Here is a 230,686-nt window from a genome sequence, read left to right on the forward strand (position 1 = left end):
TCACGAGCAGGCCGGTTTCGATCGGGCGTTCGACGCGCTGTTCCGGCCGGCCGCAGGCAAAGCGCACGGCGAGCGGATGGGTTCGCGCGCCGAGGTGGCGGACGGTCTGCCCACCGCGCTGGGGATCGACGAGGATCAAGAAGTTGGTCGGTACGCCGAGTACAACGAGCGTGCGGCCGAGGTCGGCGACTACTTCGACACTCCGGAAGCGGAGAAGGGCTTCAACCCGCACAAGGACGACGACGATGTGTCGATGACGTCGAGCGATGCCGAACTGTCGGTCGATACCGGTTCGGAGACCGGTCGACGCGGAGTCAGTTACACGGTCGACGTGGACCGTGCAGCATCGGCGGTGGTCGGTGACCTGAGCACCAGTGTTGCTGCAGCAGTGGTCGGCTCGCTGTCCTGGGACGATCCGACGTCGATCCTCGCCTGGTTGGATGCCTACGACCCGAGCAAAGCGTATGCAGATGTCTCCGACGACGGGCCGTTGACGCAAGCACAATTGAACCGGCTCGTCGAGGCGGTCGAAGCGTTCGTGCAAGCACTCTCGGCAGCTGCACTCGCCGAAACCGCTCCCGATGCGCCCGACAGTGAATCTGCAGCGGGCGCAACGCACAACGACATCGAACTCGCGTGCCACGAAGTGCTTCGGCGGATGAGAGGACCGTCCAGACCTCGGCCCCGTGAGCGCTCTCGTGGGCATCTCGACATGCGACGCACGGTGCGTTCGAGTCTGCGCACCGACGGAATTCCCTTCCATCTGGTCGTGAAAGCTCCTCGCCCCGATCGTGTTCGACTACTTCTCATCGCCGACGTGTCGCTGTCCGTGCGCCCCATCACCGCGTTCACTCTGCGCTTGGCTCAGGCAATGCATCGCCGAGCAGATCGTTGTGAAGTCCTCGCCTTCGTCGATCGTCCGGTCGACGTGACCGACACCCTTCTCGCCAGTAGTGGTGACGGCGCACTGGCCGCGGTACTCGCGCACCCGGTTCTGGATCTGGAAGCCAGCAGCGATTACGGGCGGGTGCTCACAGAATTGTTGGACGAGCACGGAAACACCTTGAACTCACGGACGTCTGTCATCATCGTGGGCGACGGTCGGTGCAACGGGTTGCCCCCGCAGGCGGACAAGCTCGAGGAACTCCGCCGAAAGGTCCACCGTCTGGCCTGGATCACGCCTGAACCACAGCGTTACTGGAACCAGGCATCGTGCGCGATGCCGGAGTATTCGGAGATCTGCGACGAGGTTGTTGTTGCCCGAGATGCCGCGCAACTGATGGCAAAGGCCGCCGAGCTGGGGCACGCACTTCGCTGATGTCAGTGCACTTCACCGATGTCACTGCGCGATCTGTCGTGAACTAGTTTGATCTCATGTCCGAAATCAGGGGATCGATCTGGCGACCGATCGCGGCGCTGACAGTGCTCGGCGCCGTGTGTGGGGTTGTGGCGCTCGGCGTGTTTCAGTGGTGGTGGAAGTCGTTGGCGTCACCGCACATTCTCACCGGAGGATCCTATCGGGAGCCGTTTTCCGAACCGACATACACCGGACCCATATTCATGGACCTCTTTCCGGCAGAACCTGCCCCGTGGTTGTACTCGGGACTGGTCCTCGGACCGACTGTGGTCGGCTTGCTCGCCGGGATCGTGTTCGTGGTCTTCGTCCGGTGTAATCGTGCGCAGAACCGCGCGAGTACACCGGACGAATCATCAGAGCGCTAGCAACGCGCGCGAGCGCAGGCGGGGGTCTGCCAACGGACGTAGCGCCAAGCGCAGCAGGACCAAGACGTTGTCGTCGCCGGCAATCCTGTTGACTTTCAACGTATTGCACTCGACACACTGGTGAACGAGCATCCATTCACCGTCTTGACGGACCGACAGGCACAGCGCCGCCATGGCACCTCGGCACTGTTGTGCTCGGTCGCCCGGAACGCGACCGTCCACGTGGCGGCTGGCCAGACAGTTCGGGCAGTGGTTCCGATGAGCGGTACCCGGCGCCGCAGTGGAGATGTCCAAACGGCATGTGAGACAACGGAAGCTCGATCCTTGTTCTCCGCCGATTCCGTGCAGTACGTGCTTGGCCCGTTGCGGTGCCCGCCGCGCGCGGGTGCTGGGATTCCTACGTGGCATCTGATTCCCCCTCACAAGTCGCCGAAGGCTTCGAGCGGGAAGGGCGGTTGCGCGAGCGGTCGCACTGCCATTCTCATCAACAACAACTGGTTGTCGTCTCGGCTGACGGGGTTGGAGGTGAGCTCGAGGCACTGTGCGCAGCGGTGGATGATCATCCAATCGCCACTGCGCAGTACTGCGATCGAAATGGGAGCCATCCGCATTCCGCAGTCCGACGGTCCACCTTCCACCTGGTCGAACAGGTGTCGGGAATGCAGGCAACTGGGGCAGTGGTTTCGGCGATCACCATCGGGGCCGTACGTCATGACTGTGAGTCCGCACTGAATGCACGAGAAGGTGTCGGTTTTCGAGATGGAATTGTGTGATTGAGGCACTGGAGAACTCCTAGCTGAGTGAACAAAGCAGTAGGAGCAGGCCGAGGGGGCCTCGCGGCTGTCAGTCCGACGTTTCGAGGATCAGCATGTGACCCTCGAGGTTGCCGGCAGTGCAGGGGCGGGAGGCGCGCTCGGCGCGGGCTGGGTCATAAACACCTTCTGAATCGGTTCTACGGGCCACTCTGGCCGCAACCGAAAGTACAGCGGGACCTTCTCGCCGCGCCATTCATTTTCCCGAGACGCCTTACCTGCCCGAACGGGTAGGTAAGCGCCTCTCCTTCGGTGGGTGTGCCCCGACTGCTGTCCGCGTAGGCTCGGGGCCAGCGATTGTAAGGTGGATCACACCAGTTTGTGCACGTGGGAGTTGATGCGCTGAGAGCGACGGATGCGAAATCCCGACCGGAGATCTCAGAGCAGCGAGAGGAGAGTGGGGTCGTGTCCGTGGCATACCCGGATGCTGTGAACCACGGTGTTCATCGCCGCGGCACTGCTGCTCGACTGGTCAAATTTCACGCCCCCGAGATCGTCTTCGGTATCGGTTCCCTGGTCGAGGCAGCACACGCGACTCTGAGGTTCGGCGGGTTCCGACCATTCCTGGTCACCGATCCCGGTCTGATCGACGCGGGATGGGTCAGCGAACTCGAAGACCATCTCACGGAGCAGGGATTGACGGCGACGGTGTGGTCAGGGCTGACGCCCAATCCCAAGGACTTCGAGATCGCGGCCGGTTTCGAGGTGTACCAGGAAGGTGAGTGTGACGTCATCATCGCGCTCGGCGGCGGTTCCGTCATCGACGCGGCTAAGGGTGTAGCCGTCCTCGCTGCCAACGGTGGCAACATACTCGACTACGAGGGGGTAGATCAGGCGACCAAACCGATCCCGCCGTTGGTGATGGTTCCCACCACGTCCGGCACGGGCGCGGACGTGTCGCAGTTCTGCATCGTCACGGACACGACCCGCGGCACCAAGATCACCATCATCGGCCGGGCGCTGGTGCCAGATGTGACGGTCATCGATCCGCGGTTGCTCACGACGATGCCCGAGTGGCTCAATGCGGCAACAGGATTGGACGCACTGACGCACGGAATCGAAGCCTTCGTCTCACTGGCGCACAATCCGTTGACCGATCATCACGCGCTCCGCGCTGTCGGCCTCGTGACCGAGAATCTGGTGCACACGATCCAGGACCCGATGGAGATGGAAGCTCGATCGGTGATGGCGCAGGCGAGCCTCGAGGCCGGGTTGGCGTTCACCAACGCGATACTCGGAGCCGCGCACGCCATGAGTCATCAGGTGGGCGGCATGCTCGACCTTCCGCACGGCGTCATCAACGGAATTCTCTTGCCCCACGTCATCCGGTTCAATTCCACCACGGACGCCGCCCCCTTTGTCGCCATCGCTGCGGCACTGAGTCTTCCCGAGCAACGCGGCACCCCGGAGGAAGCAGCGCTGGCAGTGGCCGACCGTGTCGAACGTCTCGCACGGGAGGTCGGTGTGCCGAAGGGGCTGGGGGAGTTGGGTGTTCGCGATGAAGACCTGAGTAGGCTCGCCAGCTTCGCGTTGCTCGACGCCTGCATGTCCACCAATCCCAGGGAAGCGACGCAGGAACAGATGGTGGCGTTGTTCCGAGGTGCCTTGTGAAGATGGACGCTGTGAAGATGGACGCTGTGAAGAGGGCCGCTGTGAATTGGTGCAGGCGATGACCGCGGACCTGTCCCGGCTCACCGGATTACGATCGGGTAAGAGTTCGTTCTACCCGCAGTATCGCGGTGCGGCCGAGCGCCTCGAACGCGTCGTGCATGCCTTGGAGTTGATCTCGCGGGCTTTGGTGCGCACCGTCGAGGGGCCGGAAACCCTCGTCTGCGCGGTCGCGGAAGCTGCCCGTGCGCATCTGAGTGCCAACTGGATTGTCTTCGCCTTGGCTGACGGAACTTTGCCCGACGCCGGACCACGGCGACTGGTTCTCGGCCCGGACGCCACCCCTTTTCTGGTCGACAACGTCGAGGGGCCGCCACTTCCGGAGGATGTCGTCGAATGCCTCGACGACATCCGGTACGGAAGAATCGAATCCAACTCGGTGATCGACGCGCACTACGCGTTTGTGCCGATCGTGCTCGGTGGCGGCGTGGTAGGTGCCTTTGCAGCCTGGACGCCGGCCAACCGAACCCTCGACACGACGGACGGAGCCGTGCTCAGCATTCTGGCCAGCCAGACTGCTGTGGCTCTGCAGAATTCGGCGCTCTATCAGCGCGGACAACTACTGCTCGAGCGTGCCGAAGATGCGTATGCGGAGGCCAATCGTACTGCAGCCGACCTTGCGGTGCGCAACAGCGAATTGGAGTCCACTCAGCGTCAACTCGGAGTGGCGCACCGGCACCAAGTGGTCGACGACGAACGTCACCGGATCGCCCGCGAACTGCACGACAGTGTGACACAGGCGGTGTTGTCGGCGGGCATGCAGATCGAGGTCTGCCGGAGCGACATCCCGGAGGCTGAACGCAGTGAAAGACTGGACTTGGCAAAGGATTTGACCAGGAGGGCGGTCGAGCAGCTTCGTTCGGCGATCTATGCGCTCAATCATTCGTCGGACGCGGACCGGACGTCGTTGCCCGAGATGCTCGAGCAACTCGGCGTGGTTCACATGCCGGACGAGTTGGCGGTGAGCGTTCGCGTCGGCGGTACCCCGACCGAACTTCCGGGCGATGCCGAACACGCTCTTCTCCGGATCGCTGGGGAAGCTCTCTTCAATGCAGCGGTCCATGCTCACGCGAATCGGGCGGTGCTACGTCTGACCTATCGGGCGGACTCCGTGTTGCTGTCGGTCTCCGACGACGGTGACGGCGACCCTGCGCGAATGCGTCTGATCCTCAAACTCGCAGCCACCAACGACGTCGACGGCCGCCATCGCGGTCTCGCGAACATGCAGGCGCGAACACTCGAGTTGGGTGGTGCGCTCGAAGTACGGCGCGCGCGGATCGGTGGGATTCAGATTCTCGTGCGACTACCACTGCCGTTCGACTCGGGCATGGAAAACCTTTGCTCCACCACTGAAATCGAGAGCGAGGAATCATGACCACTGCGCGTCCCGTCATCACCCGCGGAGCATCGCCGGTTCAGGGATTGGTTCGAATCGTCCTGGTCGACGACCATGCAATTCTGCGGCAAGGGCTCCGCTCGGTTCTCGAGCGCGAAAGCGATCTCGAGATCGTGGGGGAGGCGTCGTCCCTCGCCGAGGCCCTCGCCGTGGTCGACAAGGTCGGCCCGGACATCGTCCTGATGGATCTCAAACTCTCCGCCAGTTCCGACTACGAGGGACTGACCCTGTGTGGCCAGCTGTCCTCGGCGCATCCCGGCCTCGGACTGTTGGTTCTCACCACGTTTCTCGACGATCAACTGGTGGTGCGAGCGGTGCACGCGGGTGCTCGCGGCTATGTCGTCAAAGACGTCGACACCACCGAATTGGTGCGTGCGATCAGGGCGGTCTCGCGGGGTGAGAGTGCGTTCGATTCGCGCAGCGCGTCAGCTGTCGTGCGATCGCTCAACGGGCAGTCGTCGTCGAAAGAACGATTGACCGATCGCGAACTCGAAGTGCTCAGACTCCTCGCAAACGGCTTGTCCAACATCAAGATCGGTGAGAGATTGTTCATCTCACCGACCACCGTCAAATTTCACGTCAGCAACATCATGCGCAAACTCGAGGTGAGCCGTCGAGCAGAGGCCGTCTACGCCGCGAGTAAGCAAGGTCTGATCTAGCTCCGCTCGGAGACCGTCCAGGCGCGCAGCGCTTGATGCTGTACGAGGAGCACGCTCGAACGAGTTGTGCGCAGAGTCGACGCGGTCATCTCGGCAGTCAGACCCACTGCGATTCGTAGTACCAGAACCTCACGTTGGTCGTCGGTCAGGCGACGCGGGCGTTTGAATTGTCCGTCGATGTTGCGTGACTGGGGAATTGACGCAATTCGTCGAGAGGCCAACTCGTACGCGAAGGTCTCGATGCGTGTGTCGGCCGAGATCGTGTCGGACATTCGTGTGACGACGTCCAGGGTGCATTGGTGGGCGAGATCGTCGGCGAACGTCGCGACGGGCGTCCCGAGGAGTCTGGCGCGATAGTAGAGAACGACGCGAGGGTGCAACCGGGCCAGTAGTTTCGACAATGCATGGTGATCACCGGCGAATGCCTCGGCGGCGGTGCGATTCAGGGAAATCGATCGTTCACAGGTTTCGGGTGAAGCGGTACGCGCGAAGGGTGGAGTCGGTGAAGTGTTCGCGCCCCTGATCGACAGCTTCATCAGCAACTCCTCGATTACACCGCACCTGACCATGCTGGAACGAGAATTGAGGTACCCCGCCGAAATTGCGGGTAAACCTGAAGTTACCTGCCAGGTGTCCGGTCTTTTCGCCGGGAGCGCCAGTCCGCGAGCATTCGCGGCATTTCCGCGGCCATGAAGTCGAAGAAGTCGCGCAGATCTGCCATTCGATCGCCGGCTGTTGTTCCTTCACCGAGGACTCGTATGCCCTCGTCCGCAACTGCCGAGACCTGGTAGAGCGAGGACTGTTTCGTGACAAACGCGTCGGCCCACATGTCGACGCTGACGCAGTAGTGCTGACGCCGCGATCCGGGGACGGCCACACGCTCGATCAATCCGACTTGCTGGAGGTATCTGACGGCTCCGGAAATGGCGGCGGGGCTCACTCCCAACCGAGATCCGAGATCTCCTGGCGTGGACGAGGGTGCCTCGCTGGTCATCAACGCGGCCCAGACGCGGGCGGGCATCGGCGGAAAACCCATGTTGCTCAGTACGAGTGAGAGTCGCTCGACATAGTGTCGGCTCTCGTCCGGTGCAACGGTGTGGCTGGTGTCGGTCATCGGAACCCTTCGATCTTTCCGTCTTTTCTATCTTCACACATTTGTGAAATCGGCGTACGGTCAAATTCATGGGTGCGGCAATTTCAGTGAAAAGCCTCGTCAAGACCTTCGGTACCACCCGCGCGCTGGACGGCCTCGACCTCGACGTCTCGACGGGTGAAGTGCACGGATTCCTGGGGCCGAACGGTTCCGGAAAGTCCACCACTATTCGGGTGCTCCTCGGCCTGCTCCGCTCGGACTCCGGAGACGCAACCGTTCTCGGCGGCGATCCGTGGCGAGACGCTGTCACTTTGCATCGACGTCTCGCCTATGTGCCTGGCGACGTGAATCTGTGGCCCAACCTCACCGGCGGTGAGGCTATCGATCTGTTGGCGGGCCTGCGCGGTGGCCTGGACCGAAAACGCCGCAGCGAGTTGCTCGATCGCTTCGAATTGGACCCGACCAAGAAGGCGCGCACGTACTCGAAAGGTAACCGGCAGAAGGTTGCACTCGTGGCCGCGTTCTCGTCCGACGTCGACCTTTACGTCCTCGACGAACCCACATCGGGGCTCGACCCGTTGATGGAGGCGGTATTCCAGGACTGCGTCGAGGAGGTGGCTCACGCCGGAAAGACGGTACTGCTGTCGAGCCATATCCTCGCCGAGGTCGAAGCGCTGTGCGATCGTGTGAGCATCATCCGCGACGGGCGGACGGTGGAAGAGGGAACACTGTCCGAACTCAGGCATCTCACGCGCACGTCCGTCGCGGCGGAGACGCAGCGTCCGATCGGTGGACTCGACGGACTCGGCGGTGTCCACGACGCGGTGATCGACGGTAACCACGTCACCTGCGAAGTCGACAGCGCGCAACTCGGACCACTCATGACGTACTTGGTCGGATTCGGAATCGTGGCGCTCACTTCCACTCCGCCGACTCTCGAAGAACTTTTCTTGCGGCATTACGGTGACGAACGGGCCAGGGAGACTTCGGTACACCTGCGAGCCGAGACCGGAGTACGGCCGTGACCGTTGTTGTCGAGGCCGCTCCACCGGTACCGGCCTCGGCAAGTCAATTCACCGGCACACGCCGACTGGTTCGGCTGGCTTTGCGGCGGGACCGAATTCAGCTCTCCGTGTGGGTTATCTCCATCGTCTTGTTCATGCTGCTGGTTGTCGCCAGTGTGACCGGGCTGTACTCGACACCCGAGGAATTACGAAACATCGCAGTCAGTTCCGCGGTATCGCCGGTCGCGCTGGCGACCAACGGGATCGTGTCCGGTGATTCGCAGGGCGCGATAGTCGCCAGTCAGTCGGTGCTCGTGTTCGCGTTGGTGGCCGCATTGATGAGCACCCTTGCGGTGGTTCGCCATACGCGACAGAACGAGGAGACCGGCCGAGCCGAGATGATCGGTGCAGCGGTGGTAGGTCGACGAGCGCTCCTGACCTCCGCATTGATCGTAACCGTCGGTGCGAACGTCGTTCTTGCACTGGGAATTGCACTGGGATCGATCGCCGTCGGTTTGCCTGTCGTCGGTTCGTTCGCGTTGGGCGCCTCGATAGGTGGGACCGGAATCGCGTTTGCCGGAGTGGCAGCCGTGACGGCGCAGATCACCGACGGTGCTCGTACGGCCAACGGCCTGGCGGGTGCCGCGATCGGCGTTGCGTTCATGCTGCGCGCGATCGGCGACGTGAACAGTACGGTCGTCGACGACGGAACTCGCGTGGTCAGTGGCTGGTTGTCGTGGCTCTCGCCGATCGGATGGGCACAACAGATCAGACCTTTCGACGACGACGCCTGGTGGATCCTGTTGTTGCTGATCGGATTCGCGGCTGTGCACGTGGTGGTGGCTTTTGTTCTCATCGGCCATCGCGATCAGGGAGCGGGACTCGTTCAGCCCCGACCCGGCCCGCCAGTCGCGGCATCGTGGCTACCGTCGGCCTGGGGCCTGGCGTGGCGCATGCAGCGAATGACGATGTTCTGGTGGATCTTTGCCGTTGTCATACTCGGGTTCGCGTACGGCGCTGTGGGCAACGAGATCGACGCGATGGTGGGATCGTCGCAGCAGACCGCGGAGATGTTCGAGAAACTTGGCGGCGGCGGATCGGATCTGGTGGATTCCTACTTGGCCACTGCTCTGGGGCTCACGTCGATAGTCATCGCGGCGTATTCGGTCCAGAGTCTTCTCCGGATGCGGGGCGAGGAAACATCGGGACGGCTCGAACCGTTGCTGGCAACGTCTTTGTCGCGGTGGAGGTGGATGCTTTCCCACCTGGGTGTGGTTGTGGGCGGCGTGATCCTCGCGCACGTCTTGATGGGTGCCTTCACCGGTTTTGCCTTCGGGCTCGTCACGGACGACATCGGCGGCAACACACTTCGTATGACTGGCGCCGCGTTGGCCTATCTGCCTGCGGTGCTCGTAGTCGTGGGGTTGGTGTCGTTGGCTTTCGGACTGTTTCCGACGTACGCGTCGGCGCTCTCCTGGGGAATCTTGGCGGCATGCATCGTGCTCGGGCAACTCGGCACGTTGCTGAAGCTTCCGCAGGTAGTGCTGGATCTGTCGCCCTACACTCACGTGCCGGGTGCCCCTGCCGAGCCAGTGACAGTTCTGCCACTGCTGGCAATGATCGTTGTGGCAGTGGTGCTTTCGACAGCATCGCTTGTTGCGTTCCGTCGTCGCGACCTCCAGGTGTAGGAGAGCTGAAACTCAACTCAGAATTCGACGAAGCTGGCGAGCCCGAGCAGCAAGTCGTCCGGTCGAGTCGAATAGTTCGGATTCGTCAACACAGAGAGTGTCCGTCGCCCAGGCAGTCCCGTGGCGTAGGCGATACCACGGTGACAGCGTTCGGGGATCTGCCGTGAGGTGCTCCGGGGTGAAATGCGCGGTGAACTCGATGGTCGGTATGGCCACGGGCATCGTCAGTGTCGCGAACAGTCCGGGCGGAAGCGCGTCGAGAAGGACCGCGGCGCGCTCTTGGGCCGTGAAATCGAGGTCTGTGAGCAGGCGGATCCAGACGTCGAATTCAGGGGAGTCGCCACCGGCGAACGGCCTCGCGGAATTGATCGGCCGGATGTCGAGGTGCTGGGCGAACGGCACAAAATCCACCGGGATCTCCAGCGGCGGCAGGGTTGACGGGTCGGCCGGAGCCGGTTCGGCGACAGGGGCGGACATTGTTGTAGCTCCTATGTCGCGGGCCAACCGAACGAGAGCGGATCCCGAACCGGTCAGCGTGACGTGGCAACTGACGGTCCGCCCGCCCCGCATCTCGCCGACAGTCAACTCGGCCGGCCCAGGAGGAACGGGGCGGTCCAGATGCGCCGTGACTGCCAGCGGTTCGGCTCCGGACGCGTCGGCCGCCACCCGCAGCATCCGTGCAATTGCGAGTCCGCCCTGGATGCCGTCGAAACTCCGCCAACTGGAGTCGAATTCGGTGTGATGACGCGCTGCGTCGGTCGACGGAGCGGCCGCCACTGATGCCTGACTAGTAATTGCCATAGTCAGCACCCTAGATGCTGACTATGGCTATGGCAAGCTAGGGTTTATTCGGGAGTGCTGGACGACCCACCGAAGAGCATGTAGATGAGGATCTGAAGAATGCCGAGAGGATTGATCTCGCCGAGGCTGCTCATGTGTGAGGAACTCCTGATTGCAGGGATGGGTATTGTTGCGTCGCAACGTCACTGAAAGTACGGCAATTCGGGCAGTGTGGTGCGAAATTTACCGATAATTCACTGTCCGCGAGTCGAGCGGCAGTGCAGGTAGGCGTCAGTGACCACGTCGAGAACGCGATTGCCGTGTGCATCGACCAATTTCGCTGTGATGGTCACCAATCCTCGCGCGCGATTGTCGAACACGACGTTGTCGACGGTGACCTTTCCGCTCAGGGTGTCACCGGGGCGAAGTGGACGGAGGAAGCTCACGTCGCGCATGGTTTTCCCGGCGATCACGTTCCACTGGTCGTAGAGACTGGCGACCACCAACTTCTGGCAGATCGACAGGGTGTGCAGCCCGCTGGCGATCAACCCGCCGAAGACGCCGGACTCGGCGGCTTCCTTGTCGACGTGAAACCACTGGGGATCCCACTGAGTTGCGAACTCGACGATTTCCTCTTCGGTCACCGAATACGAACCCAATGGGATCACTTGGCCGATCTCGAGATCCTCGGCGAACACTGCGCGTTTGTGAAGGGCGGCCGAATCGTTCATGGTTGTGAAAATCTCCTGCGTGTTCCGGGTGTACTCGGAACATACTCTCGCAGTGTGTTCGAGTCGGTCTCCGGTGTCGTCGGGCAATGCAGGGTCACTAGAATCGCCACATGGTCGACGACGCGAAAATCGAGCCGAGGGCGCTGGTAGGAAAGTGGCACTTCGAGCGGGACATCGTCGACCGCCTTTCCGGTTCCACCAAGCATGTATTCGGCGAGACCACTATCTCCGACGCCGGTGACGGTCGGATGCGCTGGTACGAGAGCGGCACGCTGCGTGACGGCGACCTGGAATTACCCGTGTTCCGAACTCTGTTCATTGCCGAGCGCGGCCTCGAGTGGGCCGTGACATTCGAAGACGGCAGAGAGTTCCACGACTGGGCGCCGGGGGAGGAAGTCGAGCACCTGTGCGGTCCGGATACCTACCGCGGGCGAATCGACGTCACTGCCGGAGATCGATCGACCTGGACTGTCGTCTGGACCGTGACGGGGCCGAGCAAGGACTACACGATGACCACGCATCTCACCCGGCCCTGATCACATCGCTCGCCAGTTACTCGACGCCGATCGTCACCTCGGTGGACTTCACGAATACCGTTGCGGCTTGGCCTGGTTCAAGATCGAGATCCAGTGCGGCATCGCGGGTGATCGACGAGGTCACAATCTGATTCCCGCCGTCCAACTTCACCTTGACCGTCGCCATGACGGTGCCGAGGTTGACCTCGGTGATGGTGCCGGTGAGTTGATTTCGTGTGGACAGTCGCATCGCTGAACTCCTGTGCTCTCGGGTGGGTGTTCTTCGACCATAATGCGATGGTCGCGTATCTACCCAGCGATTCCGCAGGTGCGGACATGCGGGCGCCGCCGGTGCGCGAATATTGTCGGGCGGTGGAGGTAGATTCCGGTCATGACTGAACCCGTGAAAGGCCCGGCGTCGTATTTTCCGTCGATCGAGAAGAAGTACGGTCGGCCGATCGGTGAATGGCAAGAGCTGATCAGAAGCTCAGACCTCACGAAGCACATGGAATTGGTCAACTGGTTGAAGTCGGAGCACGGTATGGGTCATGGGCACGCGAATGCGCTTGTCGCCCATACGCTGAAAGAAGGGTAGTTCTTTTCAGGCGGCCGAAGCGTCCAGCACCAACCAGCCGCCGTGATGCTCGAATACCTCGAACGGCACACGGCTCTGCCGGCCGACCGCACGCAGTGACTCGAGATCGAAAGTGCGGATGTGGCCGTGGCACGCGGTGGCTTCGTCTTCGAAGGGGACGGCAATGACGACCCGTTGACGCGCGATCCGGAGTGCTTGCGCGATCACGGCCTCGCCGACTGCGTCGTCGACGTGTTCGAGGAGATGAATCGCGGTGACGGTGTCGGCGCTGTTGTCCGGTGCCGGTACTTCACCCGCGTCGCAGATCACCGTGTCGATCGTGATGCCGAGTTCGGGGGCAACCGCGTCGAGCAGGATCATCGTTCCGGGCAGGATGTCCGTGGCGGTCACGTCCATTCCGGCGCGCGCGAGCCGCAGGGGCAGGAAACCGAAGCAGGAACCCAGATCGAGCACGGAACCGCGGACCAACTCTTCGGCTTTGTCGTGAATCGGCGCGAAATCTGCAGTGCCGTCCAGTAGTTCGGCAAGGGAGTTCCGGTAGTAGGTGGTCCAGGATTCGAGAGCGCCGTCCACGGTGGAGCGAACCAGGCCGACCATCGTCAACTCGAATTCGTCCTGACCGAACTCCGCGTCCTGGATCGACGAGGTGACTCCGGCGACGAGTCGCTCACTCAGATCGGCGGGAGTGAGGGAGTGCCTGACGTGGAGGCGGCCGCCTCGGCGATCGAGCGAGATCGGACCGGACTCGACGCGTTCGACGGTGACATGCCCGAACGACCACAAGCCCGGCGTCGACGGCGCCAGGGAATCCAGGACGGGTTCGTTCGTGATGGTGGACATGATCGCCTTTCTCAGGTGGTGATGCTTTCTCAGGTGCTGATACCGGTCCGCAGGGACTGCGTACCCGTTTTCAAGAGTTCCGGTAGCTCGAGTGAATCGTCGGTGAGCCACTGCTCGTACGCCGACATCGCGACCCCGAGCAGAAGATAGCCGACCGTGCGTGGGCCGTGATCGGTCGGCTCGAGATTCATTCGGCGTGCGACGTAGTCGGCGACCACCTGCCGCCAACCTTCGTACATCACCACAGAGTATGCCTGAAGCGTCGGAACTTCGAGGATCAATTCCATCCGTTTGCGATGTACCGCAGTCTCTTCCGGTGGGAAGGTGTTGAACGTCAACAATGCGGATTCGAGTGCGTCGACCAACGGAATATCAGCGGGCAGTGAATCCAGGTGCTCGCGCATCTCGTCGAGATGTCCGTCGAAGTCTCCCCAGGGGACGGCGTTCTTGGACGGGAAGTAGCGAAAGAAGGTCCGACGCGCGATGCCGGCGGCATCGGCTATCTGGTCGACGCTCACCTCGTTGAAGCCGACTGTCGAGAACAGTTCGATCCCGATCGTGCTGATTCCCTCCTTCGTTGTGGAGGGGCGACGACCTATCCGAGCGGACGGTTTCTTGCGGCTACGCATACTTTTTTCGCTCCATGTGTGTCATTCTGCACTCGATGCCATTACAGTGGTGAACCGAGTCACAGTGAAGTCCCACTAGTGACCACCAACTCCCAGGTTGGAAGTCTGATCTACAGACTTCCAGACGGAGTGCGACCGCAGGAGGAATCCATGTCAGATCGTGACAACAAGGCGCTCGAGAACGACCTCGTCGAGGAGTCCCTCGTGGAGGAAGTTTCCATCGACGGCATGTGCGGCGTGTACTGACCGTGTCTGCTTTGGATCTCGATGCGGGGTGGAAACTCCACCCGCAGGTAGCGCTTCGCCCCGAACCTTTCGGGGCGTTGCTCTACCACTTCGGAACACGCAAGCTGTCGTTCCTGAAGAACACGACCATCGTTGCGGTGGTCAAGGCGTTGCCAGACCATCCTGATGTCCGGTCCGCACTACGTGCGCAAGGCATCGAAGATGACGCGGCTCCCCAATATGCCCGCGCGCTGAGCACTCTCGCCGACTCGCACATGATCGTGCCTGTCTGAGCCAGACGCTCGCCCCCACGTGCGGAACAGCCCTTCCGCACGTTCGCCCGCTTCATTTCTTCGCGAGGACACAGCCATGACCTCAGTTCTTGAACAGCCCTCCCCGCCCGCCAAGGTGGGTCGCCTCGTCGATCAGTTCGAACTCGGACTCGACGCCCCCATCTGCCTGACGTGGGAACTCACCTACGCCTGCAACCTGTCCTGCGTGCACTGCCTTTCGTCGTCGGGTCGTCGTGACCCCAACGAGCTGAGCACCGAACAGTGCAAGTCCATCATCGACGAGCTGCAGCGTATGCAGGTTTTCTACGTCAACATCGGTGGCGGCGAGCCGACGGTACGCTCCGACTTCTGGGAGCTCGTCGACTACGCGACCGACCACCAGGTTGGTGTGAAGTTCTCCACCAACGGCGTGAAGATCGACAAGAAGGTCGCGGCGCGCCTCGCAGCCAGTGACTACGTCGACGTGCAGATTTCCATCGACGGTGCCACCGCTGAGGTCAATGACGCTGTGCGCGGGCCTGGTTCGTTCGCGATGGCCGAGCGCGCTCTCGCGAACCTGAAGGAAGCCGGCTTCAAGGACGCCAAGATTTCGGTGGTCGTCACGCGGCACAACGTCAGTCAGCTCGACGAGTTCAAGGCTCTCGCGGACAAGTACGACGCGACCCTGCGCATCACTCGACTGCGTCCTTCGGGCCGCGGCGCCGACGTGTGGGACGACCTGCACCCGCGTCCGGAGCAGCAGCGTGAGCTCTACAACTGGCTGGTCGCCAATGGCGAAGGCGTCCTGACGGGCGACTCGTTCTTCCACCTCTCCGCCTTCGGCGATGCACTGCCCGGTCTCAATCTCTGTGGCGCGGGCCGCGTCGTGTGCCTGATCGACCCGGTCGGTGACGTGTACGCATGCCCCTTCGCGATTCACGAGCAGTTCCTCGCCGGAAACATCGTGAAAGACGGTGGATTCCAGGAAGTCTGGCAGCACTCGGACCTGTTCGAGGAGCTGCGATCGCCCCAAACCGGTGGCGCCTGCAGCAAGTGCAACCACTACGACTCCTGCCGCGGCGGCTGCATGGCGGCCAAGTTCTTCACCGGACTGCCGATGGACGGACCTGACCCCGAGTGCGTCATCGGCAACGGTGAAATGGCACTGGCGTCGGCGGGCGAGGTCCCGAAGTCCAGTGTCGACCACTCCCGTTCCGGTCAACGTAAGACCCCGCGCGCATCGGTGCCACTGACACTGATGATGCGTCCGCCCGCCAAGATTTGTGACGAAAACCCGCTTGCGGGAATGCAGTAACTACTGCGCGATACCGACAGTGCGGCGAAAGCTGCACCCCAGAGAGGTCAGTTCAATGGCTAAGAATGCTTTCTTCGAGACGGTGGCAGAAGCACAGCGCCGTGCGAAGAAGAGGTTGCCCAAGTCCGTGTACGCGGCGTTGGTGGCGGGATCCGAGAAAGGGCTGACGGTCGACGACAACGTCGCGGCATTCAGCGAATTGGGTTTCGCTCCCCACGCTGCCGGGCTGTCGGACAAGCGCGAGATGTCCACCACCATTATGGGCCAGGACATTTCGTTGCCCGTCATGATTTCACCGACCGGTGTGCAGGCAGTGCACCCCGACGGTGAAGTAGCGGTAGCCCGTGCGGCTGCAGCACGGGGAACAGCCATCGGACTGAGTTCTTTTGCCAGCAAGTCCATCGAAGAAGTTGCCGCGGCCAACCCGCAGGTCTTCTTCCAGATGTATTGGGTCGGTAGCCGCGACGTGCTCCTGCAGCGTATGGAGCGCGCTCGCGCTGCCGGTGCCAAGGGCCTGATCATCACCACCGACTGGTCCTTCTCGTACGGTCGCGACTGGGGCAGCCCGTCCATCCCCGAAAAGATGGACCTCAAGGCGATGTTCCAGTTCGCACCCGAGGGAATCATGCGCCCGAAGTGGTTGCTCGAGTTCGCCAAGACCGGCAAGATTCCGGACCTGACCACCCCCAACCTCGCGGCTCCCGGCCAGCCTGCACCGACGTTCTTCGGCGCATACGGCGAGTGGATGCAGACTCCGCTTCCGACGTGGGAAGACATCGCCTGGCTTCGTGAGCAGTGGGGTGGACCGTTCATGCTCAAGGGCATCATGCGCATCGACGACGCCAAGCGAGCTGTCGACGCCGGTGTCTCCGCTATCTCGGTCTCCAACCACGGTGGTAACAACCTCGACGGCACCCCGGCGCCGATCCGTGTGCTCCCGGGCATTGCCGAGGCCGTGGGCGATCAGGTGGAAGTTGTTCTCGACGGCGGCATTCGACGCGGCGGCGACGTCGTCAAGGCGCTCGCACTCGGAGCCAAGGCCGTCATGCTCGGGCGCGCCTACCTGTGGGGCCTCTCGGCCAACGGCCAGGCCGGTGTCGAGAACGTGCTCGACCTCATGCGGATGGGCATCGACTCGGGGCTGATGGGCCTCGGCCACTCGTCCATCACCGAACTGAGCCCGGCGGACCTGGTGATTCCGGAAGGCTTCACACGCACATTGGGTGCCAGCTGAGATTACGGCTCCGATAGAGCTGTGAGTTGACACTCGACGAACACACGACCCTGGCCGGACGCCTCGTCCGGTCCAGGGTTGTTTTCGGTCCGCACGAGACCAATCTTGCTGTGGGACGCTCGCTTTCCGATCGGCACCGTGCGTACTACCAGCGCCGCGCCGAGGGCGGAACCGGGATCGTCGTCACCGAAGTGGCCTCGGTATCGGAGAACGACTGGCCGTACGAGCGGGCGCCGTTGGCGTCGCAATGTGGCCCGGGGTGGCAGTCGATCGCGGCTGCATGTGCTCCGTACGGAACGCTGGTTCTGGCCGGGCTCGGTCATACCGGCATGCAGGGATCGAGCGCATACTCCCAGTCGGTGCTGTGGGGACCGTCAAGAGTGGCCGACCCGGCGACGCGTGAGTTGCCGATGGCAATGGGGCAGCCGGAAATCGACCAGCTGATAGTCGGCTTCCGTGAGGCGTCGGCGCTGGCCGTCGCTTCGGGAATGGACGGAGTGGAACTCGATGCCGGTCCTCGAAGCATTCTGCGACAATTCCTTTCGGGTCTGACCAACACTCGGCAAGACCGATACGGTAGCGATCGCGTTGCTCTTGTTCGCGAGGTCATCTCGGCAGTGCGCGAGGAAGTCGGGTCGGATCACGTTGTCTCCCTGCGGTTGTCCTGTGACGAGGAAGCTCCATGGGCGGGCCTGACGCCCGATCTTGCCATCGGTATCGCGCGTGAAGTGTCTCCGTTCCTCGATCTCCTTGTCGTCGTTCGTGGCGGACTCTATTCGTCCGACCGGTACCGCCCCGATTTTCACTGCCCGCCGAACTTCAACCTCGATCTGTGCCGTGAGATCAAGGCCGCTCTGTCGATTCCTGTTGTCGTGCAGGGGAGCGTCGTGGACATCGCCGACGCTCACGCGGCGCTGGAAGTAGGTGAGTTCGTCGAGATGACCCGGGCCCAGATCGCAGACCCGGACCTGGTCGTGAAAGCCGCGCGCGGCGATCGTCCCCGGCCGTGTGTGCTCTGCAATCAGACGTGCCTCGTGCGTGATCCTCGCAATCCTGTCGTGACGTGCGTCGGGAATCCGAGCGCGGGTTTCGAGACGGTGGACCCCGATGAGCGAGAGCAGATTTCGACACCGGGAGCCGTGCTGGTCGTGGGGGGTGGCCCCGCTGGGATGGAAGCCGCACGGATCTCGGCGGTGGCGGGGCACTCGGTCACACTCGTCGAGAGTTCATCGCAGTTCGGCAGCATGATCCGAACTTTTGCGCGAGGTGACGGCCGTAGCCGGTTCGCACTCCTCGCGCAGTGGTTGGAGGACGAATGCCGTCGTAGCGGCGTGACGATGCGGACCGGGGCGGCGCTCGACGCCCAAGACCTGGGTGACGCACGCAGCCGGGGCGAGTTTGTTGTCGTTGCCACCGGTAGTGCTGCGAGGCCGCCGACGTATCCGGTCGACGATTCGGTTCGGTGGTTGGATGCGTCGGAAGCCTTCGAGAAGTTGAGCACCGTGGGGCCGGGTCCGGTCGCGCTGATCGATCCCCTCGGTGGACCGATCGCGGTGGCGCTCGCAGAAGCACTCGCGGCCCATGGCATCTCCGTCTCGATTGTGACTCCCGACAGCATCGTCGGTTCGAGGCTCGGTGCGAGTGGGGATCTGGTCGGTGCCAACACGCGCATCCAGCAGGCCGGGGTCACCAGGGTGCTCGCGTCACGTGTCACCGAAATCGCTCGAGGGGCCGTCTGCGTCGAACACGTCCATACCGGCGAGCGGTCACAGCTCGAGTGCGAAGTGGTGATCGACTGCTCGCCTCGTCTGCCGAACGAAACGCTGAAGGAAGAGGCCGACATTCAGGTGGGCGACTCGGTTGCCCCGAGAACTGTTCTCGAATCTATCCGCGAAGGGCGCTTTGCAGGGTTTACTACTAGAACGAGTTTCAATTCTGCAGAGAGGGCTATCTCATGACACAGGGTTCAGTTCGTTCGCTCGAAGGTCGCGTTGCTTTCATCACCGGCGCAGCGCGCGGTCAAGGACGTGCGCACGCGGTCAAGATGGCGCGCGAGGGAGCAGCGATCATCGCGGTCGACGTATGCGCGTCGGTGGCGTCGGACAATTCCTACGACGCAGCAACTTCCGAGGACTTTGCCGAGACGATACGTCTGGTGGAAGCGGAGGGCGGGAAGATCCTCGCCCGCGAGGTCGATGTCCGTGACGGAACAGCGCTCACCGCGGTGGTCAAGGACGGCGTCGAACAGTTCGGACGTCTCGACATCGTGGTCGCCAACGCCGGGGTCTGCAACTGGAATCGATTCTGGGAAATGTCGGACGAGCAGTGGGAAACTCTGATCGACATCAACCTGACCGGAGTCTGGAAAACCCTCAAGGCCTCGGTGCCGGCGATCATCGAGGGTGGGCGCGGTGGATCGATCATCGTGGTCAGTTCGGTGGCCGGACTCAAGGCGCTGCCCGGACAGGCGCACTACGCGAGCGCCAAGTTCGGTCTCGTCGGTCTGACGCAGGCCGCGGCAAAGGAACTGGGGGAGTACAAGATCAGGGTCAACTCGATCCATCCTTACGGAGTGAATACGCCGATGGGGGTCGACCAGGGCGCTCTCGAGGTATTTGCAAAGTTTCCGCAGTACCTTCCCAACTTCACTCCGATCCTCTCGGACATCGCTTTCGCCGAACCTGACGAGATCGCCGATACCGTCCTGTGGCTCGCCGGTGACGGTTCCCGCACCGTCACGGCAAGTCATATCGCTCTCGATCAAGGAAACTCCAAGGTCTGATGACGCCGTACCCGCGCCTCTTCGCGCCACTGCGCCTGGGCAACCTGACACTCCGCAATCGGGTCGTGTTCTCCGCACACCTGACCAATTACGCGGAGAACGGGTTGCCGACGGAGCAGCACGCGGGCTACTACGAGGCGCGGGCACGCGGCGGTGCGGGTCTGATCATCACCGAGGAGCACTCGACGCATCCTTCGGATCGACCGTACGAGAAGATGATTGCGGGCTATCGGCCGGAAGCGATCGAGGGATACCGGCGGATCACCGACGCCGTTCATGCGCATGGTTCGTCGATTCTCGCGCAGATCAACCACAATGGGGGTCAGGGCGCTGGAACCTATTCGCGATCGCCGCTGTTGGCGCCGAGCGCCGTTGCGGATCCGTTGTTCCGCGAGGTGCCCAAGGCTGTCGACGACGCGGACATTGCCGAGATTCTCGCAGGGTTCGCCCTTGTTGCGCGCAACTGCGTTGCCGGTGGCTTCGACGGGGTGGAATTGCAGGCGTCGCAGTCGTCCATCGTGCGCGCGTTTCTCGCACCCTCGACCAACCTGCGCACTGATCGCTACGGCGGGGGCGTGGCGAATCGTGCGCGTTTCCTTCTCGAAGTGCTCGGGGTACTGCGTAAGGCCATCGGCCCGGATCGTGTGCTCGGTGTGCGCCTGAGTGGATACGAAGGAACGCGGGGTGGCATCGAACTGTCCGACGCGGTAACCACCGCCCAACTCATCGAAGCTGACGGTCACGTCGACTACATCAACACCACCGTCGGAATGGCCACGGAAACACTGCATCTGGTCGAAGCATCGATGGCTGTACCCACCGGCTACGCCAACTTCGTCCCGTCTGCGATCAGGGAGGTCATCGATCTTCCAGTCGTCGGAGTCGGCCGTTTCAAGACGCCGGAGCAAGCCGAAGCTGCACTCGAGGACGGTGTATGCGATCTGGTGGGCGTAGTTCGCGGGCAGATCGCCGATCCGGATTTTGTGAACAAAGCGCGTGCTGGTCAATCGGTACAGGTGCGAACCTGCCTGTCCTGCAACCAGGAATGCGTCGGGCGGATGGGTCTGGGACGTTGGTTGGGGTGCACCGCAAATCCGCGCGCTGGTCGGGAATCGGTACCGCTGCCGATGCCGCGGCGACGGGGCCGCACGGTGGTGGTGGTCGGTGGCGGCCCCGCCGGCCTGCAAGCTGCGGCTACAGCGGCCCAGCGAGGTCATGCGGTGACGCTGTTCGAGCGTGAACGAAGACTTGGGGGACAGATTCTTACCGCCTCGGTGGTACCGGCTCGCCGTGAGCTCGCCGACCTCGTCCGGAATCTCGAATCTGAGTGTCGCCGAAGTGGTGTGACGATCGAGTTGGATGCTGGAGCTGATCTCGCGATCGTGGAGGAGCGCGCGCCCGAGGTGGTCGTGATTGCAACCGGAGCGCGGCCTTTACGCCCAGCGTGGGCGGGTAGATCAGAGCGTGTGGTGGGTGTTCGAGACGTTCTCGACGGCAAGATTCTGCCGAGTGGAACGGTGCTCGTCTACGACGAACTGGGATTCCATCAAGGTACGTCGGTGGCGGAGTTCCTCGCTGATCGAGGCTGTGCCGTCACGATCGCGACCAACGGCATGGTGGTCGCGCAGGACCTGAGCATCACCCTGGATTTCGAGGGGTGGAACCGCCGAGCGTTCGAGAAGTCGATCGGTCAACGGACAGATCTGATGGTGACTTCGGTGAGCGCTGGGGCCTCGCCGCTCGTGAGCTTGGTTCACCTTCCGACGGGTGTGACCGAGGAAGTTGCAGTCGACTGGGTGGTCTTCGCGACACAGCAGGAACCTGTCGACGAGTTGTGGAACACCTTGCAGGGAAGCTGTTTCGAGAAATTTCGCATCGGTGACGCCTTGTCTCCGAGGCGTTCGCACGCGGCCGTCATCGAAGGGCATCGGGCCGCGTTGGCGATATAGTCGTCCGTTTTGTCTCCGGTTCTCGAAAGTATGTTCGATTAAACTTTGAGCATGGACAGTCGGGATGCGTGGTAGCTGGATGGTGAGGGCCTCAAGGGGGAGGTTCTGGATCTGGTGCGCGCCCGACACGAGTTGCAGTCGCGGTTGGTGTTGTTGATCGTGGAGGTGTTTTCCCGGGACGTTCTCGGTGGGAAGGGTTTTCGGGCGATCGCGCAGTGGTTGCATGGTTCGACGAATCTGGAGATCGGTGAGTGCTGTCTGCTAGTCGGGTTGGCGCGGTTGTTGATGCTCGAACCTGTTGTCGCGGATGCGTTCCACCGCGGGGATATTGATGCGTTGAAAGCGCGGCAGGTGGCGTCGTTTTGTCAGCATCCACCGAAGAACATGACCCTGGCGGATGTGGACAAGGCTCGCGGGATCTTGTTGGGGTTGGCGTCGAAGAACATCGCCGATTGTGATGCGGTGCGGGCGGCGATTCGGCGGATCGAGAAGCAGTACGGCAAGCGTGAGGACGGCGTTCCGGTCGGCGAGGATTCCGAACGTAACGAGTTCTACGCCTCGAAAGGCTTGTACGGCAGAGTGACTGTGAAGGGTGACCTAGATGCTGTGAACGGGGCACGGTTGATCACGTTGTTGTCGAGCCTGTCGGCGCCGACGCCGGAGAAGGACGGCGTGAAGGACACGCGTACTCCGGCGCTGCGGCGGGCGGACGGGTTCTGCGAGTTGTTGCGCCGGTATGAGCGGGCGGGGTTGGGTCCGATCGAGGGCTGAGTGAAACCACACATCACGGTGACTGCGTCTGCGAAAGACATGACGGACCTGCAAGCGTTGAAAGACCTCCTGCCGTCCACCGAAGAACTCGGATTTGCGAGGGCGGATTGGGTGGGTCCGATCAGTATTGATACTGCCCGGATGTTGGCGCGCGACTGCACCGTCACCCGGATCCTCCTGGATGAGAATGGTGTTCCGCTCGACTGCGGTAAGGAAGCGAGAACGGCGACGGTTCCGCAGCGGCGGGCGTTGGCGGTGCGTGATGGTGGGTGTGCGTTTCCGGGGTGCGGGACACCATCGGGGTGGTGCGATGCCCATCATATTGTTCACTGGAACGATGGTGGCCCAACGGATCTCGATAATCTGATCTTGTTGTGCGGTCATCATCACCGGACGCTGCATCACACGGAGTGGCGGGTGGAGATCGGACCGGATCGCAAATCGGTGTTCTATCCACCGATGTCCGTTGATCCGTATCAGCGGCCGATCGGCGGGAACAGCCCACCCACCGCGGCGTGAACCGCGACAACTGACGAATACGCCGGGGCGCAACAATGCCCCGGTGTATCCGCATGCAGTGTTGCGGTGGGAGGGGCTCGCACCAATACGATCGGGGGATGAGTTCTCCGCGTGACCTTGCTGCCATCCCGAGTCCTTCGCTCGAGGGCACTGCGCTCACCGTCGTGGTCCCGGTCGGTTCTTTCGAACAACACGGACCGCACCTGCCTCTCGATACCGACACTCGGATCGCGAGAGCAGTCGCACAGGCTCTGCCCGACGTCGTCGTGGCCCCGGCCATCGAATACGGGGCGAGCGGCGAACACGAAGGGTTTGCCGGCACGATTTCGATCGGTGCCGAGGCTATGGAAACCGTCGTCGTCGAATACGGAAGGTCGGCGTTCAGATGGACGAAGCGGGTGCTGTTCGTCAACGGCCACGGCGGAAATGGTCCCGCATTGGCCAAAGCGGTGGCACTTCTGCGGTATGAGGGGCGTGATGCTGCTTGGGTGCCGTGCGCTGTTCCGGGTGCCGACGCCCATGCCGGACACACTGAAACGAGCCTATTGCTGCACCTTTCGCCCGATTTGGTGCACATGAGCCTTGCTGAGACAGGAAATTTGTCTCCTATCGCGGACCTGATGCCAGGAATGCGTTCGGGCGGTATGGTCGCTGTGTCGCAAAACGGCGTTCTCGGCAATCCAGTCGGGGCTACCGCCGAAGACGGCGCATACATCTTCGGTGAGTTGGTAGGACGCGTGACGGATGGACTGGCCCGGTGGGAGCCTGGTCCAGATGGGAGGCTTCGGTGACGACCACGACCGAGTGGGGGCGGACGGTCCACCTGCGACGGCTTTCGAGGCTGCGACGAGTTGCAGCACGACGGGCTACGTCCCTTACGATCATCTGATGCGACCAGCAAGACTCCCCGACGGCTTCGGCATTCGGTTGGACCCCAAGGTGCGCACGTACTCGGGTGGCCGGGTACTCATCGGCGGATCTCCGACGCGGATGCTCAAGCTGGCGCCGACGGCTGCGGCGATGATCGGTGACGGCTTCCTCGAGGTGGTCGATCAGCAGAGCGCTGCGGTTGCGCGACACCTTCTCGATTCAGGTGTCGCGAATCCTCGTCCGATGTCGACGCCGTCCGCTGCCGATGTCACGGTCGTGATTCCGGTCAAGGACAACCAGGCCGGCGTCGAACGCCTATTGCCCGTCCTCAAGGATCTGACCGTCATCGTTGTCGACGACGGTTCGGAAGTGCCGGTGGAGCCCCGTCGCGCCTGCCCGGGCACCGGCACCATCACAGTGGTCCGGCACGAGAGTGCCCGCGGACCCTCGGCAGCGAGAAACTCGGGATTGCGTTCGGCCCAAACACGTTTCGTAGCTTTCCTGGACTCCGACGTCATACCGCGTGCCGGTTGGCTCGAGTTGATGTTGGGCCACTTCAGCGATCCGGGGGTTGCCCTTGTTGCACCCCGCATCGTCGCCCTCGATCCGTACGGGACGGCGCTGGCGCGGTACGAGAACATGCGATCGTCTCTCGACCTCGGACGCAAGGAAGCTGCGGTGAAGTCGGGCAGTCCGGTCGCCTATGTCCCCAGCGCCGCCGTGATCGTCCGGCGCGACGTGGCACTCGAATGCAACGGTTTCGACGAGAGTCTCGAAGTAGCCGAGGACGTCGATTTCTGCTGGCGACTGCAGGCTGCGGGTTGGCGACTGAGGTACGAACCGGTTGCGCATGTCGCCCACGATCATCGAGTTCAGTTCGACAAGTGGTTCGCCAGGAGAGCGTTCTACGGCACGGGTGCGGCGCCGTTGGCTGCAAGACACGAGGGTTCGGTTCCGCCGATGGCGATGTCGTTCTCGACGCTCTTCGCGTGCATCGCCGCCGCAACACTGACCCGTTCCGGTCTTGCCGGCGCACTCGGCGCTTTGCTGTTTACCGTTTACCGGCTGCGAAAGATGTTCACCGGCCTGAGTCAACCCACCCGGATCGCGGCGATCCTCACCGCGCAGGGAGTTGTCGGCGGATTCTGGCAACTCGCCTCGGCAATGTGTCGTCACTACTGGCCCGTGACGCTCCTGGCGGTGATCGCCTCCAGGCGAATTCGGCGGCTGGCCGTCGCTGCAGCAGTCACCGAAGGTTTGGTGGACTGGTATCGCCACCGTGAGCCAGGCGGGCTGGGACCGGTTCGGTACGTCTTCTTCAAACGAGCCGACGACATCGCGTATGGAGCCGGACTCTGGCGTGGCGCATTCGACGCCCGCGACTGGGCGGCGCTGAAACCTCGAATCACCAAGTGACAGAAGCCGACTACGCAGATTTCCTGGTTGTCGGTGGTGGCACGTGTGGTTGCGTGGTCGCAGCCAGGCTCAGTGAAGATCCATCCGCCACGGTGATGCTCCTCGAATCGGGAAGCGGATATCGATCGGCGCTCGAACTCCCGGACGTCCTGGGTGATCCGTACCGACTGCCGGTCGGACCTGCGAGCGAATACACGTGGACCTATCCGGTCGAACTGACGCCGCGTCGGGCGTCCACAATTGCGCGGGGGCGGACACTCGGTGGATCCGGAGCCGTCAACGGTGCGTACTTCACCCGCGCGACCCGTGCTGATTTCGAGCATTGGCCGAGTTCATGGCGATACGACGACGTCTTGCCGTACTTCAAGAAGTCCGAAACGGATCGCGATTTCGAGAGCGAGTTCCACGGGACCGCCGGACCGATCCCGGTCGAGCGTCGAGCGTGGGACCAACTGCATCCACTGAGCGGCGAGTTTCATGCGGCAGCGCTCGGAGCAGGCTTTCCCGACGACGTCGACAAGAATGCGCCGGACTCGTTCGGGGTGGGCCGAGTGCCACTGAACGTGTCGGATCATCGTCGGATCAGTACGGCGATCGGGTATCTGATGCCGGCGTTGCACCGGCCGAATCTGCGGGTGGAATCCGGAGTGAACGTCATTCGTATCGCGTTCTCGGGTACCCGTGCGATCGGCGTCGACGTTCTCGGCGACCGCAATGTCCGACGCATTCGTGCCGACCATGTGGTCGTGTGTTCGGGTGCGGTGGCGACACCGCACATTCTCCTCAATTCCGGTGTTGGTCCAGCGGAACAACTCGTAGGGCAGGGAGTTTCCGTCGTTCTCGATCGACCGGGCGTCGGACAGAACTTCGTCGACCACCCGGAAGTGCTGCTGCCGTACCATTTTTCGAAGCCCCGCACGATTCGATCGCAGACTCCGGTGCTGGAGACAGCCCTCAACCTCGCTGAGATCGAAATTCGTCCGTACACCGCATCTTTTACCGAACTGGTTCCCGGTGTGCCTCGCATGGACCACGGCGTCGGAGTGGTCCTCATGGCGCCGCACAGCCGGGGAAGCATCGAACTGGCATCGCGGGATCCCGCTGGGGCGCCGCGTATTCGGTACAACTACGTCGCGTCGGCGCACGATCGAGCTGCCATTCGGGAAGGGATGCGGATCGCCGAGAATCTTCTCGAGTCGATCGCCGAGACGGGGTTGATCGATCGCCCCGTCGTGGAGTACACCGATGAGTGGGTCGAATCCCGCCTGGGAACGTCGCTGCATATGTCCGGTAGTTGCGTGATGGGTGCCGAGGCGGACCCGTTCGCAGTCGTCGACGGTCGGTGCCGTGTGATCGGCGCGCAAGGACTCAGTATTGTTGACACGTCAATCCTGCCGACGATCCCGACCCGCGGCCCGCATGCGACCGCGGTGATGGTCGCGGAACGAGCAAGCGCCATTCTGCTCGGTGACGAGTGACCGCGAGGGGCAGCAGGCTGGGTCGGCCGTCATACCGAATGGTCGTTCTCGCCTATGGGCTGTGATCGGCGTTACAGTGGTCCACGGAGCGGAGGAACGCAAAATATGGCACGTGAACAGGCTGTGCCCGGCAACCCGTGGGTGGCGGTCAGGCCAGGCGATGACGTCGCGTTACTCGCGCGGCGACTTTCGTCTGCCCATCAGTCGTTCATCGATGCTCGCGGCGTGCCCGGCCAGGGGCTGACCGACGACTCCCATGTCCGCTCGGTCGTACTCGAGTCCTGGATGCGTAGCCGCAACAAGGGGGTAAATCCCGATGTGGTCGGCAACCCTGAGATGCTCGAAGGGTTGGAGCTCGAAAAATATCGCTCCGCGCATCCCATGTCACTGATCCGTCCGGTGATTCGGAAACTCCTGGTGGAAGATGCTGCCGAGACCGGACTACTGATCGCGATCAGTGACGCACACGGTCGATTGCTCTGGGTGGAGGGTGACAACTCGGCCAAGGACAAGGCGTTGTCCATGAACTTCGTCGAAGGCGCCGATTGGAGCGAAGATCGTGTCGGCACCAATGCGCCGGGAACGGCGCTTGCTCTCGATCACTCCGTACAGATTTTCGGATCCGAGCATTTCAACCGAACCGTGCACGACTGGAGTTGTTCGGCCGCACCCGTCCACGATCCCACCACTGGGCAAATCCTTGGTGCCATCGACATCACCGGTGGTCCCAGGGTTGCGGTTCCCGAAGTGCTGTCACTGATCCGTGCAACTGTCGCGGCCGCCGAATCGGAATTGCGATTCCATCTCTTGAACTCGCCCATCCCGCTCAGTGCTACGGCTCCGCGCCTCGAAACATTCGGTGCCGGCCGGCCGATGCTGGTTCGCGGCGGTGACCGCATCCCGATTTCGCAGCGTCACGCCGAGATTCTCCTTCTGCTTTCCGAACACCCGGAGGGTCTCAGCTCCGACCACCTTGCGGTCCTGCTCGACGAGGGGGAGCTCGACGCAGTGACCATTCGCGCGGAAATGTCGCGGCTTCGTAAGGTTTTCGGTGCCGACCGGCTTGCTTCGCGCCCCTATCGGATCATCACGGAGTTCACGACAGATGTCGGCGATGTGCGGGCAGCGTTGGATCGAGGCGACGCAGCGACGGCGATGAAACTGTATTCGGGCCCGGTGCTGGCGGGCTCGGCGTCTCCCGGCATCGAAGAGGTGCGGGAAGAACTACGCACCAGGGTTCAGGCAGCTCTGCTACGTGGAGGTGACGCCAACCTTCTGGCCCGGTGGACCACGTCGGTGCACGGCCGCGAAGACTCCGTCGTGTGGGAGGCCTACCTGTCCACGTTGGATCCTCAATCTCCGCTGTATTCGCAGGTCCAGGCAAGAATTGATCTCCTCGACCGCCAATTGGGCATCTGAGAATCATCCGCGTTTCTCGCACGCAACGTACTTGCAACGTTGCAACTCCTAGTGTTGTGAATCACACCCCACCGGGGGGTGGGATTGCAGTCACCGATTTGGTGGGTGCGCCCAGGAAGATCACGTTTACATAGGAGCTTGCAATGACCGTGTACGCCCGCCCAGGTACCGCCGACGCGATCATGTCCTTCCAGTCTCGATACGACAACTGGATCGGCAACGAATGGGTTGCTCCGGTCAAGGGTCAGTACTTCGAGAACCCGACACCGGTGACCGGACAGAATTTCTGTGATGTGGCTCGTTCCACCGCAGAAGACATCGAACTCGCTCTCGACGCAGCGCACGCAGCAGCTCCGGCCTGGGGCAAGACCTCGGTCGCCGAGCGCGCGATCATCTTGAACAAGATCGCTGATCGTATGGAGGAGAACCTCGAATCCATCGCACTCGCCGAGTCGTGGGACAACGGCAAGCCGATCCGCGAGACCCTCAACGCCGACATTCCGCTCGCCATCGATCACTTCCGATACTTCGCGGGAGCTATTCGCGCACAGGAAGGTTCGCTCTCGGAGATCAACTCCGACACCGTGGCGTACCACTTCCACGAGCCGCTCGGCGTAGTCGGACAGATCATTCCGTGGAACTTCCCGATCCTCATGGCCGTGTGGAAGCTTGCTCCCGCCCTCGCTGCCGGCAATGCCATCGTGCTCAAGCCTGCCGAGCAGACGCCAGTCTCGATCCTGCACCTCATCGGCATCATCGGTGACCTGCTGCCTGCCGGTGTTCTCAACATCGTCAACGGCTTCGGCGTCGAGGCCGGAAAGCCGCTCGCGTCCAGCCCGCGTATCAAGAAGATCGCGTTCACCGGTGAGACCACCACCGGTCGCCTGATCATGCAGTACGCGTCGCAGAACCTCATCCCCGTCACCCTCGAACTCGGTGGCAAGAGCCCCAACATCTTCTTCTCCGACGTCCTCGCCTCTAACGACGACTACCAGGACAAGGCACTCGAGGGCTTCACGATGTTCGCCCTCAACCAGGGCGAGGTCTGCACCTGCCCGTCACGTTCGCTGATCCAGGAAGACATCTTCGACGAGTTCCTCGCGATGGCAGCCATCCGCACCAAGGCTGTGCGCCAAGGGGATCCGCTCGACACCGACACCATGATCGGTGCCCAGGCCAGCAACGATCAGCTCGAGAAGATCCTCTCGTACATCGAGATCGGCAAGGCCGAAGGCGCCAAGGTCATCACCGGTGGTGAGCGAGCCGAACTCGGCGGAGACCTGTCCGGCGGCTACTACGTCCAGCCGACGGTGTTCACCGGCAACAACAAGATGCGCATCTTCCAGGAAGAGATCTTCGGACCCGTCGTCTCGGTCACCTCGTTCAAGGACTACGAGGAGGCCATCGAAATTGCCAACGACACGCTCTACGGTTTGGGCGCCGGTGTCTGGTCCCGCGACGGCGGAGTTGCTTACCGCGCAGGCCGCGACATCCAAGCCGGTCGCGTCTGGACCAACACGTACCACCAGTACCCGGCACACGCCGCTTTCGGTGGATACAAGCAGTCCGGCATCGGCCGCGAGAACCACCTGATGATGCTCTCGCACTACCAGCAGACCAAGAACCTCCTGGTCAGCTACGCCCAGAAGGCTCAGGGCTTCTTCTGATCTACCCACCGGCACCCGTGAGCCCCTCGCTGCGGGTGCCGGTGAGCAAGACTGCAACACGCGAAACCTGCACAAACACACGGAGGTTGGAATGAGCGCCACGGACACACCCGATACCGGCGCCGTTCCACCCCGGTTGGTGACCACCGCTGGGGCGGCTGACCTCCTGCGCCGCCTCAGCGGGACTCACGGCGAACTGATGATGCATCAATCCGGCGGATGCTGCGACGGCTCGGCCCCGATGTGTTATCCCTCAGGCGAATTCATCGTCGGGGACCGTGACGTACTACTCGGAATCATCGATCTCCGACTTGCTGTCGGAGAGACTCCCGAAGACCTTCCCACCGGAACCGACGCTGTACAGGTCTGGATTTCCGGATCACAGTTCGAAGCCTGGAAGCACACCCAGTTGGTACTGGACGTCGTGCCCGGCCGCGGCAGTGGATTCAGCCTGGAGTCTCCTGAAGGATTCAGATTCCTCAGTCGAGCAAGGGCATTCACACCGGACGAAAACGAAGCACTCGGCGCGTCGAGCATTCTCGTGGGCGCTGATTGGGAAGCGGGCGTGCGTCCTTTGCCCCCGACGGTTCCCCAGGTGGTCGCCGAGGCCGTCGACGCCTGCCCGGTGCCGGGCGCGACCGCCCGATCCTGAGAACGGCAGCCTGAAGAAGATCTGAACAGACTCGGGGCCGCTCACATGACAGCCAGTTAACAGCACGGTCATCTCCAGGCGACCTTCTCCGTACATCGCCCACATACCGTTCATTTCACGCGACGCATCCACCGTGCGTCGTCTCATTCTTGACCGATTCAGAGGATGGACATGTCTCTTTCCGACCACGCAACCGGCAAAAACGCCGGTGCCGCGGGTGCACACCACGACGGCGCAGACTTCCATGCGGAAGACAATTCGTATCTGGAGAAACGAACACTCCGAAAGGGAACAGCAGGGTGGGTGCTGCTTGCGGGGTTGGGTGTCAGCTATGTGATTTCCGGTGACTACGCCGGCTGGAACAACGGTCTGGCCGAAGGTGGTTTCGGTGGCCTTCTCATCGCGGCGGTTGTCATCGCGGGTATGTACCTGGCGATGGTGCTCGGTATGGCCGAGATGTCGTCGGCACTTCCTGCCGCTGGTGGTGGATACACGTTTGCCAGACGGGCCATGGGGCCCTGGGGCGGATTTGCCACCGGCACAGCAATTCTCATCGAGTACTCGATAGCACCCGCAGCGATCGCGACCTTCATCGGTGCGTACGTCGAGTCCCTGAACCTGTTCGGGATCACCGACGGCTGGTGGGTGTACCTCGCGGTGTACGCGATCTTCATCGGCATTCACCTCACCGGCGCCGGTGAGGCACTCAAGGCGATGTTCATCATCACCGCCATTGCACTCGTCGGCCTGGTCGTGTTCGCGGTTTCGGCTGTCGGCCTTTTCGATTCGTCCAACCTCACCGATATCGCCGTCGACACCAGCGCAGTCGGATCGTCGTCGTTCCTGCCATTCGGTCTGCTCGGAATCTGGGCCGCCGTGCCCTTCGCGATCTGGTTCTTCCTTGCGGTCGAAGGTGTACCGCTGGCCGCCGAGGAAGCACGTGAGCCGGAGAAGAACGTCCCCCGCGGCATCATCATCAGCATGTTGATCCTGATCGTCACAGGCGCAACGGTTCTCTTCCTCGCCACCGGTGCGCTCGGCGCAGACGCCCTGTCCACCTCCGGAAATCCGCTCGTCGAGGCTCTGGGGGACAGCGGAGCGGCAAAGGCCGTCAACTACATCGGACTTGCCGGTCTGGTCGCGAGCTTCTTCTCGATCATGTACGCCTACTCACGCCAGACGTTTGCGCTCTCCCGCGCCGGCTACCTGCCGAAGAACCTGTCGGTGACCAACAAGCGCAAGGCCCCCACTCTCGCTCTCGTCGTACCCGGAATCATCGGCTTCGCGCTCTCACTCACCGGTGAAGGTGCAATGTTGCTCAACATGGCGGTGTTCGGCGCGGCAGTGAGCTACGTCCTGATGATGGTGAGTCACATCGTTCTTCGTAAGCGTGAGCCGAACATGCCGCGCCCGTACCGCACGCCCGGCGGTATCGCCACCACCTCGTTTGCGCTCGTGATCGCGGCAGTGTCGGTGGTGGCCACCTTCCTGGTCGATCCCGTTGCGGCATTGCTGACGTTGGTTGCCTTCGGAGTTCTGATGGCGTACTTCGGTCTCTACAGTCGTCACCACCTTGTTGCCAACTCGCCGGACGAGGAGTTTGCTGTACTTGCACAGGCGGAAGAAGAATTGGGATGAGTCGCGGGATGGCCAAGTATCACCAGCAGGTATCCGGAACCAACTACTCGTTCGACGGTCTCGTCGATCTGATGGCAAAAGCGACACCACTGCGGTCGGGTGACGAACTAGCCGGTTGCGCGGCAAGCTCCGACGCCGAACGTGCTGCTGCTCAATGGGTTCTGGCTGATCTTCCGTTGACGGTGTTCCTCGAAGATCTGGTGGTTCCGTACGAGGACGACGAGGTAACCAGGCTCATCATCGACAGCCACGATCGCCTGGCCTTTGCGCCGGTGGCCCACCTGACTGTCGGCGGACTACGAGACTGGTTGCTCGAGACCGCGTCGGCGCCGGAAGCTTCCGCACGGTTGTCCGCCGTAAGTCCCGGGCTCACCCCCGAGATGGTTGCGGCGGTCAGCAAGATCATGCGCAATCAGGACCTGATCGCTGTCGCCAAGGCCATCACGGTCACCGCGGGGTTCCGCACTACCATCGGACTGCCCGGCCGGCTGAGCACCCGACTCCAACCAAACCACCCGACAGACGATCCACGCGGCATCGCGGCGGCCACATTGGACGGTCTCCTGATGGGATGTGGCGACGCCGTCATCGGTATCAACCCGGCGACGGACTCACCCCAGGCCACCTCGGATCTGCTCCACCTGCTCGACGACATCCGTCAGCGATTCGAGATCCCGACTCAGTCGTGCGTGCTCTCGCACGTGACCACCACGATCGGACTGATCGAATCGGGGGTGCCGGTCGATCTTGTCTTCCAATCGATTGCCGGTACCGAAGGCGCCAATTCCGGTTTCGGAGTGAACATTCCGCTCCTGCGTGAGGGCAACGAGGCCGGGCGCTCCTTGAACCGCGGAACGGTCGGCAACAACGTCATGTACTTGGAGACGGGGCAGGGGTCCGCCCTCAGCTCAGGTGCCCACTACGGCACCGGCGGAGCCCCGGTCGATCAGCAGACACTCGAGACCAGGGCATACGCAGTGGCACGTGATCTCGAACCGCTGCTGGTCAACACCGTGGTCGGCTTCATCGGTCCCGAGTATCTCTACGACGGCAAGCAGATCATTCGCGCGGGCTTGGAGGATCACTTCTGCGGAAAACTCCTCGGGCTGCCGATGGGAGTGGACGTCTGCTACACCAACCACGCCGAAGCCGATCAAGACGACATGGACAACCTGCTCACCTTGCTGGGCGTCGCCGGCGCGGCGTTCGTGATCGCGGTGCCCGGCGCCGACGACGTGATGCTCGGCTATCAAAGTCTGGCGTTCCACGACGCGCTGTATGTGCGTAAGGTTCTCGGTTTGCAGCCCGCCCCGGAGTTCGAGACCTGGCTCCACAACTTGGGGATGACCGACGCAAACGGTCGGGTTCTTCCGATCGACGCCGAAATGTCGCCGTTGCGGGCTTTGACGGTGAACTCATGACCGAGGACCAGGCACCGATCCTCGATTTCTGGGGTCCACTGCGCAAGACCACACAATCGCGTATCGGGCTGGGGCGTGCCGGAGATTCGTTGCCCACCAAGCGGGTTCTCGAATTCAAGGCAGCTCACGCCGCAGCCCGCGACGCGGTCCACGAGCCACTCGACTCCGAGACGCTTGCCAGTCGGGTCGAAGGGGTGGGCATCGGGGCGCCGGTGGTGGTGGCGAGCAGCGTCTCCACCCGCAGTGAGTATCTCCGGAGACCCGACCTGGGGCGCCAGCCGGCTGACCTGAGCGCGATCAAGAGCTCCGACAAGGAAATCGGGTTCATCCTCGCCGACGGACTCTCCCCGCGAGCACTGATGGACCACGGCGAGCAACTATTGTCCGCGTTGGTCACGGTGTTGGGGGAGCGGTACTCGATTGCGCCGCCGGTGATCGCCACGAATGCCCGTGTGGCACTGGGTGATCACATCGCCGCCGCGATGGGAGTGCAGACGGCGATCGTCCTGATCGGCGAACGTCCAGGGCTCTCCGTTGCGGACAGCGTCGGGATCTATCTGACTCATCTTCCGCGCGTCGGTCGTACCGACGCGGATCGAAACTGCATTTCCAATGTCCACCCACCCGAGGGACTCGGATACGAGCAGGCTGCTCGTGTCGTCCTGGGATTGGTGACGGGAGCGCGCCAGTTGGGCCGCTCCGGCGTCGACCTCAAGGACACCTCTCGCGCCGACGCCGTTGCGTCGGGAGAAGTGCTGACGCTCGATTAATTGACAACTGCACGGCATACCCGGGTCGATCGACCCGGGTATGCCGTCGTACCCGAATCACGACGAAAACGAGGGAATCGATGTTCCGTTCGCTGCATGCCCGCGCCCTGTGTGCGTTGGCGGTAGGTAGTGTCCTGTTGAGTGCAACTGCATGTAGTTCGGCCGAGAGCGCCCCGAAAGAAGATGTGGCGCAGAGTGGTTCATCCTGTGCTGCGTTGGATCCCAGTCTGGCGTGGTACGGCGACAACCGTGTGAGGTTGGATGCCATGATGACGGAGTTCGGAACGTGTGGAGCTGCAGGTGATGTCGATGACGGAGCTCCGTTGGCGCTCTTCGACTGGGACAACACAGTTGTCAAGAACGACATCGGAAGCGCCACTGCATTCTGGATGATCAAGAACAACAAGGTGTTACAGCCCGCCGGAGCGGACTGGGCAACCACCAGTCGCTTCATGACTCCAGCCGGCGCTGCCGCACTTTCCGCCGCGTGTGGCTCGGAGACCGCCCCGGGTCAACCCTTGGTAACCAGTACCGACTTGGACTGCGCTGACGAGATCGTTGCGGTACTCGAGGAGAAGACTCGCGACGGACAGGTTGCATTCGACGGCTACGATCACCGCCGGACCAAGGCTGCATACGCGTGGGCGGTGCAGTTGATGGCAGGGCACACCGAGGACGAGATCACCGAGTACGCCCGCGCAGCGCGTGCCGAGAATCTCGCTGCTGCAGAAGGATCCGATCAGACCGTCGGTACCACGGAAGTCGACGGCTCGGTGCGTTACTACGCGCAAGTCGAAGATTTGGTGAAAACCCTCGGCGCTCATGGATTCGACGTGCGGATCATCTCCGCGTCGGCCGAACCGGTCGTTCGTGTCTGGTCGGAGCAGCTGGGATTGGATGCCGATCACGTGATGGGAGTTCGGCCGATCGTCGAGGGCGGCGTTCTGACGGGGCGCCTGCGGGGATGTGGTGGGGTTGCGGACGGTGACGACTCGGTCATTCCGTACATCGACGGGAAGCGGTGCCAGGTCAACGAGGTTGTCTACGGGGTTCAAGGGCCTACGGCGTTCGAGCAGTTGGCCGCCGATCGACGTCAGGTATTTGCTGCCGGTGATTCTGTCACCGACGTGACGTTCCTCGGAGATGCGACCGGTGCGCGCCTGGTGATCAACCGCAACAATCCCGAACTGATGTGCAATGCCTACGACAACAGTGACGGGAAATGGCTGGTCAACCCCATGTTCATCGAACCGAAGTCCCGGGCGGACGCTCCCTATCACTGCTCGACCGATGCTTACACCGACGCGGCCGGGGCAAAAGGTGCCGTGACCCGCGCAGACGGCAGCGTGATCCCCGATCAGGCCGATACCGTCGCGTGACGGTCGACTTGTCGCGGTGACTTCACAACGATCGATCGGGGTGTGATCTGATTCTGTCGAGCCCTTTGTCGGGCTGCGGAAACCCACGGGTGTCCGCTGTGATGCTGGAGCCGCAGAGGCGGCACGTGAGTAGGAGAAATCGATGGCCTTCGCTGGCAATGTGGACGAGTTGGCACTGCTCCAAGCAGTACGTCTCAAGGAGCGGGTCGGAGCGGTCGTCCTGGCCGAGCACCTGGGCGTCAGCTCGGCTTCCGGTCAAGCTGCGTACGACGCACTTGTCGCGCAGGGCAAAGCGGTCGAAGCGGAAAACGCCATCAGCCTGACCGAGAAAGGTTTGGCAGAACTCGAAGATCAGTTGGACGCCGAGCGCGTCTCGATCGACGAGGACTCCATCGGTGAGGTGTACGAGGCGTTCCTTCCCTTGGACGAGGAGTTCGCCGCGCTCATCGACGACGCAGATGCGGATTCCCTTGCAGAGTTGGATCGCCGGGCTGCAAACCTGTTCGACGATCTGTCGGCATTCGTTCCGCGGTTGTCTCGTTACCAGGATCTCTTCTCGGATGCTCTCGCGAAAGTGCAAGCGGGGGAGTCCAAGTGGATTTCCGAACCGATCATCGACTCCTACGCCACGGTGTGGGGCGAGATCCGTCAGGAACTGTTCGGGGCTGCCGGTAAGGCTTGATCCGTAGCGTTGCACCGTGACGCCGTTTTTCGAGGGCCGTCCGATTCGTGAGAACGAATCGGACGGCCTGCGGCATGTCGAGGGTCGTGAAACTCGTTACCATTGCATACAGGTGGTGACTGAGATCACTCCTACCCCCTTTCGGGGGTAGTGCGGGGGTGAGCCACATCACTACCTTTCCTCCTATCGACGGTGATGCCCACAGGGCGACACCACGGGACCACGGAGGAATCGAGTGACCACAGTCTCTCCCACAGGCGGCACCAGTGCCGCCGGCGCCGGGGGTGCGAGTGCCGCAGGTGCGACGCAGCCCCCGCAGAACACCACCAGTGTGCGGCGCGTCGCAATCGCGAGTTGCATCGGCACGACTATCGAGTTCTACGACTTCTTCATCTACGGAACCGCTGCGGCACTTGTCTTTCCGACGGTGTTCTTCCCCGCGCTCGGTGCCACTGCGGGAACTGTCGCATCGTTTGCGACTTTCGCAGTCGCATTCATCGCCCGGCCCGTCGGCGCAATGTTGTTCGGACACTTCGGTGATCGCATCGGTCGCAAGAAGACGCTGATCTCGACGCTCCTGCTCATGGGTATCTCGACGCTCCTGATCGGCTTGCTGCCGGGTGCTGCAACCATCGGTGTCGCGGCCCCGATCATCTTGGTGCTCTTGCGATTCGGCCAAGGTTTCGCGGTCGGTGGTGAGTGGGCAGGCGCAACCTTGCTCACGGCGGAATACGCTCCACCGGGCAAACGTGGTCTGTATGCGATGTTCCCGCAGCTCGGCCCTGCAATCGCCTTCGTTCTCTCGAGCAGTACCTTCCTCATCACCGGCGCAGTTCTCGGCGACACCAACCAGGCTTTCCTCGATTACGGCTGGCGTATCCCGTTCCTGTTCTCCATCGTGTTGGTCGGCATCGGCCTCTACATGCGGCTCGCTATCGAGGAGACTCCCGTCTTCAAGGCGGAGCAGGCAGAGCGCGTCGCGGAGCAGAAGAACGAAGCACCTCGCACCCTCCCGTTCCTGGATGCTTGGCGGTTCCAGACCAAGGAGATCCTGCTCTCGGCAGGCGCCCTGGCTTGCCTGTTCGCGTTTTTCTACATGGGCACGGCTTTCCTGACGAGCTACGGAACAAAGACCCTCGGCTTCTCCCGTCCGTTCGTCCTGTCGGTCGGTATCGCTTCCGCGGTTGTCTTCGGTGCGGCGATCGTCGTTTCCGCTCTGTACTCGGACCGCATCGGGCGCCGCAAGGTCATCATGATCTCGTGTGGTCTGGCCGTCGTCTGGGCGCTGGTGCTGTTCCCGCTCCTGGACACCGGAACACCGATCGCGTTCATCCTCGGAATGTTCGGCACGCTGATGATCTTCGGAATCGCGTACGGCCCCTGCGGTGCGCTGCTTCCGGAAATGTTCCAGACCCGCTACCGCTACACCGGTGCCGGCCTCGGCTACAACCTCGCCGGAGTGCTCGGCGGCGCAGTGCCGCCGCTGATCGCCGCACCGCTGGCCTCGGCCTACGGGAGTATGGCCATCGGAATCATGTTGGCAATCCTCGGTGTGGTGAGTCTGGTCTGCACCTGGGCGCTCGTCGAGACCAAGGACCACGCGCTGTAACCACTGTGCGCCTTTATTAACCGCCGGCGGTTAATAAAGGCGCACAGCAGGCGGGTGGGGTGTCCGGACTCTGAACAGTTACGGCCACCCCGCACCGGGAAGTATGTCGTGCATCACACCGAATCGAGTAAATTCGTAGATGAGAGGGTCCGCTGCGGCGGCCCCTCTCATAGGTGCCTGAACAGGTAACCGGAGAGGACAGAACACATGAGTACGCCGCTGCCCAGCTATACGTCCGGAGTATGGGACGGTCCGATGCTGGGCGACACCATCGGAGACAACCTCGATCGCACGGTTGCCGCACACGGCGACCGCGATGCGTTGATCGACCACGCCAGCGGTCGACGATGGACGTACCGGGAGTTCGCCGAGCAGGTGAACGGGCTCGCTGCCGGACTGCTTTCCCGTGGTGTGGGGAAGGGCGATCGGGTAGGAATCTGGGCTCCCAACTGTCCGGAATGGACGTTCACGCAATACGCGACGGCAAAGGTCGGCGCGATCCTGGTCAACATCAATCCGGCGTACCGCTCGCACGAGTTGCAGTACGTACTCGAGCAGGCCGGGATCTCGACGCTGGTGTCTGCGGCCAGCTTCAAGACCTCGGACTACGCGTCGATGATCGAGACGGTGCGGCCGCAGTGCCCGGATCTGACGTCGGTGCTCCTGCTCGGTTCACCCGAGTGGGACGCGGTGCTTGCAGACGGCTTGGCGGCGCAGGCAAGCGATCCGGCTCCGCTCGCCGCAGCCCAGGCCGCGTTGTCGGCCGACGACGCGATCAACATCCAATACACCTCGGGTACTACCGGTTTCCCGAAGGGCGCGACGCTCAGTCACCACAACATCCTCAACAACGGCTATTTCGTCGGCGAGTTGTGCCACTACAGCGAGGTCGATCGGGTGTGCATCCCGGTGCCGTTCTACCACTGTTTCGGCATGGTGATGGGCAACCTTGCGTGCACCAGTCACGGTGCTGCCATGGTCATTCCGGGTCCGGCTTTCGATCCGCGTGCTTCGCTCGAAGCCGTTCAGGCTGAAAAGTGCACGTCCCTCTACGGCGTTCCGACGATGTTCATCGCGGAGTTGGCGTTGCCTGACTTCGACAGCTTCGATCTGTCGTCCCTTCGCACCGGCATCATGGCGGGCTCGCCCTGCCCGGTCGAGGTGATGAAGCAGGTCATCGATCGCATGGGCATGTCGGAGGTGTCCATCTGCTACGGCATGACGGAGACCTCGCCGGTGTCGTTGCAGACCCGCTCGGACGATTCGATCGAGCAGCGCACCGAAACGGTCGGCCGGGTAGGGCCGCATCTCGAGATCAAGATCGTCGATCCGGCAACCGGATTGACGGTGCCCCGCGGCGAGCCGGGTGAACTGTGCACGCGTGGTTACTCGGTCATGCTCGGATACTGGGAGAACCCGGAGAAGACCGCCGAGGCGATCGACGCTGCCCGGTGGATGCACACCGGAGACATCGGAGTCATGGACGAGGCCGGATACGTCGCCATCACGGGACGCATCAAGGACATGGTCATCCGCGGTGGCGAGAACGTCTATCCGCGTGAGATCGAGGAGTTTCTCTACACCCACCCCGACATTCTCGATGCGCAGGTCATCGGCGTACCCGACGCAAAGTACGGCGAGGAATTGATGGTGTGGGTCCAGATGCGCGAAGGTGCAGACGATCTCGACGCCGATTCGGTCCGCGCGTTCTGCACCGGCAAGCTCGCGCACTACAAGATTCCGCGGTACGTCCATGTCGTCGACGAGTTCCCGATGACAGTCACGGGCAAGGTCCGCAAGATCGCGATGCGAGAACAGGCGATCGAATTGATCGGTCAGGCCTGAGAGTATGTCCGCGAACCCAGGGGAGCGTGAGCCGGTACGCCCCGAGATCGCGCTCTCCTGGAAGCGTTCTCGACTCAGTGGCCTCGACCCGTCGTCGGCCATCGCCGTGGACACCGAGGAGCAGGACGGTGAGTCTCGTTTGCTCCGGGCCGCCGCACCCGTGCTCGACGAAGTTTCGCAACAGATCGCGGGCACCGGTTTCTGCGTGCTGCTTGCCGATCGCGAATGCCGCGTGGTCGCTTCGGTGTACTCCGACAGTCGCGTCGAGCGAACGATCGAGCGGTTGGGTGTCGTCAACGGCTCACGCTTCGGTGAAGAGCACGCCGGCACCAACGCGCTTGGTACACCCCTCGAGGTCGGACGAAGCGTGGTGATCCACGGTGACGAGCATTTCCTCGACAGCCTCAAGGGTTTGAGCTGCTACGGACAGCCGATCCTGCATCCCGTCACACGTCGTGTCGAAGGCATTCTCGACATGACCGGCGTTGTCTCGCAGGCCAACCCACTGTTCGCGCCCTTCCTTGCACGTGCTGCAGCGGACATCGAGAAACGGCTGCTCGAAGGCTCGAAAGCATCGGAGCAGCGGCTGGTCGACGCATTCCAGCGAGTTTCACATCAGCGCCACATTGCCGTCGCGGCCATCGGCGACGACATCCTGCTGAGCAACCGAACCGCTTTGGATCTGCTCGACACCGCAGACCATGTATCGCTCCGTTCCTTGATTGCCGACCTGAATCCGGACCAATCACGATTGGTGACAGTCGAATTGGCGTCCGGCGCGCTGGCGCGAGTTCAAGCCGACCGGATTTCCGGGGCTGACGGTGGTGCGCTCTTCCTGGTCGAACCACTCCAACGGGAACGGGCACCGATCCGCAGAACGCACGAGCGGGCACCGTCTCCGGGCGAACGACTGCGGCGCGACCTGATGCGGGCGCGGGCAACCTCTGCCGCCGTGGCGATCTCGGGTGAAGCAGGATCCGGCCGAACCTCGGCAGCATCGGACGTAGTCGGCAGTGTCGATGCGAGTTGGCTCGATGCCACGCGAATCGCGTTCGACGGCCGTGAGCAGTGGGTCACCGATCTCGTGCGAGCGGCCCGTAAGCGTTCGGGCGTGGTCGTGATCGAACAGGTACAACTCCTTCCTGACTCGGTGTTGCCGCTGGTCGCAGACCTGATCGACGCCAGCGCCGAGGGGCCGAAAATCGTACTGACCAGCGGAGCGGCAGTTGATCTTCCGCCGACCATCGCCGCGCTGCTCTCACGATGCGCCTCCCGGGTTGTCATCACCCCACTGCGCGAGCGACAGGCTGAGATCGCCGAGTTGGCACAAGTCATGTTGGAGGGGATCTCACCAGAACTGAGATTGACCGCCAGCGCTGCCGAAGCACTCGCGGCGGCCAACTGGCCGGGCAACCTGGCCGAATTGCGCGTCGTGTTGAATCGCGCCTCGGATGAACGCTCGAGCAATCGCATCGACGTCGCTGATCTGCCCGAGGACTATCGCACCACGACCAAGGTGTCGCGGTTGGCAGGGCGGGAGAAAGCCGAGCGCCAGGCGATCATCGGAGCGTTGAAAGACTGCGGCGGCAACAAGGTTCACGCGTCGGCGCAACTCGGAATCAGCCGAAGCACTCTCTACACACGGATGCGGGCGCTCGACATCACTGTGTAGTTTGCTGTCCGACTTCAGTTGTACAAAGTTCGGACAGTTAGCACCCCTGGAAGCGCGGAAGTATGGCGTGCATCACATTCGCACCTCACTACTTCAGGGGAGTTTCCGATGACGGCAGTAGCCGAACACACCATCAGTTCCGCGGTACAGGGTTTCCTGAACGGACCGAAGAAGCTCTACATCGGCGGCGAATTCGTCGACGCCGCTTCGGGTCAGACCTTCGCGACGTACAACCCGGCTGACGGACAGAAGCTCGCAGACGTGGCACACGGTCAGGCCGAAGACATCGACCGCGCGGTACGTGCCGCTCGAACGGCTTTCGAGGACGGCCCCTGGTCACGTATGAAGGCAAACGAGCGCGAGCGGATGATCTGGCGCGTCGGCGACATTCTCAGTGCTCGTGCCGAGGAATTCGGTCAGCTCGAAGCTCTCGACAACGGCAAGTCCGTTGCCATCGCCACCGCCGTCGACGTGGCTTGGGCCGCAGACGTTTTCCGCTACTACGCGGGTTGGGCCACCAAGATCGAAGGCAGCACCGTCAACGTGTCGATGCCCTTCTCTCCGGGCGGCGAGTTCCACGCCTACACCCTGCGTGAGGCGATCGGCGTCTGTGGACTGATCGTGCCGTGGAACTTCCCGCTGCTGATGTCGTCGTGGAAGCTCGCCCCCGCGCTCGCCGCCGGCAACACGGTGATCCTCAAGCCCGCTGAGCAGACCCCGCTCACCGCACTGCTTCTCGCGGAGGTCTTCGAAGAAGCAGGCTTCCCGCCCGGCGTCGTCAACATCGTTCCCGGCTTCGGCGATGCAGGTGCTGCTCTGTCCGGCCACGACGACGTGGACAAGGTTGCGTTCACCGGTTCCACCGAGGTGGGTAAGAAGATCGTCGACGCCGCCAAGGGCAATCTGAAGAAGGTTACGCTCGAGCTCGGTGGCAAGAGCCCCAATATCGTGTTCGCCGACGCCGATTTCGATTCCGCGGTGGAGGGTTCGCTCAATGCGTGGCTGTTCAACCACGGACAGTGCTGCGTTGCGGGTACTCGTCTGTACGTCGAGGACACCATCTTCGAGAAGTTCACCGAGGCCGTCGCGCACGCAGCGAGCCAGGTCAAGATCGGACCCGGCCTCGATCCCACCACCCAGCTCGGACCGCTGGTCTCGCAGGAGCAGTTCGACAAGGTGACCGGCTACCTGCGTGAGGGAATCGCCGACGGCGCACGTGCACTGACGGGCGGCAACCGCTGGGGCGATCAGGGCTACTTCGTCGAGCCGACCGTCTTCGTTGACGTCAAGCCCGAATTCTCCATCGTTCAGGAGGAGATCTTCGGACCCGTCGTGGCGGCGCTGCCGTTCAATGCGGACGACGGACCGATCACTGCCGCAAACGATTCCATCTACGGCTTGGCCGCCGGCATCTGGACCCGGGACATTTCCAAGGCTCACCGCACGGCGAAGCGCTTGAAGGCCGGTTCGGTGTGGATTAACCAGTACAACGGCTTCGACACTGCAATGCCCTTCGGTGGATACAAGCAGTCCGGCTGGGGCCGCGAGCTCGGCGCTTCGGCTATCGATCTCTACACCCAGACCAAGGCCGTCAACATCGCTCTCTGACCGACCCCATCGCTCATTCTCTCGTCCGACAATCAAGGAGATCACCAGTGAAGACCAAAGCTGCTGTACTGCTCGAGCCCGGAAAGCCTTTCGAGATCATGGAACTCGACCTCGACGGCCCGGGTGTGGGTGAGGTACTGATCAAGTACACCGCTGCCGGACTGTGCCATTCGGATCTGCACCTGACCGACGGTGATCTCCCGCCGCGTTACCCGATCGTCGGCGGACACGAAGGCTCGGGCATCATCGAAGAGGTCGGCCCAGGCGTCACGAAGGTCAAGCCGGGCGACCATGTCGTGTGTAGCTTCATCCCCAACTGCGGCACCTGTCGCTACTGCTCGACCGGTCGCCAGAACCTCTGCGACATGGGTGCCACCATCCTCGAAGGCTCGATGCCCGACGGTTCCTTCCGTTTCCACGGCAACGGAATGGATTTCGGCGGAATGTGCATGTTGGGAACGTTCTCCGAGCGCGCCACCATTTCTCAGCACTCGGTAGTCAAGATCGACGACTGGCTTCCCTTGGAGACAGCGGTGGTCGTCGGCTGCGGCGTGCCTTCGGGTTGGGGAACGGCAGTAAATGCCGGTAACCTTCGCGCCGGTGACACCGCTGTGATCTACGGCATCGGTGGTCTCGGCATCAACGCCGTCCAGGGCGCCGTTTCGGCCGGCTGCAAGTACGTCGTTGTGGTCGATCCGGTTGCTCTCAAGCGTGAGACCGCACTGAAGTTCGGTGCAACCCATGCCTTTGCAGACGCCGAGAGCGCTGCTGCCAAGGTCAACGAGCTGACGTGGGGACAGGGTGCCGACGCTGCGCTCATCCTTGTCGGCACCGTCGACGAGGACGTGGTCAGTGCAGCGACGGCAGTGATCGGCAAGGGTGGCACCGTGGTGATCACGGGACTCGCCGACCCCGCCAAGCTGACCGTTCACGTGTCGGGTACCGACCTGACGCTGAATCAGAAGACGATCAAGGGCACGTTGTTCGGGTCCATGAATCCGCAGTACGACATCGTGCGACTGCTGCGTCTCTACGATGCCGGTCAGCTCAAGCTCGACGAACTGATCACCAACACCTACAGCCTCGAAGACGTCAACAAGGGCTACCAGGATCTACGTGACGGCAAGAACATCCGTGGCGTGATCATTCACGACAAGTAACCCCAAGTGCTGTGCGCCTTTATTAACCGCCCGCGGTTAATAAAGGCGCACAGCACTATTTCTTGGCTTTCGACAAAATCTGCATCAACTGAAGTAGCGCCGAGAACTTCGCGAACACCGAGCGCGAGACCACCGGACCGAAAGCCGCGGTGTCGGTTGCGTCGAAGGCGTCGAGCAGATCCCGAAAGCTTTCGATCTGCTTGATCATCGCGTCCAGGTCGACGTGCGTGACGGCGTCGGCTTCGCGCAGAGCGAGCAGGTACTGCGGCGCCGTCACCAAGGCGACCGCCGGGATCTTCCGCTCGAACAGTGGTTCGCCCTCACCGAAATGAATGACCGGTCCTGGCGCCACGATTCGGCGATCGCCCGCTCCAATGTCGCGCCACAGCGGTGCAACGATGTCGTGCACTTCCCGACTCGTCGCGTAGAGCAGTTCCGGTTCCGGAGTGGTCTCCAAGGCATAGCCGCCGGTCGAGTTGTCCTCGGTATCACCCAGTGCGCCGAGGTGCTCGATGGCGATCCCCGCTACGGCGCGCGCCTGACCGGCTTCGCCCTTCCACATCTCGGGGTGCGCTTCGAGCCAGGTGGACGTTGCCTGTCCGTGCTTGGACACCGCTGGAATACGAAGGTGGCCAGTCGTCAGGACAAAAACGTACGACCGTCGATGCGGCTGCGCCACGGCGTGCCGCGCCAACGCCAACATTCCCAGATGGCCGTTCTCCTCGACACCGTTGGTTCCGTCGCTGTGAGTGATGAGCAGAATCGTCTCTTCGGGTGAGGTTCCGGGGGACACCGCCCACACCGTGTCGGTCCGGGTGTCCGGATGCAGAGTCGCATCCAGTACCAGAGTCGCCAGCTGACCGGAGCGAGCTGCAGCGACAACCTTCGCGCCCTCGTCGCCGGCCACCCAGACGGCGGGGATGTCGTGATATGGCTGCGTGAACGGAAGATATTGTCCCAGTGCGTTGTCCGGAGCGATGTCACGCCACACCGCGATCACGCCGAGGACACCGGCCTTGCGGGCCTTGTCGAGCTTCGGGCCCAGAAGTGTTGCGGAGAGAACCGGATTTCGAAGTGTCTCGTCGGTGGCGATCGGGCCCCACTCGCTGACCAGTAGCTTGCGGGGGAGATCGATGTGCGGGACCTCGATCACTGCGATCGCGCCCTTGGCCGCCGACCACTTGGGGCGTCGCGCGCTGACGTAGACCAGGGGAGCGGAGATTCCCTGTGGCCCGGTCAATCCGGAGTAGGGGAATGCGGACGAAACTCTGATCGGTCCCGTCGGCAATTCGATGCGAAGTCCGTCAGGTGTCGCCGGCAGATCCCAGCGTTCGAAAGTGTGTGAATCACGCCGGACGTCGAGGCCCAGTTCGGTCAGTTCGTTCGCGACTTCTTCCACCACCTCGTGGTGTGCAGGAGAGCCCGTCAATCGTGGGCCCAGCGCGTCGAGTCGCTGTTGGCCGGCAAGGAGGAGATCGCGATCGACGGCCTGGCCGTGATTCATGGGATTGCCTTTCGTACTACGTGGCGTCTGCTCTGGCGAGGCGCCTGCCCGTGTCGTGTCCACGGTACCGAGCGGTCTGAAAACGGGACGAAGGCGCGTCGGATATGCCGTTTTCGCAGATATACCGGGTGCCAACAGGCCGATCGGTCCGTACCGTATGTCCCTGGCACCGAAAGACTCCGTGTTCTTCGGACAGACCAGTCCACGGCGAGAGAGGCCTACGTTGGCTACGTATCTTTACAGGTTGGGGAAGTTTGCTTTCCGCCACAAGTATCTTGTGGTGGCCGCGTGGATTATCGTGATCGCGGTGGTGGGGGGCGCAATCAGCGCCACAAATCCGACGTTCTCCAAAGAATTCAATCTTCCGGGCACTGATTCCCAACGTGCGACCGAGTTGATGAACGAGAACTTTGCAGCGGCAGCAGAGCAACAAACTCAGGCGTCGACCAGCATTCTCATCGCGGCAGACGACGGACTTGCCGCACACAGCGATCAGATCGACCAGTTGATCGCGCAGGCGAAGACGTTGCCGGATATCGTCGATCCCGAGAAGATCGTCAATCCGGTGACCCTCGCGGAGGCAAATCCGGCGGTGGCGTCGGCCGTTCTCGGCGACAACGGCAAGGTCGGGCTGATCCAGCTCAATCAGTCGATTCGCATCGAGGATCAGACACAGGCCAACAAGACGGCGTTCCTCGACTTGATGGCAAAATTCCGCACCGGTGGCCTGCAAGTCGAAGGCACCGGTTCGATGATGCAGGTACAGGCCGCAGGTGGTCTGTCGGAGATGCTCGGCTTCGCGGTGGCGTTCATCGTGATGATCGTGGCGTTCGGCGCGCTCATTGCGGCCTTTATTCCGCTGTTCACCGCAATTCTGGGAATTGCGCTGGCCACTCTGACTGTCACCCTCGGTTCGGGCTTCTTCGACATCGACGAAGGCGTCACGGGAATCGTCACGATGATCGGCATCGCAGTCTCGATCGACTACGCGTTGTTCATCGTTTCGCGTTACCGCAGTGAGCTCAATTTGGGCGGAACGAGGGAAGCCGCTGCCGGGCGCGCAGTGGGTACTGCCGGTTCGTCCGTCGTCTTCGCCGGCCTGACGGTTGTGGTCGCGCTGGCAGCCCTGGCGGTGGTCGGGGTTCCGATGATCACCCAGATGGGAATCTCTGCAGCGGTTGCCGTCATCATCGCCGTCCTCGGCGCAATCACGTTGATCCCGGCTGTCCTGGGTATCTTCGGCAGATTCGCGTTCTCGCCTCGTATCCCCGGGCTTCGCCACGGTGACGAGCCCGAGACGATGGAATCCAACGGACATCGCTGGGCCAAGATAGTCACCAAGTACCCGTGGCCGATCGCGGGTGCTGCGCTGGTGCTTCTGGTGATCGCGGCTATTCCGATGACGAAGCTCGAACTCGGACTCTCGTTCACTCAGGACGAAGAGCGGCCGGCACTTGCCCTGCTGCAACGTGGGTTCGGTGAAGGCGTCAATGGCGAATTGTTCGTCGTGCTCGACGCGCCTGACGGCACCGATATCACCGCGATTGCCGAAGGCACTGTCGCGCACATCAAGGGCCTCGACAACGTCGCAACTCCGGATCAGTTGATGTGGGTCGGAAACGGACCCGACGCGGCAAACCCGATGGCGGGCGCCAACTCTGCGCTCATCGCGGTCACCCCGCAGATGTCACCGAGCGGCCCCGAAACTCACGAGCTGATGAATCAGATCCGGGATTACGGATCGACGGTGAAATCGGAAGGCGCAGAACTCGGTGTAGCGGGGCAAACCGCGATCGTTGCCGACATGTCGTCGAAGCTCAGTTCCGCGCTCATCCCGTATCTCATCGTGGTTGTGGGTCTGGCGTTCATCATCATGATGGTCGTCTTCCGCTCGATCCTGGTGCCGCTGACCGCAACTCTCGGATTCCTGTTTTCCGTCTGTGCGACCTTCGGCGCCACAGTGGCCATCTTCCAGGAGGGCGACTTCGGGCTGATCGAGCACACACAACCCATCATCTCGTTCCTGCCGATCTTCATGATCGGTGTGGTCTTCGGGTTGGCGATGGACTATCAAGTGTTCCTCGTGACGCGAATGCGCGAGGAATACGTGCACGGATTGTCGGCCAAGGACGCCATCATCTCCGGCTACACCCATGGTGCTCGCGTGGTCGCGTCGGCGGCCATCATCATGATCTCCGTGTTCGGCGCATTCATGCTGTCCTCGGAGACGACAAGCAAGATGATGGGCTTCGGCCTCGCGGCGGCAGTCTTCTTCGACGCCTTCATCATCCGCATGATCGTGATACCTGCGGTCATGTCGATTCTCGGTGATTCGGCATGGAAGTTGCCGGCGTGGCTCGACAAGATCCTGCCGAACGTCGACATCGAGGGTGAAGCGATTCGACGGATTCCGATCGAGCAGGATCCGGATTCCGATCCAGACCCGAATCAGGTGCCTGTGAGGGTGTAAGCACTCAGGTCGTCAGGACGGGGTGCCGGTTGCACAGCAACTGGCACCCCGTTCTTCTGTGTTCATACGGAGCCCGCGCGATAGGAAACCATCCGGTTGGTAACAGAAATCGCTGTGATCGCGACAGGACATCCAGAGGCGACGCGCATCGGGAGCGGGCCGTGACGGTGACTGCGAGGGTACGTGTCGAAGGAGCAAACCGATTTGAAGCGGGCCGAGAAGTGGACCTTCGCGCTGACGGTCGTCTCCCTGATCGCCGGTGGGACAGTGGTTGCCGGGCTGGTGGATCGGTGGAGCAGTTCGCCGTCCGATGACATCTCGGTAGCTGCGTCATCTTCGATCACCATGACATCCACACCGGACGAGATTCCGGTGGAGGACGTGCCTGAATTCTCGTACGTCACGCCGAGCGCGGTGTACCCGACCGCGATTCCGGGTTGTGAGAGTGTCGAAGCGCCGGACGACGACCACGGAATCTCGATCTTCACATCGACAGGCGGCGACGACGCGTACGACGACCCACGTTTTCCGTGGTTTTCCGGCGCCAAGGCTGTATCGATGTCGGATGCGGTCGCCGATGCGATTCCGGACGGCGTCGAGATCAAGTTCGCCAGTCCGAGCCGATCACTCCAGTTCGGTCCGATCTCGGCACCGTCGACCTCGGACGAGTTGCCCGAGGGATGGACGATCGAGGATCTGGCGTCCACTGATGCGTCGGCGACAATACTTCGAGGCGAGGCCAGTGGTGGACTGTCGGTCTCGGTCAACAGCAGTAAGGCGCCGGTTCCTCCGTGCGTTGCCGGTTCTCTCGTCGAACGCCGCTCACTCGCGGATGGTTCAGTAGTGGACGTGCAGGACTCGTGGAGTGAAATCAACGGACAACGCACTCTCTCTCGTTCGGCGTTCCTTTACGGCATCGATGGCACACGAGTTCACGCCTATCTCGATGACACTGCCGATCGAGTCGGCGCCGAGGTTCAGGCAAGCGGCGCGCTTCCACTGACCATCGACGAACTGGTTTCTCTGGTCAGCCTGCCGCAACTGCGAATCACGACGCCTGCTCCGCCGGGTACGGCACCGCTTTCGCCCGGGTGCCACGGGATCCCCCGAGACTCTGGCGACGTGGCCGAACTCGATCGCGCAACGATCGAACGTCTCAACGCGGTACTCGAAGTCAGATGGCGCGCTGTACCTCCGGGTTTTCCGATTCTTGATGCCGGACCGGGCACTCTGACGGTCTCGGAGAATGACAGGTCCACCGCATGTCAGAGACTTCTCACTCGGACGGGAGACAGCGAGTCGACGCTCAACATGACAATTACCGGCGGACAACCACTCCCTACGGAGCCCAACAAATACGACCCTTCCTACGACGGGCACCCCTTGGAGGTCGTGACGCGACCGGATGGATCCGTGATCGAGCGAGACGAACGGAACTACTCGACCGTGCCCATGACAAATGACGGCTCGAAAGCAGAATCGACGCAGGAAACGAGCAGGTCGGTGGTCGTCACCCGCCCGAATGGGACCCAAGTCTCGGTTTCGTCGTCGGCTGCGATCCCGAACGATCCGATGACGTTCGCGCAGTTGGAGTTTCTCGCGACGACCGAAGGCCTGGAGATTCGATGACCACCAGATTCTCTCCGAAATCGCGACTTCGGATCGCGGCCGCCGCAGCCGTAGTCACCGTCACTGCCGCCATCGCCACGGTGGTCACGTCGACGAGTTCCGAACCGACAGCGATCTCGTCGCAGCTATGGAGCGTCGAGGCCTCCGAGATTCTCGGGCGCGAGTTCGCGATCTTCCGGAGCCCACTTGTTGGAACCGAATTCAACATGGACATGGGCGGATTCATCGACGCCGGATCACTCGTGGTCACGATGATCGGTATGCCGGACCGCCAGGCATATTCGTTGGACGACGCGGAATTGGTCGCACTCGATGCCGACGACGGCACTGTCCGTTGGCGCACGTCGGCGGTCGACGTCGGTGGTTGCTCCGAGACTCTGCTCGGCAGTTCGGTGCTGTGTTTCTCCGGGCCGTACGTATCCGGTGGTTCGTACTCACTTTTCGATATCGAGACAGGAGAGCGTCGAGACATCAAGACGCCGTGGGCACCGATCTTCGCGGTTGTCTCGGGTGACACGGTCCTCGCGCTCGAGGGCGATATCGAGAGCAACGACGTTCGCGTGCACAGCGGAACCGTCGACGATCCGGAAGCGAACTGGTCCAAAGCGTTCGACGTCGGTGGATCGTGGGAAGCCGGATACGTCGATCCGGTGATGTCGGTGCACGGCGATCTGGGCGTGATCACTCTCGACGAGTCTCTGGGATTCGATCTGAAGACGGGCGAACAGCGGTGGGTGCACGGTTACTCCACCTGTTCGACCGCGCATACATCGTCGAACGGCGTGACATTGGTGTCGGATGGCGGTTGCGAAGGCAATGGCCGTCCGACAAGTGAGTACGCGCTCGATCAGAACGGGCGCGAGTTCGCCAGGACGGACGAACTGCCCTCGGAGTCCTCGTACTACGGCGGGCGATACAGCCGAGATGATCCCGCGGGAAGATCGACTCCGATCATTCTGGGACACAGCGGTTTCGACCGGACTTCCGGCGAGAAATTGTGGTCCAACAGTGAACTCTTCGACACCGCACAGTCGTTGGCGGTGATCGGCAACGTGGTTGCCGTGACCCGTTCCGGTTCCGAACCCGAGGTCCAGTTCGTGGACCTCTTCACCGGTGAGGTCCTGTGGCGATCGAACGCCGAGCGCGCCGGGGAGGTTGTCTGGCACGGCGATGTCGTTATCGACGAGGGAAACGTCTACGGAACGGATGTCCGTACAGGCCAACGTAGTTGGGAGGTTCGGGTGGACCAGGACGGGGACGAAGAGTTCACCCCCTGGGCGATGCCGCGGGAGCTGTGGGCGGGGGAGAAGGTGCTGTTGCGTTCCAGTGAAGACCGCGTCACGGCGTTGAAACTGTCGTGAAATTCGGTGGCTGCGAACCTTCGGTGATTAGCGAAATTCGATGGGTTACTGGTGAACTGGCATGATTCGACCTTTCGACATGCCGAACAAGCGCCTGAACTCCAGGCGCTCCTGCTCGAAGTTGTAGATGCGGTAGACGGGCCACACGAGCGCGTGGAGCATCGAGTCGCCCCAGATGGTCAGTTTGAGGCGCCAATTCATGATGTTGTGAAGGTGCAGAACCGATTCGGATGCTTGGTTGTACTTCAAGTACTCCAACGGAGGGGTTTCGCCGCGTCGGCCGGACGTTTCCGCTCGCATGTCCGCGATCTGTCCGATCGTCATTCCACCCTCCCGAAGGCACAGTGAAAGGTCGATATCTTCGTGGATGTCCGGCCGGTCACTGACTTGCTCGCGGACCGACAACCATGCGCTTTTTCTGATCGCCATGTTCGCTCCGGCGACAGCGAGTACTTGACGTTCGCAATCGAACTTCCCCTGCTTCACCTGCCTGTCCAGTGCGTAGCGGTGGATTCGAGCAAACGGCGATTCGAAGAGGTAGGTGAGTCCGGCAACTGCTGAGTGAGCGGTGCTGCGTTGGAAGAAACCCTTGACCGCATCTGCCCATCCCGGTTGTACCCGTGTGTCCGCGTCGATACGACCGATGATGTTGCCGGTCGAGGCGTCGAAGCCCGCGTTCCGGGCGTGTACGACGCCTTGGCGGGCCTCGAAGACATATCTGACTTTGTCGTACTTCTCGGCGAACTCCTGGATGATCGATGCAGTACCGTCCGTCGAGTTGTTGTCGACAATCAGAATCTCATCGATTTCCGACTCGGTCAGTAGACGCTCGATGCAGCCGGAAACCGCGTTCTCTTCGTTGAATACCGGAACAACCACCGAAAGTCGATTAGTGGACAAGTGTTCAATATCCTGCATGGATGCGGTCACTGTATTCCTTTGCTGGGCAATTGGGTCCAGTCCTTCGCAAAGGTTACGATAGCAATAGGTGACCATTCGGACAATTTGAACCGAGGGCCATATGATCAATCCCGCAACAGCTTATTGCGGGAAACTGTCAGCATAAGTGCAGCTGGCACGGCATAAATGCATGCAGAATAAGGCTTTCGGAACTGATTGATTTTTACCCACTCGAGTCTATTCGTCGGTCGAACACCGGACTTTAGTCCTTCTAATTCCGGCAAATATAATGCTGCCCGTTCGCTGAATTGTGAATCGCCACTGCGGCAACCGCTGGGCAATATCTAGATGTCGCAAGTTGCTTTTCAGTGAAGTGGAGTCGGTGCAGCGCAAGTGCCATATTTGTAGATTCAACGGACCCCTGACGGCAAGGTTGCCGCCATCTGCAAATATTTGCTTTTGTAGCTGTCGGTCTGGATTTTCCAGTGAAGTCTGCCCCCGCGACTTTTCAGCACCGATTCCCGATGTGCAATCGGTAGCCGGCCCTACCTATCGGGTCAGGATGCCTTCGGTTTCGGGTGCCGGAACGGTTTTCCCGGTGATCGGATCGACTTCCTCGAGCGGTGAAACGTCTTCTCCGTCGAGCACTCGGCGCATGCGCTCCTTGTCGAGCTGCCCCTCCCAATTGGCGACCACGAAGGTTGCGACACAGTTCCCGAGCAGGTTCACCGACACCCGCATCGAATCCATGATTCGATCGGCGCCCAGTAGGAGAGCGACTGCGGCAACTGGAATTGCGCCGTGACCGATTGCGGCCACGGTGGCCGACAGCGCCAGGAATGACGATCCCGGCACGCCGGCCATTCCCTTTGAGGTGAGCATCAGAACCAGGACGGCAGTGATCTGTTCACCGAGTGTCAGGTCCACGCCGAGTGCCTGCGCCAGAAACAGCATGCAGATCGACAGGTACAGCGTCGCGCCGTCGAGATTGAACGAGTAGCCGGTAGGCACCACCAATCCTGTTGTAGTGCGCGAGCATCCGGCGTTGGTGAGCTTGACCATGATTCGGGGCAGAACTACTTCGGTCGACGCCGTTCCCAAAGCGAGGAAGAGTTCGTCCTTGATGTACTTGACGAACTTCCACAGGTTCACGCCCGCGAAGTACCTGACTATCGCGGCCAGGATGAGGATGAACAGGACGGCGGCGAGATAGCATGCGGCGATCAGCTTTCCGTAACTTCCGAGCGAAGCGATCCCGTACTGACCGACGATGTACGCCATCGCGCCCAAAGCGCCCAACGGCGCCAGTCTCATGATCCAGCCGATGATCGTGAAGAACAGATGGCTCAGACGATCGACGAGTTCGAACACGATCGGTGGTCCACTCTCACCCGCCTTGGCCAATGCGAGCCCGAACAGTACGGCGAAGAAGAGGACTTGGAGGAGTGCGTTCTCGGCGAAGGCCGAAACTATCGACACCGGAATGATATTGAGCAGGAATTCGACGGTGTGGGGAAGTTCGCCACTTCCGGTCTTGGCGGCCACGGCGTCCGCACCGTTCGCCAGCGTCTCCGGATCGATGTCGAATCCCGCACCCGGCTTCATCAGATTTCCGATGAGCAGCCCGAACAACAGGGCGAAGGTGGTCACGACCTCGAAGTAGATGAGTGCTTTGACGCCGATACGCCCCACGGCCTTCAGATCCCCGACGTGGGCGATCCCGATCACAACGGTGCAGAAGATGATCGGCGCGATCAGCATTTTGATCAGCTTGATGAACCCGTCGGCGAGGGGCTTGAGGTTCGCGCCGAATTCCGGCCACAACCAGCCGATGAGAACACCGATGACGATAGCGGCGATCAATTGCACGAACAGTGATCGGTACCAGGGCGGCTTGTTGGCGAGTCGCGCGAGCTCGCTGTTCGGCAGTTTTACGGAAGTTGGCATGGATGGGAACGGTAGGTCCGCTTGATTGCGAAAAAATAACTCGCGAATGTCGTGGATGTAACGCGTCGAGGTTGCATCTCGGACAACAATTCGGTCAACAAGCGACAGTTGTGTGTGACTGTGGTTATTGTTTCCCTGAGCGGTGATCTTCCGTCCGCGTGCATGCACGACGTGTGAGAGGGGCTGTCATGGGGCAAATTATCGGAACCATCATTTTCGGCGCAGTCATCGGAATCCTGGCTCGTCTCGTACTGCCAGGTAAGCAGCAGTACGGCATGATCGTGACCGTCGTGCTGGGTATCGCCGGAGCGCTTATCGGGTACTGGGTCTGGGGAGCGATCTCGGACAAGGGCGACACGGGTGGAATCGACTGGATCCGCTGGATCATCAGCATCGCCGCGGCGGCCGTGCTCTCGATCGGCTACAGCGCCGTCACTGGCAAGAAATAGCAAGCCGACCCAATTCGAGAAGTGCGCCCTCCCGAAGTTCGGGAGGGCGCACTTCTTTTTGTTTGCCCTAGTTGTCCGACCCCAGTTGTGAGAGAACGGCACTTTCGTCGCCTCAGATGCGCTGAAAGGCGCGTTCGCTCAGGGCAGGGGACCGAAGTCAGAGCGCCCGTCGCTGAAGATGCAGCGCCTCGAGGAACTGCGCCGGCAGATCCTGCTCGAGGATTTCGTCGTCAGGATGCGGTAGCGCTTTGATTTTCGCGAACTCGTCGTTGAGTCGTTCCATCTTGACGTCGAGGCGGTGTGCCGCGGCTGCAGCCTCGGTGAGTTCGTCGAGGAGTTCGACGGGAACCTCGCGGTTGTACTTGTAGTAGATCTTGTGTTCGAGGCTCGCCCAGAAATCCATCGCGATCGTGCGGATCTGAAGTTCGATCGGTACGTGCCTGACGCGGTCACTCATGAAAACCGGGACCTCGACGATCAAGTGCAAGCTCTTGTAGCCGTTGGGTTTCGGATCGGCGATGTAGTCCTCGCGCTCGATCACCCGAAGGTCCGTCTGGCTGGTGAGCATCTCGGCGATTCGGTACGTGTCGGAAATGAAGCTGCAGGTGATACGTACTCCAGCGATGTCGAAGATGTTCTTCGAGATGTCGTCGATCGTCAGCGGGACGTTCAGGCGTTGAGCCTTTCGCAGGATGCTGTCCGGTGACTTGACCCGTGACGTGACGTGTTCGATGGGGCTGTACTGATTGATGTGAGTGAACTCGTCCTTGAGGATGTTCACCTTGGTCATCAGTTCGGAGATTCCGAATTGGTACAACATCATGAAGCGGGAGAACTCGGTCCGCAGTTCGGCGAAATCGGCCCTGCTGACCCCACTGCTGTCTTCCACGTTCGGCACCCTCATCTGTTAGCTGGTGTAACCAGTCTGCCACCGATTGTGCCGTGTCCGGTTTCAGTGGGTGCGCAGTGCGGCGAGCGTCATATCCCGCAGGACTCGACGCGCGCGTGCCGGCGAAGCGGGGTTGGCGCTGTGAGGGGTCGAGTTGATCAGACCGAAGGTGGCATGCGCTTTGATTCGTGCGTCCGCCTGATCGAGTTGGGGATCGAGTTGCTCGAGCACCCCGACCCACACCTCGACGTACTTGCGCTGCGTCTGGCGTACCTGTCGACGCGCGTCGGCCGGCAGGCTTTCGAGGTCGCGGTCCTGGATGCGGATCAGGTCCGGCTCGCCGAGCGCGAAGTCGAGGTGAAACTCCACCAGTGCGTCGAGAGCAGCGCTCGGTGAGTCCGCTGCCTCCGCTGCCGCAGAGCCGCCTTCGTGCAGGCGCGTGCTGATGCCGACGAGAAGTTCCACGAGGACGGCGTCCTTGTTCGGAAAGTGCCGGTACACGGCCGGGCCGCTGATGCCGACGGCCGCGCCGAGGTCTTCGAGTCGCACACTCACGAATCCGCGTTCGGCGATCAACCGTGCGGCGGCGTCCAAGAGCTGACGTCGACGGTCGGCCTTCATCTGATCGCGTCGCGTCGGAGCTGCTACCTGCTCAGAGGTCATTCTCTCGATCTTTCTTCGCTTGTGTTCTGGACAACTCAGTTAATCATAGTTAATCTAGTTTCAGTTATCGAGCATTAACTCATGGCGAAGGCGGCGGGATGACTCCCAGTGGAATCACGCAAGGATCGGGCTACCGGTCCGATCACACCGTTCTGGTGGACGAACTCAAGAAGAAACTGGCGCAAGCAGCGCTGGGTGGCAACGAGCGCTCTCGCGAGCGTCACGTGAGCAGAGGGAAGTTGCTGCCGCGAGATCGCGTCGACTCGCTGCTCGACCAGGGCAGCCCGTTCCTCGAGCTGTCCCCACTGGCGGCCAACGGCCTGTACGACGACGAGTGCCCGGGCGCCGGCGTCATCACCGGTATCGGCCGTGTGTCGGGTCGCGAGTGCGTCATCGTTGCCAACGACGCGACGGTCAAGGGCGGCACCTACTACCCGATGACAGTGAAGAAGCACCTGCGCGCGCAGGAAGTTGCGCTGCAGAACAACCTTCCCTGCATCTACCTCGTCGACTCCGGCGGCGCCTTCCTGCCGCGCCAGGACGAGGTCTTCCCGGACCGTGAGCACTTCGGCCGGATCTTCTACAACCAGGCGACCATGAGCGCCAAGGGGATCCCCCAGATCGCCGCAGTTCTCGGTTCATGCACCGCGGGAGGCGCCTACGTGCCCGCGATGAGCGACGAAGCAGTGATCGTCCGCAACCAGGGCACCATCTTCCTCGGCGGACCGCCGCTCGTGAAGGCTGCCACCGGTGAGATCGTGACGGCCGAAGAGCTCGGCGGCGGCGACCTGCACTCCAAGGTTTCCGGCGTCACCGACCACCTGGCCGAGGACGACCGCGACGCACTTCGGATCGTGCGCAACATCATTGCCACGCTCGGCCCCCGCTCCGAGCGCCCGTGGGACGTCATCTCCACGGTTCCGCCCGTCGCCGATCAGAGCGAGCTGTACGACGTCGTTCCGACTGATCCCCGTACTCCGTACGACGTGCACGAGGTCATCACCAAGCTCGTTGACGGTGGCGCGTTCCAGGAGTTCAAGGCTGAATACGGCAAGACGCTCGTCACCGGTTTCGCCCACATCGAGGGCCACCCGGTCGGCATCATCGCCAACAACGGCGTGCTCTTCGGCGAATCCGCCATGAAGGGAGCACATTTCATCGAACTGTGTGACAAGCGCAGTGTGCCGCTGCTGTTCCTGCAGAACATCGCAGGCTTCATGGTGGGACGCGACTACGAGGCCGGCGGCATCGCCAAGCACGGCGCCAAGATGGTCACGGCAGTCGCGTGTGCACGGGTCCCCAAGCTGACAGTCGTCATCGGCGGCTCGTACGGCGCCGGCAACTACTCCATGTGTGGACGCGCGTATTCACCTCGCTTCCTGTGGATGTGGCCGAACGCGCGCATCTCGGTCATGGGCGGCGAGCAGGCCGCGTCGGTGCTCTCGACGGTTCGTAGTGACCAGCTCGACAGCGCGGGTAATCCGTGGTCGGCCGAGGACGAAGAATCCTTCAAGGCGCCGATCCGCGAGCAGTACGAGGCTCAGGGTAATCCGTACTACTCCACTGCGCGGCTATGGGATGACGGTGTCATCGATCCCGCAGATACCAGAACTGTTCTCGGCCTGGCCCTTTCGGTGTGCGCAAACGCGCCGATCGAGCCGGTCTCCTACGGCGTCTTCCGGATGTGAGCGAAATGACTGAGTTGCGCACTATCGATACTGTTCTCGTGGCCAACCGCGGTGAGATCGCGGTCCGCGTGATCCGCACGCTGCGTGAGTTGGGAATTCGCAGCGTCGCCGTCTACAGCGACGCCGACGCGAATGCTCGCCACGTCCGCGAGGCCGACACTGCCGTCAACATCGGACCGGCCGCGGCGCGTGAAAGCTACCTCGTCATCGACAAGGTCATCGACGCTGCCAAGTCCACCGGTGCTCAGGGTATTCACCCCGGTTACGGCTTCCTGTCGGAGAACTCGGCGTTCTCGGCTGCCTGTGCGGCTGCCGGAATCGCCTTCCTCGGCCCCTCCGAGCACGCCATCGAGGTGATGGGTGACAAGATCACCGCGAAGAATGCGGTTGCCGCGTTCGACGTGCCGGTGGTCCCGGGTATCGCTCGCCCGAATCTGACCGACGAAGAACTGATCGCAGCGGCCGAGGACATCGGCTACCCGGTGTTGGTCAAGCCTTCGGCAGGCGGCGGTGGCAAGGGAATGCGTCTGGTCGAGGATCCGGCCAATCTGGCCGAGGCTCTTCGCAGTGCCCGCCGTGAGGCCGCGTCGTCGTTCGGCGACGACACCCTGTTCCTCGAGCGATTCGTCCTGCGGCCCCGGCACATCGAGGTCCAGGTTCTCGCCGACCAGCACGGCAACGTCGTCCACCTCGGTGAGCGCGAATGCAGCCTGCAGCGGCGTCACCAGAAGGTCATCGAAGAGGCTCCGTCGCCGCTGCTCGATCAGGTGACCCGCGACCGGATCGGCGCGGCAGCCTGCAACACCGCTCGAAGCGTCGATTACACCGGCGCCGGCACCGTGGAGTTCATCGTCTCCGCCGACAAGCCGGACGAGTTCTTCTTCATGGAGATGAACACCCGCCTGCAGGTCGAGCATCCCGTCACCGAAATGGTGACCGGACTGGATCTGGTCGAATGGCAGGTCCGTGTGGCAGCGGGAGAGAAGTTGGCCTTCTCCCAGAGTGACATCACGCTGACCGGGCACGCCATCGAAGCTCGTGTGTACGCGGAGGATCCCGGCCGTGGATTCCTGCCGACGGGCGGCCGCGTCGTCGATCTGGTCGAGCCGTCAGGTTCCGGCGTGCGCGTCGATTCCGGACTGCTCGCGGGCACCGTCGTCGGCAGTGACTACGACCCGATGCTCAGCAAGGTCATCGCCCACGCTCCCGACCGCGCGGGCGCACTGCGCAAGCTCGATCGCGCACTCGGTGACACCGCAGTGCTCGGAGTCGTGACCAACATCGAATTCGCACGGTTCCTCCTCGCTGATCCGGATGTGATCGCGGGCAACCTCGACACCGGTCTGCTCGATCGTCGCGTCGAAGACTTTGTCGCAGCCGACGCCTCCGACGAGGTGCTCATTGCTGCCGCGGCGTATCGCTGGCTCTCGCGGTGGACAACTTCGGAATCCGTTGATCCCTGGGACGTCCCGAGTGGGTGGCGCGTCGGAACTCCCGCTCCGACCAGCATCAGGCTCTCCGCCGGCACCCGAACGGCGCACGTTGCGATCGTCGGCGTTCCCGCGGATGCAAAGGTCGAGGTCGAAGGTTCACAGCCTCGCGCATTCAGCGCGACCCTGACGGGATCCGAACTGGCGGTGGTGATCGACGGACGTCGACGCACGTTTGTCGTCGCCCAGACCGATGGCGGTCTGTGGCTGGCAGGCGGCGGAACCTGGCACGTGCGCGAGGTAGCCGAAGTCAGCGTTCGCGGTGAGGACAAGCATGCCGGTGACGCCGAAATCGCCAGCCCCATGCCCGGTGCCGTCATCGCAGTCAACGTCGAGAACGGCGCGGCAGTGAGCGCGGGACAACCACTCGTCGTGGTCGAGGCCATGAAGATGGAGCACTCCTTGACGTCCCCGATCGACGGGATCGTGGAAGTGCTTGTCCGTCAGGGCGATCAGGTGATGGTGGATCAGGTTCTGGCCCGCGTGGTACCTGTCGCGGACGAAGAGACTGCAGAAGTAAAGACCGAGAACACGACGCAGAAGGAAGACGCCTGATGTCCGATTACCTTGCCACCGGAGCGCTTCCGGACGAATACCAGCAGCTCGCCAAGACGGTTGCGGATTTCGCGAAAACCGTAGTGGCACCGGTTGCTGCCGAGCACGACGCCAACCACACCTTCCCGTACGAGGTAGTGGCCGGGATGGCCGACATGGGACTGTTCGGCCTGCCGTTTCCCGAGGAGTACGGCGGAATGGGCGGCGACTACTTCGCACTCTGCCTGGCGCTCGAAGAGCTGGGCAAGGTCGACCAGAGCGTCGCGATCACTCTCGAAGCTGGTGTGTCCCTTGGTGCCATGCCGATCTACCGTTTCGGTAACGAGGCACAGAAGCAGGAGTGGCTTCCGCAGCTCACCAGCGGCAAGTCGTTGGCTGCCTTCGGCCTGACCGAACCCGGTGCGGGTAGCGACGCCGGCGGAACCAAGACCACCGCGAAGTTCGACAGCGGTGAGTGGATCATCAACGGCAACAAGCAGTTCATCACCAACTCGGGCACCGACATCACCAAGCTCGTGACGGTCACCGCGGTCACGGGTGTCAAGGACGGCGGCAAGAAGGAGATCTCGACGATCCTCGTGCCGACCACGACGCCCGGCTTCACGGCCGAACCGGCGTACAACAAAGTCGGTTGGAACGCATCCGACACCCATCCGCTCACGTTCGCCGATGTTCGTGTCCCCGAAGAGAATCTGCTCGGTGAGCGCGGCCGCGGCTACGCGAACTTCCTGCGCATCCTCGACGAAGGCCGCATCGCTATTTCCGCGTTGAGCGTCGGTGCCGCCCAGGGCTGCGTCGACGAGTCGATCAAGTACGCCAAGGAACGCGAGGCGTTCGGTCGCCCCATCGGACACAACCAGGCCATCGCGTTCAAGATCGCGCGTATGGAGGCTCGTGCCCACGTCGCACGTACCGCGTACTACGACGCGGCCGCACTCATGTTGTCGGGCAAGCCGTTCAAGAAGCAGGCGTCTATCGCCAAGCTGATTTCCTCCGAAGCTGCCATGGACAACGCCCGTGACGCCACGCAGATCCACGGCGGATACGGCTTCATGAACGAGTACGCCGTCGCGCGCCACTACCGTGACAGCAAGATCCTCGAAATTGGTGAGGGAACGACCGAGGTGCAGTTGATGCTCATCGCTCGTGAGGCAGGGCTGTGACGAACCCCAAGAAGATCACTCAGCGCGGGCTCTGGTTCGAGGAGTTCGAGGTCGGCGCGATCTACGAGCATCGCCCAGGCCGGACGGTGACCGAGGCTGACAACGTCCTGTTCACGACTTTGACCATGAACACGCAGGCGTTGCATCTAGATGCCGCGTACAGCGAGGACACTCAATTCGGTGTGCGGCTGGTCAATTCGATGTTCACCCTGTCGACCATCGTCGGCCTGTCCGTCGCGCAGTTGACGCAGGGCACCATCGTGGCGAACCTCGGTTTCTCCGAGATCAGCTTCCCGAAGCCGCTCTTTCACGGCGACACCTTGTATGCCGAGACGCTCATCGCGGACAAGCGCGAGTCGAAGAGCCGTCCAGGTGAAGGCATCGTGACGCTCGTGCACACCGGGCGTAACCAGCACGGTGACGTCGTCGCACTGGCCACGCGCAAGACACTGGTGCAACTGCGTCCGGCAGAGGTGTCCTCATGACGTGGACACCGCCGGGGCCGGCGTGGTTGTTCTGCCCGGCGGATCGTCCCGAGCGCTATGCGAAGGCCGCGGCTGTTGCCGACGTCGTGATCCTCGATCTCGAAGACGGTGTGGCTCCGGCCGACAAGGAAGCCGCACGTGCAGCCCTGATCGACACGCCTCTCGATCCGGAGCGGACGGTCGTGCGCGTCAATCCGGTCGGTACGCCTGATCACGAACTCGATCTGATCGCGCTGGACGGCACACACTATTCGCGTCTCATGCTGTCCAAGTGCGAATCGGCCGAGGACGTCCTCTCGCTCGCACCGGCGGACGTGGTTGCGCTCGTCGAGTCCCCGCGAGGAGCCCTCGCCGTGGCCGACATCGCGCTTGCTGCGAACGCCATCGGTGTCATGTGGGGAGCCGAGGATCTTGTTGCCGGTCTCGGCGGCAACTCGAGCAGGCACCCGAACGGTTCGTACCGCGACGTTGCCAAGCACGTCCGATCGACGTCTCTCCTGGCCGCGAAGAGCTACGGCCGGTTGGCTGTCGATTCCGTGTACCTCGACATCAAGGACCTCGTCGGCCTGGGCGTCGAGTCCGCTGATGCCGTCGCAGTCGGCTTCGACGTGAAGGTTGCGATCCATCCGAGTCAGGTCGAGGTCATCCGCGGGGCCTTCGCACCTTCGGAAAAAGAGATCGACTGGGCCACACGAGTGCTTGCCGCGGTGTCTACTGAACGTGGTGTGTTCGCGTTCGAGGGCAAGATGGTCGACGCTCCCGTTCTCCGTCACGCCGAGAAGCTTCTTCACCGAGCCGGAATCTTTCAGCAGAAGGAGAACTAACGGATGAGCAAAGTCGTGAATACGGCAGCTGAGGCAGTTGCCGACATCGCGAGTGGATCCAGGCTCGCAGTGGGCGGCTTCGGGCTGTGCGGTATTCCCGACGCACTGATCGCGGCGATCGCCGACGGCGACGCCACCGATCTCGAGGTGTTCTCCAACAACTGCGGTGTCGACGACTACGGTCTCGGCATTCTGCTCGGCGCGCACCGGATCGCCAGGGTGACGGCGTCGTACGTGGGGGAGAACAAGGAGTTCGCGCGCCAGTATCTCGCCGGTGAGCTCGAAGTGGAGTTGACGCCGCAGGGGACGCTGGCCGAGCGGCTGCGAGCAGGCGGTACCGGCATCCCGGCGTTCTACACTCCGGCCGGCGTCGGCACCCCGATCGCCGAGGGCGGCTTGCCGTGGCGATACAACCCGGACGGTTCGATCGCCGTGGCGTCGCCACCGAAGGCGACGGCAGTGTTCGGTGGCCGCACGTATGTATTGGAAGAGGCGATCACCGCTGACTTCGCGCTCGTGCACGCGGACTACGGCGACACCGAAGGAAATCTCGTCTTCAACAAGACGGCGATGAACTTCAACCCGCTTGCTGCCATGGCCGGCCGGATCACCATCGCGCAGGTGGAGAACCTCGTCGAGCCGGGCGACATCGACCCCGCACACGTGCACCTACCTGGAGTGTTCGTCGCGCGGGTCGTGCACACAGGCCCACAGGAGAAGCGGATCGAGAAGCGGACCGTATCAGGAGGTACCAAGTGACCAGTGCAGAGGAAACCCGTATCGGTTGGACTCGCCACGAGATGGCCGCTCGCGCTGCCGCCGAGATGCGGCCGGGGGAGTACGTCAACCTCGGCATCGGCCTGCCGACTCTGATCCCCAGTTACCTGCCCGAGGGCGTCAAGGTGGTCCTCCACAGCGAGAACGGCATCCTCGGTACCGGACCGTATCCGACCGATGATCAGGTCGATGCCGACCTCATCAATGCCGGTAAAGAAACCGTCACCGTCAATTCAGGCGCCGCGTTCTTCGACTCGGCTCTCTCCTTCGGCATGATCCGCGGTGGTCACATCGACACCGCGGTGCTCGGCGGGATGCAGGTGTCGAAGACCGGTGACCTTGCCAACTGGATGGTGCCGGGCAAGATGGTGAAGGGTATGGGCGGGGCGATGGATCTGGTCCACGGTGCCCGCCGCGTCATCGTCGTGATGGAGCACACCGACCGCGACGGCAATCCCAAGATCGTCGAGGCCTGCACGCTGCCGCTTACCGGTCAGAGCGTCGTCAACCGGATCATCACCGACCTGGCAGTGCTGGACGTCACCGCGGACGGGCTGCAGCTTGTGGAGCTGGCTCCAGGGGTCAGCAGCGAGCACCTGAAGAGTGTGACTGGTGTGGGCTTTTCCTGAAGCTTCGTACCGTAAATCGAAGAACGCGCCGACCGCTGGTCGGCGCGTTCTTTCGTCGGTCTGTCGGCGAGTACCGATAGTCTCGATCAGCGACTGTCGAATCTCGTTCGAGCTCAGACACCCAGTACCCGGCGGCCCTGTAAATTGTCCGAGGTGACTGATGTGGATTGGGGTGTAGATCGTCGGTTGCAATTGATTGTCCCAGGGGGAGAGGTGTCGCGCGCCGCGTCTGAACGGTGCGTTTCGGCAATGCGATCGGGGGGTAGATGAGCTGGGCGATTTGTAACGAATTGCAACAAAACCGTCGATACACCGGGGTATGGATTTCTCTTGTCACCTATGTATCGGAGACAATGGGTGGTTCTGGCTCGTCGAGGTTGGATGAGGTCGGTAGCTGCTGCGAATCGGACGTTCGGCTCGCACGGGTGCGCAATGGTGTGGAAGAGAGGCTGTGGGCGTGAATTCGCTGGGTAACGGAGAACTGGGGAGCGGCAAGCCGGAGGTCGGCAGCTCGCCGGAAGACGTTCAGCGATCCGACGCATTCCCGCTTTCCGCGGCCCAGCTCGGTATGTGGTTCGCGCAACACCTCGATCCCGCCGTTCCGGTCAACATCGCTCAGTACGTCGAACTCCGTGGTGCTCTGGAACTTGACGCCCTTCGGCAGGCCTGCGCAGACGCCGGTCGCGAAATCGGGTCGGCCTTCGTCCGGATCTTCGAGATCGACGCCCAGCCTTACCAGATCATCGACCCCGCACTCGATGATTCGGTCGGTTACGTCGACCTTCGTAGTGAAGACGACTCGCACGACGCTGCCATGCGGTGGATGCGAGCAGATCGCAGCCGGCCGATCGACATGCTCACGGACCGCTTGATCTCTGCCACGATCCTGCGGCTCGGCGAGAATCGCTACTACTGGTACACACGGGTCCACCACACAATTCTCGACGGTTTCGGTGCGTCGACGTTCGTCACTCGTGTGGCGGAGCTGTACTCGGCGCGCGTGGAGGGCCGGGATCCGGAGCCGAGTGAGGCCTCCGATCTCCGGAACGTCTACGAGGTGGACAACAAGTACCGCCAGTCGAGTCGTTTCGAAACCGATCGCAAGTACTGGGCAGACAAGATCGAGAATCTCGACGAGATCTCGAGCCTCGCGGGTCGAAGTGCCGCGCCGGCTCCAGTCAGTCGGATCGACAGTGCAGCGCTGTCCAACCACGTCGAGGCTCTGCTCGGGCGGTTCCTCGAGCGCATCGAGAAGACCACTGTTGCCGGCACTGTCGTCGCGGCGTTTGCGGCGTACCTCGCTCAGATGACCGGACGAGAGGACGTGTCGCTGAGTCTGCCCGTTTCCGGTCGAACAACAGCCGTGCTGCGTCGATCCGGAGGCATGGTCTCCAACGTCGTGCCGCTGCGCCTGACCGTCACCGCGGACACCACCGTCCAGGAGCTTCTGGACGATGTCAGGAACGAAATGTCCGGCGCACTGCGCCACCAGCGATACCGACACGAGGACATGGTTCGCGGCGGGGACGGGCCGGGCCGGGGCGGATTCTTCGGCCCCTGGATCAACATCATGATGTTTTCCACCGAGTTGGCGTTCGGGCCCCTCGTCGGCGAACTTCACATCTTGTCCACGGGTTTGATCGAAGACCTCGGTGTCAACCTGTATCAGAGCGTCGGCGATACCCGCACACACATCGACTTCGAGTCGAATCCCAATCTGTACGCGCCCGCGGACGCCCAGCGAAATCACTCGCGGTTCGTAGAGTTTCTCGAGAAGTTCGTCTCGGCCGAAACGAGCCGCAAGGTCTGGGATCTTCCTGTCGCAACCGACGAGGAGCGAAACAAGGTTGCCTTGTGGAACCGCACCGGCTTCCACGTTGCCTCGCAGACCATCACCGAAGCATTCGAGCGTCAGGTCGAGAGAACTCCCGATGCCACCGCTGTCATTTTCGAAGGCGCCAGCCTCACGTACGCCGAATTCGACTCTCGCGCAAATGGTTTGGCTCGTCAACTCATCGCCATGGGTGTTGGGCCCGAATCGCTTGTAGGACTGTCGATCCGCAGGTCTTTGGACTTGATGGTCGGTCTGTACGCGATTGCCAAGGCCGGCGGAGCCTGGGTACCGGTGGATCCCGACCACCCAGCCGACCGCACCGCCTACATTCTCGAGTCGGCGCAGCCCACGTGTGTTGTGACCACTGCGCGGGACGACGTGGATCTGCCCTCGGGCACACGGGTCATCGAGATCGACACACTGGACTATGGGCAGCTCGACAGCAGGCCGATCGTCAACGCGGATCGCCTGTCTCCCTTGCATTTCTCGAACACTGCGTACGTGATCTACACCTCGGGTTCGACCGGTCGACCCAAGGGTGTCGCGGTCACTCACGCGGCGATCAACAATCAGCTTCAGTGGATGAACGCCGAGTACGGGCTTTCGGCGTCGGACATCTACCTGCAGAAGACCGCTACGACATTCGACGTGTCGCTGTGGGGATTTTTCATGCCGTTGCAGGTCGGCGCCACGCTCGTCGTCGCGACTCCGGACGGTCATCGAGACCCGATCTACGTGGCGAACAAGATCGCGGAGCTCGGCGTCACGATCACCGACTTCGTGCCATCCATGCTCACGCTGTTCACTGCGAATGCACCTGCCGGATCTTGTGATTCGTTGCGCCACGTGTTTGTCATCGGCGAGGCGCTCCCGCCCGAGACGTCTTCCGCCTTCCGCGAACTCTGTGGAGCCGGACTGCACAACCTGTACGGTCCGACCGAAGCCGCGGTATCGGTCACGTACTACGAGGCCGTGGCCACGGATACTACTTCCGTGCCGATCGGTATGCCGCAGTGGAACACTCAGGCGCACGTACTGGACGGGCAACTTCGCCCGACCCCCATCGGGCAGCCGGGTGAGCTCTATCTCGCCGGCGTTCAACTCGCGCGCGGATACGTTGGTCGACCGGACCTGAGCTCGGATCGGTTCGTAGCCAATCCGTACGGCACGGCCGGTGAGCGTATGTACCGGACCGGCGACCTCGTTCGTCGCCGTGAGGACGGAAATCTCGACTACATCGGGCGTACAGACTTCCAGGTGAAGTTCCGCGGGCAGCGCATCGAACTCGGCGAGATCGAGACCGTCCTTCTGGCGCACCCCGACGTTTCGCAGGCTGTCGTTTTGGTGACCGTCACCCCGACCGGTGATCAATTGGTCGGCTACGTCGTGCCGGGTCCAGGCCGAAACATCGATGCTGCGGTGCTCAGTGAGTTCGCCGGCCGAAGCCTCCCGTCGTACATGGTTCCGGCCGCGTTGATGGTGCTCGATGCGTTGCCGCTCAACACGAGTGGCAAATTGGATCGTGCCGGGTTGCCCGAGCCGGTGTTCGCGAGTGCGAAGCAGTACCGCGAGCCCCGCACCGAAATCGAACGCATCGTGGCGGACGTGTTTGCCGACGTTCTCGGTGTCGAGCGCGTCGGTATCGATGACGACTTCTTCGAGCTCGGTGGAAACTCTCTGGTTGCAACACAATTAGTGACGCGAGTGGGTTCGGCATTGGGAGTGCAACTCGGCGTTCGAGAGCTCTTCGAATCCACCACGGTCGCCACCCTGGCGGCCCGCGCCGAGTCGGTGGCGGGCAACGCCAGGCAGCTCACCCCGCTGATCGCCAAGCCTCGTCCCGAGGTCGTCCCGCTCTCGCTTGCGCAGCAGCGCATGTGGTTCATCAACCGTCTCGATCCGTCGACGCCCGCCTACAATCTTCCGTTCACGGTCCGGCTCACCGGTTCGGTGGACCCGTCCGCCCTGCATGCCGCGGTGATGGATCTTCTCGAGCGACACGAGTCCTTGCGGACGATCTACCCTGATGTCGACGGAACCGCGCAACAGCTGGTTCTGCCGGTCGACCGGGCCGCGGTGGAGTTGAATCCGGTCAAGATTCGGAATTCGCATCTCGACGCGGCGCTGTTCGACGTGGCGTCTCGCGGCTTCGACGTGACGCTCGAAATCCCGGTACGGGTTGCCCTCTTCGAGGTGTCTCCGACGGACTACGTCCTGGTGATGGTTCTCCATCACATCGCTGCAGACGGACTGTCGTTCCGTCCGCTCGCACGTGACCTTCTCGTCGCCTACTCGGCGCGAAGTGAGAAGTCTGCGCCGGCGTGGACGCCGCTGCCGATTCAGTACGCCGACTACGCCCTGTGGCAGCGCGAAGCACTGGGATCCGACGAAGACCCGCGCTCGGAGTCGTCTCGCCAGATCAACTTCTGGCGCCGGGCACTTGCCGATCTGCCGGATCAGTTGGATCTGCCGACCGACCGACCTCGTCCTGCCATCGCGTCCAATCACGGTGCCAAGCACCATTTTCAGATCAGCGAACGCACGACGCGCAAGTTGAACGAGTTGGCGCGCTCGAGGAGCGTCTCGCTGTTCATGGTGTTGCAGGCGGCATATGCAACGCTGTTGAGCCGGCTCAGTGGTACCTCCGACATCGCGATCGGTGCCCCGATCGGCGGGCGAGGCGATCAAGCGCTCAACGACGTGATCGGCATGTTCGTGAACACCCTGGTGCTTCGCACCGAGGTCGATCCGAACGAACGATTCGAAGAGTTGCTCGCTCGGGTAAGGGAATCGGGCTTGTCTGCCTACGGGCATGCCGATGTGCCGTTCGAGCGGTTGGTCGAAGTCCTGAGTCCGGCGCGTTCGCAGGCTCGTCACCCGCTGTTCCAGGTTGCGCTCACTGCGGAGATCAGTGGACGACGCGAACTGGAATTCTCAGGTGTCAAAGCAGTTGCAGCTGAATTGGAAGTCCCGGTCGCCAAATTCGATCTCGAGCTCATGGTGTCCGAGAATCCTGAAGGCAGCGAAGACTCGGACGTCTTGAGCGCCACCTTCACCTATGCCACGGACCTGTTCGATCCGGCCACGGTGAACACTTTCGCTACTCGGTTCGTGCGCATCCTCGATGCCGTGGCTACCCGACCTGAAACGATCGTCGGCGATATCGACCTGCTCTCACGCTCCGAGCGCACCGATCTGACGGTCGTAGCCGCGGATGACACGATGCCCCGGCAGAGTCTCGTCGACATCTTCCTGTCCGGCACGGCTGAGGCGGATTCGGTTGCTGTGCGCTTCGAGGGTCGATCGATCACCTATCGAGAGCTCGATGAGCAGTCGTCGAAGCTCGCTCGGGTTCTGATCGGACGTGGCGCCGGCCCCGAGACCATTGTTGCTCTCGCCTTTCCTCGCTCGTACGAGATGGTCTGTGCAGTATGGGCGGTGGCGAAGTCAGGGGCGGCATACGTCCCAGTCGACCCGAGTTATCCGGAAGATCGTGTCCGGCACATGCTGGCCGATTCTTCGGCCGCGATCGGACTCACGTCGGGACAGTTCGTAGATCAGCTTCCTGCGGTCACAGAATGGTTGGTCCTTGACGGCCAGGCGCTGAACGGAGAACTGTCGGCGCAATCTTCAGCGCCGGTCACGGACGAGGACCGAATTGCTCCGATTCACAGTTCTCACGTTGCATATGTCATTTACACATCCGGTTCCACGGGAAAACCGAAGGGTGTCAGCGTCACTCACGGTGGACTCCGTGGCGTCAGAGACGCAGCACAGCGTCGCTACGGGGTAGAACAGTCCTCGCGCTTCCTCCATATCTGTTCACCGAGCTTCGACCCGTCGGTACTCGAATGGATGGTCGCCTTCTCCGCGGGTGCAACTTTGGTGATCGTTCCGTCGACAATTATCGGTGGACACGAGTTGTCGGATCTTCTTCATTCCGAGAAGGTCACACACGCGATCATCACTCCCGCAGTACTCGGGACCATGGAGCCGGCAGAGCTGCCTGAATTGCGAGTCGTCTCCGTCGGCGGTGACGTGACCACTCCCGAGTTGCTGGCGAAATGGGCCCCAGGGCGCGCCTACTTCAATGGGTATGGTCCGACCGAGACCACTATCATCTCGTCGTTCGGCGATCTCGCGATCGGCCGATCGATCGACATCGGGCGTCCCGTCGAGGGCATGTCGGCACTGGTACTCGACGAGCGTCTGCATCCTGTTCCAGTCGGTACCAGGGGAGAGCTCTACTTTGCGGGCGCTGCATTGGCTCGCGGCTACCATGAGCGGCGAGGCCTTTCTGCGGAACGGTTTGTCGCCAACCCGTATTCGCCGGATGGCGAGCGAATGTACCGGACCGGCGATGTCGTGCGCTGGACCGGCGGAGACGCGCGCGGTGACGCGGGGGTTCTCGAATACGTCGGCCGCAGTGACTTCCAGGTCAAGGTTCGCGGATTCCGTATCGAACTCGGTGAGATCGACGCAGTTCTGTCCTCGCACGAGTCTGTGCGCTTCGCGGTGACGGTCGGAAGCGAAGGCGCGGCGGGTGTCACAACCCTCGTTTCCTACGTCGAAATGGCTGACGGGTCGAGTTTCGATCGGGACGTGCTCGCCTCGTTCGTGGCGGAGGCTCTGCCGAGCTACATGGTTCCGTCCGTCATCATGGAACTCGCTGAGGTTCCGTTGACCCCGGTGGGCAAATTGGATCGCCGGGCTTTGCCGGAGCCTGTTTTCGAGGTCCGCGAGTTTCGTGCACCCACCACGCCGGTGGAAGAGATTGTCGCGCAGGTGATTGCGGATGTTCTCGGAGTGGAACGAGTCGGCCTCGACGACGACTTCTTTGAACTCGGTGGCAACTCCCTGGTGGCCACTCAGGTCACCTCCCGATTGGGGCGGGCGCTCGACACTACGGTGCCGGTGCGAACGCTATTCGACGTTTCCACCGTCGAGGCGCTCGCCGCACACATCGAGTCGCACGTAGGTAGCGGCGGGCAGAAGGCGCTCGTCGCACAGGTGCGTCCCGCGGAAATTCCGTTGTCGCTGGCGCAGCAGCGCATGTGGTTCCTGAACCGCTTCGACACCGACTCAGCTGCTTACAACATCACTTTTGCTCTGCACCTGACTGGTCATCTCGATACTGCCGCGATGGAAATGGCGCTGGAGGACGTACTGGCCCGGCATGAGGTGCTCCGAACGGTATATCCGGACGGGGCTTCCGGACCGAAGCAGTCGATTCTGTCGCTCTCGGAGGCGTTCGGCGGGCTGACCGTGGAGTCGGTTTCGGATCAGGACGAGCTCGAAAGTCGAGTCGCTGCAATCGGATCCTCAGCGATCGACGTCACCGTCGACGTGCCGATCCGTGTCCGCCTGTTGACGGTCAGCGACACCGAGCACACCCTTGCGATCGTGGTTCATCACATCGCCGCTGACGGTTGGTCGATGGCGCCCCTGGCTCGCGATGTCATGATTGCCTACTCGGCACGCAAGGACGGGATCGCGCCGGCGTGGCAGCCGTTGACTGTGCAGTACGCCGACTATTCGTTGTGGCAGCGTGAGGTTCTGGGGTCGGAAGAGGACTCGGAATCACTGATCTCGCAGCAGATCTCGTACTGGACCGAGACTCTGGCAGACCTACCGGATGTGATCGAGCTTCCGTCGGACCGGTCTCGGCCTGATGTGGCGTCGATGCGCGGCGAGCGATTCGCGTTCGAGATCTCCGGGGATGTGCACCGTCGATTGGACGCGCTGGCACGGGAGAACAACGCGACGCTCTTCATGGCGTTGCACTCGGCGCTTGCCGTTCTGATGGCCCGACTGAGCGGGACCTCGGACATCGCCGTGGGCACTCCCGTTGCCGGTCGCGGGGACGAGGCGCTCGACGATCTCGTCGGTATGTTCGTCAACACGCTTGTTCTGCGCACCGAGGTCGACCAGGCCCAGGCATTCACGGATCTGCTGGCTGCGGCGAGTGATTCTGCGCTCGGAGCGTTCGCTCACTCGGACGTGCCCTTCGAGCGGTTGGTGGACGTCTTGGCTCCCGCCCGGTCGCAGGCCAGACATCCGCTCTTCCAGGTTGTGCTGTCCTTGCAGAATCTCGCGCAAACGGCATTGGAACTGCCGGGACTGGCGATCAAGGCCGCCGAAATCGACACGACCACTGCCAAGTTCGACCTCGAACTCGCAGTGACAGAGTCGATCGGCGAAGACGGGATCCAGCAAGGGCTCTCGGCCGAATTCACGTTTGCTGCAGATCTGTTCGACGCTTCGACGGTCGAGGGGTTTGCTCGGCGTCTGGTTCGTATCCTCGAGACTGTCGTGTCGGTTCCTTCGATTGTCGTCGGTGACATCGATATTCTCGATGCGGCCGAGCGGGGTGTGCTGGCCGATGTTCATGGAGGTCAGTCGGTCTCGGGAACCCTGGTCGAGATCCTCACAGCGGCGGCCGCTTTGGATCCGTCGGCGGATGCGATTCGCTTCGACGGTCAGTCGATCAGCTACCGCGAACTCGACGAGCGGTCGTCGCGACTCGCTCGTGTTCTGATTGCGAAGGGCGTCGGGCCGGAGGATCGGGTCGCGATCGCGATTCCGCGTTCGGCCGATTCAGTTCTCGCTCTGTGGGCAGTGGTGAAAACGGGTGCTGCATTCGTGCCCGTCGACCCGACGTATCCGGTTGACCGTATCGCCCACATGATCTCCGATTCCGGTGCGGTGCTGGGTCTTGCGCTCAGTGACGTCGAGGCAGGATTGCCGTCGGCGTTGACGTGGGTTGTTCTCGACGACGAGAGGACAGTGGCGGCGTGCGCGGCAGAATCTTGCGCGCCGGTAAGTGATTCGGATCGACGCAGTGCGATCGACGAGCGGCAGCCTGCTTACGTCATTTACACCTCGGGCACCACGGGTCTGCCCAAGGGCGTTGTGGTCACCAATGCGGGTGTGGCGAACTTCTGCGCCGAGCAGGTCGAGCGCTATGCGCTGACCGCGGATGCTCGGACGCTGCATTTCGCCTCGCCGAGTTTCGATGCTTCTGTTCTCGAGTTGCTGATGGCTTTCGGAGCAGCATCGACGATGGTGATTGCGCCGACGACGGTGTACGGCGGCGCGGAATTGGCCGAGATCTTGCGCTCGGAGGGCGTGACGCATGCGTTCGTGACGCCCGCTGCGCTGGCATCAGTGGATCCGAGCGGGCTCGACGCGTTGCGGGTGGTTGTCGTCGGTGGCGAAGCCAGTTCGCGGTCTCTCGTTGCCAAGTGGGCGGTGCCGCTTCCGGATGGCGGTGTGCGTGGATTCTTCAATGCGTACGGTCCGACGGAGTCGACAGTCGCCTCGAACATCAGCGATACGCTGACCGCGTTTGATCGTATGAACATCGGCGGCCCGATTCGGGGAATGGCCGCGCGGATCTTGGACGGCCGCTTGCAGCCCGTTCCGGTTGGTGTCGCAGGTGAGTTGTACGTGTCGGGTGTTCAGGTCGCTCGTGGATACCTGGGACAGCCGGCATTGACAGCGGGTCGTTTTGTCGCAGACCCGTTCGGGGCGCCGGGAGAGCGGTTGTACCGCACGGGTGACGTGGTCCGGTGGATCGACGGTGGCGCAGTGGAGTACGTGGGCCGCAGTGACTTCCAGGTCAAGATCCGTGGGTTCCGTATCGAACTCGGCGAGATCGAGGCCGCGCTGACCCGTTGCGCGGGCGTTGCGCAAGCTGTTGCTCTCGTTCGTTCCGACGATCACTTCGGAGATCGTCTCGTTGCATACGTCGTGCCGCAGGCCGGCGCCGAGGTGGATCCCGCACAGGTCATCGAGTCGGTGTCGACGTTCCTGACCGGCTACATGGTCCCCGACTCGGTACTGGTACTCGATTCGATTCCGTTGACCACCGCGGGCAAGACGGACATCAAGGCTCTGCCCTCGCCCGTGTTCGAGTCCAAGGTGTACCAGGCGCCGATCACGACCGTCGAAGAGACTGTCGCGCAGGTGTTCTCCGAAGTTCTCGGAGTCGCACAGGTTGGCCGCGACGACGATTTCTTCGAACTCGGCGGCAACTCGTTGATCGCGACCCGTGTCGCCGCTCGGCTGGGAGAGGCGCTCGACACAAGCGTTCCGGTTCGTGCGCTCTTCGAAGCGTCGACCGTGCAGTCACTCGCCGTCCGGCTCGAGCTGCACGCCGGTTCGGGCGCCACCGCCCCACTGGTGCAGCAGCCCCGGCCAGCTCGGATCCCACTTTCGTTGGCGCAGCAGCGCATGTGGTTCCTGAACAGGTTCGAACCCGCGTCGGCAGTGAACAACGTCCCGGCGGCGATCAGGATTTCGGGCGCCCTCGATGTGGCAGCTCTTGACGCCGCCGTGATCGATGTCGTGGGCCGACACGAATCACTGCGAACTGTGTATCCAGACGTCGACGGCGTCGGCTATCAGGACGTCCTCGACGTCCAAGACGTTGTCGTCGACCTCAGCCCCGTGTCGATCACGGAAGATCGCCTGGCTGCGGGCGTCGCCGACCTGGCGACAGTCGGCTTCGACGTGACGTCCGAAGTCCCGTTGCGCGCCAAGCTCTTCAAAGTCGGCGACAGCGAATACGTTCTGGTGTTCGTCGTGCATCACATCTCGACCGACGGTTTCTCGATGGGTCCGTTGACCCGTGACGTGATGGTTGCCTACGAAGCACGTACACGAGCGTCGGTGCCGGCTTGGACGCCGTTGCCGGTGCAGTACGCCGATTACTCGTTGTGGCAGCGTGAGGTTCTCGGGTCCGAGGACGATCCGCGGTCCGTGATCGCGAAGCAGATTGCGTTCTGGTCGGATGCGTTGGCTGATCTTCCGGAGCAGTTGGATCTGCCTGCCGATCGTCCTCGTCCCGAGGTCGCTTCAGGGCGCGGAGCCGAGGTCGAGTTCGATATCGACGCCACCCTGCACGAAGCTGTCAATTCGATTGCGCACAGCAGTAACTCGACACCATTCATGGTTGTTCACGCAGCGCTCGCCGTCGTACTTTCTCGTTTGTCCGCAACGACCGACATCGCGATCGGTACACCGATCGCGGGTCGCGGTGAGGCGCAGCTCGACGATCTGATCGGTATGTTCGTCAACACTTTGGTGTTGCGTACCGAGGTTGATCCGTCGATGTCGTTCACGGATCTGTTGGCTTCGGTGCGTGAAGTGGATCTACAGGCGTTCGCGCATGCGGATGTTCCGTTCGAGCGTGTGGTGGAGGTTCTCGATCCGGTTCGTTCGCAGGCTCGTCATCCGCTGTTCCAGGTGGCATTGACGTTCCAGAACCACGAACAGACAACGCTCGAACTGGGCGACCTCGAAGTGTCGATCGAAAGTGCCGATCTTGCGCTGGCGAAATTCGACCTCCAGTTGACCCTGACCGAACGAACCGACGAGGCCGGCGCACCCGCCGGAATGTCCGCCTCTTTGACGTATGCGACGGATCTGTTCGACGAGTCGACCGTTGTGGAATTCGGTGATCGGCTGGTAAGGACCTTCCGTGCGGTGACTGCTGATCCCACCGTAGCGGTGGGTGACGTTGACATCTTGGTCGATGGAGAACGAAACCTGCTGTCCCGCTTCAGTGCCGGCCAGATCGATCGTGGTGTGGATTCGACGTTGTCGGCGTGGTTCGATGATGCTGCTGCGCGGTTTGGTGATCGGGTTGCGGTGCGGTTCGGTGGCGAGTCGTTGTCTTATGCGGAGTTGTCGGTGCGGGCTAATCGTTTGGCGCGCACGTTGATTGCTCAGGGTTGTGGTCCGGAGTCGTTGGTGGCGGTGGCGTTGCCGCGGTCGGCGGATCTTGTGGTGGCGTTGTTGGCGGTGGTGAAGTCCGGTGCGGGGTATTTGCCGGTGGATCCGTCGTATCCGGCTGATCGTGTCGAGTTCATGTTGGCTGATGCTGCTCCGGTGGCTGCGATTTCGTGGTCCGGGCGTGAGTTGGTGTTGCCCGCTGGTTTGCCTGTGGTTGATATCGACGCGGTGGATGTGTCGGAGTTCGATGGTTCGGTGGTGGCGGATGCGGATCGTGTTGCGCCGTTGCGGTCGTCGAATGTTGCGTATGTGATTTACACGTCGGGTTCGACGGGTCGCCCGAAGGGTGTGCAGGTTCCGCACACGACGGTGGCGAAGTTGTTTGCGAATACCGAGGGTGTGTACGGGTTCGACGAATCCGATGTGTGGACGATGTTCCACAGTTATGCGTTCGACTTCTCGGTGTGGGAGTTGTGGGGTCCGCTGTTGTACGGCGGCACGTTGGTGGTTGTGGATTATGTGACGTCGCGGTCGCCGGAGGGGTTCTTGGAGTTGCTTGCTGCTGAGCGGGTGACGGTGCTCAATCAGACGCCGTCGGCGTTCTATCAGTTGGCCGAGGCTGATCGGTTGGCGTCGGAATCCGGTCGGGCCGCTGAGTTGTCGTTGCGGTGGGTTGTTTTCGGCGGCGAGGCGCTCGAGCTGCGTCGCTTGTCGGATTGGTACGGCCGCCGCGGTGACTTCGCGCCGACGTTGGTGAACATGTACGGCATCACGGAGACGACGGTGCATGTGAGCCATCGTGTGTTGGATGCTGCGTTGGCGGCGGATGCGTCGGCGAGTGTTGTGGGTCAGGCTATTTCGGGTCTGCAGGTGTTCGTGCTCGATACGCGTTTGGCTCCGGTGCCTGTTGGTGTCGCTGGTGAGATGTATGTCTCTGGTGTTCAGTTGGCTCGGGGTTATCTGGGTCAGGCGGGGTTGACGTCGACGCGGTTTGTGGCGAATCCGTTCAATGCCGGCGAGGTGTTGTATCGCACGGGTGACGTGGCGTCGTGGAACAGTGCTGGTGATTTGGAGTATCTGGGTCGCGCGGATGATCAGGTGAAGATCCGTGGTTTCCGGATCGAGATCGGTGAGATCGAGTCTGCGGTGTTGGCGGATGTGTCGGTGGCGCAGACGGCGGTGGTTGTTCGTGAGGATTCTCCGGGTGATCAGCGGTTGGTGGCGTATGTGGTTCCGGCTGCGGGTGTGAGCGTTTCGGTCGACGATGTCCGCACCGGTGTGGGTTCGTTGTTGCCGGAGTACATGGTGCCGTCGGCGTTTGTGGTGTTGGATTCGATTCCGTTGACGGTGAACGGGAAGTTGGATCGTCGGGCGTTGCCGGTTCCGTCGTTGCAGGTTGCGGTGTTCCGTGCTCCGACGTCGGTGGTGGAAGAGGTTGTTGCGCAGACGTTTGCGGATGTTCTGGGCGTCGAGCGTGTTGGTTTGGATGATGATTTCTTCGCGCTCGGTGGTAATTCGCTGATTGCGACGCAGGTGACGTCTCGGTTGGGTCAGGCGTTGGATGCTTCGGTGTCGGTGCGGGAGTTGTTCGAGGCGTCGACGGTGGAGGCGTTGGCTGCTCGTTTGGGTTCTCATGTCGGTGGCGGTTCACGTGCGGCGTTGACTGCGCAGGTGCGTCCGGTTCGGGTGCCGTTGTCGTTGGCGCAGCAGCGCATGTGGTTCCTCAACCGATTCGACACCGATTCTGCTGTCAACAATGTCCCTGTTGCCGTTCGGCTCACGGGTGCGCTCGATCTGGCGGCCCTGAATTCGGCAGTTCACGACGTTATCGGCCGCCACGAGGTTCTGCGCACGGTCTACCCCGAGGTCGACGGCGTCGGCTACCAGAAGATCTGCTCGGTAGAAGATGTCTCGATCGATCTCGGCGCAGAACGCGTCACAGACGACCGAATCCAGGCGGAGCTGTATTCGTTCTTCGCCCAGGGCTTCGATGTCACTGTCGAGGTTCCGTTGCGCGCCAAGCTTTTTCAGGTCGCCGATGACGACTTCGTGTTGTCGTTCGTGATGCATCACATCTCGACCGACGGCTTCTCGATGGGCCCGTTGACCCGCGACCTCATGACCGCCTACTACGCCCGAACCAACGGCCAGGCTCCGACCTGGACGCCGTTGCCGGTGCAGTACGCCGACTATTCGTTGTGGCAGCGTGAGGTTCTCGGGTCCGAGGACGATCCGCAGTCCATGATCGCGAAGCAGATTGCGTTCTGGTCGGATGCGTTGGCTGATCTTCCGGAGCAGTTGGATCTGCCTGGTGATCGTCCGCGTCCCGAGATTGCTTCAGGGCGCGGCGCCAATCACAGTTTCACCATCGAACCGCAGCTGTGGTCCGAGCTGGACGAACTGGGCAAGGCAACGAACGCAACTCCGTTCATGGTTGTTCACTCGGCTCTGGCGGTGCTGTTGGGACGACTGTCCGCGACGACCGACATTGCGATCGGTGCCCCGATCGCGGGTCGTGGTGAAGCCGAGCTCGATGACGTGATCGGTATGTTCGTCAATACCTTGGTGTTGCGTACCGAGGTTGATCCGTCGATGTCGTTTGCCGAGTTGTTGGCGTCGGCGCGTGAGGTGGATTTGCAGGCGTTCGCGCATGCGGATGTTCCGTTCGAGCGTGTGGTGGAGGTTCTCGATCCGGTTCGTTCGCAGGCTCGTCATCCGTTGTTCCAGGTGGCGTTGACGTTCCAGAACCTTGGACAGAGTGCTCTCGAACTGCCCGGACTCACCGCCGCTGCTGTGGAATTCGACGCAGCACTGGCCAAATTCGATCTGCAATTCACACTTGAAGAAGCCGCTGACGCCGGTATGTCCGGCACCCTGACCTACGCGACGGATCTGTTCGACGCGTCGACAGCGGCCGAGTTCGCTGATCGGTTCGTGTCCGTCCTCCGTGGCGTTGTCGCGAATCCGGCCGCTGCCGTTGGCGACGTGGATGTTATGACCGCCGGTGAGTTGGATCGCGTTCTGTCATGGAGCGACACGGGTGTCGACAGTGGTGTGGATTCGACGTTGTCGGCGTGGTTCGATGATGCTGCTGCGCGGTTTGGTGATCGGGTTGCGGTGCGGTTCGGTGGCGAGTCGTTGTCTTATGCGGAGTTGTCGGTGCGGGCTAATCGTTTGGCGCGCAGGTTGATTGCTCAGGGTTGTGGTCCGGAGTCGTTGGTGGCGGTGGCGTTGCCGCGGTCGGCGGATCTTGTGGTGGCGTTGTTGGCGGTGGTGAAGTCCGGTGCGGGGTATTTGCCGGTGGATCCGTCGTATCCGGCTGATCGTGTCGAGTTCATGTTGGCTGATGCTGCTCCGGTGGCTGCGATTTCGTGGTCCGGGCGTGAGTTGGTGTTGCCCGCTGGTTTGCCTGTGGTTGATATCGACGCGGTGGATGTGTCGGAGTTCGATGGTTCGGTGGTGGCGGATGCGGATCGTGTTGCGCCGTTGCGGTCGTCGAATGTTGCGTATGTGATTTACACGTCGGGTTCGACGGGTCGCCCGAAGGGTGTGCAGGTTCCGCACACGACGGTGGCGAAGTTGTTTGCGAATACCGAGGGTGTGTACGGGTTCGACGAATCCGATGTGTGGACGATGTTCCACAGTTATGCGTTCGACTTCTCGGTGTGGGAGTTGTGGGGTCCGCTGTTGTACGGCGGCACGTTGGTGGTTGTGGATTATGTGACGTCGCGGTCGCCGGAGGGGTTCTTGGAGTTGCTTGCTGCTGAGCGGGTGACGGTGCTCAATCAGACGCCGTCGGCGTTCTATCAGTTGGCCGAGGCTGATCGGTTGGCGTCGGAATCCGGTCGGGCCGCTGAGTTGTCGTTGCGGTGGGTTGTTTTCGGCGGCGAGGCGCTCGAGCTGCGTCGCTTGTCGGATTGGTACGGCCGCCGCGGTGACTTCGCGCCGACGTTGGTGAACATGTACGGCATCACGGAGACGACGGTGCATGTGAGCCATCGTGTGTTGGATGCTGCGTTGGCGGCGGATGCGTCGGCGAGTGTTGTGGGTCAGGCTATTTCGGGTCTGCAGGTGTTCGTGCTCGATACGCGTTTGGCTCCGGTGCCTGTTGGTGTCGCTGGTGAGATGTATGTCTCTGGTGTTCAGTTGGCTCGGGGTTATCTGGGTCAGGCGGGGTTGACGTCGACGCGGTTTGTGGCGAATCCGTTCAATGCCGGCGAGGTGTTGTATCGCACGGGTGACGTGGCGTCGTGGAACAGTGCTGGTGATTTGGAGTATCTGGGTCGCGCGGATGATCAGGTGAAGATCCGTGGTTTCCGGATCGAGATCGGTGAGATCGAGTCTGCGGTGTTGGCGGATGTGTCGGTGGCGCAGACGGCGGTGGTTGTTCGTGAGGATTCTCCGGGTGATCAGCGGTTGGTGGCGTATGTGGTTCCGGCTGCGGGTGTGAGCGTTTCGGTCGACGATGTCCGCACCGGTGTGGGTTCGTTGTTGCCGGAGTACATGGTGCCGTCGGCGTTTGTGGTGTTGGATTCGATTCCGTTGACGGTGAACGGGAAGTTGGATCGTCGGGCGTTGCCGGTTCCGTCGTTGCAGGTTGCGGTGTTCCGTGCTCCGACGTCGGTGGTGGAAGAGGTTGTTGCGCAGACGTTTGCGGATGTTCTGGGCGTCGAGCGTGTTGGTTTGGATGATGATTTCTTCGCGCTCGGTGGTAATTCGCTGATTGCGACGCAGGTGACGTCTCGGTTGGGTCAGGCGTTGGATGCTTCGGTGTCGGTGCGGGAGTTGTTCGAGGCGTCGACGGTGGAGGCGTTGGCTGCTCGTTTGGGTTCTCATGTCGGTGGCGGTTCACGTGCGGCGTTGACTGCGCAGGTGCGTCCGGTTCGGGTTCCGTTGTCGTTGGCGCAGCAGCGCATGTGGTTCCTCAACCAGTTGGATACGAGCTCGGCAGGGAACAACGTCCCGGTTGCGATAACTCTCACCGGAGAACTGGACGTCTCGGGGCTGGAGCAAGCGGTCGCCGACGTTATCGGCCGTCACGAGGTTCTGCGCACGGTCTACCCCGAGGTCGACGGCGTCGGCTACCAGAAGATCGTTGCACCGGCTGATGTCGACGTGAACCTCGCTGCAACCTCGGTCTCGGATTCGGAGATCGTTTCCGAGGTAACGAACTTCGTAGCGGCAGGCTTCGACGTGACGGCCGAGGTGCCGTTGCGCGCCAAGCTTTTCCAGATCAAGGCCGACGAGCACGTTCTGGTATTCGTGGTGCATCACATCTCGACCGACGGTTTCTCGATGGGCCCGTTGACCCGCGACGTCATGACCGCCTACTACGCCCGAACCAACGGCCAGGCTCCGACCTGGACGCCGTTGCCGGTGCAGTATGCCGATTACTCGTTGTGGCAGCGTGAGGTTCTCGGGTCCGAGGACGATCCGCAGTCCGTCATCGCGCAACAGATCACTTACTGGGCGCAAGCACTGGACGGCGTGCCCGAACAGTTGAATCTTCCGGGGGATCGGGCTCGGCCGGCGGTATTCTCCGGTCAGGGAGCGACATTCGAATTCTCGATCGGTCAGGAATTGCATGAGCGGCTGATCAGCGTGGGCCGGGAACACAATGCGTCGATGTTCATGGTGGTCCATGCGGCTCTGGCGTCGCTTCTCGCTCGTCTGTCGGGAACAACGGACATCAACATCGGTGCACCGATGGCCGGGCGAGGTGAATCCGAACTCGACGATTTGATCGGAATGTTCGTCAACACCCTGGTTTTGCGTACCGAGGTTGATCCTTCGGCGGCGTTCACAACACTTCTGGCCTCGGCTCGGGAAACCGACCTTCAGGCGTTCGCGCACTCGGACCTTCCGTTCGAGCGGCTCGTGGAAGTGCTGGATCCCGTTCGGTCGAGGGCACATCACCCGCTGTTCCAGGTGGCATTGGCATTTCAGAACCTGGGGCAGAACTCGTTGGCTCTGCCCGGTCTGACGGCGGCCGAGTTCGAAATCGACGAGACCGTGGCCAAGTTCGACCTGCAGCTCACGATCAGTGAGGTATCAGAAGGGCTGTCGGCGACGTTCACGTACGCGACGGATCTGTTCGACGAATCGACCGTCCGCGGATTCGCCGCACGATTGATGCGCATTCTGAACGGAATTGCGACGGACCCCGCAACTTCAGTGGGTGACATCGAAATCCTCGACGCGTCCGAGCGTGAGGTTCTGACGAGTCAAAGGGCTTCGTCAGGAGTAGCGCAGGCGCCGTTGGCCGAGATTCTTGCCGACGCTGCTGCGCGCTACCCGGACAACGTCGCTTTGCGCTACCCCGGCACGGCGCAGGCCGCGGCCGGTAGGTCCATGACGTATCGCGAGGTCGACGAGTGGTCGTCGAGGCTGGCCCGCGTTTTGATCAACCGTGGTCTCGGGGCTGAAGATCTTGTGGCGGTGTCGATTCCGAGATCCGTCGAATCGGTACTCGCGGTCTGGGCAGTGTCGAAGACCGGGGCAGCGGTCGTTCCGATCGATCCGCACTATCCGGCAGACCGTATCGCGCACATGCTCAGCGACTCGGGTGCGAAGGTTGGCCTGACCCTCGACGTCGAACGTCCGAATCTCGCCGACGACGTCGAGTGGTTGGTCGTGGACGGACCGCTCGGCGAACAGATGATCGCCGGAGTGTCCGGAGCGCCAATAGATGCCGAGGAACGTGTCCGTGCACTGACGACTGCTCATCCGGCTTGGGTCATCTACACCTCCGGCACGACAGGACTGCCGAAGGGCGTTGTCGCGACCAACGCGGGACTGGCGAGCTTCAGTGTCACGCAGGCCGCGCATTACCTCGTGAAGCCCACCTCGCGGACATTGCACTTCGCGTCACCGAGTTTCGACGCGTCGATGCTCGAGTTGTTCCTCGCGGTGGCCACCGGCGCGACGATGGTCATCGTCCCGCCTGGCGTGTACGGCGGCGACGAACTGGCTGAGGTGTTCCGTAGCGAACGAGTCACGCATGCGTTCATCACACCCGCTGCCCTGGCGTCGATGGACCCGAGCGGCCTGGACGACCTGACGGTGGTAGGCGTGGGTGGCGAAGCGTATTCGCCGGAACTGATCAGCAAGTGGACGACAGGGGACGGATCGGCCGCGTCGGCTTCGGCTCCCAGGACATTCCTGAATGTCTACGGCCCGACCGAGACGACGATCGTGACGAACGTCAGCGTTCCGCTTCTGCCCGGTGACCGAATGGACATCGGCGCCACGATCGGTGACATGGCAGCATTCGTCCTGGACACACGACTCAATCCAGTTCCACTGGGAGTCTCGGGCGAGCTGTATCTGTCCGGTCCTCAGGTGACCCGCGGCTATCATCGTCGTCCAGGCTTGAGTGCCGATCGATTCGTGGCAAACCCGCACGGTAATCCGGGCGAGCGAATGTACCGAACCGGTGACGTGGTGCGCTGGGTCGCTGGAACGGCACCCTCCACCTACGCCGTGGAATACGTGGGCCGCAACGATTTCCAGGTCAAGATTCGCGGTTTCCGTATCGAACTGGGCGAAATCGATGCATCGCTGACGGCACACCCCGAGGTCGAGTTCGCTGCGACGATGGGTACGACCCTGCCGTCGGGTGCCCCGGCGCTGGTGTCGTACGTGTTCACCGGAAAGCACGCTTCGGTCACTTCGGCGGAATTGATCGAATTCGTCTCCAGAACCCTTCCGGCCCATATGGTTCCGGCTTCGGTCATGGTCTCCTCGGACATGCCGCTCAGTCCGGCAGGCAAGTTGGACCGAAAAGCGCTCCCAGCACCGGTTTTCGAGACCAAGGAATTCCGCGCCCCGGTCACCGAGATGGAACAAATCCTGAGCGAGATCTTCGCGGACGTTCTCGGCCTGGATCGCATCGGCACCGACGACTCGTTCTTCGCTCAGGGCGGCGACTCGATCATGTCCATCCAACTCGTCTCTCGTGCGAAGGCACGTGGGGTCGTATTCGCACCCAGTGACGTCTTCGAGAGCAAGACTGTCGCGGCATTGGCCGACGTGGCGAAGTATGCCGCCGACGTCGAGGCCGCGGTGGTGCTCGAGGAGTTGCCGGGCGGTGGAGTCGGCTGGATGCCGTTGACGCCGATCGAACGATTCATGGTCGAGCGCGGTGGCAGCTACAACCGATTCACGCAGACGATGACTCTCGAGCTTCCACTCGGAGTGCATCGAACCGACATCGTGCGAACACTCGCCGCAGTCGTCGACCACCACGACATGTTCCGCTCGCGGCTGATCTCCGACGGTCGCGGATGGGGGATGTCGGTCTCCGAGCCCGGTACCGTGGACGTCGAGGATCTGCTCAGCCGCGTCGATGTCGACGCGGCTGCGGACGAGTCGACAATTGTTCTCACGGCTTCCAAGGGCCTCGACGAGGCTCTCGGCCGGTTGAATCCGGCGGACGGCGTAATGGTTCAGTTCGTGTGGGTCGACTTCGGTCCCACTCGCACCGGGCGCTTGATCATCGCTGCACATCACCTGATCGTCGACGGGGTCTCCTGGCGAATCATCGTTCCGGATCTGGTGTCGGCTGCGGCTCAGATGGCCGGGGCGAGCGGAGCGACGGGGGATGTTGCTCTCGAGCCGACCGGTACGTCGATGCGACGCTGGGCTCATGCTTTGTCCGAAGAGGCCCATCGGGATTCGCGTGTGGCCGAGCTGGATACGTGGCGGAAGGTGTTGCAGACACCGGACCCGGTGCTGGGTAAGAGGGCGTACGACTCTGCCGTCGACGTTGCGGCAACGGTTCAGCGGATAAGCGTGACGGTCCCCACTCAGGTGACGGAGACTCTGTTGACCACGCTGCCGGAGGTTTTCAACGGCGGCGCCAACGACGGCCTGCTCGCTGGACTGGCACTCGCGCTGATCGAGTGGCGTCGCCGAGCCGGAATCGACTCGACGTCTGCCTTGCTGCAACTCGAGGGCCACGGTCGCGAAGAAGCCGTGATTCCTGGCGCGGATCTGTCAAGGACCGTTGGCTGGTTCACCGCTGCCTTCCCGATCAGTCTCGATCTTTCCGAGGTAGATCTGGGTGACGCTTTCGCCGGAGGTGATTCGGCGGGACGCGCGATCAAAGCAGTGAAGGAACAGCTTCTGGCGATCCCGGACAAGGGCGTCGGGTACGGACTGCTGCGCTACCTGAACGAAGACACGCGCGCAGTGCTTTCTCGCTTCGCCGGGGGACAGGTCAGCTTCAACTACCTGGGACGAGTTGTCGCCGAGGATCTTCCGGCAGGCGTCGAGGGACTCGGGTGGCTGCCGGCCGGCGATTTCGCCAACGTGTCGGCACCCGAAGACGTCGACATGCCCGCAAACAAGGTCGTCGACATCAATGCGATCGTCAACGACGGCGCAGACGGTGCTGTTCTGGAGGCCTCTTTCGCATACCCCGTCGGTGCCATCGACGGCGAGAGTGTCGAGACATTTGCACAGATTTGGGTCGAAGCACTGACTGCCCTGGCGGAGCATTCTCGCTCCGTCGGAGCCGGTGGACTCACACCGTCCGACGTGCCGCTTGTCTCCGTGAGCCAACGAGATATCGACGTCTTCGAGAATCGATTCGGTACGGTGACCGACATCTGGCCCCTGGCACCGCTGCAGTCCGGTTTGCTCTTCCACGCGATGTTGGCAGAATCCAGCGTCGACCTCTACTCGGTGCAGATGATTCTCACTCTGTCCGGGAAGGTGGATGCCGACCGCTTGCGCACTGCAGCACAGGGAATCATCGACCGTTATGCGAACCTGCGAACGGCATTCACGGCCGACGACGACGGAACGCCGGTCCAGATAGTCCTCGAAGACGTTCCAGTCCCGTGGCGGAACATCGATCTCAGCGATATTGCGGCCGTCGACCGTGAGGCAGCTCTGAACGAAGTTTTGACGGCTGACCAGGCGACACACTTCGACATGGCGTCACCGCCGTTGATTCGGTTCACCTTCGTCACCATGGCGGAGGGGGACTATCGCTTGGTGGTGGCGAATCACCACATTATTCTCGACGGTTGGTCGGTGCCACTGCTCTTGCAGAACCTGTTGGCGCTGTACGCGACGCGTGGTGACGACTCGGTTCTTCCGCGTGTGCGTAGCTATCGCAATTACCTGGCGTGGCTTGTCGATCAGGATCGTGATCGATCACTCACAGCCTGGGCGGATGTGCTTTCCGGCGTCGAAGAGCCGACGCTGCTTGCTCAGGTCACAGGCGGACAGGAATTCACCGCGCTGTCACAGAAGCTGAACGTGTCGATGTCGTCGGAGACAACCGCGGCGCTCACCGCTCTGGCCGCACGACTCGGGGTCACCGCCAACACGATCGTGCAGAGCGCGTGGGCGGTCCTGCTCGGTGCGTTGACCGGAACCGACGACGTTGTCTTCGGTGCAACAGTGTCCGGCCGGCCACCGGCGCTCACCGGCGTCGAATCGATGGTCGGGTTGTTCATCAACACCCTCCCCGTGCGGGTGCGCCTCGACGCCGGGGAGTCCGTCGAAGAATTGGTTGCCAGGGTCCAGATCGAGCAGGCGAGAATGCTTGATCATCACTATCTCGGTTTGACCGATGTCCAGAAAGCAGCGGACGTCGGAACACTGTTCGACACGTTGGTTGTATTCGAGTCGTACCCGGTCGACCGTGAGGGCCTCGCCGCACAGGCGGATGTTCTCGACGGAATGATGATCGACGACATCGCCTCGGACGATTCCACGAACTACCCGTTGACCCTGCTGATCGCACTCGACGAGCAGTTGCACTTGACGCTGCGGTACCTACCGGACTTCTTCGATGCCGACTACGCAACTGCGTTGCTCGACAGAGTTCTTCGACTGCTCTCCTCCGTAGCCACCGATCCTTCGGTGCGTGTTGGTGACGTTGATATTTTGGATTCTGTTGAGCGTTCGTTGGTGCTCGAGGGGTGGAATGACACGGCTCGTGAGGTTGCGGGTGTGTCGGTGTTGGATGGGTTTGTTGCGCAGGTGGCGGCGTCTCCGGATGCGGTAGCGCTCTCGTTCGAGGGGCAGTCTCTGTCGTATGCGGAGTTCGATGCTCGGGTGAATCGTTTTGCCAGGTATTTGGTTTCGGTGGGTGTGGGGCCGGAGTCGTTGGTGGGTGTTGCGGTTCGTCGGTCGGTTGATTTGTTGGTTGCGGTTTACGGTGTGCTCAGGGCTGGTGGTGGGTATGTTCCGGTGGATCCGGATCAGCCTGCGGAGCGTAATGGGTATGTGTTGGCGGCGGCGTCGCCGGTGTGTGTGGTCAGTACTTCTGATGTTGGTTTCGATGCTGGTGTGGTGCCGGTGGTCGAGGTTGATGTTGTTGATGTGTCTGGTTTTTCGGATGCTCCTGTCTCGGATGTGGATCGGGTTGCGCCGTTGCGGTCGGGGAATACGGCGTATGTGATTTTCACGTCGGGGTCGACGGGTCGGCCGAAGGGTGTGGCTGTCAGTCATCGCAGTGTGGTCAATCAGGTGTCGTGGTTGGCGGAGCGTTATGCGGTGTCGGGTTCTGATGTGGTGTTGCTCAAGACTCCGGTGACGTTCGATGTGTCGGTGTGGGAGTTGTTTGTTCCGTTGGCGGTGGGTGCTCGGTTGGTGGTGGCTACTCATGACGGTCATCGGGATCCGGGGTATTTGGCGTCGGTGGTAGCGGCGGAGTCGGTGTCGATGGTCTCGTTTGTGCCGTCGATGTTGGAGGTGTTCGTCGATCAGTTGGTCGACACGTCGGAGGCGACGATTTCGCGTCTCGGTGGTGGTGGGTTGGGTTCGTTGCGGGTGATTTTCGCGGCGGGTGAGGCGTTGCCGGCGTCGGTGGTGCGTCGGGTGTTGTCGGTGTTGCCGTCGGTTGAGGTTCATAATTTGTATGGTCCGACGGAGTTCACGGTGCATGCGACGGCGGCGGGTCCGCTCGATGGTGTGGGTGTGGTGGTGCCGATGGGTGCTCCGGTGTGGAATTCGTCGGTGTTGGTGTTGGATTCGCGGTTGCGTCCGGTGCCGGTGGGTGTTGCGGGTGAGTTGTATTTGTCGGGTGTGCAGGTCGCTCGTGGGTATTTCGGGCGGGTGGATTTGTCGGCGGAGCGGTTTGTGGCGAATCCGTTCGGTGGGGTGGGTTCGCGGATGTATCGCACGGGGGATGTGGTGCGGTGGATCGGTGTGTCGGGTGAGCTCGAGTATGTCGGTCGTAGTGATTTTCAGGTGAAGTTGCGTGGTCAGCGGATCGAGTTGGGGGAGATCGAGTCTGCGGTTCGGGATCAGGTGGGTGTGGGTTCTGTGGTGGTGGTGGTGTGGCGTGATCAGTTGGTTGCGTATGTCACTGCTGCGGTGGGGTCTTCGGTTGATGTTGATGTGGTGAAGGTGGGTGTGGGGGAGCGGTTGGCGTCGTATATGGTGCCGTCGCAGTTTGTGGTGTTGGATGCGTTGCCGCTCAATGCTTCGGGGAAGTTGGATCGGAAGTTGTTGCCGGAGCCGGTGTTCGAGGTTGCGGTGTTCCGGGCTCCGGTGACGGCGGTGGAGGAGATCGTTGCGTCGGTGTTTGCCGAGGTGTTGGGTGTCGAGCGCGTGGGTCTCGATGACGATTTCTTCGAGCTCGGCGGCAACTCTCTCAACGCCACTCGCACGATCAAACGAATCGCCGATGCTCTCGACACCGAACTTTCGGTTCGAGTTCTGTTCGAAGCATCCACGGTGCAGGATCTCGCAGCGCACGCCGAAAGCCGGACCGGGTCGGGTGGGCGAGTCGCGCTGACCGCGGTCGAGCGGCCAGAGCGGATTCCGCTTTCGTTGGCGCAGCAGCGTATGTGGTTCCTCAACCGATTCGACGGGAGTGCAGCGGCATACAACATCCCGATGGCGCTGCGCCTTCAGGGCGATCTTGACGTCTCGGCGCTGAGCGCGGCGATTTCTGATGTGATCGGGCGGCACGAATCACTTCGAACCGTCTACCCGGAAATCGGAGACGGTCCGGTGCAGGTCGTCAAGCCCGTGTCGAGTTGGTCGGACGAAATCGTCGCAGAACCGACTGGCGTGGACGAACTCGAAGGTGAGTTGGTCGCGCTGGCGTCGACGCGCTTCGACGTCACACGCGAGATTCCGATTCGTATCCGGTTGTTCCAGTTGGCTTCCGACGAATACGTACTCGGTGTCGCGATTCATCATATTTCCGCCGACGGTTCCTCGATGGCACCGTTCGCTCGGGATGTCGTGACCGCATACGCCTCGCGGGTTGCCGGGTACACACCGTCCTGGGCTCCTCTCGACGTTCAGTACGCCGACTACAGCCTGTGGCAGCGAGAGGTGCTGGGCAGTGAGGAAGACGCGGGATCTATTGCTTCGCAGCAGATTGCGTACTGGAGCAATGCTCTTGCCGGGCTGCCTGATCAGCTTGCACTTCCCGCCGACCGGCCGCGCCCCGCGACGCAGTCCTTCCGCGGCGGTTACCTGCACTTCGATATCGATGCAGAGTTGCATGCTCGGTTGAGCGGTCTTGCCAGGGCAAATAATTCGACGCTGTTCATGCTCACGCACACTGCGTTCGCGATGTTGTTGGCTCGACTGTCCGGAACCGAGGACATCGCGGTGGGTACACCCATTGCAGGACGTGGTGAGCGGGCACTCGACGATCTCATCGGCATGTTCGTGAACACCTTGGTGTTCCGTACGCAGATCGACAGCGGCACGCCGTTCCTCGACCTGCTCGGACGTGTCAGGGAGACCGACCTTCAAGCATTTGCACATTCGGACGTTCCTTTCGAGCGACTCGTGGAGGTGCTCAACCCACCGCGTTCGACCGCTCGTCATCCGCTCTATCAGGTCGGCTTCCTCTTCCAGAACATGGAAACCGGAGGGCTCGAGCTTCCGGGGCTCACCGTCAAGGGCGTCGATATCGACAACGGGGTCGCGCAGTTCGATCTTCAGTTGATCGTCAGTGATCGGTACGACGCGAACGGATCTGCAGCCGGCATCACGTCGATGTTCAGCTACGCGCATGATCTGTTCGACGAGTCGACCGTGCAGGACTTCGCCGATCGATTCGTGCGATTGCTCGCGGAGATCGCGTCCGATCCGTCGTTGACCGTCGGCGACTTCGCGCTGCTGGATTCGTCCGAGAGCGACCGGATCCTGAACCGCTGGAACGAGACCGATCACTCCGTCCCGGGAGTCACTCTGGTCGAACTGTTCGACGAGCAGGTCGGTTCGAACCCGGGTGCGGTGGCAGTGATCGCAGGGAACACGTCGCTGACCTACGCCGAGTTCGATGCACGTGTGAACCGTCTCGCACGCCATCTGATTGCAACCGGTGTCGGTCCGGAGTCGTTGGTCGCGTTGGCAATCGAGCGATCGGTCGAACTGCTGGTCGCCATGTACGCGGTGGTGAAGGCAGGTGGTGGATACGTACCGATCGATCCGAACCACCCGGCGGACCGCATCGAGTACGTGTTGACCATGGCAGATCCGGTCTGCGTCCTCACTGCCTCGACCACTGCGAAGAATCCGGCGTTCGGTGATTCCGTGATCGAGGTGGACACGATCGATCTCGCGTCCTACGCGGAAGCGACGGTTACCGATGCGGATCGGATTGCTCCACTGCGAGTGGGCAACACCGCCTACGTGATCTTCACGTCGGGATCGACGGGGCGACCGAAGGGCGTCGCGATCTCGCATCAGGCGGTGGTCAACCAGATTCTCTGGAAGCGCGATCAGTACAGCCTGGACCGATCCGATGCGATGGTGCTCAAGACCGCGGCAACGTTCGACCTCTCGGTCTGGGAGTTCTGGTCGGCACTGACTTCCGGTGCACGACTGGTGATTGCCGAACCCGAAGGTCACAAGGACCCGAGCTACCTGCTCGACCTGATGACCCGGGAGAAGATCACGACGCTCCACGTGGTGCCGTCGATGCTCGCGATGTTGCAGTCGGCATCGGAAAATGGCCTTCCGGAATCACTTCGTCAGGTGCTTGCGATCGGTGAAGCGTTGCCGGCCGCGACCGCGACCGAGTTCGCAGAACTCAGCGACGCGCAGTTGGTGAATCTGTACGGTCCGACCGAGGCCGCCGTCTCGGTGACAGCGCACGTCGTCGGTTCGGACGATACGACCTCGGTGCCGATCGGTGCCCCCGAATGGAACACGCAGGTGTTCGTGCTCGACACGCGTTTGCATCCGGTCCCCGTCGGAGTCACCGGGGAGCTTTACCTCGCCGGTGCCCAGCTTGCTCGCGGCTATCACGGTCGCGCGGATCTGACGTCGGAACGATTTGTGGCCAACGTCTTCGGTGACGCGGGTTCGCGGTTGTACCGCACGGGCGACCTCGTCCGGTGGACGGAGAACGGCGAACTCGACTACGTGGAGCGCGCCGACTTCCAGGTCAAGATCCGTGGCTACCGCATCGAACTCGGTGAGATCGAAGCGCTTCTTCGCAAGCAGGCCAGCGTGGACTCCGCTGTGGTGGTGGCCAAGTCGGATGCGCGTATCGGTGATCGACTTGTCGGCTACGTCGTTCCTCAAAGCGGGGAAAGCATCGATGTCGAAACCTTGAAGCGGACTCTTGTGGCTGAGTTGCCGAGTTACATGGTGCCGGCGGCATTGATGGTCTTGGACGAACTACCGCTCAACATCAACGGCAAGGTCGATCGCAAAGCCCTGCCCGACCCCGAATTCGAGGCGACCGAATTCCGTGCGCCGACCAACCCCGTCGAAGAGATCGTGGCGGGTGTGTTCGCTGACGTACTCGGTGTGGCGAGGGTCGGACTCGACGACGACTTCTTCGAGCTCGGCGGAAACTCTCTCGTCGCGACGCAGGTCGTGTCGAGGCTGGGTGAGGCGTTGGACGCGCAGATTCCGGTCCGCGTGATCTTCGAGGCGTCGACTGTCGGGGCATTGGCGTCGAGGGTTCTCGAACACGCGGGATCTGGTGGCCGCCCACCGTTGGTGGCTCAGGTGCGTCCGCACGAGATTCCGCTGTCGTTGGCGCAGCAACGTATGTGGGTGCTCAATCAGTTCGACAAGACCTCGGGTGCGTACAACATCCCCGTCGCGATCCGGCTGTCCGGCGCACTCGATGTCGACGCACTTCACTCAGCGGTGTCGGATCTGATCGAGCGTCACGAAGTGCTCCGGACGGTATACCCGGACCGGGGCAACGGACCGGTTCAGATGATCCTGCCTCGCTCCGCAGCGGCGGTGGGACTGGAAGTGATCGCAACCGACGAAGCGTCGGTCGCCGAGCAGGTGGCTGACACAGTTCGCGAGGGCTTCGATGTCACGACAGCCGTTCCGTTGCGAATCCGTCTCTTCGAGGTCGACGAATCCGAGCGGGTCCTCGTCGTTGTCATTCACCACATCAGCGGTGACGGCTTCTCGATGGCTCCGTTGATCAGAGACACCATGGTTGCGTACACCGCACGTACCGGCGGGGAGACCCCGGAGTGGGCTCCGCTCGAGGTGCAGTACGCCGATTACACGCTGTGGCAGCGTGATGTCCTCGGATCGCCGGAGGACGCGGACAGTCAGCTGGGCCGTCAACTCGCGTACTGGGTGAACGAGCTCAAGGGCACTCCGGAGCTTCTGGAACTGCCGACCGACCGGCCGCGGCCGGCGCGGGCCAGCATGCGCGGTGCGGAATTCGAGTTTGCCGTCGATTCCGAGACCACGGACCGGCTCGCGACGATCGCACGGGAGCAGAACTCGACAGTCTTCATGGTGGTTCACACTGCCCTGGCCGTGCTGTTGGCGAAGATGAGTGGATCGAACGATATCGCAATCGGTACGCCGATCGCGGGTCGAGGTGAGCGGGCGCTCGACGATCTTGTCGGGATGTTCGTCAACACGTTGGTCTTGCGAACGGAGATCGCGCCTGCTTCGACGTTCGTCGACGTTCTGGCACACGTGAAGGACAAGGACTTGTCGGCATTCGCCAATGCCGACGTACCGTTCGAGCGGTTGGTCGACGAACTGGGGCGAGAGCGCTCTCACGCATACTCGCCGCTCTTCCAGGTCATGCTCACCTTCCAGAACATGGCTCTCGGTACGTTCCAGCTCCCGGGCCTCGAGCTCTCTGCGGTCGACAACGGTTTCGACCAGGCGATGTTCGATCTGCAGCTCACCGGTATCGAGCAATTCGACGATGCCGGGGTGCTGTCCGGGCTGAGGATGCGTTTCACCTATGCGACCGACCTGTTCGACGAATCGACCATCGCGCTTTTTGCGGCGCGATTCGGGCGGGTGCTCGAAGAACTGGTGACCGATCCCGGGGTCGTGATTCGCACGATCGACATCGTGACCGAGCAGGAACGCGAGGAAGCGAGCGCTGCCGAGCCGAAGTCCGCGGCGGACCTACCCGAACTGGCAGCCGCAGCGGCGGCCGCCGATCCTGAGGCAATTGCGTTCACCCACGGTGATCAGGCTGTCACCTTCGGTGAGTTGTCGACCAAGCTCGTTGCCATGCGTACCGCCATGGGGGCTGCTCTCGCCCCCGATGCTCTGGTTTCTGTGTCGCTCGCCGGACTTGTTCCGGGCATCCTGCCGGCACTTGGCGTCGACGGTCTCGCCACACTTGTGAGCTCGGTGATAGCTGACGCACAGTCGGTGTCAGCGGGCCGTGGGGGTACGGCCAGGTAACATTCAGTATTTGCCCAGTGAACGCCTCCGGCCGAGCAGAACGCTGTGCTCGACCGGGGCGCACTTCACGAAAGTCAGTTGGAGGAAGTGTAGATGTCCGTCGGTATTCCGGGACCGCAGTCGCTGACGATCGAAGATCTGCCGAAGTTGGTGGCTGCAGTTGCGGTGGTAGATCCTGATCGTGTGGCTCTGAGCCACGGTGGAACCGAAATCAGCTACGGACGACTCAATGACGAGTTGGTCACTCTCGACACCGCGATGGGTGGGGCATTGGGGGCGGATGCCCTGGTTCCTGTTGTCGTTTCCACGGTGCTGCCAGAGCTGATCGGCAGCGAGGCCGACGGTCTCGGCGCGGTGGTCGACCGTCTCATCACCGACGGCACTTCGATCGTGGAGGTCGCGTCGGAGTCCGATGCACACGTGACCCTCGCAGGACTCTTCGACGAGCAGGTCGAGCGGACGCCGGATGCGCTCGCGCTGGATTACGCCGGAACGCAGCTCACTTACGCGCAGTTCGACGCGCGGGCGAACCGCCTGGCCCGTGAACTCGTCGCGGCAGGTGTCGGACCGGACAGCCTCGTCGGTCTCGCGATGCGTCGATCGATCGATCTCCTCGTCTCGATGTACGCGATCGTCAAGGCCGGCGGCGCGTACGTTCCACTCGACCCGGATCATCCTGCCGACCGTCTCGCTTACGTACTCGAGATCGCGAAGCCCACGGCTGTGCTCACACGTACGTCCGATGCCGTGGTGCTGCCGCACGGTACGCCCACGCTCGACGTCGACACCCTCGACTTGTCGGGTCGTGCCGAGACAACTGTCACCGACGCCGACCGGTTGGCGCCGCTGCGCGCGGACAACACTGCGTATGTCATCTTCACGTCCGGATCGACCGGACGCCCCAAAGGCGTTGCAGTCTCTCACCGTGCCATCGTCGCGAACCTGCAATGGCGTCAGACCGAGTACGGATTCACTGCCGACGACGTGATCTTGCAGAAGACACCCTTCACTTTCGATGTGTCCGTGTGGGAGTTCTTCTGGCCGCTGCAGGTCGGTGCATCGCTGGTGATCGCGGAACCCGACGGACATCGTGATCCGGTGTACGTGGCTCGCACGATGATCGAGCGCGGAGTGACGGCGGTGCACTTCGTGCCGTCGATGCTCGCCGTATTCGTCGCCGAACCCCTTGTTGCGCAGGTCAAAACCCTTCGCTACGTGTTCGCTTCCGGTGAGGCGTTGCCGGCTCGAACGGCGGCACGTCTGCGCGAGGTCAGCAGCGCTGGACTCCACAACCTGTACGGCCCGACCGAAGCCGCCGTCGACGTGACTTATTACGAAACCGGCGAGCAGGATCAGGTGTCGGTGCCGATCGGTGCAGCAGTTGCGGACACCGAGCTCCTGGTACTCGACGATGCGCTGCGGCCCTCGCCGTCGGGTGTAGCAGGAGAGCTCTATCTTGCCGGGATTCAGCTGGCCAGGGGTTACGTGTCGCGTCCCGATCTCACGGCAGACCGCTTCGTGGCGCGGCCCGGCGCTACTGACGGATCCCGGATGTACCGAACCGGAGACCTGGTGCGCTGGCGCGGTGCCGGAGCGAACCGTCAGCTCGAATACATCGGTCGCACCGACTTTCAGGTCAAGCTCCGCGGTCTGCGCATCGAGCTCGGTGAGATCGAGGCGGCACTGCTCGATTGCGAAGGTGTTTCCCAAGCCGTGGTGATCGTCCATTCGGACGAAACGATCGGTGACAACTTGGTGGCCTACATCGTCGCCGAGGGTATCGATTCAGAGAATCTGACGTCGTCGCTTGGCGAACGGCTACCCGACTACATGATCCCTGCCATGTTCGTCGAACTGGACGAGTTTCCGCTCAACGCCAGCGGCAAACTGGATCGAAAGGCTTTGCCCACACCCGAATTCGTGTCGAAGACGGTTGAGTACCGCGAGCCCGTGACACCCACCGAAGCCGGTGTGGTCGCGATCTTTGCCGATCTGCTCGGGCAGGATCGGGTAGGGGCAGATGACGGCTTCTTCGAACTGGGCGGCAACTCGTTGCTCGCCACTCGCGTGGTTGCGCGGATCAATGCCGAACACGGCATCGCCATCGACATGCGCAACTTCTTCGACGCACCCACCGCCGCAGAACTTGCCGTCTTCATCGACGAAGCGAAAATCTCAGAAGACCGCAAGGCTCACGTTCCCCTGATCCCTCGCGAGCGCCCCGAGTTGGTTCCGCTGTCTTTGGCACAGCAGCGCATGTGGTTCCTCAATCGATTCGAACCAGAATCGGCAGTCGACCATATTCCGGTCGCGCTGCGGCTCAGCGGAGCGCTCGATGTCGATGCGTTGCAAGGCGCACTCGAGGATTTGATCGAGCGGCACGAGATCCTTCGGACTGTGTACCCGGAGGTCGACGGCGTCGGATATCAGCGCCTGGTCGACATTGCAGCCGTGGTACCGAACCTGACTCCCATACGGGTGGACGAGTCGGCGATCGTCGAGCGCGTGACCGACTTCGTGACTCCGGGATTCGACGTGACCACCGAGGTTCCGATTCGGGCGGCACTCTTCCAATTCGCCGCCGACGAATTCGTCCTCGTGTTCGTCGTCCATCACATCAGCGGTGACGGGTTCTCCATGGGACCGTTGACCAAGGACATCGTTTCGTCTTATGTGTCTCGGACACAGGGAATTTCGCACGATCTTGCTCCTCTGCCCGTACAGTTCGCCGACTTTGCACTGTGGCAGCGCGAGGTTCTCGGCAGTGAGGACGACCCGGATTCTCTGATCACTCGCCAGGTCGACTACTGGCGCCACGCATTGGCCGGTATTCCCGATCAGCTCGATCTTCCGTCGGACCGCCCGCGCCCGCGCGTCGCGTCGAACCGGGGAGCCGGGCACACATTCACGATCGAGCCTGACCTTCACCAGGCTCTCAATCGAATTGCACTGGACAACAATGCATCACTGTTCATGGTGTTGCACAGTGCCGTGGCGATTCTGCTGGCGCGGTTGTCCGGGACTTCGGACATTGCGATCGGCACTCCGGTCGCCGGTCGAGGCGATCAAGCTCTCGATGACCTCATCGGGATGTTCGTCAATACGCTCGTGCTCCGCACAGATGTTGACGTCAACATGTCTTTCATCGACTTGATCGCCCGGGTTCGAGATATCGATCTCGATGGATTCGGTAACTCGGACGTTCCGTTCGAGCGGTTGGTGGAGGTGCTCAATCCCTCGCGATCGCAGTCGAGGAATCCGCTGTTTCAGGTGATGCTCTCTATGCAGAATCTTGGGCAGAGCACGCAAAGCAGCCTCGAGGTACCGGGATTGATCATCTCTGGGCTCGATGTCGATTCGGCGACAGCCAAATTCGACTTGCAGTTCACGATCTGGGAGTCCGACGCGACTGCTGCGTCAGGGGGCCTGAGCGTGGCACTCGTTTATGCGACGGATTTGTTTGACGAGGCATCGGTGAAATCTTTCGCCGGTCGGTTGACTGTGATTCTTGAAGCGATTGCAGCGGATGCCACGGTGGTGGTCGGTGATATCGATTTGCTCGATGCTGCCGAGCGTTCGGACGTTTTGGATTCTTGGATGGTTCCTGGTGTCGAGGTCGAGCCCGGCACGACGTTGGTTTCGATGTTCGACGCGAGGGTTGTGGGTGAGGCTTCGTCGACTGCCGTGGTGTTCGAGGGTCGCCGGTTGTCGTTCGGCGAGCTGGATGAGGCGGCAAATCGGTTGGCGCGCAAGCTGATCGAGTCGGGTGTTGGTCCGGAGTCGTTGGTGGCGGTGATCTTGCCGCGGTCGGTCGAGTTGGTTGTCACGTTGTTGGCTGTTGTGAAGGCCGGTGGTGGCTATCTTCCGATTGATCCGACGTATCCGGCAGAGCGAATCGCTTATACGTTGGGGGACGCGCGTCCTGTGTGCGTCGTCGCTGCAGGTGATGTCGTCGATGTCGAGGTGCCAGTTCTTGACGTGATGGCGTTGGACTTGGCGAATTACGACGGTTCGCCGGTGTCGGACGGTGATCGTCGTTCTGCGTTGCGTGCCGACGATATTGCCTACGTGATCTATACGTCCGGTTCGACTGGGAAGCCGAAGGGTGTGGCGGTCAGTCATCGGAATGTGGTGGAGTTGTTTGCGAATGCTCAGCCGCGGTTCGGTTTCGATGGTTCGGACGTGTGGACGTTGTTCCACAGTTACGCGTTTGATTTCTCGGTGTGGGAGTTGTGGGGCCCGCTGTTGTACGGCGGCACTGTTGTGGTGGTGGATTACCTGACTTCTCGCTCGCCGGAGCAGTTCCGTGAGTTGGTTGTGCGGGAGCGAGTGACAGTGCTCAATCAGACTCCTTCGGCGTTCTATCAGTTCGCCGAGGCGGATCGGATGGCTGGCGATTCGGCCGGTTCGTTGTCGTTGCGTCATGTGATCTTCGGCGGTGAGGCGCTGGATTTGTCTCAATTGGTGCGTTGGTATGACCGTCATGACGATAGTTCGCCGCGATTGGTGAACATGTACGGGATCACCGAGACCACTGTGCATGTGTCGTTCTCGGCACTCGATTCGGTGATGGTTCGTGAGGCGAGTGGTTCGGTGATCGGCCGTGGCCTTGGTGGATTGTCGGTGTTCGTACTCGACGATCGACTTAGTCCTGTGCCGGTGGGTGTTCGAGGCGAAATGTATGTCGCTGGTGGTCAGCTTTCGCGTGGGTATGTGGGCCAGCCCGGGTTGACTGCTGGTCGTTTTGTTGCGAACCCGTTCGGCCGCAGCGGTTCCGGTGATCAGATGTACCGGACAGGTGATATTGCGCGGTGGAGTGTCGACGGGGTGCTCGAGTACGCGGGCCGAAGTGATTCGCAGATTCAGTTGCGTGGGTTCCGGATTGAACTCGGCGAGGTCGAGGCTGCGTTGTTGCGTGTGCCTGGGGTGGCTGGCGCTGTGGCGGTTGTGCGCTCGGATGTTGCGCTCGGTGATCGTCTTGTGGGGTATGTGGTCCCCGAGGCTGGCATGGATCTTGCTGCTTCCGTTGTGTCGACGAGGGTGAGCGAGTTCCTGACCGGGTACATGGTTCCGGATGCTGTGGTGGTGCTCGAGGAGCTTCCGCTGACGGTGAACGGTAAGTTGGATCGGAAGGCGTTGCCGGAGCCAGTATTCGAGGTGCGGGAGTATCGAACACCCGCAACTGATACGGAGTTGGCGGTAGCGGGCGTCTTTGCCGACGTTCTGGGGGTCGAGCGTGTCGGGTTGGATGATGATTTCTTTGCTTTGGGTGGTAATTCGCTCGTAGCCACACGATTGGTCGCCAGGCTCGGGCGAGCGCTCGATACGACGATCCCCGTGAGGGTCCTGTTCGAAAATTCGAATGTAGAGTCGCTGGCGGCGGCGATCTCGTCACACGTCAGTTCCGGGAACATTCCGGCACTAGTCGCAGGACCTCGCCCCACGACGATTCCGTTGTCACTTGCTCAGCAGCGCATGTGGTTCCTGAGCCGCTTCGACCCCGAATCGGCCGTCAACAATATTCCGATTGCGCTGCGTTTGAGTGGCCAGTTGAATCTGTCGGCACTGCAGTTGGCCGTATCGGATGTGGTGGATCGGCACGAATCGCTACGGACGATCTACCCCGAGGCGGGTGGGCAAGGTCAGCAGGTGATTCTGCCTGCCTCGAAGGTATCTTTTGATCTCACCCCAGTCACTCTGGGCGGAACTCGGATCGAAGAGGCACTGCTGACGCTCGCTCTGGCAGGGTTCGATGTGACAATGTCGGTACCGTTCCGTGTGCAGTTGTTCGAGGTGGGGGCGGACGCATTTGTTCTCGCCTTCGTTATGCATCACATCGCAGCGGACGGGTTCTCGATGCGTCCGTTGACTCGGGATGTCATGGTTGCTTACGCCGCTCGGGTTTCGAATGGCGTTCCGAATTGGACTCCGCTCGAGGTGCAGTACGCCGATTATGCACTCTGGCAGCGGGAGGTCCTCGGCGACGAGGACGACCCGAATTCGTTGATCTCGGCTCAGCTGGACCACTGGCGCTCCGTCCTCCGCGACTCTCCGGAAGTGCTTGCGTTACCAGCTGACCGATCCCGCCCGGTCGTCGCCTCGAATCGTGGCGCTACGTACCGCTTCTCCGTCAGTGAAGAGCTTCGGTCGAGCTTGGACTCACTTGCACGCGAGCGGAACGCGTCGCTGTTCATGGTGATGCATTCGGCCCTCGCCGTGCTTCTCGCAAGGTTGTCCGGTACCAGTGACATCGTGATCGGTACCCCGGTTGCAGGGCGAGGCGAAAAGGCGCTCGACGATGTGATCGGTATGTTCGTGAATACACTGGTCCTGCGGACTCCTGTTGACCTCGCCAGTTCGTTCAGTGCGCTCGTCTCGGCAACGCGGAGGACAGACCTTCAGGCGCTCGGCAACGGCGATGTTCCGTTCGAGCGGTTGGTCGAGGTGCTCGATCCCACCCGATCGCAGGCACATCACCCGCTGTTCCAGGTCGCGCTGTTCTTCCAGAACATGTCGCAGGATGCGTTGGAGCTTTCAGGTTTGGAGGTGTCGGGTCTCGAGTTCGACGCGGGTATCGCGAAATTCGACCTTCAACTGACCCTCGCTCCTCGCATCGAAGATACGCACGAATCTGGCATGTTCGCCGAGTTCGCATACGCCACAGACCTATTCGACGAGTCGACCATTCGTGGATTTGCCGATCGGTTCACCAGGATCCTCGAGCAGGTGGTCGTGGATCCGTCGATCACCGTGGGTGACATCGAACTGTTGGAGGAGGCCGAGCGCGAGTCGCTGTTGATTGCGCGCAACTCCACCGCGCATGACGTTGAGAACAGCGAGACGTTGGCTTCGCTGTTCGACACCCGCGTTGCGTTGGCACCCGATGCTGTTGCCGTGGTGTTCGACGGCCAGTCGCTGACCTATGGCGAGTTGTCGGAACGTGTGAACAAGTTGGCACGCAAGCTGATCGACAACGGGGTCGGGCCCGAATCGTTGGTGGCCTTGGCGATGCGTCGATCGCTCGATCTCGTAGTGGGTATGTACGCGGTGATCGCCGCGGGCGGAGCCTACGTGCCCTTGGATCCTGATCACCCGGCCGAGCGGATCGGGCACATCCTCACGACGGCCGATCCGGTCTGTGTGCTGTCGACGACGCGGGATGCTTTCGTAGCGCCGAACGGCGCCGACGTGCTGTTGATCGACGGTGTCGATCTTTCGAGCTACTCGGCTTCAGTCGTTTCCGATGCTGATCGTCGCGGTCGTCTGCATGATGTGAATGCCGCCTACGTGATCTTCACCTCGGGTTCCACGGGCAAGCCCAAAGGCGTTGCGGTGTCGCATCACGCCATCGTGAACCAGGTCCTGTGGATGCAGGATCAGTACGCCATCGGCCCAGAAGACGTCTATTTGCAAAAGACTGCTACGACATTCGACGTCTCGTTGTGGGGATACTTCACTGCGCTTTTGTCCGGTACGAGAGTGGTGCTGGCATCTCACGACGGCCATCGAGATCCCGCGTATCTGGCTCGTCTGATCGAAGATCATCGGGTGACGCTGACGGACTTCGTTCCATCGATGTTGACCGTCTTCGCGACTTCGGTTCCGGAACACGCATTGGTGTCACTGAGGGACGTATTCGTGATCGGTGAGGCATTGCCGGTCGAGACGGTGCGTGCATTCGCTCAGGTGTCGTCTGCAGGCCTGCACAATGTGTACGGCCCAACCGAGGCTGCGGTCTCGATCACCTACTACGAGGTCGATGGATCGGAATCAACAGGGATTCCGATCGGGGTGCCCGAGTGGAACTCGCAGGTCTACGTGTTGGACAGTCGGTTGCAGCCGGTGCCGGTAGGCGTTGCGGGTGAGCTGTATCTGGCCGGTGATCAACTGGCGCGCGGTTACGTCGCGCGACCCGATCTCACCAGTGATCGTTTTGTCGCGAACCCATTTGTGGAGGCGAGCGACACGAACGGTGAAATCAATCCCGGTGGCAGTCGGATGTATCGCACCGGGGACCTGGTGTGGTGGAACACCGCAGGCGAACTCGAGTATGTCGGGCGTACCGATTTTCAGGTCAAATTCCGTGGTCAGAGGATCGAACTGGGTGAGATCGAGTCAGCTCTGCTGGCGCATTCGACGGTAGCTCAGTGTGTGGTCACTGTGGCATCCACCGATATGGGCGATCAGCTGGTCGCATATGTGATCGCGGTCCCGGATTCTGTGATCGACGTAGAAGTCTTGAGGAATGCGCTTCCTGAATCGCTACCTGTCTACATGATTCCGAACGCGATCATGGTCTTGGACGAGTTGCCTCTGAACTCGTCTGGGAAGTTGGATCGGAAGTTGTTGCCGGAGCCGGTGTTCGAGGTTGCGGTGTTCCGGGCCCCGGTCACGCCGGTAGAACAAATTGTCGCTTCTGTCTTCTCGGCGGTACTCGGGGTCGAGCGAGTGGGTCTGGATGACGACTTCTTCGCACTCGGCGGAAACTCTTTGATTGCTACTCGAATGGCCGCTCGGTTGGGGCAGGCGCTCGATGCACAGGTTCCGGTGCGGGTGTTGTTCGAGGCGTCGTCGGTGGAGTTGTTGGCTGCGCGGATGGAGTCGGAGATCGGTTCGGGTGCGCGGGCGGCGTTGACTGCTCGGGTGCGTCCGGAGCGGGTGCCGTTGTCGTTGGCGCAGCAGCGGATGTGGTTCTTGAACCGTTTCGATACGTTGTCGTCGGCGAACAATATTCCGGTGGCGATTCGGTTGTCGGGGTTGTTGGATGTGGCGGCGTTGGACGCTGCGGTGTCGGATGTTGTTGTGCGGCATGAGATTTTGCGGACAGTGTATCCGGAGGTCGACGGTGTCGGGTTCCAGGAGGTGTTGTCTGCGGATCGGGTGCGGTTGGATGTGTCGCCGGTGGCGGTGTCGGAGTCCGATGTCGTTGGTGCGGTGACGGAGTTCTTGTCGGCTGGTTTCGATGTGGCGGTGGAGGTTCCGGTTCGGGCGCGGTTGTTCGCGGTGTCGGAGTCGGAGTTCGTGTTGGCGATGGTGGTTCATCACATCAGTGGTGATGGTGTGTCGATGGGGCCGTTGACGCGTGATGTGATGGTGGCGTACGAGGCTCGTTCTCGGGGTGAGGTGCCGGGGTGGGCGCCGCTCGAGGTGCAGTATGCGGATTACGCGTTGTGGCAGCGGGAGACTCTCGGTTCGGAAGATGATCCGTCGTCGTTGATTTCGCGTCAGATCGGGTTCTGGGAGTCGGCGTTGGCGGGGTTGCCGGATCAGTTGGATTTGCCGGCTGATCGTCCGCGGCCGGCGGTGGCGTCCAATCGTGGCGCCAAACACGCTTTCGTTATCGACGCGCCAGAGCATCATTCTTTGAAAAAAATTGCCCGTGAGTCGAATTCGTCCTTGTTCATGGTGGTGCATGCGGCGTTGGCGGTGTTGTTGTCGCGGTTGTCGGGGACGTCCGATATTGCGATCGGTACTCCGGTGGCGGGTCGTGGTGAGCAGGTTCTCGATGATTTGATCGGGATGTTCGTCAATACGTTGGTGTTGCGGACCGAGGTGGATTCTTCGGAGTCGTTCTCGGGGTTGTTGGGTCGGGTTCGTGAGGGCGATCTGGGTGCGTTTGCGCACGTAGATCTGCCGTTCGAGCGGTTGGTGGAGGTGCTCAATCCGGCGCGGTCGCAGGCGCGTAATCCGTTGTTCCAGGTGATGCTGTCGTTCCAGAACATGGAGCAGTCGGTGCTTCGACTTGGCGATCTGACAGTTGCGGGAATCGACGCCAACACGGTGGCGGCCAAGTTCGATCTGCAGCTGACCATGGTCGAGCAGTTCGACGAGGCGGGTGCCCCGGCGGGGATGGCGGCGCAGTTCACGTACGCGACGGATCTGTTCGACGAGTCGACGGTGGCAGGCTTTGCCGGCAGGTTCGGGCGCATCCTTGCTGAGATCACTGTTGATCCGTCAGTTCGGTTGGGTGATATCGACGTACTTACCGCTGCTGAGCGCAGCAACCTTCTCAGCTGGTCCGCTGGTGGGCGCACAGCGTTGGCAGGCGCGTCCTTGACTGCGATGTTCGAAGAACACGTTGGGCGGACGCCTGATTCTCTTGCCGTCGAGTGCGATGGCGAGGCGCTGACCTATGGGCAGCTCGACGCCTACGCAAACGTGGTGGCCGAGCGATTGACGGCGGCCGGCGTCGGTCCGGATGACGTCGTCGCGTTGATCGTGCCGAGGTCGGTCGAGTGGGTCGTAGGTATGTTGGCGGCGTGGAAGGCGGGTGCTGCGTACGGGCCGATCGATCCGTCGTACCCACAGGATCGGATCGAAGCGATAATCGCCGACACCGGCGCCCGATGCGCGGTGAGTACGACGACTCTCGATCTGGCGGTGGACGTGATCGTCCTCGACAACATCATGCGCGATTCGCCGATGGTGGAGAGGCCGACGGATCGATGGCGTGAACTCGGTGCGGGGGACCGCTTGGGGTATGTCATTTCGACATCCGGTTCGACGGGTCGTCCGAAGCCGACGTTGGTGCCGATGGCCGGCATCGAGAACACGGTGGCCTGGTACCGCAGCGAGTTGCCCGAAACTGGTGGTCTATTGATCGCGTCGTCACCGAGTTTCGACTTGACGCAGAAGAACGTCTGGGCAGCGTTGAGCAGCGGTCGGAGCGTAGTGCTTGCCCCAGACGGTTTCGATCCGGATGCGATCGTTGCTCGCGTCGGGCACGGTGACGTTGCAGTGGCGAACATGTCGCCGAGCGCGTTCGAAGCCGTGGTGGATTCCGACGAGGATTCTGCTTTGAGCGTTCTCGATGTTGTGTTCCTTGGAGGCGAGTCGATCCGGCTTAATCGTCTTGGCAGTTTGTTGTCAGGCGGAGTACGCGTGGTGAACAGCTACGGCCCGACGGAAGCGTCGGACGTGGTCTCGTTCCACGCGGTGACTGCGCATGACACCGTCAGCGTTCCGATCGGTGCACCGGTGCCGAACATGGATCTGTTCGTTCTGGATCGGTCGTTGGGTATGGTGCCGCCGGGCGTGATCGGCGAGTTGTATGTCGGTGGTGTCGGTGTCGGTCGCGGATACGGAAACCGAGCGGCGTTGACGGCGGAGCGTTTCGTCGCCAACCCCTTTGCGGGCGGGGAAAGGGGCGCCTCAGATGGCGGCAGCAGGTTGTATCGAACCGGCGACCTGGTCAGGTGGAACGGTCGGGGCGAGCTGGAGTACATCGGCCGATCGGATTTCCAGGTCAAACTGCGGGGGCAGCGTATCGAACTCGGCGAGATCGAATCTGCTCTGATCTCGCACGAGGCGGTTTCAGATGCGGTGGTCGTCCTGCACAGCGATGCGACGTTCGGCGACAGCCTGGTCGGGTATGTCGTGGGAACTGCAGTAGATGCGTCGGAAGTTCTGGAGTCTGCCCGGGCCGTGCTTCCGACGTACATGGTGCCCTCGAAGGTTCTTGTCCTCGACGAGCTTCCACTCAATGCGTCGGGCAAATTGGATCGAAAGGCTCTCCCGTCACCGGTATTCGAGGCAGCAGAGTTTCGGGCGCCGGTCACAGCGGTGCAGGAAATTGTTGCGTCGGTGTTCGGCGATGTGTTGGGTGTGGAGCGCGTCGGGTTGGATGACGATTTCTTTGCGCTGGGTGGTAATTCGTTGATCGCTACCAGGTTGGCAGCACGGCTGGGGCAGGCACTCGATGCGCAGGTTCCGGTGCGCGTGCTGTTCGAGAACTCGACAGTGGAAGGTTTGGCTGTAGTAGTCCAAAAGACCGCAGGTTCCGGTGCGAGGATGGAGTTGGAGGCGCGGGAACGTCCAGAACGCCTTCCTCTGTCCTTGGCCCAGCAGCGAATGTGGTTGATCAACCAGATGGATCCCGGTTCTGCGGCATACAACATTCCGTTGGCACTGCGATTGACAGGGAACTTGGATGTCGCGGCTTTGCGCCAGGCTCTTCACGACGTTTTGATTCGACACGAGTCGCTCCGGACCAGCTACCCGAGTGACATCGAAGGGCCGGTTCAGAAAATCGTCGCGATCGACGAACTCCTTTCGCCTCTCGAAACGATTCAGGTAGACGACGAGGCCGCGGCGTTCAATCGCGTCGTGGAGTTGGTGACGACCGGATTCGACGTAGCTCAGGAGGTACCTGTACGCACTGGGTTGCTCGAGTTGGGCCCGGCAGACTTCATATTCGTCTTGGTCGCTCATCACATCGCCGCTGACGGTGAATCGATGGGACCTCTTGCCCGAGACATGATGGTCGCCTACGAGGCTCGCGTGCGCGGCACCGCGCCGTCGTGGACGCCGTTGACTGTTCAGTACGCGGACTTCGCGATCTGGCAGCGCGAAGTACTCGGTAGCGCCGGCGAGGTCGGCTCACAGGCTGCACGGCAACTCGACTTCTGGCGCCGGACGTTGGACGGTGTGTCGTCGACGCCCGGATTGCCTTCCGACCGTCAGCGACCCGCGCAGATGTCTGCACGTGCCGGTGTCTCGGAGTTCTCCGTCAACGCGGAGACGGCGGCGCGGCTCAACGAGATTGCGCGCGAACACAACGCCACATTGTTCATGGTTGTGCACGCTGCGCTTGCAGTTCTCATCGCACGGTTGAGTGGAAGCCGAGATTTCGCGATCGGAACGGTAGTGGCCGGGCGAGGTGAGCAGCAACTGGACGACATAGTCGGAATGTTCGTCAACACGCTTGCACTCAGGACCGCTCCGGATCTCGGAGCGGGATTCGGCGACTTGGTCTCGCTCGTCCGAAACGTCGATCTCGAGGCATTTGCGAACGGAGACATCCCGTTCGAGGAAGTAACCGGCGTCGTGTCGGTGTCAGCGAGCGAGCTCTTCCAGGTTGCACTGTCGGTCGAACCGATGGCAGGAGCCGAGTTCAGTCTGCCGGATTTGAAGATCACGGCTGTCGAGGGTGTGGAGGCGACTGCGAAGTTCGACCTCCAACTCAATCTCAGTTCAGATCCGGTAACGGGAGGGTTGCTCGGCCATTTGGTTTTCGCTGCGGACCTTTTCGACCAAGCAACCGCCGACGCACATGTCGAGCGCTTCGTCCGCGTTCTAGATCGGGTCTCCTCGGATCCTTCACGTCCGATTGGTGACATCGAACTGCTCACCGACTCCGAACGAGCAGAAGTCCTCGGCTCCGTGGACACAACGCCACCCCCGGCAGTTGGCGCTTCGACGGGCAGACTTGTGCCACAGCTATTGGCGAACTCCATAGAGGCTGATCCTGACGCCGTCGCAGTCGTGTGCGATGAAGAGGAAGTGACATACCACGAGGTCGATGCACGATCATCTCGCCTTGCGCGCCACCTCATCAGTCTTGGGATCGGCCCGGGCGACGCAGTTGCGATGACAGGGCTGCGTGGCATCGAACTGGTGGTAACGATCTGGGCGCTGTCCAAAGCAGGCGCGGCAGTACTCGTGAGAGCTACAACAGGCGCAGTGCGTACGCCTGGAAGAGGAACAAACCCGAGTGTGGCCTTGACGCTGACTTCGGGCAGTGCAGATTCTGATATTGCGCTGGATACGATCCTCGACCTGAACGAGTCCGATGTTGTCGAATTGGTGGCGTCGTATTCGAGTCGTTCCGTGAACTACGCGGACCGGGTTCGTCCGCTCAATGTGGACGACGTCGCGGTCGTGGTTACCGGATCAGCCTCTGACCAGATCACCCAGGGAGAGCTCGCGGCGAAGTTGGATGCCATGTCGCAAAAGCACGAGGTCGACTACGAATCGCGTTTGATGTACTTCGGTCCCGACGACGATGAAACCTCGGTTCTAACGATTCTGCTGGCAGGGGTAGTGGGTGGCGTCGTCCTTGTGTCCTCGGAAGATTCTCGAAATGCCGATGTGCACGGCCGCCTCGAGGAGGAGTGGGTTTCGCACGCGGTAGGTCAGACAGACGTCTTCACAGATGTCGTCGAAGGAGCTTTGCCTGATCTACGCCTGGCGTGTGATCCCGCGACGTGGACTCTGAGCTGACGCCGCCGTTCTCGAAGTAGATAGACGCCCTTATCCCGAACAGTCCGATGATGTCCACTCCTCGACAGCTGTAACAATGGTTCGGTGTGTCCGATCAACTACTGGGGTCATACCGGGACGTCGAACTCGATTTGCCCAGGTCAAGGGTAGAACCTCGGAAGTGATCGGATTCCCGCGAATACCGATCGAACTGCAGTACCAAAGCGAAGGTGAAATGTCTTGACGCAGCACGAGCTCCTCCATCACGCCGTTCGAGCGCAGGTCGTGGCCGCATGAGCGCCGATGGTGTGACGCCGGATACCTCTGCTACCCGCAAGAGTCGACGGGAGCGGCCCACTCGCACTCGCCGAGCGAGGACACTGTTGCTGCCCCAGTTGCTGGCGGCGGCCGTCGAGTTGGATCCTTCGAGGGAAGCGTTGCGATTCGAGGGGCACTCACTTTCCTACGCCGAATTGGATGCGCGGTCGTCTCGCCTGGCTCGTATGTTGATCGCCGGCGGTGTAGGTCCGGAGGACAGGGTTGCCGTGTCCATCCCGCGGTCAATCGAATCAGTGCTGGCAGTGTGGGCAGTCGCGAAGACCGGTGCAGCTTTTGTGCCCGTGGATCCGAACTATCCGTCTGACCGTGTTGCGTACATGATCGAGGATTCGGGTGTCTCGATCGGCTTGACCGTCGGCGAATTAGGTATTGATTTGCCATCGTCTGTGAGGTGGATCGCGATCGATTCTCTCGAGACGACGCAGGCATCGGAAGCGATGTCCGGCGAACCGGTGGCGTATTCGGACCGTGTTCGCACTCTGCGAACCGAACACCCTGCATACGTTATCTACACCTCAGGGTCGACTGGACGTCCGAAAGGTGTTGTTGTCACGCACGCAGGCCTGGGCAATTTGCTGAGTGAACAGGCTGAGCGACTTGGTGCCACAGCCCAATCGAGGGTTCTGCATTTCGCCACCCCCAGCTTCGATACTTCGCTCTTCGAGCTGTTGCTTACCATTGGTTCCGGCGCGACGATGGTTATCGTTCCGACGACCGTTTACGGTGGTGACGAGCTCGCGGAACTATTGAAAACCGAATGCGTCACGCATGTGGTGGGAACCCCGTCAATGTTGGCCTCTGTCGATCCCTCGGGGTTGGATTCCATCGTCACCGCTGTAGTCGGTGGCGAGGTATGCCCACCTGAGCTTGTTGCACGGTGGGGACGGGACAGGGCCTTCTACAACGGATACGGCCCAACCGAGACGACTATTGTCACCAACATCAGCCCGAAACTGGCACCAGGTGACCGCGTGACAATTGGTGGACCTGTTCGCGGGGCTTCCGCCCTGGTTCTGGACTCACGGCTACAGCCAGTCCCAGTCGGGTCGACAGGTGAGCTGTATCTTGCCGGGCCTCAGGTTGCGCGCGGATATCACAATCTGACGGGTATGACTGCCGACCGTTTCATCGCGAATCCGTTTGGAGCGCAGGGCGAACGAATGTACCGCAGTGGTGACCTCGTACGCTGGGTCATCGCAGATGGGGGTGCACGGGACCTCGAATACGTCGGGCGATCCGACTCCCAAGTGAAGATCCGAGGCTTCCGAGTCGAGCTCGGAGAGATCGACGCAGTTCTTGCATCCCATCGGGCGGTCGACTTCGTTGCAACCCTCGCTCGCAAGCTCGACAATGGGGAGCAGGCTCTGGTGGCATACGTGCTGCCACGAGCGGCAGCTGAGGTAGACATCACGGAACTGCTCGACGTCTGCAGACAAGAATTGCCTAGGCATATGGTGCCTGCCTCTGTCGTTCTCATCAGTGAAATTCCGTTGACACCCGTGGGCAAGTTGGATGCTTTCGCGTTGCCGGAGCCGCATTTCGAGTCTCGTCCATTCCGTGTTCCTTCCACTGAGGATGAAATCCAGATCGCCACGGTGTTTGGTGAACTGCTCGGGCTGGAGCAGGTCGGAGCGGATGACGACTTCTTCGAGCTTGGAGGCAATTCGCTTGTCGCAGCGAAGTTGGCAGCACGGTTGAGTGCTGTCTTCGACGTGCGGGTACAAGTCAAGACGTTGTTCGAGTCTTCGACCGTGTCGTCGCTTGCCTCTGCGCTCGCAGCTTCCACTGGGCGTGCTCGTGTGGCGTTGACGGCTCGGGTGCGTCCGGAGCGGGTGCCGTTGTCGTTGGCGCAGCAGCGGATGTGGTTTTTGTCGCGGTTTGATGCTGTGTCGGGTGTGAACAATATTCCGATTGTGTTGCGTTTGTCTGGTGTGGTGGATGTTGCGGCGTTGGGTGCTGCTGTGTCGGATGTTGTTGCGCGGCATGAGATTTTGCGGACGGTGTATCCGGAGTTCGAGGGGGTCGGGTTCCAGCAGGTTCTTCCGGTGGGTGGGTTCGCTGTGGATATTTCTGCGGTGCCGACCGATGAGGCTGATTTGTTGGGTGTGTTGGCGCCGGTGGTGACTGAGGGGTTTGATGTCACTTCTGAGGTGCCGTTGCGGGTTCGTTTGTTCCAGACGGGTTCGTCGGAGTTTGTGTTGGCGTTGGTGGTTCACCATATTGCTGCTGATGGTGTGTCGATGGGGCCGTTGGTGCGTGATGTGTCGATGGCGTATGTGGCGCGTGCGGGTGGACAGGTTCCGGGGTGGGCGCCGCTCGAGGTGCAGTATGCGGATTACGCGTTGTGGCAGCGTGAGGTGTTGGGGTCCGAGGGTGATCCGTCGTCGTTGATGTCTGAGCAGTTGGGGTATTGGACGTCGGTGTTGGAGGGGTTGCCGGAGCGGATCGAGTTGCCGGCGGATCGTTCGCGGCCGTTGGTTGCGTCCAATCGTGGTGCTAGTTACCAGTTCTCGGTTGATGTGCGGTTGCATCGGGCGCTCGAGCAGTTGGCGCTTGATCGTGGTGTGTCGTTGTTCATGGTGGTGCATGCGGCGTTGGCGGTGGTGTTGGCGCGGTTGAGTGGTAGTGATGACGTTGTGGTGGGCTCGCCGATCGCTGGGCGGGGCGAGCCGGAGCTTGATGATTTGATCGGGATGTTCGTCAATACGTTGGTGTTGCGGACGGAGGTGGATTCTTCGGAGTCGTTCTCGGAGTTGTTGGGTCGGGTTCGTGAGGTCGATCTGGGGGCGTTCGGCAACGAGGATGTTCCGTTCGAGCGGTTGGTGGAGGTGCTTGATCCGGCGCGGTCGCAGGCTCATCATCCGTTGTTCCAGGTTGCGTTGTTCTTCCAGAACATGGCGCAGAGTGTCTTGGAACTGCCGGGACTGTCGATTGCCGGTTTCGACGCGGGTGTGGAGATCGCGAAGTTCGATCTGCAGTTGACGGTGTCACCGTTGGAGGAGGACGGCGTCGGTGTGGGGATGCCGATGTCGTTGACGTATGCGACGGATTTGTTCGACGAGTCGACGGTTGTCTCGTTTGCGGAGCGGTTGGTTCGGGTTCTGGAAGCGATGGTGGCGGAGCCTGATTCGGTTGTCGGGGATGTGGAGTTGCTCGGTGAGGACGAGCGTTCGCAGGTGTTGGTGGCGGTCAATGACACTGTTCACGAGTTGACTGTTGGTGCTTTGTTGCTCGATGGGTTTGTTGCGCAGGTGGCGGCGTCTCCGGATGCGGTGGCGGTGGTGTTCGAGGGGCAGTCTCTGTCGTATGCGGAGTTCGGGTCTCGGGTGAATCGTCTTGCGCGGTATTTGGTTTCGGTGGGTGTGGGGCCGGAGTCGTTGGTGGCGTTGGCGATGCGTCGGTCGGTTGATCTTGTTGTGGGTATGTATGCGGTGGTTGCTGCGGGTGGGGCGTATGTGCCGTTGGATCCGGATCATCCGGTCGAGCGCAATGGTCATATTCTCGGGACTGCGGCGCCGGTGTGTGTGTTGTCCACTGCTGGTGACGGTGTGGTGTTGCCGGGTGAGTTCGATGTGGTGTTGATTGACGAGTTGGATGTGTCCGGGTTCTCGGATGCGCCGGTGTTGGATGTGGATCGTGTTGCGCCGCTTCGGGGTTCGAATGCTGCGTATGTGATTTTCACGTCGGGGTCGACGGGGAAGCCGAAGGGTGTGGCGGTTTCGCATGAGGCGATCGTCAATCAGATGGCGTGGATGCAGGGTCAGTATGTTCTGACTGGGTCGGATGTGTATTTGCAGAAGACTGCGACGACGTTCGATGTGTCGTTGTGGGGGTTCTTCTTGCCGTTGGCGGTGGGTGCTCGGTTGGTGGTGGCCACGCATGACGGTCATCGGGATCCGGGGTATTTGGCGTCGGTGATCGCTGATCAGGGTGTGACGGTGACGGACTTCGTGCCGACGATGTTGTCGGTGTTCGCGGGTGCGGTGTCTGCGGAGTTGTTGGGTTCGTTGCGTGATGTGTTCGTCATCGGTGAGGCGTTGCCGGCGCAGGCGGTGCGTGATTTCGGTGTGGTGTCGGGTGCGCGGGTTCACAACTTGTATGGCCCGACCGAGGCTGCGGTGTCGATCACGTTCGCGGATGTGACGGGCGCCGTCGATGGTGGTGTGGTTTCTATTGGTGTGCCGCAGTGGAATTCGCAGGTTTTCGTGTTGGATTCGCGGTTGCGTCCGGTGCCGGTGGGTGTTGCGGGTGAGTTGTATCTTGCGGGTGATCAGTTGGCTCGTGGGTATGTTTCTCGTCCGGATTTGTCGGCGGATCGGTTCGTGGCGAATCCGTTCGGTGGGGTGGGTTCGCGGATGTATCGCACGGGGGACTTGGTGCGGTGGGGTGTGTCGGGTGAGCTCGAGTACATCGGTCGTACCGATTTTCAGGTGAAGTTCCGTGGTCAGCGGATCGAGTTGGGGGAGATCGAGTCGGCGTTGGTGGCCGATGTGTCGGTGTCTGTGTCGTCGGTGGCTGTGGTGTCGACGGTGACCGGTGATCAGTTGGTGGGGTATGTGGTGCCGGCGTCGGGTGCGGTGGTTGATACTGCGGCACTGGTGGATTCGTTGGGTGTGGTGTTGCCGTCGTATATGGTGCCGTCGCAGATCATGGTGTTGGATGCGTTTCCGCTCAATGCTTCGGGGAAGTTGGATCGGAAGTTGTTGCCGGAGCCGGTGTTCGAGGTTGCGGTGTTTAGGGCTCCGGTGACGGCGGTGGAGGAGATCGTTGCGTCGGTGTTTGCCGAGGTGTTGGGTGTCGAGCGCGTCGGGTTGGATGACGATTTCTTTGCGCTGGGTGGTAATTCGTTGATTGCTACTCGGGTGGCGGCTCGGTTGGGGCAGGCGCTCGATGCGCAGGTTCCGGTGCGGGTGTTGTTCGAGGCGTCGTCGGTGGAGTTGTTGGCTGCGCGGGTGGAGTCGGAGATCGGTTCGGGTGCGCGGGCGGCGTTGACGGCTCGGGTGCGTCCGGAGCGGGTGCCGTTGTCGTTGGCGCAGCAGCGGATGTGGTTCTTGAACCGTTTCGATACGTTGTCGTCGGCGAACAATATTCCGGTGGCGATTCGGTTGTCGGGGTTGTTGGATGTGGCGGCTCTGCAGGCTGCTGTGTCGGATGTTGTTGTGCGGCATGAGATTTTGCGGACGGTGTATCCGGAGGTCGACGGTGTCGGGTTCCAGGAGGTGTTGTCTGCGGATCGGGTGCGGTTGGATGTGTCGCCGGTTGTGGTGTCGGAGTCCGATGTCGTTGGTGCGGTGACGGAGTTCTTGTCGGCTGGTTTCGATGTGGCGGTGGAGGTTCCGGTTCGGGCGCGGTTGTTCGCGGTGTCGGAGTCGGAGTTCGTGTTGGCGTTGGTGGTTCATCACATCAGTGGTGATGGTGTGTCGATGGGGCCGTTGACGCGTGATGTGATGGTGGCGTACGAGGCTCGTTCTCGGGGTGAGGTGCCGGGGTGGGCGCCGCTCGAGGTGCAGTATGCGGATTACGCGTTGTGGCAGCGTGAGGTGTTGGGGTCGGAAGATGATGCGGGGTCGTTGATTTCGCGTCAGGTCGGGTTCTGGGAGTCGGCGTTGGCGGGGTTGCCGGATCAGTTGGATTTGCCGGCGGATCGTCCGCGGCCTGTGGTGGCGTCCAATCGTGGGGCGAATCATTCGTTCGTGGTGGGTGCGGATGTGCATGCTGGTTTGAATGATGTTGCTCGTGAGTCGAATTCGTCGTTGTTCATGGTGGTGCATGCGGCGTTGGCGGTGTTGTTGTCGCGGTTGTCGGGGACGTCCGATATTGCGATCGGTACTCCGGTGGCGGGTCGTGGTGAGCAGGTTCTCGATGATTTGATCGGGATGTTCGTCAATACGTTGGTGTTGCGGACGGAGGTGGATTCTTCGGAGAGTTTCGTCGATCTGCTCGCAGGTGTGCGGGAGGCTGATCTTCAGGCGTTTGCGCATGCGGATGTTCCGTTCGAGCGGTTGGTGGAGGTGCTCAATCCGGCGCGGTCGCAGGCTCGGAGTCCGTTGTTCCAGGTGATGTTGGCGTTCCAGAACATGGAGCAGTCGGCGTTGCAGTTGGGTGATCTGCGGGTTGCGGGTGTCGATGCCACTGCGGTGGCGGCGAAGTTCGATCTGCAGCTGACGGTGGTGGAGCAGTTCGACGAGGCGGGTGCTCCGGCGGGGATGGCGGCGTCGTTGACGTACGCGACGGATCTGTTCGACGAGTCGACGGTTGTCTCGTTTGCGGAGCGGTTGGTTCGGGTTCTGGAAGCGATGGTGGCGGAGCCTGATTCGGTTGTCGGGGATGTGGAGTTGCTCGGTGAGGACGAGCGTTCGCAGGTGTTGGTGGCGGTCAATGACACTGTTCACGAGTTGACTGTTGGTGCTTTGTTGCTCGACGGGTTTGTTGCGCAGGTGGCGGCGTCTCCGGATGCGGTGGCGGTGGTGTTCGAGGGGCAGTCTCTGTCGTATGCGGAGTTCGGGTCTCGGGTGAATCGCCTTGCGCGGTATTTGGTTTCGGTGGGTGTGGGGCCGGAGTCGTTGGTGGCGTTGGCGATGCGTCGGTCGGTTGATCTTGTTGTGGGTATGTATGCGGTGGTTGCTGCGGGTGGGGCGTATGTGCCGTTGGATCCGGATCATCCGGTCGAGCGCAATGGTCATATTCTCGGGACTGCGGCGCCGGTGTGTGTGTTGTCCACTGCTGGTGACGGTGTGGTGTTGCCGGGTGAGTTCGATGTGGTGTTGATTGACGAGTTGGATGTGTCCGGGTTCTCGGATGCGCCGGTGTTGGATGTGGATCGTGTTGCGCCGCTTCGGGGTTCGAATGCTGCGTATGTGATTTTCACGTCGGGGTCGACGGGGAAGCCGAAGGGTGTGGCGGTTTCGCATGAGGCGATCGTCAATCAGATGGCGTGGATGCAGGGTCAGTATGTTCTGACTGGGTCGGATGTGTATTTGCAGAAGACTGCGACGACGTTCGATGTGTCGTTGTGGGGGTTCTTCTTGCCGTTGGCGGTGGGTGCTCGGTTGGTGGTGGCCACGCATGACGGTCATCGGGATCCGGGGTATTTGGCGTCGGTGATCGCTGATCAGGGTGTGACGGTGACGGACTTCGTGCCGACGATGTTGTCGGTGTTCGCGGGTGCGGTGTCTGCGGAGTTGTTGGGTTCGTTGCGTGATGTGTTCGTCATCGGTGAGGCGTTGCCGGCGCAGGCGGTGCGTGATTTCGGTGTGGTGTCGGGTGCGCGGGTTCACAACTTGTATGGCCCGACCGAGGCTGCGGTGTCGATCACGTTCGCGGATGTGACGGGCGCCGTCGATGGTGGTGTGGTTTCTATTGGTGTGCCGCAGTGGAATTCGCAGGTTTTCGTGTTGGATTCGCGGTTGCGTCCGGTGCCGGTGGGTGTTGCGGGTGAGTTGTATCTTGCGGGTGATCAGTTGGCTCGTGGGTATGTTTCTCGTCCGGATTTGTCGGCGGATCGGTTCGTGGCGAATCCGTTCGGTGGGGTGGGTTCGCGGATGTATCGCACGGGGGACTTGGTGCGGTGGGGTGTGTCGGGTGAGCTCGAGTACATCGGTCGTACCGATTTTCAGGTGAAGTTCCGTGGTCAGCGGATCGAGTTGGGGGAGATCGAGTCGGCGTTGGTGGCCGATGTGTCGGTGTCTGTGTCGTCGGTGGCTGTGGTGTCGACGGTGACCGGTGATCAGTTGGTGGGGTATGTGGTGCCGGCGTCGGGTGCGGTGGTTGATACTGCGGCACTGGTGGATTCGTTGGGTGTGGTGTTGCCGTCGTATATGGTGCCGTCGCAGATCATGGTGTTGGATGCGTTTCCGCTCAATGCTTCGGGGAAGTTGGATCGGAAGTTGTTGCCGGAGCCGGTGTTCGAGGTTGCGGTGTTCCGGGCTCCGGTGACGGCGGTGGAGGAGATCGTTGCGTCGGTGTTTGCCGAGGTGTTGGGTGTCGAGCGCGTCGGGTTGGATGACGATTTCTTTGCGCTGGGTGGTAATTCGTTGATTGCGACTCGGGTGGCGGCTCGGTTGGGGCAGGCGCTCGATGCGCAGGTTCCGGTGCGGGTGTTGTTCGAGGCGTCGTCGGTGGAGTTGTTGGCTGCGCGGGTGGAGTCGGAGATCGGTTCGGGTGCGCGGGCGGCGTTGACGGCTCGGGTGCGTCCGGAGCGGGTGCCGTTGTCGTTGGCGCAGCAGCGGATGTGGTTTTTGTCGCGGTTTGATGCTGTGTCGGGTGTGAACAATATTCCGATTGTGTTGCGTTTGTCTGGTGTGGTGGATGTTGCGGCGTTGGGTGCTGCTGTGTCGGATGTTGTTGCGCGGCATGAGATTTTGCGGACGGTGTATCCGGAGTTCGAGGGGGTCGGGTTCCAGCAGGTTCTTCCGGTGGGTGGGTTCGCTGTGGATATTTCTGCGGTGCCGACCGATGAGGCTGATTTGTTGGGTGTGTTGGCGCCGGTGGTGACTGAGGGGTTTGATGTCACTTCTGAGGTGCCGTTGCGGGTTCGTTTGTTCCAGACGGGTTCGTCGGAGTTTGTGTTGGCGTTGGTGGTTCACCATATTGCTGCTGATGGTGTGTCGATGGGGCCGTTGGTGCGTGATGTGTCGATGGCGTATGTGGCGCGTGCGGGTGGACAGGTTCCGGGGTGGGCGCCGCTCGAGGTGCAGTATGCGGATTACGCGTTGTGGCAGCGTGAGGTGTTGGGGTCCGAGGGTGATCCGTCGTCGTTGATGTCTGAGCAGTTGGGGTATTGGACGTCGGTGTTGGAGGGGTTGCCGGAGCGGATCGAGTTGCCGGCGGATCGTTCGCGGCCGTTGGTTGCGTCCAATCGTGGTGCTAGTTACCAGTTCTCGGTTGATGTGCGGTTGCATCGGGCGCTCGAGCAGTTGGCGCTTGATCGTGGTGTGTCGTTGTTCATGGTGGTGCATGCGGCGTTGGCGGTGGTGTTGGCGCGGTTGAGTGGTAGTGATGACGTTGTGGTGGGCTCGCCGATCGCTGGGCGGGGCGAGCCGGAGCTTGATGATTTGATCGGGATGTTCGTCAATACGTTGGTGTTGCGGACGGAGGTGGATTCTTCGGAGTCGTTCTCGGAGTTGTTGGGTCGGGTTCGTGAGGTCGATCTGGGGGCGTTCGGCAACGAGGATGTTCCGTTCGAGCGGTTGGTGGAGGTGCTTGATCCGGCGCGGTCGCAGGCTCATCATCCGTTGTTCCAGGTTGCGTTGTTCTTCCAGAACATGGCGCAGAGTGTCTTGGAACTGCCGGGACTGTCGATTGCCGGTTTCGACGCGGGTGTGGAGATCGCGAAGTTCGATCTGCAGTTGACGGTGTCACCGTTGGAGGAGGACGGCGTCGGTGTGGGGATGCCGATGTCGTTGACGTATGCGACGGATTTGTTCGACGAGTCGACGGTTGTCTCGTTTGCGGAGCGGTTGGTTCGGGTTCTGGAAGCGATGGTGGCGGAGCCTGATTCGGTTGTCGGGGATGTGGAGTTGCTCGGTGAGGACGAGCGTTCGCAGGTGTTGGTGGCGGTCAATGACACTGTTCACGAGTTGACTGTTGGTGCTTTGTTGCTCGATGGGTTTGTTGCGCAGGTGGCGGCGTCTCCGGATGCGGTGGCGGTGGTGTTCGAGGGGCAGTCTCTGTCGTATGCGGAGTTCGGGTCTCGGGTGAATCGTCTTGCGCGGTATTTGGTTTCGGTGGGTGTGGGGCCGGAGTCGTTGGTGGCGTTGGCGATGCGTCGGTCGGTTGATCTTGTTGTGGGTATGTATGCGGTGGTTGCTGCGGGTGGGGCGTATGTGCCGTTGGATCCGGATCATCCGGTCGAGCGCAATGGTCATATTCTCGGGACTGCGGCGCCGGTGTGTGTGTTGTCCACTGCTGGTGACGGTGTGGTGTTGCCGGGTGAGTTCGATGTGGTGTTGATTGACGAGTTGGATGTGTCCGGGTTCTCGGATGCGCCGGTGTTGGATGTGGATCGTGTTGCGCCGCTTCGGGGTTCGAATGCTGCGTATGTGATTTTCACGTCGGGGTCGACGGGGAAGCCGAAGGGTGTGGCGGTTTCGCATGAGGCGATCGTCAATCAGATGGCGTGGATGCAGGGTCAGTATGTTCTGACTGGGTCGGATGTGTATTTGCAGAAGACTGCGACGACGTTCGATGTGTCGTTGTGGGGGTTCTTCTTGCCGTTGGCGGTGGGTGCTCGGTTGGTGGTGGCCACGCATGACGGTCATCGGGATCCGGGGTATTTGGCGTCGGTGATCGCTGATCAGGGTGTGACGGTGACGGACTTCGTGCCGACGATGTTGTCGGTGTTCGCGGGTGCGGTGTCTGCGGAGTTGTTGGGTTCGTTGCGTGATGTGTTCGTCATCGGTGAGGCGTTGCCGGCGCAGGCGGTGCGTGATTTCGGTGTGGTGTCGGGTGCGCGGGTTCACAACTTGTATGGCCCGACCGAGGCTGCGGTGTCGATCACGTTCGCGGATGTGACGGGCGCCGTCGATGGTGGTGTGGTTTCTATTGGTGTGCCGCAGTGGAATTCGCAGGTTTTCGTGTTGGATTCGCGGTTGCGTCCGGTGCCGGTGGGTGTTGCGGGTGAGTTGTATCTTGCGGGTGATCAGTTGGCTCGTGGGTATGTTTCTCGTCCGGATTTGTCGGCGGATCGGTTCGTGGCGAATCCGTTCGGTGGGGTGGGTTCGCGGATGTATCGCACGGGGGACTTGGTGCGGTGGGGTGTGTCGGGTGAGCTCGAGTACATCGGTCGTACCGATTTTCAGGTGAAGTTCCGTGGTCAGCGGATCGAGTTGGGGGAGATCGAGTCGGCGTTGGTGGCCGATGTGTCGGTGTCTGTGTCGTCGGTGGCTGTGGTGTCGACGGTGACCGGTGATCAGTTGGTGGGGTATGTGGTGCCGGCGTCGGGTGCGGTGGTTGATACTGCGGCACTGGTGGATTCGTTGGGTGTGGTGTTGCCGTCGTATATGGTGCCGTCGCAGTTTGTGGTGTTGGATGCGTTTCCGCTCAATGCTTCGGGGAAGTTGGATCGGAAGTTGTTGCCGGAGCCGGTGTTCGAGGTTGCGGTGTTTAGGGCTCCGGTGACGGCGGTGGAGGAGATCGTTGCGTCGGTGTTTGCCGAGGTGTTGGGTGTCGAGCGCGTCGGGTTGGATGACGATTTCTTTGCGCTGGGTGGTAATTCGTTGATTGCTACTCGGGTGGCGGCTCGGTTGGGGCAGGCGCTCGATGCGCAGGTTCCGGTGCGGGTGTTGTTCGAGGCGTCGTCGGTGGAGTTGTTGGCTGCGCGGGTGGAGTCGGAGATCGGTTCGGGTGCGCGGGCGGCGTTGACGGCTCGGGTGCGTCCGGAGCGGGTGCCGTTGTCGTTGGCGCAGCAGCGGATGTGGTTCTTGAACCGTTTCGATACGTTGTCGTCGGCGAACAATATTCCGGTGGCGATTCGGTTGTCGGGGTTGTTGGATGTGGCGGCTCTGCAGGCTGCTGTGTCGGATGTTGTTGTGCGGCATGAGATTTTGCGGACGGTGTATCCGGAGGTCGACGGTGTCGGGTTCCAGGAGGTGTTGTCTGCGGATCGGGTGCGGTTGGATGTGTCGCCGGTTGTGGTGTCGGAGTCCGATGTCGTTGGTGCGGTGACGGAGTTCTTGTCGGCTGGTTTCGATGTGGCGGTGGAGGTTCCGGTTCGGGCGCGGTTGTTCGCGGTGTCGGAGTCGGAGTTCGTGTTGGCGTTGGTGGTTCATCACATCAGTGGTGATGGTGTGTCGATGGGGCCGTTGACGCGTGATGTGATGGTGGCGTACGAGGCTCGTTCTCGGGGTGAGGTGCCGGGGTGGGCGCCGCTCGAGGTGCAGTATGCGGATTACGCGTTGTGGCAGCGTGAGGTGTTGGGGTCGGAAGATGATGCGGGGTCGTTGATTTCGCGTCAGGTCGGGTTCTGGGAGTCGGCGTTGGCGGGGTTGCCGGATCAGTTGGATTTGCCGGCGGATCGTCCGCGGCCTGTGGTGGCGTCCAATCGTGGGGCGAATCATTCGTTCGTGGTGGGTGCGGATGTGCATGCTGGTTTGAATGATGTAGCTCGTGAGTCGAATTCGTCGTTGTTCATGGTGGTGCATGCGGCGTTGGCGGTGTTGTTGTCGCGGTTGTCGGGGACGTCCGATATTGCGATCGGTACTCCGGTGGCGGGTCGTGGTGAGCAGGTTCTCGATGATTTGATCGGGATGTTCGTCAATACGTTGGTGTTGCGGACGGAGGTGGATTCTTCGGAGAGTTTCGTCGATCTGCTCGCAGGTGTGCGGGAGGCTGATCTTCAGGCGTTTGCGCATGCGGATGTTCCGTTCGAGCGGTTGGTGGAGGTGCTCAATCCGGCGCGGTCGCAGGCTCGGAGTCCGTTGTTCCAGGTGATGTTGGCGTTCCAGAACATGGAGCAGTCGGCGTTGCAGTTGGGTGATCTGCGGGTTGCGGGTGTCGATGCCACTGCGGTGGCGGCGAAGTTCGATCTGCAGCTGACGGTGGTGGAGCAGTTCGACGAGGCGGGTGCTCCGGCGGGGATGGCGGCGTCGTTGACGTACGCGACGGATCTGTTCGACGAGTCGACGGTGGCAGGCTTTGCCGACAGGTTCGGACGGATCCTTGGTGCCGTCGTTGCTGATCAGTCGGCCGTTTTGGGTGACATAGACATTTTGGATTCTGTTGAGCGTTCGTTGGTGCTCGAGGGGTGGAATGACACGGCTCGTGAGGTTGCGGGTGTGTCGGTGTTGGATGGGTTTGTTGCGCAGGTGGCGGCGTCTCCGGATGCGGTAGCGCTCTCGTTCGAGGGGCAGTCTCTGTCGTATGCGGAGTTCGATGCTCGGGTGAATCGTTTTGCCAGGTATTTGGTTTCGGTGGGTGTGGGGCCGGAGTCGTTGGTGGGTGTTGCGGTTCGTCGGTCGGTTGATTTGTTGGTTGCGGTTTACGGTGTGCTCAGGGCTGGTGGTGGGTATGTTCCGGTGGATCCGGATCAGCCTGCGGAGCGTAATGGGTATGTGTTGGCGGCGGCGTCGCCGGTGTGTGTGGTCAGTACTTCTGATGTTGGTTTCGATGCTGGTGTGGTGCCGGTGGTCGAGGTTGATGTTGTTGATGTGTCTGGTTTTTCGGATGCTCCTGTCTCGGATGTGGATCGGGTTGCGCCGTTGCGGTCGGGGAATACGGCGTATGTGATTTTCACGTCGGGGTCGACGGGTCGGCCGAAGGGTGTGGCTGTCAGTCATCGCAGTGTGGTCAATCAGGTGTCGTGGTTGGCGGAGCGTTATGCGGTGTCGGGTTCTGATGTGGTGTTGCTTAAGACTCCGGTGACGTTCGATGTGTCGGTGTGGGAGTTGTTTGTTCCGTTGGCGGTGGGTGCTCGGTTGGTGGTGGCTACTCATGACGGTCATCGGGATCCGGGGTATTTGGCGTCGGTGGTGGCGGCGGAGTCGGTGTCGATGGTCTCGTTTGTGCCGTCGATGTTGGAGGTGTTCGTCGATCAGTTGGTCGACACGTCGGAGGCGACGATTTCGCGTCTCGGTGGTGGTGGGTTGGGTTCGTTGCGGGTGATTTTCGCGGCGGGTGAGGCGTTGCCGGCGTCGGTGGTGGGTCGGGTGTTGTCGGTGTTGCCGTCGGTTGAGGTTCATAATTTGTATGGTCCGACGGAGTTCACGGTGCATGCGACGGCGGCGGGTCCGCTCGATGGTGTGGGTGTGGTGGTGCCGATGGGTGCTCCGGTGTGGAATTCGTCGGTGTTGGTGTTGGATTCGCGGTTGCGTCCGGTGCCGGTGGGTGTTGCGGGTGAGTTGTATTTGTCGGGTGTGCAGGTCGCTCGTGGGTATTTCGGGCGGGTGGATTTGTCGGCGGAGCGGTTTGTGGCGAATCCGTTCGGTGGGGTGGGTTCGCGGATGTATCGCACGGGGGATGTGGTGCGGTGGATCGGTGTGTCGGGTGAGCTCGAGTATGTCGGTCGTAGTGATTTTCAGGTGAAGTTGCGTGGTCAGCGGATCGAGTTGGGGGAGATCGAGTCTGCGGTTCGGGATCAGGTGGGTGTGGGTTCTGTGGTGGTGGTGGTGTGGCGTGATCAGTTGGTTGCGTATGTCACTGCTGCGGTGGGGTCTTCGGTTGATGTTGATGTGGTGAAGGTGGGTGTGGGGGAGCGGTTGGCGTCGTATATGGTGCCGTCGCAGTTTGTGGTGTTGGATGCGTTGCCGCTCAATGCTTCGGGGAAGTTGGATCGGAAGTTGTTGCCGGAGCCGGTGTTCGAGGTTGCGGTGTTTAGGGCTCCGGTGACGGCGGTGGAGGAGATCGTTGCGTCGGTGTTTGCCGAGGTGTTGGGTGTCGAGCGCGTCGGGTTGGATGACGATTTCTTTGCGCTGGGTGGTAATTCGTTGATTGCGACTCGGGTGGCGGCTCGGTTGGGGCAGGCGCTCGATGCGCAGGTTCCGGTGCGGGTGTTGTTCGAGGCGTCGTCGGTGGAGTTGTTGGCTGCGCGGGTGGAGTCGGAGATCGGTTCGGGTGCGCGGGCGGCGTTGACGGCTCGGGTGCGTCCGGAGCGGGTGCCGTTGTCGTTGGCGCAGCAGCGGATGTGGTTCTTGAACCGTTTCGATACGTTGTCGTCGGCGAACAATATTCCGGTGGCGATTCGGTTGTCGGGGTTGTTGGATGTGGCGGCTCTGCAGGCTGCGGTGTCGGATGTTGTTGTGCGGCATGAGATTTTGCGGACGGTGTATCCGGAGGTCGACGGTGTCGGGTTCCAGGAGGTGTTGTCGGCGGATCGGGTGCGGTTGGATGTGTCGCCGGTTGTGGTGTCGGAGTCCGATGTCGTTGGTGCGGTGACGGAGTTCTTGTCGGCTGGTTTCGATGTGGCGGTGGAGGTTCCGGTTCGGGCGCGGTTGTTCGCGGTGTCGGAGTCGGAGTTCGTGTTGGCGTTGGTGGTTCATCACATCAGTGGTGATGGTGTGTCGATGGGGCCGTTGACGCGTGATGTGATGGTGGCGTACGAGGCTCGTTCTCGGGGTGAGGTGCCGGGGTGGGCGCCGCTCGAGGTGCAGTATGCGGATTACGCGTTGTGGCAGCGGGAGACTCTCGGTTCGGAAGATGATCCGTCGTCGTTGATTTCGCGTCAGGTCGGGTTCTGGGAGTCGGCGTTGGCGGGGTTGCCGGATCAGTTGGATTTGCCGGCGGATCGTCCGCGGCCTGTGGTGGCGTCCAATCGTGGGGCGAATCATTCGTTCGTGGTGGGTGCGGATGTGCATGCTGGTTTGAATGATGTTGCTCGTGAGTCGAATTCGTCGTTGTTCATGGTGGTGCATGCGGCGTTGGCGGTGTTGTTGTCGCGGTTGTCGGGGACGTCCGATATTGCGATCGGTACTCCGGTGGCGGGTCGTGGTGAGCAGGTTCTCGATGATTTGATCGGGATGTTCGTCAATACGTTGGTGTTGCGGACGGAGGTGGATTCTTCGGAGAGTTTCGTCGATCTGCTCGCAGGTGTGCGGGAGGCTGATCTTCAGGCGTTTGCGCATGCGGATGTTCCGTTCGAGCGGTTGGTGGAGGTGCTCAATCCGGCGCGGTCGCAGGCTCGGAGTCCGTTGTTCCAGGTGATGTTGGCGTTCCAGAACATGGAGCAGTCGGCGTTGCAGTTGGGTGATCTGCGGGTTGCGGGTGTCGATGCCACTGCGGTGGCGGCGAAGTTCGATCTGCAGCTGACGGTGGTGGAGCAGTTCGACGAGGCGGGTGCTCCGGCGGGGATGGCGGCGTCGTTGACGTACGCGACGGATTTGTTCGACGAGTCGACGGTGGCAGGCTTTGCCGACAGGTTCGGACGGATCCTTGGTGCCGTCGTTGCTGATCAGTCGGCCGTTTTGGGTGACATAGACATTTTGGATTCTGTTGAGCGTTCGTTGGTGCTCGAGGGGTGGAATGACACGGCTCGTGAGGTTGCGGGTGTGTCGGTGTTGGATGGGTTTGTTGCGCAGGTGGCGGCGTCTCCGGATGCGGTAGCGCTCTCGTTCGAGGGGCAGTCTCTGTCGTATGCGGAGTTCGATGCTCGGGTGAATCGTTTTGCCAGGTATTTGGTTTCGGTGGGTGTGGGGCCGGAGTCGTTGGTGGGTGTTGCGGTTCGTCGGTCGGTTGATTTGTTGGTTGCGGTTTACGGTGTGCTCAGGGCTGGTGGTGGGTATGTTCCGGTGGATCCGGATCAGCCTGCGGAGCGTAATGGGTATGTGTTGGCGGCGGCGTCGCCGGTGTGTGTGGTCAGTACTTCTGATGTTGGTTTCGATGCTGGTGTGGTGCCGGTGGTCGAGGTTGATGTTGTTGATGTGTCTGGTTTTTCGGATGCTCCTGTCTCGGATGTGGATCGGGTTGCGCCGTTGCGGTCGGGGAATACGGCGTATGTGATTTTCACGTCGGGGTCGACGGGTCGGCCGAAGGGTGTGGCTGTCAGTCATCGCAGTGTGGTCAATCAGGTGTCGTGGTTGGCGGAGCGTTATGCGGTGTCGGGTTCTGATGTGGTGTTGCTTAAGACTCCGGTGACGTTCGATGTGTCGGTGTGGGAGTTGTTTGTTCCGTTGGCGGTGGGTGCTCGGTTGGTGGTGGCTACTCATGACGGTCATCGGGATCCGGGGTATTTGGCGTCGGTGGTGGCGGCGGAGTCGGTGTCGATGGTCTCGTTTGTGCCGTCGATGTTGGAGGTGTTCGTCGATCAGTTGGTCGACACGTCGGAGGCGACGATTTCGCGTCTCGGTGGTGGTGGGTTGGGTTCGTTGCGGGTGATTTTCGCGGCGGGTGAGGCGTTGCCGGCGTCGGTGGTGGGTCGGGTGTTGTCGGTGTTGCCGTCGGTTGAGGTTCATAATTTGTATGGTCCGACGGAGTTCACGGTGCATGCGACGGCGGCGGGTCCGCTCGATGGTGTGGGTGTGGTGGTGCCGATGGGTGCTCCGGTGTGGAATTCGTCGGTGTTGGTGTTGGATTCGCGGTTGCGTCCGGTGCCGGTGGGTGTTGCGGGTGAGTTGTATTTGTCGGGTGTGCAGGTCGCTCGTGGGTATTTCGGGCGGGTGGATTTGTCGGCGGAGCGGTTTGTGGCGAATCCGTTCGGTGGGGTGGGTTCGCGGATGTATCGCACGGGGGATGTGGTGCGGTGGATCGGTGTGTCGGGTGAGCTCGAGTATGTCGGTCGTAGTGATTTTCAGGTGAAGTTGCGTGGTCAGCGGATCGAGTTGGGGGAGATCGAGTCTGCGGTTCGGGATCAGGTGGGTGTGGGTTCTGTGGTGGTGGTGGTGTGGCGTGATCAGTTGGTTGCGTATGTCACTGCTGCGGTGGGGTCTTCGGTTGATGTTGATGTGGTGAAGGTGGGTGTGGGGGAGCGGTTGGCGTCGTATATGGTGCCGTCGCAGTTTGTGGTGTTGGATGCGTTGCCGCTCAATGCTTCGGGGAAGTTGGATCGGAAGTTGTTGCCGGAGCCGGTGTTCGAGGTTGCGGTGTTTAGGGCTCCGGTGACGGCGGTGGAGGAGATCGTTGCGTCGGTGTTTGCCGAGGTGTTGGGTGTCGAGCGCGTCGGGTTGGATGACGATTTCTTTGCGCTGGGTGGTAATTCGTTGATTGCGACTCGGGTGGCGGCTCGGTTGGGGCAGGCGCTCGATGCGCAGGTTCCGGTGCGGGTGTTGTTCGAGGCGTCGTCGGTGGAGTTGTTGGCTGCGCGGGTGGAGTCGGAGATCGGTTCGGGTGCGCGGGCGGCGTTGACGGCTCGGGTGCGTCCGGAGCGGGTGCCGTTGTCGTTGGCGCAGCAGCGGATGTGGTTCTTGAACCGTTTCGATACGTTGTCGTCGGCGAACAATATTCCGGTGGCGATTCGGTTGTCGGGGTTGTTGGATGTGGCGGCTCTGCAGGCTGCGGTGTCGGATGTTGTTGTGCGGCATGAGATTTTGCGGACGGTGTATCCGGAGGTCGACGGTGTCGGGTTCCAGGAGGTGTTGTCGGCGGATCGGGTGCGGTTGGATGTGTCGCCGGTTGTGGTGTCGGAGTCCGATGTCGTTGGTGCGGTGACGGAGTTCTTGTCGGCTGGTTTCGATGTGGCGGTGGAGGTTCCGGTTCGGGCGCGGTTGTTCGCGGTGTCGGAGTCGGAGTTCGTGTTGGCGTTGGTGGTTCATCACATCAGTGGTGATGGTGTGTCGATGGGGCCGTTGACGCGTGATGTGATGGTGGCGTACGAGGCTCGTTCTCGGGGTGAGGTGCCGGGGTGGGCGCCGCTCGAGGTGCAGTATGCGGATTACGCGTTGTGGCAGCGGGAGACTCTCGGTTCGGAAGATGATCCGTCGTCGTTGATTTCGCGTCAGGTCGGGTTCTGGGAGTCGGCGTTGGCGGGGTTGCCGGATCAGTTGGATTTGCCGGCGGATCGTCCGCGGCCTGTGGTGGCGTCCAATCGTGGGGCGAATCATTCGTTCGTGGTGGGTGCGGATGTGCATGCTGGTTTGAATGATGTTGCTCGTGAGTCGAATTCGTCGTTGTTCATGGTGGTGCATGCGGCGTTGGCGGTGTTGTTGTCGCGGTTGTCGGGGACGTCCGATATTGCGATCGGTACTCCGGTGGCGGGTCGTGGTGAGCAGGTTCTCGATGATTTGATCGGGATGTTCGTCAATACGTTGGTGTTGCGGACGGAGGTGGATTCTTCGGAGAGTTTCGTCGATCTGCTCGCAGGTGTGCGGGAGGCTGATCTTCAGGCGTTTGCGCATGCGGATGTTCCGTTCGAGCGGTTGGTGGAGGTGCTCAATCCGGCGCGGTCGCAGGCTCGGAGTCCGTTGTTCCAGGTGATGTTGGCGTTCCAGAACATGGAGCAGTCGGCGTTGCAGTTGGGTGATCTGCGGGTTGCGGGTGTCGATGCCACTGCGGTGGCGGCGAAGTTCGATCTGCAGCTGACGGTGGTGGAGCAGTTCGACGAGGCGGGTGCTCCGGCGGGGATGGCGGCGTCGTTGACGTACGCGACGGATTTGTTCGACGAGTCGACGGTTGTCTCGTTTGCGGAGCGGTTCGGACGGATCCTTGGTGCCGTCGTTGCTGATCAGTCGGCCGTTTTGGGTGACATAGACATTTTGGATTCTGTTGAGCGTTCGTTGGTGCTCGCGGGGTGGAATGACACTGTTCACGAGTTGACTGTTGGTGCTTTGTTGCTCGATGGGTTTGTTGCGCAGGTGGCGGCGTCTCCGGATGCGGTGGCGGTGGTGTTCGAGGGGCAGTCTCTGTCGTATGCGGAGTTCGGGTCTCGGGTGAATCGCCTTGCGCGGTATTTGGTTTCGGTGGGTGTGGGGCCGGAGTCGTTGGTGGCGTTGGCGATGCGTCGGTCGGTTGATCTTGTTGTGGGTATGTATGCGGTGGTTGCTGCGGGTGGGGCGTATGTGCCGTTGGATCCGGATCATCCGGTCGAGCGCAATGGTCATATTCTCGGTACTGCGGCGCCGGTGTGTGTGTTGTCCACTGCTGGTGACGGTGTGGTGTTGCCGGGTGAGTTCGATGTGGTGTTGATTGACGAGTTGGATGTGTCCGGGTTCTCGGATGCGCCGGTGTTGGATGTGGATCGTGTTGCGCCGCTTCGGGTTTCGAATGCTGCGTATGTGATTTTCACGTCGGGGTCGACGGGGAAGCCGAAGGGTGTGGCGGTTTCGCATGAGGCGATCGTCAATCAGATGGCGTGGATGCAGGGTCAGTATGTTCTGACTGGGTCGGATGTGTATTTGCAGAAGACTGCGACGACGTTCGATGTGTCGTTGTGGGGGTTCTTCTTGCCGTTGGCGGTGGGTGCTCGGTTGGTGGTGGCCACGCATGACGGTCATCGGGATCCGGGGTATTTGGCGTCGGTGATCGCTGATCAGGGTGTGACGGTGACGGACTTCGTGCCGACGATGTTGTCGGTGTTCGCGGGTGCGGTGTCTGCGGAGTTGTTGGGTTCGTTGCGTGATGTGTTCGTCATCGGTGAGGCGTTGCCGGCGCAGGCGGTGCGTGATTTCGGTGTGGTGTCGGGTGCGCGGGTTCACAACTTGTATGGCCCGACCGAGGCTGCGGTGTCGATCACGTTCGCGGATGTGACGGGCGCCGTCGATGGTGGTGTGGTTTCTATTGGTGTGCCGCAGTGGAATTCGCAGGTTTTCGTGTTGGATTCGCGGTTGCGTCCGGTGCCGGTGGGTGTTGCGGGTGAGTTGTATCTTGCGGGTGATCAGTTGGCTCGTGGGTATGTTTCTCGTCCGGATTTGTCGGCGGATCGGTTCGTGGCGAATCCGTTCGGTGGGGTGGGTTCGCGGATGTATCGCACGGGGGACTTGGTGCGGTGGGGTGTGTCGGGTGAGCTCGAGTACATCGGTCGTACCGATTTTCAGGTGAAGTTCCGTGGTCAGCGGATCGAGTTGGGGGAGATCGAGTCGGCGTTGGTGGCCGATGTGTCGGTGTCTGTGTCGTCGGTGGCTGTGGTGTCGACGGTGACCGGTGATCAGTTGGTGGGGTATGTGGTGCCGGCGTCGGGTGCGGTGGTTGATACTGCGGCACTGGTGGATTCGTTGGGTGTGGTGTTGCCGTCGTATATGGTGCCGTCGCAGATCATGGTGTTGGATGCGTTTCCGCTCAATGCTTCGGGGAAGTTGGATCGGAAGTTGTTGCCGGAGCCGGTGTTCGAGGTTGCGGTGTTCCGGGCTCCGGTGACGGAGGTCGAGCGACTTGTTGCTTCTGTGTTCGAAGAATTGCTCGGTATCGATCGGGTCGGTCTCGATGACGATTTCTTCGAATTGGGCGGAAACTCCCTGATCGCCACGCAGTTGGCAGCGAAGTTGGGCCAAGCGATTTCGGCTGAGGTTCCGCTGCGCATGCTATTCACCAGCTCGACTGTGTCGGAGATGTCCGACAAGTTGGTAACCGGTATGCACGTTGGATTTGAACTGGATCTTGATGCGGCACTCGCTGTCACGTTGCCCTTGCGTGCACGCGGATCTGAGCTTCCACTGTTCTGCGTGCACCCAATGGTCGGGCTGGCCTGGCCGTACGCACCTCTCGCCGCGTTCGTCGACAGATCAGTGCCGCTCTACGGGTTGCAGACACCAGCGTTGACCGAGGAGGACTTTTTCGCGACCGCACTGACCGACTACATAGATCGATACGTGTCCGAGATCCGATCAGTGCAACAACAGGGGCCGTACAGACTTCTGGGTTGGTCGTTCGGTGGAGTTGTCGCGCATGGAATCGCGGCAAGGCTTGAAGCCCTCGGCGAGAAGGTGAGTGCCTTGGTGATCTTGGACGGCTCGCCCTTGAGCTTGGATGATGAAGCATTTGCGGCGATGGTCAGACACGAAGTTGCTGGCTTGGGCGTCGTCATTCCGGATGACGAAGACCTCGAGAACCTATCGATCGACTGTGCCAGTGATGTCCTCACTGCAGTGAATGGCGGAGCTATCGGGCTTAACGCCAGCGATATCAGGCGGTTGTTCTCCAGCATCGCGCGAACCGCGGCGCTGACACGTGAGTACGAACCGGACACGTGCACGGGGCCAGTGCTGTTCGTGGGATCCAATGAAACTGAGGCCGATGGGGTCGAACCTTGGCGTTCACTGATCGACGGTGAAATCGATGTTCGTCAGGCAAGCGTGAACCATGTTTCGATGATGACGCCAGAGGGGCTGGAGGAGATCGGCCCGATGATTGCCGCCTCGCTGAATTCCTGACACTATCTCGATGGCCGTCGATCCGCGGGCCTGGCTAGGCGTCGTGCCGTCGAGCCAGACCCACGGACGTACATGAAGATACAAAAAAGGCTGACGGCGCTGGATTTCTCCGCGCCGCCAGCCTACTTCATTCCTGCTGTTGCTTGTTTGACGTGCCTATTCGCAAGGGAGCGACCGGTACTCCGGGTCAAGCGCTGACTTGACGAGATCAAGAGTGTGAGGGTCTCTGACCAACTGTCCGTGGGACGCAGTGTTCCCGGCACAGTTATCTTGAGTCCAGACATTATGGACCACGGCGCCATCACCTGGGCTAAGGAAAGTTGCCTCGGGTGGCGTCGAGATTTCGTCGTGAGCCGAAGCGATGACGGTGTACTCGATTCCGGGTTGCGTCTCGGATTCGGCGTTGAGAGCTGTCAAGAATGGTGTGCCGCTGAGTTGTTGGACGCCAGCAGGCCCCCAAATCGCTTGGACCAGTAGATCGCCAGGGAGGCCCATCGCAGACAGCGATCGTGCATTCGCTTGAAGACCACCGAATGTAGTTCCGTGGTTGGTCGCGCCGAGACTGATGAGCGAGTGCACTTTGTTATTCGACGGATCTTCACGAGTTGCTCCGCCGTTGAACTTAAGATACTGGCGAGCAACGACGCCGCCCTGGGAATGACCGACGATGTCCACCTGTGTCGTACCGGTGTGAAATTTCACCGAGTCAACGAACATTGCAAGCTCCTCAGCGGAGCTTGCAATGTCGGTGATTCCCCAATGCACAGCATTGGGATTCAGAATTTCGCGCACACCGCCATAATTCAGCGCAAAGACGCAGTAGCCCAAATCAGCAAGCTGAGGCGCCATAACATCCCAGGTGTCGGTCATGCTCATCCCGGTCCCGTGTACGAGTACCACCGGACGGGGATGTTCGAGACTTGGCTTGCAATCCCAGTCGTTGGCGCCGGCAGGGGAAGGACCCATGCTGGACAATCCGGGCGTGGGTTCCGCCGGGTCTGCTGATGCAGCTGTTGGCATTCCGGCCAGCACCACACAGGCCGCCAATGACGCCAGCGTGACCAGAGTGAATCGCTTCAATTCTTTCCTCGCGTGCTGAACACCTTGTTGCTAGCTTTGCTTCTTGCTCCGAGAATCTGCGTGTCGCGATCAGACCCCGAGGGACTGGGCGATGAACGGCCATGACTTGTGCAGATCGTCTTGCCAGTAACCCCACGAATGCGTACCCACCGGCCGGAAGTCCACAGTTGCCGGGATATTGAGGTCGGCAAGACGTCGAGCGAGGTTTCCGGTGCAGATGCTGGTCGCGAATTCAATCGGTCCTCCTACAACAATCTGGTCGAACATCGCTGCTCGCCCATCCTGAATCCGAGGGTTCTCCGGGGTATCGTTCGGAAAACCGGGCAAGCCACTACCCGTGCTGATGTACAGGGGAGTGCCACGCAACTTTTCGGCGTTGACTACCGGGTCGTGTTCGACCCAGCCCGGACCGTCGAATGGGCCCCACATGTTCTGAATGTCGCCAACTCCGCCGATCCATTCAGTGGTCGCCCGTACGAAGGCCTGCCCCATCGGGTCACTCGTCTGTGCACAACCCGAATAGGATGCAACTGACTTGTAGAACCCGGGATATTCGATCGCAAGATTCAGAACAGAGGTCGCAGACATCGAGATAGCTGCAATCGACTGGTCACCGTTGCTGCCGAGTTCCTTGTTCAGGAGTGGAGGAAGCTCCTTGCCTAGGAAGGTGCTCCACATGTTCTTTCCGAGTACGGAATCTTCCTTCTCCCAGTCGGTGTAGTACGACATCAGACCCTTGGCCGGAATCGCAACATTGACGTTCTTATCGGCGAAGAAATCGACCACATCAGTTTGCCGGTCCCATGTTGCTGTGCCTTCTCCGCCGTCGGCACCGTTGAGAAGGTACAGAATGGGGCGCGGCTGAGAGTTGTCTGCAGGCAAAATCACCTGAATGGGGACCGACTTGTCCATTGATGCTGCGTAGACATTCACAACGATTTGACGATCGTTGACTCGCTCGACAGATTCGATGTACGAACCGTCCGTATCGTCCTGTGCTGCATCTCCCCCGCCTTGGTGCGCAATGGGTGTGGCACCGGCGATGCCCATGCTGCTGGATACAAGGACGACGCTCGCCGCCATCAGTGCACCTGCGACGGTGCGCCTCCAGGGGGACCGAAATTTTCGAGTCAAGACAACGCCTTTCGGTTGGTTCAACTGTGCTGCCGGACCTGCTCGGCAATCGTGTTTCGTGAGTCTGAACTACTTGTAATTCGGATGGTCAGCCGTAGACGTTACCGCGCGTACGGATCCACCAGGCAATACCCAGATGACTATCAATCCGAAGCGGCGCGTCGGTATCCGAGTATCGCTGGATACACGAACACCACGACCATCCCGAACGACCAGGCCAATGTCTTGAGCAGGGGCTCGGCGACGGGCCCCCCCAAGGAGAGGCCTTTCATCGCATCGATTGCCACGGACATTGGTTGCTCGGCAACAACTGGTTGCAGCCACTTCGGATAAGCCATCACTGGAACAAAACCGGAGTTGAAGAACATCAACAGCGTGCAGGAGATCGACACGATCTCTACAAGCGGGAGATTATCTGCCACTGTTGCCAGCGCCGTGACCATCATCGCGAAGCCGATGCCGAAAACGATCGGCAATACCAAGAGCGCCACCGCGGCCAGGGGACCCTGGTTGAATCGGAATCCCAACAGATAGCCGACACCAAGGATGACGATGGAGGTGACGAGAACTCGCACCGCTTCGGCGATCATGCGTCCGACCAGACCGGAGGCACGATGCGCAGGGAGAGTCCAGAACCGGCTCAAGAGTCCAGATGCTCGTTCGCCTTTGAGTCCGACTGCGCTCGCAATCGAGCCGAACATGGCGCCAACGAGGATGATCAGCGGGACCGTTCCGAAGATGCTCGATTGGCCCGTCGCTGCTGTAATCGAATTGCCCAGGACGACTCGGAACATCAACAGCATGAACGCTGGATACACAAGAGCTTGAATGGTGGTTGATGGATCGCGCAGCCACGTGACCAACAAACGTTTGGCCTGAATCCCGCTGTGCACGACCAGTGCCTTGAAAGAGCTTTCAGGGAGCGCTTTGTCCGGGTAAGGAAAGTTAAACCCCTCGGCGGGTCGGACGGCCGCCATGAAACGATCTGTCGGTTCGCTCATGACCGCCTCATACTTGCCCAGAACGCTAGTGGCGCGAAGAAGACGATCAACCCGATCGTCCACGCAACGACGGGAAACAGGACGCCCCAGGTGACTCCGCCCTGCGCAAGATCACGCATGGCGAATGAAAACTGCGATACCGGTTGATTGCGCACGAACGGCCGAATCCATTCGGGAAAGCCAGTCTCGGGCGCGAAACCGCAGGACAACATCCCCAGAATCAATTGGGGGAGCGTCAGCGCCTGACTGGTGGCTTGTGGACTTTTCGACAGTGAACCGATTGCATCACCGGCGAAGGACAGACATGTGCTGAACGCGAGGGCGATTGCACAAAACAGAACTGCCTGACCCATGCCTGCTGAGAATCGGAAACCGATCAAGTGGCCGAAGGTCAATGCCGCGGCGAGTGAGACTGTCGAACGGACGAAGCCACTCGATTGACGAGACAACAGCGGCACGGGGCCGACTACTGGCATGGTTTTCATGCGGTTGCTGAAGCCGGTGATCGATTCGGTCGAGGACATCTGAGCGGCGGAGATCGACGTGAAGGCCATGGCTTGCAGCACGATGATCGGCATCAGAAACTGGGCATAGTTGATGCCCTGAAGTTGCATGACGAACTTCAACGGAAGGTAGAAACCGATCGTGAAGATCAATGGCGCGACTACCGCGATCAGTAGTTCGTAGCGCTTCACCATCGATTTGACGGTGCGTGCAGTCAGCACCCACCACTGATTGATCGCTGATGGATGCGGTCGGCGGTGCTTTCCAACGCTTAATGCCTCGGGGACTGCAATCTTGCTGCGACTGTCCCCGCGGACAGTCACTTGATCGACCCCGAATTTTGTAGTTGTCGTCACGGTGTCTCGCTTACGTGCTGTTCACCGGTGAGTGAAAGAAAGACGTCATCGAGTGACGGGCGACGAAGCGCGATGTCTGCAAGCGGAATCCGTGCGTGGTCCAGACGACGCAGTGCTTCAGAGAGCGTTCCTGCGCCGACAGGTGCGGGGATCGCGATCCGCCCGCTCTCTTGTGCCAGATCGAATCTGAAGTCGCGGGGGACCAGATTGCCGAGTGCATGGACCGCGTGAGGCAGCTGTTTGAGATCTGCGGGCACGATCTCGCAGAAGCTTGCGCCGGTTCGAGCCTTCAATTGGTCAGCAGTCCCCTCGGCAATGACCGCGCCTTTGTCGATGACGATGATGTTGTCGCTCAGTAGATCTGCTTCTTCGAGGTACTGAGTTGTCAGGAGCACGGTGATTCCCTGCTCCTTCAGTGACTGAACCAGCGACCAGACGCTTTGCCGACTGCGCGGATCCAAGCCGGTGGTCGGCTCGTCGAGGAAAACGACCTCAGGGCGAACAACCAGGCCACACGCAATATCGATTCGTCGGCGCATACCACCGGAGTAGTTCCTGACTACTCGGGATCCTGCTTCGACGAGGTCGAATTGAGAGAGCAGGTCGGCAGCGCGCACCTTCGCGGACATTCGGTCGAGCCCCATCAACCTGCCGAACAGTTCGATGTTCTCGCGGCCGGTAAGTGAATCGTCCAGGGCGGCGAACTGCCCGGTCATCATGATGGAGCGTCGAACCTCGGGAGCGTTGCGCACTACGTCGTAGCCAGCCACCATCGCGCGTCCGCTGGTGGGGCGGATGAGCGTGGAGAGGACCTTCACCGTCGTTGTCTTGCCTGCGCCGTTGGGACCCAAGATGCCGAGCACCGTCCCACGTGGGGCGGTGAAGTTGATCCCTCGCAGCGCGTGCACGTTCTTGAAGGACTTGTGTACGTCCTCCACTAGTACCGCTGCGTCCGTGGAAAAGGGCATCAACACTCCGCTGTCTGCATTGTCGGAACGGGCACGCGCTCCCGACGGGCGCACAGATGCCTTCTGTCTTCTATCCGTGATCTCCGCTCAGATGTTACCGGAGGGTCAAACCGACACTCGGGCAATCGGACGCGTGAGAGGGGGTACGGGGCTCCTGCCAGCAACTCTCACCTTCGATTTCACCTTGTGGCAAGAATCACAAATGCTCTTTGTAACGTAAAGATCTCCTCCAATTGAACGAATGACCAAATAGATTTTTAGCGCATCTACGCAGGTGGGTATTCAGTTGCACGGACCGGAGGTCTTTGATTTGACCGGTGACGAAAGTCCTCCGATTCCTTCCGGTTGGTTCCCTGGGCCCGCTGCTCAATGTCTTGTGGAGAGATTCGCGATACCGTTGGGAAATGGCGAACGCGACGTTGTCGGTGGTTGTTCCGGCTTTTAATGAATCTGAATACATCGAAACGTGCATCGAAGCGCTCATTGCTCAAGGTGAATATGTCGACGAAATCATCGTAGTTGACAATAATTCCTCGGACAATACTTCTGAGTTGATCAAGAAGTATCAAATTAGTTGTCCCAAGCTTCGGCTTCTCTGTGAATCCCGCCCCGGGGTGGTGCATGCGAGAAACAAGGGGTTTGACGCGGCTAGTGGAGAACTTATCGGACGTATCGACGCCGATACGATCGTGGGGGAAGGCTGGGCAGTTGCGGTTCACGAATTCTTCGAGCGTCGCGACGATTTCTCGGGCGTAACCGGCCTGACTTACCTTTATGAATCTCCGATCGCCGGCCTTCAGCGCCGATGGACGAATTGGCGACTCGTTCGCGGGGCCCAGAGCGCAGTTCGGCCTGTTGTTGCAGTTCCAGGCAGTAACATGGCGATGCGTCGGTCGGCTTGGTTGGCCGTTAGGGATGCGGTCAGCGATCGAACCGACATTCACGAGGATATCGACTTATCCCTCTGCATGGCGCGTGTTCGTTGCACTTTGGGGCAGATCTCGAGCATGGCCGCAAAGGTTTCGGGTAGGCGTGGAGTTAGTTCGCCGCGAGTGTATGCGCGATATAATCGAGCATCAAAGAAAACTCTCGAGCATCATGGTGTGTCGCATTGGAAGTTAACGTTCTTGATTGCAGCGGACAGTGTCCTGCATGCAATCTTGTGGCCTCTTTATCGAATGTATGACAAGAATTCCGGGCGAATCTCTTCCCGGTTTCTGGGCCGGAGGCAGCGTGCGCGGGATCTCCCCGTCTTTTCTTGAGCATTTCGTCCGGTATTTATTTGCTCAAGCTCTTGTCTAGCTGAATAATCGGGAGTGCCCGATAATTGCGGAATATTACTGGACCGGGTTTGTTGGAGAATCAGCACTTATTGCTCAGGATTAACTGGGTAGGTATTCTTCTCCTGCGATTGATACTTCTGTCGTAACTTGCAACTTATGGAGCAAGGACGATATTCCGCTGTAATCCTGTACGAACAGTTCGTTGCTCGGTTCCAACGCGACATCATCGAGCATCTTCTGTCCGCCGGGTATGGCTTCGATCTCCATGATTGCTCGCCACGCGCCGAAGTCGGTTCCGCTGAAAGCGCGCATGGCGCCCTCGAAGCCTTCCAGTAGATAGCTGCGATCTCCACGATTCAAGGAATCCCAGACCAGTACCGCCAGTTCGCCGGCAATCGAGGCATGGCAGTACTCGTCGCGAGCGTGCAACCGAATGGTCGCGCGGTTGATCGACTGCACGCCCGGGTCGTCCGAGATCAGGTCGAGGTATGCGGTGATCGACACCTCGGCGACGGTCATGAACGCCAACTGTGTCAGCGCGATCTTGCGAGGCCCCTCGGCTGCGTCGAGGGCTTGCGCCCGCGTGCGGACCGTCAGGACGTCGGGCAATGCCTTGGCCGGCAGCCCCCAGCCCCTGCCTCGACGGGTCGCTGAACTGGCATTGAAGTGCATGAGCGTGTGATATTGCTCGTCGACCATCGCCTGATTGACCGCCACTGCAGCCCAATCTCCGAGACCGACGTTAAGTCGGTCTTCGGCGAGAACGTCGAAGCCGGGATTGACGACGTACTTCTCGATGTCCATGACGTTCTTGTTGAACGCGATCCATGCCCAGGCTTGCAGGCGTTGCTTCTGCTCGGGGCTCAATGCCAGGTAGATCGGATGCTCCGCGAACGGGAGAAGTGCTTCGGGGTAGTCGGACAACGACGAATCGAAGAGATCGTCCAGTTCCGGCTCCGCCTTCTTCACGGTTGCCCGGCGCGCCCAATTGCTCGCAAGGCGGCGGACGATTGCACTCTCGACCGGATCGGAGGCGTCGTACTCCGGGAGGCTGGGCGGACTCACTCCAGGTCTCATCGTGCCCTACTCTCTGTGCCCTTCGGCGATCTCTCTGTGCCCTTCGGCAATGCGATCGAACAAGCTCTGGCACTCCGCGTTCAATTCGCCTGAGCGATTGTCGAGCGCTGCGTCGGCGGTTTTCATCAGCGTCGTGAAGTCGCCGAGGGTTTCGGCCGCCCTGTCCACCTGTGCGGTGGCATCGAACAGTGCTTTTCGTGTCGCACCTGCGTACGGATTGCCCGCTTGCACGTCCCAGTACACCTCCGGCTCGCCGCCGGCTACACGCGCCAGGAGCGCGAGCAAGGTCCGATGCGGGGGAGGGGCGACCGCGAGGAGTTCGTCCGCGGAAACTCGGAGTTCAGCCAGGGCAACGCCGAAAGCCAGCACCGACGCGTGTGTCAGAACCTGGGTGGCCGCAGCCAACCGGTCGTGACGATCGGCGTCCATCACCGCGACCGACGCGCCCCACGAGCGCACGATGTCGAGGAATCTGTCGGACTGCGGACCGCCGACGTACGGCACTGCGATGACGGCCCGACCGCGTGGCCCGAGCGACGGACGGAACATGGGGTTGAGTCCGAGGAACTCCCCTTCTCGGCCGGCGTCGGCGATTGCTGCGTCCATCCGCGATTTGACCGACAGCGTGTCCACAACGAGAGCGCCGGATGTCCGAAGGCTCGGTAGTGCGGCTAGAGCGACCTGTTCGGGAACCGCGAGCACGATGATGCGCGAGGACTCCACGTGCGCGAGGACTTGCTCACTGGGTTTCGTGATGTCTCCGACGACTACATCTCCGTCGGGATCGCTGCCTGCTGGGTCGACGACGGTGACGGTCGACCCCCCGGCGCGAAGCAGTTCGACGAACATGGATCCGACGGCACCCAGCCCGCCGACAACCGTCGCTGTGCCTGATGCCGCCGTCATGGCTGGATCTACCCGCCGTACTCGAGGACCCGCGAGGACACCGCATCGAGCGCACGGAGCAGCGTGGACGCCTTGACCGTGGTCTCGTCGAATTCTTCTTCCGGATCGGACAACGCTGTGATGGCACCGCCGATTCCGAAGGTCACGCCGCTCTCGGTGCAGACCAGCGACCGGATCACGATCGAGAGGTCCGCGGCGCCACCGAGCGCGAAGTACCCGATCGATCCCGAGTAGACCCCACGTGGGCCTGATTCGAGGCGGTCGATGATCTCCATCGTCCGTACCTTCGGGGCGCCGGTCATCGATCCACCGGGGAACGCGGCACGCACACAGTCCACCGCCGACGACCCCGGACTCAGGTGTCCGCGCACCGTCGACACCATTTGGTGAACGGACGAGTACGACTCGATCGCGAACAGCCTCGGAACGTGGACACTTCCCGGAACGCAGACCTTGGTGAGGTCGTTGCGGGTGAGGTCCACGATCATCAGGTTCTCGGCGCGGTCCTTCTCGCTGTCGAGCAGGTCCTGCCGTAGGGCAGCATCACGCGCTCGGGTGACGCCGCGCGGGCGGGTCCCTTTGATCGGCTTGGACTCGACGTTGCCGGCCGAGTCGACACGAAGGAACCGCTCAGGCGAGGCCGAGACCACCGAGATGCCGGTGAAGTCGAGAAGTGCGCTGTACGGCGTCGGATTGATCGAGCGCAGATACTCGAACGCCTGCTGTGCATCGATCGTCTCGTCGACGCTCGCCATGTTGGTCAGACACACCTCGTAGGACTCACCCGCCCGGATCTCCGAGAGGGCCGTTCCGATCAACGACAGGTACTGATCGCGATCATGCCGAAGGCGAGCCTGCGTCCAGACGGTGTCGCTGATCAGCGGAACCGGGGTGCGTTCCGGAAGGTCCGCGCCGATCCGCGCCAAGGTGTCGACGGTCGATTCGAGCCAATCGTCATAGCCGGCGTCCCGGACTTTCTCGCGCAATCTCAAAACGTGAGTGCGGCCCGCGGTGTGATCGATGACGACGGCGCGATCGGCAAACACCAGAGCGGCATCAGGAGTGGGTGCCGGATGGACTGCCCTTCCTCCGGTCTGTGCTTTCAGTTCGTAGCCGAGGTATCCCACGTAGCCGAGGTTGAAGTCGAGTTCCGGATGCGAGGGCACGAAGCGTGTCGAGAGTTGTGCGTCCAAGTAATCGAAGAAAGGAACTCGAATGTGCTCGTCGGACAAGCCTTTTCGGCTGACAGTCAGTACCTCGGCTTGCACGTCGTACGTGATGAACTCGGCCAGCGGCCCCGACGAATCGCCGAGAATCGAAAAGCGCGCACTCGGCTCTGCGGTTGCCGCGCGGTCCAGCCAGAACGCGTTCGGGCCGTCGGCGAACAGTGCTGCATAGGCCGCCGACGGGTCCACTGCAAAATCGAGAGTCACGTCGTCGATGTCGTAGTTGATCGCCGGCCGCAGGTCGGGTGTTTGCGGAACAGGTTCGGGTCGGATCACCGAATCCAGAGTGCGTCCGACGGACAGATCGCGGAAGTTCGCGAGCAAATCTATGCCGAACTCGGTGCTGATGGACTCCGGATGGAACTGAACTCCCCACATCGGCTTGGTCCGGTGCCGGACACCCATGAGCAGACCGTCGGACGTCCACGCGGTACGAACGAAGGCGTTCGGCAGATTCTCGACGGTCAACGAGTGGTAGCGAACAGCTCGGAACGGCGACGGAAGTCCGGCAAAAATGCCCGAGCCGTCGTGATCGATCAGCGAAATTCGGCCGTGCATCGGTACGGGCGCAACCACCACGTCCGCGCCGAACAACTCGCACAGGCCCTGGTGGCCGAGACAGACACCGAGAAGTGGGAGAGGCGCTTCTTCGATGAAACGGCGGCTGATTCCGAAATCACGGTCGCGATCCGGCCGGCCGGGACCTGGGGAGATGACCACGTTGTCGTACGACGCGAGATCGAGGGAATCCCAATCCGCGTCGTTGCGGACCACGGTCGGCACAACCCCGTTGACCTCGGTCAACAGGGTGAACAGGTTGTAGGTGAACGAGTCGTAATTGTCCACCAGAAGGGTGCGGGAACTCATGTCGATGATCCTGATCTCGGTCCGACGGATTCCCGAACAGTGTCCTCCTCCTCAACAGGTGCGTTGATCACCAGGTCTTCGAGTCGACAGGTCTCGGCAATCATCAGCTCGTACAGGGCGTTGAAGAAGTCGGGGGAGAGGTCGTGTCTACGGGCGAATTCACGCGCCCGCTCCTGCACGAGGCGGACGCGGCCGGGTTGCATCATCGGAACCTCGCGGGAGCGCTTCCACTCGCCGATGCGCAGGCAGAGTTCCAGCCGCTGCCGCACCGTCTCGAGAAGTAGAGCGTCGATGGCGTCGAGGTCGCGCCGGAAGCTGTCCAATCCCTCGGCCTCGTCCGGATACGACGAGGTCTGCGTGCCTGCTTCGGAACTCGTTGTGGTCAAGAACTCTTCCACGAGGCCTCCCGGTGCTCGGCGTGACGCGAGGTCGACAATGTGGTGCCCGGAACGCAACCCACCTCCGGACACCGGCACCCCGACCGACCATCGCCGTTCGGGGAGGTGTTCCACGATCGTCATTCGCCGAAACCTGCGGTGGTGCCTAATTCTGCGAAACCTGTTTGGCGGGCGAATCAGGTTGCGATGCAGGCGGGTTCGTGAGTTCCTACTTGGGGGAGACCCAGGTGGTGATTTCGGCGTGGACTACTTCCTTGCCGCCCCGGTCGAAGATCGAGATGGGAACGAGAAGTTCCGTGCCACTCTCGATCGCCGCGAAGTCCGGCAAAGTCTCGAGTCGGGCGACCGCCCGCAGGCCGGTCTCGGCCTTGGCGAGGTAGTCGACCTTCATCGACTTGGGGATCCAGCGGTGCGAGTTCGGAACCGTCGCTTCGCTCAGCATGCCCATCGCGACCTCCGCGAGGTTGCAGGCAGCGATCGCGTGAAAAGTGCCGAGATGGTTGTGGACGCCCCACCATTTGGGGGAGCGGACCTCGCAGAGCCCTGGTTCCAACTTGGTCACCCGGGGGAGAACAGAGGCGAAATAGGGCACGCGAATGGACATCGCCGCCGAGAAAACTGCATGTCCGAGGGCATTGTCCGGCAATTTCTGCCATCCGCGATAGGTAGGGCTGGAGGTAGTCATAGGCCTATCTTACTTCTGAGTAAGGTTGTTGTCGCGCAGCTCACTCGGAAAAGGCAGTTCGGGGGAGTTGAGGATTTGGGCCAGGTACGGCATACTGGTCGGGTTGCCTTGTCCGGGACGCGGTCGATTGCGGCCGTGATCGGGTAAGGGTAAGACGTCACAGACGATCGATCGCAGATCCCGTCAGGGTAATCGGGTCAACGACTGTGACCATGCAAGACGAGAAGTAATGCAGGACGGAAGCAGTACCTACTTTGTGTTCGACATCGAACACGTCCGGTACGCATCACGCGCCAGATAATCGAAAGATTGTCCGGCGCAGGATGAGTGAGAAGGCGACACGCCCGACCGCGTGTACCGGAGAACAATGACAAACGAACAGCGGCAGCAGATCCTGATCTCGATCCGAATCTCGGTACTCCCGAGAACTTGGACTTGGTCCCGATCGCTTCAGTGTTCGTCGTGTCATCGTCCAGGCAAGGACTGTGCAGACGAGGTAGCTCGAGCCTGACCAGGCGGGCTACGAAACGCGGCAAGAAAAGGACACTAAGCGTGGCGGGACAAAAGATCCGCATCAGGCTCAAGGCCTACGACCACGAGGCGATCGACGCGTCAGCGCGCAAGATCGTCGAGACGGTAACCCGTACGGGTGCCCGCGTCGTTGGACCTGTGCCGTTGCCGACCGAGAAGAACGTATATTGCGTCATCCGCTCGCCGCACAAGTACAAGGACTCGCGCGAGCACTTCGAGATGCGTACTCACAAGCGGCTGATCGACATTCTCGACCCGACGCCGAAGACGGTTGACGCGCTCATGCGCATCGACCTTCCGGCCAGTGTCGACGTGAACATTCAGTGACGGCGGAGACAAAAACAATGACTGATACCAAGATCAAGGGAATCCTGGGCACCAAGCTCGGCATGACCCAGGTCTTCGACGAGAACAACCGGGTTGTCCCGGTCACCGTCGTGAAGGCTGGGCCGAACGTCGTAACCCAGATCCGTACCGAAGAGCGTGACGGCTACAGCGCCGTTCAGCTCGCGTTCGGCGCCATCGACCCGCGCAAGGTGAACAAGCCGACTTCCGGCCAGTTCACCAAGGCTGGTGTGACCCCGCGTCGCCACGTAGTGGAGCTCCGCGTTGCGGACACCTCCGACTACGAGGTCGGCCAGGAGCTCACCGCCGAGGTCTTCGAGGACGGCGCATACGTCGACGTCACCGGAACCAGCAAGGGCAAGGGCTTCGCCGGAACCATGAAGCGTCACGGCTTCAAGGGACAGGGCGCGTCGCACGGTACCCAGGCTGTTCACCGCCGCCCGGGCTCCATCGGTGGCTGTGCAACTCCCGGCCGCGTGTTCAAGGGCATGCGCATGTCCGGACGCATGGGTAGCGACCGCATCACGACGCAGAACCTCTCGGTCCACAAGGTGGATGCAGAGAACGGCCTGCTGCTGATCAAGGGTGCGATCCCCGGCCGCAAGGGCGGCCTCGTGATCGTCAAGAGTGCAGTGAAGGGTGGTGCACGGGCATGACCAGCACCGAGACCAAGTTGACCCTGGACGTCAAGGTCGCCGGCGGCAAGACCAACGGCACCGTCGATCTCCCCGCTGAGATCTTCGACGCTCCGGCCAACATCGCGCTTCTCCATCAGGTTGTCGTCGCGCAGCTCGCAGCTGCTCGTCAGGGAACCCACTCCACCAAGACCCGCGGCGACGTCCGCGGCGGTGGCAAGAAGCCGTACCGCCAGAAGGGCACCGGCCGCGCACGCCAGGGCTCGACTCGCGCACCGCAGTTCGTCGGCGGCGGAACCGTTCACGGCCCGCAGCCGCGTGACTACAGCCAGCGCACCCCCAAGAAGATGAAGGCAGCCGCTCTTCGCGGAGCCCTCTCTGACCGCGCACGCAACGAGCGCATCCACGTCATCACCGAACTGGTTGCAGGGCAGACGCCTTCGACCAAGGGCGCAATCGCGTTCCTCGGCGAGATTTCGGATCGCAAGAAGCTGCTGCTCGTCGTGGGTCGCCAGGATGTAGCCGCTTGGAAGAGCGTGCAGAACCTGGAAGGCGTGCATCCCATTGCACCCGACCAGCTCAACACCTACGACGTGCTCAATGCAGACGATGTCGTGTTCAGCGTCGAGGCACTCAACGCGTTCATCCACGGGCCCGCAGAGAGCGCTCAGAACAAGGAGGACGCCAAGTGAGCACCATCGCTGACCCCCGCGACATCCTGCTCGCTCCGGTCATCTCCGAGAAGTCCTACGGACTGATCGAGGAAGGCACCTACACCTTCCTGGTGCACCCGGACTCGAACAAGACGCAGATCAAGATTGCCGTCGAGAAGGTCTTCGGCGTCAAGGTGACCAGCGTCAACACCGCCAACCGTCAGGGCAAGCGTAAGCGGACCCGATTCGGTTACGGCAAGCGCAAGGACACCAAGCGCGCGCTCGTGACCCTGTCCGCTGACAGCAAGCCCATCGAGATCTTCGGAGGACCGGTCGCGTAAGCGCCGGGACTTGACGAGACATAGAGGACGAGAAGACTCATGGCAATCCGTAAGTACAAGCCGACAACACCGGGCCGTCGTGGCTCGAGCGTCTCGGACTTCGCCGAGATCACTCGGTCGACCCCCGAGAAGTCGCTGGTTCGCCCGCTGCACGGTCGCGGTGGACGTAACGCACACGGTCGTATCACCACCCGTCACAAGGGTGGCGGACACAAGCGTGCATACCGACTGATCGATTTCCGTCGCAACGACAAGGACGGCATCCCGGCAAAGGTCGCTCACATCGAGTACGACCCCAACCGCACAGCAAACATCGCACTCCTGCATTACGCAGACGGTGAGAAGCGCTACATCATCGCCCCCAAGGGCCTGGTGCAGGGTTCACCGGTCGAGTCCGGTGCAGGCGCCGACATCAAGCCGGGCAACAACCTGCCGCTGCGCAACATCCCGACTGGTACCACCATCCACGGTGTGGAACTGCGTCCCGGCGGCGGAGCCAAGATGGCTCGTTCCGCAGGCGCCAGCATCCAGCTCCTCGGTAAGGAAGGCAGCTACGCCACGCTGCGTATGCCTTCCGGTGAAATCCGTCGCGTCGACGTGCGCTGCCGCGCATCCGTCGGCGAGGTCGGCAACGCCGAGCAGTCGAACATCAACTGGGGCAAGGCCGGCCGTATGCGTTGGAAGGGCAAGCGCCCGACCGTTCGTGGTGTCGTGATGAACCCGGTCGACCACCCGCACGGTGGCGGCGAGGGCAAGACCTCAGGTGGACGCCACCCGGTCAGCCCGTGGGGTAAGCCTGAAGGCCGTACCCGCAAGAACAAGGCAAGCGACAAGATGATCGTCCGTCGCCGCCGCACCGGCAAGAACAAGCGCTAGGAGGGAGTGAAGGATGCCACGCAGCCTTAAGAAGGGCCCGTTCGTCGATGACCACCTCCTCGCGAAGGTGGATGTACAGAACGAAAAGGGAACCAAGCAGGTCATCAAGACCTGGTCCCGTCGTTCGACAATCATCCCGGACTTCATCGGCCACACGTTTGCAGTTCACGACGGCCGCAAGCACGTCCCCGTGTTCGTTTCCGACTCCATGGTCGGACACAAGCTCGGAGAGTTTGCACCGACCCGCACGTTCAAGGGTCACATCAAGGATGATCGGAAGGCGAAGAGGCGATGAGCAACACCGAAACCGCCAACCCGACTGCCAAGGCTGTAGCGAAGCACGTTCGCGTTACGCCGATGAAGGCACGTCGAGTTGTGGACCTGGTCCGCGGGCGCTCGGTTGAAGACGCCCTGAACATCCTGAAGTTCGCGCCGCAGGCAGCGAGCGAGCCGGTCGCCAAGGTGATCGCCTCCGCAGCAGCCAACGCCGAGAACAACCTCGACCTCGACCCCAGCACGCTTGTCGTTGCTACGGCGTTCGTGGACGAGGGCGCGACCCTCAAGCGGTTCCAGCCGCGTGCACAGGGACGTGCGTTCCGTATTCGCAAGCGCACCAGTCACATCACCGTGATCGTGGAGAGCCTGCCGAAGACCGGAACATCGACCCGTAATCGCCGGAAGGGAAGTGCTCAGTAGTGGGCCAGAAAATCAACCCGCACGGCTTCCGTCTCGGCATCACCACCGACTGGAAGTCTCGCTGGTACGCAGACAAGCAGTACGCGGAGTACGTCAAGGAAGACGTCGCGATCCGTAAGCTCCTCGCCACCGGCATGGAGCGCGCAGGAATCGCGAAGGTCGAAATCGAGCGCACCCGTGACCGTGTTCGCGTGGACATCCACACTGCACGTCCGGGCATCGTCATCGGCCGCCGCGGCGCCGAAGCCGATCGCATCCGCTCCGAGCTCGAGAAGCTGACCGGCAAGCAGGTTCAGCTGAACATCCTCGAGGTCAAGAACGCAGAAGCTGAAGCACAGCTCGTCGCACAGGGTGTGGCCGAGCAGCTCTCGAACCGCGTTGCCTTCCGTCGTGCAATGCGCAAGGCCATCCAGTCGGCCATGCGTCAGCCCAACGTCAAGGGAATCCGCGTTCAGTGCTCCGGTCGTCTCGGCGGCGCCGAGATGTCCCGGTCGGAGTTCTACCGCGAAGGCCGTGTGCCGCTGCACACGCTTCGTGCGGACATCGACTACGGCCTCTACGAGGCCAAGACCACCTTCGGTCGCATCGGCGTCAAGGTCTGGATCTACAAGGGCGACATCGTCGGTGGCAAGCGTGAGCTCGCCGCCAACACGGCCGCACCGGCCGGGGATCGCCCGCGTCGTGAGCGTCCGAGCCGTCCGCGTCGTTCCGGTGCCACCGGTACCACTGCGACCAGCACCGAGGCCGGCCGCGCAGCGACCGCAACCGCCGATGCTCCCGCAACTGAACAGAATCAGGAGGGCTGACGCATGTTGATCCCACGGCGGGTCAAGCACCGCAAGCAGCACCACCCGAGCCGTTCGGGTGCCGCCAAGGGCGGTACCCAGGTGACCTTCGGTGACTACGGCATCCAGGCTCTCGAGCCTGCCTACATCACCAACCGGCAGATCGAGTCCGCTCGTATCGCCATGACTCGGCACATCAAGCGTGGCGGCAAGATCTGGATCAACATCTTCCCGGATCGCCCCCTCACGAAGAAGCCGGCCGAAACCCGAATGGGTTCCGGTAAGGGTTCGCCCGAGTGGTGGATTGCCAACGTCAAGCCCGGACGCGTTCTGTTCGAGATGACATACCCCAACGAGGAGATTGCTCGCGAGGCCCTGCGCCGCGCGATGCACAAGCTCCCGTGCAAGTGCCGGATCGTGACCAGAGAGGAGCAGTTCTGATGGCTACTGGAACCCCAGCAGCAGAGCTCCGCGAGCTCAGTGAAGACGAGCTGGTCACCCGGCTCCGTGAGTCGAAGGAAGAGCTTTTCAACCTTCGTTTCCAGATGGCTACCGGCCAGATGGACAACAACCGACGACTGCGCACCGTTCGTCACGAGATCGCGCGCATCTACACCGTCCTGCGTGAGCGTGAGCTCGGACTCGCTGTGGGTCCGGATGCAGGTGACGCGGCATGAGTGAGGAAAAAGCAGTGAGCACAGAAGAGCGCGCGAGCCGTAAGGTCCGTGTCGGATACGTCGTGTCCGACAAGATGGAAAAGACGATCGTGGTCGAGCTCGAAGACCGCGTCAAGCACAAGCTCTACGGCAAGATCATCCGCCGTACGACCAAGGTGAAGGCGCACGACGAGAACGGCGTTGCCGGCGTCGGCGACCGCGTTCAGCTGATGGAAACCCGTCCGCTGTCCGCGACGAAGCACTGGCGTCTGGTCGAGGTCCTCGAAAAGGCCAAGTAAGCCTGATCGAATCCTCGAGCTGATCGAGTATCACCGAATGGCCCGCTTCCCCTTGGGGGAGTGGGCCATTCGGCTTTCCGCGGGCTTTCGAGGCTTTCCGGGCGAAGGGTCCGAGTTGCGTCGAGTACGGCTGATTTGGTATTCGGTGAACCCTTCCCTACAATAGAACGGTTGCCTGTGGCAGAGGTGTGTCTTCACGTGCGCAGCTCGAACGGTGCTTGCAGTGATCGTCTCCCGACGTCAGTCGGTGGGACTGCAGCTCAGACACGACGCAGGTGGCAACAATGACCGCGCGCACCGGGTCGGTAATCCGTTGCGCACGAAATTCCAGGTCTAGGGAGATCAAGTGATTCAGCAGGAGTCGCGAGTTCGCGTCGCTGATAACACGGGTGCCAAGGAAATCCTTTGCATCCGCGTTCTCGGCGGTTCGTCACGTCGCTACGCCGGGATCGGTGACGTCATCGTCGCCACCGTCAAGGACGCAATCCCCGGTGGAAACATCAAGAAGGGTGAGGTCGTCAAGGCCGTCATCGTTCGCACGACCAAGGAGCGCCGTCGTCCGGACGGTTCCTACATCAAGTTCGACGAGAACGCTGCAGTGCTCATCAAGGCTGACAGTGATCCCCGTGGAACCCGCATCTTCGGACCCGTCGGCCGTGAGCTGCGCGAGAAGAAGTTCATGAAGATCGTTTCGCTTGCCCCGGAGGTGCTGTGATGAAGGTGCACAAGGGTGACACCGTTCTGGTCATCGCCGGCAAGGACAAGGGCGCGAAGGGCAAGGTCATTCAGGCCTACCCCGCGACCGACAAGGTCCTCGTCGAAGGCGTGAACCGAATCAAGAAGCACACCGCGGTTTCCGCGAACGAGCGCGGAGCATCCTCCGGCGGCATCGTCACGCAGGAAGCCCCGATCCACGTTTCCAACGTTGCAGTCGTCGACTCGGACGGAAACCCCACCCGCGTGGGCTACCGCACCGACGAAGAGTCCGGCAAGCGCGTTCGGATTTCCCGGAAGAACGGGAAGGACATCTGACATGACCTCCACCGAAAACAAGGTCCAGCCGCGCCTCAAGGCACGCTACCGCGCTGAGATCAAGGACGCGCTCAACAGCGAGTTCGACTACTCGAACGTCATGCAGATCCCCGGCGTCGTCAAGGTTGTCGTCAACATGGGCGTCGGCGACGCCGCCCGTGACGCCAAGCTGATCAACGGCGCTGTCCATGACCTGTCGCTGATCACGGGCCAGAAGCCCGAGATCCGCAAGGCACGTAAGTCCATCGCGCAGTTCAAGCTCCGCGAAGGTATGCCCATCGGCGCACGCGTCACCCTCCGTGGCGACCGCATGTGGGAGTTCCTGGACCGCCTCGTGTCTGTCGCTCTGCCCCGTATCCGCGACTTCCGTGGTCTCTCGGGCAACCAGTTCGACGGCAACGGCAACTACACGTTCGGCCTCAACGAGCAGTCGATGTTCCACGAGATCGACGTGGACAAGATCGATCGCCCCCGCGGCATGGACATCACCGTCGTGACCACCGCAACCAACAACGAAGAAGGCCGTGCACTGCTCAAGCACCTCGGCTTCCCGTTCAAGGAGAACTGAGCGCATGGCTAAGAAGGCATTGGTCAACAAGGCCAACAAGAAGCCCAAGTTCGCGGTTCGCGCCTACACCCGCTGCCAGCGGTGCGGTCGCCCGCACTCGGTGTTCCGCAAGTTCGGCTTGTGCCGTATCTGCGTTCGCGAGATGGCTCACGCCGGCGAGCTTCCCGGAGTTCGCAAGAGCTCTTGGTGATCTGAGGCCCTCGGGCTTCGTCACACCACGCATGTGAATGGGCGTGGGTTCCTTTGGAACCCACGCCCATTCGTGGTTTCCATCAAGATGCGTGTCGAGCCGATCCTGAAAAGAACTGTCCCGCTGCGACTCTGGTTGAAAGCGATCATCGTTCGTCGGTGTCGTTCTTCTGTGCCGAACGAGCAGTTCAGATTTCGGGGTGCGTCGATACCGTCCCGATCAGCGACCTTCGGGTGGCGGTGGGGGAGGTGACATGGCATCCCGGTGGACACCTGCGCCAAAGTTCCCTACACTAGAGCGGTTGCCGTGGCTGACGCATGCGTTCAGCTCGGTGCGGTAACTTACGCCGTCTGACACAAGTCGGACGGCCCAGCCGAATTGCTGGAGGCCCACGATCGGATTCGTCCGGTGTTGCATGGGAACCACAGCGAGAAAGGTGTCGAGGTCGACCTATGACCATGACTGACCCCATCGCAGACTTCTTGACGCGTCTGCGCAACGCCAACACGGCGTACCACGATGAGGTGAAGCTTCCCCACTCGAAGATCAAGGCGAACATCGCCGAGATCCTCAAGCGCGAGGGCTACATCTCCGATTTCCGTACCGAAGACGCAGAGGTCGGCAAGACCCTCATCGTCGATCTGAAGTACGGTCCCAGCCGCGAGCGTAGCCTCGCCGGCGTGCGTCGCGTTTCCAAGCCCGGTCTCCGGGTTTACGCGAAGTCCACCAACCTGCCCAAGGTCCTCGGAGGCCTCGGCGTGGCCATCATCTCCACGTCGTCCGGTCTGCTCACCGATCGCCAGGCGGCCAATCAAGGAGTAGGCGGGGAAGTCCTCGCCTACGTCTGGTAAGGGAGGCCACCACAATGTCGCGTATTGGAAAGATTCCGGTCACCGTCCCCGCGGGCGTTGACGTCACGATCAGCGGCCAGGATGTCACCGTCAAGGGTCCCAAGGGCACCCTCGCGCTGACCATCTCCGAGCCCATCGCAATCGAAAAGGCAGAGGACGGCTCGCTGAGCGTCACGCGCCCCGACGACGAGCGTCGTAGCCGCGCGCTGCACGGTCTGTCGCGGACCCTGGTTGCGAACATCATCACCGGTGTCACCGAGGGTTACACGAAGAAGATGGAGATCCACGGTGTTGGTTACCGTGTGGCACTGAAGGGCAAGGACCTCGAGTTCGCGCTCGGCTTCAGCCACCCGGTGCCGATCGAGGCTCCTGAAGGCATCACCTTCGTCGTCGAGTCGCCCACCCGGTTCTCGGTGTCCGGCATCGACAAGCAGAAGGTCGGGCAGATCTCGGCCAACATCCGTCGTCTCCGTCGTCCGGACCCGTACAAGGGTAAGGGCGTGCGTTACGAGGGTGAGCAGATCCGCCGCAAGGTCGGAAAGACGGGTAAGTGATATGAGCCAGACTGCAAACCAGAAAGCCAAGCGGATTCCGCTGGGCAAGGATGCGTCCACCAAGCGTCGTCTCTCGAAGACGCGTCGTCACTTCCGTCTCCGCAAGAAGGTCTCCGGCACGCCCGAGCGTCCCCGCTTGGTCGTCAACCGGTCCTCGCGCCACATCCACGTCCAGCTCGTGGACGACCTGGCCGGCCACACCCTGGCCTCCGCGTCGACCATCGAAGCAGACGTGCGCGTGGCAGAAGGCGACAAGAAGGCTGCGAGCGCGAAGGTCGGTCAGCTGATCGCCGAGCGCGCCAAGGCTGCCGGCGTGGAAGCAGTTGTCTTCGACCACGGCGGACACGGCTACCACGGTCGCATCGCGGCCCTGGCAGACGCGGCTCGCGAAGGCGGGTTGAAGTTCTGATGACCAACATTTTCAACGGAAGGACAGCCTGATGCCGGGACGTCAAAGGCGTGACGGCGGAAGCGGACCCGCCGGACAGAATGGCCCCAACAGCGGTGACAACAGCAACGCTCGTGGGGACAACCGTGGTGGCGGCCGTGACCGTCGCGACGGTGGCCGTGGCGGAAACGCTGCGGAGAAGTCACAGTTCATCGAGCGCGTTGTCACGATCAACCGCGTTTCCAAGGTCGTCAAGGGTGGTCGTCGCTTCAGCTTCACCGCTCTGGTGATCGTCGGAGACGGCAACGGACTGGTCGGCGTCGGCTACGGAAAGGCCAAGGAAGTTCCCGCGGCCATCCAGAAGGGTGTCGAGGAGGCTCGCAAGAGCTTCTTCCGCGTCCCGATGATCGCCAACACCATCACTCACCCCGTTCAGGGTGAGGCTGCTGCCGGCATCGTCATGCTTCGCCCGGCAAGCCCCGGTACCGGTGTTATCGCCGGTGGCGCTGTGCGCGCCGTGCTGGAGTGCGCTGGTATCGCGGACATCCTGTCGAAGTCGCTCGGTAGCGACAACGCCATCAACGTCGTGCATGCGACCGTTGCTGCGCTCAAGGGTCTGCAGCGTCCCGAGGAAGTTGCGGCTCGCCGCGGCCTCACCCTCGAAGAGGTTGCACCCGCCGGCATGCTTCGCGCTCGCGCACAGGCTGCTGGGAGTGTGAAGTAATGGCAGATCTCAAGGTCACTCAGATCAAGAGCATCATCGGGACCAAGCAGAACCAGAAGGATTCTCTGCGCACGCTGGGTCTCAAGGGCATCCGTCAGACCGTTGTTCGTGAGGACAACGCACAGAACCGCGGTCTGATCAACGTGGTGCGCCACCTCGTAACAGTTGAGGAGGTCTAACCATGACCATCAAACTGCACCACCTGCGCCCCGCTCCGGGATCCAAGTCCAACAAGATTCGTGTTGGACGCGGTGAGGGCGGCAAGCGTGGTAAGACCGCAGGTCGCGGTACCAAGGGCACCAAGGCACGTAACACCGTGCGCGTGGGCTTCGAGGGTGGACAGATGCCGCTTCACATGCGTCTGCCCAAGCTCAAGGGCTTCACGAACCCGTTCCGCGTCGAGTACCAGGTCGTCAATGTCGGCGACATCGCCCGTCTGTTCCCCGAAGGTGGAGCAATCACGGTCGAGGATCTCGTCGCCAAGGGCGCAGTCCGCAAGAACCAGCTCGTCAAGGTTCTGGGCGACGGCGAACTGACAGTTGCCGTTCAGGTGACCGTCGACAAGTTCACCGGTTCCGCCAAGGAAAAGATTGCTGCTGCCGGTGGTTCCGCCACCGAGCTGTGAGTGATCACGCGTAGCTAGTCCGATGGCCGCAGCGCAGCGTTTGCTGCGGTGCGGCCATCGGCGTCTACGAGGTCGTGTCACAGGTACGAGGTCTTGTCACAGACTGGTCGTGCATGCTCGGACGGGCCAGTATTCTGGTCACCGAGTGGCAAATGTATCTTCGGCTTACCCGGTTTTCGTGGTCTGCCCGCCTAGTTCCCAAATGCTCACTGTTAGAGTTCAAAAGTTCGACAGGTCAAAACGATCTGTCTCCCTACCGTCGTGCCAGGAGGATCTTTGCTTTCCGCCTTCGTCTCGGCCCTCAGGACCCCAGACCTGAGGCGGAAGATCCTCTTCACCCTCGGCTTGGTGGCTCTGTATCGGGTCGGCGCTCTCATCCCGTCCCCAGGTGTCGACTACGGCCGTGTGCGTCAGTGCATCGATATCGCCAACTCCGGTGACTCAGCAGGTATCTACTCGCTGATCAACCTGTTCTCCGGCGGCGCTCTACTGCAGATGTCGATCTTTGCGATCGGCATCATGCCGTACATCACGGCGAGCATCATCGTGCAGCTGCTGACCGTGGTGATTCCGAAGTTCGAGGAACTTCGGAAAGAAGGCCAGTCCGGCCAGGCCAAGATGACGCAGTACACGCGTTACCTGTCCATTGCTCTGGCAATCCTGCAGTCGACCGGCATCGTCGCTCTTGCGGCACGCGGACAGTTGCTCCAGGGCTGTGACGACATCATCGCCGACAAGTCGATCTTCGGTCTTGTCATCATCGTGCTGGTCATGACTGCCGGTGCTGCCATGGTCATGTGGTTCGGCGAGGTCATCACCGAACGTGGCGTCGGCAACGGTATGTCCCTCCTCATCTTCGCCGGTATCGCATCGCGTATCCCGAGCGAGGGCAAGGCAATCCTCGACAGCCGTGGTCCGCTGGTCTTCGCCTTCGTCTGCCTCGCAGCGCTGCTGATCATCGCCGGTGTCGTCTTCGTCGAGCAGGGTCAGCGTCGTATCCCGGTGCAGTACGCGAAGCGGATGGTCGGACGCAAGATGTACGGCGGTTCCTCGACGTACCTGCCTCTGAAGGTGAACCAGGCCGGCGTCATCCCGGTGATCTTCGCGTCTTCACTGCTGTACCTCCCGAACTTGATTGCACAGCTGACTTCGGCCAGTACAGCGGTCGACCCCAGTTGGTGGCAGCGCCTCATCAACACCTACCTGGTGAATCCGGCCAACCCGGTGTACATCGCGATCTACTTCGGCCTGATCGTCTTCTTCACGTACTTCTACGTCGCCATCACCTTCAATCCCGAAGAGCGCGCCGACGAGATGAAGAAGTTCGGCGGCTTCATCCCCGGTATCCGACCCGGTCAGCCGACCGCGGACTACCTCAACTACGTGCTGAGTCGCATCACCCTTCCGGGTGCGATTTACCTCGGCACCATTGCTGTTCTGCCCAACCTGTTCCTCGACATCGGGAACGGCGGCGGCGCGCAGAACCTGCCGTTCGGTGGCACCGCGGTGCTGATCATGGTCAGCGTCGGCCTGGACACCGTGAAGCAGATCGAGAGTCAGCTAATGCAGCGTAACTATGAAGGGTTCCTCAAGTGAGACTTGTCCTCCTTGGTCCTCCCGGTGCCGGCAAGGGCACCCAGGCCGCTATCTTGTCCGAGAAGTTCGGCGTTCCCCATATCTCCACGGGTGATCTCTTCCGCGCGAACATCGGTCAGGCCACCGCTCTCGGTGTGGAAGCAAAGAAGTACATCGACGCCGGCGAACTCGTACCGAGCTCGATCACCAACGACATGGTGAAGGCTCGCGTCGCAGAACCGGACGCAGCAAACGGTTTCCTTCTCGACGGATTTCCGCGCTCGGTCGAACAGGCTCAGGCACTCGAGGGAATCTTGAAGGATCTCGACACCAAGCTCGACGGTGTCCTCTCCTTCGTCGTCGACGAGGACATCGTGGTCGAGCGTATGCTCGCCCGCGGTCGTGCCGACGACACCGAGGACGTCATTCGCAACCGACTCCGGGTCTACCGCGACGAGACGTCACCGCTGTTCGATTACTACAAGGACAGCATCGTCTCCGTCGACGCGATCGGCGAGGTCGAAGAGGTCAACGCTCGCGCACTGGCAGCGTTGGGTAAGTAATGGTCTTCGGGCGCAAACGCAAGGTTGTTCCGTTCCGCTCCGCGGGCGAACTCGACGCGATGGCTGCTGCCGGCGCGATCGTGGGTTCGGCTCTGGTGGCGGTTCGCGCTGCGGCGAAGCCCGGTGTCAGCACTTTGGAATTGAACGCGGTCGCTGAATCCGTCATTCGTGACGCCGGCGCCGTGCCCTCGTTCCTCGGGTACCACGGCTTCACCGGCTCGATCTGCTCTTCGGTCAACGATCGCGTCGTTCACGGAATCCCTTCAGCTCAGGACATCCTGGCTGAAGGCGACCTGGTTTCCATCGACTGTGGCGCGATCCTCGACGGATGGCACGGTGACTCCGCTTGGACGTTCGGTGTCGGTGAGATCAGCGTCGCCGATCAGGAGCTCAGCGAAGCCACTCGGCTTTCTATGGAAGCCGGGATCGCGGCAATGATCGCCGGCAACCGTCTGACGGATGTTTCGCACGCGATCGAGGTCGGCACTCATGCCGCCGAGAAGTTGCACGGTCGTTCCTACGGCATCGTCGACGGATACGGCGGACACGGAATCGGCCGGGAAATGCACATGGATCCGTTCCTCGCCAATGAAGGTGCCCCGGGTAAGGGTCCTGAACTGGTTGTCGGATCGTGCCTGGCGATTGAGCCGATGCTCACGCTCGGCACCACCGACACGGTGATTCTCGACGACGACTGGACCGTTGTGACGACCGACGGGTCCCGTGCGGCGCACTGGGAACACACTGTCGCAGTGACCGAAGACGGTCCGCGGATTCTGACACTCCGGCCGGAGTAGTCGACACAGTCGCTGACAAGTGTTGGCAGCGAGCATGATTCATGTTCGAGAAGTCCCAGCCTCATTTCGAGGCTGGGACTTTTTCGATGGGGGAGCGGTGTGCGTCGTCACCCTGACCGGAGGCGCATTTGGCCTGGTCGTTTACATCGCGTAACATGGCTAGGCGGTGCGCTATGCGCGTCGATAGTTCGTGTGCCTACGCCCGGATCGCTCCGGGATCGGGCTTTCGAACTGCCGACGATCTTTCCATTGCGTGCCAATGTAACGGAAGCCGATGCACGAAGCATGCCAAACCAAACGGATCGCGGAGGATATGGCTAAGAAAGACGGGGCCATCGAGGTCGAAGGACGAGTAGTCGAGCCGCTGCCCAATGCGATGTTCCGCATTGAGCTCGAGAATGGCCACAAGGTCCTCGCCCACATCAGCGGAAAGATGCGTCAGCACTACATTCGCATCCTCCCGGAAGATCGCGTTGTCGTAGAGCTCTCGCCCTACGATTTGTCGCGCGGACGCATCGTTTACCGCTACAAGTAACGAACTTCCCGGACCTGACCTGGGTCAGGGAGAAGTATGTCTGCCGCGGTTCATCGCGGCGGGCTGCGACAAAACAGGAGATCAGAAGACGTGAAGGTTCAGCCGAGCGTCAAGAAGATCTGCGAGAAGTGCAAAGTGATTCGCCGTAACGGTCGAGTCATGGTGATCTGCGAGAACCTGCGTCACAAGCAGCGTCAGGGCTAGATCTAGCTTTTCGAAGATCTGCTTGGCAACAAGCAAAGAAGACCTCCCAGTACCAGCCATTGTTGACGAGACCCCACGCGATCGTTCACCGATCGCCAAGGTCGGACAATGGTTCACCCCCGGCACGGAGGCCGGGGCCCCACTGAGTTAGTTGATGAGATCATCTGCGCCTTCGGGCGTCGGTACTCGGCAAGAGGCACAGGGGAAGGGCTGGGAGCAGACCTCCGCACACCGATAAGGAAATGCCACCATGGCACGTCTCTCTGGTGTTGATCTTCCTCGCGAAAAGCGCATGGAGATCGCACTGACATACATCTACGGCATCGGCCGTACCCGCTCCAAGGAAATCCTTGACGCCACCGGCGTCAGCCCGGATCTCCGGAGCAAGGACCTCTCGGACGAGGACCTGGCAAAGCTCCGCGAGTACATCGAGGAGTCGCTCAAGGTCGAGGGTGACCTTCGCCGCGAGGTTCAGGCCGACATCCGTCGCAAGATCGAGATCGGCTGCTACCAGGGCCTGCGCCACCGTCGTGGTCTGCCCGTGCGTGGTCAGCGCACCAAGACCAACGCCCGTACCCGTAAGGGTCCGAAGCGCACCATTGCCGGCAAGAAGAAGGCGAAGTAATGCCCCCGAAGTCACGTAGCACCGGTCCGAAGAAGACCCAGAAGACGCGTCGCAGGGATAAGAAGAACATCCCGCACGGCGCCGCTCACATCAAGAGCACCTTCAACAACACCATCGTGTCCATCACGGACCCCGCCGGAAATGTCATTTCCTGGGCGTCTTCGGGACACGTCGGCTTCAAGGGTTCGCGTAAGTCGACTCCCTTCGCCGCTCAGCTTGCTGCTGAGAGCGCTGCCCGTAAGGCGCAGGAGCACGGTGTCAAGAAGGTTGACGTCTTCGTCAAGGGACCGGGATCCGGTCGCGAGACCGCAATCCGTTCCCTCCAGGCCGCTGGCCTCGAGGTCGGCACCATTTCCGATGTAACCCCCCAGCCGCACAACGGCTGCCGTCCGCCCAAGCGGCGTCGGGTATAGCGGGAAGGATAGGTAGAAGAAAATGGCACGTTATACCGGACCCATCACCCGCAAGTCGCGTCGTCTGCGCGTCGACCTCGTTGGAGGCGACCAGGCATTCGAGCGTCGCCCGTACCCGCCCGGACAGCACGGCCGCGCGCGTATCAAGGAGAGCGAGTACCTGCTCCAGCTGCAGGAGAAGCAGAAGGCTCGCTTCACCTACGGCGTCATGGAGAAGCAGTTCCGCCTGTACTACAAGGAGGCGAACAACCGCCCCGGCAAGACCGGCGAGAACCTGCTTCGCATCCTCGAGTCGCGTCTCGACAACGTCGTGTACCGCGCAGGCCTCGCTCGCACGCGCCGTCAGGCACGTCAGCTGGTCACGCACGGTCACCTTCTCGTGAACAACAAGAAGGTCGACATCCCGAGCTACCGCGTCTCGCAGTACGACATCATCGATGTCAAGGAGAAGTCGCTCTCCACGCTTCCGTTCCAGGTTGCGCGTGAGACCGTCGGCGATCGCCCGGTTCCCGGGTGGCTGCAGGTTGTCGGCTCGCGTCTGCGGATCCTGGTTCACCAGCTTCCCGAGCGCGCGCAGATCGACATTGCTCTGCAGGAACAGCTCATCGTCGAGTACTACTCGAAGTAAGGCGCTTCGCACCCCGTGAGTGGTTGAGGAGTCTCCGGACTCCTCAACCACTCACAGGGCCGCAGGCCCTTTCCCATCGTGGGCGTCAAATAGTGGACGTCCGTACAGGAGGAAATACCAATGCTCATTTCTCAGCGACCCACGCTGACCGAAGAGGTCATCGCTGATAACCGCTCGAAGTTCGTCATCGAGCCCCTGGAGCCAGGTTTCGGGTACACGCTCGGCAATTCGCTGCGCCGCACGCTGCTCTCGTCGATCCCCGGCGCTGCTGTCACCAGCATCCGTATCGACGGCGTTCTCCACGAGTTCACCACCGTCCCGGGCGTGAAGGAAGATGTCACCGACATCATCCTGAACCTCAAGGGCCTCGTCGTGAACTCCGAAGAGGACGAGCCGGTCACCATGTACGTCCGCAAGCAGGGCCCCGGCGCTGTTACTGCAGGCGACATCGTGCCCCCGGCAGGCGTCACCGTGAACAACCCTGATCTGCACATCGCCACCCTGAACGACAAGGGAAAGCTGGAGATCGAGCTCGTAGTCGAGCGCGGTCGCGGCTATGTCCCCGCCGTTCAGAACAAGGCGTCCGGCGCAGAGATCGGCCGTATCCCGGTCGACTCGATCTACTCGCCGGTGCTCAAGGTCACCTACAAGGTGGAGGCCACTCGCGTCGAACAGCGCACCGACTTCGATCGGCTCGTTCTCGACGTGGAAACGAAGAACTCCATCACCGCACGGGACGCGCTCGCTTCGGCGGGCAAGACCCTGGTTGAGCTCTTCGGCCTGGCCCGTGAGCTGAACGTCGAAGCAGAAGGAATCGAGATCGGACCCTCGCCTGCCGAGGCCGATCACATCGCTTCCTTCGGACTCCCCATCGAGGATCTGGACCTCACGGTCCGCTCCTACAACTGCCTCAAGCGCGAAGGTGTTCACACCGTCGGTGAGCTTGTCGGCCGTACCGAGTCCGATCTGCTCGACATCCGCAACTTCGGACAGAAGTCCATCGACGAGGTCAAGGTCAAGCTGCATTCGCTCGGCCTGTCCCTCAAGGACAGCCCCGCATCCTTCGATCCCACCACCGTTGCCGGCTACGACGCCGCCACCGGAACGTGGAGTGACACTGATGCCGGTTCCTTCGGCGATGCCGAAGGTACCGAGGACTACGCCGAGACCGAACAGCTGTAGCAGCTCAGGTCCTTTACTAGGAGATCATCATGCCCAAGCCCAAGAAGGGTGCCCGCTTCGGCGGGTCGGCTTCCCACCAGAAGGCGATTTTCGCCAATCTGGCTACCGCGCTCTTCGAGCACGGTCGCATCACCACCACCGAGTCCAAGGCCAAGGCACTGCGCCCCTACGCCGAGAAGCTCGTCACGCACGCAAAGGCCGGCACGCTGGCTCACCGTCGTGAGGTGCTGAAGGTCATCCGCAACAAGGATGTCGTTCACACCCTGTTCGCCGAGATCGGCCCGTTCTACGCGGACCGTAACGGTGGATACACCCGCATCATCAAGACGATCCCCCGCAAGGGTGATAACGCTCCGATGGCAATCATCGAGCTCGTCAAGGAAAAGACCGTCACCTCCGAGGCTGACCGCGCTCGTCGCGTCAAGTCCTCGCAGGAAGCTCCCGCCGCAGAGAACGTCGTCGAGGCCGTAGAGGCCGACGCGACCGAGGCTGAGGTCGAGAACGCTGACGCAGTCGTCGAGGCCATCGAGAACGAGACCGCAACTGCGGCCGACGCTCCCGAGGCCGAAGAGGCCAAGAAGGACTAGTCTCCCTTGGTTTCGGCACATGCTGAATCGAACGAGCCCGCCGCCCCCATCGGGGACGGCGGGCTCGTTCGATTGCGGCTCGACATCTCCTACGACGGCACCGACTTCTCGGGTTGGGCCCGCCAGACCGATCTGCGCACCGTGTGCGGTGAGATCGAAGACAAGTTGGGAACGGTGCTTCGACGCCCGGTTCAGTTGACCGTTGCCGGTCGAACCGACGCCGGTGTCCACGCCACCGGTCAGGTAGCGCACGTCGACGTTCCGGGAGAGTTGCTCCCGGACGATCCGTCGCGACTCGTGCGCAGACTTGCACGATTTCTGCCCAAGGACGTTCGGGTCAAACAGATATCGGTGGTTCCGGGTGACTTCGATGCGCGCTTCTCCGCGATGCGACGTTATTACGAGTACCGGGTGACCAACGCGGCGTTCGGAGTGGAGCCACTACGCGCACGCGACACCGTCTCGTATCCCAAACCACTCGATCTCGGAGCGATGCAGGAAGCGTCGAATCGGCTGCTGGGTCTGCACAACTTCGCGGCATTCTGCAAGCGTCGAGAAGGCGCCACGACGGTGCGGGAGCTGCAGCGTTTCGACTGGAGCCAAGAGGGCACGGTGTTCACGGCGTACGTGAATGCCGATGCGTTCTGCTGGTCGATGGTTCGCAGTCTTGTCGGCGCAGTCCTCTCCGTCGGTGAGGGACGGCGCACCGCCGACTGGGTGGCAGGTTTGCTCGACGAAACTTCGCGGTCCAGTTCCATCCTCGTTGCGCCGGCGCACGGACTTTCGTTGGTCCGCGTGGACTACCCCGACTACTCGGAACTGGCTGCCCGCAACGCGATTACCCGTGAGACCCGCGAGATTCCGTCTTCGGGTGGATGCTGCGGCGACTGAACTTCACCATGCAAAATGCCCTCCCATTCTGTGTGGGAGGGCATTCGTATCGGGGGGGCTATCCCGCCAGTTGGCGCGCGATGACCAATCGCTGAATCTGGTTGGTGCCCTCGAAGATCTGCGTGATCTTGGCCTCGCGCATGTAGCGCTCGACGGGGAAGTCCTGGGTGTATCCGTACCCGCCGAATACCTGAACGGCGTCGGTGGTGACCTTCATTGCCGCGTCGGTGGCCACGAGCTTGGCGACGCTCGCGTTGCGTGAATACGGAACTCCGGCGTCGCGGCGGCGGGCTGCATCGAGGTAGGTGGCTCGCGCGGAGTCGACTGCGGCAGCCATGTCCGCGAGCACGAAACCGAGTCCCTGGTGATCGATGATCCGCTTGCCGAATGCCTTGCGCTCCTTCGCGTAAGCGACCGCGTCGTCGAGCGCGCCTTGAGCGATTCCGACGGCAACGGCAGCGATTCCGAGTCGGCCGGAGTCGAGAGCGCTGAAGGCAATCGGCAGCCCCTGGCCGCGCTGACCGATCAATCGCTCCTCAGGAATGAAGGCGTCGTCGTAGTTCGCGGAGGCAGTGGGGACCGCGCGTAGCCCCATCTTCTCTTCGGGTTTTCCGAAGCTGAGGCCTTCGGTGTCCTTGTCCACCAGGAGGCAGGAGACGCCGCGTGAACCGTCGTCACTGGTGCGTGCGAAGAGGTTGTAGAAGTCCGCCTTGCCGCCGTTGGTGATCCAGGCTTTCGAACCGTTGACGCGGTAGCCACCGTCGGTGGGCGTCGCCTTGCACGACAACGCGGCGGCGTCGGATCCGGCCTGCGCTTCGGAAAGGCTGTACGCGCCGATGGTGTTGCCGCCCAGCATGTCCGGTAGCCAGCGGTTCTTCTGTTCGTCGGTGCCGAAGGTGAACAGCGGGAAGCACGACAGGCTGTGCACGCTCACCGCCACTGCAACCGCTGCCCAGCGTGAGGCGATCTCTTCGAGCACTTGGAGGTACACCTCGTACGGCTGATCGCCGCCGCCGAACTCCTCGGGATACGGAAGGCTCAGCAGACCCGCCTGTCCGAGTGCGGGGAACACTCCGTCTGGATACTTCTCGGCCTTCTCGTATTCGTTGACCTTGGGCGCGAGTACCTTGTCCGCGACATCACGCGTCAGTTCGATGAGATCGCGAGCTTCTTGGCTGGGCATCAGGCGTTCGACGGGCACGGTCGGCTCCTAGCTAGGTAATAGTACTGAGAACGATACTGCAGTACTGTTGTAGGTATGGCAAGGCTGGTTCACAAGACGACTGCGCGCAGGGCAGAGTTGTTCGATCAATTGGTCGAACTGTTCTTGAGCGAGGGTTTCGCCCACCTCACGCTCGACGAGATCTCAGCTCGTCTGCACTGCTCCAAGAGCACCTTGTACACCGTGGCGGCCGGCAAAGAGGATCTGGTGCGGGCGGTGACAGTGCACTTCTTCCGGGCGGCGACCGATGCAGTGGAGAGTGCAGTCGCCGCCGAAACGGCCCCGACTCGTCGAGTCGCGGTGTATCTCGAAGCAGTGGGTGATCGGCTGTCCGCGGCGTCCAGTCAGTTCATGGAAGACCTGGCCGAATCGGTGTCGGCGAGCCAGGTCTACGAGAAGAACACGTCGATCGCTGCTGATCGTGTGCGATCGCTCATCGTCGAGGGGGTCGATTCGGGCGCATTCCGGCAGGTACACGCATCATTTGTCGCCGATGCCGCTGCGGCGACGATGGTTCGGATCCAGCAACGCGCGGTCTACCGGGCAACTGGTCTGGACGATGCCAGCGCTTATCGGGAACTGGCAGCACTCATCACGGACGGGATCACTGCGTGATCAGTCGCTAGCATCGACGTTCATGGCACCTTTGAACGTCGAAGTCATCGTAGGTTCGGTCCGCGAGGGGCGAATGGGACGAGCAGTGGCGGACTGGTTTGTCGAGCGCGCAACCGCGAACCCGTCGTGGAACGTATCGGTGATCGACCTCAGAGAGCTGTCGTTGCCCCAGGATTTCTCGGATTCACCTGCCACGGAGGTTTTCCGCCGGCGAATCGGGCGCGCCGACGCTGTTGTCGCCGTGACCTCCGAATACAACCACGGGTATCCGGCTGCTCTCAAGACCGCATTCGATTCGGTGAAACACGAGTGGCGTGCCAAGCCGATCGGATTCGTGTCCTACGGCGGGATTTCAGGTGGTGTTCGGGCCGTCGAGCAACTGAGGCAAGTGGTGGCGGAGTTGCACATGGTCTCGGTGCGTCAAAGCGTGACCATTCACCGGGTGCGTAAGCAATTCGGACACGAGCCGTACGGCGTGGATTCGATTGCGATCGATGCAAGCGAGAAGATGATTCGTGAATTGGATTGGTGGGGAAGCGGATTGCGGATGCAACGTGCAAGTGATCCCTATCCCGGCTGATCTTGGACATACGCGATCACGCCATCTGGTGAGCGTCGCCGGCTCGTGGACGGCCGATGAACGATGTCTCGGAAGCGATGGTCACGAGAGTCAGGTCGACGCGTGTACGGCCGGTTTCGACCGTGATCTTGTCACCGAGTGCGAATGGCTGGACTATCGAGATTTCAGGGTCGACCCGAGGCCATTGGCGTGGATGTCCGTACACATAGATTGCGGTCACGCCGGCACGCGGAGATAACCCCTCGACGCCGTCGAACACGACAGTGTTGAAGGCGCCCTCAGGCCCACCGCCCTGCCCGGACACGCGGAGTCGGTCAGGCACTCCCATCGAGTCGGTGAGCGCGGTCCACGCTTGCGGTCGATCGGTGTGGACGAGTACCAGTGCGCCGGTCGCGATGGCTCGAAAGATCAACTGCTGAGCCAGATAGAGTTCGCCGGCGACAAGAACGGTGTTGACGCCCGGCCCCGAAATTCTGGCCGCGACACCGTGCCCGTTTCGGTCCGAGCCGATGAGTTGGCCGCACCCGGCAAGGGGTAGAGCGAGTGAGTCGAGTGTGCCCCCGTCCATGCGAACGCCCGGCGTGATGCCGTCCAGCGCGGCCAATGCGGTTGGCAAGTTGGTCAGCAATCCGTCGCGCTGGCGCCCACGTAGCGAGACCAAACCGGCCAGCGGTGCGTTCTCAGGTGGATTGCGCGTGGTGAAGCGACATGTCGCACTGACCTTCGCCTCTCCGCGTTGTCCGGTGGGTCGTAACCGAATTGTCACGGACGTCCCGACCGTTGCCACTGCCCACACTCGGGTCAGGGTCGCAGTGGTGATGAAACGGGGTTCGATCCCAAATCCGACGTTGGACACGCCAGGCAAGGGGGTACTTCGCCACGTTTCGGTGACCTCGTGGCCGGCCACTCCTCTTGTCACCTGGGCAGTGGACGACGCGATCTCCGGTGCGGTCAGGATCCGCGCCTTGCACCCCGCTGAATCGAGCACCCGGATGACACGATTGGCGGCAACAGCTATCGCGCGGCCGGCGCCCTGTTCGCCCCCGCCCCGGCGTTCGACTGCTGCACCACCCTCCAGCGCGTCGAAACGTAGTGCAAGCCAAACACTTCTGGTGGCGGTGGCTGGTAGTGGTCCGATGAGACGTTCGTAGACTTCGGTGGCAGGCGTTCCCGACGCGGCGCGGTATCCGTGACTGACGATGTCGATGCCGGTGAGTGAGATGTCGTGCTGATAGAGACAATTGGCGAGGGCTGCCGTGGGCAGAAGGTGGGAAGCGTCGAACGAATGACGGCCGATCCTGGTCAGGTAGTCGCGTGGGGGAGCGATCTCGACGACAGCGACGAGCGAAGATCCGTCCACTCGGAGCCCGATGGACTGCTCGGAGGGAGTGTGAAAACTGACGATCGTGCTGCGGTCGACGTCCTTGCGGTGCAGATAGCGAAAGTACCTGACAATCCAGGACATTACCGACCAACCGCCCACATGAAGCAGCATTGATCCGGCAACCACACAACCGATTGCCAGCGCCCAGAACCAATCGAGCCCACTGGCCATCGCGATTCCGCCCGCACCGATTCCGAAAATCTGTGCCGGCACGAACTCGCGCGTCGAAATCCTGTGTGACGACGGCCAATGCTTCAACCGCGATCGGTCCACGGTTCCTCCCCGATACCTGACCTGCGAACTACCCGAAAATTTCCGCCCCAGCGGAACTGTACTGTGTCTTCGCAAGGGGATGTAAGGCACGGGGGGAATGATGGCTGCGACACCTACCACGCGCTGGCAGGTCAACGGGTACCGATTCTTGGTCAGGCGGATGGAACATGCGCTGGTCAGACGAGACGTGCGGATGCTTCACGATCCGATGCGATCACAGTCGCGCGCGTTCACCGTCGGAATAGTCCTCGCTGCACTGGGATTGGCGGGTTGCGCTGTACTCGCTCTGTTTCGGCCACAGGACAGAATCGGCGATGCAGAGATCGTCGTTGCAAAGGAATCGGGCGCGATGTTCGTCGCCATGGAGGGTACGTTTCGCCCTGTGCTGAACTTGGCCTCCGCACGACTGATTCTGGGTTCGCCAGGAAAACCGGCAATAGTCAAGGCATCCGAGGTCGAGGCGAAACCCCGGGGCGCGCTCGTCGGCATTCCCGGCGCACCGTCCGCGCTGCCGGAATCGGCCGACCCTACCAACGCCGCGTGGACGGTGTGCGATTCCGTCGGATCCGACGGGAGAAAATCGTTGACGACTTCGGTCCTGGTCGGCTCGTCCAATGTCGGCGAAAACACGACATATCTGACGAATGACCGTGCATTCCTGGTGAAGTCGGGTTCCGATCACTTTCTCGTGTACGACGGGAAGCGAGCGGAAATCGATGTGGACGATCCGGCGATCATGCGGGCTTTGGGCCTGGAAGGAGCACAGGCGCGGCCGATCAGTATCGGATTCCTCAATTCGATTCCCGAAGTTCCGCGCATCGAGGCTCCGCGAATCCGCCAACTGGGATCGGCGCCCCGGTTTCCTCTGCAGAACAAGACTGTCGGCTCCGTCGTCCAGGTTTCGGTGGGTGCGGACCCGCAGTACTACGTGGTACTCGAGAACGGGATCCAGAAGATCGGTGCGGCGCTCGCCCAACTGATCTACTTTTCGGATTCGCAGGGCGCCACCGGGATCGCGAGCGTCACCCCTGATGCCATCAGTCGTATTCCCTCGGTGAGTGAGCTGGCCGTCGACTTGTTGCCGCGGGTGGTTCCGGAGATCGTCGATGATCACGGCGCACCTGTCGGCTGTCTGGAATGGGCTCCCGCACCTGCAGTCGAGGGCGGCGAAAGTAGTTCTGCAACGCTGAAACTTGTCGCTGGATTGCAGGTTCCGATCCCGGAGGGTGGCAAGTTGGTGTCCTTGGCGCAGGCGGACGGATCGGGTGACAATCTCGACAACGTCCATGTCGAACAGGGATTCGGCGGATTTGTTCAAGCGACCGGAATCGAGACGAACAGCACCAGGCACGACGGAGTGTTCTACGTAGCCGATACCGGTGTGAAGTACGGCGTACCGGACGAAACCTCCGCTCGCGCGCTCGGATTGACGCGAACGCCTGATCGCGCGCCTTGGCAGATTCTCGACCTGCTTGCATCAGGTCCCGCGCTCGAGAAGAGCAATGCACTGATAGCTCACGACGGAATCGCCCCCGATACAGCGCCGGCCGCTCCGGTGAACTGAACACTGCTGACGGTTCAGGGATCGATGTTCTGGCGTTCGGGAAGATGCCGACGAATTACTCGACGAAGAGGCATCGATGCCAACAGCGTCAGTAGGGCGAGGGTGCCGACCGTTCCGGCTCCGACGAGTGCCGTGTCGCGAGATCGGTTGTCGGGGGTCGGCGGCGTGGGTAGGGGATCGATCGACACCGACTGATGGTTGACCTTGACGCGTTCTCCTGGGGCCAATTCGCCCGTCACTGCCGCAAGTGGATCGATGACGCCGTGACCGACGTAGGGATTCCAACCCTGCGCCGGAGCGTGGGCGGTGGCTTCGATACGTTGCATGACCTGAGGCGCAGTCAGTTCCGGGTGAACCGACCGGACCAGTGCGGCGGTTGCCGCGACAAAGGGCGCAGCGAAACTGGTCCCGTTGAACGACTGTACGGCGCCGTCGGAGCCGTACACCCCGTTGGTCAGACCGGGCGACGTCGGGTGAAGTGAGGTGATTCCGGTGCCGGGCGCCGCCACGTCGACCCACGGACCGCCGAGGCTGAAGGAACTGGCGGCGCCATTGGGGTCTACCGACCCGACCGTGAGGACATAGTCGTCGTACCAAGCCGGACTGGCAATCGTCGCAACCGAGTTCCATGGATCGGCTAAGGGGTCGACGGGATCCGGCGGCGGATTCTGGTTCTTGCAACCTCCGGATCCGACGTTACCTGCAGCTGCGACGACTACGACGTTCTTCGCGATCGTGGCGTATTCGATTGCAGCGCCGAGTCGTTGGTCGTTGATCCCGTCCCCGGCAGGCTTGCAGGCGACTTCGGAGATGTTGATGACGCTTGCACCCATGTCCGCAGCGTGACGGACGGCCGATGCCATGGTGTCGACGTTTCCGTACCCGGATGAGTTCTCGGCTGCAGCAGGGTCTTCGCGTTGGCCGGCCACCGAGAAGGCGGCACTGGACTGCCTGATCGAAATTATCTGTGCGTCAGGCGCAGCTCCGGAGAATCCGGAACCCTCGACTTGCTGGGCGGCGATGAGACCGGCCACGACTGTTCCATGTGCGTCACAATCGTCGGTGCCGTCGGAGGTACCGACGTAATCACCGCCGCCGTCGAGCGATGGCAGCCGGGGATGTCTGCTGACACCGGTGTCGATGACGGCAATTCGCTGTCCGGCCCCTCTGGTGATCGGCCACACAGAATCGAATCCCAGATCTCGTTGAGAACGTGGAATGTCCGCATCGTCACCACCTGCCACGGCTGGGACGCACAGGGTTCGTTGTTCGGTGGGTTGTGGAGGTGCGGGCGGACCGTCCTCCGGCAGCATTGCAGGATCGATGGGGGAGGGAACCGCGCTCGATGCGCCACCTGCCCCGGCGAGAACGCTGAAGGCGACGATCACGAGACTGGCGCAGATGTTTGTTGCACGTCGAATCACCATCGATCACCGATCGCTCAGAGGCTACGCATGAGCGCGAAGAGGCCACTGACCCAGCAGATCAGCGGAACGATTGCTGCAATCGCAGCGAGGTCCAACAGCTCGGCAGCGCGTCGCATAACGGGGCTGAATGTGTTCTGGGGGGCGAGGATTCCCAGAATCAGTGCCAGGAGGAGAACGGTCATCGTGATGGCGAAGATGACCAATGCATGGTCGCGATGGGTCCATGCCATGTCGCCCAGGAGAACGAGAATCACCGAGATGCCTGCCGCGATGAGTGGCACAGCCTGCTGTGCGCCCGCGTAGGTGCGCCCGCGAAACATCAGCACGACGGCCGTCGCGAATGCGAGAGCAAGATTCGGCCAGACGATCCCCTGACCAGGCCAGGACCACGCGAGTGCGACGGCAGCGACGAGCGCGACCACTGACGTGGCCACGATCAGCCCGGTCAGATAGTTACGCGCCCGCCCTGCCCTTTCGGCCAACTCGGTCAGCCCGGGTAGTTCGGGTTCGGGCAGTTCGTCGCGGTCGTCGTCGAGGGGATTACTCGGCGTCGGAACAGGGGGAAGCGGTAGTCGCGCGAACAACATCGACAGTCGAGCGGTGAACGTGAGAACGATAAATGCGGCGGCAATCACCGCGCCGCTGACGGTCGCGGTGCGCGCCCCGGGAAGCGTGGTAGTGACGGCAAAGGTGCCCACCGCCGCGAGAAGGACGACGAGAAGTGCGGTGAAGACAGCTAATCCGGCGCCGCACAAGCGGAAGCAGATCAGAGTTACCGCAGCGGCAAATGCCGAACCGAGAAGCAGATGAGCCGAAAGAACAGTGCCGGGCACGCAGAGTGCGCCGGAGATGAACGCCAGTGGCACCGAAGCGCATCCGAGCGTGACGGAACTTGCAGAGTCTCCGTACACCCGCGCCGCCACGGCGGCGGCGACTGTGAGCACCAAAGACGTCACTCCGCCGCAGACGGCGCCGATCAGTCCCGTGTCGCCGAGGACCAGGGCGAGGGCCGCGACGAGCGCAGCGACGAGGGCGGCGGTCGAGCCGACAATGCGCGCGGTGACCGGAGTCCAGCGTCGGTAGACGTCCGCATCCGTGGCCGCGACGGTGTACATGATGTCGTCGAAGAGTGGGGGCGGGGCAGCGGTGTCCGAGGCCTCGAGTACGAGCAATTCTCCATCGCGGATTCCGTGCTCGTGCAGCGACAGCGTCGGTGCCAGCGGTGACCTGCCGACTTTCGACAGAGTCCAGTCGACGGGCTCGAATTGTTCGGTGGTGTGGTCGAACTCGTTGAAATTGCTGTGGTTGACAATTGTGTCCACAATGCCCGGAATGACCACGGTGAGTGGAACACGAAGCGGCACCGCAAGATCCACCTGCGAATGGGCTGAAAGTACCGTCAACCTGCACAGTTCGGCAGAATGACTCGCGCCTCGTCCGTTTCCGGTGTTCGCAGCGCTGGTTGTAGTGGTGCTGGTCAAGATCTGTCCCCTCCCATGACGCGATTCCCCCTTCGCGTCACCCCAGTTCACCCGAACAATACGACATGAACTGCGCGCCTGTATCGAAGACAGCGCCGACAACAGGTGGCACCGACCCGAGTGTCGGTGTTGTGATCTACTCTCTTGCAATTGCGCGAGTACGCCTTGGGGGGCCGGCGGTAGTCGGACGAGGCGCCTGGCGGCAACAGCTGCAGCACCGATGGGGGTGGGTGAATTGAGCACTGTCAGATTTGCGCGTCGAGCACGCCTTGAATCGCCGCGCACACCGGGCGGCGAGGTGACGCTTCAGCCCCCACCGGAGATACCTCGCGTCACGCCGGGAAATCTACTGACCAAACTACTTCCGGTGATCATGGTGGTTGCCATGATCGGCATGGTGGCGCTGATGTTCTCTTCCGGCATGGCGCGCAATCCGATGTCCCTGCTGTTTCCGGTCATGATGATGGTGTCGATGCTCGGAATGCTCGCCGGGGGCGGTCGTAGCGGTGGAGCAAGAGCGTCCGAAGCGAACGAGGACCGCAAGGACTACCTCCGGTACCTGGATCAGATGCGTAGTGATGTTGCTGCGACGTCTGGTGCGCAGCGTGCTGCTCTCGAGTGGAGCAATCCCGAGCCGTCGCTGCTCTGGACACTGGCCGGGACTGTGCGGATGTGGGAGCGTCAGATCACCGACTCGGACTACTGCCACGTTCGGGTAGGTCTGGGTACACAGCGATTGGCCACCAGACTCGTGTCTCCGGAGACCGGGCCGGTCGAGGATCTCGAACCCGTCGCTGCTGTCTCACTTCGGCGATTCGTCCGTGCACATTCGGTTGTGCAGGACCTGCCGACCGCCGTCTCGCTTCGCGGATTTGCTGCGATGTCCATCGAGGGGCAGAGAGATTCCGCTCGTGCGCTTGTCCGCTCGATGTTGATGCAGCTGTGCACATTCCACGGTCCGGACACGCTCCAAGTTGCGGTGGTGTGCGGTCCCGATACCGAATCCGAGTGGGAGTGGGTCAAGTGGCTCCCACACGTGCAACACCCGCAGTCTCAGGACGGCACCGGCACTGCACGCATGGTGTTCGGTTCGTATCTCGAATTCGAAAGTTCCCTCGGGGAACCGCTTTCGATGCGTGCTCGATTCGCTCGCAACACTCCAGCCAGTGTGGGCGTTCCGCATCTCGTGTTGGTCGTGGACGGTGGCTTACTCGAAGGTGACACCGGCCTGTTGTCCGAATCCGGGCTCGACTCGGTGACCGTCCTCGACCTCTGCGGGTTCTGCCCGCGGCTGGTGGCGACGCGTGGGTTGCGACTGGTCGTCGGTAGCGATCAGATCGGCGCGGTGAGCAGCGCAGGAGTTGAGAACTTTGCGAGGCCCGACGCTGCGACGACGAGCCTGGCGCAGGCGTTCGGGCGTCGCATCGCACCGTTCCGTGCGGCATCGCAGAATGCCGTCGACGCAGCTGACGACGACCGATCCCTTCGGACGTGGAGCCAGATGTTGGGGATAGGAAACGTTGCGAGGTTCAATCCTGAGCATGGCTGGCTTCCACGTCAGGGGCGCGACCGACTCCGCGTGCCGATCGGTGTCGGACAAGACGGAAACCCCGTCGAACTGGATCTGAAGGAGTCGGCCGAGAACGGTATGGGTCCGCACGGGCTGTGTATCGGAGCCACCGGTTCTGGCAAGTCGGAGTTCCTGCGAACCTTGGTGCTCGGCCTGATCGCGACCCACTCTCCCGACGCACTGAACCTCGTCCTGATCGACTTCAAAGGTGGTGCAACCTTTCTCGGCCTCGAGGAGGCGCCGCACGTTGCTGCGATCATCACCAACCTTGCCGAGGAATTGGCGATGGTCGATCGTATGAAGGACGCGCTCGCCGGCGAAATGAATCGTCGACAAGAACTGTTGCGTGCGGCAGGAAACTTCGCAAACGTGTCCGATTACGAGAAGGCGAGGCTGGCTGGCGCTGCACTCGATCCGTTACCGGCACTCTTCGTGGTTGTCGACGAGTTTTCCGAACTGCTCAGTCAGCAGCCGGAATTTGCCGAATTGTTCGTGGCCATCGGGCGATTGGGCAGGTCACTTCACATTCACCTGCTGCTGGCCAGTCAGCGACTCGACGAAGGAAAGCTTCGGGGCCTCGACAGCCATCTTTCGTATCGCGTCGGTTTGAAAACGTTCTCGGCGAACGAGTCTCGTTCCGTCCTCGGCGTTCCCGATGCTTATCACCTTCCGGGTACACCCGGTGCGGGATACCTGAAGTCCGATTCTGCTGAGATCGTTCGCTTCCAAGGTGCGTACGTGTCAGGCCCGTACGAGGGCGAGCGGATCGTGCCCACTCGATTCTCGGTCGATTCCCCCGTCGAACTGGCGCCGCTGCCGTTTACCGCGAAGCCCGTGACCGGACCAGAGGCCGTTGTCGTTCCCGTCGAGCCCGACGTCGTCGACATGGGTGAAATCGGTGACGATGCACGTACTCTCATGGGAGTCCTCGTAGACCGCATGCGCGGTCACGGTCCACGTGCGCATGAAGTGTGGCTCCCGCCGCTCGCGTCATCTCCGACGCTTGACCAGTTGTTGCCGCGGTGGGCGACCGGTGATCAACCTCGCGGAAATCTGAGCGCACCCTTCGGCATAGTCGACAGGCCGTTCGATCAGCGCCGCGATCTACTCGTCGCCGATCTCAACGGATCGACTGGCAACCTCGCGATTGTCGGCGGCCCGCAGTCGGGAAAGTCGACGGCGTTGCGCACGTTGATCTTGTCTCTGAGCATGACGCACACGCCGGAACAGATTCAGTTCTACTGCCTCGACTTCGGCGGTGGAACGCTCCTCGGATTGAAAGATCTGCCGCACGTCGGATCGGTGGCAAACCGCTTGGATTCCGACCGCGTCCGGCGCACAGTTGCCGAGGTACTCGGTGTGGTCGCCAAACGGGAGCGACTGTTTCGTGACCTCGGCATCGAATCGATGGCCGATTTCCGTAGATTGCGAACAGTTGATCCCGCCGGGGAAGGTGAGGCTGCGGGACTCCGAGAGGACCCGTACGGTGACGTCTTCCTCGTCGTCGACGGTTGGCCAAGCGTTCGTTCGGATTTCGAATCACTCGAGCCCCAGATCAACATGCTCGCCGGTCAAGGTTTGTCCTTCGGTGTACACGTGATCGTCACGACGTCGAGGTGGGCCGAGATCCGGCCGGCGCTCAAGGATCAACTGGGTACTCGCATTGAACTTCGTTTGGGTGATCCGGGAGATTCGGATGCGGGTCGCCGGAAAGCCGGCCTGGTGCCGGAAGGTCGACCGGGTCGTGGCATCACTCGCGACGGACTCCACCTTCTCACCGGACTACCTCGAATCGACGGCCTACCGGGTAGTGAGAACTCGAGTACGGCTGTGGTGGCGACGGTTGAACGTATTGCAGCCATGTCGAATTCGCGTCCGGCACCCACCGTGCGGATGCTCCCGGATTCCTACTCGCGGGCAGAACTTCTCGAAGCTGTCGGGACCCGGTGGCCCTCACCGAGTGCGGCCGACGGTCGGTGCCTCACCGTGCCGATCGGGCTCGGTGAGACCGACCTCGCCCCGGTGTACATGGACTTCCGGGAACACCCGCACCTGTTGATATTCGGCGACACCGCGTGTGGGAAGACATCTCTCGTGCGTGGAATAGCCGAAGGGATCATCGCGTCGAACACACCGGCCCAGGCCAAGCTGATCATCGGTGACTATCGGCATTCCCTGCTGGGCGTGGTCGAAGGGAATCACCTCGGCGGGTACTCGGCGTCGTCGACGACCTTCGGTGAGTTGATGGTCGACTTGGCTCGGATCGTCGCTGCCAGAATGCCGAACGCCGGAACAACGCAGCAGCAATTGCGGGAACGATCTTGGTGGAGTGGGCCGGAGATTTACGTACTGATCGACGACTACGACCTTGTGGCCACACCGAGTGGAAATCCGGTGGCGCCGTTGCTCGAATACATTCCGCACTCCAAGGACATCGGTTTGCACCTGGTTATTGCCCGCCGTTCCGGTGGTGCGGCCAGAGCACTGTACGAGCCGGTCATTGCGAGAATTCGCGACATGGCGCCGGCCGGATTGATCATGAGCGGAAGTCGTGACGAGGGAAATCTCGTCGGCACTGTCCGCGCGTCGGCGATGCCGGAAGGCCGTGGGGTTTACGTTTCCCGCTCGCAAACCCAACTTGTCCAAGTTCCGTGGATGCCACCGCTGTGACCGCTCCGTCCGCAGTGTCGGTCTCGTTACATTGGGGTGCATCGAATATCTGGGTCGTGTCGGGTCAACGCGAATTCTGTTGCAGTGCAGACCTCCGACGCGAACCGACGTCGGGCCCCGGTGCGGCCAGTAAGAATGCGATCGATTACATCGACGACGATTATGTCGACGTGGATGGTCGGGTTGTCCCGACAGTCTTGGAGGTGGCCAGGCTGATCTCCAGTGCGATGGACGGGTGCGGAATCGTCGACGCAGACATTCTTCATCTCAGTCATCCCTCGGATTGGGGTGCCCCACGCAGGCGGCGATTGCTCGATGCCGCACGTCGAGTGACGCACGACGTCGTACTCGTTCCGACGTCGATCGCGGCGGCGAGGTCGGCTCATACGGCTTGGCGATCGCGGTGTGTCGTCCTCGAACTGCGAGGCGGAACGGTGGTCGCTTCTGTTGTCGCTGAGGTCGACGGTGAACTCCGAATCGACGGAACACAAAGTTCGGAGATCGCAGACGTTGCGGGGTTGTTTTCCGCAATCGGGGATCTATCGGTTCGGGACGCTGTGGTGTTGGTCGGGCCGAGCTCTCATGCTGTTGCGGCTTCGCTCGAACGGGGGTCGACGAATGTTCACGGCCACGCGAGCATCCGAATTCTGGACGAGAGCCGGGTGGCTGCGTCTCTGGTGGATCCTCAGACGCTCGTTCGCCAGACAACCGCGCGGGACAGTTCGGGACGAATCGTCGACAATTCGGCTTTTGGCGCCGGGTGGGTAGGCGATACGGATGGCGCGAAGTCGATTCCTTCCTTGGACTCGAATGCCTCTTCGCCGCGTCGCGTCGGCGGGCGGCGCGGAGGCCGTCGATGGTTCGCGGCGGCGCTTGCGGTGGTCGCCGTCGCCGGTGCGGTCGCAGGAACGGTCGTGGTGTCCACTCGCGATCGAAACGATTCTCGGTTGACGGGGTCGGTCGCAGCCACGGCGGAAGACGAAGTAGAGATCGTGGAGGCGTCGAAAGAGCAGGAAACGCCTGCACCGAAGACTTCGATCTCGTCGATCGAGTCCGGGGCCACGCCGGAACTTACTCGTGTGGACGTGGGAAGCGTTGCGGCAGAAGTGCCTTCCGATTGGAAGCTTCTGTCGCGAGGGACCTCGAGCGGGCGTACCGATTTGGTACCCGGTTCGGGTGCGGATCGCAAGATCGTGGTCATCGAGAAACGTCTTGCGGAAGGTGTGGGATTCGATTCCGTCGAAGCTGTTTTGCGTCAGCAGTTTTCGACGTTCGAGGACCCATTGCGGTTCGCAGAGTTTGCTGTGCTCGACGATGCCGCAGGAAAACGGGCAGTGGTGTACGTCGAGTTTCCGGACGATTTCTCCGAGGTGCGTTGGCACGTGTACGTCGACAACGGACGGCAAGTGAGTATCGGCTGCCAGTATCTGGTCGGTGAGTGGGGCAGTCTCGAAGCGGACTGCCTGCGGATGTGGCAGTCAGTCGAATTCACACCGTGACTGGATCGGTCGGTTCTGAAAATATTCTTCGGTCGGGCCGGAACCGTTGGTACGAAGGTCGCGTCAAAGTATGTGTAGCGCACATCAGGGAGTTCCGCTCGACCCCGGTGCACATCCGACGGACAAAGCCCGTTGTGTGTGATCGCCGATACCGAACGGTACTCACCGAATCCAGGGGGGACGACATGGGCTTTACCGCAACTACCGCTGAATTGATCGATTCGGCGGGGACCATCGACGGACATCTCGGTGACATCAGGGGGCTGGTCAACGCTGTTCGGTCGGAGGCCGACGCTTCGCACAATTCGTGGAACGGTGCGGCGCAGGTCGAATACGCAGGAATCATGGAGCGATACAACAGCGCGGCCCTGAAGTTGGACACAGCTCTGACCGACATCTGCGAGCAGATCAAACAGGCCGCGGGAACCTTCGACTCGACCGAAGACGACAACGTCAGCTCGCTTCGCGGCGCGACGGTGAACATGTCCTGACCGCCAGCTCTTCATCGTCCGATCAAGCAATCCTCAGCCAGTAGTTCTCACAAGTTAGTTCTCACAAGTTCTCTCCAGTCACACCGAACCGGGAGCAGTTATGTCCGACAGGATCAAGTACGACTTCGGCGGCCTCGCAATGCTGTCCGATCAGATGAAACAGCAGGCCAAAGCGATCAACGACAAACAGGGCGACATCAAGGTTGTCGTGGACAAGCTGCAAGCAGGCTGGGAAGGGGCAGGTTCCGAAGCGTGGAACGACGCACAGCGTCGCTGGGCCCAGGCTTCCGAAGAACTGAACATGGTTCTCGCGCAGATCGCCGGAGCGACGGCGAGCGGCTCGGAGAAGATGCAGGAAGCTGATCGGATCGCCGCAAACGGGTTCGGTCGCTGACAACATCCCATGCCGTGATGACACCCCGCCTGCCCCGGTACCGTCAGGTTGCCGGGGCAGGCGCATGTCGATCGCTCGCATCGCTGTGCTGGACGATGATGCTGTTGGCAGGAATGGCTGCGCTTTGACCTGGCAGCGGGTAGACCGGTATCGTCTATCGGTGGCGTGCCGTAGGGCTCCGGCAGAAATGCGTGGAGACCGGCGGTTCTCGGGTCTCAACTGGCCGCCGAGGATCGTTTACGCGATACGCACATGGTCAGCAGTGGAATGAATTAAGACGAGGAAGATCTGTGTCTACGTACACCCCGAAGGCCGGAGATGTGACCCACACGTGGCACGTCATCGACGCCACTGACGTGGTGCTCGGCCGTCTTGCCGTTCAGGCAGCGAACTTGCTGCGTGGCAAGCACAAGCCCACCTACGCGCCGCACATCGACGGTGGTGACTTCGTTGTCATCATCAACGCAGAGAAGGTTGCCATCAGCGGCAACAAGCTGCAGGGCAAGAACGTTTACCACCACTCCGGATTCCCGGGTGGCCTGAAGTCCCGCACTGTCGGTGAGGTCCTCGACAGGACTCCCGATCGTCTCGTCGAGAAGGCCATTGTCGGCATGCTCCCCAAGACGAAGCTCGGCCGCGCAATGAGCAGCAAGCTCAAGGTTTACGCGGGCCCGAATCACCCCCACACCGCGCAGCAGCCGGTGCCGTTCGAGATCAAGCAGGTCGCACAGTGACATCGCCGGAAGAGCAGAACGTGTCCGAAGAGAACATCGAAGCAGTGGAAGAGCTTGTCTCTGACGCAGTCGAGGTCGTCGAAGAGGTTGCTGCAGCTACGCTCGCACCGATCGTCCTCGATCGCCCGGTCCAGACCGTCGGTCGCCGCAAGGAGGCTGTCGTTCGCGTCCGGATGGCTCCCGGTACCGGTCAGTTCAAGCTCAACGGTCGTACGTTGGAGGACTACTTCCCCAACAAGGTTCACCAGCAGCTGATCAAGGCTCCGCTGGTGCTCGTCGAGCGTCCCGAGTCTTTCGACATCATTGCACTGCTGCACGGTGGCGGCCCGTCCGGTCAGGCAGGCGCACTGCGTCTGGCTATCGCGCGCGCACTCATCGAGGTAACCCCTGATGATCGTCCGGCCCTCAAGCGTGCAGGCTTCCTGACGCGTGACGCCCGCGCGGTCGAGCGTAAGAAGTACGGCCTGAAGAAGGCCCGTAAGGCATCGCAGTACTCCAAGCGCTGATGCTTTGCCGAGGTTGACCCGACGGGTCTGCTTCGGCACCTGTTCACCACAAGAGCGGGCGTCCATCGTTACCGGACGCTCGCTCTTGTGTTTCTCGGAGAAATTCCCTTCTCGAGTTCCCTTCTCGAGGTTCACAGGATTCAGGAGTCGTTCTATGGGTCGGTTGTTCGGTACTGACGGTGTTCGTGGACTTGCCAATTCGGATCTGACTGCAGATCTTGCATTGAGATTGGCAGTTGCCGCGGCGAGCGTACTGACAGCCGACACCTCGGACGCACGTCCGACCGCCGTGATCGGCCGCGATCCTCGCGCCAGCGGTGAGATGCTTCAAGCCGCGGTGACCGCAGGATTGAGTTCCGCGGGTGTCGACGTGCTCGACGTGGGTGTTCTTCCGACTCCGGCAGTTGCATACTTGACGGCAAAGCTCGACGCCAGTCTCGGTGTCATGATCTCTGCATCGCATAATCCCATGCCGGACAACGGAATCAAGATTTTCGCAGCCGGTGGACACAAGCTGGATGATGCTGTCGAGGTGGCGATCGAGGATGCACTCGACGGCACTGCACCGCCCGTCCTACCGACAGGTGCCGGGATCGGCCGCGTCCGTACGGTCGACGACGCCGCTCAGCTGTACCTTGCGCATCTGGCGAGCGCGGCGAGCGAGCCACTCGCTGGACTCACCGTTGTGGTCGACTGCGCCAACGGCGCTGCTTCCGCGCTCGCACCGGTTGCCTACGCGGCAGCGGGCGCTCGCGTCATCGCGATCAGCGCCGATCCCGACGGCCTCAACATCAACGACGGCTGCGGATCGACGCACCTGGAGAATCTTCAGAAAGCCGTAGTCGATCACGGGGCGGACCTAGGCCTCGCGCACGACGGCGACGCCGACCGTTGCCTGGCCGTTGACGAGACCGGAGCGGTGGTCGACGGTGACGCGATCATGGCAGTTCTGGCGATCGCGATGAACGACGCCGGTGAGTTGGTCGAGAACACTCTCGTCGCGACTGTCATGAGCAATCTCGGTTTGCACATCGCGATGCGCGAGGCCGGTATCAACATCGTGACTGCTGCCGTAGGCGACCGCTACGTCTTGGAGGAACTGCGCGCGGGCGGATACAGCCTCGGTGGCGAGCAGTCAGGCCATGTCGTGTTGCCGGCGTTCGGCACCACGGGCGATGGGATTCTCACCGGCCTCCGGCTGCTCGGACGCATGGCTCGCACGGGTAAGTCGGCATCCGCGCTGGCCGCAACGATGACAACCCTCCCGCAAGTTCTGATCAACGTGAAGGTTGGGGACAAGGCGACAGTCGCAGCATCGCCGTCGGTACTCGCAGCAGTCGCGGACGCAGAGCGCGTCCTCGGTGACGGTGGTCGCGTGCTCCTGCGCCCGTCCGGGACAGAGCAACTGGTCCGCGTCATGGTCGAGGCCACCGAACTTCCGCTCGCGCAGAAGCTGGCCGACGAGTTGGCCGAGATCGTCGGTTCGGTTTAGCCCCTCATTACGCGTTCGCGTTTTGAGGGAACGTAATTGCGCCCTGCTGCGTCCAAGGAGTCAAAGGCCGCTCGACGTTCGAGTGGTTCCGTTGAAACTTGGGAGCGCTCGTGGATGTCGACCGCGCTGGAACAGATGAATTGGCACGCCATGCGATGTCGGTGGCCCAGGCTCTGCGCGATTCTGCCGAGCCGATCAGGCGTTTGCGATTCAGCGGTGCCGTTTCGGGCCGTGATTACGCCGAGCATGGAGCCGCGTTGGCGTCGGCATTGGCGGTCCTGAATTCTCGCTTGACTGGCCGTGCGGATCTTCTCGATACGTTGGCGCGTCGGCTTTCCTCTTCGGCTGAGGTGATCGCTGCGGTGGACGGTCAGGGTGCGCAGCGATTGCGAGACTCCAGCGGGTCGGTCTCATGAGACCGACGAGCGGTACCGCACAGGCAGTACCAAACAGCTACTATTGCGTCGAAGATATTCTTGCACTGCGTGATTCACGCGTGCGTCCCGAAGAAATCCTGGATGCTGGTGCGAGGGGATTGCAGTTCTTCGATCGATTTCACGACCTGGCCTCTCGGTTGGGCTTCGAAGAACGGATGCTTACGTCCTACGAGGATGCGTATCGCGCAGAGGCTGGTATCGATTTCGAGGCATTAGTGCGAGATGCGTCGGACATGGCCGCAGCGGTGGACGGTTCGGTCGCCGAGATCGCGATGCTGACGACCCTGGCGGAGAATCTTCCTGCAGTGTGGAATGTTTCCGGCGTGGGTGCGGTCGTAGATCAGGCCTTCGCGGCGCGGCGTGAAGCTCGGTCCGATGCGGATTCGGCGCCACTGTTGATCACGCTGGCCGACGAGTTCGCGCGGACGGTTCGAACGGCTTTGGCAGACAAGGCTTTCAAGGTGGCAAGCCTCGACCGGGCGACGATCGGCGGTCTGGGTGCGGGGGAGATCGACCAGCTGACTCACGTCGCTTCCACCGGTCGTGGTGCGGCGCCATGGCTGGACACGGTTTTTCGTTCGGCGTATCTCGATACTCGCGATGAATTCGACAGGGCGTGTGCGGAGTGCGCGAGCGCGGTTGGTCATGCTTTTGACGCCGCGACCCAGTGGGTGACAGACGCGTTCACGTCAACCTTTCCGATCGCCGAGCCGAGTGCATCCGGTGTCGCCGCCGCTCCTGTCTCTTTCTCGATCGGCGGCAACACTTGGGGCTTCTCGATTGCGTCCGACGGTCGTGGGGTGAGTCTGGATGTTGCAGGTGCTGACGGGAACTCTGTGTCGGCCACCCTGGAGTTGAGCGAAAATGGTTGGCCGAGAATAGTGCTCGATGCCGATCCGGAGATGTCGCTGCACGAGGCGCGCCCGCAAGAAGCGTCCCAGCCTGCGACACTCCAGCCCGAAACTCCCGACCCTGAGATTCGCGAGCACGAGGTGCCGGTTGAATCCAACGCCGAGTTCTCGCCCGCGCCGGACCCGGAGCCGCCTTCCACAGTCCCCGACGAGTCGATCGTGGCTCCCGACGGAGGGACGGGCGCTGAGTTGGCCGGAGCTGGTCCGCTGTGAAGTCCGTTCACGCGCCGTTCGAAGCGATCCGTCGAACCCTCGATTCTCAACTCGACGACTTCCGTGAGCGCAGAGTGGCCGCAGCGAGCGCGGAATCGCACCAGGAGCCGCCGTCCGAAACGACATCCGCCGAGAATGACACGGATGGGCCGGTCAGGTCCGGCCCGTATCTGCGATCCGCGTCAGAGCCGACGCCGACGCCGCCGTGCTCGCCGCCGGAGTCGGTGGCGAGTACGGACTCCTACTTACGCAACAGCTGGCTGGCCCGCGCGTCGGAGTGAGGTTCGACCGGCAGCAACGGCGCCGTGTGCGGAATCTCGACGTCGGGATCAGCAAAATCCTTGTACTTCTTGTCGCCGGTCAGATGGAACAACAGGAAGCCCGTGAGCAGGCACCGTGTGGCGGCCTGTGTCTTGCGCTCGGATCCACCGAGGCCCAGGGCGCCGAGGAGTCGGCGGCCTTCGATCAGTCCGGCGTCTTGGGCGTCATTCACGGTACGTGCGATGACAGGACCGCCCCACTCCACGCTCAGCGGCCGGGCATTGCTGGTCAAGGAATCGACGTCGTCTTCGCCGGCGAGGATCAATCCGGGCGCTGTGATCTTCGACGCGTAGTTCTCCGCCTTGGGCGCTGTCGGGGCCGGGAACAGTGCGGCTACCGCACCGACATCCCCGCGCTGCGCTGCGGCCAGTACCGCAGCGCCCGCGCCCATGCCGTGACCGGCAAAGGCGACCCGATCGGGTTGGACGCTGATCTGTCCGGGGCCGAGTCGCACGCCGACGCAGATGTCGAGCGTCGCTCGAAGATCTGCAGCCAATCCGAGATGTGACGGGACCGGACCGCGTTCGCTGTCGGGCGCCGCTGCGACAATTCCCCAGGAAGCGAGGTGCTGGAGTGTCTGCTCGTACTTGTGGGACCCGACCATCCACCCGTGCGCGAAGGCAACGGCGGGGAGATTGAAACCGGTTTCCGGCGTGTACACGACACCCGGCTGTCCGGCCAGGGCGAGGTTGCCGCGGAGAACTCGGTGCGGGCCGCGCTTGGACAGCTCACGGGTCAGTGTCTTCAGTTTCGGTGCCACGGTTGAAGACGTTATCCGATGAGCCGCCTCGTGTATGCGGAGCGGACGCTGCAACCAGGTGCGGGAACCGCAAAATGCGCCCACCGCCGATGTCCAAGTACCCTGAGTCACCATGTGCGGAATCGTGGGATACGTCGGCCACCGCCCAGCTCTGGGCGTTGTGGTGGAGGCTTTGCGACGAATGGAGTATCGCGGGTACGACTCGTCGGGAATCGCGATTCTCGACGGAACCGGTGGGGTCGAGATCGAGCGTAAGGCCGGTAAGTTGGCCAACCTCGAGGCGGAGCTCGGCGAGTACGGTGCGGATCACTTCGTCGGTACGTCCGGTATGGGCCATACCCGTTGGGCGACGCATGGGCGTCCGACGGACCGCAATGCGCACCCGCATCGTGATGCCTCGGGCAAGCTGGCTGTCGTTCACAACGGAATCATCGAGAATTTTGCCCCGCTGCGTGCGGAGCTCGAGGCTGCAGGCGTCGAACTGCAGAGCGACACGGATTCCGAGGTCGCGGTTCACCTCGTCGCCCGGGCGTACGCCCAGGGGCCGACGGCAGGTGATTTCATCGAGAGTGCGCTGTCGGTGGTTCGTCGGTTGGAAGGTGCGTTCACGCTCGTTTTCACGCACGCTGATCATGCGGACACGATTGTCGCCGCGCGCCGCTCGACACCGCTCGTAGTCGGTGTCGGTGAGGGCGAGATGTTCCTCGGCTCCGACGTCGCTGCATTCATCGAGCACACACGCGATGCGGTTGAACTCGGACAGGATCAGGCAGTGGTGATCACTGCCGACAGCTGCCGGATCTCCGACTTCGCGGGTAACGAGGCAGAAGGACGCCCGTTCCGCATCGACTGGGATCTCGCGGCCGCCGAAAAGGGTGGTCACGATTACTTCATGCTCAAGGAGATCGAAGAGCAGCCGACTGCTGTCGCCGACACGCTCCTCGGCCACTTCGAAAACGGGAAGATCGTCCTCGACGAGCAGCGGTTGTCCGATCAGGAACTGCGCGACGTCGACAAGGTGTTCGTTGTCGCTTGCGGTAGCGCTTACCACTCCGGTCTGTTGGCGAAGTACGCGATCGAGCATTGGACGCGTCTACCTGTCGAGGTCGAACTCGCCAGCGAATTCCGTTACCGCGACCCGGTTCTCGATCGCTCGACGCTTGTTGTCGCAATCTCGCAGTCGGGGGAAACGGCCGATACGCTCGAGGCTGTCAAGCACGCCAAGGACCAGAAGGCACGCGTCCTGGCGATCTGCAACACCAACGGTGCACAGATCCCGCGTGAAGCCGACGCAGTCCTCTACACCCGGGCAGGACCGGAAATCGCGGTCGCGTCCACCAAGGCGTTTCTGGCGCAGGTGACCGCGAACTACCTCGTCGGTTTGGCTTTGGCGCAGGCTCGCGGAACCAAGTATCCGGACGAGGTCGCCCGCGAGTACGCCGACCTCGAAGCGATGCCCGCATTGGTCAGCAAGGTACTCGAGACGGCAGAACCGGTGCGCGCGTTGGCGCGCCAGTTCGCGCACGCGTCGACCGTGCTGTTCCTGGGGCGTCACGTCGGCTACCCGGTGGCGCTCGAGGGTGCGCTCAAGCTCAAGGAGCTCGCGTACATGCACGCCGAGGGCTTTGCCGCCGGTGAGCTCAAGCACGGCCCGATCGCCTTGATCGAGGAGGACCTTCCGGTCATCATCGTCATGCCGTCGCCGCAGGGCCGCGCTGTCCTGCACTCGAAGTTGGTGTCCAACATTCAGGAGATCAAGGCGCGCGGGGCGACGACTATCGTCATCGCTGAGGAAGGCGACACCGTCGCCGCGGCGCACGCGGATCACCTGATCGAGATTCCGGCGTCACCGACTCTGCTGCAGCCGTTGCTGTCCACGGTTCCGTTGCAGATCTTTGCGGCCGAGGTTGCCGCGGCGCGTGGCTACGACGTCGACAAGCCGCGTAACCTGGCGAAATCGGTTACGGTCGAGTAGCTTTCGCTAGAAATTCGGGCCCCGCAGTCGCAAGACTGTGGGGCCCGAGCGCGTTACGGCGTCTCGACGACGACGGTTCCGCGCATCTCGGGATGCGGTGTGCAGGTGTAGTCGTAGGTTCCGGGTTCGGTGAACGTGTAGGTGTAGGTTCCCGATTTCTTGAGCGGACTGCGGAGTTTGCCCTTGGCGTCCCCGAGGCCGTTGACGTCGTGGGCCATTCCGTTGTCGTCGAACACCCACGTGACCGTCTCGCCGACATTCACGGTGATGGACGCGGGGGAGTACGCCATCCCGGAGATGGTCACCACGGGTCCGCTGGCCGTCGTTTCCGGAGCCGGTGGTGTGGAGTCGGTGCCGGAACTGCACCCGACCAGACCGAGAGCGAGCACGAGACCCGCGATTGCCGGGCGAAGACGTGATTTCATGGTTTCGAGGGTAGCGACGGCAACTGAAGGGTTCCGACATGCGTGGGTACTACACAGCCGATCAGGTGCGAGCAGCTGAGGCGCCGCTGCTCGACAAGCTGCCCGACGGGGTGCTGATGCGTCGAGCGGCGTACGGTCTTGCGCGAGTAGTCGCGGACGAATTGCGTTCCCGTACAGGGTCGGTCGCGCATCGGTCGGTGACGCTTCTGGTCGGTACGGGCGACAACGGCGGTGATGCCCTGTGGGCCGGTGCGTTGCTCCGCAAACGAGGTGTGAGCGTGCGGGCCGTGTTGCTCGATCCGGCGCGCGCTCATCGGGCGGGCCTCGATGCTCTCTTGAAGGCCGGCGGCCGAGTCGCCGCCGAAGTCGGGTCGCCGGATCTGGTGATCGACGGCATCGTCGGGATTTCCGGGCACGGCGGTCTACGGCCTGACGCGGCCGATCTCGTCGGCCAGGTGGATGCACCGATCGTGGCGGTCGATCTTCCGAGCGGCGTCGAGGCGAACACCGGCGCAGTGGACGGCCCGTCGGTGACCGCTGATGTGACGGTCACATTCGGTGCGCTCAAGCCGGTACACGTACTCGCGGCTCCGCTGTGTGGTCGTGTCGAACTCGTGGACATCGGATTGAGCATCGGCGAACCCGAATTCGGTTCGCTCGATCCGGCGGAGGTCGGTGCGCTGTGGCCGGTGCCCGGTCCGGAGGACGACAAGTATTCGCAGGGTGTGGTGGGCATCGTTGCGGGAAGTGAGCAGTATCCCGGCGCGGGCGTGCTCTGTACCGGTGCCGCGGTGACCGCGACCGCCGGCCTGGTCCGCTACGCCGGGCACGGCGCCACCGAGGTGCTCGCCCGGTTCCCGGAGGTGATTGCGAGTGAGACCTTCCAAGCCGCCGGGCGAGTTCAGGCGTGGGTGGTCGGCCCCGGTATGGGTACCGACGACGACGCCGCGCGACTTCTGGCGTCTGTGCTGGCTACTGATGTACCCGTTGTTGTCGATGCGGACGGACTTACCCTCCTCGCTCAGCGTCCCGAACTTGTCGCAGCCCGGACCGCGCCGACACTGTTGACGCCCCACGCCGGCGAGTTCGCTCGATTCACAACTCTTGGCGACGACAGGATCGCGGCCACGCGTGCTCTTGCCGCACGCCTCGGAGTCACGGTCCTGCTGAAGGGCCATACGACGGTGATCTCGGATCCCGGCGGTGAGGTGCTGGTCAACGACGCCGGCGGCTCCTGGGCATCGACGGCAGGTTCGGGTGACATCCTCTCCGGTGTGATCGGTGCGTTGCTGGCGGCGGGTCTGAGCCCTCTCGAAGCCGGGGCCGTCGGGGCGCGGGCTCACGCGTTGGCTGCGAACATCGCCGCTGCCGGCGGTCAGAGCGATGTCGCCGGAGCACCGATTTCGGCTTCACCCCTGCTGGGAGGTCTGCGGGAATCGGTGCGTGTGCTTCGCTCTTTTGCCCTCGATTGAGGGTGTTCAAACCCGAACACGTGTCCGATTCTGCGTGGGTGGCAGGATTGTCGCCATGACGCTTGCCCAGGGAAGAGCACCGAAGGAGCCTGCGGAGGGGAAGGCGAGCCGACTCGACGACGCAGTAGGGCCGCAGACGGAGGCAGTCGTCGATCTGGACGCGATCGCGCACAACGTGCGTGTTCTGCGTGAATTTGCCGGGGATGCAGCGTTGATGGCGGTCATCAAGGCGGACGGATACAACCACGGCGCAGTTGCGGTGGCGCGGACGGCGCTCTCGGCGGGAGCCCGGGAACTCGGCATCACCACCATCGCGGAGGCACTGGTCCTTCGAGAGGCAGGCATCACCGCTCCCGTCCTTGCCTGGCTGCACGGCGTCGACGCCGATTTCGGCTCGGCGATCCGATCGGACGTCGAGATCGGCGTGTCCTCCCCGCGACACCTGGCTGCTGTCGTCGACGCGGCACGGGTTCTGGGACAACAGGCGACGGTGACGCTCAAGGTGGACACCGGGCTCAATCGCAACGGCGTATCGAGAACCGAGTGGCCGCAGATGCTCGACGACCTCGCCACTGCCCGGGACGAGGGCACGATCAGGCTGCGCGGAGTGTTCTCTCACCTCGCACACTCGGACGAACCGCATCACGACGTCATCGACATGCAGAAGCAGCGTTTGATCGACGCGGTTGCCGACGTCCGCGCTCGCGGATTCGACCCCGAAGTCGTTCATCTTTCCAACTCCGCTGCTACAGTCACCCGTCCTGACCTGCGGTTTGACATGGTTCGGCCGGGAATCGCGATATATGGATTGTCTCCGGTGCCCGAACTCGGAGATTTCGGTTTACGACCGGCGATGACGCTGCGAGCGAAGGTGATTCTGGTGAAGAAGGTAGCCGCCGGAGAGGGCGTCTCCTACGGGCATCAGTGGGTCGCACCGCACGACACCACTCTTGCGCTGCTTCCCGTCGGCTACGCCGACGGTTTGTCTCGCTCACTGAGTGGCAAGTTCGAAGTGCAGTTGGGCGGTAAGCGTCGCCAGGCTGTCGGGCGAATCTGCATGGACCAGGTATTGGTGGACCTGGGTCCGGACGGTGACGGAGTTCGCGAAGGCGACACCGCGATCTTCTTCGGCAACGGCGATCACGGCGAACCCAACGCGCAGGCCTGGGCCGACGTACTCGACACCATTCACTACGAGGTCGTGACCGGGATACGTGGACGCACTGTGCGTACGTACATCGGGGGAGAGACGTCATGAAGACTGCAGGAAAGATGAGCATTCTCGGTGGCCTGCTCAGCGCCGTGGCGCTCGGCTCGATGGCCGGTGTGAACGCATTCAAGACCGCGACGCGTCCGGGCCGGGAAATCTACGCGGACGAGGATTTCGACCTCATGACGCGCGACCGCAAGAGCACGGTGCGCACCGAGGACGGTGTCGAACTGGCAGTTCGCGAAGTGGGACCGGACGACGCTCCGCTGACGGTCGTTTTCGTGCACGGATACTGCCTGAGTGCGCTGTCCTGGCATTTCCAGCGCCGCCAGCTCGAAGAGCGATGGGGCAACAAGGTTCGCATGGTGTTCTACGACCAGCGCGGACACGGAGACTCGGGCATGCCGCGTTCGAAGAGTTGTACGGTTTCTCAGCTCGGCCGCGACCTCGCGACCGTCGTCGAGGCCAAGGTACCCAAGGGACCGATAGTTCTGGTCGGTCACTCGATGGGCGGCATGACGGTACTCGCGCTCGCCGGTCAGCGACCCGAATGGTTCGAGGGCCGAGTCATCGGCGTGGGGCTGGTCGCGACGACGGCGGCAGGCCTGGCCGAGACCGGCCTGACCCGCAATCTGCAGAATCCGATCATCGACGGATTCCGGTTGGCAGTGCGCACCTCACCAGGAGTAGTTCAGCATGCCCGGGGCGCTGCGCGAGTATTGATCACGCCGATCCTGCGTGCGGCCTCGTACGGCACCGATGTCAGCCCACGGCTGCATGAACTCTCGGACGGCATGCTCGACCGGACCTCGGTTGTGACCATCGTCAATTTCCTGCGGACGTTGGAACTACACGACGAGTCCGCTTCTCTCGAGGTCCTCGCGCACACACCGGCAGTCGTGATCTGCGGCGATCAAGACATGATGATTCCGTTCATCAGCTCCAAGCGTCTCGCCGCCGATCTCCCCGAATCCGAACTCGTGCGAGTTCACGGGGCCGGCCATCTGGTGCAGCTCGAGTTCCCGGCGATCGTGACGGACGCAATCGACAAGTTGGTGCAGCGAGCGCAGGTAGAAGAGCGGTCCGATGTCGGCTGAGAACTCCACGGGACTTCCCGTGTCCGGACAGATCACGTTGGAAACGGCCGAGGATACCGAGGCTTTCGGCCGACGCTTGGCGGCGGGACTTGTTGCCGGCGACCTGGTGGTGCTGGACGGTCCACTCGGGGCAGGCAAGACCGCGTTGACGCGCGGAATCGGCGCCGGGCTCGGGGTGCAGGGCCGGGTGACGTCCCCGACGTTCGTCATCGCTCGTGAGCATCGTCCGGGCACCCGCCCCGGCGGCGGAGTTCCCGTCGGCATGATCCACGTGGACGCATACCGGCTGGGAGACAGCGGACCGCATGCGCTCGACGAACTCGATGCCCTCGACCTCGACACCGACCTCACCGATGCAGTGGTGGTGGTCGAATGGGGTGGTGACGTCGTGGAAAGGCTCGTCGAACGGCACCTGCGAGTGCAGCTTCATCGGGAACCCGAATCGGATGTGCGGACTGCGAGTTGGTCCTGGACGTCGTGAAACGGAGTTTGGTGTCACAGACGTCGTGACCCTCCCGGGCCGGAAGTAGTTCTTCACGTGCGGGTACCCTGAGAAATCGTGCTTGTTCTCGCAATTGACACCTCCACTCCGGCAGTCACTGCCGGAGTCGTCTCCCTGTCGGCTTCGTCACCGGACCCAGTGTCACCGGACGCAGAGTCACCGGACACAGTGGAGACGCTTGCCGTGCGTGTCACGGTCAATCCTCGTGCGCACGCCGAGGTCTTGACCCCTCACATCCTCGAATGCCTCGCAGAGGCAGGGCTCACACCGGCCGACTTGAACGCCGTCGTCGTGGGTGTCGGGCCAGGGCCGTACACCGGACTGCGTGTCGGCATGGCGACGGGCGCTGCCTTCGGTGACGCACTCGGTGTTCCCGTGTACGGCGTGTGCAGCCTCGATGCGATCGCGGCTGCGGTACCGACCACACCGAGCCTGCTCGTCGTGACTGACGCGAGGCGTCGCGAGATCTACTGGGCGCGCTATGACGGCGGAGTGCGCGTCGAAGGACCGGCTGTGAATTCCGCCGGCGACGTCGATCCTTCGCCTTCGACGCTGATTGCCGGATCCGCTTCGCACGTGGACTTCTTCGATCTACCCGTCGACCCGGCGGAGACACCTTCACCGGCCGGGTTGGTGACAGTCGCTGCTCGCGAGATCCTGTCCGGCTCGGTTCCGGCCCCGCTGGAGCCGCTGTACCTCCGACGCCCGGACGCGAAGACCCTTGCAGAACGTGGCAAGTGAGACAGATGAAGTACAGCATCGAGCCGATGAACGTCGATGACACCGAACGGTGCGCGGAGTTGGAGCGCGCGTTGTTCGCAGGCGACGGACCCTGGAGTGCACAAGCGTTCGTCTCGGAACTTGCAGGCGCACATAATCATTACTTCGTTGCCCGGGAGCCTGACGGTCACGTCCTCGGCTACGCCGGAGTCGCATTGTTGGGGGCGTCGCCGAACATGGAGGCCGAGGTTCACACCATCGGTACAGATCCCTCGGCTCAGCGACTCGGAATCGGCGGCGCGTTGCTCGATGCGCTTCTGACTCTGGCGGATTCACGGCAGTGCCCGGTGTTCCTGGAAGTGCGCACCGACAACGAACCTGCCATCGCGCTGTACCGGCGCGAAGGATTCGAGATCGTCGGAACACGAAAGAAGTACTACCAGCCCAGTGGGGCAGATGCGTACACGATGAGACGGCCTGCCGTGCTCGGTGTCCGCGAAATTGAGGAGCAGCAAGCATGATCGTCATGGGTGTCGAAAGTTCTTGCGACGAAACAGGTGTCGGTATCGTCCGCTGGAACGGTGACGGAACCTGCGAATTGTTGGCCGACGAGGTGGCATCGAGCGTGGATCAGCACGCCAGGTACGGGGGAGTGGTTCCCGAAGTGGCCTCGCGGGCTCACCTCGAGGCGATCGTGCCGACGATGCGCCGTGCCCTTGCTGCCGCCGGTATCGAGAAGCCCGACGCGCTGGCCGTCACCATCGGACCCGGCCTGGCCGGCGCGCTGCTGGTCGGTGTAGCCGCAGCGAAAGCCTATGCGGCAGCATGGAACATCCCGTTCTATGCGGTCAATCATCTCGGCGGTCACGTCTCGGTGGACACTCTCGAGCACGGTCCGTTGCCCTCGTGCGTCGCATTGTTGGTCTCCGGCGGTCACACACACCTGCTTCACGTCGAAGATCTGGGCAAGCCCATTGTCGAACTGGGCACGACTGTCGACGACGCCGCCGGTGAGGCCTTCGACAAGGTGGCCAGACTGCTCGGACTCGGCTTTCCCGGTGGACCGGCACTCGATGCTGCTGCGCAAGAGGGAGATCGGAACGCAATCGCCTTCCCTCGCGGCATGACGGGGCCGCGCGATTCGCGGCACGACTTCTCGTTCTCGGGACTCAAGACGTCCGTCGCGCGCTATGTCGAATCGAAAGAGCGCGCAGGCGAGACCTTTTCGATCCCGGACATCGCTGCCTCGTTCCAGGAAGCGGTTGCAGACGTCCTGACGATGAAGGCAGTGCGTGCAGCCAAGGATGTCGGTGTTGACACGTTGGTTCTCGGCGGCGGCGCCACGGCCAATTCGCGCATCCGCTCACTCGCCGAGCAGCGCTGCGCCGAAGCAGGCATCACGTTGCGCATTCCGAAACCTCGACTGTGCACGGACAACGGCGTGATGATCGCATCGTTGGCCGCTCACCTGATCGGAAACGGCGCAGGCCCTTCGGAATTGAGTGTTGCGACGGACCCGGGGCTGTCGGTCTCCGTCAGCCAGCTGATGCACTGAAAATCGGCCGACTGAGAATCAGCCGACCGGGGCCGGTTCCCGATCCGGTGTGGTCGCGGGACCGTTTTCGGGCATCGAGGTATTCGGTTCACCGGGCTTCGTCGTCGGATCACCACCACCAGGGGTAGTGATTTCGGTTTCGGTGGAACCGGATCCAGGAGTCTCCGGCGTCGTCGGGTTCTCGCCGCCGCTCTCACCCGGGCCGAGACCGCCGCCGGGGTTTGCCTCGGTCGGATCGACCGGGGGCGTCGCCTCGGTGTCCGGTAGCGTCGGCCACCACGCCGGTGGATCGGGCAGCGTGATTCCGAAAATGGTCGGCCAATTCGGAGTGGTCGTTGTCGTGGTCGGCGGCGTGGTTGTCGTCGAGGTGTCCGGGATCGGCGCAGGCGGAAGTGTGTACTGATGCGTTGTGTACGAGTGCGTGTCGTAAGGCTGCGAGTCGAACGGGGTGGTGGGATACCCGTACCGAGGATACGTGCTGCCGGCTACCGAAGGCAGAGGATCATGAGACGGAATGATCGTCGATCCGGTGCTCGGTGTCGCTTCGGGGCTCACCGTCGTCGTGGTCGACCCGGTTCCGACGGGCGAGACCGCGGTGTCCTCGGTCGGCACCAATTCCTTTGCGCCGTAACCGAGTACCAGTCCGCCGACCACGAGCGCACCGATCAACGCTCCCGAGACCTTGGCGGTGGATCCGGAGCGCTGGTCACTTCCGGAGCCCAGCAGCGGGAAACGAATTGCGGTGATCGAATCTGCCAGGAGTGCAGCACCTTTGGTTGCCGCAGTCTCGGGCTCGACGATCTCGACCATGGGGACGTCGACGGCAGCGGCGACGGCGGACCGCACGGCCGGAATGTGTGCGCCACCGCCGATGAGTACAACGGCACCGACGGGCCGCGGTGAGCCCTTCACGACTTCACGGATGAAGGTGACGGCACGCTCGATATCCGGGGCGATGATGGCCTCGAACTCGTCGCGCGTGATCGCCATCGCGTCGATCGGAAGGTCGACGGTCACCTTGGTGGACGTGGACAGTTGCTCTTTGGCGACATGGCACCGGGCGGCAAGAAGTTCCGCGTCGGTGTACCGGCGCAAGTGCCCTGGCGCCTTCTCCGTCACGAAGTCGACCAATGCCCGGTCGATTCCGGCCCCTGCGAGGGCGTCGATACGGTCGGAGTGCAGAACTTCACCGGTGTGGTCGACGACGGACACCGTCAGACCTTGATCACCGACGTCCACCTGAGCTGTCGTGTCGTACCGCTCGGTTTTCCCTGTCTCGGCGAGATACGCGTGTACGGCGGCAGGCTCGGGGATTGCACGGACCTGCTTCGGCGAGCGCGAAAGAGATGACCTGATGCTCGCGAGTTGATCGTCCGTGCGATAGCTGACACCGATCGAGCGCGGCGCTTCAGATCCGTCCGTTACCTGCGTCGTCATCAGCTTGATGGATGCTCTGACAAGGTCACCGACGTTGGAATTGGCCTGATCCGCCGAGACGAAGCGAGTCTCGGCAGGCACGGCGCCTGGCGCGTTTGTGCTGGTATCGGTGTCGACGAGTGCTGAATAGACACCGGAAGATCCAGTGGAAATTCCCAGTGAACAACTCATCGCACACCTCCTCACAGTCAATACCGGTCAATGTTCAATCGACCGCCGTTATATGAACGTTACAGAAGGTTCGTGAGGATTGCTCAGTGCTTTTCGTCTCCGTGACGTCCTTTTCGGACCGAAAGGGTGGTTTTACCTGCGAAATTGTCGATCATTGATTCATGCGGAAAAAAGGCGATTCTCCCCACATCGACCGGGAACGACGACGCGCGCTGATCCGTGGTGCAGTGCTTCGGCCCACGCTGACGGTGATCGCCTTCGGATGCGCGTATTTCTTTCTGCCGTGGATCGATGTACATACCGCGAGTGCAATCTTCCTCTTGATCGGTGGAGGCGCCGCGGTACTTGCCGTGACCACCTGGCAGGTGTGGCGAATTCTGCGTTCCGATGTGCCATCTCTGCAGGCGGTCGAAGCTGTGGCGGTGGTGATGCCGACGTACTTGTTGTTGGTGTCCATCACCTATTTTTCGGTGGAGCATGCAAGCCCTGGCAGTTTCACCGAACCGCTGTCGCGTATGGCGGCGCTGTACTTTTCGTTGTCCGTCTTCTCGACAGTCGGATTCGGTGACATCGCCGCGCAGACGGACCTTGCCCGGGGGCTCGTGAGCCTTCAGATCGTCTGCAATCTGGTGTTGATCGGATTCGGTGTTCGATTCGTCGTTGCCGCAGTGTCGTGGGCGAAATCGCACCGCTCGCCTTCGAGCGGACCTGAAATCACCTAGGACACTGCGGCAATCGGAGTCATCGTCCGGTGTGGACCAACAATTCGACGTTCTGGTCGACGCCGGTACCCGTCAGCTTCGGGTCGCGGTGGATGTCGTTGAACGACAGTTCGCGGTACAGCGAGGCGAGCCCGGCTGCCGACTTGTCGCTGTAGTCGACGGAATTGGGACTCTCCGCCTCGAAGAGCGTCGCAAGCAACGACACCGTTCCGTCATGGTTGTCCGCGATCTCGATGATGCGTCCGAGTTGCGGGTAGTCGATGTGAGAGGCGGTGTTGATCTCCCAGAAGCCCTGCTCGGGGGTCGCGCCGGGCCACGGGGTGATCTTGTTCTCGTGGGTGTGTCCGTTGACCCAGGCAAGTACGTTCGGGAAACGATGCAGCAAGTCGAGAAGCTGTGAACCGCGCAGGCGTGGCTCGAGGACGTTCTCGGGGTCGGGAATGAGATTGTCCATCGTGTCGCTCGTGTGGTGACTGAACAGCACGAAATACGTGTCACCTCGCGACTCGGTGACGCGAGAGCCCGCGGCGTCGTAGTAGGTGCTGCTGCCGGCGCGCAGGGTGTTCTCGATCCACTGGAACTGAGCGGCGCCCAGCGAACCGTCGACGAGGCCCGCGCGGTTGGTGGAGTCCATGCTGATGCCGACGACGCCCGGTGCGATCTCGAACGAGTAGTAACCGATACCGGTGTCGCCGGCGTCGGGGGCGAAACCGTGTCCGACGGGGCCGGGACCGGTGTGCGCGGGATCAAGATGTGCGGCGATGAACTGTCGCGGTGTGAACGGCGCGCGCGACGGGTCGGGGGTGACCTGGCGCGGCGGCGTCGTGAAGGCGGACAGGATTCCGGGTATCGCACTGGGATCGAACTTGGTGGCGACGTCGATCTGCTTGGCCTGCTCCGGTGAACCAGGCACCTCGAATTTGAGAGATCCCGTGTACATCGCTTCGAGCGGCGGGATGCCGCTGGGCACCGTGCCGGACACCGAATCGTCGTGGTTGCCGAACACGCAGTACCAAGGGGTGTTCAGGCCGGGGCTCGACACGGGCGTGAAAGCGGCACCGAAGAAATCGGGGATCTCCGGGAATCCGGCCTTCTTGTACATGTCGAGCATCGGTGACTCGGGGTTCCAGTAGAGATCGGCACCCGAGTTCTGTACACCCTCGTAGCGGTCCTTGGCACCGGTATTGGCGACGACCGTTCCGCCGTTGAGTGAGGTGAGGAACCAGTCGAGTTCGGCGAATTCCTTGTTGTCCGTGTTGTCGCCGGTGGTGACGACGGCATCGAAGGGGCGCGACGTGTGCGGGCCACTGCCGATCGAATTGACCCGGCGGACAAGTGAAATCAGCCCGTGCGCCGTCAGGGTCTCCTGGGGACGGAACGCCGAGCCGGTGATCTGGTGGACGTACTCGAATCGCATGGGGGACTGGGCGTCGACGATGTGGACGTCGGTCAGCTGCACGAGTGAGGCGAGTGCGGTGCGTCGGTCCTCGCGTCCCGACTTCGGCTCGGCCAACTCGCTGCGCACGATGTTCGCCCAACCGGGTCCGGCGGTGAGCTTGGTGTAGCCGCTGCTGCTGACGGGGGTGGACACGGACTCGAGAGTGGTGCCAGGACCTGACGTCGGAATGGTCGACGCGCCTGCATATTGCAGGCCCCACGGCTTGCCAAGGCTGACCGCGCCGACGGCGCCGAGTCCGGCGAAGGTCAGAAAACTACGGCGATTGATGTTCGTCACGAAGTGAACAATAGGTGAACGTGGTGGACGGCTGTCCTGTTTCGCTCTGGACGAAGAGAAAAATGCGCCCAGTCCTTGAGGGTTGGCACTCTCACGTATAGAGTGCCAATTGGCGCTGATCGAGTTCCGGCACCCGCGACGACGGGACTGCAGTGACGCGCCGTAAACGGCATACCCAAACAGCTGTCCGAGGATCGCCTCGGACGCACATACCCCAAAGTGGAGGGCTCATCGTGGCGAGCGTCAACATCAAGCCGCTCGAGGACAAGATCCTCGTCCAGGCCAACGAGGCTGAAACGACGACGGCTTCCGGCCTGGTCATTCCTGACACAGCCAAGGAAAAGCCCCAGGAGGGCACCGTCGTTGCAGTCGGCGAAGGCCGCGTCAACGAGCAGGGCAACCGCATCCCGGTCGACGTCAAGGAGGGTGACACGGTCATCTACTCCAAGTACGGCGGAACCGAGATCAAGTACGCCGGCCAGGAATACCTGATCCTGTCGGCACGCGACGTGCTGGCTGTCGTCTCCAAGTAAGACACACGTGATCCGCCCCGGAGTCCACACAGGATCCCGGGGCGGAATGCGTTCACGCCCCGAAGATTCAGGAGCTGACAGAACAGATGTCCAAGCAAATTGCGTTCAACGAGACCGCACGCCGCGCTCTCGAAGCCGGAGTCGACAAGCTTGCCGACGCCGTCAAGGTGACCTTGGGCCCGCGTGGACGCCACGTCGTGCTCGCCAAGGCATTCGGCGGCCCCACCGTCACCAACGACGGTGTGAGCATCGCCCGTGAGATCGAGCTCGAAGATCCCTTCGAGAACCTCGGCGCACAGCTCGTCAAGAGCGTCGCCACCAAGACCAACGATGTTGCCGGCGACGGCACCACCACCGCGACCGTTCTGGCCCAGGCCATCGTCCGCGGCGGACTCAAGAACATCGCAGCGGGCGCGAACCCGATGGCTCTCGGCGTCGGCATCAACGCCGCAGCCGACAAGGTCGTCGAGGAACTGCTCGCCGCAGCCACCCCCGTCGAGGGCGAGAAGTCGATCGCTCAGGTCGCCACCGTCTCCTCGCGTGACGAAGAGATCGGCAAGCTCGTCGGCGAGGCACTCACCCGTGTCGGAACCGACGGCGTCGTGACGGTCGAGGAATCCTCCACCGTTGCAACCGAACTCGTTGTCACCGAAGGTGTTCAGTTCGACAAGGGCTACCTCTCGCCCTACTTCGTCACCGACATCGATGCGCAGAAGGCCGTCTACGAAGACGCGCTGATCCTGCTCTTCCGCGAGAAGATCAGCTCACTTCCCGACTTCCTTCCGCTGCTCGAGAAGGTTGCCGAATCCGGCAAGCCGCTCTTGATCATCGCCGAGGACGTCGAGGGTGAAGTTCTCTCCACCCTCGTGGTCAACTCCATCCGCAAGACCATCAAGGCCGTCGCCGTCAAGGCGCCGTTCTTCGGTGATCGTCGCAAGGCATTCCTCGACGACCTCGCAGTCGTCACGGCAGGCACCGTCATCAACACCGATGTCGGCCTCTCGCTCAAGGAAGCCGGCCTCGAGCTGCTCGGCAGCGCTCGCCGCGTTGTCGTCACCAAGGACGAGACGGTCATCGTCGACGGTGCAGGCACCGCTGACGACATCGCGACCCGCGTTGCGCAGCTGCGTCGCGAGATCGAGAACACCGATTCGGATTGGGACCGCGAGAAGCTCGAAGAGCGTCTGGCGAAGCTGTCCGGCGGCGTGGCCGTCATCAAGGTCGGCGCAGCCACCGAAACCGATCTGAAGGAACGCAAGTTCCGCGTCGAGGATGCGGTCAACGCAGCCAAGGCAGCAGTTTCCGAGGGCATCGTCCCCGGTGGCGGATCGGCTCTCGTTCAAGCCGGTACGGCTCTGATCGGGAACCTCGGCTTGACGGGTGACGAGGCCACCGGCGTTGCCGTGGTCCGCGAAGCCCTCAACGCCCCGTTGTTCTGGATCTCCAGCAACGCAGGCATCGACGGTTCCGTCGTTGTCAGCAAGGTCGCCGAGATGACCAAGGGCGAAGGCTTCAACGCTGCCACCCTCACCTACGGCAACCTGCTTGCCGACGGCGTCGTCGACCCGGTCAAGGTCACTCGCTCGGCAGTGGTCAACGCCGCTTCCGTCGCGCGCATGATCCTCACGACCGAGAGCGCCGTCGTCGAGAAGCCGACCGAGGAAGTTGCCGACACCGGACACGGTCACAGCCACTGACTCGCTGCTCGTAGTTTCCACAAAGAAGAGATCCCCCACCGGATTCCGGTGGGGGATCTTTTTTCGTCTGGCGATCAGATGAGCGGGATCGTTGCGAACGGCTCGCTCGTCGGCTGCTGCGATCCGCCGGGCGGTTCGACAGTGAACGCCAACTTCGTATTCGGACCGATGCCGTCGAGCACCACCTGAGTAGTGGGTTTGACGTCGCCCGGAGCCATCGTCCCCATCGGGATCATCGTGGTGTCGTCGGTGTCGCCCGGCACCAGCCACATCTGGTAGACGGTATCCGGACTCGGGGGAGTCACATCGTTCATCACGAGGACTGCGGCGTCTTCGGAGGGCGAGAACAGCGTCGTGGCACTACCGCCGCCCGGGATGTCACGCGTCGTGGCATGAACGTCGGGTGCTGCCATGATTTCGGACGCGGCGTTCTGCGGCGGCGTGTTGTCGGACAGCGTGCGTCCGATTCCGATGCCGCCGACCAGGATTGCGACTGCGGCGGCCGCCGCAAGAGCCATGGTCCACGGGCGTCGACGGTTACGACGCTCGGCCAGCGAAACCGGGGCGTTGGGAGCCGCGGTCTGTTCTGCGATCGAGGCGAGGACGCTTCTGCGCAGCGACGGCGGGGGCTCGACGGCGTCGACGACGGTCATCGCGGCCATGGTTTCGGCGGTGAGCCGGACCTGGGCGTCGAATTCGGCGCGGGTCGCGGAGTCCGAAGCGGCAAGTCGTTTGTCGACCTCACGGCGCTCGTCGAGGTCCAACGCATCGATCGCGTAGGCGTACGCGTAGTCGATCAGCTCTTCGTCCATCTCACATCACCCCCAAACATCCACGTAGGCGCAGTAGTCCGTCGCGAATTCGCGACTTGATCGTGGGAATCGCCACGCCGAGATCTTCGGCCACCTCGCGGTACGTTCGGCCGCCGTAATAGGCGAGAGTCACCGATTGGCGCTGAGTGTCCGTCAGCGTTTCGAGACAGTCGGTGACAGCACGATGCTCGTCTCTTCGTGTCACTTCGTCGCTGACGACGTCGAATTCGGGAGTGGCATTGGTGGTGTCGTAGAGAGCCTGTCGATCCGAACTCGACTGTTCGGAGCGCACGCGATCCACTGCGCGCCGGTGTGCAAGTGTCAGGAGCCAGGAAAGCGCGGACCCCTTGGCAGGGTCGAAGCTGTCGGCTGATTTCCAGGCCTGGAGGTAGACCTCTTGGACCGCTTCCTCGGAGAAACCTGGATCACGGAGTACACGAAGAACCATGCCGTACACACGGGAGCTGGTTCGGTCGTAGAACTCGGCGAAGGCGCTCTGGTCGCCACCGGCGACGTTCGCGAGGATCACTGCCAGCTCGCGTGATTCCGCGATTCGCGCGGTGCGGGCCGCAGAATTGTCCGTCGGGCATGCGTCGGCCGCATCCGACGCATGGTCTGGCTCGCTCACGAAGAGTTGTCTCGCTTCATCGCGTACAACCGTAGCGTGCATGTCCGGTTCTTTTCTCTTGGCCCGCCGTTGGCCGCTGTGCGCCTTTATTAACCGCGGGGGGTTGATAAAGGCGCACAGCAGGTGGGGACTACTGCGGCATCAGCACCGAATCGATGAGGTAGACGGTGGCGTTTGCGGTCTTGACTCCACCGCAGACGACAGTTGCGTCGTTGACCTTGATGTTGTCACCGGATCCGGTGACGGTGACCGTTCCGCCCTCGGCGGTGGGGTGCGTTCCGTCGATCGCGTCAGGGGCGATCTGGCCGGGAACCACGTGGTAGGTGAGGATCTTGGTCAGCGTGGCGCTGTCCGTCTTGAGGCTGTCGATCGTGGCGGGGTCGATCTTGGCGAATGCCGAGTCGATCGGTGCGAAGACGGTGAACTCGCCACCGTTGAGGGTGTCGACCAGGTTGACGTCCGGGTTGAGCTGGCCGGAGACCGCCGCGGTCAAGGTGGTGAGCAACGGATTGTTGGATGCCGCTGTGGCAACCGGATCCTGGGCCATTCCGCTGACCGATCCGGCGCCGCTCGGCACTGCAGCTGCATAGTCGGCACAACCTGCACCGACCAGATCGGAAGCAGGCTCCGCCATCGCGCTGCTGGGAGACATGCTCGATCCCATGGCAGAAGACGTCATGGCGGCGCTGGACGTGTCGGTCGACGAATCGTTGTCGTCGGAGGAGCAACCGACCACGCCGAAGACGGCGAAAGAGGCTGCTGCGGTGACTGCCAGAACTCGAGTAGAGGTGTTCATGGGTCTGCCTTCCTGAAGGGATGTGCTGAGGTGCACTGTCAGAAGGCATTCGGAGGCAGGCGTCGGTCGGATGGGTCGTGTCGGAAATTCTTTTCGACGGTGTCCCGTCCACACGCATTTTCGACGGTGTCCCGTCCACACGCAAAAGCCCCCGAAAACTCTCGGGGGCCTAGTGCGCTCTACCTACGTGTATCAGGAAGCTATGCGGGTGGTGCGACGGTGGCGCGCGTGTAGTTCACGTTCGGTTTCCGACATTCCTCCCCAGATGCCGTACGGCTCGGCGACGGTCAGCGCGTGGCTGCGGCACTGCATCAGGACCGGGCACTGACGGCACATCTCTTTTGCGCGGGTTTCGCGCTGGGCACGTGCTCTACCGCGTTCGCCATCGGGATGGAAGAACATGGAGGAGTCGACTCCGCGGCACAGACCGTGCATCTGCCAGTCCCAGATGTCTGCGTTGGGGCCTGGAAGGTGATTCGGTGCAGGCATGTTGACTCCTTACTGCAAGCTCGCGTTGATCAACGAGCGGACCAAGTTGCCCGGAGGTTATCCGGGCCTTCTGAATCGTTCACGCTTGCTAACCGTAAGGGTGCTGAGTAAATCGCGTCAATAGGCTCGTTCAGTGGCGATCGGCATATATCGAAATGCGAGAGTTAACGAAGTATATATTTACATTTCGGGCCCCTCGTGCGTTGTTCTGCGCCGATGTCGAAATTGGGTCGATCGAGGTGGCGGCCGGCAAGCCCGGCTGCTCGAGATGCGAAACCTACAGATCAGGGATATGTTCGAGGCTGATCGCCCGGCGAAATCACTCGGTCATTCGGCTCGGTTTGCGTCATTTGTCCGATATTGCGTGGGCGGGGTTGCACTCCATTTCGGGACTTAGTGCCCAAGTTTCAACTAGGACATCCGTCCAATAAGTAATGCGCAGTTAACGTCACGGATATATGCCCGTTAAATATCATTACGAGTACATTTGGCAAATCTCAGTTGAATATCTGATTAACTCCGACAAACTTGCCTTTTCGTGTTTCGTGCGACTTTTGGCATCGTTGGTGTGACGCCGGTCGTGCGAATGTCTGCTCGTGCTGCTGCGATGATCAACCTGTGTCGACACCTGCGCGCCCTCAATCACCTGTGCCCAACGAAACAACTGCACTTCCAGGGTCCCTCGAGTCTGCCGCGTTCGGTGCGGATCCGGATCTCGACCGCCTCCCGGCGCCTTGCTCTGCCCGAGATTGGTGGACAACGGCAGTAGTGCTGGGTGGTCAGGGCCACTACGCAAGAGCGCGGGCTGCATTGGATGTCCTCGATCGGCTCACGGCCGGGTTCTCGACGCACTCGGATCGAGTTCTTGCCTCTCTGTCTGCCAGCACGAGGGCGTCGTTTCTTCGCCAGAGCGGACGCCATGCACTCGCGTCCACGTGGGACGGGCGCGCACTGGCGATCGTCGGCGGCCTGCCAGGTGATCCAGAGGCTGCCTGTGACGCTCTGACCGGTCTGGCCGCAGACGCCCTCGGCTGTGGCAGGCTCCCGCTCGGCTGGCGCCTGCTGGCGCAATGTCGGGCGCGTCTGGATGCCGAGGGCGGGCTGTGGCGGCAGGAAATTCGGATCGAATGGGTCTCCGCAGAATTGGCGTTGGCGGGAGGCGACTTCGCTCGTGCCCGCAGACACGCAGAACGCGCCGTCGAATTGTCAGCGGAATCGGAGTCTGTGCGGCACCGCGTGAAGTCGGATCTGCTGCGTAGCGCCGCGCTGACCGGAACAGACGCGAGCGCAGCCGTGAAGACGGCAGCAGATGTGTTCGCGCGGTGCCGGCAATACGGCCTGCTGCCCCTGGCCTGGGCGTCGTCTCTGTTGATCGAAGGTGTCAGCGGTGAGAGAACCTCACCGAGTGCCCGGGAGATCGGCGATCTGATTGCGATGCGTGGTGGATCACTCCTACCTTTGTCGTAACCACGCCACCGAAGTCTCCGGAGAACATTCCAGAAGGAGCTGTATCGATATCGCGACTGCTGGGCAGGTATGCGGAGACCAGTCGGTCCGGATGGTTACTCTTAGAGGGTTCCGCTGAGAGCGGGAGCACACCCGCTCGGGAGGTGCCACTGTAACGCCAGGATTTTCGCTGACGATGACAAATACGAGCGATGAGTTGGACACCGCGGTCGCCGCTGCTGCGCAGGGCGACCGTACAGCTCTAGCTTTGGTTCTGGAGAACATCCGACCGATGGTGGTGCGCTACTGCCGCGGTCGAGTGGGTGCGGCCGAGAGAGGACACCTGTCCGCTGACGACGTCGCACAGGAAGTCTGTCTGGCCGTGATGACCGCGCTGCCGCGATATCAGGACCAGGGACGCCCGTTCATGGCCTTTGTGTACGGAATTGCCGCGCACAAGGTTGCGGACGCACATCGAAGCTCCGCCCGTAACAAGTCGGAGCCCGTTTCCGAAGTACCGGATGTAATAGCACTGGATGATGGTCCCGAACAGCGGGCTCTCGATTCGGAGTCCAGCAGACAGATGCACGAACTTCTCGGCACACTTCCGGAGAAGCATCGAGAAATCTTGATACTTCGCCTGGTGGTCGGGATGTCGGCCGAGGAAACGGCCGTCGCCGTCGGTAGTACCGCCGGAGCTGTACGAGTCGCTCAGCACAGAGCGATCGCGAAACTGAAAAAAGAAGTGACGAAAGCAGGTGAGAGCTTTGGCTAGAGACGAGGGGCATGACGCTTCGAATCTCGGTGATCTCGCCGACGACGGTACGCCAGTGGATTTGGCTGCGGTTCGGCGTGACGATGCGCTGATCGAATCCATTTCGAATGGTGGGCCGGTAGCAACCGATAGCACCGAACAGTACGAACTTGCGTTGATCCTCTCGCAATGGCGTGACGATGTCGTTGCGACTCCGATGCCCGAGGGTCCGTTGTTGGACGATGTCATCGCTGCAATCACAGCGACGCCGTCCGGCTTCTCCGATCGTCAGCGTTCACGTTCCCGTTCTCGATTGCGTGTGGTTCGTCCGATCGCCGCCGCTGCAGCTGTTGCAGCAGTGGTCTTCGGTGGCGCGACGGCGATGGCGTACGACGCCCAGCCCGGCGATGCCCTGTGGGGTGTCAAGCAGGTCGTCTTCGCCGACGAGGCCAACTCGACAGTTGCGAAGATCGACACGACTTCCGAGCTGGAAAAGGCCGAGCGGCTGTTGGCTGCCGGAGACATTCCTGCGGCAAAGATGGTGCTGGACAACGCAGCTCACCGTGCCGATGCGGTCAAGGACTCGCAGGACAAGACCGACCTCGTCGAGCGTTGGGGCAAGTTGATGACGCAGGTCCAGGAGACCACGTCACCTGTAGCGCCGCCGCCGACGAGTGGTCAGCCGGCCGGCCCGACCACTTCGATCACGGCAATTCCGGGCTCCTCGGTCAAACCGCTCAATCCTCAGGGACCTGGCGAACCGACAAGTTCGACCAAACCAGATCCGGGAGTGCAGCTGCAGTTGCCGCCGACGTCGGCTTCCTCGACGCCTCCGACCTCGTTGCCGACGACAACCACGACGACAACGACCACCACCACGACGACGACGTCTCTGGCGCCTGCCTCGTCGCCGTCCGGTGATTTCTCGTCACCGCCGCCCTGAGACCCGCTCTGATCGGCATCGTTCCGATCTGAATTCATACGAAAGTGGCCGACAAGCAATTGCTTGTCGGCCACTTTCGTATGAGCTTGGGTGAGGTTTCGCTCAGCTGTCGAAACCGTCGCCGTGCATCGCCTCGTTCATCGACGCGTCGGCGTATCCACGGCAGTAGTCCCACGTGACATATGCCTCAGGCATCGGGTCGTAGGCAGGCTCGTGGGGGCGGACGGTTCCGTCCACGAGCAGCTGCAGCAGGTTTGCGCGCAGCATGTCCCAGTCGTGGTAGTGATCCTGTTGGCAGTCCTCGCAGCAGACTACGAGACCGCGGATACCGCGGTGAGCGAGGAGTGCCTCGTATACAGCGAGGTCAGCGAGATCCTCCTCGACCGCTTGGCGTTCGTGGGGGTCGAGTGGTTGACCCGGCTCGATGGCATCGAGAGCCGCGGAGGGGTCAGCTGGGTCGCCGGCGAAGGGATCTGGCGGCAGACCGGGGGGCAGTTGATCACGCACAGCACCACGGTACGCAGGTCAGGGGGGTCAGCGCCACTTGTTACGCGTACACGCAGCGTGGGTGGGATGGTTCGGACCTTTGAGTGAGCCGATACCATGGTGTGCAACGCCGGGAAAAGGTGCCAGGAATTTCTTTCCGTGCAGGCGCCTTCTATCCGATATCCAGCTTTCGTAATCCGTTTCGAGGCGGCTGCTACAGCGGTCGCCCTGGGCGAATCTAGGTCCATGGAGGGTCCTGACCGCATGAGTAGTTCTGCAGGACATGTACACACCGGAGGAGACGACCCCAACAAGGTCGCGATGCTGGGACTGACATACGACGACGTGCTGCTGTTGCCGGCTGCGTCCGACGTCATCCCGAGCCAGGTCGACACGTCCAGTCAACTGACCCGCGACATCCGTCTGCGGATTCCGTTGGTCAGTTCTGCGATGGACACCGTCACCGAGTCGCGCATGGCAATTGCGATGGCACGCGCCGGCGGCATGGGTGTTCTGCACCGCAACTCGTCGGTTGAGGTCCAGGCAGGACAGGTCGAGACGGTCAAGCGTTCCGAGGCCGGCATGGTGACCGATCCCGTCACGTGTAAGCCGACCGACACGATGGGTGAGGTCGATGCGAAGTGCGCTCGTTTCCGCATCTCGGGTCTGCCTGTCACCGACGACGCCGGCCAGCTGGTTGGCATCGTCACCAACCGGGACATGCGTTTCGAGGTCGACCAGAATCGCCCGGTCGCGGAGATCATGACCAAGATGCCCCTGATCACCGCTCAGGAAGGCGTCACCGCTGACGTGGCACTGGGCCTTCTTCGTCGGCACAAGATCGAGAAGCTGCCGATCGTCGACGGCAACGGCAAGCTCACCGGTCTGATCACGGTCAAGGACTTCGTCAAGACCGAGCAGCATCCCGACGCCACCAAGGACCGTGACGGTCGACTGCTCGTCGGCGCTGCAGTCGGTGCCGGCGATGACGCCTTCCAGCGCGCGATGGCGCTCACCGATGCCGGTGTGGACGTACTCGTGGTGGACAGTGCGCACGGGCATTCGTCCAACGTTCTCGACATGATCGCCAAGCTCAAGCGTGAACTGGGCGAGCGGGTTCAGATCATCGGTGGCAACGTCGCTACGCGCGCGGGTGCTCTGGCACTGGTCGAAGCCGGCGTCGATGCCGTCAAGGTCGGAGTCGGCCCTGGTTCCATCTGCACCACCCGCGTCATCGCCGGTGTCGGTGCCCCTCAGGTCACGGCCATCCTGGAAGCGGTTGCCGCGTGCAAGCCTCTCGGTGTGCCCGTCATCGCCGACGGTGGACTCCAGTTCTCCGGAGACATCGCGAAGGCTCTTGCCGCAGGTGCGTCGACGGCCATGCTGGGTTCACTCCTGGCCGGTACCGCTGAATCGCCCGGCGAACTGATTCTGGTCGGCGGCAAGCAGTTCAAGAGCTACCGCGGAATGGGTTCGCTCGGCGCGATGCAGTCGCGTGGCGAGGCCAAGTCGTACTCCAAGGATCGGTACTTCCAGGACGACGTGCTGTCCGAGGACAAGTTGGTTCCGGAAGGCATCGAAGGACGTGTCCCGTTCCGTGGCCCGCTCTCGCAGGTGACGCACCAGCTCACCGGTGGTCTGCGCGCTGCCATGGGATACACGGGGTCGGCGACGATCGAGCACCTGCAGAACGCTCAGTTCGTCCAGATCACGGCGGCCGGTTTGAAGGAAAGCCATCCGCACGACATCACGATGACTGTCGAAGCACCCAACTACACCGCTCGTTAGCAACCAGTACACGAGAAAGGGGCGCGCGTGCGCGACCTCGTTGAGATCGGCATGGGTCGAACGGCCCGACGTACCTACGAGTTGGACGATGTGAACATCGTTCCCTCCCGGCGAACTCGTTCGTCGAAGGAGGTGTCGACTGCTTGGCAGCTCGACGCTTACAGGTTCGACATTCCTGTCCTCGCACATCCCACCGACGCGTTGGTCTCGCCGACTTTCGCGATCGAGTTGGGTAAGCGCGGCGGCCTCGGTGTCATCAACGGTGAAGGCCTGTGGGGCCGTCACCCCGATGTCGAGGAGAAGCTCCGGCGTCTCGTCGAGATCGCCGAGAAGGACGGTGGCGTCGACGCGGCCATCCGCTACTTGCAGGAGCTGCACGCGGCACCGCTGCAGGCCGGTCTTCTGGCAGCTGCGGTGGCGCAGGTCCGTGATTCGGGGGTCACCACTGCCGTTCGCGTCAGCCCGCAGAATGCGCGCGCACTGACGCCGGAGCTGATCAAGGCGGGAATCGACCTCCTGGTCGTCCACGGCACGATCATCTCGGCCGAGCACGTCGTGCACACCGAGCAGGAACCGCTCAACCTCAAGACGTTCATCTCGGAACTCGACGTTCCGGTTGTCGCGGGTGGGGTCAGTGACCACCGCACCGCGCTGCACCTGATGCGTACCGGCGCTGCCGGTGTCATCGTCGGGTACGGGTCTACCGAGGGTGCAACCACCACCGGTGAGGTCCTGGGCATCGGCGTTCCGATGGCCACGGCCATTGCCGATGCTGCAGCAGCCAGGCGCGACTACCTCGACGAGACGGGTGGACGCTACGTCCACGTCATCGCCGACGGTGACATCGCAACTTCGGGTGATCTGGCGAAGGCCATCGCCTGCGGTGCGGACGCTGCCGTTCTGGGCACGCCGCTGGCCGTGTCCGCCGAGGCGCCGGGTGGTGGCTGGTACTGGCCGTCCGCTGCGGCTCATCCTTCGGTTCCGCGTGGAGCACTTCTTCCGGTTTCCTATGGTGAGCGTCCGAGTCTGGACCAGGTTCTGAGCGGCCCTTCGGACGATCCGTACGGTTCGCTGAACTTCGTCGGTGGTCTCCGTCGGTCGATGGCGAAGGCCGGATACTCCGATCTCAAGGAGTTCCAGAAGGTCGGGCTGACAGTCCGCGCGTAGTTTGTACCTTTCTGTGGCCCCGGTTCTTCGTGAACCGGGGCCACAGTTCGTTGTGCAGGACTTTCTTCCGTTCCTGATACTTGCGGTTACGCTTATGGGGCCCCTTGTGGTGGTAGTCACAAGGGATAGGTGCATACTGGCGGGTAACTACGGTTCACGGTGGAGGTGTCCTGATGGGCAAGCAACGGGCAACGGACTACGACGTACTGATCGTCGGATCCGGGTTCGGCGGAAGCGTGAGCGCGCTTCGTCTCGTGGAGAAGGGCTACAAGGTCGGCGTCATCGAAGCCGGCCGACGGTATGCCGACGAAGATTTCGCGAAGACCAGTTGGGATCTCAAGAAGTTCCTCTGGGCTCCGAAGCTGGGGTGCTTCGGCATTCAGCGCGTGCACCTGTTGCGCGACTGCCTCATTCTCGCGGGCGCAGGCGTCGGCGGCGGGTCGTTGAACTACGCCAACACGCTGTACCAGCCGCCGGAGCCGTTCTTCCAGGACAAGCAGTGGGCGCACATCACCGACTGGCGAAGCGAGCTCACCCCGTACTACGAGCAGGCTCAGAAGATGCTCGGCGTCGTGCAGAATCCGCACATGACGCCCGCTGACGAGATCATGAAGTCCGTCGCAGATGACATGGGCGTCGGCGACACGTTCATCCAGACCCCTGTCGGCGTCTACTTCGGTGAACCTGGCAAGAAGGCGAAGGACCCGTACTTCGGCGGCGTCGGACCCGAGCGCACCGGTTGCATCGAGTGTGGCGAGTGCATGACGGGCTGCCGTCACGGAGCGAAGAACACGCTCCTCAAGAACTATCTGGGCCTTGCCGAGACAGCCGGCGCCGAGATCATTCCGATGACCACCGTGTCCGGGCTTCGTGAGGCTCGCGACGGTTCGTGGGACGTGTTCACCGAGCGAACCGGTGCATTCGGACGAAAGAACCGCCGCACCTACACGGCTGCGAACGTCATTCTCGCGGCCGGAACGTGGGGCACTCAGCATCTGCTCTTCGACATGAAGGACACCGGAGCGCTGCCCAAGCTCTCCGACAAGCTCGGCGAGCTGACTCGAACGAACTCCGAATCCATTGTCGGCGCAGGCAAGTACAAGGTCGATCCCGCACTCGACCTGACTCGCGGAGTGGCGATCACCTCGTCGTTCCACCCGAGCAGCGACACCCACATCGAGCCGGTCCGCTACGGCAAGGGATCGAACGCGATGGGCCTGTTGCAGACCTTGATGACGGACGGCGGCGGCAAGACGCCCCGATGGATCAAGTTCCTCGGTGTGGTTGCGAAGAATCCGTACCAGATGTTGCGCATGTTGACGGTCAAGGACTGGAGTGAGCGCACGATCATCGCGTTGGTCATGCAGAACCTCGACAACTCCATCACCACGTACACGAAGAAGGGCCTGTTCGGTCGACGCAAGGTCACCAGCAAGCAGGGCCACGGTCAGCCGAACCCGACGTGGATCCCGGAGGGCAACGAGGCGACGCGTCGAGTTGCCGAGAAGATCGACGGCGTCGCGGGCGGCACGTGGGGCGAGATCTTCAACGTTCCACTGACGGCGCACTTCCTCGGCGGTTGCGCTATCGCGTCGGATTCCGATCACGGCGTCATCGATCCGTACCACCGCGTGTACGGCTACCCGACGCTCAGCGTCGTCGACGGCGCAGCGGTCTCGGCCAACCTCGGCGTGAATCCGTCGCTGACCATTGCCGCTCAGGCCGAGCGTTCGGCCTCGCTGTGGCCGAACAAGGGGGAGACCGACCTGCGTCCCGCCCAGGGCAGCGGCTACGAGCGTTTGGCTCCGATTGCACCCAAGTCGCCTGTGGTGCCGGCGTCGGCTCCGGCCGCGCTGGTCCTGCCGATCGTGAAGATCACCGGCGGCAAGACAGCTACCGCTGTTCCGGCGGAGCCGGCAGCCGGATAGTTCGCCGCGAACGAAGATGGGGCGTGTCGTCGAGGATTCGACGACACGCCCCATCTCTGTTTCAGAGTGTCAGCCTCCTAGCGACCCGAACAGAGTGCCGAGGTCGAGGCTGCCGGTCCCGCCTCCGGGCCCGCCGTCCGTATCGCCGGGGACGGTCAGGGTCTGCGGCGCGGATGCGGAGGCCGTGTAGCCCGAAGCGCCCACGAATTCGGCGGTGACACTGTAGGTCCCGGAGTTGTAGAACGTCGCCGGTACCGTTGCGACACCGTTGACCACGTCGACCGGTCCACCGATGAGGGTGTCACCGACCTTGAACTGGACCTTGCCTGTGGCGCCGGACGGATCGACCGTTGCCTTGAGCGTCACCGGGGTGTTCTTCTGAACAGTTCCGACAGCGTCGAGAACCGTGGTCGTCTCGACGTCAGCCGGAGCCGGCGTCGTCACACTGACCGGGAATGCCGGGGCAGCGGACGGGGCGAATCCTGGTGAGCCCGTGAACTTCGCGACAACCTTGTGCGTTCCGGTCGAGGTGAAGGTGTACGGAGCGACGGCAACTCCGTCGGTTCCGACCGGAGCACTGACCGTTTCGGTGCCGTCGACGATGAAATCGACGGTGCCGCCGGTACCCTGCGGATCGACCTTGGCAGTCAGGTTGACGTCTTGTCCGACCTTCGCGGTCGACGGCGACACCGTGGCGGTAGTGGTCACGGCGTCCGGTGGTGCATCGGTCGTGACGGTCACGATCTTGGCCGACGCCGACGTCGACGCCAGGAACCCGGGGGCTCCGCTGTAGCTCGCGGTGATGGAGTGCGGTCCGTCCTCGGTGAAGGTCGGGGAGATGCTGGCCGACCCTCCGGTTACCGGCACGGCGTCCTCGAGTGGGTTGTCGCCGTCGAAGAACTGGACGGTTCCACCGTTTGCGCCGCCGCTCACGTTGGCTGACAGGGTGACGGGAGTTCCGTTCTTGGCGTTGGCCGGTCCGACGACTGTGGTGGTGGTTGCCTTGTCCGCCTCGATGATCCGCGTCGTGGCGAGGGGGCCTGCGCCGCTGTTGAGCGGACCGTTCTCGGCGTCACGCGGGGTGCATCGCGTGGGTGCCCAGGCGGTGATGACCAGGGTGGCCTTGGGGAGGAACGTGAGGAAGTTACGATCGTTGTTCCACGCTCCCGCGCTGCCGCCGGTGCGTACCTTCATCGCGACGTCCCCTGAATCGCCGGCCTTGAGAACTGCCTTGACCTGGGGGAGCTGGAACTGCGTGTAGCCGTCGGCATTGTTGGAACCGTCGACGTTCTTGCCGGTCGCCTTGACGACGATGCCGCCCTCGGAGTTGATGCTCGAGCTGGGGCTGTTTCCGATGACCTGGTTGTTTCCGGAGAGGCGCAGAATCGTTCCGTTGGGATCGACGTTGCCGTTCTCGTTGACGCGCAGGATGTTCGGCGCTACACCGCTGAGCCCCGCCGAAGTGCCGGGGACGATGGTGGCTTCCACCAGGGTGGCGTTCGCAGGAACGTCGACGTCGACCTTGATGCGGGAGACGTTCTGGACGGTCGCCCCGGAAGCGGAGCCGGGAAAGGCGATCGGGCCGGGTTGGATGGTGACCTCGAAGGTTTCACCGGCGCCGATGGATTCCGGTGCGTCGACGATGACCGAGCCGGACTGTGACTGCGTGGTCGGACCGGCGACAGCGGACGGGGTTGCCAGGCAACTCGTGCCGAAGGTTGTTGTCACGGGGGCCGCTGATGCGGGGATTCCCGCGAGGATGACGCCACTGGCGAGTGCCGTGGCGGCGATCGGCGCCGCGATGCGACGTCTGGAGTACACGAACATGGATTCTCCTGAGCTGGGTACGGGAGTGGTGTCCAAAGCTGATGTGGGGGACTAGCTTCCGAAGAGCGGGATGAGGCCGCTGAGCGAACCGGTGTCCACGCTTCCGGTGCCGCCGCCGTCGGTCGGTGCGGTGCCGACCTGCACGACCGTCGGGCCGGAGACGGAGTTCTTCCAACCGGCGTCGCCGACGAAGTTGGCAGTGAGGCCGAACGTTCCCTCGTCGTCGAAGGTGTGCGTGAGTGTCGCGACGCCGTTGACGACGGCAACGGGTACGCCGATGGGCGTCGTGCCGGACTTGAACTGGATCATTCCGTTTGCTGTTCCGGGTGCGACGGTGGCCTTGAGCTGCAATGCCTTTCCGACCTGAGCCGAGCCGCTGACGGTCAGAGACGTCGTGGTGTCGGCGCGGGCGGGTTCGGGATCGGTGACGTTCACAGTGAACGACGTGGACGTGGAGCCGATGAATCCGGTTCCGCCGGAGAACTCTGCCGTCACGGCTGCAGCGCCCGCTGATGCGAAGGTGTGCGGGAGGATCGCGACGCCGTCACCCGTGCCGACCGGTGCGGTACCGACCTCGGCGCCGTCGACCTTGAACGTCACGGTTCCGCTGCTCGGGATGGGGGAGACGGTGGCCGAGAGGTTGGTCGGTTCACCGACAACAGCGGTGAGTGGCTCGACAACGGTGGTCGTGGTTCCCCAGTCGGGATCGCTGACGTCGAGTTGGGTTGCGGTGGAGACGGAATCGCCGTAACCGGCCTCGCCGGTGAACACTGCGGTGAAGCTGTGGGTACCCGAAGCGTCGTAGCTGCGGGTCAGGGAAGCCGTTCCGTTGACTACAGCCACCGGTGCGCCGAGGTTGGTCTCGCCGTCTTTGAACTGCACCGTGCCCACGGCGTTTGCCGGTGTGACGACAGCGCTCACGGTGATGCTGTCACCTACCAGCGCGGCGTTCGGGGCCGAGATCGTGGTGGTGGTGTCCGCGGCGACGTCGACGGTCTGGACTCCGGAGGTCGAGCTGTGGAATCCCGGACCGGCGTTGTACGCGGCGGTGATGTCGTGGGCGCCGACGCTGTCGAAAGTGTGGGAGAGGGTGGCGCTACCGCCCGAAACCGGGACCGGTGAGCCGATGTCGTTGCCGCCGTCCTTGAACTGGACGGTGCCGCTCGCGTCGGACGGCGCAACTGTCGCGGTCAGGTCGACCGGCGTGCCGACCTTCGCCGTTGCCGGTGCAACCAGTGTGGTTCCGGTGGCGACAGACGGGTCGACTACCTGGACGTTGACGTTGATGGGGTTGAGGCCCTGCTGTGTGCTGAAGGCGTTGACGTCGAAGAGCATGCCGCTGTCGTACGTCCCGAATGCTGTGCCGACGGGGACCGTGTAGGTCGCTTCCAGCGTGACGGGTTGGTTCTTCTTGACGACGAATCCACCGACCAGGAAGGTGCAGCCGCTCGAGCACTTCGCGGAGACTCCGCCGTCTGATTCGTTGCTGATCGTGGCCCGGTTGGTCACACCCAGGTAGGTGGCCTTGGCGCTGCCCGGCACGAGGACGAATCCTGCGGGCGGGATGTCACGGATCTTTGCGATCGACCGTTCGATGCCGCTTTCGTTGTGCTTGATCTCGGTCTTGTACGTGACGGTGTCGCCTGGGTGAACTGCCGCGTTCCCGATGACACTCTTCGTGAAGATCAGGTTGTCGGTCGTGCCGGTGAAAGTGGTCGGCGGGGCTTCGTCAGCAGTGGCCGGCGTGCCGAGGACTAGAAGTCCGGCGGCAGCCGTCACAGCTGCGACAGGTATGGCGAGTCGTCGTATGAATCGACGCACAGGTCCTCCTCGAGGTGAGCGCCGTTCGGCGGCGCCGGCCGTTTGCGATCGTGATCCTGATCACTTGACGGGCGAGATTACCTTTACTGGACGTTTGGTTCAGGCGAATCGGTCAAACGTCCAGAAAATTCACCCTTCGTCCATTTCGGGCTCTGGCCTGCGATGATGCTGCCGAATTGATTGCCGAAGCTAAGGTGCGGGTGATTGGGGCGCCGTTGACCTGGACGGTGGTCTAGATCCGCGCGAGGTCGCCGCGCAGTTCTGAGGGGCGGCCTTTGTAGTGACGTACCTCGCGCTCGCTCGGCCGAGTAGCGGGCTGAGTCCATGCATGCGCAGAAGCGCTGGCTGCGGCGATTAGACTGCACCTGTGGCAGATATCGAGCAGCAGAGACCAGTTCTTGTCGTCGACTTCGGGGCGCAGTACGCGCAGTTGATCGCACGGCGAGTTCGCGAAGCCAAGGTCTACTCGGAGGTGATTCCGCACACCACGACCGTCGAGGAGATCGTGGCCAAGAACCCCTTGGCTGTTGTGCTCTCGGGTGGGCCCTCGAGTGTCTACGCAGACGGTGCTCCCAAGCTTGATCCCGCACTGTTCGATCACGACATTCCGGTTTTCGGAATCTGCTACGGATTCCAGGCAATGGCAGGCGCCCTGGGCGGCACCGTCGCCGAGACCGGTACCCGCGAATACGGCCGTACCGACATCGCGGTATCCGGCGGATTGCTCCACGACGGTCTTCCCTCGACGCAGCCGGTATGGATGAGCCACGGTGACGCCGTCACCGAAGCGCCTTCCGGCTTCGAGGTGACCGCGACGAGCGACGGTGCTCCCGTCGCGGCGTTCGAGGACCGCGCCCGCAAGCTCGCCGGTGTGCAGTACCACCCTGAGGTTCTGCATTCCCCGCACGGTCAGCAGGTCCTGAGCCGCTTCCTGCACGAGATTGCCGGTATTCCGGCAGCGTGGACGGCGTCGAACATCGCCGATGCGCTTATCGAGCAGGTTCGCGAGCAGGTCGGAGACGGACACGCCATCTGCGGTCTGTCCGGTGGCGTCGACTCCGCTGTCGCTGCGGCTTTGGTTCAGCGCGCAATCGGCGACCGGTTGACATGCGTCTTCGTCGATCACGGTTTGATGCGAGCCGGTGAGCGCACGCAGGTCGAGCAGGATTTTGTCGCGGCAACCGGCGCTCGTCTGATCACCGTGGATGCCGCGGACACCTTCATCGGTGAGCTGGCAGGCGTCACCGATCCCGAGACCAAGCGCAAGATCATCGGCCGCGAGTTCATCCGCAGCTTCGAAGGCGCAGTCAGTGATGTTCTGGGCGAGAACGCATCTCATGGTGCGACCGTCGACTTCCTCGTCCAGGGCACGCTCTACCCGGACGTCGTGGAGTCGGGCGGCGGCACGGGAACCGCAAACATCAAGAGCCACCACAATGTCGGCGGGCTGCCGGAAGACCTGCAGTTCAAGTTGGTCGAACCGTTGCGTCTGCTGTTCAAGGACGAGGTCCGTGCAGTGGGCCGCGAACTCGGCCTGCCGGAAGAGATCGTCGGACGCCAGCCGTTCCCCGGTCCCGGACTCGGTATCCGCATCATCGGTGAGGTCACCCGCGATCGCCTCGAGATCCTGCGTCAGGCAGATTCCATTGCGCGCGAAGAGCTTACGTCTGCAGGCTTGGACGGAACCATCTGGCAGTGCCCGGTAGTTCTCCTCGCCGACGTCCGAAGCGTGGGCGTGCAGGGTGACGGCCGGACGTACGGTCATCCGATCGTGCTGCGTCCGGTCTCGAGTGAAGACGCGATGACCGCGGACTGGACGCGTCTGCCGTACGAGACCCTCGAGCGCATCTCGACTCGAATCACCAACGAGGTTGCGGACGTGAACCGCGTAGTCCTCGACGTGACGAGCAAGCCGCCGGGAACTATCGAGTGGGAGTAAAAACAACTGTGCGCCTTTATTAACCCCCCGCGGTTAATAAAGGCGCACAGCAGTTTTACTTCCGGTTGCGCCGATTCGGCAGAATCACCAGCAGTAGTCCTGCCACGACGGCGGCACCGACGAACAGCCAACGGAATTGAATGTTCGCTGCCGGCGCCAGGGAGAACGGCCCGACCAACGCCCACACGCTGACCAGTAGTGCGGCCAGTCCGGCGATCAGCAGAAGTGCCGAGGGGCGCTTGGATTCTCGGGTCTCGTCGTGCTCTGTGGTCTCGTCGTATTCGCTCATGATTGCGTCACCTTCAGACTGCCGAACGTTGCTTTGGCGTTGATGGTCAGTGTGGGCGAATCCGGTGTCACATCACGGCCCGGGTGTATTCCGCCGTCGAGGCAACCTGATCCGTCACCCATGACGACGGTGCAGCTGTTCTTGACGTTGACGGTTGGTGGCACCATGACGACGAACTCACCGAACGACGCCGCGACGTCGATGGTCTTGTCCTCGGTGAACTTGACCCCGTTGAGGTCGAGAGTGAAGCTTCCGAAGGCTCCCGAGTACGACGGCTCCAACTCGGAAGCGGTTGCCGGAGTCCATCTTTGCTCACCCGAGGCGTCGAAATCGATCGGGTAGACCAACGAGGCGAGAAGCACGAAACCCACGAGCGGTCCGGTGACGACCAGCAGGCCGTACCCCTTGCGGAAGAATGCCCCGAGGATCAGGCCGAGCGCGATGACGGCGAGTCCGACAGCACCGACTCGGCCGGGAGTGAACCACTCGTTGCCGGTTGCCGCGCCCGCTGCCCCGGTGACGGCGGCGACGATGATCGCGAGTCCGAGCACTGTCAGCGTCCATCGCGAGCGACGCTTACGTGGTGGCAAAGGCAGCAGCGGCGTGGCTTTGACTGCCGGGTCCGGGAGATCCCAGGCGAACGGAGCGACACCGAGCGGATCCCAGGAGGGCGGTGTGATGGCGGCCTCGCCGATCACCTCGGTCGGATTGGCGGCGGCTGAAGCGCTCGGGTCCTTCGACAGGTTGATCGTCGGATGATCGGCCTGAGATTGCGGTGACTGTTCGGCCGGCCGTTCCTCGGGCACGTAGCTGTCGGGGAGTTTTGTGTACGGCGTGTACACGGGCGGCTGATTGGGTGCGAAGTATCCGGGAGTGAACGGCCCGGGCGTGAATCCCGTGCCTGGATACGCGGTACCCGCGCCGACGTACGGTGACGTGCTCTGTGGCAGTGCAGGCGGGACCGGCGCTCGTTGGTAGAGCAGCCACAGGCCTCCGACCATCAGAATCAGCCCGATCAGACCGGAACCACCCAGGCCGACGCCGACAGGCCCGACGGTCGTAGCCGCGATGGCGAGAGCCACCAACAAGACGATGGTCTTGGTACTGGAATCGGAGCTGTGTCCGCGGCCCATCAACGACTGTGCGGGGGACGATCCGTCACCGGCGCGGGCGAGCACCAACCACCCGGCGAGGTAGAGAAGGATGCCTGAGCCGCCGAAAATAGTGGAGGCCACAAACGCGACACGTACCAGAATGGGGTCGATGCCGTACCGGTATCCGATTCCGGCGCATACCCCGGCCACGTGACCTTGTGCCGGCAGACGCACGGGGCGGGTCCGCCACAGATCCTGGATCTGTTCTTGGAAAGTCGGATTGTTCATGAATCAATCCTGGCTTCCGGGGCGGCCTCCGCGCATCAGGGCCAACCCTGATCTTTGTGACGATCGGGGCCAGGGGCGCCGCCCTGATTCAGGGTTGGACCCTGATGTGAGTCCGAGTGGTTCGTGCCAGTATCGACTATGTGCAATATCTGTCAGATCCGCCGTTCGTGAGCGGTCCCGCTCCCGGGTTCACGGGAGGCCCGCCCGTCAACGGGGTACCGGTGCATGCCGTACCCATGAAGAAGGGTGTGCCCATTCCGGGCGGTGTTCCATTGCGAAAGCTGGAGCGGCGCTCCGGCGGTCGCATCGTCGCCGGTGTTGCAGGCGGTATCGCCGATCATCTCGGGATCGACGTCCTGAAGGTTCGAGTCGCCTTCGCGATTCTGGCGGCGATGGCCGGATCCGGCATCGTGATTTACGGCGCCCTCTGGATCTTCACCTCAGCCGGCACGGACACCCAGAAGCCGTCCGCGGCCGAGCGGCAGCGGGCGTACGGCTTGATCGCACTCGGATTGGGCGGCGCAGCCGCGTTGTCCTGGCTGTTCAGCGGCACGGCGGGTTCGGTGCTCGCACCGTTCTTCGTCGTCGCGATCGGTGCTGCTTTGGTGTGGCGCGAGTTCGACTCCGACGGTCCCCGGACCGTCATCGGCTTGCCGCAGCGGCCTACCGTTCTCACGTGGGCGCGGGTGGTCGGGGGAGCGACCTTGATCATCTTGGGTCTCGGCGTCGTCGTCCTCGCTCAGGTCGACCTCGAAGCACTGCGCTCGTCCCTGCTGGCCGTGGTGGTGACGCTGATCGGTGTCGGATTGTTGACGGTGCCGCTGTGGCTGCGGATGTGGCGGGCTCTCGGCGCCGAGCGTGCGGCTCGTATTCGCAACGACGAACGTGAAGAGATCGCCTCGCATCTGCACGACTCCGTACTTCAGACGTTGGCGCTGATTCAGAAGCAGTCCGACAATCCGCAAGAGGTGGCGCGCCTGGCCCGTGGTCAGGAACGCGAGCTGCGCAAGTGGTTGTTCAGCGGCGGGGATATCGACCACACGAGCCTGACCGAAGGTCTGAAGATCATCGCCGGTGAAGTGGAGGACCAGCATGGCGTCACGGTCCGCCCCGTCACGGTCGGCGACGTACAACTCGAAGGCGAAGGCGTCGAGAACGGTCTGCCCAAGGAAGCGTTCACCGCGCTCCTCGGTGCGACGCGTGAAGCTCTCGTGAACTCGGCAAAGCACTCGGGGGAGAAGGAAATCAATCTTTTCGCCGAGGTCGAGGGCGACCAGGTTAGTGTGTTCGTTCGTGATCGCGGAGTTGGATTCGACGTCAATGCGGTGCCGGAGGACCGTCAGGGCTTGGCCAAGTCGATTCGTGGTCGCATCGAGCGACGGGGTGGCCGCGTCGTGGTTCGATCCGACATCGGAAAGGGCACCGAGATCCGCGTGCACATGCCGCTCGGTGACTCTGCTCTAAAGTGGGACCAGACTGCTGACCGTGTCGACAACCCCGAGGAACAGCCCCAGTGACTTCGCTTGCGCCGCCCCCGTACCGCGTATTTCTTGTCGACGATCATGCAGTGTTCCGCTCCGGGGTGAGGGCGGAACTCTCGCGCGAGGCAGACATGGACGTAGTCGGTGAAGCCGGTGGCGTCGCTGAGGCGATCGCGGGTATCAACTCGACGAAACCGCATGTCGTTCTGCTCGATGTCCACATGCCTGACGGTGGTGGAGTGGCAGTTCTGCGCGGAATCGATTCCGGCCCGGTGTGCTTGGCGCTCAGCGTTTCCGATGCGGCCGAGGACGTGATCGCGGTGATCCGCGGCGGCGCGCGCGGGTATGTGACCAAGACGATCTCGGGATCCGAACTGGCCGAGGGTGTACGACGCGTTGCCGGTGGTGACGCAGTGTTCGGGCCTCGCCTGGCAGGCTTCGTACTGGACTCCTTCACCGGGCGTTCCAACGCACCCGAGCCGCAACTCGATCCGGAACTCGACTCGCTGACTCCGCGAGAACTCGAAGTGCTCAGATTGCTGGCACGTGGGTACACCTACCGTGAAATCGCCGAGGACCTGGTGATTTCCGTGAAGACGGTCGAGACTCACGCATCGAACGTTCTGCGAAAGACTCAGCAGTCCAATCGCAATGCGTTGACGCGTTGGGCACATCGCCGCCAGATCGACTGAATTCCCGCGCGCTCTTTCGCGATTGCGTGCGAAGGCGCACCATGGACCGATGACGGAACCACTGGCGCTCGCGTCGAAGCGTGGGCGTTGGGTTGTCGCCGCCACCGTTCTCGGCTCGAGCATGGCTCTCCTCGACGGCACCGTCGTCAACATTGCTCTTCCTCACATCGGTGAAGAACTGGGTTCCGGTGTCGCCGGACTGCAGTGGACGCTCAGCGGTTACACCTTGGCCTTGGCGTCGCTGATTCTGCTCGGGGGAGCCCTCGGTGATCGTTGGGGTCGGCGACGGGTATTCGTGTGGGGGACGGTCTGGTTCGCGGTCGCGTCGTTGCTGTGCGGAATTGCACCGGACATCACGTTTCTGGTGATTGCACGAATCCTGCAGGGAGTGGGAGCTGCGCTCTTGACACCTGGCAGCCTTGCCATCATCTCCGCGTCACTTCGTGAGGAGGACCGCGGCGCGGCAATCGGATTGTGGTCGGGTTTAGGTGGTGTTGCCGGCGCCATCGGACCGCTTTTCGGTGGTTGGCTGGTGGAAGTGGCGGGATGGCGATCGGTATTCCTGCTCAATATCCCGCTGGCGATCGTCGTGGTGTGGGCAGCGGTGCGCCATGTACCGGAGAGCCGCGACCCGCATCCGCCCGAGCACCTGGACGTGGTCGGATCTGCCTGCGCAGTAGTCGGTCTCGGCGCACTGACGTACGGGCTGATCGAGGTCAACCCGATAGTCGGGCTGATCGGAGTGATCGCGCTCTGCCTGTTCGTTGTGGTGGAACGACGCTCACCGAGTGCCCTTGTGCCGCCGTCCCTGTTCCGCTCGCGGATGTTCGTCGCGGCTAATCTGGTGACCCTTGCGGTCTATGCGGCGCTGGGCGGTGTGTTCTTCCTGCTCGTGCTGCAACTGCAATTGGTTGCCGGGTACTCGCCGGTGGCTGCCGGCGTCGCAACGGTACCGATCACCTTGGCATTGCTGCTGTTGTCTTCGCGCGCGGGCAGTTACGCGCAGACGCACGGACCGCGGTTGCCGATGACGGTCGGGCCCGCCGTTGCCGCGGTGGGGTTGGTGTTGATGACGCGGATCGGCCCGGATGCGTCGTACCTGACCGTCGTGCTGCCGGGAGTTCTGGTGTTCGGGCTCGGCCTGGCGGTGATGGTCGCGCCGTTGACCGCCGCGGTGCTTGGTTCGGTACCGGTGGAGCAGTCCGGAATCGCATCCGGTGTGAACAATGCCGTTGCTCGCACGAGCCAACTTCTTGCCGTCGCGGCCTTGCCTGCCCTCGTGGGTATCGACGCCGAAAGTCTGGTCGATCCGACGAGTTTCTCCGACGGGTTCCGGTACGCGATGTACATCTGTGTGGCACTGCTGTTGGTCGGTGCAGCGATCGCCGCGACGCTGATCCGAACTCCGACAGTAGAGCCTGTTCAGGAAGCGGATTCGGTTGCCTGCAAGCCGCATTGTGATCTGACGGGACCTGCAGTGCAACCGAATCCGATGAGGGACTAGACGCTGATGTCGCGATCGCGGCTGGGCACCAAGGGAATTGCTGCGGCGGGAAATGCCGCGACTATCGCGAAGGCGAGCGGGTAGCCGACCGCGCCGATCAGCGCACCGACCACCGGGCCCACTGCTGACGCGGCAATGAACTGCCCGGTGTTCTGTGCGCCCAATGCTTTTCCTTGCCATTTCGGCCCGGCAGCTTCGGCCACGGAAGTGAATGCCAAACCGTTGTCGGCGACGCTGATAGTGGTTGCCAGCAGCAGGATCAAGGCGGGAACGCCCCAAGGCGCTGCGCCGGCTGCCGCCATTGCCAACATGACCGCAGACGCGGAGACGGCAACCAACCGCAGCGGGCCTACTCTGCTTCCGGCGCGATCACTCCAGATGCCGACAACGATGCGTCCGAGTGCACCCACGAACTGGGAGATCCCGATCAGGAGCCCAGCGGGCGCAGCGTCCCATCCTTGCTCGCTGATCAGCCAGACCAGACCGAATGTCGAGAGGGTGAACTGCGGAAACACCAGCAGTGCCGAGACGACGTGAATGCGCCATAGGAACCAGTTCGAGCGATAAGGATTTACCGTTTCGACCGGGATGTCTGTGGGCCGCGCCGCCGGCCGCGGGGGATTGATCAATGCGACGGCGCAGATCAGGGCGAGAACGCCGTTGAGAGCTACCGACAGTCCGACGGCCGAACCGATTCCTACGTTCGCAGCGAGAGTCGGGATGGTCAGCGACGCGATGGTCACGCCCAGGGGCTGTGACATCTGCCGGATTCCCATCGCGAGGCCGCGCCGATCCTTGGGAAACCAGCCGACCACAACACGTCCACTGGCAGCGTTGGTGCTCGCCGCAGCCATTCCGCCCAGCAGAAATGCGATCCCGAGGAGGGTGTAGTTGTCGGTGGTGGTCGCGGCCAGCGCGGCGATCGCCGTCAGGCCGAGCCCGATGGAGATGACCCATTTCTCGCCGAATCTGTCAGCCATCGCTCCCCACGCCACCAGCGTGAGAACCATGCCGAAAGTGGGTGCAGCGGCCAGAGTTCCGGCCTGCGTCAACGAGAGGCCGTGCTCGGAATGCAGCAGCGGGATCAAAAAGGCGGGGGTGCTGACGAAGACGGTGCCTGAGGCCTGGGCTGCGACGCCGATTCCGAGCATCGTCCACGCCTTCGGGGAGACGGCCGTCTTTTCCAGCCGCGACGCCTGCGTCATGGTGCCCTCCGATCTCTACGCTGTTCGACGATGCCGACGCTACTCGCGTGGTTTCACATGTTGAAACCAGAATCCCACTATTTGGTCGAACGCGGACGGTTCAGGGTGCGAAGTGCCCACCCCTTTTCGAGCGAACGGTACGACGATCGCCTTGGGTGCGCCGAAAGGTACGTTCGCTCGGGAAGGGTTCAGCGACGGGGCAGGCGAACCGTGAAGACCGTGCGACCATCCACCTGGTCGACGCCGATGGTGCCGCCGTGCAGGTGCACGTTCTCGACGGCGAGCGAGAGTCCGAGTCCGCTGCCCTCGCTGCGTCCGCGCGCGGTGTCGACCTTGTAGAACCGCCGAAAGATCGCCTGCCGGTCTTCGGGTGAGATGCCGGGGCCGTGGTCGACGACGGTGATGACGGAGAAACCGGATTCGACGCTCAACTCGACGCGAACCGGGGGCGCTCCGTGGCGCAGTGCATTGCCGACGAGGTTGGCGACGACAATGTCGATCCGACGCGAATCGACTCTGGCGCTGACACTTTCGGGTGCGCGCAGTTCGACGGTGTCTGTCCATCCGCGGCTCTCGAGTGTGCGCTCGGTCAATTCGACGAGGTCGACGTCGTCGAGGACGAGGTGCGCTTGCTGAGAGTCGTGGCGAGACATTTCGATGAGGTCTTCGACAAGTCGAGTGAGCTTGCCGATCTCACTGCTCACGATGCGCGCGGCAGCGGCGGCGTCGGGCGGAAGATTGGGGATCTCTTCACGGAGGATCTCACTGACCGGCACCAGTGCTGCGAGCGGCGTCCGGAGCTCGTGGGAGACGTCGGCGACAAACCTTCTCGACTGCTCTTCCGATTCTTCCAGACCTCGGATGACCGCTTCGTTGCGAGCGACCATGTTGTTGAACGTTGTTGTGACCTGGGCGAGTTCGGCTACTCCGTCTTCGGGGAGTCGGACGCTGAGGTCGCCGTCGGCAGCGCGGGCGGCCGCCTTGTCCAGGCGTTTGAGCGGACGGACAAGCGTCGACGCGATCCATAGCCCGAGTAGTCCGCTCACCAACACACCGGCGGCGAGGGTGAGGCCGACAGCTCGAAGCAGGTCGTCGAACTTGTCCTGCACTCCTACCAGCGGCCGGATGGTGACGGCTTTGACCAATGTCTCGTTGTCGTAGCTGTCGTCCGCGCTCATGTCCACGACATTGACGGACATTCCCAACATGATGCGCTGGGAGTCGAGCCTCTCGAAACGGATCAGCTTCGGACTGTCCAAACCTTCGTCGAAGCTGGGCGGAATGGTCGCCGCATCCACGGATCCTTGACGGATGACTTCGCCGTCGACGATCAGCGTCATGTCGGACTGGAAGATCTGTTGGAGGTTGGCAGGCGTCAACTCGTCTACCGGTGTTCCGTTGACGTATTGCAGTTCGTCGCGAAATTGTGCGGTCGCGACATCCTGAGCGTTGGAATAGATCCACGACCGCGCCATGAACGAGACGACACCCGCGGTTGCCCCGGCGATGATCACGACGATTGCGATGAACACGAGCACGAGCCTGGTTCGCAGACCGTCGACCTGAAGCCAGGTCGGTCTCATCGGGCTGGGCTGGTGTTGAAGCGATACCCGAACCCGCGCACCGTTTCGATGACGGTCGGTGCGGCCGGGTCGTCCTCGATCTTTCCGCGCAGCCGCTGCACTGCTGCATCGACGATTCTGGAATCACCCAGATACTCCTGGTCCCAGGCTGCGGACAACAACTGTCGGCGGCTCAGGACCTGTCCGGGGTTCTCGGTCAGCGCCAGGATCAGTCGGAGTTCGGTCGGGGTGAGGGTCAGCAGCATCCCGGCCTTGCGGACCTGCAGCGACGACCGATCCAATTCCAGGTCGCCGAACGTCTCTGCACCCGGCGTCGCATCCGGGCGCGTCGTTGCGGGTGCCGAGCGCCGCACGACGGCTTTGATACGAGCGTCGAGGACGCGCGGACTGGCCGGTTTGACGACGTAGTCGTCGGCACCGGCTTCCAGGCCGGCGACGGTGTCGATGTCGTCGGACCGAGCGGTCAGAATGATGATCGGGATCGAACTTCGGGTGCGGACACGTCGGCAGATCTCGTAACCGTCGGCACCCGGCAGCCCGAGGTCGAGTAGGACGAGGTCCGTGGCACCCAGGGCGTCGTCGAAATCACCGTTACCGTCGGGGCGATGGCTGACGTCGTGCCCGAGTCGGTTCAGTCCCAACGTGATTGCCTCGGCCACGGCTGGATCGTCTTCTATGAAAAGAATGCTCACCATGAGCTCACCTTGGACTCGCCATGATCAGGGGCCTTCTGCGGTCGGAGAAATCTCGGTCAGCCAAGGGTACAGGGGTCACACTCGCGAGAGTCGCTCGTTGCCTGAGTCTGCCAGCACCGCATGCCGGGCGACGCTGGTGTTCAACGGAAATGCCGACACAGCGAGGGTGTAGCAGCCGACGAGCAGTAGTGCACCGATCACGTCGCTCGGGCGGTGCCATTGCAGCACGACTACCGAGATCGCGGTTCCGATGGTGATCAGCGCACCGTTGACCGCAACGACCGCCCGCCACCTCGAGGGCGTGACGATCACGATCGCGCAGACCAGAGCAGCTATGGCCGTCAAAGTGCCGCTGGGGAAGGAATTGTGCATCACCAGACCGTTCAGGTCCGGTCGATCCAGCGATTGTTTGAGAACCCAGGCCGTCGTGATGGGACCGAGGGTCACGACGACGACGCGTAAAGCTAGCGCAATCGGGTTGTTGCGCAATGTGATCATGAGCGCCACGAGCACTCCTCCCACTATCAGTATCGGGGTGACGAGGCCGATGAACTCGGCGGAGAACACGCTGAGGCGTTCGGAGGTGGCCGCGCCCACCATGAGTTGTTGGTCGACGATCTGACCACCGGTCGTGTTGACCGCCAATTCGAATTCGACGACTCCGAGGATCAAGAGTGCCAGTGCGGCAATCAGTCTCGCTGGTTTGACTCGTGTCATGATCAGCCTTCCGCTCTCTCGTCCGAGGGGTTGCTCAGTTGTGGCGGGCATTCCCCGCCAGGAGTGGTTGCCAATTCGAAATGCCACATCTCGTTGGCGTAGGTCTGGCAGAGGCCGTAATCGCTGCCGTGCTGAATGAGCCAGTCGTCGGCGTCGGTCGGTCCGATGTCGACGGCCTGTCCACTGACATGCTTGGACAGGCTCGGCGAGTGCACCCACTTGGACGCTTCGTCCACGCTGCCGTACTTGACGACGGCTTCGTCGAACAGTCGCTGTTGGTATGCCGCGGACCGCCAACCCGACGTGACGTGCATGTCCACGCCGGATGCCTGTGCGTCGGCCGCTGCCGACTGGAGCGCCGCGAGCAGTGCGGAATCGAGACGGGCAAGCGCTGGCACATGAGTGTCCTGCAAGCTGATGCCGTCCTCGATCTCGCCGCCTGAAGGTCCTGAATCAGGCTGAGTGGCAAGGTAGTTACCGCTCTTCGGTTGTGCTTCTTCTGTGTACGAGCAGGAGCTGAGCGCGACCGCACCGAGCACGACTGCACCGAGTGCGACGAAGCGGATGATTCCGCGGTGGCTGGGCATACAACAGAGACTTCTCGGTCAGTGTCACCGGCAGGTGGTCACCGTTCGTCGACGGTGTCACGGTCTGCAACAGCTCTGTAACAGGACGGAACGGGGCTGGTGAGCGCGCGCTACGCGGGGCGCGGGATCGACGCGAAAGTCGACAGCTCGAACCACGATGGCAGGCTACGACGCAACGCAGTAGGCCCAGAGATGGTGACGTCACCGGACCGTATGGCGTCCGACCAGGTCAGGTTACCTCGCCAGATCTCGGTCATCTGTCGCAAGCCCGCAGAGACCGACACTGCAACGTCGAAACCCGGATCGATATCGCACATGTCCACCTCACCGGAATTGATGACGAGCCACCAGTTCCGCGAATGTCCACGTACTCCGGAGAATGCGAAGTGCACCACGGTCTTGCCTTCAGGCACCACGGAATGATCCACGCGGCGATGCATGTCCCACAGCAGCAGCTTCGGATCCAGATCTTCGTCGCCCAGTTCACCGATCCACCTGGTACCCCAGATGCCGAGAGCTTCGACCACAGGGCGCAGTTCGCGGCCGGCGTCGGTCAGACGATAGCTGACGACACAGTCGGTTTCTTCTCGCTCCACGATGCCGGCGACCGCGAGTTGGTGAAGCCGGGTCGAGAGCAGAGTCGGTGACATTCGCGGGAGCCCGCGGCGGAGATCGTTGAAATGTTCGCTTCCCATGATCAGTTCGCGGAGGAGAAGCAGTGTCCACCGCTCGTCGAGTAGCTCCATCGCCTTGGCGACGGGGCAGAACTGGTGGTACGAGGACCCCATCTCTCGATCGTAGGCCTCCGGGGTGCTCCGGTACAGATTTCGTACTGGAGAGGAGCGAACCGTCGTCGTAGCGTCGGAGTAACGGCATGAACGCTGTCGGGCTCCGAGTACGAAAATTATTGAAGGAGAACGGTAATGAGTGAATCAACGGGGACTCTCGGGTTGGACCGGGAGCTGAAGGCCAAGCACCGGGCAATGTGGGGGCTCGGTAACTATCCGGCGGTGGCGACGCAGGTCATCGCGGAACTCGGACCTGTATTGGTGCGTGAATGCGGCGTGCAGAAAGGAGATCGGGTGCTCGACGTCGCGGCGGGGTCCGGCAACGCCGCCATTCCGGCGGCTGCGCTGGGTGCGCAGGTGATCGCCACCGACCTGGCTCCCGAACTGTTCGTGGCAGGACGGGAGGCCGCGGCGCTCGCGGGTGTCGAACTCGATTGGCAGGAGGCCGATGCCGAGGCTCTTCCGTTCGGCGACAACGAGTTCGACGTAGTGCTCTCGTGCGTCGGTGTGATGTTTGCCCCGCATCATCAGCGCGCCGCGGACGAACTTTTGCGAGTATGCCGACCCGGCGGAAAGATCGGAGTGCTGAGTTGGACTCCGACGGGATTCATCGGCGAGATGTTCAAAACGATGAAGCCGTATGCACCGCCGCCGCCTCCTGGTTCGCAGCCGGCGCCTTTGTGGGGCGACGAGAACCATGTTCGGGATCTGCTCGGCGATGTTGCCGCGAGGAAAGACGTACTTCGTGTGGACACATTCAGCGGGCCGGAAGATTTCCGCGATTTCTTCAAGAAGAATTACGGCCCGACCATCGCGGTGTACCGGAACATCGCCGGCGATCCTGACCGCACGCAGGCGCTCGATCGCGATCTGCTCGAGTTGGCAAAGAAGTACGGCAGCGGAAGCGAGCCGTTCGTGATGGAGTGGGAGTACCTGCTTCTCACCGCGACACCCGATGAGGGCGGTGCATGATGACGACGGTCGAGTTCGCGCCACTGAAATCGGCGATCACGGGTTCTGTGTTCAGCCCCCGAGATCCGGAGTACGACGACGCCAGGTCGATCTGGAACGGGCAGATCGATCATCGTCCGGCGGTGATCGCCAGGTGCCGGTCGGCGTCGGATGTGTCTGTGGCACTTGCATTTGCCAGAGCCCATTCGTTGGAGGTTTCGGTCAGAGGTGGTGGGCATTCCTACCGAGGTACATCGGTGTGTGAGGGCGGTGTGATGATCGATCTCAGTGCGATCAACGTAGTCAGTGTCGCCCCGTCCGCGAAGCGAGCCAGGGTCGGTGGTGGTGCGACGATTGCCGACCTCGACGCCGCGACGCAGGAACACGGATTGGCAGTGACCGGTGGAGTGATCAGTGATACCGGCGTCGGTGGCCTGACCCTCGGCGGCGGCATGGGGTGGTTGACGCGCACGCTCGGCCTGGCGATCGACAATCTGGTGTCGGCAGAGGTGGTGCTCGCCGACGGTTCGATCGTGCGGGCCTCCGAGAACGATCACAGCGACTTGTTCTGGGCGCTGCGCGGCGGCGGCGGAAACTTCGGAGTGGTCACCGAGTTCGAGTACCGTCTGAGCGAGATCGGTCCGGAAGTGCATCTGGGACTGTTCTTCTGGGGGATGGAGGACGGACCCGCAGCGCTTCGTCTGTGCCGCGAAGTGGTGCCTGCCCTGCCGAGAAATGCCGGAGCGATGGTTGCCGTCGGTTTGTCCGCGCCTCCGGCACCGTTTGTTCCGGATCAGTTTCACCTGCTGCCCGGATACGCGTTGCTGGTAGCCGGTTTCGGATCGGAAGAGGAACACTCGAACGCGATTGCGCCGATTCGAGAGGGCGTGCCGACGCTGTTCGAGTTCGTCACCCCGCTCCCGTACATCGGTTTACAGTCGATGCTCGACGAATCGGAACCATGGGGTGCATACGCCTATGAGAAGGCCTTGGACCTGGTGGATTTCTCCGACGACGTGATCGATGTTCTGACCGAGCAAGCGGGCAAGAAATCGTCGCCGATGTCCTTCATGCCGATCTTTCCGCTGCAGGGAGCTTTCACCTCCGTCGGCGAGGACGACACTGCGTTCGGTGGTTCTCGCACACCACATTACGTGTGCAACATGACGGCTACGGCCACCGATGCCGGGACACTGGAATTGGATCGATCGTGGGTGCGTGAGACCTGGGAAGCCTTGCGTCCGTTCTCGTCCAATCAAGGCGGGTACGTCAACTTCATGACCGATGTCGACGAGGACCGAGTGCGAGCGTCCTACGGTGCGGCGAAGTACGCGCGATTGTCCGCCGTCAAGGCGAAGTACGACCCGGACAACGTGTTTCACCTCAACGCAAACATTCTGCCCGCGTAGAGCGTCCGGTCAGGCCGTGAACACCAGGATGACGACGATCAGTGCGGCCAAGATGATGACGGCAACCATGCCTGTCATGGCGAGGGGAGCCCAAGCCACTACCTTGTCGCGGGTGCTGGCATCGGCGGGGCCGGTCGGTATCCGCGGCGGCCAGGAGAACATGTCCATGGGGCTGGGAACGTTCCGCAGTGGCGTGTTCTGTTGCACTGCAGGCAGTCCGGTGATCGTGGAGCCGGTCAGGCGATTGCGGCGGTGTGGGTCGGCGAGTTGTGTGGTGCGGTGAGCCCACGCCGGCACGGCGCCTTCGGACGAGTAGACGGGAGCGTCGATCAACTGCTCGATCGTGCCACCGCCCGTCGCGGCTGCAGCGAGCGCGTCGCGTGCCTGAGCCATCGTCGGCCGACGGGTGGGGTCCGGCTCGAGGAGCTGAAGGAGAACGTCGGTGAGCGGTCCGGACTTGGTGGGTCGGTAGATCTCGGCCTTGGCGACACGATGCAGTAGAGCGATGGCGTCCGAGTCGATGCCGAAGGGCGGTTGACCCTCGATCACCGTGTAGAGCGTCGACCCGAGTGAGAAGACGTCACTGGCCTCGGTGGGATCGTCGCCGCGGGCAACTTCGGGTGCAAAGTACGCGGGAGTGCCGGTGATGACCTCGTCCTGGGTGTCGGATACGTCGCTCTTTGCGCGGGCGATGCCGAAGTCACTGATCTTGACGGTGCCGAGAGACTTGCCTCGGTCGGCGATCAGGATGTTGCCGGGCTTGATGTCGCGGTGGACGATGCCGGCGGCGTGCGCCTCGGTGAGTGCCGCAGCGATCTGCGCGCCGATCTGCGCGACCTCCAGCGGTGGCAACGTGTCGGCCAGGTTCATCGCCTGGGCGAGGCTGCGGGCGGGGAAGTACTCCATGACCAACCACGGTTCACCGGACTCGATCGCGACGTCGTACATGGCGATGGAGTGGGGGTGGGTGAGCTTTGCGGCGTTCCTGCCTTCGCGCAATGTACGTTCACGGACCTCTTCGGCCGTTTCGGTGTCGAGGCCTTCCGTGCTTGTGACCTGTTTCACCGCGACGTCACGGCTGAGGAGGGTGTCGCGGGCCAGCCAGACGGCGCCCATGCCTCCGTCGCCGATCTTGGAGCGGAGTCGGTACCGCCCCGCCAGCAGGTATTCGGGCCCGATGCCCCTCCCGGTCTGCTCCTGAGCTGTCACATCTCAAGGTTAATGGATTGATGCCACTGTGACGCTCGAGGCTCCTGTGAACTGGGTTTTTTGCTCTGCTTGACGTGTCGGGGGTGACACGGTTTACTGAAAACAGTTCGAAAATATGTTCGAAATTGCTGTTCGTTGGATGCATGTCAGACCCGACTTCCCCGCGGTTTGCCGGCTGGTTATGGATTGCTGCCGAGTGAGTTTTTCCGGTGTTCCGGAGGATGGGGATGACCGAGGTGACCGAGTTGGTGGAGCTGTCGGCAGATGCGGCGGGGTTGTCCCGTCAGGATCGGCTGGCACAGCTCCGCCGACAGATCGCGTCCATTCCCTCTCGCGGCGATACGTCGTTTTCGGGACCGAGTGTTTCCGTGGCTGGTGTTTCCGGGACAAGTGCAGCAGCCTTCGAGAGTGTTGCCGACCGGGACATACCGGTCGTGAACCGCGCGCACAAGGCTGGTGTTCTCCCAGTGCCGGAAGGTATCGGGGCATTGCTACCGCAGGGCGGTTTGGTGCGCGGAACCGTGGTGTCCGTCGAGGGCGCTGCTTCCTTGCTCTTGGGATTGGTCGCGTCCGTGACGGCGTCCGGGGGGCATGTGGCAGTCATCGGGCAACCTCGACTGGGATTGCTGGCGGCGTACGAGATGGGTGCGCAACTGGAACGTCTGGCGCTCATTCCGGCGCCTGGGCCGGATCCGGTCGAGATCGCTGCTGTGCTGCTTGACGGTATGGATCTGGTGATTCTGGGATTGGCGGGTGCGTCGGTATCCCCGTCGCGTGCGCGAGCGGTGGTGGCGCGCGCCCGGAGCAAGGGCTCGACTCTTGTTGTCACCGAAGGTCACTGGGACGGGGCCGAAGTTCGGTTGGACGCTCGGGTTCATGGTTACGGTGGGTTCGGTCAGGGCCGTGAGTTGGGGCGTGGTCGGCTCAGTTCCCTGAGCCTCGCGGTTCGTGCTCGGGGGCGCTCGTTCCAGCCCCGGACCACGCGTCTGGACATCTGTAGTGCAGCCGGGCGGGTCGAGTGGGTACCTTCCCGGCCGGTCGAGGCCGTGTCGGAGCAGGTGGTGTCGGAGCAGGTGGTGTCGTCGCGGGTGGTGTCGTCGCGGGTGGTGTCACTGTGAGCAGAGTTCTGGCGTTGTGGTGCCCGGACTGGCCGGCGGTGGCAGCGGCAGCGCTTGCCGATCTTCCTGCCACGCATCCTGTCGCGGTCACCTCGGGTAATCGGGTGATCGCATGTTCGGCGACGGCCCGCGCGGAGGGAGTGCGACGAGGCCTGCGCCGACGCGAGTCGCAGGCCCGCTGCCCGGAACTGTATGTGGCGATGGCAGATCCGGAACGCGACGCCAGATTGTTCGAGCCGGTCGCCGCGGCCATCGATGCGGTGGCACCGGGCGTCGAGGTACTCCGTCCCGGTTTGTTGGTGCTCAGTGCGCGAGGTGTCAGTCGGTACTTCGGTTCGGAGGAAGCCGCGGCGGAACGATTGGTGGATCAGGCATCTGCTGCGGGCGTCGAGAGTCAGGTGGGTGTGGCGGATCAACTGTCCACAGCGGTCATTGCCGCGCGCCGGGCAGCGCTGGTGCCGCCGGGGGAGGGGGCACGGTTTCTGGCGCCGCTACCCATGCCGGAGTTGGCGGCAGAGCCCAGTCTGTCTGCGCCGCATCGCGGGGAGTTGGTGGATCTGCTGCGCAGGCTCGGGATCAGAACCATCGGTGCTTTCGCGGATTTACCGGCAGTGGACGTCGCTTCGCGTTTCGGGGCCGATGCGGTGCTCGCGCATCGTGCGGCGCGCGGTGAACCCGAGCGGCCACCGTCGGCGCGGACGCTTCCGCCGGATCTGGAAGTGGAGCAGCATTACGATCCGTCGATCGAGCGGGTGGATGCCGCAGCGTTTGCCGGGCGCGCCTTGGCGAGTCTCCTGCACGACAAATTGTCGGCTGCCGCAGTGGCGTGCACCCGCCTGTCGATTTCGGCCAGCACGGGCAACGGTGAAAATCTTTCTCGGACTTGGCGTTGCGCCGAACCTCTGACACCGGAGGGAACGGCCGATCGAGTGCGATGGCAACTGGACGGCTGGCTCACCGGGCGCAGTGAGACCCGGCCGACCGCAGGCATAGCGGTGTTGCGTCTGGAACCGGTGGAGGTGGTCAGTGCCGGCGCTTTGCAGTTGGGGCTTTGGGGCGGTGTCGGCGACGAGGAGGAGCGGGCCAGGCGAGCATTGGTGCGCGTGCAAGGTCTTCTGGGCGGCGAATCGGTTCAGGTCGGTGTCCTGAGCGGTGGTCGAGGGCCCTCGGAGCGAATTACCCTGTTGCCCTTGGGTGACGAGCGGGTAGCTGCTCATGATCCGACAGCCCCGTGGCCTGGTCGTCTGCCGCAGCCGTCTCCGGGGTCGATCTTCGTCGACAATCCCAAGGTATGGCTGGAGGATGTGGCCGGCAACGCCGTGTACGTCACTGAGCGCGGTGTCTTCAGCTCGCAGCCGGGAAGGCTGAAGTGGGGGAGCAAGGAATGGGCAGTGCAGGGATGGGCCGGGCCCTGGCCGGTGGACGAGCGATGGTGGGACGCAGCCTCGGCGCGCACGGCCGCGCGGGCTCAGGTGCTGTTGGAAGAATCGCGGGCGTTGCTGATGATCTGTGAAGGCGGTGGATGGTCGGTGGAGGGCGTGTACGAATGAGCTCGTAGGTACAGCCAGCTGTACCGGACATGGTCGAGTCGACTGTACGAACAGTAGGGGCGCTGGCGCCATCGCACCGACGCCATCGGGCGCCTAGCGTTGATGACATTCAAAAACTCACTGTTGCAATGATTCTCGTCGTTGCAACTCTTCGCGAGGAGTGTCATGAAAACGGCGGGTCGAGCTGACGTTTCCGGAACCGATCGACTTCACTACGAGCCGATGGAGCTACGCGACGCACAACTTCTGGCGTACGACGAGACCGGCGAAGGCCGGATCGTGGAGGTGTTCGGCGATGTCGCCACCGCCGAGCACATCATGATCTTCGTGCCGGGCAACGACAACGGACTGGGAAACTACTTCGACGAGAACCGTCCGACAGGACCACGCGCGAGCGGATGGACACTGGGAAGGATGCTCCGAACGCTCGGGCCGAACGACCGCGTCGCGGTGATCGTGTGGGTCGGTTATCGGACGCCGTGGGGATTTCTCGAGTCGTTCTCCCGGACACTTGCAGAACTTGGTGCGATAGATCTGGCGCGGTTGACTCGTATCCTGCCGCGATCGGCGCATGTGACGCTCGTCGGACACAGCTACGGGGCCGTGGTGTGCGGACTCGCTCTCCCGTCGGCGCGAGTGGACGATTGCGTGGTGCTGGGTAGTCCGGGGATGGGGACCAGTTCGCGCGAAGACCTGTGCTTTGCCGGAAATCTCTGGGCTGCGCTTGGTCCGTCGGACTGGATCCGCTACTTCCCACGCGTGAAGATCGGCCGCATCGGGCACGGCCCGTCTCCAGTTCGGGCGCAGCACGGAGCCATTGTTTTCGGTACCGGTGCCGTTCGAGGGCATTGCGGCTACTTCGCCGATGCAAGCGAGTCGCTGCGAAACATCGCGAGGATCGGACTCGGTCGCTACGACGAGGTCACGCGACCAGGGGAGTTGCAGCCTCGGCTGACCGCGTCAGCAATCCGTGAGGACGGGTCTATCCTGGGAACTCGTGAGTGTCGCTAACGTACGAAGTGCCGGCGGGGTCCAGATCAGCTACCGCGATTCCGGCTCGCATCCCAGTGTGGCCGATCTGCCTCCGGTAGTCCTCGTGCACGGGATGGGCGGCGACAGCGGTACCTGGGACAAGTTCGCGCGGACCTTGCGATCACGCAACCGGCGAGTTGTCTCGGTCGACCTTCGCGGCCACGGCCGGAGCGCTCGTGCGTCGTCGTATCTGTTCGAGGAGTTCGCGGACGACGTCATGGACGTGTGTGATCATCTCGAACTCGAGCAGGTGGATCTGGTCGGCCACTCGCTCGGCGGGCACGCGGCGTCGTTGATCGCGCAGAAACGTCCCACTGCGGTGCGGAAGTTGGTCATCGAGGAAGCGCCGTTACCACTACGTGCGGGTGACCCGGAACAGGTGTTCGCGAGGAAATTGCCGAGTGTCCCAGAACTGTGGCATGCCACAACAAGTTTGGTGCGGCATCCGCGAGCCGCGTTGACGTTCGATCGCTCGATGACGCGGTC

Annotated in this window: 167 protein-coding genes and 1 pseudogene (2 of these 168 cut by a window edge); 120 read left to right on the forward strand and 48 right to left on the reverse strand. The window is 62.1% G+C overall.

What is annotated here, in order from left to right:
• On the forward strand, positions 1 to 1,318 hold the 3' portion of the coding sequence (gene madC / locus ACVZUB_RS08870; RefSeq protein ID WP_064074178.1) for a MadC family VWA domain-containing protein. Its footprint begins 206 nt before the window's first position; the window shows 1,318 of its 1,524 coding nt (coding positions 207–1,524); its start codon lies off the left edge, out of view; the stop codon is at positions 1,316 to 1,318.
• Between the two features lie 56 nt (positions 1,319 to 1,374).
• Entirely contained in the window at positions 1,375 to 1,722 is a 348-nt protein-coding gene (locus ACVZUB_RS08875; protein WP_054187805.1) for a hypothetical protein, read from the forward strand.
• On the opposite strand, the gene ACVZUB_RS08880 is transcribed toward ACVZUB_RS08875, so the two are convergent.
• Together ACVZUB_RS08880 and ACVZUB_RS08885 are read right to left on the reverse strand one after the other, a co-directional pair.
• A complete protein-coding gene (locus tag ACVZUB_RS08880; protein ID WP_054187804.1) occupies positions 1,711 to 2,130 on the reverse strand; it encodes an RNHCP domain-containing protein in 420 nt (139 codons plus the stop codon). The genes ACVZUB_RS08875 and ACVZUB_RS08880 overlap by 12 nt on opposite strands.
• A gap of 11 nt (positions 2,131 to 2,141) precedes the next feature.
• On the reverse strand, positions 2,142 to 2,504 hold the full coding sequence (locus tag ACVZUB_RS08885) for an RNHCP domain-containing protein (protein WP_003941922.1): 363 nt from the start codon (positions 2,502 to 2,504) through the stop codon (positions 2,142 to 2,144).
• A gap of 435 nt (positions 2,505 to 2,939) precedes the next feature.
• On the opposite strand from ACVZUB_RS08885, the gene ACVZUB_RS08890 reads away from it, so the two are divergent.
• From ACVZUB_RS08890 to ACVZUB_RS08900, 3 genes are read left to right on the forward strand one after another with little or no spacing between them, the layout of a single operon-like run.
• Complete coding sequence (locus ACVZUB_RS08890; RefSeq protein ID WP_482628300.1) at positions 2,940 to 4,145, forward strand: iron-containing alcohol dehydrogenase; 1,206 nt, start codon at positions 2,940 to 2,942, stop codon at positions 4,143 to 4,145.
• 58 nt (positions 4,146 to 4,203) lie between these two features.
• Positions 4,204 to 5,577 carry a MadS family sensor histidine kinase gene (locus tag ACVZUB_RS08895; RefSeq protein WP_003941844.1) on the forward strand — a complete coding sequence of 458 codons (1,374 nt, stop codon included), beginning with the start codon at positions 4,204 to 4,206 and terminating at the stop codon, positions 5,575 to 5,577.
• Positions 5,574 to 6,257: a MadR family response regulator transcription factor gene (locus tag ACVZUB_RS08900; RefSeq protein ID WP_003942005.1), complete on the forward strand. Its 684-nt coding sequence runs from the start codon at positions 5,574 to 5,576 to the stop codon at positions 6,255 to 6,257. The genes ACVZUB_RS08895 and ACVZUB_RS08900 overlap by 4 nt, the downstream gene beginning before the upstream one ends.
• Here the strand turns inward: ACVZUB_RS08900 and ACVZUB_RS08905 are convergent.
• The gene (locus ACVZUB_RS08905) at positions 6,254 to 6,793 is read right to left on the reverse strand and encodes an RNA polymerase subunit sigma (RefSeq protein ID WP_042921062.1); all 540 of its coding nucleotides are present in this window, start codon (positions 6,791 to 6,793) and stop codon (positions 6,254 to 6,256) included. The two genes, ACVZUB_RS08900 and ACVZUB_RS08905, sit on opposite strands and share 4 nt — an antisense overlap.
• A gap of 83 nt (positions 6,794 to 6,876) precedes the next feature.
• Complete coding sequence (locus ACVZUB_RS08910) at positions 6,877 to 7,371, reverse strand: GbsR/MarR family transcriptional regulator (protein ID WP_047268922.1); 495 nt, start codon at positions 7,369 to 7,371, stop codon at positions 6,877 to 6,879.
• Positions 7,372 to 7,439: 68 nt separating this feature from the next.
• On the opposite strand from ACVZUB_RS08910, the gene ACVZUB_RS08915 reads away from it, so the two are divergent.
• Positions 7,440 to 8,375, forward strand: coding sequence for an ABC transporter ATP-binding protein (locus ACVZUB_RS08915; protein ID WP_003942009.1), 936 nt, complete (start codon positions 7,440 to 7,442; stop codon positions 8,373 to 8,375).
• Positions 8,372 to 10,042 carry an ABC transporter permease gene (locus tag ACVZUB_RS08920; RefSeq protein ID WP_063314736.1) on the forward strand — a complete coding sequence of 557 codons (1,671 nt, stop codon included), beginning with the start codon at positions 8,372 to 8,374 and terminating at the stop codon, positions 10,040 to 10,042. Before ACVZUB_RS08915 ends, ACVZUB_RS08920 begins: the two co-directional genes overlap by 4 nt.
• 12 nt (positions 10,043 to 10,054) lie before the next feature.
• Here the strand turns inward: ACVZUB_RS08920 and ACVZUB_RS08925 are convergent, their stop codons facing one another.
• Positions 10,055 to 10,843, reverse strand: coding sequence for a thioesterase family protein (locus tag ACVZUB_RS08925; protein WP_042920993.1), 789 nt, complete (start codon positions 10,841 to 10,843; stop codon positions 10,055 to 10,057).
• 233 nt (positions 10,844 to 11,076) lie between these two features.
• Positions 11,077 to 11,553: a MaoC/PaaZ C-terminal domain-containing protein gene (locus tag ACVZUB_RS08930; protein WP_007728315.1), complete on the reverse strand. Its 477-nt coding sequence runs from the start codon at positions 11,551 to 11,553 to the stop codon at positions 11,077 to 11,079.
• A 110-nt stretch (positions 11,554 to 11,663) separates the two neighbouring features.
• Between ACVZUB_RS08930 and ACVZUB_RS08935 the strand changes: the two genes are divergently transcribed.
• Positions 11,664 to 12,089 (forward strand): DUF6314 family protein, encoded by a 426-nt coding sequence (locus ACVZUB_RS08935; RefSeq protein ID WP_083058958.1) that lies wholly within the window; start codon positions 11,664 to 11,666, stop codon positions 12,087 to 12,089.
• Between the two features lie 16 nt (positions 12,090 to 12,105).
• Here ACVZUB_RS08935 and ACVZUB_RS08940 read toward each other — a convergent pair whose 3' ends face one another.
• Positions 12,106 to 12,318 (reverse strand): TOBE domain-containing protein, encoded by a 213-nt coding sequence (locus ACVZUB_RS08940; RefSeq protein ID WP_003942061.1) that lies wholly within the window; start codon positions 12,316 to 12,318, stop codon positions 12,106 to 12,108.
• Positions 12,319 to 12,459: 141 nt separating this feature from the next.
• Between ACVZUB_RS08940 and ACVZUB_RS08945 the strand changes: the two genes are divergently transcribed.
• On the forward strand, positions 12,460 to 12,663 hold the full coding sequence (locus ACVZUB_RS08945; protein WP_007728313.1) for a DUF4287 domain-containing protein: 204 nt from the start codon (positions 12,460 to 12,462) through the stop codon (positions 12,661 to 12,663).
• 6 nt (positions 12,664 to 12,669) lie between these two features.
• Here the strand turns inward: ACVZUB_RS08945 and mftM are convergent, their stop codons facing one another.
• Both mftM and mftR read right to left on the reverse strand, forming a co-directional pair.
• Positions 12,670 to 13,503 carry a mycofactocin oligosaccharide methyltransferase MftM gene (gene mftM, locus ACVZUB_RS08950; protein ID WP_058038123.1) on the reverse strand — a complete coding sequence of 278 codons (834 nt, stop codon included), beginning with the start codon at positions 13,501 to 13,503 and terminating at the stop codon, positions 12,670 to 12,672.
• 29 nt (positions 13,504 to 13,532) lie between these two features.
• Positions 13,533 to 14,132, reverse strand: a complete 600-nt coding sequence (mftR, locus tag ACVZUB_RS08955) for a mycofactocin system transcriptional regulator (RefSeq protein WP_007728311.1) — start codon at positions 14,130 to 14,132, stop codon at positions 13,533 to 13,535.
• Positions 14,133 to 14,282: 150 nt separating this feature from the next.
• Between mftR and mftA the strand changes: the two genes are divergently transcribed.
• From mftA to ACVZUB_RS09075, 24 genes and pseudogenes are all read left to right on the forward strand, one after another.
• Positions 14,283 to 14,378: a mycofactocin precursor MftA gene (mftA, locus tag ACVZUB_RS08960; RefSeq protein WP_063836238.1), complete on the forward strand. Its 96-nt coding sequence runs from the start codon at positions 14,283 to 14,285 to the stop codon at positions 14,376 to 14,378.
• Positions 14,363 to 14,650, forward strand: a complete 288-nt coding sequence (gene mftB, locus ACVZUB_RS08965; RefSeq protein WP_007728309.1) for a mycofactocin biosynthesis chaperone MftB — start codon at positions 14,363 to 14,365, stop codon at positions 14,648 to 14,650. Before mftA ends, mftB begins: the two co-directional genes overlap by 16 nt.
• A 76-nt stretch (positions 14,651 to 14,726) precedes the next feature.
• On the forward strand, positions 14,727 to 15,944 hold the full coding sequence (gene mftC / locus ACVZUB_RS08970; RefSeq protein ID WP_003942089.1) for a mycofactocin radical SAM maturase: 1,218 nt from the start codon (positions 14,727 to 14,729) through the stop codon (positions 15,942 to 15,944).
• Between the two features lie 55 nt (positions 15,945 to 15,999).
• Positions 16,000 to 17,178, forward strand: coding sequence for a pre-mycofactocin synthase MftD (gene mftD / locus ACVZUB_RS08975; RefSeq protein ID WP_003942047.1), 1,179 nt, complete (start codon positions 16,000 to 16,002; stop codon positions 17,176 to 17,178).
• Positions 17,179 to 17,204: 26 nt separating this feature from the next.
• Complete coding sequence (locus tag ACVZUB_RS08980; protein ID WP_058227508.1) at positions 17,205 to 19,136, forward strand: mycofactocin system FadH/OYE family oxidoreductase 1; 1,932 nt, start codon at positions 17,205 to 17,207, stop codon at positions 19,134 to 19,136.
• Positions 19,133 to 19,960, forward strand: coding sequence for a mycofactocin-coupled SDR family oxidoreductase (locus tag ACVZUB_RS08985; protein WP_063314734.1), 828 nt, complete (start codon positions 19,133 to 19,135; stop codon positions 19,958 to 19,960). The genes ACVZUB_RS08980 and ACVZUB_RS08985 overlap by 4 nt, the downstream gene beginning before the upstream one ends.
• The gene (locus ACVZUB_RS08990; protein ID WP_063314733.1) at positions 19,960 to 21,909 is read left to right on the forward strand and encodes a mycofactocin system FadH/OYE family oxidoreductase 2; all 1,950 of its coding nucleotides are present in this window, start codon (positions 19,960 to 19,962) and stop codon (positions 21,907 to 21,909) included. Before ACVZUB_RS08985 ends, ACVZUB_RS08990 begins: the two co-directional genes overlap by 1 nt.
• A gap of 75 nt (positions 21,910 to 21,984) precedes the next feature.
• Positions 21,985 to 23,199 (forward strand): annotated as a pseudogene (locus tag ACVZUB_RS08995) (HNH endonuclease signature motif containing protein).
• A gap of 98 nt (positions 23,200 to 23,297) precedes the next feature.
• A complete protein-coding gene (gene mftE, locus ACVZUB_RS09000; protein ID WP_063314732.1) occupies positions 23,298 to 23,990 on the forward strand; it encodes a mycofactocin biosynthesis peptidyl-dipeptidase MftE in 693 nt (230 codons plus the stop codon).
• Between the two features lie 97 nt (positions 23,991 to 24,087).
• Positions 24,088 to 25,485, forward strand: coding sequence for a mycofactocin biosynthesis glycosyltransferase MftF (gene mftF, locus ACVZUB_RS09005; protein WP_007730153.1), 1,398 nt, complete (start codon positions 24,088 to 24,090; stop codon positions 25,483 to 25,485).
• Positions 25,482 to 26,963, forward strand: a complete 1,482-nt coding sequence (mftG, locus tag ACVZUB_RS09010) for a mycofactocin dehydrogenase MftG (RefSeq protein ID WP_482628301.1) — start codon at positions 25,482 to 25,484, stop codon at positions 26,961 to 26,963. Before mftF ends, mftG begins: the two co-directional genes overlap by 4 nt.
• Before the next feature lie 105 nt (positions 26,964 to 27,068).
• Positions 27,069 to 28,382 carry a sigma-54-dependent transcriptional regulator family protein gene (locus tag ACVZUB_RS09015; RefSeq protein WP_003941954.1) on the forward strand — a complete coding sequence of 438 codons (1,314 nt, stop codon included), beginning with the start codon at positions 27,069 to 27,071 and terminating at the stop codon, positions 28,380 to 28,382.
• A gap of 143 nt (positions 28,383 to 28,525) precedes the next feature.
• Entirely contained in the window at positions 28,526 to 30,049 is a 1,524-nt protein-coding gene (gene adh / locus ACVZUB_RS09020) for an aldehyde dehydrogenase (RefSeq protein WP_063314730.1), read from the forward strand.
• A gap of 91 nt (positions 30,050 to 30,140) precedes the next feature.
• Positions 30,141 to 30,701 (forward strand): DUF779 domain-containing protein, encoded by a 561-nt coding sequence (locus ACVZUB_RS09025; RefSeq protein WP_042922384.1) that lies wholly within the window; start codon positions 30,141 to 30,143, stop codon positions 30,699 to 30,701.
• A 165-nt stretch (positions 30,702 to 30,866) separates the two neighbouring features.
• Positions 30,867 to 32,339 carry an ethanolamine permease gene (eat, locus tag ACVZUB_RS09030; protein ID WP_003941913.1) on the forward strand — a complete coding sequence of 491 codons (1,473 nt, stop codon included), beginning with the start codon at positions 30,867 to 30,869 and terminating at the stop codon, positions 32,337 to 32,339.
• Positions 32,336 to 33,760, forward strand: a complete 1,425-nt coding sequence (locus tag ACVZUB_RS09035) for an ethanolamine ammonia-lyase subunit EutB (protein WP_007730162.1) — start codon at positions 32,336 to 32,338, stop codon at positions 33,758 to 33,760. The genes eat and ACVZUB_RS09035 overlap by 4 nt, the downstream gene beginning before the upstream one ends.
• Positions 33,757 to 34,530: an ethanolamine ammonia-lyase subunit EutC gene (eutC, locus tag ACVZUB_RS09040; protein ID WP_058227511.1), complete on the forward strand. Its 774-nt coding sequence runs from the start codon at positions 33,757 to 33,759 to the stop codon at positions 34,528 to 34,530. The genes ACVZUB_RS09035 and eutC overlap by 4 nt, the downstream gene beginning before the upstream one ends.
• Positions 34,531 to 34,610: 80 nt before the next feature.
• The gene (locus ACVZUB_RS09045) at positions 34,611 to 35,909 is read left to right on the forward strand and encodes an HAD family hydrolase (RefSeq protein ID WP_054186892.1); all 1,299 of its coding nucleotides are present in this window, start codon (positions 34,611 to 34,613) and stop codon (positions 35,907 to 35,909) included.
• 142 nt (positions 35,910 to 36,051) lie between these two features.
• Entirely contained in the window at positions 36,052 to 36,591 is a 540-nt protein-coding gene (locus ACVZUB_RS09050; protein WP_007730168.1) for a hypothetical protein, read from the forward strand.
• A 331-nt stretch (positions 36,592 to 36,922) separates the two neighbouring features.
• Complete coding sequence (locus ACVZUB_RS09055) at positions 36,923 to 38,200, forward strand: MFS transporter (protein WP_139799876.1); 1,278 nt, start codon at positions 36,923 to 36,925, stop codon at positions 38,198 to 38,200.
• A gap of 207 nt (positions 38,201 to 38,407) precedes the next feature.
• A complete protein-coding gene (locus ACVZUB_RS09060; RefSeq protein WP_039973143.1) occupies positions 38,408 to 40,045 on the forward strand; it encodes an AMP-binding protein in 1,638 nt (545 codons plus the stop codon).
• Between the two features lie 4 nt (positions 40,046 to 40,049).
• Positions 40,050 to 41,717 (forward strand): sigma-54-dependent Fis family transcriptional regulator, encoded by a 1,668-nt coding sequence (locus ACVZUB_RS09065; RefSeq protein WP_003942072.1) that lies wholly within the window; start codon positions 40,050 to 40,052, stop codon positions 41,715 to 41,717.
• A gap of 108 nt (positions 41,718 to 41,825) precedes the next feature.
• Positions 41,826 to 43,325 (forward strand): aldehyde dehydrogenase family protein, encoded by a 1,500-nt coding sequence (locus ACVZUB_RS09070; protein ID WP_019744236.1) that lies wholly within the window; start codon positions 41,826 to 41,828, stop codon positions 43,323 to 43,325.
• 47 nt (positions 43,326 to 43,372) lie between these two features.
• On the forward strand, positions 43,373 to 44,485 hold the full coding sequence (locus ACVZUB_RS09075) for an NDMA-dependent alcohol dehydrogenase (protein ID WP_003942086.1): 1,113 nt from the start codon (positions 43,373 to 43,375) through the stop codon (positions 44,483 to 44,485).
• 55 nt (positions 44,486 to 44,540) lie between these two features.
• Here the strand turns inward: ACVZUB_RS09075 and ACVZUB_RS09080 are convergent, their stop codons facing one another.
• A complete protein-coding gene (locus ACVZUB_RS09080) occupies positions 44,541 to 45,989 on the reverse strand; it encodes a zinc-binding metallopeptidase family protein (RefSeq protein ID WP_058227514.1) in 1,449 nt (482 codons plus the stop codon).
• A gap of 223 nt (positions 45,990 to 46,212) precedes the next feature.
• On the opposite strand from ACVZUB_RS09080, the gene ACVZUB_RS09085 reads away from it, so the two are divergent.
• The 3 genes from ACVZUB_RS09085 to ACVZUB_RS09095 all read left to right on the forward strand — a co-directional run bounded on the left by ACVZUB_RS09085 (position 46,213) and on the right by ACVZUB_RS09095 (position 51,449).
• Positions 46,213 to 48,459, forward strand: a complete 2,247-nt coding sequence (locus ACVZUB_RS09085; protein WP_482628302.1) for an MMPL family transporter — start codon at positions 46,213 to 46,215, stop codon at positions 48,457 to 48,459.
• A gap of 183 nt (positions 48,460 to 48,642) precedes the next feature.
• Positions 48,643 to 50,088 (forward strand): hypothetical protein, encoded by a 1,446-nt coding sequence (locus tag ACVZUB_RS09090; RefSeq protein ID WP_063314728.1) that lies wholly within the window; start codon positions 48,643 to 48,645, stop codon positions 50,086 to 50,088.
• Positions 50,085 to 51,449 (forward strand): outer membrane protein assembly factor BamB family protein, encoded by a 1,365-nt coding sequence (locus ACVZUB_RS09095; RefSeq protein WP_482628303.1) that lies wholly within the window; start codon positions 50,085 to 50,087, stop codon positions 51,447 to 51,449. The genes ACVZUB_RS09090 and ACVZUB_RS09095 overlap by 4 nt, the downstream gene beginning before the upstream one ends.
• A gap of 45 nt (positions 51,450 to 51,494) precedes the next feature.
• On the opposite strand, the gene ACVZUB_RS09100 is transcribed toward ACVZUB_RS09095, so the two are convergent.
• The gene (locus tag ACVZUB_RS09100; RefSeq protein ID WP_233405670.1) at positions 51,495 to 52,349 is read right to left on the reverse strand and encodes a glycosyltransferase family 2 protein; all 855 of its coding nucleotides are present in this window, start codon (positions 52,347 to 52,349) and stop codon (positions 51,495 to 51,497) included.
• A gap of 549 nt (positions 52,350 to 52,898) precedes the next feature.
• Positions 52,899 to 54,296 (reverse strand): C4-dicarboxylate transporter DctA, encoded by a 1,398-nt coding sequence (gene dctA / locus ACVZUB_RS09105; protein WP_063314726.1) that lies wholly within the window; start codon positions 54,294 to 54,296, stop codon positions 52,899 to 52,901.
• A gap of 188 nt (positions 54,297 to 54,484) precedes the next feature.
• Here dctA and ACVZUB_RS09110 point away from each other — a divergent pair, with 188 nt between their 5' ends.
• Positions 54,485 to 54,745 (forward strand): GlsB/YeaQ/YmgE family stress response membrane protein, encoded by a 261-nt coding sequence (locus tag ACVZUB_RS09110; protein WP_003942027.1) that lies wholly within the window; start codon positions 54,485 to 54,487, stop codon positions 54,743 to 54,745.
• A gap of 157 nt (positions 54,746 to 54,902) precedes the next feature.
• On the opposite strand, the gene ACVZUB_RS09115 is transcribed toward ACVZUB_RS09110, so the two are convergent.
• Positions 54,903 to 55,649, reverse strand: a complete 747-nt coding sequence (locus ACVZUB_RS09115; protein ID WP_024487832.1) for a GTP pyrophosphokinase — start codon at positions 55,647 to 55,649, stop codon at positions 54,903 to 54,905.
• 48 nt (positions 55,650 to 55,697) lie between these two features.
• Positions 55,698 to 56,297: an SACE_7040 family transcriptional regulator gene (locus tag ACVZUB_RS09120; RefSeq protein WP_003941968.1), complete on the reverse strand. Its 600-nt coding sequence runs from the start codon at positions 56,295 to 56,297 to the stop codon at positions 55,698 to 55,700.
• Between the two features lie 98 nt (positions 56,298 to 56,395).
• Here ACVZUB_RS09120 and ACVZUB_RS09125 point away from each other — a divergent pair, with 98 nt between their 5' ends.
• From ACVZUB_RS09125 to ACVZUB_RS09170, 10 genes are all read left to right on the forward strand, one after another.
• Complete coding sequence (locus tag ACVZUB_RS09125) at positions 56,396 to 57,985, forward strand: carboxyl transferase domain-containing protein (RefSeq protein ID WP_042453308.1); 1,590 nt, start codon at positions 56,396 to 56,398, stop codon at positions 57,983 to 57,985.
• 5 nt (positions 57,986 to 57,990) lie between these two features.
• Positions 57,991 to 60,030, forward strand: coding sequence for an acetyl-CoA carboxylase biotin carboxylase subunit (locus tag ACVZUB_RS09130; protein WP_064074224.1), 2,040 nt, complete (start codon positions 57,991 to 57,993; stop codon positions 60,028 to 60,030).
• Positions 60,030 to 61,193, forward strand: coding sequence for an acyl-CoA dehydrogenase family protein (locus tag ACVZUB_RS09135; RefSeq protein ID WP_007730190.1), 1,164 nt, complete (start codon positions 60,030 to 60,032; stop codon positions 61,191 to 61,193). Before ACVZUB_RS09130 ends, ACVZUB_RS09135 begins: the two co-directional genes overlap by 1 nt.
• The gene (locus tag ACVZUB_RS09140) at positions 61,190 to 61,678 is read left to right on the forward strand and encodes a MaoC family dehydratase (RefSeq protein WP_003942078.1); all 489 of its coding nucleotides are present in this window, start codon (positions 61,190 to 61,192) and stop codon (positions 61,676 to 61,678) included. Before ACVZUB_RS09135 ends, ACVZUB_RS09140 begins: the two co-directional genes overlap by 4 nt.
• The gene (locus tag ACVZUB_RS09145; protein ID WP_003942031.1) at positions 61,675 to 62,502 is read left to right on the forward strand and encodes an HpcH/HpaI aldolase/citrate lyase family protein; all 828 of its coding nucleotides are present in this window, start codon (positions 61,675 to 61,677) and stop codon (positions 62,500 to 62,502) included. Before ACVZUB_RS09140 ends, ACVZUB_RS09145 begins: the two co-directional genes overlap by 4 nt.
• A gap of 3 nt (positions 62,503 to 62,505) precedes the next feature.
• Positions 62,506 to 63,261, forward strand: a complete 756-nt coding sequence (locus ACVZUB_RS09150) for a CoA transferase subunit A (RefSeq protein WP_007730192.1) — start codon at positions 62,506 to 62,508, stop codon at positions 63,259 to 63,261.
• Positions 63,262 to 63,302: 41 nt separating this feature from the next.
• Positions 63,303 to 63,908, forward strand: coding sequence for a 3-oxoacid CoA-transferase subunit B (locus ACVZUB_RS09155; protein ID WP_039973146.1), 606 nt, complete (start codon positions 63,303 to 63,305; stop codon positions 63,906 to 63,908).
• Positions 63,909 to 64,365: 457 nt separating this feature from the next.
• Positions 64,366 to 93,111, forward strand: coding sequence for a non-ribosomal peptide synthase/polyketide synthase (locus ACVZUB_RS09160; RefSeq protein WP_482628304.1), 28,746 nt, complete (start codon positions 64,366 to 64,368; stop codon positions 93,109 to 93,111).
• A gap of 93 nt (positions 93,112 to 93,204) precedes the next feature.
• Positions 93,205 to 107,112 carry an amino acid adenylation domain-containing protein gene (locus tag ACVZUB_RS09165; RefSeq protein ID WP_482628305.1) on the forward strand — a complete coding sequence of 4,636 codons (13,908 nt, stop codon included), beginning with the start codon at positions 93,205 to 93,207 and terminating at the stop codon, positions 107,110 to 107,112.
• 272 nt (positions 107,113 to 107,384) lie between these two features.
• Positions 107,385 to 129,155 (forward strand): non-ribosomal peptide synthetase, encoded by a 21,771-nt coding sequence (locus ACVZUB_RS09170; RefSeq protein ID WP_482628306.1) that lies wholly within the window; start codon positions 107,385 to 107,387, stop codon positions 129,153 to 129,155.
• Positions 129,156 to 129,311: 156 nt separating this feature from the next.
• Here ACVZUB_RS09170 and ACVZUB_RS09175 read toward each other — a convergent pair whose 3' ends face one another.
• From ACVZUB_RS09175 to ACVZUB_RS09195, 5 genes are all read right to left on the reverse strand, one after another.
• Positions 129,312 to 130,175: an esterase/lipase family protein gene (locus tag ACVZUB_RS09175; RefSeq protein ID WP_052027895.1), complete on the reverse strand. Its 864-nt coding sequence runs from the start codon at positions 130,173 to 130,175 to the stop codon at positions 129,312 to 129,314.
• 129 nt (positions 130,176 to 130,304) lie between these two features.
• On the reverse strand, positions 130,305 to 131,318 hold the full coding sequence (locus ACVZUB_RS09180) for an alpha/beta hydrolase (protein WP_007728545.1): 1,014 nt from the start codon (positions 131,316 to 131,318) through the stop codon (positions 130,305 to 130,307).
• 194 nt (positions 131,319 to 131,512) lie between these two features.
• Positions 131,513 to 132,370 (reverse strand): ABC transporter permease, encoded by an 858-nt coding sequence (locus ACVZUB_RS09185; RefSeq protein ID WP_007728547.1) that lies wholly within the window; start codon positions 132,368 to 132,370, stop codon positions 131,513 to 131,515.
• The gene (locus ACVZUB_RS09190; RefSeq protein ID WP_007728549.1) at positions 132,367 to 133,230 is read right to left on the reverse strand and encodes an ABC transporter permease; all 864 of its coding nucleotides are present in this window, start codon (positions 133,228 to 133,230) and stop codon (positions 132,367 to 132,369) included. The genes ACVZUB_RS09185 and ACVZUB_RS09190 overlap by 4 nt, the downstream gene beginning before the upstream one ends.
• Complete coding sequence (locus tag ACVZUB_RS09195; protein WP_020969036.1) at positions 133,227 to 134,198, reverse strand: daunorubicin resistance protein DrrA family ABC transporter ATP-binding protein; 972 nt, start codon at positions 134,196 to 134,198, stop codon at positions 133,227 to 133,229. Before ACVZUB_RS09195 ends, ACVZUB_RS09190 begins: the two co-directional genes overlap by 4 nt.
• 404 nt (positions 134,199 to 134,602) lie before the next feature.
• Here ACVZUB_RS09195 and ACVZUB_RS09200 point away from each other — a divergent pair, with 404 nt between their 5' ends.
• Positions 134,603 to 135,460 (forward strand): glycosyltransferase family 2 protein, encoded by an 858-nt coding sequence (locus tag ACVZUB_RS09200; protein WP_083057623.1) that lies wholly within the window; start codon positions 134,603 to 134,605, stop codon positions 135,458 to 135,460.
• Positions 135,461 to 135,580: 120 nt separating this feature from the next.
• Here ACVZUB_RS09200 and ACVZUB_RS09205 read toward each other — a convergent pair whose 3' ends face one another.
• The 5 genes from ACVZUB_RS09205 to ACVZUB_RS09225 all read right to left on the reverse strand — a co-directional run bounded on the left by ACVZUB_RS09205 (position 135,581) and on the right by ACVZUB_RS09225 (position 140,640).
• Complete coding sequence (locus ACVZUB_RS09205) at positions 135,581 to 136,558, reverse strand: diiron oxygenase (protein WP_482628307.1); 978 nt, start codon at positions 136,556 to 136,558, stop codon at positions 135,581 to 135,583.
• A gap of 6 nt (positions 136,559 to 136,564) precedes the next feature.
• Positions 136,565 to 137,464: a prephenate dehydrogenase dimerization domain-containing protein gene (locus ACVZUB_RS09210; RefSeq protein WP_063316707.1), complete on the reverse strand. Its 900-nt coding sequence runs from the start codon at positions 137,462 to 137,464 to the stop codon at positions 136,565 to 136,567.
• Positions 137,465 to 137,472: 8 nt separating this feature from the next.
• The gene (gene pabB / locus ACVZUB_RS09215) at positions 137,473 to 139,557 is read right to left on the reverse strand and encodes an aminodeoxychorismate synthase component I (RefSeq protein ID WP_063316706.1); all 2,085 of its coding nucleotides are present in this window, start codon (positions 139,555 to 139,557) and stop codon (positions 137,473 to 137,475) included.
• Positions 139,554 to 140,078 (reverse strand): chorismate mutase family protein, encoded by a 525-nt coding sequence (locus ACVZUB_RS09220; RefSeq protein WP_019747551.1) that lies wholly within the window; start codon positions 140,076 to 140,078, stop codon positions 139,554 to 139,556. Before ACVZUB_RS09220 ends, pabB begins: the two co-directional genes overlap by 4 nt.
• An 85-nt stretch (positions 140,079 to 140,163) precedes the next feature.
• Positions 140,164 to 140,640, reverse strand: a complete 477-nt coding sequence (locus tag ACVZUB_RS09225) for a hotdog fold domain-containing protein (RefSeq protein WP_003940943.1) — start codon at positions 140,638 to 140,640, stop codon at positions 140,164 to 140,166.
• 552 nt (positions 140,641 to 141,192) lie between these two features.
• On the opposite strand from ACVZUB_RS09225, the gene rpsJ reads away from it, so the two are divergent.
• The 32 genes from rpsJ (at position 141,193) to truA (ending at position 159,389) form a co-directional block, all read left to right on the forward strand.
• On the forward strand, positions 141,193 to 141,498 hold the full coding sequence (gene rpsJ / locus ACVZUB_RS09230; protein WP_003938093.1) for a 30S ribosomal protein S10: 306 nt from the start codon (positions 141,193 to 141,195) through the stop codon (positions 141,496 to 141,498).
• A 17-nt stretch (positions 141,499 to 141,515) separates the two neighbouring features.
• Positions 141,516 to 142,172, forward strand: a complete 657-nt coding sequence (gene rplC, locus ACVZUB_RS09235; RefSeq protein ID WP_003940826.1) for a 50S ribosomal protein L3 — start codon at positions 141,516 to 141,518, stop codon at positions 142,170 to 142,172.
• On the forward strand, positions 142,169 to 142,843 hold the full coding sequence (gene rplD, locus ACVZUB_RS09240) for a 50S ribosomal protein L4 (RefSeq protein WP_003940723.1): 675 nt from the start codon (positions 142,169 to 142,171) through the stop codon (positions 142,841 to 142,843). The genes rplC and rplD overlap by 4 nt, the downstream gene beginning before the upstream one ends.
• Complete coding sequence (gene rplW / locus ACVZUB_RS09245; RefSeq protein WP_003940990.1) at positions 142,840 to 143,145, forward strand: 50S ribosomal protein L23; 306 nt, start codon at positions 142,840 to 142,842, stop codon at positions 143,143 to 143,145. The genes rplD and rplW overlap by 4 nt, the downstream gene beginning before the upstream one ends.
• 39 nt (positions 143,146 to 143,184) lie before the next feature.
• Positions 143,185 to 144,021 carry a 50S ribosomal protein L2 gene (rplB, locus tag ACVZUB_RS09250; RefSeq protein ID WP_003940895.1) on the forward strand — a complete coding sequence of 279 codons (837 nt, stop codon included), beginning with the start codon at positions 143,185 to 143,187 and terminating at the stop codon, positions 144,019 to 144,021.
• A 13-nt stretch (positions 144,022 to 144,034) separates the two neighbouring features.
• Positions 144,035 to 144,316, forward strand: a complete 282-nt coding sequence (rpsS, locus tag ACVZUB_RS09255) for a 30S ribosomal protein S19 (RefSeq protein ID WP_003940820.1) — start codon at positions 144,035 to 144,037, stop codon at positions 144,314 to 144,316.
• Positions 144,313 to 144,717, forward strand: coding sequence for a 50S ribosomal protein L22 (gene rplV, locus ACVZUB_RS09260; RefSeq protein ID WP_003940717.1), 405 nt, complete (start codon positions 144,313 to 144,315; stop codon positions 144,715 to 144,717). Before rpsS ends, rplV begins: the two co-directional genes overlap by 4 nt.
• Positions 144,717 to 145,523: a 30S ribosomal protein S3 gene (gene rpsC, locus ACVZUB_RS09265; RefSeq protein ID WP_003941003.1), complete on the forward strand. Its 807-nt coding sequence runs from the start codon at positions 144,717 to 144,719 to the stop codon at positions 145,521 to 145,523. The genes rplV and rpsC overlap by 1 nt, the downstream gene beginning before the upstream one ends.
• A gap of 3 nt (positions 145,524 to 145,526) precedes the next feature.
• Complete coding sequence (gene rplP / locus ACVZUB_RS09270; RefSeq protein WP_003940899.1) at positions 145,527 to 145,943, forward strand: 50S ribosomal protein L16; 417 nt, start codon at positions 145,527 to 145,529, stop codon at positions 145,941 to 145,943.
• Positions 145,943 to 146,179 (forward strand): 50S ribosomal protein L29, encoded by a 237-nt coding sequence (gene rpmC, locus ACVZUB_RS09275; protein ID WP_003940734.1) that lies wholly within the window; start codon positions 145,943 to 145,945, stop codon positions 146,177 to 146,179. Before rplP ends, rpmC begins: the two co-directional genes overlap by 1 nt.
• Positions 146,176 to 146,457 carry a 30S ribosomal protein S17 gene (gene rpsQ, locus ACVZUB_RS09280; RefSeq protein WP_003941020.1) on the forward strand — a complete coding sequence of 94 codons (282 nt, stop codon included), beginning with the start codon at positions 146,176 to 146,178 and terminating at the stop codon, positions 146,455 to 146,457. The genes rpmC and rpsQ overlap by 4 nt, the downstream gene beginning before the upstream one ends.
• Positions 146,458 to 146,803: 346 nt before the next feature.
• Entirely contained in the window at positions 146,804 to 147,172 is a 369-nt protein-coding gene (gene rplN / locus ACVZUB_RS09285; RefSeq protein ID WP_003940951.1) for a 50S ribosomal protein L14, read from the forward strand.
• Positions 147,172 to 147,489 carry a 50S ribosomal protein L24 gene (gene rplX, locus ACVZUB_RS09290; RefSeq protein WP_003941019.1) on the forward strand — a complete coding sequence of 106 codons (318 nt, stop codon included), beginning with the start codon at positions 147,172 to 147,174 and terminating at the stop codon, positions 147,487 to 147,489. The genes rplN and rplX overlap by 1 nt, the downstream gene beginning before the upstream one ends.
• Position 147,490: 1 nt before the next feature.
• Entirely contained in the window at positions 147,491 to 148,057 is a 567-nt protein-coding gene (gene rplE, locus ACVZUB_RS09295) for a 50S ribosomal protein L5 (RefSeq protein ID WP_003940924.1), read from the forward strand.
• Positions 148,058 to 148,061: 4 nt separating this feature from the next.
• Positions 148,062 to 148,247, forward strand: coding sequence for a type Z 30S ribosomal protein S14 (locus tag ACVZUB_RS09300; protein ID WP_003940698.1), 186 nt, complete (start codon positions 148,062 to 148,064; stop codon positions 148,245 to 148,247).
• Positions 148,248 to 148,699: 452 nt separating this feature from the next.
• The gene (gene rpsH / locus ACVZUB_RS09305; protein ID WP_003940873.1) at positions 148,700 to 149,098 is read left to right on the forward strand and encodes a 30S ribosomal protein S8; all 399 of its coding nucleotides are present in this window, start codon (positions 148,700 to 148,702) and stop codon (positions 149,096 to 149,098) included.
• 14 nt (positions 149,099 to 149,112) lie between these two features.
• A complete protein-coding gene (gene rplF / locus ACVZUB_RS09310) occupies positions 149,113 to 149,652 on the forward strand; it encodes a 50S ribosomal protein L6 (protein ID WP_003940970.1) in 540 nt (179 codons plus the stop codon).
• A gap of 1 nt (position 149,653) precedes the next feature.
• Positions 149,654 to 150,061, forward strand: coding sequence for a 50S ribosomal protein L18 (rplR, locus tag ACVZUB_RS09315; protein WP_003940996.1), 408 nt, complete (start codon positions 149,654 to 149,656; stop codon positions 150,059 to 150,061).
• 31 nt (positions 150,062 to 150,092) lie between these two features.
• Positions 150,093 to 150,764: a 30S ribosomal protein S5 gene (rpsE, locus tag ACVZUB_RS09320; RefSeq protein WP_003940718.1), complete on the forward strand. Its 672-nt coding sequence runs from the start codon at positions 150,093 to 150,095 to the stop codon at positions 150,762 to 150,764.
• Positions 150,764 to 150,943 (forward strand): 50S ribosomal protein L30, encoded by a 180-nt coding sequence (gene rpmD, locus ACVZUB_RS09325; RefSeq protein WP_003940751.1) that lies wholly within the window; start codon positions 150,764 to 150,766, stop codon positions 150,941 to 150,943. The genes rpsE and rpmD overlap by 1 nt, the downstream gene beginning before the upstream one ends.
• 2 nt (positions 150,944 to 150,945) lie before the next feature.
• Positions 150,946 to 151,389: a 50S ribosomal protein L15 gene (rplO, locus tag ACVZUB_RS09330; RefSeq protein WP_003940829.1), complete on the forward strand. Its 444-nt coding sequence runs from the start codon at positions 150,946 to 150,948 to the stop codon at positions 151,387 to 151,389.
• 276 nt (positions 151,390 to 151,665) lie between these two features.
• Complete coding sequence (gene secY, locus ACVZUB_RS09335; protein ID WP_003940773.1) at positions 151,666 to 152,985, forward strand: preprotein translocase subunit SecY; 1,320 nt, start codon at positions 151,666 to 151,668, stop codon at positions 152,983 to 152,985.
• Complete coding sequence (locus ACVZUB_RS09340) at positions 152,982 to 153,527, forward strand: adenylate kinase (RefSeq protein ID WP_003940868.1); 546 nt, start codon at positions 152,982 to 152,984, stop codon at positions 153,525 to 153,527. Before secY ends, ACVZUB_RS09340 begins: the two co-directional genes overlap by 4 nt.
• Positions 153,527 to 154,324, forward strand: a complete 798-nt coding sequence (gene map, locus ACVZUB_RS09345) for a type I methionyl aminopeptidase (protein WP_003940806.1) — start codon at positions 153,527 to 153,529, stop codon at positions 154,322 to 154,324. Before ACVZUB_RS09340 ends, map begins: the two co-directional genes overlap by 1 nt.
• Positions 154,325 to 154,637: 313 nt before the next feature.
• Positions 154,638 to 154,859, forward strand: coding sequence for a translation initiation factor IF-1 (infA, locus tag ACVZUB_RS09350; RefSeq protein WP_003418601.1), 222 nt, complete (start codon positions 154,638 to 154,640; stop codon positions 154,857 to 154,859).
• Between the two features lie 90 nt (positions 154,860 to 154,949).
• Entirely contained in the window at positions 154,950 to 155,063 is a 114-nt protein-coding gene (gene rpmJ / locus ACVZUB_RS09355) for a 50S ribosomal protein L36 (protein WP_003938068.1), read from the forward strand.
• 250 nt (positions 155,064 to 155,313) lie between these two features.
• Positions 155,314 to 155,688: a 30S ribosomal protein S13 gene (gene rpsM / locus ACVZUB_RS09360; protein WP_003940834.1), complete on the forward strand. Its 375-nt coding sequence runs from the start codon at positions 155,314 to 155,316 to the stop codon at positions 155,686 to 155,688.
• Positions 155,688 to 156,101, forward strand: coding sequence for a 30S ribosomal protein S11 (rpsK, locus tag ACVZUB_RS09365; protein ID WP_003940683.1), 414 nt, complete (start codon positions 155,688 to 155,690; stop codon positions 156,099 to 156,101). The genes rpsM and rpsK overlap by 1 nt, the downstream gene beginning before the upstream one ends.
• 22 nt (positions 156,102 to 156,123) lie before the next feature.
• Positions 156,124 to 156,729, forward strand: coding sequence for a 30S ribosomal protein S4 (gene rpsD, locus ACVZUB_RS09370; protein ID WP_003940769.1), 606 nt, complete (start codon positions 156,124 to 156,126; stop codon positions 156,727 to 156,729).
• Between the two features lie 120 nt (positions 156,730 to 156,849).
• Positions 156,850 to 157,911: a DNA-directed RNA polymerase subunit alpha gene (locus ACVZUB_RS09375; protein WP_003941016.1), complete on the forward strand. Its 1,062-nt coding sequence runs from the start codon at positions 156,850 to 156,852 to the stop codon at positions 157,909 to 157,911.
• 29 nt (positions 157,912 to 157,940) lie between these two features.
• A complete protein-coding gene (gene rplQ / locus ACVZUB_RS09380) occupies positions 157,941 to 158,498 on the forward strand; it encodes a 50S ribosomal protein L17 (protein ID WP_003940748.1) in 558 nt (185 codons plus the stop codon).
• Between the two features lie 6 nt (positions 158,499 to 158,504).
• Positions 158,505 to 159,389 (forward strand): tRNA pseudouridine(38-40) synthase TruA, encoded by an 885-nt coding sequence (gene truA, locus ACVZUB_RS09385; protein ID WP_063316705.1) that lies wholly within the window; start codon positions 158,505 to 158,507, stop codon positions 159,387 to 159,389.
• Between the two features lie 58 nt (positions 159,390 to 159,447).
• Here truA and ACVZUB_RS09390 read toward each other — a convergent pair whose 3' ends face one another.
• On the reverse strand, positions 159,448 to 160,590 hold the full coding sequence (locus ACVZUB_RS09390; protein ID WP_007728582.1) for an acyl-CoA dehydrogenase family protein: 1,143 nt from the start codon (positions 160,588 to 160,590) through the stop codon (positions 159,448 to 159,450).
• A 57-nt stretch (positions 160,591 to 160,647) separates the two neighbouring features.
• Here ACVZUB_RS09390 and ACVZUB_RS09395 point away from each other — a divergent pair, with 57 nt between their 5' ends.
• Positions 160,648 to 161,226, forward strand: a complete 579-nt coding sequence (locus ACVZUB_RS09395; protein WP_003940885.1) for a TetR/AcrR family transcriptional regulator — start codon at positions 160,648 to 160,650, stop codon at positions 161,224 to 161,226.
• A 22-nt stretch (positions 161,227 to 161,248) separates the two neighbouring features.
• Positions 161,249 to 161,806 (forward strand): NADPH-dependent FMN reductase, encoded by a 558-nt coding sequence (locus tag ACVZUB_RS09400; protein WP_003940967.1) that lies wholly within the window; start codon positions 161,249 to 161,251, stop codon positions 161,804 to 161,806.
• Between the two features lie 16 nt (positions 161,807 to 161,822).
• Here the strand turns inward: ACVZUB_RS09400 and eccE are convergent, their stop codons facing one another.
• On the reverse strand, positions 161,823 to 163,463 hold the full coding sequence (gene eccE / locus ACVZUB_RS09405) for a type VII secretion protein EccE (protein ID WP_054188119.1): 1,641 nt from the start codon (positions 163,461 to 163,463) through the stop codon (positions 161,823 to 161,825).
• A 97-nt stretch (positions 163,464 to 163,560) separates the two neighbouring features.
• Here eccE and eccB point away from each other — a divergent pair, with 97 nt between their 5' ends.
• A complete protein-coding gene (eccB, locus tag ACVZUB_RS09410) occupies positions 163,561 to 165,027 on the forward strand; it encodes a type VII secretion protein EccB (protein WP_082845801.1) in 1,467 nt (488 codons plus the stop codon).
• 14 nt (positions 165,028 to 165,041) lie between these two features.
• Here the strand turns inward: eccB and mycP are convergent, their stop codons facing one another.
• Both mycP and eccD read right to left on the reverse strand, forming a co-directional pair.
• Positions 165,042 to 166,454, reverse strand: coding sequence for a type VII secretion-associated serine protease mycosin (mycP, locus tag ACVZUB_RS09415; RefSeq protein ID WP_063316703.1), 1,413 nt, complete (start codon positions 166,452 to 166,454; stop codon positions 165,042 to 165,044).
• A gap of 14 nt (positions 166,455 to 166,468) precedes the next feature.
• On the reverse strand, positions 166,469 to 167,935 hold the full coding sequence (gene eccD / locus ACVZUB_RS09420) for a type VII secretion integral membrane protein EccD (protein ID WP_209448511.1): 1,467 nt from the start codon (positions 167,933 to 167,935) through the stop codon (positions 166,469 to 166,471).
• 235 nt (positions 167,936 to 168,170) lie between these two features.
• Between eccD and eccCa the strand changes: the two genes are divergently transcribed.
• The 10 genes from eccCa (at position 168,171) to ACVZUB_RS09470 (ending at position 179,133) form a co-directional block, all read left to right on the forward strand.
• Entirely contained in the window at positions 168,171 to 172,175 is a 4,005-nt protein-coding gene (eccCa, locus tag ACVZUB_RS09425) for a type VII secretion protein EccCa (protein ID WP_209448512.1), read from the forward strand.
• A gap of 56 nt (positions 172,176 to 172,231) precedes the next feature.
• Positions 172,232 to 173,674 carry a type VII secretion-associated protein gene (locus tag ACVZUB_RS09430; RefSeq protein WP_482628308.1) on the forward strand — a complete coding sequence of 481 codons (1,443 nt, stop codon included), beginning with the start codon at positions 172,232 to 172,234 and terminating at the stop codon, positions 173,672 to 173,674.
• A gap of 185 nt (positions 173,675 to 173,859) precedes the next feature.
• Entirely contained in the window at positions 173,860 to 174,165 is a 306-nt protein-coding gene (locus ACVZUB_RS09435) for a WXG100 family type VII secretion target (protein ID WP_003940986.1), read from the forward strand.
• 100 nt (positions 174,166 to 174,265) lie between these two features.
• Positions 174,266 to 174,559: a WXG100 family type VII secretion target gene (locus ACVZUB_RS09440; protein WP_003940975.1), complete on the forward strand. Its 294-nt coding sequence runs from the start codon at positions 174,266 to 174,268 to the stop codon at positions 174,557 to 174,559.
• 290 nt (positions 174,560 to 174,849) lie between these two features.
• Positions 174,850 to 175,293: a 50S ribosomal protein L13 gene (rplM, locus tag ACVZUB_RS09445; protein WP_003940842.1), complete on the forward strand. Its 444-nt coding sequence runs from the start codon at positions 174,850 to 174,852 to the stop codon at positions 175,291 to 175,293.
• A complete protein-coding gene (gene rpsI, locus ACVZUB_RS09450) occupies positions 175,290 to 175,799 on the forward strand; it encodes a 30S ribosomal protein S9 (RefSeq protein ID WP_007728596.1) in 510 nt (169 codons plus the stop codon). The genes rplM and rpsI overlap by 4 nt, the downstream gene beginning before the upstream one ends.
• Before the next feature lie 154 nt (positions 175,800 to 175,953).
• Positions 175,954 to 177,291 carry a phosphoglucosamine mutase gene (gene glmM, locus ACVZUB_RS09455; RefSeq protein ID WP_209448514.1) on the forward strand — a complete coding sequence of 446 codons (1,338 nt, stop codon included), beginning with the start codon at positions 175,954 to 175,956 and terminating at the stop codon, positions 177,289 to 177,291.
• A 110-nt stretch (positions 177,292 to 177,401) separates the two neighbouring features.
• The gene (locus tag ACVZUB_RS09460) at positions 177,402 to 177,707 is read left to right on the forward strand and encodes a hypothetical protein (RefSeq protein ID WP_209448515.1); all 306 of its coding nucleotides are present in this window, start codon (positions 177,402 to 177,404) and stop codon (positions 177,705 to 177,707) included.
• The gene (locus ACVZUB_RS09465) at positions 177,704 to 178,852 is read left to right on the forward strand and encodes a hypothetical protein (protein WP_037129130.1); all 1,149 of its coding nucleotides are present in this window, start codon (positions 177,704 to 177,706) and stop codon (positions 178,850 to 178,852) included. Before ACVZUB_RS09460 ends, ACVZUB_RS09465 begins: the two co-directional genes overlap by 4 nt.
• Positions 178,849 to 179,133 carry a hypothetical protein gene (locus ACVZUB_RS09470; RefSeq protein ID WP_003940907.1) on the forward strand — a complete coding sequence of 95 codons (285 nt, stop codon included), beginning with the start codon at positions 178,849 to 178,851 and terminating at the stop codon, positions 179,131 to 179,133. The genes ACVZUB_RS09465 and ACVZUB_RS09470 overlap by 4 nt, the downstream gene beginning before the upstream one ends.
• Here the strand turns inward: ACVZUB_RS09470 and ACVZUB_RS09475 are convergent.
• Positions 179,094 to 179,933, reverse strand: a complete 840-nt coding sequence (locus ACVZUB_RS09475) for a poly(ethylene terephthalate) hydrolase family protein (protein ID WP_003941000.1) — start codon at positions 179,931 to 179,933, stop codon at positions 179,094 to 179,096. The genes ACVZUB_RS09470 and ACVZUB_RS09475 overlap by 40 nt on opposite strands.
• 112 nt (positions 179,934 to 180,045) lie before the next feature.
• Here ACVZUB_RS09475 and glmS point away from each other — a divergent pair, with 112 nt between their 5' ends.
• The gene (glmS, locus tag ACVZUB_RS09480; RefSeq protein ID WP_209448516.1) at positions 180,046 to 181,908 is read left to right on the forward strand and encodes a glutamine--fructose-6-phosphate transaminase (isomerizing); all 1,863 of its coding nucleotides are present in this window, start codon (positions 180,046 to 180,048) and stop codon (positions 181,906 to 181,908) included.
• A gap of 53 nt (positions 181,909 to 181,961) precedes the next feature.
• On the opposite strand, the gene ACVZUB_RS09485 is transcribed toward glmS, so the two are convergent.
• Positions 181,962 to 182,333: a plastocyanin/azurin family copper-binding protein gene (locus ACVZUB_RS09485; protein ID WP_003940908.1), complete on the reverse strand. Its 372-nt coding sequence runs from the start codon at positions 182,331 to 182,333 to the stop codon at positions 181,962 to 181,964.
• Between the two features lie 38 nt (positions 182,334 to 182,371).
• Between ACVZUB_RS09485 and ACVZUB_RS09490 the strand changes: the two genes are divergently transcribed.
• From ACVZUB_RS09490 to tsaD, 7 genes are all read left to right on the forward strand, one after another.
• Entirely contained in the window at positions 182,372 to 183,805 is a 1,434-nt protein-coding gene (locus tag ACVZUB_RS09490) for an NAD(P)H-hydrate dehydratase (RefSeq protein WP_209448517.1), read from the forward strand.
• A gap of 55 nt (positions 183,806 to 183,860) precedes the next feature.
• Positions 183,861 to 185,063 carry an alanine racemase gene (gene alr, locus ACVZUB_RS09495; protein ID WP_482628309.1) on the forward strand — a complete coding sequence of 401 codons (1,203 nt, stop codon included), beginning with the start codon at positions 183,861 to 183,863 and terminating at the stop codon, positions 185,061 to 185,063.
• Entirely contained in the window at positions 185,060 to 186,112 is a 1,053-nt protein-coding gene (locus ACVZUB_RS09500) for an alpha/beta fold hydrolase (RefSeq protein WP_003940782.1), read from the forward strand. The genes alr and ACVZUB_RS09500 overlap by 4 nt, the downstream gene beginning before the upstream one ends.
• Positions 186,102 to 186,593, forward strand: coding sequence for a tRNA (adenosine(37)-N6)-threonylcarbamoyltransferase complex ATPase subunit type 1 TsaE (tsaE, locus tag ACVZUB_RS09505; RefSeq protein WP_003940673.1), 492 nt, complete (start codon positions 186,102 to 186,104; stop codon positions 186,591 to 186,593). The genes ACVZUB_RS09500 and tsaE overlap by 11 nt, the downstream gene beginning before the upstream one ends.
• Before the next feature lie 78 nt (positions 186,594 to 186,671).
• The gene (tsaB, locus tag ACVZUB_RS09510; protein WP_312638567.1) at positions 186,672 to 187,355 is read left to right on the forward strand and encodes a tRNA (adenosine(37)-N6)-threonylcarbamoyltransferase complex dimerization subunit type 1 TsaB; all 684 of its coding nucleotides are present in this window, start codon (positions 186,672 to 186,674) and stop codon (positions 187,353 to 187,355) included.
• A gap of 5 nt (positions 187,356 to 187,360) precedes the next feature.
• The gene (rimI, locus tag ACVZUB_RS09515) at positions 187,361 to 187,855 is read left to right on the forward strand and encodes a ribosomal protein S18-alanine N-acetyltransferase (protein ID WP_050655860.1); all 495 of its coding nucleotides are present in this window, start codon (positions 187,361 to 187,363) and stop codon (positions 187,853 to 187,855) included.
• Positions 187,852 to 188,889, forward strand: coding sequence for a tRNA (adenosine(37)-N6)-threonylcarbamoyltransferase complex transferase subunit TsaD (gene tsaD / locus ACVZUB_RS09520; protein WP_007728610.1), 1,038 nt, complete (start codon positions 187,852 to 187,854; stop codon positions 188,887 to 188,889). Before rimI ends, tsaD begins: the two co-directional genes overlap by 4 nt.
• Before the next feature lie 18 nt (positions 188,890 to 188,907).
• Here the strand turns inward: tsaD and ACVZUB_RS09525 are convergent, their stop codons facing one another.
• The gene (locus ACVZUB_RS09525) at positions 188,908 to 190,497 is read right to left on the reverse strand and encodes an Hsp70 family protein (RefSeq protein ID WP_482628310.1); all 1,590 of its coding nucleotides are present in this window, start codon (positions 190,495 to 190,497) and stop codon (positions 188,908 to 188,910) included.
• A 161-nt stretch (positions 190,498 to 190,658) separates the two neighbouring features.
• Here ACVZUB_RS09525 and ACVZUB_RS09530 point away from each other — a divergent pair, with 161 nt between their 5' ends.
• Positions 190,659 to 191,219 carry a potassium channel family protein gene (locus ACVZUB_RS09530; protein ID WP_054782245.1) on the forward strand — a complete coding sequence of 187 codons (561 nt, stop codon included), beginning with the start codon at positions 190,659 to 190,661 and terminating at the stop codon, positions 191,217 to 191,219.
• Between the two features lie 19 nt (positions 191,220 to 191,238).
• On the opposite strand, the gene ACVZUB_RS09535 is transcribed toward ACVZUB_RS09530, so the two are convergent.
• Positions 191,239 to 192,954, reverse strand: a complete 1,716-nt coding sequence (locus tag ACVZUB_RS09535; protein WP_050656359.1) for a TIGR03767 family metallophosphoesterase — start codon at positions 192,952 to 192,954, stop codon at positions 191,239 to 191,241.
• Positions 192,955 to 193,187: 233 nt separating this feature from the next.
• Here ACVZUB_RS09535 and groES point away from each other — a divergent pair, with 233 nt between their 5' ends.
• A complete protein-coding gene (gene groES, locus ACVZUB_RS09540; RefSeq protein WP_003940763.1) occupies positions 193,188 to 193,487 on the forward strand; it encodes a co-chaperone GroES in 300 nt (99 codons plus the stop codon).
• Between the two features lie 86 nt (positions 193,488 to 193,573).
• Complete coding sequence (gene groL / locus ACVZUB_RS09545; protein ID WP_003940715.1) at positions 193,574 to 195,184, forward strand: chaperonin GroEL; 1,611 nt, start codon at positions 193,574 to 193,576, stop codon at positions 195,182 to 195,184.
• A gap of 74 nt (positions 195,185 to 195,258) precedes the next feature.
• Here groL and ACVZUB_RS09550 read toward each other — a convergent pair whose 3' ends face one another.
• From ACVZUB_RS09550 to ACVZUB_RS09565, 4 genes are all read right to left on the reverse strand, one after another.
• A complete protein-coding gene (locus ACVZUB_RS09550; RefSeq protein ID WP_064443365.1) occupies positions 195,259 to 195,996 on the reverse strand; it encodes an anti-sigma factor in 738 nt (245 codons plus the stop codon).
• Between the two features lies 1 nt (position 195,997).
• Entirely contained in the window at positions 195,998 to 196,666 is a 669-nt protein-coding gene (locus ACVZUB_RS09555; protein WP_007728615.1) for a sigma-70 family RNA polymerase sigma factor, read from the reverse strand.
• Between the two features lie 88 nt (positions 196,667 to 196,754).
• Entirely contained in the window at positions 196,755 to 197,420 is a 666-nt protein-coding gene (locus tag ACVZUB_RS09560; RefSeq protein ID WP_007728616.1) for a fasciclin domain-containing protein, read from the reverse strand.
• A gap of 192 nt (positions 197,421 to 197,612) precedes the next feature.
• Complete coding sequence (locus tag ACVZUB_RS09565) at positions 197,613 to 197,909, reverse strand: WhiB family transcriptional regulator (RefSeq protein WP_003940939.1); 297 nt, start codon at positions 197,907 to 197,909, stop codon at positions 197,613 to 197,615.
• 768 nt (positions 197,910 to 198,677) lie between these two features.
• Here ACVZUB_RS09565 and ACVZUB_RS09570 point away from each other — a divergent pair.
• From ACVZUB_RS09570 to ACVZUB_RS09580, 3 genes are all read left to right on the forward strand, one after another.
• Positions 198,678 to 199,376, forward strand: a complete 699-nt coding sequence (locus ACVZUB_RS09570; RefSeq protein ID WP_007728619.1) for a hypothetical protein — start codon at positions 198,678 to 198,680, stop codon at positions 199,374 to 199,376.
• Between the two features lie 175 nt (positions 199,377 to 199,551).
• A complete protein-coding gene (locus ACVZUB_RS09575) occupies positions 199,552 to 200,130 on the forward strand; it encodes a sigma-70 family RNA polymerase sigma factor (protein WP_003940953.1) in 579 nt (192 codons plus the stop codon).
• Entirely contained in the window at positions 200,114 to 201,052 is a 939-nt protein-coding gene (locus ACVZUB_RS09580) for an anti-sigma-D factor RsdA (RefSeq protein WP_230359675.1), read from the forward strand. The genes ACVZUB_RS09575 and ACVZUB_RS09580 overlap by 17 nt, the downstream gene beginning before the upstream one ends.
• Positions 201,053 to 201,154: 102 nt before the next feature.
• Here ACVZUB_RS09580 and ACVZUB_RS09585 read toward each other — a convergent pair whose 3' ends face one another.
• Entirely contained in the window at positions 201,155 to 201,559 is a 405-nt protein-coding gene (locus tag ACVZUB_RS09585) for a DUF5319 domain-containing protein (RefSeq protein WP_003940777.1), read from the reverse strand.
• A gap of 243 nt (positions 201,560 to 201,802) precedes the next feature.
• Here ACVZUB_RS09585 and guaB point away from each other — a divergent pair, with 243 nt between their 5' ends.
• The 3 genes from guaB (at position 201,803) to ACVZUB_RS09600 (ending at position 206,421) form a co-directional block, all read left to right on the forward strand.
• Complete coding sequence (gene guaB, locus ACVZUB_RS09590) at positions 201,803 to 203,326, forward strand: IMP dehydrogenase (RefSeq protein ID WP_003940903.1); 1,524 nt, start codon at positions 201,803 to 201,805, stop codon at positions 203,324 to 203,326.
• 27 nt (positions 203,327 to 203,353) lie between these two features.
• Entirely contained in the window at positions 203,354 to 204,493 is a 1,140-nt protein-coding gene (locus ACVZUB_RS09595; RefSeq protein WP_003940976.1) for a GuaB3 family IMP dehydrogenase-related protein, read from the forward strand.
• A 173-nt stretch (positions 204,494 to 204,666) separates the two neighbouring features.
• The gene (locus ACVZUB_RS09600; RefSeq protein ID WP_003940689.1) at positions 204,667 to 206,421 is read left to right on the forward strand and encodes a GMC oxidoreductase; all 1,755 of its coding nucleotides are present in this window, start codon (positions 204,667 to 204,669) and stop codon (positions 206,419 to 206,421) included.
• Positions 206,422 to 206,490: 69 nt separating this feature from the next.
• Here ACVZUB_RS09600 and ACVZUB_RS09605 read toward each other — a convergent pair whose 3' ends face one another.
• Together ACVZUB_RS09605 and ACVZUB_RS09610 are read right to left on the reverse strand one after the other, a co-directional pair.
• Positions 206,491 to 208,248, reverse strand: coding sequence for an Ig-like domain-containing protein (locus ACVZUB_RS09605; RefSeq protein ID WP_003940813.1), 1,758 nt, complete (start codon positions 208,246 to 208,248; stop codon positions 206,491 to 206,493).
• A 51-nt stretch (positions 208,249 to 208,299) separates the two neighbouring features.
• Positions 208,300 to 210,069 carry an Ig-like domain-containing protein gene (locus ACVZUB_RS09610; protein ID WP_211920492.1) on the reverse strand — a complete coding sequence of 590 codons (1,770 nt, stop codon included), beginning with the start codon at positions 210,067 to 210,069 and terminating at the stop codon, positions 208,300 to 208,302.
• A gap of 367 nt (positions 210,070 to 210,436) precedes the next feature.
• Here ACVZUB_RS09610 and guaA point away from each other — a divergent pair, with 367 nt between their 5' ends.
• The gene (gene guaA / locus ACVZUB_RS09615) at positions 210,437 to 212,008 is read left to right on the forward strand and encodes a glutamine-hydrolyzing GMP synthase (protein ID WP_007727510.1); all 1,572 of its coding nucleotides are present in this window, start codon (positions 210,437 to 210,439) and stop codon (positions 212,006 to 212,008) included.
• A gap of 55 nt (positions 212,009 to 212,063) precedes the next feature.
• Here the strand turns inward: guaA and ACVZUB_RS09620 are convergent, their stop codons facing one another.
• Both ACVZUB_RS09620 and ACVZUB_RS09625 read right to left on the reverse strand, forming a co-directional pair.
• Complete coding sequence (locus ACVZUB_RS09620; RefSeq protein ID WP_003940832.1) at positions 212,064 to 212,297, reverse strand: hypothetical protein; 234 nt, start codon at positions 212,295 to 212,297, stop codon at positions 212,064 to 212,066.
• Entirely contained in the window at positions 212,294 to 213,679 is a 1,386-nt protein-coding gene (locus ACVZUB_RS09625) for a PspC domain-containing protein (RefSeq protein WP_007727507.1), read from the reverse strand. Before ACVZUB_RS09625 ends, ACVZUB_RS09620 begins: the two co-directional genes overlap by 4 nt.
• 236 nt (positions 213,680 to 213,915) lie before the next feature.
• On the opposite strand from ACVZUB_RS09625, the gene ACVZUB_RS09630 reads away from it, so the two are divergent.
• Genes ACVZUB_RS09630 through ACVZUB_RS09640 form a run of 3 tightly spaced genes read left to right on the forward strand, consistent with a single transcriptional unit; the run spans position 213,916 to position 217,356 of the window.
• A complete protein-coding gene (locus tag ACVZUB_RS09630) occupies positions 213,916 to 215,196 on the forward strand; it encodes an ATP-binding protein (RefSeq protein WP_037125680.1) in 1,281 nt (426 codons plus the stop codon).
• Positions 215,193 to 215,852, forward strand: coding sequence for a response regulator (locus ACVZUB_RS09635; protein ID WP_003940972.1), 660 nt, complete (start codon positions 215,193 to 215,195; stop codon positions 215,850 to 215,852). Before ACVZUB_RS09630 ends, ACVZUB_RS09635 begins: the two co-directional genes overlap by 4 nt.
• A gap of 49 nt (positions 215,853 to 215,901) precedes the next feature.
• Positions 215,902 to 217,356: an MFS transporter gene (locus ACVZUB_RS09640; protein ID WP_042449833.1), complete on the forward strand. Its 1,455-nt coding sequence runs from the start codon at positions 215,902 to 215,904 to the stop codon at positions 217,354 to 217,356.
• Here ACVZUB_RS09640 and ACVZUB_RS09645 read toward each other — a convergent pair.
• The 6 genes from ACVZUB_RS09645 to ACVZUB_RS09670 all read right to left on the reverse strand — a co-directional run bounded on the left by ACVZUB_RS09645 (position 217,353) and on the right by ACVZUB_RS09670 (position 222,931).
• Positions 217,353 to 218,561, reverse strand: a complete 1,209-nt coding sequence (locus tag ACVZUB_RS09645; RefSeq protein ID WP_063316690.1) for an MFS transporter — start codon at positions 218,559 to 218,561, stop codon at positions 217,353 to 217,355. The two genes, ACVZUB_RS09640 and ACVZUB_RS09645, sit on opposite strands and share 4 nt — an antisense overlap.
• Positions 218,562 to 218,749: 188 nt before the next feature.
• Complete coding sequence (locus ACVZUB_RS09650; RefSeq protein WP_003940854.1) at positions 218,750 to 220,144, reverse strand: sensor histidine kinase; 1,395 nt, start codon at positions 220,142 to 220,144, stop codon at positions 218,750 to 218,752.
• A complete protein-coding gene (locus ACVZUB_RS09655) occupies positions 220,141 to 220,839 on the reverse strand; it encodes a response regulator transcription factor (RefSeq protein ID WP_065455179.1) in 699 nt (232 codons plus the stop codon). Before ACVZUB_RS09655 ends, ACVZUB_RS09650 begins: the two co-directional genes overlap by 4 nt.
• Positions 220,840 to 220,914: 75 nt before the next feature.
• Positions 220,915 to 221,556, reverse strand: a complete 642-nt coding sequence (locus tag ACVZUB_RS09660; RefSeq protein WP_047270193.1) for a phosphatase PAP2 family protein — start codon at positions 221,554 to 221,556, stop codon at positions 220,915 to 220,917.
• A 2-nt stretch (positions 221,557 to 221,558) separates the two neighbouring features.
• Positions 221,559 to 222,143 carry a M15 family metallopeptidase gene (locus ACVZUB_RS09665; protein WP_003940687.1) on the reverse strand — a complete coding sequence of 195 codons (585 nt, stop codon included), beginning with the start codon at positions 222,141 to 222,143 and terminating at the stop codon, positions 221,559 to 221,561.
• Between the two features lie 110 nt (positions 222,144 to 222,253).
• A complete protein-coding gene (locus ACVZUB_RS09670; protein ID WP_003940889.1) occupies positions 222,254 to 222,931 on the reverse strand; it encodes a winged helix-turn-helix transcriptional regulator in 678 nt (225 codons plus the stop codon).
• A gap of 135 nt (positions 222,932 to 223,066) precedes the next feature.
• Between ACVZUB_RS09670 and ACVZUB_RS09675 the strand changes: the two genes are divergently transcribed.
• The gene (locus ACVZUB_RS09675) at positions 223,067 to 223,903 is read left to right on the forward strand and encodes a class I SAM-dependent methyltransferase (RefSeq protein ID WP_007727495.1); all 837 of its coding nucleotides are present in this window, start codon (positions 223,067 to 223,069) and stop codon (positions 223,901 to 223,903) included.
• On the forward strand, positions 223,900 to 225,291 hold the full coding sequence (locus ACVZUB_RS09680; protein ID WP_003940869.1) for an FAD-binding oxidoreductase: 1,392 nt from the start codon (positions 223,900 to 223,902) through the stop codon (positions 225,289 to 225,291). Before ACVZUB_RS09675 ends, ACVZUB_RS09680 begins: the two co-directional genes overlap by 4 nt.
• A 9-nt stretch (positions 225,292 to 225,300) precedes the next feature.
• On the opposite strand, the gene ACVZUB_RS09685 is transcribed toward ACVZUB_RS09680, so the two are convergent.
• Entirely contained in the window at positions 225,301 to 226,500 is a 1,200-nt protein-coding gene (locus ACVZUB_RS09685; protein WP_003940952.1) for a serine/threonine-protein kinase, read from the reverse strand.
• A 227-nt stretch (positions 226,501 to 226,727) separates the two neighbouring features.
• Here ACVZUB_RS09685 and ACVZUB_RS09690 point away from each other — a divergent pair, with 227 nt between their 5' ends.
• The 4 genes from ACVZUB_RS09690 to ACVZUB_RS09705 form a co-directional block, all read left to right on the forward strand.
• Positions 226,728 to 227,618, forward strand: coding sequence for a hypothetical protein (locus tag ACVZUB_RS09690; protein WP_081557619.1), 891 nt, complete (start codon positions 226,728 to 226,730; stop codon positions 227,616 to 227,618).
• Positions 227,615 to 229,168 (forward strand): DNA polymerase Y family protein, encoded by a 1,554-nt coding sequence (locus ACVZUB_RS09695; protein WP_003940966.1) that lies wholly within the window; start codon positions 227,615 to 227,617, stop codon positions 229,166 to 229,168. The genes ACVZUB_RS09690 and ACVZUB_RS09695 overlap by 4 nt, the downstream gene beginning before the upstream one ends.
• 165 nt (positions 229,169 to 229,333) lie before the next feature.
• Positions 229,334 to 230,179, forward strand: a complete 846-nt coding sequence (locus ACVZUB_RS09700) for an alpha/beta hydrolase (RefSeq protein WP_054188134.1) — start codon at positions 229,334 to 229,336, stop codon at positions 230,177 to 230,179.
• A protein-coding gene (locus ACVZUB_RS09705; RefSeq protein WP_030535116.1) for an alpha/beta fold hydrolase crosses the window boundary here: on the forward strand, positions 230,166 to 230,686 show its 5' portion. Its footprint extends 235 nt past the window's final position; 521 of the gene's 756 nt are visible here — the first part of the coding sequence; the start codon lies at positions 230,166 to 230,168; its stop codon lies beyond the right edge, outside the window. Before ACVZUB_RS09700 ends, ACVZUB_RS09705 begins: the two co-directional genes overlap by 14 nt.

It is taken from the genome of Rhodococcus sp. OS5 (genome assembly GCF_056837585.1).

Coding starts and splice junctions, on each gene's coding strand:
- ACVZUB_RS08875 (WP_054187805.1), top strand. CDS start 1,375: ATGTCCGAAATCAGGGGATCGATCTGGCGACCGATCGCGGCGCTGACA.
- ACVZUB_RS08880 (WP_054187804.1), bottom strand. CDS start 2,130: ATGCCACGTAGGAATCCCAGCACCCGCGCGCGGCGGGCACCGCAACGG.
- ACVZUB_RS08895 (WP_003941844.1), top strand. CDS start 4,204: ATGACCGCGGACCTGTCCCGGCTCACCGGATTACGATCGGGTAAGAGT.
- ACVZUB_RS08900 (WP_003942005.1), top strand. CDS start 5,574: ATGACCACTGCGCGTCCCGTCATCACCCGCGGAGCATCGCCGGTTCAG.
- ACVZUB_RS08905 (WP_042921062.1), bottom strand. CDS start 6,793: ATGAAGCTGTCGATCAGGGGCGCGAACACTTCACCGACTCCACCCTTC.
- ACVZUB_RS08910 (WP_047268922.1), bottom strand. CDS start 7,371: ATGACCGACACCAGCCACACCGTTGCACCGGACGAGAGCCGACACTAT.
- ACVZUB_RS08915 (WP_003942009.1), top strand. CDS start 7,440: ATGGGTGCGGCAATTTCAGTGAAAAGCCTCGTCAAGACCTTCGGTACC.
- ACVZUB_RS08925 (WP_042920993.1), bottom strand. CDS start 10,843: ATGGCAATTACTAGTCAGGCATCAGTGGCGGCCGCTCCGTCGACCGAC.
- ACVZUB_RS08930 (WP_007728315.1), bottom strand. CDS start 11,553: ATGAACGATTCGGCCGCCCTTCACAAACGCGCAGTGTTCGCCGAGGAT.
- ACVZUB_RS08935 (WP_083058958.1), top strand. CDS start 11,664: ATGGTCGACGACGCGAAAATCGAGCCGAGGGCGCTGGTAGGAAAGTGG.
- ACVZUB_RS08940 (WP_003942061.1), bottom strand. CDS start 12,318: ATGCGACTGTCCACACGAAATCAACTCACCGGCACCATCACCGAGGTC.
- ACVZUB_RS08945 (WP_007728313.1), top strand. CDS start 12,460: ATGACTGAACCCGTGAAAGGCCCGGCGTCGTATTTTCCGTCGATCGAG.
- mftM (WP_058038123.1), bottom strand. CDS start 13,503: ATGTCCACCATCACGAACGAACCCGTCCTGGATTCCCTGGCGCCGTCG.
- mftR (WP_007728311.1), bottom strand. CDS start 14,132: ATGCGTAGCCGCAAGAAACCGTCCGCTCGGATAGGTCGTCGCCCCTCC.
- mftA (WP_063836238.1), top strand. CDS start 14,283: ATGTCAGATCGTGACAACAAGGCGCTCGAGAACGACCTCGTCGAGGAG.
- mftC (WP_003942089.1), top strand. CDS start 14,727: ATGACCTCAGTTCTTGAACAGCCCTCCCCGCCCGCCAAGGTGGGTCGC.
- mftD (WP_003942047.1), top strand. CDS start 16,000: ATGGCTAAGAATGCTTTCTTCGAGACGGTGGCAGAAGCACAGCGCCGT.
- ACVZUB_RS08985 (WP_063314734.1), top strand. CDS start 19,133: ATGACACAGGGTTCAGTTCGTTCGCTCGAAGGTCGCGTTGCTTTCATC.
- ACVZUB_RS08990 (WP_063314733.1), top strand. CDS start 19,960: ATGACGCCGTACCCGCGCCTCTTCGCGCCACTGCGCCTGGGCAACCTG.
- mftE (WP_063314732.1), top strand. CDS start 23,298: ATGAGTTCTCCGCGTGACCTTGCTGCCATCCCGAGTCCTTCGCTCGAG.
- mftF (WP_007730153.1), top strand. CDS start 24,088: ATGCGACCAGCAAGACTCCCCGACGGCTTCGGCATTCGGTTGGACCCC.
- ACVZUB_RS09015 (WP_003941954.1), top strand. CDS start 27,069: ATGGCACGTGAACAGGCTGTGCCCGGCAACCCGTGGGTGGCGGTCAGG.
- adh (WP_063314730.1), top strand. CDS start 28,526: ATGACCGTGTACGCCCGCCCAGGTACCGCCGACGCGATCATGTCCTTC.
- ACVZUB_RS09025 (WP_042922384.1), top strand. CDS start 30,141: ATGAGCGCCACGGACACACCCGATACCGGCGCCGTTCCACCCCGGTTG.
- eat (WP_003941913.1), top strand. CDS start 30,867: ATGGACATGTCTCTTTCCGACCACGCAACCGGCAAAAACGCCGGTGCC.
- ACVZUB_RS09035 (WP_007730162.1), top strand. CDS start 32,336: ATGAGTCGCGGGATGGCCAAGTATCACCAGCAGGTATCCGGAACCAAC.
- eutC (WP_058227511.1), top strand. CDS start 33,757: ATGACCGAGGACCAGGCACCGATCCTCGATTTCTGGGGTCCACTGCGC.
- ACVZUB_RS09045 (WP_054186892.1), top strand. CDS start 34,611: ATGTTCCGTTCGCTGCATGCCCGCGCCCTGTGTGCGTTGGCGGTAGGT.
- ACVZUB_RS09050 (WP_007730168.1), top strand. CDS start 36,052: ATGGCCTTCGCTGGCAATGTGGACGAGTTGGCACTGCTCCAAGCAGTA.
- ACVZUB_RS09060 (WP_039973143.1), top strand. CDS start 38,408: ATGAGTACGCCGCTGCCCAGCTATACGTCCGGAGTATGGGACGGTCCG.
- ACVZUB_RS09065 (WP_003942072.1), top strand. CDS start 40,050: ATGTCCGCGAACCCAGGGGAGCGTGAGCCGGTACGCCCCGAGATCGCG.
- ACVZUB_RS09070 (WP_019744236.1), top strand. CDS start 41,826: ATGACGGCAGTAGCCGAACACACCATCAGTTCCGCGGTACAGGGTTTC.
- ACVZUB_RS09080 (WP_058227514.1), bottom strand. CDS start 45,989: ATGAATCACGGCCAGGCCGTCGATCGCGATCTCCTCCTTGCCGGCCAA.
- ACVZUB_RS09095 (WP_482628303.1), top strand. CDS start 50,085: ATGACCACCAGATTCTCTCCGAAATCGCGACTTCGGATCGCGGCCGCC.
- dctA (WP_063314726.1), bottom strand. CDS start 54,296: ATGCCAACTTCCGTAAAACTGCCGAACAGCGAGCTCGCGCGACTCGCC.
- ACVZUB_RS09110 (WP_003942027.1), top strand. CDS start 54,485: ATGGGGCAAATTATCGGAACCATCATTTTCGGCGCAGTCATCGGAATC.
- ACVZUB_RS09115 (WP_024487832.1), bottom strand. CDS start 55,649: ATGAGGGTGCCGAACGTGGAAGACAGCAGTGGGGTCAGCAGGGCCGAT.
- ACVZUB_RS09120 (WP_003941968.1), bottom strand. CDS start 56,297: ATGACCTCTGAGCAGGTAGCAGCTCCGACGCGACGCGATCAGATGAAG.
- ACVZUB_RS09125 (WP_042453308.1), top strand. CDS start 56,396: ATGACTCCCAGTGGAATCACGCAAGGATCGGGCTACCGGTCCGATCAC.
- ACVZUB_RS09130 (WP_064074224.1), top strand. CDS start 57,991: ATGACTGAGTTGCGCACTATCGATACTGTTCTCGTGGCCAACCGCGGT.
- ACVZUB_RS09135 (WP_007730190.1), top strand. CDS start 60,030: ATGTCCGATTACCTTGCCACCGGAGCGCTTCCGGACGAATACCAGCAG.
- ACVZUB_RS09145 (WP_003942031.1), top strand. CDS start 61,675: ATGACGTGGACACCGCCGGGGCCGGCGTGGTTGTTCTGCCCGGCGGAT.
- ACVZUB_RS09150 (WP_007730192.1), top strand. CDS start 62,506: ATGAGCAAAGTCGTGAATACGGCAGCTGAGGCAGTTGCCGACATCGCG.
- ACVZUB_RS09155 (WP_039973146.1), top strand. CDS start 63,303: ATGGCCGCTCGCGCTGCCGCCGAGATGCGGCCGGGGGAGTACGTCAAC.
- ACVZUB_RS09165 (WP_482628305.1), top strand. CDS start 93,205: ATGTCCGTCGGTATTCCGGGACCGCAGTCGCTGACGATCGAAGATCTG.
- ACVZUB_RS09170 (WP_482628306.1), top strand. CDS start 107,385: ATGAGCGCCGATGGTGTGACGCCGGATACCTCTGCTACCCGCAAGAGT.
- ACVZUB_RS09175 (WP_052027895.1), bottom strand. CDS start 130,175: ATGCCAACAGCTGCATCAGCAGACCCGGCGGAACCCACGCCCGGATTG.
- ACVZUB_RS09180 (WP_007728545.1), bottom strand. CDS start 131,318: ATGGCGGCGAGCGTCGTCCTTGTATCCAGCAGCATGGGCATCGCCGGT.
- ACVZUB_RS09185 (WP_007728547.1), bottom strand. CDS start 132,370: ATGAGCGAACCGACAGATCGTTTCATGGCGGCCGTCCGACCCGCCGAG.
- ACVZUB_RS09195 (WP_020969036.1), bottom strand. CDS start 134,198: ATGCCCTTTTCCACGGACGCAGCGGTACTAGTGGAGGACGTACACAAG.
- ACVZUB_RS09200 (WP_083057623.1), top strand. CDS start 134,603: ATGGCGAACGCGACGTTGTCGGTGGTTGTTCCGGCTTTTAATGAATCT.
- ACVZUB_RS09205 (WP_482628307.1), bottom strand. CDS start 136,558: ATGAGACCTGGAGTGAGTCCGCCCAGCCTCCCGGAGTACGACGCCTCC.
- ACVZUB_RS09210 (WP_063316707.1), bottom strand. CDS start 137,464: ATGACGGCGGCATCAGGCACAGCGACGGTTGTCGGCGGGCTGGGTGCC.
- pabB (WP_063316706.1), bottom strand. CDS start 139,557: ATGAGTTCCCGCACCCTTCTGGTGGACAATTACGACTCGTTCACCTAC.
- ACVZUB_RS09220 (WP_019747551.1), bottom strand. CDS start 140,078: ATGACGATCGTGGAACACCTCCCCGAACGGCGATGGTCGGTCGGGGTG.
- ACVZUB_RS09225 (WP_003940943.1), bottom strand. CDS start 140,640: ATGACTACCTCCAGCCCTACCTATCGCGGATGGCAGAAATTGCCGGAC.
- rplC (WP_003940826.1), top strand. CDS start 141,516: ATGACTGATACCAAGATCAAGGGAATCCTGGGCACCAAGCTCGGCATG.
- rplD (WP_003940723.1), top strand. CDS start 142,169: ATGACCAGCACCGAGACCAAGTTGACCCTGGACGTCAAGGTCGCCGGC.
- rplB (WP_003940895.1), top strand. CDS start 143,185: ATGGCAATCCGTAAGTACAAGCCGACAACACCGGGCCGTCGTGGCTCG.
- rpsS (WP_003940820.1), top strand. CDS start 144,035: ATGCCACGCAGCCTTAAGAAGGGCCCGTTCGTCGATGACCACCTCCTC.
- rplV (WP_003940717.1), top strand. CDS start 144,313: ATGAGCAACACCGAAACCGCCAACCCGACTGCCAAGGCTGTAGCGAAG.
- rplP (WP_003940899.1), top strand. CDS start 145,527: ATGTTGATCCCACGGCGGGTCAAGCACCGCAAGCAGCACCACCCGAGC.
- rpmC (WP_003940734.1), top strand. CDS start 145,943: ATGGCTACTGGAACCCCAGCAGCAGAGCTCCGCGAGCTCAGTGAAGAC.
- rpsQ (WP_003941020.1), top strand. CDS start 146,176: ATGAGTGAGGAAAAAGCAGTGAGCACAGAAGAGCGCGCGAGCCGTAAG.
- rplX (WP_003941019.1), top strand. CDS start 147,172: ATGAAGGTGCACAAGGGTGACACCGTTCTGGTCATCGCCGGCAAGGAC.
- rplE (WP_003940924.1), top strand. CDS start 147,491: ATGACCTCCACCGAAAACAAGGTCCAGCCGCGCCTCAAGGCACGCTAC.
- ACVZUB_RS09300 (WP_003940698.1), top strand. CDS start 148,062: ATGGCTAAGAAGGCATTGGTCAACAAGGCCAACAAGAAGCCCAAGTTC.
- rpsH (WP_003940873.1), top strand. CDS start 148,700: ATGACCATGACTGACCCCATCGCAGACTTCTTGACGCGTCTGCGCAAC.
- rplF (WP_003940970.1), top strand. CDS start 149,113: ATGTCGCGTATTGGAAAGATTCCGGTCACCGTCCCCGCGGGCGTTGAC.
- rplR (WP_003940996.1), top strand. CDS start 149,654: ATGAGCCAGACTGCAAACCAGAAAGCCAAGCGGATTCCGCTGGGCAAG.
- rpsE (WP_003940718.1), top strand. CDS start 150,093: ATGCCGGGACGTCAAAGGCGTGACGGCGGAAGCGGACCCGCCGGACAG.
- rpmD (WP_003940751.1), top strand. CDS start 150,764: ATGGCAGATCTCAAGGTCACTCAGATCAAGAGCATCATCGGGACCAAG.
- rplO (WP_003940829.1), top strand. CDS start 150,946: ATGACCATCAAACTGCACCACCTGCGCCCCGCTCCGGGATCCAAGTCC.
- map (WP_003940806.1), top strand. CDS start 153,527: ATGGTCTTCGGGCGCAAACGCAAGGTTGTTCCGTTCCGCTCCGCGGGC.
- infA (WP_003418601.1), top strand. CDS start 154,638: ATGGCTAAGAAAGACGGGGCCATCGAGGTCGAAGGACGAGTAGTCGAG.
- rpsM (WP_003940834.1), top strand. CDS start 155,314: ATGGCACGTCTCTCTGGTGTTGATCTTCCTCGCGAAAAGCGCATGGAG.
- rpsK (WP_003940683.1), top strand. CDS start 155,688: ATGCCCCCGAAGTCACGTAGCACCGGTCCGAAGAAGACCCAGAAGACG.
- rpsD (WP_003940769.1), top strand. CDS start 156,124: ATGGCACGTTATACCGGACCCATCACCCGCAAGTCGCGTCGTCTGCGC.
- ACVZUB_RS09375 (WP_003941016.1), top strand. CDS start 156,850: ATGCTCATTTCTCAGCGACCCACGCTGACCGAAGAGGTCATCGCTGAT.
- rplQ (WP_003940748.1), top strand. CDS start 157,941: ATGCCCAAGCCCAAGAAGGGTGCCCGCTTCGGCGGGTCGGCTTCCCAC.
- ACVZUB_RS09395 (WP_003940885.1), top strand. CDS start 160,648: ATGGCAAGGCTGGTTCACAAGACGACTGCGCGCAGGGCAGAGTTGTTC.
- ACVZUB_RS09400 (WP_003940967.1), top strand. CDS start 161,249: ATGGCACCTTTGAACGTCGAAGTCATCGTAGGTTCGGTCCGCGAGGGG.
- eccB (WP_082845801.1), top strand. CDS start 163,561: ATGATGGCTGCGACACCTACCACGCGCTGGCAGGTCAACGGGTACCGA.
- mycP (WP_063316703.1), bottom strand. CDS start 166,454: ATGGTGATTCGACGTGCAACAAACATCTGCGCCAGTCTCGTGATCGTC.
- ACVZUB_RS09435 (WP_003940986.1), top strand. CDS start 173,860: ATGGGCTTTACCGCAACTACCGCTGAATTGATCGATTCGGCGGGGACC.
- ACVZUB_RS09440 (WP_003940975.1), top strand. CDS start 174,266: ATGTCCGACAGGATCAAGTACGACTTCGGCGGCCTCGCAATGCTGTCC.
- glmM (WP_209448514.1), top strand. CDS start 175,954: ATGGGTCGGTTGTTCGGTACTGACGGTGTTCGTGGACTTGCCAATTCG.
- ACVZUB_RS09465 (WP_037129130.1), top strand. CDS start 177,704: ATGAGACCGACGAGCGGTACCGCACAGGCAGTACCAAACAGCTACTAT.
- glmS (WP_209448516.1), top strand. CDS start 180,046: ATGTGCGGAATCGTGGGATACGTCGGCCACCGCCCAGCTCTGGGCGTT.
- ACVZUB_RS09485 (WP_003940908.1), bottom strand. CDS start 182,333: ATGAAATCACGTCTTCGCCCGGCAATCGCGGGTCTCGTGCTCGCTCTC.
- ACVZUB_RS09490 (WP_209448517.1), top strand. CDS start 182,372: ATGCGTGGGTACTACACAGCCGATCAGGTGCGAGCAGCTGAGGCGCCG.
- alr (WP_482628309.1), top strand. CDS start 183,861: ATGACGCTTGCCCAGGGAAGAGCACCGAAGGAGCCTGCGGAGGGGAAG.
- ACVZUB_RS09500 (WP_003940782.1), top strand. CDS start 185,060: ATGAAGACTGCAGGAAAGATGAGCATTCTCGGTGGCCTGCTCAGCGCC.
- tsaE (WP_003940673.1), top strand. CDS start 186,102: ATGTCGGCTGAGAACTCCACGGGACTTCCCGTGTCCGGACAGATCACG.
- rimI (WP_050655860.1), top strand. CDS start 187,361: ATGAAGTACAGCATCGAGCCGATGAACGTCGATGACACCGAACGGTGC.
- tsaD (WP_007728610.1), top strand. CDS start 187,852: ATGATCGTCATGGGTGTCGAAAGTTCTTGCGACGAAACAGGTGTCGGT.
- ACVZUB_RS09525 (WP_482628310.1), bottom strand. CDS start 190,497: ATGAGTTGTTCACTGGGAATTTCCACTGGATCTTCCGGTGTCTATTCA.
- ACVZUB_RS09530 (WP_054782245.1), top strand. CDS start 190,659: ATGCGGAAAAAAGGCGATTCTCCCCACATCGACCGGGAACGACGACGC.
- groL (WP_003940715.1), top strand. CDS start 193,574: ATGTCCAAGCAAATTGCGTTCAACGAGACCGCACGCCGCGCTCTCGAA.
- ACVZUB_RS09550 (WP_064443365.1), bottom strand. CDS start 195,996: ATGGACGAAGAGCTGATCGACTACGCGTACGCCTACGCGATCGATGCG.
- ACVZUB_RS09555 (WP_007728615.1), bottom strand. CDS start 196,666: ATGCACGCTACGGTTGTACGCGATGAAGCGAGACAACTCTTCGTGAGC.
- ACVZUB_RS09560 (WP_007728616.1), bottom strand. CDS start 197,420: ATGAACACCTCTACTCGAGTTCTGGCAGTCACCGCAGCAGCCTCTTTC.
- ACVZUB_RS09565 (WP_003940939.1), bottom strand. CDS start 197,909: ATGCCTGCACCGAATCACCTTCCAGGCCCCAACGCAGACATCTGGGAC.
- ACVZUB_RS09575 (WP_003940953.1), top strand. CDS start 199,552: ATGACAAATACGAGCGATGAGTTGGACACCGCGGTCGCCGCTGCTGCG.
- guaB (WP_003940903.1), top strand. CDS start 201,803: ATGAGTAGTTCTGCAGGACATGTACACACCGGAGGAGACGACCCCAAC.
- ACVZUB_RS09600 (WP_003940689.1), top strand. CDS start 204,667: ATGGGCAAGCAACGGGCAACGGACTACGACGTACTGATCGTCGGATCC.
- ACVZUB_RS09605 (WP_003940813.1), bottom strand. CDS start 208,248: ATGTTCGTGTACTCCAGACGTCGCATCGCGGCGCCGATCGCCGCCACG.
- ACVZUB_RS09620 (WP_003940832.1), bottom strand. CDS start 212,297: ATGAGCGAATACGACGAGACCACAGAGCACGACGAGACCCGAGAATCC.
- ACVZUB_RS09625 (WP_007727507.1), bottom strand. CDS start 213,679: ATGAACAATCCGACTTTCCAAGAACAGATCCAGGATCTGTGGCGGACC.
- ACVZUB_RS09630 (WP_037125680.1), top strand. CDS start 213,916: ATGAAGAAGGGTGTGCCCATTCCGGGCGGTGTTCCATTGCGAAAGCTG.
- ACVZUB_RS09640 (WP_042449833.1), top strand. CDS start 215,902: ATGACGGAACCACTGGCGCTCGCGTCGAAGCGTGGGCGTTGGGTTGTC.
- ACVZUB_RS09645 (WP_063316690.1), bottom strand. CDS start 218,561: ATGACGCAGGCGTCGCGGCTGGAAAAGACGGCCGTCTCCCCGAAGGCG.
- ACVZUB_RS09650 (WP_003940854.1), bottom strand. CDS start 220,144: ATGAGACCGACCTGGCTTCAGGTCGACGGTCTGCGAACCAGGCTCGTG.
- ACVZUB_RS09655 (WP_065455179.1), bottom strand. CDS start 220,839: ATGGTGAGCATTCTTTTCATAGAAGACGATCCAGCCGTGGCCGAGGCA.
- ACVZUB_RS09660 (WP_047270193.1), bottom strand. CDS start 221,556: ATGACACGAGTCAAACCAGCGAGACTGATTGCCGCACTGGCACTCTTG.
- ACVZUB_RS09665 (WP_003940687.1), bottom strand. CDS start 222,143: ATGCCCAGCCACCGCGGAATCATCCGCTTCGTCGCACTCGGTGCAGTC.
- ACVZUB_RS09670 (WP_003940889.1), bottom strand. CDS start 222,931: ATGGGGTCCTCGTACCACCAGTTCTGCCCCGTCGCCAAGGCGATGGAG.
- ACVZUB_RS09675 (WP_007727495.1), top strand. CDS start 223,067: ATGAGTGAATCAACGGGGACTCTCGGGTTGGACCGGGAGCTGAAGGCC.
- ACVZUB_RS09680 (WP_003940869.1), top strand. CDS start 223,900: ATGATGACGACGGTCGAGTTCGCGCCACTGAAATCGGCGATCACGGGT.
- ACVZUB_RS09690 (WP_081557619.1), top strand. CDS start 226,728: ATGACCGAGGTGACCGAGTTGGTGGAGCTGTCGGCAGATGCGGCGGGG.
- ACVZUB_RS09700 (WP_054188134.1), top strand. CDS start 229,334: ATGAAAACGGCGGGTCGAGCTGACGTTTCCGGAACCGATCGACTTCAC.